Source organism: Roseateles sp. GW821-FHT09G09, assembly GCF_059415965.1.
Genome location: NZ_JBWKOG010000003.1, coordinates 115189 through 344695 on the forward strand (window position 1 = coordinate 115189; position 229507 = coordinate 344695).

Here is a 229507-nt window from a genome sequence, read left to right on the forward strand (position 1 = left end):
ATCGAGCGCAAGAACGAGATCAACTCGCGTGATCCGTCCTACGTGCTGGAGCGCGAAGGCAAGGCCGGTTACGAGGACATGATCAGCCGCGGCCCGGTCACCGCGCAGGAACAGGCCTGGGTCGACCGCGCCAACCTGCTGGCGCCGGGCAGCAACCTGGCCTGGGGCGCCGGCCAGATCACGTCGCTGCTGCTGCAGTACGAGAACTTCGGCAAGACCGAGACCTCGGGCGTGGACATCGACCTGAAGGGTCGCGTGGCGGCGGGCGCGTTCGGCACGCTGAACCTGGGCCTGGCGGCGACCTATGCGCTGACCTACAAGGCCTGGGACATCGACGCGAACGGCTGGCGTCCCAACCAGGTCGGCATGTACCAGAACCCGCGCCTGAAGGCCGTGTTCTCGGCCGCCTGGAACAAGGGCGACTGGAGCACCGGTCTGCGCTTCAACTACACGTCGAAGACCGCGCTCAACCGTGACGAGACGGACCTGGCCTCGTGGAGCGAAGCCGCCTGCCAGACCCGCCTGAAGCCGGGCGCCCTGCCGTGCTTCATCGACGAGGACCTGCGCACCGACTTCAACCTGGCCTACACCGGGATCAAGAACCTGCGCCTGTCGCTGAACATCCTGAACCTGATGGGCGACGAGCGTCCGGTGAACCTGCGCGACGGCTACAGCCTGCGTCCGCGCAGCTACAAGGTGGGCGCGTCCTACGACTTCTGATCGCGTCGCGAGACGCCGGATGCCGCGGTCGGGGCCTTCCCGACCCGGTCATCGCATCCACTCAAGCCCGGCCTCGGCCGGGCTTTTTTTCGTCCGTCGATGACTTCTTCATGTCAATGACCCGTCATTTCCGTGTGATTTGCGCCTGCATTTGAGGGGGTTTGTGGGGATAGGGTTCCCCCTGCTTTGGCCCATGACTTTCGGGTTTCTTCTTATAGGTCTGTCGCTCTTTTGCTGCGCGGTGAAGCAAATGTTTAAGTAGGTAAACCGCAGGTAGGAGCTACTGAAAAAATCGGTCCATGCATCGCACGGGGCGCATCGATCTCGTGAGCTCTGCAATCGTTCGGGAACAGCGCCACCACCGGGTGCTCCCCATTTCAGAAGAGGACCGCAAATGTCTCGTCAACTTACCCACAGGGCGCTGGTGCTGACCAGCATCGCGATCGCCAGCACGCTGGCCTGCGGCATCGCCGCCGCGCAGGATTCGCAACAACTGGAGCGCGTGGAAGTCACGGGTTCCAACATCCGTCGCACGGCCGCCGAAGGCACCTCGCCGATCGACCGCATCACCGCCGCGGAAATCCGCGCCAGCGGCGCGAAGACGGCGCTGGAGCTGATGAAGATGGTGCCCGCGATGGGCACCGACGGGTTCAGCGACACGCCGGGACAGAACAGCTTCTCGCGCGGCGTCGCCACCGCGTCGCTGCGGGGCCTGGGCTCCACGTCCACCCTGATCCTGCTGAACGGCCGCCGCCTGACGCCGGCCGCCTATGCGAACCCGAACAACGGCACGTCCACGCTGTACGACCTGAACTCGATCCCGGTCTCCGCGCTGGAACGCGTTGAAATCTTCAAGGACGGCGCCTCGGCGGTGTACGGCTCCGACGCGGTCGGCGGCGTCATCAACTTCATCACCAAGAACGACTACCAGGGCATCCAGATGGGCGCCACGGTGGGCGCCAACGACGACGGCGAATTCAGCCGTCAGACCGTCAACGGCGCGTTCGGCTTCGGCGATTTCGCCAAGGACGGGTTCAACGTCCTGGTGAGCGCGGACATCACGCACCGCGGGCGCACCATGACCCGCGACGTCAAGGACATCCACGCCGACGACTACGCCAAGATCAACCTGCGCCTGAACCCCTACGGGTCGTTCTCGTCGGCCTCGCCCTTCCTGACGCGTGAAGCGGCGCCGGGCAACCTGAGCTTCCCGCAGGGCACGGCCGCGAACGTGGTGAACCGCACCAACTGCGATCCGTCGCAACTGATCACGGGCGGCGCGGTCTACGGCATTTCCACGGCCCCGCTGCTGGGCCGCACGTTCTGCAACTACAACCTCGACAACTTCAACGAGGCGCAGAACAAGGGCACCGACGGCAGCCTGATCTCCCGCGCGAGCTTCCGCGTCACCAACGACATCACCGCCTTCGCCGAAGCCGGTTACGCGCGCACCGAGCGCGATTACCTCGGCGCCTCGCGCACGATCAGCGGCCTGAGCCCGAGCAGCAACTTCCTGCTGGGCAACGTGGCGCCGTCGTTCCAGCCGATCCTGGAAATCGGTCATCCGGACAACCCGTTCACGAACGCCCGCTCCTCGGTGCAGATGCGTTTCGAGAACATCCGCGGCGGCAGCGAGCTGACCAACCAGCAGTACCGCGCGCTGGGTGGCGTCAAGGGCACGACCGGCAACTTCGACTGGGAAAGCGCGGTCCTGTGGAACAAGGCCAAGCGTGAGGAAACCAGCTTTGGCTTCCTGAACCTGGACGTGCTGCGCACCATGCTCGGCCCGAACGGCCGCACGCTGGCGCAGATCGCCGCCGATCCCAATCTGTCGCGTCCGCTGACCAACAACGCCGATGCCTCGATCTGGCAATGGGATGCCAAGGTCGCGACCGAGTTCGGCTCGCTGCCGGGCGGCGCCATCGGCGCGGCCGCCGGTGTCGAAATCCGTCGCGAGACGCTGGAGATCACGCCGGATCCGCTGAACGCCACGGGCAAGATCCTCGGCCTGGCGAACACGCAGATCGACGGCGGTCGTACCGTGAAGTCGGCGTTCGTCGAGTTCCGCACGCCCTTCCTGAAGACCTTCGAAATGGACTTCGCGGGCCGTGCCGACAAGTACCCCGGCATCAAGACGAACTTCGTGCCCAAGGTCGGCGCCAAGTGGACGGTGCTGCCGCAACTGTCGTTCCGCGGCACCTACTCCGAGGGCTTCCGGGCCCCGGCCGTGTCTCAGATCGCTCCGGGCGGCGCGCAGTACTTCGTGAACGGCGTCATCGATCCGCTGCGTTGCCAGGAAGACGGCGTCACGCCCAAGCCCGGTGCCGCCGCGGCGGACTGCGCGAAGAGCGTGGCCGGCGTGGGAACGTCCAACCCCGAGCTGAAGCCTGAGAAGTCCAAGAGCCACTCGTTCGGCGTGATCTTCTCGCCGAGCAAGAACGTGGACATCCTGGTCGACTACTTCAACATCATCAAGAAGGGCGAAGTGGCGCTGCTGGACGTGCAGAGCGTGGTGGACCACCCCGAGCGGTATCCCACGCTGATCCTGCGCGACACCAATCCGGCGCTGCAACTGCCGGGCGTGGCGAACTCCGGTCCGCTGCTGTTCGTGCAGACCCCGTGGGTCAACCAGGGCAGCACCGAGGTGTCGGGCATCGACTTCGAGGTCAAGACCAACATGATCCCGAAGGAAGGGCTGCGCTGGACCAACCAGCTGCGCGGCACCTACATGACCCGCTACAGCCGCGAGGAGCACGTCGGCGACGCGCGCAACAACCTGGTCGGCACCAACGGCGGTCTGGCCGACTGGGCGACCTCCGCGGGCGACACGCCGCGCCTGAAGTTCCGTGCGACCTCGACGCTGGAAGTCGACGGCCGTCACTCGATCATGGGCGCCATGAACTGGGTGAGCGGGGTGTCGTTCATCCGTCGCATGGACGGTTCGGTGCCGGAGTACTACTCGGGCAACACCTGCCACTGGGGCGGCGCCAACCCGGACGGCCTGACCGGCCGCACGGTGCTGGGCGTGGCGCCGACGGCGACCAACGGCCGCGACCTGTACATCAACCGCTACCCGAACTGCGCGGTCGGCAAGTGGATGACCTTCGACGTGGGCTACACGTACTCGGGCTTCAAGGACCTGTCGCTGTCGCTCAACATCCAGAACGTGACGGACGAGAAGGCGCCTTACTATCCGGGCACCAATACCGCAGCCGGCACGATCCTGGGCTGGAACTCGGGCATGCACAATGGTTACGGCCGCTACTGGACGCTGACCGCCAACTACACGTTCAAGTGATCGGCGCCGGCTCAGGCCGGCTCGAACCTCACACGGAATGCCACACCGAAAGGGACCGCAAGGTCCCTTTTTTTCGTCCACGCGCTGTTGTCCACGCGCTGTCGTTCACGCGCCGCCGAGGCGAGCCCTCAACGGCGACGCTTCTTCGGAGGCAGAGGCGCACGCACGCGGGCCTGGTCACTCGAATGCGCGAAGCGCGCGGCCAATGCGTCGATGAACAGCCGCGTGCGGGCCGGCAGCAGTCGGCGCGACGGGAAGACGAGCTGCAGCGGACCCACCTCGCCGGCCCATTCCGGCAGGACCTCGACGAGTCGGCCGTCGTCGAGTTCGTCGACCACGTCCCAGACCGCCCGCCGCACGAGGCCGAGGCCGGCCAGGGCCCAGTCGTGCGCCTGCTCGCCGTTGTCGGTGACGAGCCGGCCCTGCACGGTGACCGTGCGCGGCGAGGGCGACACCGACGCGTCGGCGGGCATGAACAGCCAGTCCGACTGGCGCGTGGCGATGCGTTCCTGCAGGATGCAGTCGTGGGCCGCGAGCTCTTCGAGCGCGCGCGGCGTGCCACGGCGGCGCAGGTAGTCCGGCGTCGCGCAGAGCACGCGCCGGTTCGGGCCGAGGCGGCGGGCGACCAGGCGCGAGTCCGCCGGTCCGCCGATGCGCACGGCGCAGTCGAAGCCTTCCTCGATCAGGTCGACGAGCGCGTCGGACAGCGAGACCTGGACGGTGACGTCGGGATGCTCGCGCATGAACTCGGCCGCGAGCGGGCCGACGCAGCGACGGCCCAGCGCGACGGTCGAGGTCACGCGCAGCAGCCCGCGCGCCTGCTGCCGGCCTTGCGTGAGCTCGGCTTCGGCGTCGTCGATGTCGGCGAGGATGCCCTGGCAGCGTTCGAGGTAGATCGCGCCCTCGTTGGTCAGCGCGAGGCGCCGCGAGCTGCGCTGCAGCAGCCGCACGCCGAGCCGCGCCTCCAGCCGCGCCAGCCGCTTGCTGCCGACGGCCGGCGAGAAGCCGAGTTCGCGTCCCGCGGCGGACAGGCTGCCCGCCGCGACCGCGCGCACGAACAGGCGCATGTCATCGAGTTCATTCATTCCGGATCTCCCGTGGCCGCCGCATCATGCGGGCACCGTCTTTTCCATTCTGGAACAGATGCTTATCCCTTTCGATGGATTCCCATCCGGGGAGCGACAGATCACAGTGAGGGCCATTGAATCAACGTTGGAGTCTTCCGTGACCTCCCTCTCTTCCACCCTGGACGATGCCGGCGCCAAACGGCCTGCCGCGCGCGGTTTCCCATTGCCGATCCTGGCCCTGGCGCTGGCGGCCTTTGCCATCGGCACGACCGAGTTCGTGATCATGGGTCTGCTGCCGGCGATGGCGCAGGATCTGGCGGTGAGCCTGCCGCGCGCGGGCCTGCTGGTGACCGGTTATGCGCTGGGCGTGGCGCTGGGCGCGCCGCCGCTGGCGGCGCTCAGCGCGGGCTGGCCGCGCAAGCGGGCGCTGCTGGTGCTGATCGCGCTGTTCATCGCGGGCAACGTGCTGTCGGCGATCGGCGGCGGCTACTGGACCGTGATGGCGGGCCGCATCGTCGCGGCGCTGGCGCACGGGTCCTTCTTCGGCATCGGCGCGGTGCTGGCGAGCGAACTGGTCGCGCCCGACCGCAAGGCCGGCGCGATCGCGCTGATGTTCACCGGCCTCACGCTGGCCAACGTGCTGGGCGTGCCCCTGGGCAACCTGATCGGTCAGGCGTGGGGCTGGCGCGCGAGCTTCGGCGCGGTGGCCGGACTGGGCATCGTGGCGGCGATCGCGCTGGTCGCGCTGCTGCCGAAGACGAGGGACGCCGACACGGCCGCGCAAGCGGGCAACGACTGGTCGGTGCTGAAGCGCCCGCAGGTGCTGATCGCGCTGGCGCTGACGGCGGTCGGCTTCGGCGGCATCTTCACCGCGTTCACCTTCATCGCGCCGATGCTGGCGGACGTCACCGGCCTGACGCCGGGTTGGATCACGGGCGTGCTGTTCCTGTTCGGCCTCGGCCTGACGATCGGCAACACGCTGGGCGGGAAGCTGGCGGACTGGAAGCTGATGCCGTCGCTGATGGGCGTGCTGGTCGCGCTGGCGATCGTGCAGGCGCTGCTGGCGGTGGTGCTCGACTGGCAGTGGCCCACGATCGTGACCGTCTTCGTCTGGGGCATGGCCGCCTTCGCGACGGTGCCCGGATTGCAGATGCGGATGATGCAACAGGCGCCCGATGCGCCGGCGCTGGTGTCGACGCTCAACATCGCGGCGTTCAACCTGGGCAATGCCGGTGGCGCGTGGCTCGGCGGGTGGATGCTGACGCATGGCGCCTCGCTGCGCGCGCTGCCGGTGGCGGGGGCAGGGCTGGCCGTGGTCGGGCTTGGATTGGCGGCGCTCAGCATGCTCATCGAACGCCGGGCTCGCTGACTTCAGCGACGGCCACAATGAGGAAGGGCGACCGCATGCGGTCGCCCGTTCGTTGTGACTCAGTTCGCCAGCGCGGAGACTGAGGGGTCCGGCCAGTTCTGTCGCGTGTGGACGAGGTCCAGTACTTCGATGGCCTCGGGCGTGATGCGATACGGCACGAAGTAGTTGGGGGTGACGACGATCTCGCGGATCCCCGCCACGCGCGACGAGGCGCGATACAGCATCGGGAACGACAGGGCCAATCGCAGCTTCTTGACGATCTGCCGACCGAACTCTTCTGAGGCCAGTTGATTGTGTCGGGCCATTTCCTCGAGGATCAGATCGATGCGGAGCAGGGCGCGGGGGCGACATTCAATCGTTTTGGGATTGAGCATGGCGGCTCCTCATGTCCAGAAACTTGCGCTCCATCCAGTCGACAAAGTCATCGAAAGGAATGTTCGGTCGCGGGTCTTCGATCGACAGGCGGATCTGCTCCTGGTACCAGCAGTCCCAGGCTTCCTGATCAAAGTTGTCTTCGCTGATGCGCGGTGCGTGCTCGCCAGGAGCGGAGGGTGGAGGGATCCGCATCGGCGCATGGCCGGTGCCCAGCAGCTCTTGAGCTGCGGGATCGATGTCGTGTTTCACGTTGTCGGTCTCCATGGAATGACTCGAAAGTCGGAGCCGTCATCGTTCCCGAACAGGGGCTGTCGAGCCATGACCTCAACTGCTGATCTTTTGACCTTCCCAGGTCTTGCGCGCCGGGGCGCGCTGCGCTGAGGGTCAGGCCTTGCCGTCAGCGACGTCGATGTCGCCCCCGTCCAGCGCCTCGGCCACGCGGGCCTTCAGGCGGCGCAGCGCCTTCAGCTCCTGATCCGGCGCCTGCAGCGCCGGCCACAGCAGCGCGACCAGATCGCGCGCCGCCGCGTCCACCTGGATCTGCCGGCCGGCGATGATCACTTCCCAGAGCATGTGCTCCATCGGCCCGAACACCAGCGAGCGCAGCAGCCGCAGCGGGATGTCCTGCCGGACCTCGCCCTGCGCCTGGCCGCGCGCCAGCAGGTCCATCAGCGGCGCCGTGTAGCGGCGCTGCAGATCGACGAAGGCGGCGCCGAAGTCCTGGCCCTCGCCCCGCGCCACCGGCGTGTCGCGCTTGCGGCCCTCCGACAGCACCAGCTCGCACAGCCCCGTGCCCTGGATCAGGAACAGCCGCAGGTGGGTGTGAACGACGAACTCCAGCTGGTCCCGGATCGGCCGCTCGCGCGGCAGCCCCGATTCGATCGCCTCGATGATCTCGTCGTACCAGTCGCCGATCACCCGCATGCAAAGCTCGCGCTTGCCGCGGAAGTAGGTGAAGACCGTCGCCTCGGAGATCCCCAGCCGCTGCGCGATCTCGGTGGTCGTCGCGCGCTCGTAGCCGCGCTCGGCGAACACCGCGCGGCTCGCGCGCAGGATGTCCTTCACCCGCTGCTCCGCCTTCGCGCCCACCGGCGAACGGCGCTGCGCGGGCAGGGCGGCCGCGGACGGCGGATCGAGGCGGGCGTCCGGGCGGGCGGCCTCTCGGGACATCGGGGCAGGGCTCATGAGGACCCCATTCTCCGGGTTTGTTGAGCCGGGCTCAAGTCAGTAGGTTCGCGCCTGGTGTCCGGCTTGGAAACGTTCGCCATCTGGCTTATGCTTCGCGCCTTGCGCCCGCCCGGCGATCCCGGAACGGCGCCGCCAGTCAGCGCTCCAGCACAGAATCCAGCACAGAATTGAGCGCGGCTCATAAGACCGTCGACCGTCCAGGACGGTCCCACGACCGGAGACCCAGAACCATGCCCCTGCTGCCCACCAAGCTCAACGCCCGTTCGGCCGACTTCAAGGCCAACGCGGACGCGATGCGCGGCCTGATCGACGACCTCAACGCCCGGCTCGCGAAGATCGCCGAGGGCGGCGGCGAGGCCGCGCGCGCCAAGCACGTCGGGCGCGGCAAGCTGCTGCCGCGGGACCGGGTGGAGATGCTGCTGGATCCGGGCACGCCCTTCCTGGAACTGGCCCCGCTGGCGGGCCTGGACATGTATGACAACGCCGCGCCGGGCGGCGGCGTGATCGCGGGCATCGGCCGGGTGTCCGGCGTCGAGTGCGTGATCGTCTGCAACGACGCGACCGTCAAGGGCGGCACCTACTACCCGATCACCGTCAAGAAGCACCTGCGCGCGCAGGAGATCGCCGACCAGAACCGCCTGCCCTGCCTCTACCTCGTGGACAGCGGCGGCGCCAACCTGCCCAACCAGGACGAGGTCTTCCCGGACCGCGACCACTTCGGCCGCATCTTCTTCAACCAGGCCAACCTCTCGGCCAAGGGCATCCCGCAGATCGCCGTGGTGATGGGCTCCTGCACGGCCGGCGGCGCCTACGTGCCGGCGATGAGCGACGAGACCGTCATCGTCAAGAACCAGGGCACGATCTTCCTGGGCGGCCCGCCGCTGGTGAAGGCGGCCACCGGCGAGGTCGTCAGCGCCGAGGACCTGGGCGGCGGCGACGTGCACACGCGCCTGTCCGGCGTGGCCGACCACCTGGCCGAGAACGACACCCACGCGCTGGCGATCGCGCGCCAGTCCGTGGCACGGCTGAATTGGCGCAAGCAGGGCGAGCTGCGGACGCAGGCGCCGCAGGCGCCGGCCTACGATCCCGCCGAGCTGCACGGCGTGATCCCCACCGACACGCGCAAGCCCTTCGACGTGCGCGAGGTCATCGCCCGCATCGTCGACGCCAGCGCCTTCGATGAATTCAAGGCCCGCTACGGCAACACCCTGGTCTGCGGCTTCGCGCACATCGAGGGCATGCCCGTGGGCATCGTCGCCAACAACGGCATCCTCTTCGCCGAGAGCGCCAACAAGGGCGCCCACTTCATCGAGCTGTGCTGCCAGCGCAAGATCCCGCTGGTGTTCCTGCAGAACATCACCGGCTTCATGGTCGGCCGCAAGTACGAGAACGAAGGCATCGCCCGCGCCGGCGCCAAGATGGTGACGGCGGTCGCGTGCGCGCAGGTGCCCAAGTTCACCGTGATCATCGGCGGCAGCTTCGGCGCCGGGAACTACGGCATGTGCGGCCGCGCCTACTCGCCGCGCTTCCTGTGGATGTGGCCGAACGCCCGCATCTCGGTGATGGGCGGCGAGCAGGCCGCGTCGGTGCTGGCGACGGTCAAGCGCGACGGCATCGAGGGCAAGGGCGGCCAGTGGTCAGCGGACGAGGAGGAGGCCTTCAAGGCGCCGATCCGCCAGCAGTACGAGGACCAGGGCCATCCGTACTACGCCAGCGCCCGGCTGTGGGACGACGGCGTCATCGACCCGGCCGACACGCGCCGCGTGCTGGCGCTGGGCCTGTCCGCGGCGCTGAACGCCGAGATCCCCGAGACGAAGTTCGGCGTGTTCCGGATGTAAGGTGCCGACCTTCGTTCCACCCGCGCGATGACCGCTCCGACGATGACCGACCTGATCCTGCGCCCGCTGGGCGCCGATGATTCCATCGAGGCCCTGACCGCGCTGCTGCATGCGTCCTACGCGTCGCTGGCGGCGCAGGGCTGGAACTTCACCGCCGTCGATCAGAGCGTCCAGACGACGCGCGAGCGCGTGGAGAGCGGGCAGGCCTTCGTCGCGCTGACGGCTTCCGGCCAGCTGGTCGGCACGGTCACCGTCGCGCCGCCGAAGCGGCCCGACGGCCGCTACCTCGGCGATCCGGTGCCCGCGTGCTACACGCAGGCCGACACCGCCATCCTGGCCCAGCTCGCCGTGCATCCGTCGTGCCGCGGGCAGGGCGTCGCCGAGCGGCTGATGGACCTCGCCGAAGCCTGGGCATCTGCCCAGGGATACGCGCACGTGGCGCTGGACACGGCCGAGCCCGCCGAGGCGCTGCGCAGCCGCTACGAGCGCCGCGGCTACGCGCTGATCGGCGACGTGCAATGGGCCGGGAAGAGCTATCGCAGCGTGCTGATGCGCAAGGCGCTGGGCACGGAAGTGCGCGCATGAGCGGCATGAGCGGCTCGATCCGCCCGACCTCCCGCCTCGCGGCGCTCTGCCTGGGCGCCCTCCTGGGCCTGGCCGGCGTTGCCGCGCGTGCGGAGGACACGACCACCGGCGACGCGCAGCCCGCGGCGCCCGTCCGCCTGGCCAACGACATCCGCGAGGCGGTGATCCGCGTGCCGGTGTCGGTCGAGAACCACCTCGGTCGCCCGCTGGACGCGGACCTCATCGTGACCACCTTCCGTCCGCCGGGTCCCGGCCCGTTCCCCCTGGCCGTGATCAGCCACGGGCGCCCGCCGCAGGAAGCGAAACGCGCAGCCATGCCGCGCCAGCGGCTCGAAGCCGCGGCCCGCTACTTCGTCCGCAAGGGCTTCGCGGTGGCGGTGCCCACGCGCATCGGCTACGGCGAGCTCGCGACGGTGGGCGATCCGGAGGCCAGCGTCCGGTGCGACGCGCCGCGCTACGCGTCGGCGGCGGAGGCGGCGGCCGTCGAGCTGTCGGCCGTCGTGCGCCACCTGCAATCGACCGCCGACATCGACGCGACGCGCGTCGTGCTGATCGGTCAGTCCCTGGGCGGCTTCGCGACCCTGGCGACGACCGGCGAACGACTGCCCGGCGTCGTGGCCGCGATCGACTTCGCCGGCGGCCATGGCGGCAACCCCGACACGCGCGCGGGCGAACCTTGCCGGCCCGACGAGCTGCGGCGCCGCTTCGCCGACTTCGGCCGGCGGGCCGCCGCCGGCGGCCAGCCGGTGCCGACGCTGTGGGTCTTCACCGAGAACGACCGCTTCTTCGCGCCGCAGCATCAGCGCCGCTGGGCCGAGGCCTACCGCGAGGCGGGCGGCCTGGTGCAGACGCGCGAGATGCCGGCCTTCGGCGAGGACGGCCACCAGCTGTTCGCGCGGGGCAACGACCTCTGGCAACCGGTCGTCGACGCCTTCCTGAAGCCGCTCGGCTTCCCCCTCCCCGGCGCGCTGCCGCCGCCGGTCGGCGGGGTCGCCGTGAGCGACGAGGTCCAGGGCCTGCCCTCGAACCGCCTCGCGACCGGCTATCGCAAGTTCCTCGCCGCGCAGGAACCGCGCGCCTTCGCCACGAACGGCTCGCGCTGGGGCTACGCCTACGGCGACGACGCCCAGTCGCGCGCGCTCGCGTTGTGCGACCAGTTCACCGACGGCGAGGAGCGCTGCCGCCTCTACGCCGTCAACCGGACGATCGTCTGGAGCAAACCATGACCACGAACGACTTCCTCCCCACGACGCTGCGCGTCGAACGCACCGGCCCGGCCGAGGCGGTCGCGCGCGTCACGCTGAACCGCCCCGACGTCCGCAACGCCTTCAACGACACCGTCGTCGGCGAACTCAGCGCGGTGTTCGAGGCGCTCGGCCAGGACCCGTCGCTGCGCGCGATCGTGCTGGCTGCCGAGGGCAAGGCCTTCTGCGCCGGCGCCGACCTGAACTGGATGAAGGCGATGGCCGGCTACAGCTGGGACGAGAACCATGCCGACGCCGGCCGCCTGGCCCACATGCTGTGGACGCTCTACAGCTGCCCGGTGCCGGTGATCGCCCGCGTGCAGGGCGACGTCTACGCCGGCGGCGTCGGGCTGGTGTCGGTCTGCGACATCGTCGTCGCGGCCGAGTCCGCCGGCTTCTGCCTGTCCGAGGCCAAGCTCGGCCTCCTGCCCGCGACGATCGGGCCCTACGTCGTGCGCGCGCTCGGCGAGCAGGCCTCGCGCCGCTACTTCGTGACGGCCGAGCGCTTCACCGCCGCCGAGGCGCATCGCCTGGGCCTGGTCCACGAGCTGGCCGCCGATCCCGAGGCGCTGGACGCGAAGGTCGATGCGCTCGTGGCCGCGCTGCTGGCCAACGGGCCGGCGGCCGTGCGCGCCTGCAAGCGCCTCGTCCAGGACGTGGCCCATGCCCCGATCACCGCGACGCTGCGCGACGACACCGCGCGCCGCATCGCCGATATCCGCGCCAGCGCCGAAGGGCGCGAGGGCGTGCAGAGTTTCCTGTCGAAGGGCAAGCCGTCGTGGCTCGCTTGAAGGTTTTCCTGAATGTCTGAAGCAGTACGACAAGACTGGCAGCGCCGCAGCCTCGCGGCGGTCTGGCACCCGTGCACGCAGATGGCGCGTGCGCAGGACGTGCCGCCGCTGCCCATCGCCCGGGGGGAGGGCCCCTGGCTGTTCGACCACGAGGGGCGGCGCTATTTCGACGCCAACAGCTCGTGGTGGGTCAACCTGTTCGGCCATGCCGACAAGGGTCTGAACGACGCGATCAAGCGGCAGCTCGACACGCTGCCGCACGTGATGCTGGCCGGCTGCACGCACGAGCCGGCGATCCGTCTGTCCGAGCGCCTGTCCGCGCGAACAGGTGGCGCGCTGGGCCATGTGTTCTTCGGCAGCGACGGCGCGTCGGCGGTCGAGATCGCGCTGAAGCAGAGCTTCCATTCCTGGCGCAATCGCGGACTCACGGACAAGCGCGAGTTCGTCTGCTTGAAGAACGGTTATCACGGCGAGACCATCGGCGCGCTGGCGGTCACCGACGTCGCGATCTTCCGCGACGCCTATGACCCGCTGCTGATGCGCAGCCACATCGTGACCTCGCCCGACCAACGGCTGGGCAACGAGGCCCAGGCGATCGACGAGATGCGCGCGCTGCTGGCCGATCGCCACGACCACATCGCCGCTGTGATCGTCGAACCGCTGGTGCAGGGCGCCGCCGGCATGTCGATGTACGCGCCGAGCTACCTGAAGGCGCTGCGCGCGCTGTGCACCGAGTTCAAGGTGCACCTCATCGCCGACGAGATCGCCGTCGGCTGCGGTCGCACCGGCACGTTTTTCGCCTGGGAGCAGACGGCCCCTGCGACGAAGGCTGACTGGCCCGACTTCCTGCTGCTCTCCAAGGGCATCACCGGCGGCACGATGCCGCTGTCGCTGGTGCTGACGACGGACGATGTCTATGAGGCGTTCTGGTCGCAGGACGTGACGCGGGGGTTCCTGCACTCGCACAGCTACACCGGCAATCCGCTGGCGTGCGCCGCCGCGAATGCCGTGCTGGACCGCTTCGATGCCGGCCAGCTCGAACGCAACCAGCAGCAGGCCGCGTGGCTCACCGATGCCTTCGCGCCGCTGGCGGCCGACCCACGCATCGTCCATCTGCGCCAGCGCGGGATGATCCTGGCCTTCGACATCAATCCGAAGACCACGGCGCCTGTCGAGCGCTTCTCCGAGAAGTTCCACCTCGCGGCCCGGAAGCATGAGCTGCTGATCCGTCCCATCGGCCAGACCGTCTACCTGATGCCGCCGTACCTGATCGACGAAGCGGCCGCGAAGTTCCTCGCGGGCGCTGTGAGCGCGACGCTGGCGGAGGTGCTCCATGCTGCTTGATCACCTGCAATCCAAGCTGGACGCGATCCGCGCCCAGGACCTGACGCGCTTCACCCGCATCGCGGAGACCGGCACCGCGCCGCGTCAGACGGTGCGGGGCGCCGATGGCGTCGCGCGCGAGCTGACCATGTTCTGCAGCAACGACTACCTCGGCCTGGCCGCGCATCCGGCGGTGGCCGCGGCGCTGGGCGAAGGTGCGCAGGTCTACGGTGGCGGCTCGGGTGCGTCGCCGCTGGTGAGCGGGCATTCGCGCGCGCACCACGACGTGGAGGCGCTGCTCGGCCGCTGGTTCGAGCCCCACATCCCGAACGCCAAGGCCATCGGTTTCTGCACCGGCTACATGGCCAACCTGGCGGTGGTGACCGCGCTGGGCGACGCCGACGCGGAGATCTTCAGCGAGACGCTGAACCACGCCTCGCTGATCGACGGCACGCGACTGGCGAAGGCCAAGGTCTCGCGTTATGCGCATTGCGACGTCGAGGACCTGCGCACGCAGCTCGCGGCCAGCACGGCGCGCGTCAAGCTGATCGTCACGGACGCCGTCTTCAGCATGGACGGCGACATCGCGCCGCTGCCCGCGCTGCTGGCCGCGGCGGAGGCGTTCGACGCATGGCTCATCATCGACGACGCGCACGGGCTGGGCGTGCTCGGCGAGAACGGCGTCGGCTCCCTGGAGCATTTCCAGCTGCGCAGCGAGCGCCTGATCCTCGTCGGCACGCTGGGCAAGGCGGCGGGACTCGCCGGCGCCTTCGTCGTCGCGCATCCGACGATCACCGACTACCTGCTGCAGGCGGCCCGCAACTACATCTTCTCGACGGCCTCGCCGCCGGCGGTGGAGCACGCGCTGCTGACCAGCCTGGCGTTGATCCGCGGCGACGTCGGCCACGCGCGTCGTGCGTCGTTGCGCGCCTTGCAGGCGCGCTTGCGCGCAGGCATCGGCGCGCTGCTCGATCGCCATCCGACGCTGACTTGGCGACTGGCCGATTCGCAGACGCCGATCCAGCCGCTGATCGTCGGCGGCAACGCCGAGGTGATGGCCCTCGCCGCCGCGCTGGAGCGCGAAGGCCTGCGTGTCCCCGGCATCCGTCCGCCGACGGTGCCCAAGGGCGAGGCGCGTCTGCGCATCACGCTGTGCGCGACGCACACCGAGGCGGACGTCGATCGCCTGGTCGCCGCGCTGGAGGCCTGCGCATGAGCGCGGCTGCCACTGCCTCCGCCAACGTCGCCGCAGCGAAGCCGATGCCTCCGCTCCACGGCTTCTTCATCACCGGCACCGACACGGAGATCGGCAAGACCTGCATCACCGCCGGTCTGACTCGTGCGTTCGACGGCCTGGGCCGCTACGTCACGCCGATCAAGTCCTTGGCCGCGGGCCAGGCGCAGAACGCCGACGGCGTCTGGGTCAACGAGGACGTCGCCCAGCTGCATGCCGCGCAGACGCAGGGCATGACGATGGACGAGGTCGGCCCGTTGCAGTTCCGCGAGCCCTGCGCGCCGCACATCGCCGCGAAGCTCGAAGGCCGCGCCATCGACCGCGCCGCCCTGCTGGCGGCGATCCGGCGCTCGGCCTCGAAGGGCGATTTCGCCCTGGTCGAAGGCGTCGGCGGCTTCCGCGTGCCGCTCACCGACGACTGGGACACCGCCGACCTGGCCGTCGACCTGGCGATGCCGGTGGTGCTCGTGGTCGGGCTGCGGCTGGGCTGCATCAACCACGCGCTGCTGACGGCCGAGGCCATCCTGGCGCGCGGCCTGCGTCTGGCCGGCTGGGTCGCCAACACCGCCGACCCCCACCAGCCGCATGTGGCGGACAATCTGGCCGCCTTGCGCGCGCGCCTCGACGAGGCCTTGAGCGTGCCGTGCTGGGGCCATGTGCCCCGACTCCAAGATCCCTCTCCCGCGGCCGTGGCCGCGCACCTGCAGCAGCCGCTGCTGTTGAACGCATTGAAAGCATGACGATGAAGCAGACCGTCAACCAGATCCAGACGCTGACGCCCACCACGGACGAGCAACGTCGCAACGCCAAGCCCTGGTCCGTCAACGAGATCGCCGCGCTGTTCGAACTGCCGTTCAACGACCTGCTGTTCCGCGCGCAGCAGGTGCATCGCGAGCACTTCGATCCGAACGCGGTGCAGCTGTCCACGCTGCTGTCGATCAAGACCGGCGGCTGCGAGGAAGACTGCAAGTACTGCCCGCAGTCCGCGCACTTCGACACCGGTCTCAAGGCCGAGAAGCTGATCCCGCTGCAGGAGGTGATGGAAGCCGCCCGCGCCGCCAAGGCCAACGGCGCGACCCGCTTCTGCATGGGCGCCGCCTGGCGCTCGCCGAAGGAGCGCCACCTGGAAGCCATTGGCGAGATGATTGCCGAGGTCAAGGCGATGGGCCTGGAGACCTGCCTGACCGCCGGCATGCTGGGTGACGGTCAGGCTGAGCAGCTGCGCGAGGCGGGGCTGGACTACTACAACCACAACCTCGACACCTCGCCGGAGTTCTACGGCCAGATCATCACGACGCGCACTTACCAGGACCGCCTGGACACGCTGGAGCGCGTGCGCGGCGTCGGCCTGAAGGTGTGCTCGGGCGGCATCGTCGGCATGGGCGAGACCCGCCGCCAGCGCGCCGGCCTGATCGCGCAGCTGGCCAACCTGGATCCGTACCCGGAGTCGGTGCCCATCAACAACCTGGTGCAGGTCGAAGGCACGCCGCTGGCGGGCACCGAGGCGCTGGACCCGTTCGAGTTCATCCGCACGATCGCGGTGGCCCGCATCACGATGCCGCGCGCGATGGTGCGCCTGTCCGCCGGCCGCGAGGAGATGCCCGAGACCATGCAGTCGCTGTGCTTCCTGGCCGGCGCGAACAGCATGTTCTACGGCGACAAGCTGCTGACCACCAGCAATCCGCAGGCCGAGAAGGACCGCCAGTTGATCGACCGCCTGGGCATGCACTGCGCGACCGAGGCCGAGCTGAGCGCCGACGCCGTGCCCGGCTGCGCGCCGGTGGGCGAGAACGCCGCGGCGTCCTGCGGCCATCGCCACTGATCTGACCCGACCTGACGAGCGCGGCGGCAACGATCGTCGCGCGGCCCCGGATGATCGCGACATGCGGTCGTCCGGGTGCACCCGGCGCGAAGCGGCCACAAGCCGCGACGCGTCGAGGACCCGAAACATGAGGAGACACCCGTGTTCAAGAAGATCCTGATCGCCAACCGCGGCGAAATCGCCTGCCGCGTTGCCGCCACCGCACGCCGTCTCGGCGTGAAGACCGTCGCCGTCTATTCCGACGCGGACGCGAACGCGCGCCACGTCCAGGCCTGCGACGAGGCCGTGCGCATCGGTGGTCCCGCGCCGCGCGACAGCTACCTGCAGTGGCAGCGCATCCTCGAGGCCGCCAAGGCCACGGGCGCGCAGGCCGTCCATCCGGGTTACGGCTTCCTCAGCGAGAACGAGGAGTTCGCGCAGGCGTGCGCCGACGCCGGTCTGGTGTTCATCGGCCCGCCGCCGTCGGCGATCCAGGCGATGGGTCTGAAGGCCGAATCGAAGCGCTTGATGGAGCAGGCCGGCGTGCCGCTAGTGCCCGGGTATCACGGCGCCGATCAGGATCCGGCGCTGCTGCGCCGCGAGGCCAACCGCATCGGTTTCCCGGTGCTGATCAAGGCCAGCGCGGGCGGCGGCGGCAAGGGCATGCGCGCCGTTCACGCGGACGAGGAATTCGACGCCGCGCTCGCGTCCTGCAAGCGCGAGGCGATCAACAGCTTCGGCGACGACGCGGTGCTCATCGAGCGCTACGTGCAGCGCCCGCGGCACATCGAGATCCAGGTCTTCGGCGACAGCCACGGCGATTGCGTCTACCTGTTCGAGCGGGACTGCTCGGTGCAGCGCCGCCATCAGAAGGTGCTCGAGGAAGCGCCGGCGCCCGGCATGACGGCGGAGCGCCGCGCCGAGATGGGCGCCGCCGCGGTGTCGGCGGCGAAGGCGGTCGGCTATCAGGGCGCGGGGACCGTCGAGTTCATCGCCGAGCAGGACGGCCGCTTCTATTTCATGGAGATGAACACGCGGCTGCAGGTCGAGCATCCGGTGACGGAGGCGATCACCGGCCAGGACCTGGTCGAGTGGCAATTGCGCGTGGCCGCCGGCGAGCCGCTGCCGCTGAAGCAGGACCAGCTGCGCATGCACGGCCACGCGATCGAGGCCCGCATCTGCGCCGAGAACCCCGAAGGCGGTTTCCTGCCCGCGACCGGCACGCTGTCGGTGGCGCGCTGGCCGTCGCATGAGGCCTTCCGCCGCGCCGACGTGCGCATCGATTCCGGCGTGGGCGAGGGCGACGCGATCAGCCCGTTCTACGACTCGATGATCGCCAAGCTGATCGTCTGGGGCGAGACGCGCGAGCAGGCGCTGGCGCTGCTGGACGCGTCGCTGCGCGACACGCACATCGTCGGGCTGCACACCAACGTCGCGTTCCTGCGCCGCTGCGCGGCGACGGCGTCGTTCACGAACGCCGACCTGGACACCGCGCTGATCGAGCGCGAGAAGGCCGTGCTGTTCGGTCAGCCGGGTCTGCCGCTGGCGGATGCCGCGGCGGCCGTCGTGGCGCACACGCTGGCGGAAGAAGCGCTGACGGAGTCCGAGGATCCGTGGAGCCGCCGCGACGGCTGGCGGATGTTCGGCGCGGCGCAGCGCCGCTTCGAGCTGGAGGTCGACGGCGAGCATCACCAGGTGCTGCTAGCGCGCCACCATCACGGCAGCCTGTCGCTGACCGTTGGCGGCGAGTCGATCGCGCTGGCGGTGCGCTCGAAGGGACCGGAGCAGCATGAGCTCTACCTGGGCGAGCGTCGCGTCACCGTGTCGACCTACAAGGTCGGCGAGCAGGTGGCGGTGTTCGGTGCGCATGGCTCGGCGCTGGTGACGGAGGTCGACGTCATCGCTCACGCCGGTCAGGGTCAATCGGAAGCGGGTCGACTGACCGCGCCGATGCCCGGCAAGCTGGTGGCTTTCCTGGCCCAGCCGGGCGATGCGATCACCAAGGGCCAGCCGCTCGCGGTGATGGAGGCGATGAAGATGGAACACACGATCACCGCGCCGCGCGACGGTGTGGTGGCGGAACTGCTGTTCGCGATCGGCGACCAGGTCGGTGATGGCGCCGAGCTGCTTCGGCTGCAGGCGTGAGACTGAGTTGAGGATCAAGCGATGACTACATTGCCCACCCGCGTCACCCTCGTCGATGTCGGCCCGCGTGACGGCCTGCAGAACGAGAAGGAGAACGTCGGCACGGCCGACAAGGCCAAGCTCGTCTCGCTGCTGCAGGACGCCGGCCTGAAGGAGATCGAGGTCACCAGCTTCGTCTCGCCGAAGTGGGTGCCGCAGATGGCGGACAACACGGCGGTGATGGCGGCGATCGAGCGCCGGCCCGGCGTGCGTCACAGCGTGCTGGTGCCCAACATGAAGGGCCTGGAAGGCGCGCTGCCGACGAAGCCGGACGAGATCGTCGTCTTCGCGGCCGCGTCGGAGGCCTTCTCGCAGAAGAACATCAACTGCTCGATCGCCGAGAGCATCGAGCGCTTCGCGCCGGTGGTGGCCGCCGCGCACGAGGCCGGCATCAAGGTGCGCGGCGCGCTGTCGTGCGCCGTCGGATGCCCGTACCAGGGCGACGTGTCGGCCGATGAGGTCGAGCGCGTCGTCCAGTTGATGAAGGCCATCGGCGTCGACCACCTCGGCGTGGCCGACACCATCGGCGTCGGCACGCCGCGCAAGGTGCAGGCCGCGATGGCGCGGGCGCTCAAGCACTATCCGCTGGTCGAGGTCAGCGGGCATTTCCACGACACCTACGGCCAGGCGCTGACCAACATCTACGCCTGCCTGGAGATGGGCGTCCACACTTTCGACGCGAGCGTCGCCGGCCTCGGCGGCTGTCCATACGCGAAGGGCGCGACCGGCAACGTCGCAACCGAGGACGTGGTGTTCCTGCTGAACGGCCTGGGCATCGAGACCGGCATCGACATCGACAAGCTCGTCGACGCGGGCGCGTTCATCTCCGGCGTGCTGGGCCGGCCGCCCGTCTCGCGCGTGGGGAAGGCGATCCTGGCGAAGCGCAAGGGGTGAGGTCGCGCGGGGGCGTGCCGGGGGCCTCAGCCCCTGACCCGCTCCACGAACCACCACAGGTGGCCGCCCAGGTCGAGCACGCCGTAGCTCTTGTCGGCCCAGTACTCGGGGCCGTAGTCCTCGATCTTCGGTTCGTAGACGATCGTGGCGCCCGCCGCGCGGGCGCGTTCGCAGTGCGCGGCGGCGTCGTCCACGTACACCATCAGGCTCTGCGTGTTGGCGCCGCCCACGCCCTTGGGGCTGCGCAGCGGGATGCCGAAGCGCTCCGAGCGTTCGCCGCCGCCGCACTCGCTGACCATGATCAGCGCGTCACCGAAGGTCAGCTGGCTGTGGACCACCGAGCCGTCATCCCCGTCCACCCGCATCTGCACTTCGAACCCGAAGGCCTCGCACAACCATGGGATCGCCTCGGCGGCGCTGTCGTAGAACACGGCGCTGGACAGACGCGGCCAGCCGGCGGGCGTGGGTTTCATCGCAACTCCTGGGCAACAGTTCGGGGACGAAGCCAGGCTTCAGCATAGGCGATCCGACCTCGGATGCGCGAACGGGTGCAGCTCGAACCATCCGTTCGCTCCGCCAACCAAGACGCCTTTCCACGTTCGAAAGGCGATTCGATGAAAGTCTCCCTCCGGCAGATCGAAGGTCCGTGGACCGCGGGTTTCGTGCTCGACAAGCAGGTGCTCAGCAGCGTCTACCTGGGGGACGACCGCGAAGGTCGCCCGCGCTTCGACCACACCCGCACCGACGTCGGCGAGGCCCTGTTCCAGCTGAAGCACCGTGGCAACAGGTCGCAGGCCGAGCCGCTCGCCCGCGCGCTGCGCAACTTCATCCTGCCGCGTCTCGGACCGGTCGGGTTCATCGTGCCGATGCCGCCGTCGCGCGTGCGGGCCTGGCAGCCCCTGTCGCTGGTCGCCCGCGAACTGGCGCTGCAGATGCGGGTTCCCGTGTTCGAGCGGCTGCTGCTGAAGACGCCGCTGTCGTGCCCGCTGACGGACTTCTCCACGCGCGAGGAACGCATGCTCGCCCTCGTCAACGCGTTCTCCCTGCACGACGAGGTCCGCAACCAGGGCCTGTGGAACGCGCTGCTGATCGACGACGTCGTCGACAGCGGCGCCACGATGGAGACGGCCAGCCTGGTGCTGCGCAGGTACCACAAGGTCAACCACCTGTATGTCGCGGCGCTGACGTGGACATGAGCGCGGCGCGCGGCCGACGCCCAGCCAGCGGTCAGCCGGGGGAGCCCGCATGCACGCTTGATGACAGGCGGGCATGGGCCTCCCACGCTCGTGCATTGCCGCACGGGCCGCCGATGCCTAGGATCAGGCCTTTCCGGCCCGAGAACCGGAACGACCGACGAGGAGGACCTCCATGGACAAGCTGGTGATCGTTCATCGCGGCGCGTTGCGCGCCAAGTACGGCGCCGCGGCGCTCACGAAGATCGACGCGGCGTTGAAGGCGCTGGCCACCGCGGACAAGCGGCGCGGCGTCGACACGCTGGTCGTGGCGGTGGACCTCGCCTCGGCGATGAAGCCCTACGGCGTCGCGCCCGTGCCGGCGCGGCCGGACGCCAAGTCGCTCAAGGGGGCCATCGACGCGCTGGCCCATGCGCGTCTGCCCCACTACTTCGTGCTGCTCGGCGGGCCCGACGTGCTCCCGATGGTCCCGTTGAAGAATCCGGCGCACGGCGGCGAGCTCGGTGACTCGGACAAGCTGGTCCCCAGCGACCTGCCGTATGCCTGCGAGGCCGCCTACTCGACCGACCCGAACCGCTTCCTCGGGCCGACGCGCGTCGTCGGCCGGCTGCCGGACCTCGCCGGCGCGACGACACCCGCGCTGCTGCTCCAGCTGATCCGCGCCGCCGCCCGCCACAAGGGCCTGCCGCGCGATGCCTTCGCCGACAGCTTCGGCCTGTCGGCCGAGGTCTGGCAGGGCTCGACGCGCCTCAGCCTGACCAACACCTTCGGCAACGCGGACCGGCTGCACCTGTCGCCGCCCGGCGGACCGAAGTGGGCCAAGGCCGATCTGGCGCCGCGGATGCATTTCATCAACTGTCACGGCGCCGAGGACATGCCGGAGTACTACGGCCAGCGCGGCGAGGACTTCCCGGTGTCCCTGCGCTCGGCGCTGCTGCGCGACCGCGTCACCGCCGGCACCGTCGTCGCGGCCGAGTGCTGCTACGGCGCGCAGCTCTTCGATCCGGCGCTGGCGGACGGCGAGTGGCCGATGGCGCTGCGTTACCTGGCCGATGGCGCCTGCGGCTTCGTCGGCAGCACGACCGTCGCCTACGGCCCCAGCGACGGCAACGGCTCGGCCGACCTGATCTGCCAGTATTTCCTGCAGCGCGTGCTGGCCGGCGCCTCCCTGGGCAGGGCCTTGCTCGAGGCCCGTCAGAAATTCGCCGGGGAGCGCACCCACCTCGATCCGATGGACCTCAAGACGTTGGGGCAGTTCTACCTGCTGGGCGATCCGTCGCTGCAGCCGGTCGCGGGGTCGGGTCATGCCTTGTCGCGGACGAAGGCGTTCCGCAAGGCCTTCGCCACGGTCGAGGACCGCGGTGTGCGCGGCCTGAGGCGCGAGCGCCTGGAGCGCGAGGGACGCAACCTGGCGCGTTCGCTGCCCCGGCTGCTGCCCACCGACGCGGCGCCCGCCAAGGCCGTGGCCGAGGCCGTGCAGCCGATGCTCAAGGAGTCCGGCATCGCTCCCGACCACTGCACGCCCATCAGCTACCGCATCGCGGGCGCGCCCGGCCAGCGCACGGTCCACGTCTACAAGGGCTGGGTCGATCGCCGGCTGCTGGCGCTGATCGCCACCGAACAGGACGGCCGGCTCCTGCACGTGAGACGCATGCATGCCCGCTGACCACGACGACCACGACGACGACCACGGCGACGCCGCCGTCGGACCTTCGGAGCGCCTGCGCGGCCGCCTGTGCCGGGAGCGCGCCGACGCCGGCAGCAAGAGCGAACGCCTGGCGCTGCTGCTCGCCGTGACCGGCGGCGATCGCGTGGTGCTGCGCCGCGCCGGCGCGAATCCCTTCCGAGATCCGGAACTGGACGCGCTGGAGGGTCAGGTCTTGATCGTCGAAGGCGAACGCCGCGAGCGCTATTTCCTGGTGCGGCACTACACCGTTTGCGGCGACGATGACGGTTCTTGCCGGTGATTCCCGCGCTGACGCGTCCCGACCCGGGAGCGAAATCTGCCGGAGGGCAGGGCAGGGCCTGTTGCATTGGCGAATGGGCAAGACCGTGTGCCGCGGTCGGACACCCGTCGGGGCGACTTGCCGGGGACTGCTCGACAGACGTACAACCGGACTCCGGCCCGCGCCGATGCGCTTTCTGATCCCACAAACCGACCAAAAGGAGTCATGCTCATGGCCAAGACCTCTCCCTCCGACCGCCTGCTGAACGACCTGAACCAGGTGGTGAGCGACGCCGAGTCGCTGCTGCGCGCCACGGCCGACCAGACCAGCGCCGGTGCTTCCGAGCTGCGGGCCCGCGTCCAGTCGACGCTGGACCGCGCCAAGTCCAGCCTGGGCGAGTTCCAGTCGGCGGCGGTCGATCGCGCGAAGGCCGCCGGCAAGGCGACCGACGACTACGTGCATGACAACCCGTGGCAATCCGTCGGCGTCGCGGCCGGCGTCGGCCTCCTGATCGGGCTGCTGCTGACCCGCCGCTGAGCGGGAAGGAGATCGGCGGCGGCGTTCGCGCCGCAGTCGATCAGCGTCCGCCGTTGACCGGCGCGGCGCAGGGCGGCGCCAGCACCGCAGGTGCGGCCGCCGGAGGCGGATTCGTCTCCCAGGCCTTGGGCGCGGCCAGCCAGCGGTCCAGTTCGTCCGCCGGCATCGGCTTGGCGAACAGCCAGCCCTGGCCTTCATGGCAGCCCAGCGCCAGCAGGTGCTGGCGTTGCTCCTCGGTCTCGATGCCTTCGGCGACGACCCGCATGCCGAGGCTGCACCCGAGGTTCACCACCATCTGCGCGATCGTCGCGCCGGCGGCGGAGCTTTGCGCCTCGCGCACGAACGCGCGGTCGATCTTGAGCCGCTCGACGTCCAGGCGACGCAATTGGCTCAGGGACGAGAAGCCGGTGCCGAAGTCGTCGATCGCGACCGAAGCGCCGGTGCCGCGGATCTCCGCGAGCACGCGCAGCACGGCAGAGACCTCTTCCATCGCCATCGACTCGGTGATCTCCAGCTCCAGCGCGGCGCCGGGCACGTCGGCATCGGCCAGCGCGCGGCGGACCGTGTCGATGAAGGCCGGATGGCGGAACTGCGCCAGCGAGATGTTCACCGCGATGCGGAAGTCCGAGTAACCGGCGTCGCGCAGCTGGCGCACCTGGCGGCAGGCGGTCCTCAGCACGAATTCGCCGATCGGGACGATCAGGCCGGACTGCTCGGCCAGCGGGATGAACTGGTCGGGCGGCACGAACTTGCCTTCGTCCGTGCGCCAGCGCAGCAGCGCCTCGGCGCCGATGACGCGGTGCGTGGCGAGCTCGACCTGCGGCTGGTAGACGACGAACAGCCGACGCTCCTCGAAGCTCGCGCGCAGGCCCTTGAGCAGTTTGAAGCGCTCGCGGGCGTCGATGCCCATTTCCGGGGAGAAGTACTGCGACGCGCCGCGGTTGCCCGCCTTGGCGCGCTTGAGCGCGATCTGCGCGTCCAGCAGCAGCTCGGAGCCCAGCGCGCGCGACTGGGCGAGTCGCACCAGGCCGGTCGTGGCCGACAGCTGCAGCCGTTCGCCGGCGACGGTGAAGGGGTCCTCGAAGGCGGTACCGATGCGCTGGCCGTTGACCATGTCGTCCGGTCCCAGCAGGCCGAACGCGTTCGACGAGATCCGCGCCATCGCGGTGTTGAACCCGAGCCGCTGGGCGAGGCGTTGCGACACCGCCTGCAGCACCTGGTCGCCGAAGCGGTGGCCGAAGGCGTCGTTGACGTCGGCGAAGTCGTCCAGGTCGATCAGCGCGAGCGTGATGCCCTCGGGCGACTTGAGGTTGTGCTCCAGCAGCTCGATGAAACGGGTGCGGTTGGGCAGCTGCAGCAGCGGATCGTTGTAGGCCTGGTCCGTCAGCTGCGTGTAGAGCATGACGTTCTCGAAACCGACGGCGATGTTGGAGCAGAACGCGCGCAGCAGCTGGCGGTCGAGCTCGTCGAGCTCGCGTTGGACCTCGACCAGCGCCGCCATCGCGCGTCCGCTGGGCAGACCGAAGAACAGGACGGTGCAGCCGTCCTCGTACAGGTTGTGGCCCGCCGACAGGCAGCGCCCGAGCAGCTCGCGGATCTTGCCCGCCGGCACCGCGTGCAGCGGCCGGTTGATCAGCGAGCTGTACTGGCCGGCGGCCGCGATGACGCGGGCCTCACCGCTGGCGTCGCCGCTGTGGAGGCTGTTGGCCTGCACGCAGACCAGCCCTTCGGGCAGCGTGCCCAGCAGCGCGCACAGCTGCGTGACCACGCCCTCGGCGAAGCGGTGCAGGCCGTGCTGGCGGCCGAGCTCGGTGCTGGCCTCGACGATCATCTCCAGGCCTTGCCGGTTCGCCTCCAGCGCGCGGATCTGGCGGTACGACCGGATCGCGGCGGTCAGCACCGTGTAGAGCCGGGTGCGGGTCAGTTCCGACTTGGTCTTGTAGTCGTTGATGTCGTAGGCCTGGACCGTCTCGATCTCCGGCGCGTAACCGGGCTGGCCGGTCCGCAGCACGATGCGCACGGCGCGTTGGCGCAACTCCTCGCGGATGTGGCGCACCAGTTGCAGGCCGGCGTCGTCGGACTCCATGACGACGTCCAGCAGCACGACGGCGATGTCGGGTTCGTGGCCCAGCAGCGAGCGGGCCTCGGCGGCGGACTTGGCGTGGAGGAAGGTCAGCGGCTGGCCTTCGACCTGCAGGCCTTGCATCGCGAGCTCGGTGGCCTTGTGGACGTCGGTGTCGTCGTCGACGATCAGCACCCGCCAGGGCTTGCCGGCTTCGCCGGTCTCCTCGACCGCGTGGTCGTGGTCGTCCAGGAACTGCAGCAGGTCGTCGTCATCGACGGCGGAGTGCGGCGTGTGCTGGCGATCAGGCATTGAATGGACCTTGTCAGGCCGGCGGCGCGGGGGCCGCGCAACCAGGCGTTACCGCACTGTAGCCCAAGGCCCGCGGCCGAATCGGACAAAGAACGCCCTCGTTTCCCCCGATTCAGTGATAGCTTTCGCACACGGAGAAGGCGGACACAGAGGAGAAACAATCGATGGATTCACGCGATCCCGGGCTGACGGAGCGGCTGCGGCGGGTGGCCGACCGGGCGCTCGAACTGGCCCGCGTGCGGCTGGAATTGCTGGGCGTCGAACTGCAGTCGGAGCTGCTGCGCCTATTCGGCGCGCTGACCGCGCTGCTGCTGGCCTTGATGCTCGGCGTGGCGGCGCTGCTGATGCTGGTGTTCGCGGCGCTGCTGTGGGTGCCCGACGTCTGGCGGGCCCCGGTGGGGGCGGGGCTGGGGACAGCCTTCCTGATCGGTGCCGCGGGATGCTGGTACTGGGCGAAGCAGCAGCTGGCGGCGGGCAAGCCGTTCGCGGCGAGCGTCGCGGAGCTGGCGCGCGACCGGCGGGCGCTCGAGCCCGAGGACGGTCAGGGCGGCCTGGGCGGTCAGGACGGCCAGGGAGCCCGGCGGTGATGTGGGGTGACGCGCAGCAGCGGCTCCAACTGCGGCAACTCGAACTGCAGCTGCGCAGCGCCGAGCTGCGGCTCGGTTTGCGGAACGAGGTGCAGGGGTTGGAAGGCCCGATGCGATGGGCCGAGCGCGGGCATGCGCTCTACCGGCTGGCGGGTAGCGTGCCGAGGCTCTGGCGGACGGTGGCCGCGCTGGCTGCGGCCGGCGGTCTGGCGGGCCTGATCAGAGCCTTCCGCCGGCACGGCCCCGAGGCCGCCGACAGTTCGCCGGGACGGATCGCCCGCCTCTGGGCCTGGATCAGCCTGGGATGGAAGGTCTGGCAGTGGGTGAAGCCGGCGGCGCCACCTGCCGACGATCAGCGCTGACCGCGCTTGGAGGCAGGTTTCGGCGCCAGCTTGCCCGTCGGCGCGGACTTGCTACCACCCGGCACGGACTTGCCGCCCGTTGTGAGCTGGGCACGCGGCGCCGGCTTCGCACCGGTCACGCGCGGCGGCAGTCCGGTGTGCTGCGTCAGGATCTGGCCCGAACGCGGCTTGTTCGGCGCGACCTTCTCACCGGCCTGTGTCGAGTTTTTTCGGCGCGCTGATTCGTAGCCGCCGTCGGTCGCCGGCTGGAAGGTCGGGATCAGGTGGTGCTTCCCGTTGCCGATCAGGTCGGCGCGGCCCATGTCCTTGAGCGCCTCGCGCAGCAGCGGCCAGTTGTTGGGGTCGTGGTAGCGCAGGAAGGCCTTGTGCAGGCGTCGGCGACGCTCGCCCTTGACGATGTCGACCGGCTCGCTGTCGCGCGTCACCTTCTTCAGCGGGTTCTTGCCCGAGTGGTACATCGCCGTGGCCGTGGCCATCGGGCTCGGATAGAAGGTCTGCACCTGGTCCGCGCGGAAGCCGTTGCGCTTGAGCCAGAGGGCCAGGTTCATCATGTCCTCGTCGGCCGTGCCGGGGTGCGCCGCGATGAAGTAGGGGATCAGGAACTGCTTCTTGCCCGCCGCCGCGCTGGCCTGTTCGAACAGCTGCTTGAAGCGGTCGTAGGTGCCGATGCCCGGCTTCATCATCTTCGAGAGCGGGCCGCCCTCGGTGTGTTCCGGCGCGATCTTCAGGTAGCCGCCCACGTGGTGGGTCACCAGCTCCTGGATGTACTCCGGCGACTCGATCGCCAGGTCGTAGCGCAGGCCGGAGCCGATCAGGATCTTCTTGACGCCGCGCAGCGCGCGGGCGCGCCGGTACAGCTTGATCAGCGGGCCGTGGTCGGTGTGCAGGTTCGGGCAGATGCCCGGATAGACGCAGCTCGGCTTGCGGCAGGCGGCCTCGATCTCGGGGCTCTTGCAGCCGATGTGCCACATGTTGGCGGTCGGGCCGCCGAGGTCCGAGATGATCCCGGTGAAGCCCTTGACCTTGTCGCGGATGTCCTCGATCTCGCGGATGACCGAGTCCTCGCTGCGGCTCTGGATCACGCGGCCCTCGTGCTCGGTGATCGAGCAGAAGGTGCAGCCGCCGAAGCAGCCGCGCATGATGTTGACCGAGAAGCGGATCATTTCCCACGCCGGGATCTTGGTGGCGTGGTCGTGGCTGCCGTTCTCGTCGGCGTAGACCGGGTGCGGGCTGCGGGCGTAGGGCAGGTCGAAGACGTGGTCCATCTCGACCGTCGTCAGCGGGATCGGCGGCGGGTTCAGCCAGACGTCGCGATCGACGCCGCCGGACGAATGCCGCTGCACCAGCGCGCGCGCGTTGCCGGGGTTGGTCTCCAGGTGCAGCACGCGGTTGGCGTGGGCGTAGAGGACCGGATCGCTCTTGACCTGCTCGTAGGCCGGCAGCCGGATGACGGTGCGGTCGCGCGGCGTGACCAGCGCCCGGCCGTCGGTCTTCGACAGCGTCTGGCGGATGATCTTGATCGGCTTGATCTCGGGCATGCCCGGCTGCGGCGGCGCACCCGACGCCGGGGCGCCCGGTGTGCCCGGTGCCCCCGGTGCGCCGGCGGCCTGCGCCTGTTCCTGCTGCTTCGAGCAATCGGTGCCTTGGTCGGCGGCCGCTTCCTCGGTGGTCATGTAGGGGCTCAGCAGCGCATCGATCTTGCCGGGGGCGTCGACGTCGGTCGAGTCGATCTCGAACCAGCCGTCCAGCGCGGCGTCGTCCGGCCTGCGCATGAAGGCGGTGCCGCGCACGTCGGTGATCGACTCGATCGGCTTCTTCTGCGACAGCCGGTGGGCGATCTCGATGATGGCGCGCTCGGCGTTCCCGTAGACCAGCAGGTCGGCCTTCGAGTCCACCAGGATCGAGCGGCGGACCTTGTCCTGCCAGTAGTCGTAATGCGCGATGCGGCGCAGCGAGGCCTCGATGCCGCCGATGATCACGGGGACTTCCTTGAAGGCCTCCTTGCAGCGCTGCGTGTAGACCAGCGTCGCGCGGTCGGGGCGCTTGCCGGCGCCGCCGCCCGGCGTGTAGACGTCGTCCGAGCGGATCTTCCGGTCCGCCGTGTAATGGTTGATCATCGAATCCATGTTCCCGGCCGCCACGCCGAAGAACAGGTTGGGCTTGCCCAGGGCCCGGAACGCGTCCGGCGAGTTCCAGTCCGGCTGCGCGATGATCCCCACGCGGAAGCCCTGCGCCTCCAGCGTCCGTCCGATGACCGCCATGCCGAAGCTCGGGTGGTCCACATAGGCGTCGCCGCTCACGATGATGATGTCGCAGCTGTCCCAGCCCAGTTGCGTCATCTCCTCCCGCGACATGGGCAGGAAGGGGGCAGGGCCGAAACGTTTCGCCCAGAACGGGCGGTACGAGGTCAGCGCCTTCTGGCCGGTCTTCTTCAGATCGGACAGCGGACGGGTAGGCGGAGGAGCGATGGACACGGCGGCGGCTCGGGCGTGGGCAACCGGGTATTGTCGCCGCACCCTGGGGGAGACCCCGAGGCACCCTGGATAAATCCAGGGCTTTCCCACGGAAAGCCCGTTATTCCCGAGGATTGACGGGAGCCGCCCCGTCCGCAGCGTCCCCGCCCTCGTGCCCGCCGCCCTCGCCGCCCTCACCGGCCGCGGGAGGATCGTCGCGGCCCGCGTCGCAGACCGGCTGCCGGCCCAACGCGCCGCGCTCGGCGGCGGTCAGCGGCGGGAAGCGGTTGGGCACCACCACCGTCAGCGAGGACAGGTAATGCTCCAGCCGCGCCTGACCGACCCCGATCAGGTCGAAGGCCTCCGGGTCCAGGATCCAGTGATGCAGCAATCCCCCGACCAGCGCCATCAGCCCGATGGCGGCCTGGTGGGCGTCGACGTCCGGGGGCAACTGGCCAAGCGCCTTGGCGCGCTCGAAGGCTTCGCGGTTGTGGTCGGTCCACTCCCGATGGGCGGCGACCTTGCGGCCGCGGATCGACGCCATCTCCCCGACGAATTCGACGCGCAGGTTGGCGATCTCGAAAGCGCGGCGCGTGCGGGCATTGAACGCCGCGCAGTGCATGACGTTCATCAATCTCAGCCTCAGGTCGTCCAATGGCCGGTCCGGCCCGGGCGACACCGACGCCTCGAAGTCCTCCTCCAGCGGCATGGTGGCGCGTTCCATCATGGCGTTGAAGAGCTGGACCTTGTCCTCGAAGTGCCAGTACACAGCGCCGCGGGTCACGCCGGCGGCCTGCGCGATGTCCTGCAGCGAGGTGCGGGAGACGCCGCGCTCATGGAACAGCTGCTCCGCAGCGTCGAGCAGACGGGCGCGGGTCTCCTGGGCTTCTTGTTTGGTGCGGCGGGCCATCGTCCGATTGTAGAAGAACGCGGCAGAAACATACATGCATGAATGTATGTATATACTGCGCCACTTCGGTCGAACCGTACCGTTGCCGTACGTCGTGCCGGTAGGGCCGCGGTTTGCCCTGTGCGCCCGGCTGTCCGAGCCGGGCTGACCCCCTGAATCTGCGAATCTGTACTTCGAGAGGAATTCCATCGTGATCTCTACCCCTCTGACAAAAGCAACGCCGGGGTCGGAGCGCCCGAGCCTGAAGGCTGGCGCGCGCATGCTTTATCTGCTGCCGCTGGTGATCTCGATCGCGGCGGTGCTGTCCGCCTGCGGCAAGGACGAGCAGGCCGCAGGCAAGGGTGGCCCGGCGGGCGGCGGCATGCCCCCGCCCAATGTCGGCGTCGTCACGGTGGGTCAGCAGGCGGTCGCGCTGCAGACCGAACTGCCGGGCCGCGTCGAGGCGCTGCGCACCGCGCAGGTCCGGGCCCGGGTCAACGGCGTGGTCCTGAAGCGCCTGTTCACCGAAGGTTCCGAAGTTAAGGCCGGCCAGGCGCTGTTCCTGATCGATCCGGCGCCGTACCAGGCCCAGCTCGACAGCGCCAACGCCAACGTGGCCAAGGCGCAGGCGAATGAAGCCCAGGCCGCGGCGCAGGCCGCGCGCAACAAGCCGCTGGCCGACGCGAAGGCGATCAGCCAGCAGGAGTACATCACCTCGGTCGCGACCGCCAAGGCCGCCGCCGCCGACGTGGCCGCCGCCAGGGCCGCCGCGGTGACGGCCAAGCTGAGCCTGGACTACGCGCATGTCTACGCCCCCATCGCCGGCCGCATCGGTCGCGCGCTGGTGACGGAAGGCGCGCTGGTCGGCGCCGCGGATGCCACGCAGCTGGCGCTGATCCAGCAGGTCAGCAGCGTCTATGTGAACTTCACGCAGTCGGCGAATGAGGTGCAGGCGATGCGCCGCGCGCTGGCCGCGGGCCAGTTGCGCAGCGCGGGCAATAACGCCGCGCAGGTGGAGATCGTCGGCGACGACGGCACCGTGTTGCCGCGCACCGGCAAGCTGCTGTTCACCGACCTGACCGTCGATCCGACCTCGGGCCAGGTGACGCTGCGCGCCGAAGTGCCGAACCCCGACAGCGCCCTGCTGCCCGGCCAGTACGTCCGCGTCCGCGTGGCGCAGGCGGAACTGCCGTCCGCGATCCTGCTGCCGCAGCAGGCGGTGACGCGCGGTTCGTCCGGCGACACGGTGCTGGTGGTCGGTCCGGACAACAAGCCCGCGCCGCGCAAGGTCAAGATCGGCAACGCGATCGGCAACCAGTGGGTGGTGCTCGACGGCCTGAAGGCCGGCGAGAAGGTCATCGCCGACGGCTTCCAGAAGATGTTCGTGCCGGGCGCGCCGGTCAATCCGGTGCCGTTCAACCCGGCCAGCGCCGCCTCCGGCGCGGCGTCCGCAGCCTCGGCCGCGTCGAGCCGCTGAGCGCCTGACGCTCAGGAAGGATCCAAGACATGGCACGTTTCTTCATTGATCGCCCCATCTTCGCGTGGGTGATCGCCTTGTTCATCCTGGTCTTCGGCGGGGTGGCGGTCACCCAGTTGCCGGTGGCCCAGTACCCCACCGTCGCGCCGCCGTCGCTGTCCATCAACGTCGCCTACCCGGGCGCGTCGGCCAGGACGCTGGACGAGTCGGTGATCTCCGTCATCGAGCAGGAGCTCAACGGCGCCCCCGGCCTGGCCTACATGGAATCGGTCAGCCAGGCCAACGGCACGGGCGCCATCACGGTGACCTTCGAGTCGGGCACCAACATCGACCTGGCGCAGGTGGAAGTCCAGAACCGCCTGTCGCGCGCGACGCCCCGGCTGCCCGCCGCGGTGACGCAGCAGGGCGTGCGCGTCGACAAGGCGCGTTCCAACTTCCTGCTGTTCGTGACGCTGTCGTCCAAGGACGGCTCGATGGACCCGATCGCGCTGGGCGACTACGCCGCCCGCAACGTCGTGCCCGAGATCCAGCGGATCGCCGGCGTCGGCCAGGCGCAGCTGTTCGGTTCCGAGCAGGCGATGCGCATCTGGCTGGATCCGGCCAAGATGGAGTCGTACAAGCTCAGCCCCGCCGAGGTCAACGCCGCCATCACCGCGCAGAACGCGCTGGTGCCGGCCGGCGTGCTGGGCGACCGCCCGAACACCAGCAGCCAGACCATGTCCGCGACCATCGTGGTCAAGGGGCAGCTGGAGAACAAGGAGCAGTTCGGCAACATCGTGCTGCGCGCCAACACCGACGGTTCCACCGTGAAGCTGAAGGACGTCGCGCGCATCGAGATGGGCGGCCAGAGCTACAGCACCTACGCGCGACTGAACGGCCAGCCGTCCACCGGCGTGGGCGTGCAGCTGTCGCCGTCCGGCAACGCGCTGGGCACCGCCAAGGCGGTCAAGGCACGCATGGAAGAGCTGAAGAAGTACTTCCCCGCCGGCGTGGAATACAAGGTCCCGTACGACTCGTCCAAGTTCGTGCAGATCTCCATCGCCCAGGTGGTGGAGACGCTGATCGAGGCGATCGTGCTGGTGTTCCTGGTGATGTTCCTGTTCCTGCAGGACTGGCGCTACACGCTGATCCCGACGCTGGTGGTGCCGGTGGCGCTGCTGGGCACCTTCGGCGTGATGCTGACGCTGGGCTTCTCGATCAACGTGCTGACGCTGTTCGGCATGGTGCTGGCGATCGGCATCCTGGTGGACGATGCCATCGTGGTCGTCGAGAACGTCGAGCGCATCATGAGCGAGGAGGGCCTCAGCCCCCGTGAGGCGACCAAGAAGGCGATGAGTCAGATCTCGGGCGCCATCATCGGCATCACCACGGTGCTGATCGCGGTGTTCATCCCGATGGCCTTCTTCGCCGGCTCGGTGGGCAACATCTACCGCCAGTTCTCGCTGGCGATGGTGGCCTCCATGGCGCTGTCGGCGCTGATGGCGCTGTCGCTGACGCCGGCGCTGTGCGCGACGCTGCTCAAGCCGGTCGACGCCGGTCACCACCACGAGAAGCGCGGCTTCTTCGGCTGGTTCAACCGCGGCTTCTCGCGCACCGCCAAGGGCTACGAGGGCTGGGTCGCCAAGCTGCTCAAGCGCGCCGGGCCGATGATGGTCGCCTTTGTCGCCGTGGTCGCGGTCGTGGGCTGGCTGTACGTCCGCATGCCGACGTCCTTCCTGCCCAACGAGGACCAGGGTTACCTGATCGTCAACGTGCAGCTGCCGCCGGGCGCGACGTCCAACCGGACCGAAGCCGCCGTGGCCACGCTGGAGCAGTTCCTCCACAAGCAGCCGGAAGTCGCCGACACCATCGGCGTGATCGGTTTCTCCTTCTCCGGCCAGGGCCAGAACGCCGCGCTGGTGTTCGTGCCGCTCAAGCCGTGGGACGAGCGCAAGGGCAAGGACCACAGCGCGCAGGCGGTGGCCGGTCGCGTGATGGGGGCGATGATGGGCGGCGTGCGTGACGCGTTCATCTTCCCGCTCTCGCCGCCGCCGATCCAGGAACTGGGCAACGCCACCGGCTTCGCGCTGCGTCTGCAGGACCGCGCCGGCCTCGGCCACGAGGCGCTGCTGAACGCGCGCAACCAGCTGATGGGCATGGCGTCCAAGAGCAAGCTGATCACCGGCATGCGCCCGGACGGTCTGGAAGACGCGCCGCAGCTGCAGATCGACATCGACCGCGCCAAGGCGCAGGCGCTGGGCGTCGGCTTCGACACCATCGCGCGGGTGCTGGGCACGCAGCTGGGTTCGGCCTACGTGAACGACTTCCCGAGCACCGGCCGCATGCAGCGCGTCGTGGTGCAGGCCGATGCGGCGCGCCGCTCGACCCCGGAAGACGTGCTCAAGTTGAACGTGACGAACGCGGCGGGCGCCAACGTGCCGGTCTCGGCCTTCGCGTCCAGCAAGTGGATCACCGGCCAGATGCAGGCCACGCGCTACAACGGCTATCCGGCGATGCGCCTGGCGGGCGATCCCGCGCCGGGCGTCTCCTCGGGCCAGGCGATGAAGGAACTGGAGAACATGGTCTCGCAGCTTCCGCCGGGCATCGGCTTCGAGTGGACGGGCCTGTCGCGTGAAGAACAGCTGTCGGGCTCTCAGGCGGGCATCCTGCTGGCGTTCTCGCTGCTGGCGGTCTTCCTCTGCCTGGCGGCGCTGTACGAGAGCTGGTCCATCCCGATGTCGGTGATGCTGGTGGTGCCGCTGGGCCTGCTGGGCGCGCTGGCGGGGGCGACCTTGCGCGGCATGCCCAACGACGTGTACTTCAAGGTCGGCCTGATCACCATCATCGGCCTGTCGGCGAAGAACGCGATCCTGATCATCGAGTTCGCCAAGGACCTGCAGGCGCAGGGCAAGGGCCTGGTCGAGGCGATCCTGGAGGCGGCGCACCTGCGCTTCCGCCCGATCATCATGACCTCGCTGGCCTTCATCCTGGGCGTGACGCCGCTGTTCTTCGCGAGCGGCGCGGGCTCGGCGAGCCAGCGCGCCATCGGCACCGGCGTGTTGTCGGGCATGGTCACCGCGACCTTGCTGGCGGTGATCTTCGTGCCGGTGTTCTTCCTGGTGGTGCGCCGCTTCTTCAAGGGCAGCGACCGCCAGAACAAGCTGTACGCCCACGAACTGGACGGTCCCGATCCGACCAAGGCCATCGCGGCCGCCAAGAACGCGGACGGAGTCTGAGCATGATGACGAGCAAACTTTCGATGATGGCCGCCGCGGCCGCGACCGTGGCGCTGCTGACGGGCTGCGTGAACCTCGCGCCGGACCACCAGCGTCCGGACGCGCCGGTGGCCCCGCAGTGGCCGCAGGGCCCGGGCGCCGAGGCGGCGGACGCCAAGGCGGCGACCGAGCTGCAATGGCAGCAGTTCTTCCGCGATGAGCGGCTCAAGCAGCTGATCGACCTCGCGCTGAAGAACAACCGCGACCTGCGCATCGCGCTGCTGAACGTCGACGTGGCGCGGGCGCAGGCCAACGTCACGGCGGCGAGCCGCTGGCCGACGGTCAACGCCGGTTTCTCGGCGTCACGCGGACCGCAGACCACGGCGAACGGCGACAGCCGCATCGTCAACGCCTACCAGGCGGGGCTGCAGATCACCTCGTACGAGCTCGACCTCTTCAGCCGCGTCAAGAACCAGAGCGCCGCGTCCTTCGCGCAGTACCTGGCGACGGGCGAGGCGGCGCGCTCGGCGCAGATCAGCCTGGTGGCCGGCGTCGCGTCCGCCTACCTGGCGGTGCAGGCCGACGAGGAGCTGCTGGCGCTGACGCGCCAGACCCTGGCGACGCGCGAGGACAGCCTGAAGCTGATGCAGCTGAAGTTCGACAACGGCGCCGCGTCCAACCTGGACCTGAGCACCGCGAAGTCCTCGTACGAAGCGGCGCGTGCGACGCTGGCGCAAGCCGAGCGCACCCGGCAGCAGGATCTGAACACCTTGACGCTGCTGGTGGGGCAGGGCGTGCCGGAGGCGCTGCCGCAGGCCCGGCCGCTGAGCGACCAGACCATGGGCGCGCTGCTGGCGGGCATGCCGTCGCAGGTGCTGGTGGGCCGGCCCGACGTGGTCCAGGCCGAGCAGCAGCTGGTGGCGGCCGAGGCCAACATCGGCGTCGCGCGGGCGGCCTACTTCCCGAGCATCACGCTGACGAGCAGCGTGGGCACGGCGAGCAGCGCGTTGCGCGACCTGTTCAGCCAGAGCGCGTGGAGCATCGCGGGCTCGGCGCTGATGCCGATCTTCGACGCGGGCCGCGTGCGCAACAACGTCGATGCGGCCAAAGCCAACCGCGAGATCGCGGTCGCCCAGTATGAGAAGGTCGTGCAGACGGCCTTCAAGGAAGTGGCCGACGCCTTGGCCGGACGCGCCACGCTCGACGAGCAGCTGCGCGCGCAGGATGCGCAGGCGGCCGCGGAAGCGACGCGGCTCGAGCTGGTCGACCTGAGCTTCCGCAACGGCGCGGCCTCGAGCCTGGATCTGCTGGACGCCCAACGCGCGACCTTCGCCGCGCAGCAGGCGGCGCTGCAGGTGCGCCTGGCGCAATTGCAGAACCAGGTGCAGCTCTACAAGGTGCTGGGCGGGGGGCTGGACGCGCCGCGTCAGTCGGGCGGCTGATCACGCCTGCCGATCCAATAAGCGCCAAAGACAACGGCGCCGGACCGCGCAAGCGGCCGGCGCCGTTTTTTCTGACTGCAGCGGCCGCTGGCCCTCACCCCCACCCTCTCCCGCAAGCGGGAGAGGGAGTCCGACCGGCTCCGCTCGCGGCGACGGCGCCTCTTGCCCCCTCTCTCGCTTGCGGGAGAGCATCCTCATCAAGCGCCCTGGGCGGTGAAAGTGCCGAGGCCTTCTTGCTCCCTCTCCCGCTTGCGGGAGAGGGCAGGGGTGAGGGCCAGCGGCCGTCGAACATCACAGTCGCTTGATCAGCGCAGGCGCTTGATCAGGCTCGAGGTGTCGAAGCGGTTCCCACCCATCTCCTGCACATCCGCATAGAACTGGTCGACCAGCGCCGTCAGCGGCAGCCGTGCGCCATTGCGGCGGGCTTCGTCCAGCACCAGCCCGAGGTCCTTGCGCATCCAGTCCACGGCAAAGCCGAAGTCGAACTTGTCCTCGATCATGGTCTTGCCGCGGTTGTCCATCTGCCAGCTCTGCGCCGCGCCTTTGCCGATGACATCGAGCACCAGCGGCATCGGCAGGCCGCTCTTCTGTCCGAACGCGATGGCTTCCGCCAGCCCCTGGACGATGCCGGCGATGCAGATCTGGTTGACCATCTTCGCGAGCTGCCCGGCGCCGGCATCGCCGACGCGGGTGACCGCCTTGGCGAAGTGGATGGCGTAGGGGCGGACCTTGTCGAAGATGGCTTCCTCGCCGCCGCACATGACCGTCAGCGCGCCGTTGACTGCGCCGGCTTGGCCGCCCGACACGGGCGCGTCGATGAAGTGCAGACCGAGCTTCTGCGCTTCGGCAGCGAGTTCGCGCGCGACTTCGGCCGAGGCGGTCGTGTGGTCGATGAAGACCGCGCCCGGCTTCATGCCGGCGAAGGCGCCGTCGGCGCCCAGCACGACCGAGCGCAGGTCGGCGTCGTTACCGACGCAGCAGAAGACGATGTCTGCGTCCTGGGCCGCTTCACGCGGCGTCGCGGCGGAATGGCCGCCGAACTCCGAGGTCCAGGCCTGGGCCTTCGCCGGCGAACGGTTGTAGACCGTGACCTGCTGGCCGGCCTGGGCCAGATGGCCTGCCATCGGGAAGCCCATCACGCCGAGTCCCAGGAAGGACACGCGGAGGAACGGAGTCGATTCGTAGGAACGCTGGCCGATGCTGCTCATGGGAGGGACCTGTTGCAGGGTGTTGAAAACCCGGCGATTGTGGCCCCTTCCGCGGCCCGATTTGGGATGCACCGTTAGGCGCGAACCGGAGCCATGGCAGCGCCATGGCGAGGATTCGCAACGACGCGGGGCGCCCAAAGCGGGTTGCGGATCAGACGATGGTGAGGTGCTCGGTGCCTGAGGACAGATCGCCGCTGCGCGCCCGCTCGCTGTTGAGCTTGATCTGCAGGCGCAGGTCGTTCACCGAGTCGGCGTTGCGCAGCGCGTCCTCGTAGGTCACCTTGCCCATCTCGTAGAGGTCGAACAGGGCCTGGTCGAAGGTCTGCATGCCGAGCTCGCGCGAGCGCTTCATGATCTCCTTGATCTCGCCCACCTCGCCCTTGAAGATCAGGTCGCTGATCAGCGGCGTGTTCAGCAGGATCTCGACCGCGGCGATCCGGCCCTTGCCCTCCTGGCGCGGCAGCAGCCGCTGCGACACCAGCGCCTTCAGGTTCAGCGACAGGTCCATCAACAGCTGCGCGCGCCGCTCTTCCGGGAAGAAATTGATGATCCGGTCCAGCGCCTGGTTGGCGCTGTTGGCGTGCAGCGTGGCCATGCACAGGTGGCCGGTCTCGGCGAAGGCCACCGCGTGCTCCATCGTCTCACGGTCGCGGATCTCGCCCATCAGGATCACGTCCGGCGCCTGGCGCAACGTGTTCTTCAGCGCCTGCTCCCAGCCTTCGGTGTCGAGACCGACCTCGCGCTGGCTGACGATGCAGTTCTTGTGCGGGTGCACGAACTCGACCGGATCCTCGATCGTGATGATGTGGCCGTAGGTCGTCTGGTTGCGGTGATCCACCATCGCCGCCAGCGAGGTGCTCTTGCCCGAACCGGTCGCGCCCACCAGGATCACCAGGCCGCGCTTGGTCTGCACCACGTCCTTGAGGATGTGCGGCAGCTCCAGCGATTCGACCGTCGGCAGCGTCTGCGGGATGGTCCGCAGCACCAGCGCCACGTGGCCCTGCTGGATGTAGGCGTTGACGCGGAACCGTCCGATGCCCTGCGGCGAGATCGCGAAGTTGCACTCCTTGGTGCGCTCGAAATCGGCCGCCTGCTTGTCGTTCATGATGGCCCGCGCCAGCTGCAGCGTGTGCTGGCCGGTCAGCGGCTGCGGCGACACCTTGGTCACCTTGCCGTCGACCTTCACCGCCGGCGGGAACTCCGCCGTCAGGAAGAGGTCGGAGCCCTTGCGCGACACCATGAGGCGAAGCAGGTCGTTGATGAACTTGGTGGCCTGATCGCGTTCCATGGCGGCGTCCTGTCCTGTGTGCCGGGGGCGCGGCGGTCACCCGCCCGCTCCCGATCGATCTGTCGTTGTGGTGGGGCCGGTCCGCTCAGCCGGGGAAGTTCTCAGGCATCTTGGCCTTGGCCCGCGCCTCGGCCGGCGAGATGATGTTGCGGCGGACCAGGTCGGTGAGGTTCTGGTCCAGCGTCTGCATGCCGAGGTTGTTGCCGGTCTGGATCGACGAGTACATCTGCGCCACCTTGTTCTCCCGGATCAGGTTCCGGATGGCCGAGGTGCCCAGCATGATCTCGTGCGCCGCGACCCGGCCGTTGCCGTCCTTGGTCTTGCACAGCGTCTGCGAGATCACCGCCTGCAGCGATTCCGACAGCATGGCGCGGACCATGTCCTTCTCCGCGGCCGGGAACACGTCGACGATCCGGTCCACCGTCTTGGCGGCCGACGAGGTGTGCAGCGTGCCGAAGACCAGGTGGCCCGTTTCCGCGGCGGTCAGCGCCAGGCGGATGGTTTCCAGGTCCCGCATTTCGCCGACCAGGATGCAGTCCGGGTCTTCGCGCAGCGCCGAGCGCAACGCGTTGGAGAAGCTCATCGTCTGCGGACCCACTTCGCGCTGGTTGACCAGGCACTTCTTGGATTCGTGGACGAACTCGATCGGGTCCTCGACGGTCAGGATGTGGCCGTACTCGTTCTCGTTGAGGTGGTTGACCATCGCGGCCAGCGTCGTGCTCTTGCCCGAGCCGGTCGGGCCCGTCACCAGCACCATGCCGCGCGGCTTCATCGCGAGCTCGGTGAACACCTTGGGGCAGTTCAGCTGCTCCAGCGTCAGGATCTTGCTCGGAATGGTCCGGAATACCGCCCCCGCGCCGCGGTTGTGGTTGAACGCGTTCACGCGGAAGCGCGCCAGGCCCTGGATCTCGAAGGAGAAGTCGACTTCCAGCGTCTCCTCGTAGGACTTGCGCTGGGCGTCGCTCATGATGTCGTAGACCATGTCGTGCACCTGGCGGTGCTCGAGGGCTTCGACGTTGATGCGGCGCACGTCGCCATGGACGCGGATCATGGGGGGCAGCCCGGCGGACAAGTGAAGGTCGGAGGCCTTGTTCTTGACCGAGAATGCCAGCAGTTGGGTGATGTCCATGGGATGAGGAAAAGCGTGGGCGATTATGGCGACGATCTCCGAGAACATACAACAGCTCCATGGCCGCATTGAGAGGGCTTGCCAGCAGGCGTCGCGGCCTGTCGACAGCGTCACGCTGCTGGTGGTAACAAAGACTTTCCCGGCCTCGGATGTGAGAAGCGCGTTCGAGGCGGGCGAACGCCGCTTCGGCGAGAACTACGTCCAGGAGGGCGTCGACAAGATCGACGCCCTGGCCGATCTGCGCGGACAGGTCGAATGGCACCTGATCGGCCCGCTGCAGAGCAACAAGACCCGCGTCGTGGCCGAGCGCTTCGACTGGGTGCACAGCGTGGACCGCCTGAAGATCGCCCAGCGCCTGGCGGAGCAGCGCCCGGCGGGGCTGCCGCCGCTCAACGTCTGCCTGCAGGTCAACATCAGCGGCGAGGACAGCAAGAGCGGCCTGGCGCCGGCGGAGGTCGCCGAGGTCGCCCGCGCCGTCGCCGCGCTGCCGGCGCTGCGCCTGCGCGGCCTGATGGCGATCCCCGAGCCGGCCGCCACGTTGGAGGAACAGCGCCGCCCCCACCGCGCGCTGGCTGAACTGTCGGCGACGCTGAACCGGGACTTCGCGCTGGGCCTGGACACGCTCAGCATGGGCATGAGCGCCGACATGGACGCCGCGATCCTGGAGGGCGCCACGATGGTGCGCGTCGGTTCGGCGATCTTCGGCGCGCGCGCGCGCCCGGAGCCTTCCCAGGTGCCTTCTCCCCCGGCGGCGTGATGGATGCGCTGCAGCGCCCGACGGATCTGGTGCCCGAGACCCCGGGCAGCCTGTCGATCCGGGCGCTCTGGCGCGAAGGCAGCGCGGCCGAGCGCGGCGCGCTGCTCGGCGGATGGTTCGCGACGATCGGCGCCTGCGTGCTGCTCGGGCTGGCCGCGGTCCGGGAAGGCTGGTCCGGCATTCCGGTCGATCTCGGCGGCGCCCATGCGTTCCTGACCTTCTATCCGCCGATCCCGCTGTGCCTGTGGTGGACGCTGTGCTTCGGCTGGCGCTGGGGCGCCGCGCCGGCCTGGCTGGCGACCTTCGTCCTGGCGCTGGCCGCGGGCCTGTCGACCGGCTGGGCCGCGCTGTTCGCCTGCGCCAATCCGCTGGGACTGGGCGTGCTGGCCCTGGGCTACCGCGCCGTCGGCGCGCCGCGCGGGCTGCGCAGCCTGCGCGCCTGGCTGTTCTTCGTGCCCTTGTGCTTCGTCGCGGCGGTACTCAGTTCCTCGGGCGCGCTGATCTGGAACTTCAGCCACGATCTCCCCGCAGACCGGCAACTGCCGATCTGGCAGGGATGGTGGCTGGGTGCCTTCCTGCAGAGCGTCCTGCTGGGCGGACCGCTGATGGCGGTGACCTGGCCGCGTCTCTCGCGCTGGATCGTGGCGCGTCCGGGCCTGTTCTCGCCGCCGCCCAGCGGCCGCCGTGCGATGGGGTTGGGCCTGCTGTTCGCGATCGTGCTGGCGGTGCAGGGGTACGGGCTGGTCAGCCTGGGACTGGGCTCGCTGCAGCTGCGGACGGCGCTCGGCAGCCACGACTGGGCGAAGCTGGACGAGGCCTCGCGCGTGATGCTCAGCACCGCCTGGGTGTTCTTCTGGGTCTTCACGCTGATCGTGCTGTTCGTCGCCCAGTTCGGCTATCAGGCCCTGTCGCGCTGGCTGCGGTCGACCGAGGCGCTGGTGGCGCAGCTGGCGCAGGTGAACGCGGAACTGGAGCAGCGCTCGCGCACCGACGGACTCACCGGCCTGGCCAACCGCATGGCGACGGAGGAGGGCCTGCGCGCACTGCTGCGGACCGTGCGGCGCTACCGGACGCCGTCCGCGCTGCTGATGCTCGACATCGACCGTTTCAAGCAGGTCAACGACCGTCACGGCCACGCGGCGGGCGACGCGGTGATCCGCTCGCTGGCGCAGGTGCTGAAGGCGTCTTCGCGCGACGTGGATCTGCCCGGCCGGTTCGGCGGCGAGGAGTTCGTCATCGGGCTCGCCCATACGGATCTGCCTGGCGCCCGGCGCTTCGCGGAACGGCTGCGCGGGCGCATCGCCGCCACGCCGGTCGCGCTCGGCGCGAAGGACGGCGGCGGGGCGTCGATCGCGTACACCGTCAGCATCGGCGTGACCGTGCTGCGGGAGGACGATGCTGGCGTCGAGGATGGGCTGCGACGGGCGGACGCGGCGATGTACCGGGCCAAGGCGGGCGGGCGCAATCGCGTGGAAGTGTCCGACACGGATCCTGCGGCGGGCGATGTGCCGCCGGCGTTGGGCAAGTCCTGACCCCCTGCCGATCGACGGCCGTCCCGGTCGCCGCCCGGTTGGTGGTTACTGCCCCCGTTGCCGCCCGGTTACCGCCCGGTTACCGTCCGGGTACAGGGGCCGCGCGGCCGTCTTGCGCAGGAATGTGCAGGAATCGTGAAACCCCGCCGAGCGGCTCATTAGGGCTTCTACCAAGTGCCCGCCAAGTGGTTCGGCGGACCACTTTCATTCAGTTGCAAGTGCCGCGTCAGAATTCACGGGGGCCTGATCCCGCCCTGCAATCCCCGATTCAAGTGCAACGATGATCGCGCCGAAGCCGATGGTCGGACCGCACCGCTGGCGCCACGAGCGTCCGCGGATCCGCTGCGGTCCGGTCATTCAAACAACTCAATCGTTGCGAGGGAATCGATGTCGTTTCTGTCCCGCCTGCGTATCGGCCAGCGCCTGACGCTGAGCTACGCGCTGCTGATCCTGCTGCTGGTCGTGATCGGCGCCTTCGGCGCCCACAACGCCAGCCGCCTCTCCCATGACCTGAGCACGACGGCCAACTCCAGCCTGGTGAAGATCGCGCTGGCCAACGCGCTGGAGAGCGACGTCAACGTCATCGCCCGCGCCTCGCGCGACCTGCTGCTGCTGGACACGGCCAACGCCATCAAGCGCCAGAAGGCCGACATCGCGGCCGCGCTCGAGGACGGCCAGAAGCAGCTGACCGAGCTCGACGGCAAGGTCTCCGACGCCAAGGACAAGGAACTCGCCGCCAAGGTGCGCGAGGCCCAGACCAAGTTCGTCGACTCGGTGTCGAAGTTCCTGAAGGTGCAGCAGGACGGCAGCCCGGACGAAGCGCGCGAAGCGCTGATCAAGGACGTGCGTCCCGCGCAGAAGGACTACCAGGACACGCTGAAGAGCCTGGTCGACCTGCAGTTCGCCAACGGTCGCGACCTCGCCGAAGGCGGCGCCAAGCTGGCCAACCAGTCGATCCTCATCACCGGCGTGCTGGTGCTGATCGCCGTGGTCATCGGCAGCGTCGGCGGCCTGACGATCGCCCGCTCCATCATCGTGCCGGCCCGCAAGGCCAAGGACGCCGCGCAGGCGATCAGCTCCGGCGACCTGTCGCAGCACATCGAGGTCGAGGGCTCCGACGAACTGGCGCAGATGCTGCACGCGATGCGCGACATGCAGACCGCGCTGTCCGGCGTCGTCGCCAGCGTCAGCTCGGCGGCCGGCGAGGTGGCCCAGAACTCGAACGAGATCGCCGGCAGCAACGTGGACCTGTCGGACCGCACCGCGCGTTCCGCCGAGAGCCTGCAGAACACCGCCGCGTCGGTCGAGCAGATCGCCTCCAACCTGAACGGCGCCAGCGAGCTGACCCGCAAGGCCGCGAGCATCGCGACCAAGGCGCGCCAGTCGGCCTCGGCCGGCGGCACCGTGGTGAGCCAGGTCGTGTCGACGATGGAAGAGATCAGCGCGAGCTCGCGCAAGATCGGCGACATCATCGGCGTCATCGACGGCATCGCCTTCCAGACCAACATCCTGGCGCTGAACGCCGCCGTGGAAGCCGCCCGTGCCGGCGAGCACGGCAAGGGCTTCGCGGTGGTGGCCTCGGAAGTGCGCGCGCTGGCTTCCCGCTCGGCGCAGGCCGCCAAGGAGATCAAGGTGCTGATCCAGGAATCGTCCGTCAAGGTCGAGAACGGCACCGCCCTGGTCAACAACGCGGGCGCCACGATCCGCTCGGTCGTCGACGAGGTCAACAACATGGGCCAGCTGATCGAAGAGATCTCGCACTCGGCCCAGGAGCAGGCCGCCGGCGTCGGCGTCGTGAACAACGCGATGAACGAGCTGGACCGCGCGACGCAGCAGAACACCACGCTGGTGGACGAGCTGACCCGCTCGACCGATTCGCTGCGCGATAGCAGCTCGCGCCTGGTGCAGGCCGTCGGATTCTTCAGCACCGCGCGCGCCGCTTCCTGAGTCCCCAGTTCCTACCGGAAACCCGTTTTCCTCACCCAAGACGTACGAGGTCCCCAATGAGCAAGCATCTGACTACCATCGTTTCCCGCTCCCTCCTGGGTCTGGCCGCCGCGCTGGTCCTGGCCGCCGGCGCCCACGCCACCCCGAAGATCGTCAAGAAGGTGCCGCCGGAGTTCCCGGCCGAGGCCGCCCGCCAGTCGATCTCGCAAGGCTCCGTGCGCGCCAAGATGAACATCGAGCCGGACGGCAAGGTCTCCGGCGTCGAGATCCTGGAAGCCGAACCGCGCAAGGTCTTCGACAAGGCCGTGACCCGCGCGCTGATGGACTGGAAGTTCGAGCCGAGCGGCCAGAAGGAAACGCACGAGGTCAAGCTCGTGTTCAAGAACGAGGACTGATCGCCGCCGCCGGTCCGCACGGACCGGCCGCCCGATGTCACCCGAGGGCCGCGCGAGCGGCCCTTGCTCATGGCGATGCCGCCTCGCCTACACTCACGTCCCATGTCCCGCCCGAATGCACCCGGTCCGCGCCGGCTCCTCTGGAGCCGCTGGCTGGTGCTCGCCCTGCTGAGCCTGACCCTGCCGCTGCAGGGGGCGCTCGCCGCGACGATGGGCATCGGCATGGCGCTGATGGCGTCCAACACGGGCGCTGCCGTGATGACGATGCCGGGCGACTGTCAGGACATGGGCCACGGCATGGCGCTTGACCCGGCGCCGGGCACCGGCATGGATCACGCCGGCATGGTCTCGATGGACCATGGCGCGTCGCACGACGACGGCGCGGATCACACCACGCCCTCCGACCACCATTGCGGCATCTGCCTGCAGTGCTGCATCGGCGCCGCGATGCCCATCGCGCCGCTGACGCCGGCCGCGCACGACCTGCGCGACGCCGCTCCCTCGCTCGACGCCCATGGCGCGCCCGAGCAGTCTCCCCAGCCGCTGGAGCGGCCGCCCAAAGCCTTCCTCGCCTGAACGCCGGCGCTCGTCCCGGACGAGCCGCCGCACGAACCGTCGTCCGCTTGCGTCTTCGCAGCGGATCGACCGCGATCCCGTTCCTCTGCGAGGAAGCCATGTCTTCTCGTTCCATTCCCGCACTCGCGCTGGCGATGTGCCTGGGCGCCGCCATGGCCGCGCCGCCCGATCCTGCCGACCCGCGCCGGACTTGCGCCGCGCCGCGGATCACACCCCCCGCTCCCGCAGCGAGCAACGCGGTCGTCGACCCCGGCGTCGGCGATTGGCGTCTCGCCAATCGCCGCGTGCTCGAGGCGGGCGGATGGCGAGCGCTGTTGCGTGAAAGCCAGGCGGCTTCCGCGCCGGCCGGCGCCCACCACCATTGAGGAGCCTGCGATGTTCTCCCTGATGAAACCCGGGCGCTCGCAGATGTCAGGCGTAACGTGCGTCCCACGGCTGCTCGCGCTGGCGGCCGCCGCGACCTTGACGGCCTGCGCCTCGCTGTCGCCCGAGCAGGCCGCCGCGCCCGTCCAGCAGAAGAGTCGTGACTGGCTGGGCGCCGACCTGCCTTCGCAGCGCTCCGACGAGCAGCGCGCCGCCGCTCGCGCGCGAACCGAGGCATTGCTCGCGCAGCCGCTCGACGCGCAGGGCGCGGTGCAACTCGCGCTGCTCAACCACCGAGGTCTGCAGGCTGGCTTGTACGGTCTGGGCATGGCGGAATCGGAACGGGTGCAGACCTTGCTGTGGCCGAATCCGGTGCTCAACATCGGTCGCCTGGTCCGCGGCGACGAGCGCGAGATCGAACGCGGCCTGCAGTTCAACCTGCTGAGCCTGCTCGGCCGCGGCGCCCGCCAGGAGGCCGGCGCCCGCGCGCTCGAACGCGAACAGGCCCGCGTCGCGCAGCAACTGCTCGACGTCGCCGGGCAGGCGCGCCGGCGCTGGATCCAGGCGGTCGCCTCGCAGGAGCAACTGCGGCATGCGCGGACGGTGCTCGATTCGGCCTCGGCCGGTGCGGAACTGGCGCTGCGGATGCGGCAGGCCGGCAACGTCAGCGCGCTGCGCCTGGCGCGCGAGCGCACGGTGCTTGTCGAGTCGCAACTCGCGATGGAGCAGGCGCAGCTGCAAGCCGAGGGCGATCGCGAGGCGCTGATCCGCGCGATCGGCCTCTGGGGCGACGATCTCGCCCTGCTGAAGCTGCCCGAGCGGCTGCCGGACGTGCCTGTCGACTTCCGGACCGCGGACGATGTCGAACGCCAGGCGGTCGCGCAGCGGCTCGATATCCTCGCGGCGAAGCGCGAATCGGAGCAGCTCGCTGCACAGCTGGGCCTCACGCGCCAGACCGGTCGTGTCAACGTGCTGGAGCTTGGCCTGCAGCGCAACAGCAGCAACGAGGAATCGACGCAGCGTGGCATCGAGCTCAGCGTCGAGCTGCCGCTGTTCGACTGGGGCCAGGCGCGTGTCGCGGGTGCGCGCGAGGCCTACGGTCAGTCGCTGGAACGCACCGCGCAGGTCGCGGTCGAGGCGCGTTCCGACGTGCGCGTCGCCCGGGCACGCGCAGAGGCCGCCTGGCGCATCGCCCGGCGCCATCACGACGAGGTGATGCCGCTCGCCCGGCAGGTCTCCGACGAGACCCTGCTCCGCTACAACGGGATGCTGGTCGGCGTCATGGACCTGCTGGCCGATGCCCGTGTGCAGGCGCGCGCCGTGTCCGCGACGCTGGCCGCGCAGCGCGATTTCTGGCTCGCGGAATCGACGCTGTCGCAGAGCCTGCTCGGACCGGTGCGCGACGGCGCGGCCGCGGCCTCTTCTTCCTCGACCGCCGCTGCGCCTGAAGGCGCCGGCGGCGCCGCGCATTGAACGCGCGGCTTCGAAAGGACCTGCCGATGATTTCCCGGAGAAACCTCTTCGCCCGAGCAGCCGCGGGGGCGGCGCTCGGCGCGGCTGGCGCGGTGAACGCGAGCGGGGTGTCGCGCGTCGCCATGGCGGCGCTGCCCGAACCCGCCCAGCGCGACAGCGCCGACACGGCGCCGCCGCTGACGCCGCCGAACGGACGTCCCTACAACCCCGTCGTCACGCTGAACGGCTGGACGCTGCCCTGGCGCCTGCGCGACGGCGTCAAGGAGTTCCACCTCGTCGCCGAGCCGGTCCTGCGCGAACTCGCGCCCGGCACCACGGCGCACCTGTGGGGCTACAACGGCCAGTCGCCCGGTCCGACGATCGAGGTCGTCGAAGGCGACCGCGTCCGCATCTACGTGACCAACCGCCTGCCCGAGCAGACCAGCGTGCACTGGCACGGCCAGCGCCTGCCCAACGGCATGGACGGTGTGTCCGGCCTGACGCAGCCGGCGATCAAGCCGGGCGAGACCTTCGTCTACGAGTTCGTCGCGCGGCGTCCGGGCACCTTCATGTACCACCCGCATGCCGACGAGATGACGCAGATGGCGATGGGCATGATGGGCTTCTGGGTCACGCATCCCAAGGCGCGACATCCGCAGATCGCCGAGGTGCAGCGCGACTTCTGCTTCCTGCTCTCCAGCTACGACATCGATCCCGGCAGCTACACGCCGCGAACGATGACGATGACCGACTTCAACTTGTGGACCTGGAACAGCCGCATCTTCCCGGGGATCGACACGCTCAACGTCCGGCAGGGCGACCGGGTGCGGATCCGCGTCGGGAACCTGACGATGACCAACCATCCGATCCATCTGCACGGGCATGAGTTCGAGGTCACCGGCACCGACGGCGGCCCCGTGCCGAAGACGGCGCGCTGGCCCGAGGTCACGACCGATGTGGCGGTCGGGCAGATGCGGCAGATCGAGTTCCTCGCCGACGAGCCCGGCGACTGGGCGATCCACTGCCACAAGAGCCATCACACGATGAACGCGATGGGGCATGAGGTCGACACGCTGATCGGCGTGGACCACCGCGGTCTCGCGGCGCGCATCAACAAGGTCATCCCCGACTACATGGCCATGGGGGAGCGCGGCATGGCCGACATGGCCGAGATGGAGATGCCGCTGCCCGAGAACACCGTGCCCATGATGAGCGGGCAGGGGCCGCACGGTTCGCTCGAGATGGGCGGGATGTTCAGCGTGCTGAAAGTGCGCAAGGACCAGAAGGCGGGCGACTACCGCGATCCGGGCTGGTACGCGGCGCCGGCCGGCACGGTGGCCCGTCCGGTCGCCGCGCCGGACGGCGCGCCCGCAGCCCCTGCATCGGCGCCGTCCCCCGCGGCCAGGCCGCCCGCCGCGGAGCCGCTGCGCGTCCGCAAGCCCGATGGACACGGACATCAGGGGCATTGAGCACCGACGCCCCGACCCACGAATTCAGAAAGTCGACACCATGAACCGCATTTCCCCCCTGCTCGCCGCCCTCGCCATCGTCCTGACCGCAGTCGCCCTGCCGGCGCGTGCGCAGGCGCATTCCCACGAGGGCCACGACCAGCACGACCAGCACGACCAGCGAGCGCAGGCGTCCGATGCGACAGCGCCGTCCTCCCAGGACTGGATCCCGGCCGAGGTCCGGCGCGTCGACGCCGCGCAGCAGAAGCTCACGCTCAGGCACGGCGACATCCGCCACCTCGACATGCCCGGCATGACGATGCCGTTCCGGCTCGCGCCCGGCGTGGTCAGCGCGGCGCAGCTGTCCGCGATCTCGGCCGGCGACAAGCTGGAGGTGCGCATCGAATCGCAGCAGGGGCAACTGACCATCGTGGCGTTGCGCCCGGCGCCGGCGCGGAACTGACCGTCGGATCGCGGACAATCGCGTCCATGGCGATTCAATGGTTTCCCGGGCACATGCACAAGACCCGGGGCGCGATCCGCGAGCGCATGAAAAGCGGGATCGACGTGGTCATCGAGATGCTCGATGCCCGCGTGCCCGCGAGCAGCGCCAATCCGCTGCTCGCGCAGCTGACGCAGGGGCGGCCGGCGTTGAAGCTGCTCAACAAGCAGGACCTGGCCGATCCCGGCCGCACGGCGGAATGGTTGGCGTTCTATCGCGCGCAGCCGAACACGCAGGCGGTCGCGATCCACCAGGGTCAGCCAGGCCTGGCAAAGATGATGGCCGCCGAGTGCCGCGCGCTCGCGCCCCACCGCGGCGGGCTGGACAAGCCGCTGCGCGTGCTGATCTGCGGCATCCCGAACGTCGGCAAGTCGACGCTGATCAACACGCTGGTCGGCAAGCGCGCCGCGGCCACCGGCGACGAGCCCGGCATCACCAAGATCGAGCAGAAGATCCTGCTCGACAAGGGCGTCTACCTGTTCGACACGCCGGGCATGCTGTGGCCCAAGATCCGGGTGCCGGAGGCGGGCATCAACCTCGCCGCCAGCGGTGCGATCGGCCGCAACGCCTTCGAAGAGGAGGTGGTGGCGCTGGACCTGCTCGGCTACCTGCGTCTGCACTATCCACAGTCGCTCAAGACCCGCTACCAGCTTGAGCCCGACGCCTCGCTGCTCGACGGCGAGGTGCTGCAGTTGATCGGCAAGCGCCGCGGCGCTGTGCTGTCGGGCGGACGCATCAACATGCAGAAGGCCGCCGAGGTCCTGCTGTACGACCTGCGTCAGGGGCAGCTCGGGCGGATCACTCTGGAGACGCCGGCCGAATTCGACGAATGGACCACCGCCGCGGACGCCGCTGAAGCCGCCAGGATCGCCGAGAAGGAAGCCCGCGCCGTCGCCGCCAAGCGTGGAACACGGGATGCGCAGCAGGCGTATGTCGCAGACGACGTTGACGAGGACGAGGACGAGGACGAGGACGTCGACGAGGACGTTGACGGGGGCGTCGACCGCGAGGAGTGAGCGGCGAGGGACCGAGCACGACGGCGGAAGCCGGGTGCCCCCTCGCTCATACGCTCGCAGGCTCCGCTAAATCGCTCGGGGGCACCCGGCTTCCGCCGTCTCGGAGGCGTCGCTGTCGGCGGTGGTCAGGGATGCATTTGCAGCATCTGCAACGCAGGCAGTTGCCAGCCGAAATACAGCGCCGCCAGGCGCAATGCGGCAACACCCACCATGCCAGTGACGAAGGCCCATCGCATCGGCACGCCCATGGCCTTCAGCAGGAAATACAGCGCGATGCCGCCGATCGCGGCAGTCGCGTAGATGTCCTTGCGCAGCAGCAGCGGCGCCTGACCGCTGAGCAGGTCCCGAAGCACACCGCCGCCGCACGCCGTCAACGTGCCCATCAGCAGCGCCGGCATCGGCTTCAGGCCGTGCTCCTCGGCGATCTCGGTGCCGCACAGCGCGAACAGCGCCAGCCCCAGCGCGTCAGCGACCCTCAGGATGCCCATGGCATGTTCAGGGAAGGGGCCGGCCAGGAGCGCCGCCAGCGCGCTGGCGATGATCACCAGCAGGTAGCGCGTGTCCTTCATCCAGAACACCGGATGACGGTTCAGCAGCAGGTCGCGCAGCGTGCCGCCACCCACCGCCGTCATCGCGGCAATCACCAGGAGCCCGAACAGGTCCAGCCCCGCCTGCATCGCGGCCAGCGCGCCACTGACGGCAAACACCGCCACGCCCAACAAGTCGAACCAGTAGATCATCGGCATAGGGCGCGGAGTGTAGAGGCGCACGTCGTCCCCTTGAAATCGGACTGGGCCGGGCCCATCTGTGATCGCGATAATCCTGGCCCCATCGGGGCTTGCCCTTGCCGCACTGCTTTTGGCAGCCGGTTGGCATCCCGTTGGCATCCCTTTGGCATCACCGCTCTCACGAACGATGGACAAGCAAACCCATTCCTTCCAGGCCGAAGTCAAGCAGATCCTGCATCTGGTGACGCACTCGCTCTACTCGAACAAGGAAATCTTCCTGCGCGAGCTGGTCAGCAACGCCTCGGACGCCTGCGACAAACTGCGCTTCGAGGCGCTCGACCATCCTCAGCTGTTCGAGGACCAGCCGAACCTCGAAGTCCGCGTGTCCTTCGACACCGAGGCCCGCACCGTCACCATCAGCGACACCGGCATCGGCCTGTCCGCGGAGGAGGCGATCGCCCACCTCGGCACGATCGCCAAGAGCGGCACCCGCGAGTTCATGGCCAAGCTTGAAGGCGACCAGAAGAAGGACGCCAACCTGATCGGCCAGTTCGGCGTCGGTTTCTATTCCGGCTTCATCGTCGCCGACCGCATCACGGTGGAGTCGCGCCGCGCCGGCCTGCCGGCGGAGCAGGGCGTGCGCTGGACGTCCGAGGGCACCGGCGACTTCGAGGTGGAGACCATCACCAAGCCCGGCCGGGGCACCGACGTCATCCTGCACCTGCGCGAGGGCGAGGAGGAGTTCCTCAAGACCTGGCGCCTGAAGTCGACGATCGCGAAATACTCGGACCACATCTCCCTGCCCATCCTGATGCGCAAGGAAGAGTGGGACGCCGACAACGCAACCCAGGTGCTCAAGGACGAGTGGGAGCCGGTGAACAAGGCGTCCGCGCTGTGGACGCGCTCGAAGAGCGACATCACGCAGGCCGAGTACGACGCCTTCTACCAGCAGATCAGCTACGACACCGAAGCGCCGCTGGCCTTCACGCACAACCGCGTCGAGGGCCGCAGCGAGTACACGCAGCTGCTCTACATCCCGGCCAAGGCGCCGTTCGACCTGTGGAACCGCGACAAGCGGGGCGGCGTGAAGCTGTACGTCAAGCGCGTGTTCATCATGGACGACGCCGAGGCGCTGATGCCGGTGTATCTGCGCTTCGTGAAGGGCGTGATCGATTCGGCCGACCTGCCGCTGAACGTGAGCCGCGAACTGCTGCAGGAAAGCCGCGACGTGAAGGCGATCCGCGAGGGCTCGACCAAGCGCGTGCTGTCCATGCTGGAGTCGCTGGCCAACAGCGAGGACGCCGGCGAGCGCGACAAGTACGCGCGCTTCTGGACCGACTTCGGCCAGGTGCTGAAGGAAGGCGTCGGCGAGGATCACGCCAACCAGGAGCGTCTGGTCAAGCTGCTGCGTTTCGCATCGACGCACGCCGACGAGAACGTGTCGTTCGCCGACTACGTCTCGCGGATGAAGGAGGGCCAGGAGGCCATCTTCTACATCACCGCCGACAGCCTGGGCGCCGCGAAGAACAGCCCGCAGCTCGAGATCTTCCGCAAGAAGGGCATCGAGGTGCTGCTGCTGACCGAGCGCGTCGACGAGTGGATGCTGTCGCACCTGCACGAGTTCGAGGGCAAGGCCCTGCAGTCGGTCGCCAAGGGCGCGGTCGACCTCGGCCAGCTCCAGGACGAGGAAGAGAAGAAGAAGGCCGAGGAAGCGGCCGAGCAGTTCAAGCCGGTGCTGGACCGTCTGAAGACCGCGCTGGAAGGCCGCGCCAAGGATGTGCGCGTGACCACGCGGCTGGTGGACTCGCCAGCCTGCATCGTGGTCGAGGAGCACGACATCAGCGGCCACCTGGCCCGCATGCTGAAGCAGGCCGGTCAGGCCGCGCCGGTGTCGCAACCGACGCTGGAGATCAACCCTGACCACGCCCTGGTGAAGAAGCTGGGCGCGATCGAGGCCGATGAAGCCGGGGATGCCCGCTTCGGCGATCTGGCGCAGGTGCTGTTCGATCAGGCGCTGCTGGCCGAAGGCGGGGTGCTCGAAGACCCCGCCGCCTACGTGAAGCGGGTGAACGCGTTGCTGCTGGGCTGAGGAGGGGCCGCCGCCGACTCAATCCGACTCACGCCGCGACGGCGGTACCGGACTGCCGGGCCGTCGCGGCGTCGCCTCCAAGCAGACTGGCGGTTCTGGCCTGCTCGTCGCCGGGCGTCCAGGCCAGCGCAAGCGCGGTGTCGCCGGGCGCGAGCACTTCGGCCATCGCCTCGGAGAACTTCGCTGCCGCCAAGGACCATCTGGGGGTGAGGGGCGTCGGGTCTGTCGACGGCGCGCCGTCGAGCGCCGCCGGCGTGGCGTCCTCCCCGCCGGGCACCGACGCTTCCGGCGTCAGGAAGGCCAGGGCCTTGCCGTCACCGGGCAGCAGCTTCCAGCGCCGGGTCGTGCCCGCGTCGGTGCCCATCGCCGCGATCACGGGCGCGGCGAGGTGGGCCAGGTGCCAGCGTCCCTCGGCGTCCCGGAATCGCAGCAGGGCTTCATCGTCGCCGGTCGGGACGCTGCCGATGTAATCGTTGACCAGCGAGAACACGTCGGGCACCCGCATCTCGTGCCACCGGTCGGCGCCGCCGATCATCAGATCCGTGCCCTGCTGGGTCACCTCCAGCGCCGAGCCTCTCAGCGTGAGCATCGGCAGGCGCAGGGCCTGATCCACGCCCGGCCATGTCAGCCGACGGGCGCCGCCCTGTCGCGTGATCTGGACATCGGAGGTCCATTCGTCGTCGAAGGGCAGGGGGTTGACGGCCTTGAGCGCATTGCGGATGCGGACCAACTGCCCGGTCGTCGTCTGATGGACGACCAGATCGCGTCCTTCGTAGAAACATTCGCTGTCCTGCAAGGTGCCGTCGTCGAGGTCGACGCATCGCGGTGCGTCGTCGTATTCGTCGAGGATCACGATCTCCGGGATGCCCAGCGAGGCGGCCCCCTCCAGGTCCACCGTCCGGCCGTTGCCCTGGATGAAGAGCCAGTTCGGCGTCTGCCGGCCGCTCAGGAACTGGGTGCGCAAGGCCTGGAACTCGGCGTCGCTGCCGATCCGGAACGGCGTGGCATCGTTGTCGTCCAGACCGACATACAGCGTGCCGTCCGCCTCCAGGCGGAAGAGGGTGCTGCCCCAGGTCATCGCCTCGAAGGTGTCCGTGTCCATCCGGAAGTTGCGGTATTCGACACCCGGCGCCAGACGGTCCACCCACCATTCGAGCAGCCCCACGGTGAACGCTTGCGGTGTCAGTGCGGTCGGTGTGTGGGCCAGTGCACCGAGTTCCGCAGGGCTGAGCGACTGGGAGTTGCCGAGATACAGCCAGTCGGCGTTGCTGGTGCCATCGATGGGGAAATAGCCGTAGGGTGTCGGGCCACCCTTTGAAGTGCGCGTCGTCAGCCGTTGGAGGCGAAACAGCTCCTGGAGCCCGCTGAACGGGTTCTGGTAGAGGTAGACGTCGCCGAGCACCGGTTTCGGATCGTCCTGGCGCCAGGCGTGATAGGCGGCAGGATCGAGTCGCGGCGGCCCCGAGGGCTCGGGGGAGAGGCTGGGGACGAGCTGCTGTCCGAAGTCGCTCACACGGCCAAGGTAGCCCCAGTACGGATTGGCGCGCAGCGCGGGGGCGGGCTCGCGCGGCAGGTGCACGAGGTGGGTGTCCGGGCGGCGCATCAGGGCGTAGTGGCCGGCTCCCTGGTTGTCGAAGAACTGGACGACGTCGCCGGGTGTCACGGTGTCCCGCCCGGCGACCTTGATGCCGGTCGCCGCCGGAAGCAGGCGCTGCAAGGCATGGAACAGCTGACGGTTCAAGGTCGCGTCCGCGTCCAGCGGGATCGCATCCAGGCCGGCGCTCTCCGCATGGTCTTGCAGCCTGATCAATCGGTCGCGCAGCGCTTGTGCGGCAAGTTCCCGCAGCTCGATCTCCATCTCCGAGCCCGGCACGGCGTGACGGGCGTACCACCCGTCCGGCAGCAAGCCCTGCGTGGCGGCCTGGTCCCGCCACAACCGCAGGGTCGCTTCATCGATCTTGCCGCCATCGCTCGACGTGATCTCGACACGGCCGAGCGTCATGCCGGCGATCCGGTCTGTCGTCCGCAGTCCCGGCTCCTTCGTGTCCGACCGGACCTGATCCGGCGAGCCGCTCCCGTCCGGTCGCCAGAACGTCAGGCCCGCGGCACGCACTTCTTCCAGCAGCGCCTCCGGCACGTCCGGGATGGGCAAGCGCTGCCGACGCGCAACGGCGCGCAGCGCCGCATGACGCGTCAGCGCCGCCTGGAGCGGCGTGTCCGACGGGCCGATCGGGCGCAGCCCGCTCAGGTGTCGGATGGCGGCCGCATCGCGGTCGATCCGGTCGGTGAGGTCCTGCAGGAACAGGCGCATCGACACTTCCTGCACGTCGTAGAAGTCGGTGGGGCCGGAGCGGTTGGCCGCCCGCCCGGCAGGCGCGGTATCGCCGACGTCGATGCGGATCTCCACGCCGGCGTCGCGCAGCTGGTGCACCAGCGCCGCCGAGGCGGCGGGTGTGTCGCCCATGCGGATCCACGATGAGGCCCCGGTCTGGGTCGCATGGGCTCCGAGCAGGGCCAGCAACTGACCCTGCAGCCCGACCAGCCCGGTGCGCTCCTGGAGACTCAGCAGCGGTTGCGGCGTGTGGAGGTCGGACCATGGACCGTACGCGCCGGTGGCCTGCGCATGGCGCAGGACCAGCCATTGCCTGGCCCGGGCCAGCATCGGCGCGCTGAGCGTCGGGGGTGGCGCAGACGTTCCGGTCGGCGCGTCGCCAACCTGAGCGGCGACATATCGGCGGAACGCCGAGAGACCCACCCGGGCCAGATCCAGCGGCAAGGAGGGATCGGCGTCGAACGTGATGGCGTCGCCTTCCCGTGCGCTGTGCTCCAGCCTGTCCACGCGCGCCCAGAGCCCCAACGGGAGCAATCCCTCCGTCGGGCGAAGGCTCACGGCATTCCGGTAGTAGAAGTCGACGAACTGCACTGCCTGGACCGCGTCGCCCCCAGGGCCCGCGAGTTCGACCCCGGCCGCCAGTTCTTCGGTCATGAAGCGGACCAGCGTTGCGTAGGTCCAGTCGGGATGGGTGCGAAGCCAGTGCGAGAGGGCCTGTTCCCCCGCGATCGTGAGGGAGAGTCGATCACGCACGAAACGGCGCGTCTCCGCCATGTAGGTGAACGTGATGGGACCGAAGTGGCGGCCGCCGTCGTAGCGGACCACCGGCTGCCGCTCCCCGTTGATGCTGAGCTCGCCGCCTTCGAGCGCATATCGCTGCCAGAATGGCGCCCCTGCGTCGCCGGGGTCGCTCAAGATGAACAGATGGTGGGCGCCGGCCAGGATGGCCCTGCCGTTGGAGGGATCCAGCATGCCCGACAGGAGTTCGCCGCTTGCCAGTGAACTGGTCAACTGGATCGGCTGCAAGCGCAGGCCGGCAGGGCGGGGCCGGAACAGGGCGGGGGCCGAGCCGTGGTCGATGCCGGTGGACGACGCGAGCAGGCGCATCGCCTTGCCCAAGGCGTCGAGCGGGCGCAGCCCCTCGGACCAGGGCGGCAAGGTCAGGACCAGCGAGGCATCCTTGCCCGCAAGGTCCACCACCAGCCGCACGCCGTCGACGAGCGGGTCTGCGATCTGGACGACGGCGCCATGCAACGCTTCGAAATGAAACGCCTGGCCCGCGATGCTGAAGCCGGCGACGCCGCCATCGACGAACGACATCGGCTTGCCGCCGTCGATCAGGCTGCCCTTCAGCAGGAAGGTCCAGATTTCCCGGGCGTCGGCGGAGGGCTGGATGCGAACCGGATTGCGCACGGTGCCGTCGGGCGGGATCGCCACGGTGTAGCGGCCGCCTCCGCCGATCAGGCGGACGTGGACCTGCGACTGGTCGAGGGGACGCAGCGTGCGCTGATCGAGGGGGCGGTCGTCGGTGAAGATGAAGCTGGCGCGCTCGGCCTCGGACCGCTGCGGCAGCGCCAGCACCCGCGGCAGATCGTCCAGCACGACTTCCAGCAGCGTCGGCTTCTGGCGGACGCGCCAATGGTCCGCGGACTTGGCGAAACTGCTGGAAGAGACATAGTCGCCCACGAAGTCGGCATCGCTGTTCTCCTGCATCCGTTCGACGAGCGGGTCCCGGATCAGCGCGAAGTCGCCACCGGCCCGGGACGGCGAGTAATGGTCGAAGTGGATCTCGACGTTGGGGGCCGTCATCAGCACCAGGACCAGGTCGGGGTGGCTCGACGCTTCGGACAGCCGGATCCGGGGAAGCACCGAACGGTCGCCGCGGCGCATCAGCGTCCAGAGGTCCAGTTCCAGCCCGTGCCTGGCATAGAGGGCCTGGTTCCCCGCGCCGTCGTTGATCCACCAATCGTGCAAGCGATGCTGGCCCTGCCAATACAACTGATGTCGGTGCAGGGACGAGGCCCCCACGGTCGCGTCGGCGAAGGTCACCGCCTTTTCCAGGAAATCGATGCGCCGCATGGGAGTCCAGCCGTGCGCCAGGAGCACCTTCCTGTCTGGATTCCCGGGATCCAGGGCTACCTGACGCAGCGGTTCGTCGTAGCCGAGATCGATCTGCCGCAGCGGTGCGAGGTTGCGCCCGACCCGCGCGATCTCGCCCTGGACCGCGCGATCGAGTGCGGAGAAGCCGATCATCAGGCCCTGCAGCGGCACGACCATGCCTTCGGCGAGTGCGGCGATCAGGGTGGCACCGAGCAGGTTCGCGAACTCGGCCAGTGCCACCAGCATCAGGCCTGAAGCGTCCAGCGCGACCTGGGCGGCCGCCTCGGTCACGCCGACGAGATCCCCGATGTGCAGCTCATCGATCAACCTGGCGATGTCGGTGGAGATCGTGCCGGCCTGCGCCAGCAGGCTGACCGCGCGGAGCGCCTCCGACAGCATCCGGGTGCTCCGGACCAGACCGGCCATCGAGGTCGCCTGGCCGCCGGCGACGACGCGCCGGACGATCTCGGCCACCTGGACGGCATCGCCCCCCACCTGGGCCCAGCTCTGCGCCATGCCCAGGTAGAGCAGGGCGGCCTGATACGCGTCGCCATCGGGATCATTGCTGGCCAGCGATCGGGTCATCAGACACAGCTGGGCGAAATCGAGCATCTCGGTCCGGGCGTCTGGAAAGGTGATGTCGATGTTTCGATCGGGGATCGCTTCCAGGCCGGACGAAATCGATGCCAGTCCGGCGCGCAACGTGCGGATGTCGGCGGCGGCGGTGACCTGGCGTGTCTGCCGGGTGCCGTCCAGGCGCATGTAGGTCAATTGCGCGCCGCCCTCCTGGAGCGCCAGCCGGGGCACCAGATGCATGCCGGGAGGTCGATACTGGTCGACCATCTCCTGGAACCGTCGGCGAAGCATGGCCCGATCCAGCGTCTCCGCGCGTGCCAGCCCCTGCGATCGGAGGGATGGCCCTCCAGGATGGCCCGCGAGGATCGCGCAGCAGACGACCGGCAGGTCGACCCCGTCGTTGCCATTGGGGAACTTGTCGCGGACCGTCGTGACGCCGGTGACCGGGTCGGAGCGGAAGACCCAGGTCGTACCGGCCGCACCTTGGCGCAGCGGCGCTTCGTCGTGCTGTTGCGTGGCCTTGAGCAGGTGGCCTGAATGCGCGTCGACGACCAGGGTCTGCGCATAGAGGGTGGTCTCCATGCCGGCGGCCCCCAGTTCGCGAGCGGCCACGGCGAACTCCCGGCCGAAGCTGCGTTGCACGACCGGCGTTTCGAGCGCGCAACTGAGCAGGCTGATGCGCGACAGTTTCGGCAGCGGCGGCTGCCTCAAGCGGGGGATCAGTCGCTTCAATTCGCCGGCCAGGGCCCGCGCGGTCCGGCCGCTGAGCAGGCGCTCCCGGGTCAGCAGACTGGTGTGGCCGTGACCGGACACGATCAGCTTGATCCAGGCGTCGGCCGCGGCGTTGTCCAGCAGGGACTGTCCGCGGATCACGCGGAACTCTCCGGTCGGATGGGATTGCACCCAGACGACTTCGTCCGGATGAGTCCGGGTCAGTGCCAGTCCGATCATGTGCATGACCGGGTCGTCCTCCATCTGAAGGTAGAGGCGCAAGCGGTCGCTGCGGGCACCCGGGGCGGTGTCGCGAGGTCTGCCGCCGCGCGGGGTCTGCCAGTCGGGCAGCGAGGTGTCGTCGGGGCGCACGGCGCCGTCGGGACTGTGCACGTGCCGCGCGACCTCGACGGCGTCCGCATCGAACGCCCAGCGCCCGTCGGGCCGCCGCCTGGCCAGGGGCTGGGTCCCGATCAGGAACTGCTCGTCGGTCAGCGTGATCAGTGTCGGGAGCAGTTGGCGCGACAGCGGCGCTTCGTCCACCAGCACCGTGACGCTGAAGGCGTCCAGCAGGGCGAGATGACCATCCTGTCCGCGTCGTTGCTCGAGGTCCGTCGGCGACACGAGCGGGGGCAGGTGCAGGGCGAGCAGCAGGGGCTGGTCGTGCAGACTCAGGGTGACCGTGCCACGCCGCCGGTCCAGGTGCTGCTGAACCTCCGGCATCAACGAACGCAGCACGGGGAGCGGCACCTGCTCCGCCAACGGCGCCGCCGACGAGGCGCCCGCAGCATCCGCCGATCCGGGTGCCGCGCGCGCCAGGCCGATCAGTCGCACGAAGGGCCGGGGGTCCTCGGTCCGCACGAGCCGCCGGCCGGTCGGATGCCAGGCGGCATCGCCACGTTCCGACCTCGACAGGAAGAGCGGCGGCCCGGCGATTCCCAGTGCCGACAATCTGCTTTGCGTCGGCCACAGGTCCCGGATGGCCGCGAGATGTCCTTGCGCGGCGGCATCGGTCCGTCCGGCGAGGCGATCGAGCCGGTCGAGGTCGAACAGCAGCGGCCTGGCGGCGAGCGCGGAGGCCAGCGTGTAGGCGGCCTGACGCGCCACGCCGACATGGTGCGCGAGCGCGAGCGCGGTCGTCGACTGGCCGAGCAGGCGTTCGGCTTCGAAAGCCGCGGCCAGCAGACCTTCCACGAGCAGCGCGCTCCCACGATGCACGGCCACCTTCACGCCGCGCAGGAAGGTCGGCGTGGCTTCGACGCCGTTGTCGCTCAGGTCGCCGATGCCCCAGGGTCGCAGCAGCACGGCCTCCCGCAACGACTGCTGTTCCAGGATGACTTGCCGGATGGTGTCGTTCCGGTTGCCGTTGCCCGCCAGGTCGCTGTAGTTGCCGTCGATCACGGCCGACACCAGTCGGCCGGCATATCGATCGAGATAGGCCGTGTCGGCCCCGTCGAGGAGGGCGTCGCTCAGCTGGCGCTTCAAGTGCGCGAGCACCTCCTCTCGCAACTGCGCCCGCTCCCCGGGCGTCACCCGCGGCGTGTCGGACCGCAAGGTCCGCATCGCCGCCTGCACGGCGTACAGGATCACGCGCAACCGGCCTTCCTCGGCGTGCACCACCTGCCGCGGGTCGAGGCTTTCGCGCAGGTTCAGGAAGGACTTGATGCGCGGCGCCGGCGAGGGGGTGGACGGCTGCGCGACCGGCGTGGGCGTCGAGGGGCCGGCGCCCGCCGCATCCGGCGGGGTGAGCGTCGGCAGCACGACGTGCAGCGCATTGCCGGTGGTGTTGTCGGGCATGGTGCGGCTCCAGGGCGAAGGAGCAGCGTCAGTCATGCCGTCGTCGGTCGGGAGCGGCCGCGGGCGGCTCGCCAAGACGGTGAAGCGGGCGGCGCTGGCTGACTCGGATCCGGGGAAGGACCCCGAAGCCGGTCAGCGATGCGCAGCGCGCCCGACCCCGCGCAGGGGTCGCACGGATCAGCCGTGCCAGTGGTCGACGGGCCTGGCTTGCGTCTGCATCGCGTCGAGCTGCTCCCGCAGCTTCACGACCTGGTCGCCCCAGTAGTTGGGCGTGCCGAACCAGGGGAACGCCGCCGGGAAGGCCGGATCGTCCCAGCGTCGCGCGAGCCAGGCGCTGTGATGGATCATCCGCTGCGTGCGCAGCGCCTCCACCAGCTTCAGTTCGCGCCAGTCGAATTCGCGCACGCTCTCGTAGCCGTCGAGCAGCGCATCGAGCTGGCGGCGCGCCGCTTCGGGCTCACCGGACAGCAGCATCCACAGGTCCTGCACGGCGGGGCCCTGCACCGCGTCGTCGAGGTCCACGAAGTGCGGGCCGCGATCCGGTGTCCAGAGGATGTTGCCCGGGTGGCAGTCGCCGTGCAGTCGCAGCGCGCGGCGATCGGGCAGCGCCTCGAAGGCGGCATCGATCGCGTCGATGCAGCGCGCGGCGGCGTCGTGCCAGTTGGCCGCGACCTCCGGGGCCAGCGTGTCGTGCGCGCGCAGCCAGTCGCGCGCCTCGCGCGCCGGCGCGGCGCTGTTCCAGGACAGGCGATGCTGGAAGGGCTCGCGCTGGCCGACGTCGTGCAGCCGCGCGAGCAGGCGGCCGATCCAGCGCAGCACCTCGGGATCCTCGAGTTCCGGCGCGCGGCCGCCCTGGCGCGGCGTCACCGCGAATCGCTGTCCCTCGAAGTGGCCGAGCGTCCCGGACGTGTCGCCGGTCTTCAGCAGCAGCGGCGCGACGACGGGCACCTCGGCGTCGGCCAGTGCGCGCGCGAACGCATGCTCCTCCAGGATCTGCGCATCGCTCCAGCGCCCAGGCCGGTAGAACTTCGCGACCACCGCCGCCCCGTCCTCCAGATGGGCCATGAGCACGCGGTTCTCGTACGAGTTCAGCTGCAGCAGGCGGCCATCGGGGCGGAGCCCCGCGTGCTCGAGCGCGTCGAGCATCAGCTCAGGGGTCAGGAGGCCGAAGCCGGCCGTCATGTCAGTCATCGGAAGCGGCGAGGACAGCAGAGACGGCGCCGCAGCGCCGTCGTGTCCTCGAAGAGCGGGCAGGGGCGTAGCTTAGCGCCGCCCGTAGCGGGGCGAGTCGACGACCACGCCGCCGATGTCGGGGTCCGGCAGCTCGCTGGGCAGCGTCGGGAAGTCGCGGCCGAATTGCGAGTCGCGGAACTGCGGATCGCGGAGCTGCGGATCGCGGAGCTGCGAATCGCGCGCATGCGGATCCCGCAGCTGGGAGTCGCGGAAGCCGGGCGCGTCCTGCGCGCCGGCGCGTGGACGGTAGCCGCGGGCGCGTGGTTCCACCGGCGGCAGCGGCGCCTGCATCGATTCGCCGCCGAAGGCGTCGTAGCGGCTGTCCGGCGCGAAGAACGAATCACTGAACACCGGCGAGTCGTTCCAGAGCGTGTTGCGCGAGGTGGCCGGCGCGGCGGGGGGCGCACGGCGGGGCGCGACCGGAGGGGCGCTCGGCAGATGGGACGTGTGGGACGTGCCGGCGCGCGGCATCGCCGCCATGCCGGCCCGGCTGCCCTGGTTGCTGTAGGGCACGAGCAGTTGCAATTCGGTGGCGCTGGGCAGGTTGTCCACGGCCGTGCGCAGGTAGCGGATGCGGCAGGCGGCCAGCACCGCCTGCTTGATCTGCAGGCTGCGGGCGGACCCCGGGCGGTCGGTCTCGATGTCGATCGCGGCCAGCACGCGGCCGTTGGGGCTGCAGATCGCGAAGTTCACGCTGATCCCGCCCAGCAGCTCATACCAGTAGCGGACGTCGCGGGCCTCGGTCGGCTGGCAGAAGCGCACCATCGGCAGCTTGCACATGACGACGTGGTGCGGCAGCGCTTCGCGCAGCAGGCGGAAGACGCGCCGTTCGTCGGCGCTGAAGACCGGACGGGCATTGAGCGACCATTCCGTCGGCAGCGGCTTGCGCTCGCGGCGCGGGCGTCGCAGCAGCAGCGCGGCGGCCAGCCCCAGCACGGCCAGCGCCGACAGTCCCGCGATGATCCACGGCAGCAGGTTCTGCATATTCCAAAGCATCGACGGACCGGACGGATGGCGCACGAGGACGCCGGCGGAGAGGCACGGCGCAGCGAATCAGAGACACCGTACCGGGCGAATCGTGGGAATGTAGCGGAAAGGCGTTACAAATTGCATCCGAACTGACCCCGGCGACCCCCTGGAATCGGGTGGAGCCGTCGGGAATGAAACCGGTACCTGTGCGATCAGCGATGCGTCGACGGGCCGTCAGCGCTTGCTGCCCGGATCGTCGGTGCGGTCGCGCACCTTGCGGATGCGGGACTTCACCTCGGCCACGCCGTCCAGGAAATCGCCGACGGTGCGCATGTGGCGCTTGAACTGGAAGTCCCATTCGGCCATGTGGCGCTCCAGGGCCTCGTCGACGTGCGAGGACACCGAGTCCGGCGGCAGCCGCAGCCAGGCTTCGGACTCGCCGCCGTCGCGCTCGACCGTCGCGCCGGCGTTGCGGGCGATCTTCAGCATGGGGGCGTTTTCGCTGAGCGCGTGGATGAACAGCGTGTCGATCCCGCGGTTGCGCGCGTGCAGCGAGGCGCGCTCGAACAGCCGGCCGCCAAAGCCCTTGCCGCGGGCGGCGGTGGCGACCGAGACGCCGAATTCCGCCATCGCCGGACGGCCCTTGATCTGCGGTGCCGGCGCATAGGCGAGGTGGGCCACGGCGATCAGCTGCAGTCGGCGGTTGAAGATGCCCAGCACCTCGTCGCGGACCAGATCCAGGCCGGCGACGTACTTGCCGATCTGTTCGTCCTGCGCCGGATAACCGAAGCGCAGGTAGCGGTCGCGTTCGCCCAGGGCGAGCAGGTGCTGCAGGATGCGCTTGCGGTGACGCTTGCCCAGCGAGCGGATCGGCACCCAGCCGGTCCAGCGCGCCAGCATGGCCTTGGCGCTCCAGCGCGAAGGCGCCGCCGCCTCGGGCGCCTTCTGCCGGGGCGCGGTCGGGCGGGGCGTGTTCGGGCGGGGATCGCGGGGATCGGGCGGGGTGGACATGGTGGGCTCGGCGTTGGAGAGGGATGCTAGCGGGGAACGGTGCCGGCGCCGCTCTGGAGGAGTCACAAATCGGTGGAGGGCGGCTGGTGAGGTCGCTGCGTGGCGCCGGCGGTCGGGATTTGGGCTTTCGGGCGGGTTCTGCTAGACTCGTCGGCTTTCCCGTTTCCAAGGCAGCGGGGGAACGTCCGTGAGAGGCCGCAGCGAATCACCTCAACCGTGACATCGCCAACAAGCGTGCACCGAGCGTACGGGGGCAGATCGCCCGAATTTTCGCCTTTTGAAAGAATCTCATGAAGACCTTCAGCGCCAAGCCGGCCGAAGTGACGCACGAGTGGTTTGTGATTGACGCCACCGACAAGGTGCTCGGACGTGTTGCCAGCGAAGTGGCACTCCGTTTGCGCGGCAAGCACAAGGCCATCTACACGCCTCACGTCGATACCGGTGACTTCATCGTCATCATCAACGCCGAGAAGCTGCGCGTGACCGGCAACAAGGCCACGGACAAGGTGTACTACCGTCACTCGGGCTTCCCGGGCGGCATCTACGCCACCAAGTTCAAGGACATGCAAGCCAAGCATCCGGGCCGTGCCCTGGAAAAGGCCGTCAAGGGCATGCTGCCCAAGGGCCCGCTCGGCTACGCGATGATCAAGAAGCTGAAGGTGTATGCGGGCGACACGCATCCGCACACCGCCCAGCAGCCCAAGGCGCTGGAAATCTAAGGAGCGGAGATGATCGGAAACTGGAACTACGGTACCGGCCGTCGCAAGTCGTCTGTGGCACGTGTCTTCATCAAGAAGGGCACTGGCCAGATCACGGTGAATGGCCGTTCGATCGAGCAGTACTTCGGCCGTCAGACGTCCATCATGATTTCGCGCCAGCCCCTGCTGTTGACGAACAATGGTGAAGCGTTCGACATCAAGGTCAACGTGCACGGCGGCGGCGAGTCCGGCCAAGCCGGCGCGGTCCGCCTGGGGATCACCCGCGCGCTGATCGACTATGACTCGGCCCTGAAGCCCGAACTGAGCCGCGCTGGCTTCGTCACGCGTGACGCGCGTGAAGTCGAGCGTAAGAAGGTCGGTCTGCACGGCGCCCGTCGCCGGAAGCAGTTCAGCAAGCGCTGATCGACTTCCGTCCACGGGGGGCATCCGGGTTGGGATGTCCTCGGTGGCGAAAGCTCAAGAACAAGGCCGCTGCTTCAGCGGCCTTGTTTTTTGCCCGGTCGGGTGCATATCCTGCCGAAGGGGCTATCTCCAAGGCTCTGCCGTCCCTGCGGGGGCTTTGAGATAATCCCGCCATTCCTCCGACATAACAGGATCCACGATGAGCGCAGTCCTCGACACCCAATCCACCGATCTGGGCGGCATGCCGGCGCCGCTGGTCTTCACCGACAGCGCGGCCGAGAAGGTGCGCGAACTCGTGCTGGAAGAAGGCAATCCGGAGCTGAAGCTGCGCGTGTTCGTGCAGGGTGGCGGTTGCTCCGGCTTCCAGTACGGCTTCACCTTCGACGAGGCCGTCAACGACGACGACACGCAGATGGCCAAGAACGGCGTGACGCTGCTGATCGACGCGATGAGCCTGCAGTACCTGGTCGGCGCCGAGATCGACTACAAGGAAGATCTGCAAGGCGCCCAGTTCGTGATCAAGAACCCGAACGCGCAGACGACCTGCGGTTGCGGGTCGAGCTTCTCGGTCTGATCGGCGCCCGCGCCAGACGGGTCGGCAGCGACGGCCTTCGGGCTGGATGGCAAAGACCGCCTTCGGGCGGTCTTGTCGTTTCTGGCGATGAACCCGCTGCGAGGGCTGATGCCAGATCAGGCGGGTGTATAGCTGCCGAGTACCCGGTCGCCTGAAGCGCCCGTGGCCGCAGGCAGGTTGCCCGGCAGCCCGCGCACGTGGCGCATTGCGAGCCACGCGAAGGCAGCTCCCTCGACCTGCATCGGCGGCAGCCCCTTGGCTGCGGTGGTGCGGACGGCCACGGTGGGCAGCAGCGCCTGCAGCCGCTTCAGCAGCGTGTCGTTGAAGGCGCCGCCGCCGCAGACCAGCAGCTCGCGCCATGCACCCGGCGCGAAAGCCACCAGGCTGTCGAGGACGCAAAGCGCGCTGAGCTCCAGCAGCGTCGCTTGAACGTCCACCGGGGCAATGCGAGGCGCATGCGCCGCGATCCTGGCATCGAGCCAGCCGAGATGGAACAGATCCCGTCCCGTGCTGCGCGGCGGGGGCTGGCGGAAGTAGGGCTCGGCCAGCAGGGCGTCGAGCAGACCCGCCTGCACATGCCCTTGCGCGGCCCACAGGCCTCCCGCGTCGTAATCGGTGCCCTGGTGGCGCTGGATCCAGCCGTCCATCAGGCAGTTGCCGGGACCGCAGTCGAAGCCGCCGCTGCGTCCGTCCGCCCAGAGCAGGCTCACGTTGCTGATGCCGCCGACGTTCAGCACGACGACGTCGGTGCCGTCCTGTGCCAGCACGGCGCGATGGAAGGCCGGCACCAGGGGCGCCCCCTGGCCGCCGACCGTCAGATCACGGCTGCGCAAGTCGTGAACGACTGCGATGCCGCTGAGCTCGGCCAGCAGGGGGGCGTTGAGCAACTGGAGCGTGTAGCCGGTGCCATCGAACTCGCCGGGGCGGTGTCGCACCGTCTGCCCGTGCGCGCCGAGGGCGCGGATCTCCTGCGGCACGAGCCGCTGGGCCGTCAACAGGGCTCGGCAGGCCTGCGCATAGGCGCGGGCGATGGCGTTCGCGGCGAGTGCCGCGCGTTGCAGCTCGTTGTCGCCCGGGCTGTTGAGCGCGAGCAGTTCCGCGCGCAACTCGGGGCCGAAGGCCTGGTACTCGTGAGCGAGGGCGCGGACGCGACCGTCGGCCTCAGCGTGCAGCAGCACCGCGTCGACGCCGTCGAGCGAGGTGCCGGACATCAGTCCGATGTAGAGCTCGGCGCCGGACGTCGTCATGGCCGGAAGGGCAGGTGAGCGACGACGCAGCGAAGCGCTGGAAGGGAACGCCGGCCGGCTTACTCGCCGACGACGCCGTCGTGGATCGAGGAGGCGGCCTCGAGCGCGATCTTCGCGCTGGCGACCTGCTCCTTGAAGACGGCCTTCGCGGTCGCGGGCAGGGTGACGGCCTCGGACGCCCGTGCGATCACGCGCGGATCCTGCTGCTTGCCGTTGACGCGGAATTCGAAATGCAGGTGAGGCCCGGTGGCCCAGCCGGTCGAGCCGACGGCGCCGATCTTCTGACCCTGTTCGATCTTCTGGCCCTTCTTGACGTCGATCCGGCTCAGGTGCGCGTAGACCGTCATGCGGTTGCCGCTGTGCTTGAGTTGGATCACGTTGCCGAAGCCGTTCTGCCAGCCGGCGAATTCGACGTTCCCATCGCCGACGCTGCGCACCGCCGTGCCGGTCGGTGCGCCGTAGTCGATGCCCTGATGCTGGCGCCAGGTCTGCAGGATCGGATGGAAGCGCATCGCGAAACCGGACGTGACGCGCGAGAACTCCATCGGGCTCGCCAGGAACGAGCGCCGCTTGCTCTCGCCGTCGAAGCCGTAGTAATTGCTCTTGCCGCTGGTCGGGTCGCGGAAGAAGACCGACTGGTAGCTCTTGCCGTTGTTCACGAACTCGGCGGCCAGCAGGCGGCCCGAGCGGTTGCCCCAGGTGATGGGTTCGCCGTCGGCGGTGAGGGTTTCGTAGACCAGCGAGAAGCGATCGCCCTTGCGCAGTTCCCGATGGAAGTCGATGTCGCCCGAGAACATGTCCGCCAGCTGCGTGGCGATCGCGTCGGGCACGTTCGCCTCGTCGGTCGCGGCGAACAGCGAGGACTGGATCGTGCCGCTGCCCAGACGGGTCTGGGTCTCGTAGGCCGCCGTCTCGAGCTTGGAGACGAACTTGTCGCCCTGGCGGGTGATGCTCAGGCGGGTGAAGTGGGTGTCCAGTTGGTCGCTGGCCTCGGCGGCGTAGCGGGCGACGATGGACTGCACCTCGCCGCTGGCGGTCGCGACGATCTGCACGCGCTTGCCGACACGGCCGGTCAGCAGCTTCTTGGCGGTGTCGTCGGTGCGCAGGAACGCGGCGGCCGCCGCGTCGAAGGCGCCCATGCGCCGGAGCAGCGCATCGGCCGTGTCGGCGGCGCGGGTGACGTCGTTGCGCGAGAGGCCAGGATCGAACGCGGCCAGGTCGGCCAGTTGCTCGTCCAGCGACTGCAGCGGGATGGATTCGGAGACGACGCGTTGCGGGAGATCCGCCGCGTCAGGGGCCATCGGCGCGACGCCGAAGGCGGTCACGGCAAAGCAGCTCAGGACACCGACCACGGTGCCGGTCAAGGCGCGCGGGTGTTTGGCCGCGAAGGATTCGGCGCGAGCGAGGGTGCGCTGCACGCGCTGCCATTCGTCATTCCAATTCATCACGCGCCGAAGACCTTTTTCTGGAGCCTGAGATGCGCCATCCGCCGCCGCGCCTGGAGAGCGCGCGGCCCGGAGGGCCCGGACCGGAGATTCGACGGCCTGGAAAGCGAAGGACGCCCTGAAGGGCGTCCGGAGCGCTCGGCAGACCGTCCACTAGAATCGCCGTCTTGCGTTGCAGCGACAGGTCAGGCATGTGAATTGCCCTCTTGGCGCCCCGCAAAAACAGCCGAAAGTATAGCGGCGGGCCCGGGTTACAAATGCTAGAAAACCCGGTAAATCAAGACTTTACGTAAGCCCGTGCGGGCTCCGAAGTGCCATGTCTGACATCCGAACCCCAGCCGCGTCGACGCCCGATTTTCCGATCACGGACCGGGTCCGTCATGCCCTGCAGCAATCGCTGCGCGGCTGCGAGGAACTGCTGCCGCAGGACGAATGGCTGAAGAAGCTGGCGCGTTCCGAGGCCACCGGCCAGCCGCTGCGGATCAAGCTGGGCCTGGATCCGACCGCGCCCGACATCCACGTCGGCCACACGGTGGTGCTGAACAAGATGCGCCAGCTGCAGGACCTGGGCCACCAGGTGATCTTCCTGATCGGCGACTTCACCTCGATGATCGGCGACCCGTCCGGCCGCAACGCGACCCGTCCGCCGCTGACGCCGGAGCAGATCAAGCACAACGCCAAGACCTACTACAAGCAGGCCAGCCTGGTGCTGGACCCGGCGCGCACCGAGATCCGCTACAACAGCGAATGGAGCGATCCCCTGGGCGCACGCGGCCTGATCCAGCTGGCCGCGAAATACACGGTGGCCCGCATGATGGAGCGCGACGACTTCACCAAGCGCTATGCCGCCGGCACGCCGATCTCGGTGCACGAATTCCTCTACCCGCTGATGCAGGGCTACGACTCGGTGGCCTTGAAGTCCGACCTGGAGCTGGGCGGCACGGACCAGAAGTTCAACCTGCTGATGGGGCGCCACCTCCAGGCCGAGTACGGGCAGGAGCCGCAGTGCATCCTGACGATGCCGCTGCTGGAGGGCCTGGACGGCGTCGAGAAGATGTCCAAGTCCAAGAACAACTACGTGGGCATCACCGAGCCGGCCAACGGCATGTTCGCGAAGATCCTGTCGATCAGCGACGTGCAGATGTGGAAGTGGTTCGACCTGCTGAGCTTCAAGTCGATCGACGAGATCGCTGCGCTGAAGCGAGAGATCGAAGGCGGCCGCAACCCGAAGGAAGCAAAGGTGATGCTCGCCAAGGAGATCACCGCGCGCTTCCACAGCGCGCAGGCGGCGGAAGACGCCGAGGCCGACTTCAACAACCGCGCCCGCGGCGGCATCCCGGACGACATCCCCGAGGTCTCGCTGAGCGGCGCCCCGATGGGTATCGCGGCCTTGCTGAAGGCGGCCAACCTGGTGCCGTCCAACGGTGAGGGCAACCGCAAGATCGAGCAGGGTGGCGTCAAGATCGACGGCGTGACGATCACCGACAAGGCCTTGAAGGTCGAGGCTGGCACGATGGTGCTGCAGGTCGGCAAGCGCCAGTTCGCGCGCGTCACGCTGAGCTGAACGCACGACAGCAACGCACGACAGCAACGACAAACGGGAGGCCAAGGCCTCCCGTTTTCATTGGTGCACAGCGAGTCTCACCGGGACCGGAACAGGGTGGGAGGTTCGCGGACGCGAGGCCTCCTACCCTGTGCAGGGCCGCGCTCGGCGGCGCGCAGTTACTGCTTGATCGGCCGCAGATACGGTCCCGGCTTCGGCGTCTTGATGGGGTCCTTCGCGATCGCTTCCTTGAGCCAGGAGATCGCGGCGTCCAGCTGCGCATCCTGCCCGTTGGCGGTCGCGCGCGGCGGGTTGTCGACCTCGATGTCGGGCGTCACGCCCTTGCCTTCGACGAGGAACTGCCCGTCGACGGTGATCTGGCCGTTCTCCGCGGAGCGCATCAGTCCGTTGTCCATCAGCCGGTTCTGGTCCGACAGCCACACGCCGGCGCCCGAGGTCGTCTTGCCGATGACAGGCCCCAGGCCGAGGCGCTTGAAGCCTTCGGAGAAGGTTTCGCCGTCGGAGTAGGTCTCCTCGTTGGCGATCACGACGACCTTGCCGCGGAACACCTGCTGCATGTTCGGATACGGCTTGCTGCCGTACGGCGAGCGCGGCTGCCAGAACGCCCAGGCGCGACGCAGCAGCGTCTGCAGGATCCAGCTGTCGATGTTGCCGCCGTTGTTGTGGCGGACGTCGATGATGAGGCCCTCGCGCTCGCTCTGCGCGTAGAACTCGCGGACGAAATCGCCGATGTCGTCGCGGGTCATCGCGCGCAGGTGCAGGTAGCCGATCTTGCCGTCGGCGGCCTTGTCGACGAGCCTGGCGCGGCTGAAGCGCCAGTCGTTGACGCGCAGCTGGGCTTCACGGCGCAGGTCGACCGGCGTCACGACGACCGGGCGTTCCTTGCCGGAGGGCTCGCGGACCTGCAGCAGCACCTGCTTGCCGGCCTGGCCGCGCATCAGCTCGCTGGGATCGGGCACCGACGCAGCCTTGCGGCCGTTGATCTGCGTGATCACCGCGCCTTCGGCGATGTTCAGGCCGGGCGCGGCGAGCGGGCCGGCTTCGGACGGCAGTTCCGGATCGCCGGCGAAGATGCGGGCGATCTTCCAGCCGTTGCCCTTCGGGTCGCGCTCGAGCTGCGCGCCCAGGCCGGCGTAGCCGGGCTCCTCGACGCCCTTGCGGAGCTCGCCCGGCGCGACCTGGCTGTGCAGCAGGCTGAGTTCGCCGACCATCTGCGCCATCAGCTCGGCGAGTTCCCCGCGTTCGGTGACGCGCTCGGTCAGCGGGAAGTACTTGGCGCGCATGGCGGCCCAGTCCACGCCGTGCATGTCCTTGTCGTAGAAGAAGTCGCGCTGCATGCGCCAGGCGTCGTTGAACATCTGGCGCCATTCGGCCTTCGGATCGATCGCAATCTGCCAGTCGGACCAGCGCACGCGCGACTTGTCGACATCGCCGGGGATCTTCGGACCGGCGTCGACGATCAGGATCTCCGGCGCGGTGCCCGGGGCGGCCGAGCGGCGGATCAGCAGCTTCTTCCCGTCGGCGCTCAGGTCCCAGGCGGCGACGCCGTCGGCGAAGGTCTCGAGCCTGGATTCCTGCGGGCCGATCGGCAACTGGCGCAGGGCGGTGCCTTCCTGCACGTACAGGCGCTTGGAGTCGACCGCCAGGCCGCTGTAGTTGCCTGCGGCAGCCGGCACCTCGTACAAGCGCAGCGCCAGGCCGGGGATCTGGATCTCCGGCTTGCCGCTCTTCGCCGCGGCGGGGGCGGCGGGCTTGGCTTCCTTGGCCGCATCGGCCTTGGCTTCCTCGACCTTCTGCTTGGACTCCTTGTTGTCGGGCTTGTCCTTCTCCTGCTCGCGGATCTCGGCTTCCTCCTTGGCCTTCATGCCTTGCAGTTCATCCGGCGCGGCGAACGGGAAGCGCAGATTGGGCTGCAGCGCGATCGCGTAGATTTTCCAGCCCTTGTCGAAGTAGGGGCCCATGTTGCGGTCGCCCCAGGGACCGGGGTTGCCCGTCACGCTGAAGGTGCGGCGCGACAGGAAGTACAGCCATTGGCCGTCCGGGCTGAAGGCCGGCGCGGTGGCGGCGTAGCGGTCGCTGCCGAGCTGGTGGACCTTGCCGTCGGCGAGGGTCAGCAGCATCAGCTGCTCGCGGTAGGGATTCGCGGTGGTGCGGACGAAGGCCAGGGACTTGCCGTCGGCGGACCAGTTCAGCGCCGAGGCGCCGTCGCCCAGCGTGTCGTGGTCGACTTCGCGGGTCGCGGCGGCGCGGGCGGGATTCTTGAGGTCGGTGAGGAAGAGGCGGCCTTCCTTGTCGGTGTGCGCGATCCAGCGGCCGTCGGGCGACGGCGACAGGCTGCGGCGCAGGACGGTCGCGCCCTCGGTGATCTGCTTGGGCTGGCCGGTGCCGTTCGCGGCGAAGCGCCAGATCTCGAATTCGCCGCTGAAGTCGCAGAATGCGAAGACGTCGCGGCTGTCGCCGCTGAAGGCGCTGTCGCGGCAGCGGCCGGCGTCGTCGGCGGAGGCGGGTACGGGCAGTTCGGCGCGACGCAGCGGACCGACGCCTTGCGTGGCCAGGCGGCCGCGCGCGGTCAGCACGACCTGCTCGCCGTTGGGCGAGAGCGAGACGCCGGTGAGGAAGTCCTGCGGGCGCGCGATCCAGCGCTTGCGCTGCTGGTCGAAGTCGCCGGCCAGGCGAAGGTCGATCTTCTGCTCGGCGGCGCTGCCGTCGAGGTCGATGCGGTAGAGGTCGGCGCCGAGCGCGTAGACCGCCGACGCACCGTCCAGGCTCGCATGGCGGACGTCCCAGCCCTTGTGCCGCGTGTGCTGGCGCGGGTCGGAGCCGTCCGCCTTCACGGACCACAGGTTGTAGGTGCCGTCGCGGTCGGACAGGAAGGCGATGCGGGCGTTGCCGGACGCGTCCTTGTAGGGCATCGGGCGGCGGTCGTTGGCGCCCTCCGGCAGCAGCGGCTTGGCTTCGGCGGTGCCGGAGAGGTCCATCACCCACAGGCGGGCGAGGGCGCCGCCGCGGTACTGGCGGGCGTTGTCGCCGCGCAGGCCGTTGCGGGTGAAGTACAGGGTCTTGCCATCGGCGCTGAGCGCGCCGTCGCTCGCCTGGCCGACCGGCAGCGCGCGGTGCGCGCCGGTGATGAGGGAGACCAGATGCAGCTGGGTCCCGGGCTCGCCGCGCTCGGTCGCGCCGGAGTAAAGCACTTCGTTGTCGGCGGTGACGCCCCAGACGCGCACGGCGCCGGTGTCCCAGGTCAGGCGACGGGCGACGCCGCCGGCCGCGGGCATCACGAAGACGTCGCCCGTCGTTTCCTGCTGGCCGACGAAGGCGATCCAGCGGCCATCGGGCGAGACGGCGGGGAAGGTCTCCGCGCCGCCGTGCGTGGTGATGCGCTGCGCGGTACCGCCGCTGGCGTTGGCCTGCCACAGGTCGCCTTCCGCGACGAAGACCAGCCGGTCGCCGCGCAGCGCGGGCTGGCGGTAGAAGCCGAGCGACGGGTCCGAGACGGCCGGCCGTGCGGTCGCGCTGCGGGCGACGGCGTCGGCGGTTCCGGCGGCGGCAGCAGCAGAGGCGGTGGCGGTGGATTCGGCGGCGATGGCGAGGGTGGCCATCGAGCAGGCCGTGGCGATGGCCAGGCGACGGAGCGTGATGCGCATCGTGGGTCTTCCTTGTGGGAGTCCGGGGCGGAGCGACGGAAAGTGAAGGGGCCGGCCTGACGGCTGCCGGAAGTCATGCGGCGCGGATTCTGGCGCCGCCGACGACGTCAGCGGTTCGTCACCCCCATGGCCACGTGCCCGGCGGGCACATGCGGGACGGCGTTCTGGACGTGGCCGTGCTGGTCGTCGAAGAAGAAGTCGGGCTCGAATTCCCGCAGGAATTCGCCCTTGGGCAGCCCGCCGAGGAACATGGCCTCGTCGACCTCGACGTCCCAGTCCATCAGCGTGCGGATGGCGCGCTCGTGGGCGGGCGCGCTGCGGGCGGTGACCAGGGCGGTGCGCAGGCGCATCGGCACGGCGGGCGCCTCCTGCAGGCGCTGCAACTCGTGGAGGACCTGCTTGAACGGACCGGCGGGCAGCGGGATCAGCTTGCGGGCGATCTCGTGCTCCTGGAAAGCGTCGAGTCCGTCGCGCTGGTAGACCTGTTCGGCCTCGTCGGAGAAGAGCACGGCGTCGCCGTCGAAGGCGATGCGCAGCTCATCCGGATAGGCGGCGGAGGCGCGCGCCGACTGCGGGAAAACACGGGCCGCGGCGACGCCCGCGACGAGCGCTGATCGCACGTCGTCCTCGTTCGCGGAGAGGAAGAGTTGCGCCTTGAGCGGTTTCAGATAGCGCCACGGACTGTGGCCGCGGGTGAAGACGCCGCGTTCGATGTTCAGGCCGTAGTGCTGCGCCGAGCGGAACACGCGCATGCCGGAGATCGGGTCGTTGCGCGACAGCACGACGACCTCGACGCGGGGCGTCCCGCCGGGTGCGTTGAACGCGAGCAGCTTGCGCACGAGGGAGAACGCAGTGCCGGGCTTGGCGGGCTCATCCAGGCGCTGCTGCTGCAGGCGCATATAGGCGCGGTCGTCGCTGTCCTCGAAGAGCTGGTTCTCCTCTTCGAAGTCGAACAACGCGCGGGAGGAAAGAGCCACCACCAGGCGGCCGTCGAGAGAGGCGGGCATGGACCGGATGATAGGCCGCCGCCCGATACCGTCCCATCGGCGCGCGGGCGCCCGCAGGGCGGATTACTGCGCCGCCAGCTTGTTCATGTCGATGATCGGCAGCAGCACGGACAGCACGATCAGCATCACCACGCCGCCCATCGCCACGATCAGCAGCGGCTCCAGCAGCGTGGCCAGCGTCATCGCGCGGCGCTTCACTTCATTGCCGAGCTGCTTGGCCGCGCGCTGCAGCATGTCGGGCAGTTGACCCGTCTGCTCGCCCAGTCGCGCGAACATCGACAACAGCCCGGGGAAACGCTTCTTCCCCGCCAGCGCCGCGCCCAGCGGCGCGCCCTCGCGAACCTGCGCCAGCGCATCCATCGCGTCCGCGCGCATCGCCTGGTTGGACAGCGTTTCCGCCGCGGCCTGCAGCGCCTTCAGGATCGGTACGCCCGCGCCCGCCAGCATCGCCAGCGTGCCCGAGAAGCGGGCCGCGTTGTAGCCACGCGCGAGCCGGCCCAGCAGCGGCAGGTTCAGGAAGGCCGCATCGAAACGCTGTCGCGGCCCCTCGCGCTTGAGGACCTGTCGCATGCCGATGACCCCGCCGGCCACGACGATCACGATCACCAGCCCCCAGTTCCGGAGCACGTCGGAGATGCCCATCATGATCCGCGTCAGCAGCGGCAGCGTCTGCCGCGTCTGCGTGAAGACCGCCGCGACCTGCGGTACCACGTAGGTGAGCAGGAAGCTCACCGCCAGCACCGCGATGATGCAGACGATCACCGGATACGCCAGCGCGCCGAAAAGCTCCGAACGCAGGCGCTGCTGTTCCTCGAGGTCGTCCGCCAGGCTCTCCAGCACCGGCCCGAGCGCGCCGCTCTGCTCGCCCGCCGCGACCACCGCGCGGTAGACGTCGTCGAACTCGCGCGGCGCCGTGCCCAGCGCACGCGCGAACGACGAGCCGGCGTTGACCTCGGCCTTCAGCTGCGACATCAGCTCGCGCTGGCGCGGATCCTCGGCTTCGTCGGCCAGCGCCGCCATCGAGCGCTCCAGCGGCAGACCCGCGGAGACCAGTCCCGCCAGCTGGCGCGTCCACACGGCCAGGCCCGCCGGCTTGAACGCGCGCCGCGCGAAGCGCGACTGCTTGCCCGGCTGCGCCGCCACCGCCTTCACCTCCAGCGGCACCAGCCCCTGCGTGCGCAGCTGCGAACGCGCGGCCTTCAGGGTGTCCGCCTCCAGCAGGCCCTGGCGGGATTTGCCGGACGCGTCCAGGGCGTCGTACTTGAAGGCGGGCATCGCTCGGAACCTCGTGTCTCTACTGCTCGTGCGCCCAGGTCATCGCCGCGATCACTCGCGCGTGACCCGCAGCACTTCCTCTTCGGACGTGACGCCCGAGGCCACCAGCCGGTCGCCGTCCTCGCGCATCGACCGCAGGCCGTTCGCGCGCGCCGCCGCCAGCAATTCGGACTCCGGCGCCTGGTTGTGGATCAGGCTGCGGATCGCGTCGTTGCTCACCATCAGCTCGTACACGCCGGTCCGACCCTTGTAGCCGCTGCTCGAGCAGGCCGGGCAGCCCACCGGGTGATAACGCGTCTGGCCGTCGGGCAGGGGCTCGGCCGACTTGCACACCGGGCACAGCTTGCGCACCAGCCGCTGCGCCAGCACGCCCAGCAGCGAAGAGCTCAGCAGGAAGGGCTCCACGCCCATGTCGGTCAGCCGCGTCACCGCGCTCACCGCGTCGTTCGTGTGCAGCGTCGCCAGCACCAGGTGACCCGTCAGCGAGGCCTGGATCGCGATCTGCGCCGTCTCGTAATCGCGGATCTCGCCGATCATGATCACGTCCGGATCCTGGCGCAGGATCGCGCGCAGCGCCTTCGCGAAGGTCAGGTCGATCCGCGAGTTCACCTGCGTCTGCCCGATGCCGGGCAGCTCGTATTCGATCGGGTCCTCGACGGTCAGCACGTTCGTCGTCGACGTGTCCACCGTCTGCAGCGCCGCGTACAGCGTCGTCGTCTTGCCCGAGCCCGTCGGACCCGTCACCAGCACGATGCCGTGCGGCTGCTGCACCACGCGCTGGAAGCGCTCCAGCCGCTCGCCGTCCATGCCCAGCGCCGCCAGCGTGAAGCGCGATTCGGACTTGTCCAGCAGACGCAGCACCGCGCGCTCGCCGTGCGCCGACGGCAGCGTGCTCACGCGCACGTCGATCGCGCGGCCGCCGATGCGCAGCGAGATCCGGCCGTCCTGCGGCAGCCGCTTCTCGGCGATGTCGAGCTCCGCCATGATCTTCAGCCGCGAGATCAGCGCCGCATGCAGCGCGCGGTTCGGTCGCACGACCTCGCGCAGCGTGCCGTCGACGCGGAAACGCACCGAGCTTTCACGCTCGTAGGGTTCGATGTGGATGTCGCTCGCGCCGTTGTTCGCGGCCTGCGTCAGCAGCGCGTTGAGCATCCGGATGATGGGCGCGTCGTCCGCGGCTTCCAGCAGATCCTCGACCGCCGGCAGGTCCTGCATCAGGCGCGACAGGTCGACGGCGTTCTCGACCTCGCCGATCACCAGCGCCGCGTTGTCCTCGCCGCCCGCGTAGGCGGCCTGGATGCGCGTCGAGAGCTCGGCCACGCTGAGGCATTCGATGCGTGACGGCGCGTACACGCGCTGCAGCTCGGACAGCACCGGCAGCGTCAGCGCCGGCGACGCCCACAGCGTGCGCTGCTGGCCGTCGTCCTCGATCAGCAGGTGCTGCGCCTTGGCGACGGCGTAGGGAAGGGGATGGCGGCTGGCCATGGTGTCTCCGGGCTCAGCGGCCTTGCGGGCCGCTGGCCGCGTCGCCCGGGGCCTTGGCCGGACCCGGCACCGGCGAGGACGCCGGATACACGGGCAGCGGCAGCTGCTGGGGCAGCGTGGGACTCGGCGTCGACGCCGGCCTCTCGGGCAGCAGCGGGGCGCCGGTGTCGGGCAGGACCAGGGTGCTCTTCGGTTGCGACTCCTGCTGGTAGGCACGGATCGCGTCGTAGCGGTCCATCGTCAACGCGGCGGCGCTCTCGGGGGTGCGCAGCACCACCGGGCGCAGGAAGATCATCAGGTTGGACTTGGTCCGCTTGCGGCTCTGGTTCTTGAACAGGTTGCCCAGGATGGGGATGTCGCCCAGGCCCGGCACCTTGTCCTCGCTGTCGACGTATTCGTCCTTCAGCATGCCGCCGAGCACCAGCACCTGGCCGTCCTCCAGCGTCACCGAGGTCTCCACCGCGCTCTTGTCGAAGGTCGGCCCCTGCGTGGCGGAGTTCGGCGCGCTCGTGACGACGCTGGAGTTCTCCTGGTACGCCTTCAGGCGCACCGTGCCGTTCTCGCCGACGGTGGCGCGAACCTTCAGCCGCAGGCCGACGTCGCGACGCTCGAAGGTCTGGAACGGACTGGTCGTGGTGCCCGAGGTGGTGGTCGAGTTGCCGGTCAGCACCGGCACGTTGCTGCCGATCAGCAGGTCGGCTTCCTCGTTGTCCTGCACGATCAGCGAGGGCGTGGACAGCACGTTGGTGCCGGACACCGAGCCGAGCACGTTGGCGATGGCGCCCAGGGTGTAGAGGCTGCCGACCTTCTTGATGATGCCGACGTTCAACCCGGTGGGAATGGTCCCGCTCGAGATCGCGTTGCTGACCCCGGTGGTGCCGCCGGCCGTGGCGGCCGTGAGGTTGAGGATGTTCGAGAACCCGGTACCGAAATTGGTGCCGACCGCGCCTTCACCGAACAGCTGCTGGAACTGCACGCCGAACTGGCCGGCCTTGCTGGCGTCGACCTTCACGATCAGCGCTTCCACGTAGACCTGCGCACGCCGCGTGTCGAGCTGTTCGACGACCGCGCGGATCTGGCGGTACATCGGCTCGGGCGCCGTGATGATCAGCGAGTTGGTGGCCGGATCGGCCTGCACGAAGCCTCCGGTGTTCACCTGCGCGGTCTGGCTGACCTGCGTGGAGGCGGCGCCGCTCGATCCGCTGCCGCTGGAACCCGACGAAGCCCCGCCGAAGGAGCCGCTGTTGCCCGCGAAACCGCCGGACTGTCCCGCGCTGCCGGTCTGCGCGCTGGCGAAGTTGCCGGTGCCGCCCTGTCCGCTGTTGGAGCCGCCCGCGCCAGGACCCGCGTTGTTCGTGTACGCCGCGCGCAGCACCGTGGCCAGTCGCACCGCGTCCGCGTTCTTCAGGTAGATCACGCGGATGCTGCCGCCGGTGTCGCTGCTGGGCTGGTCGAGCTTGGCGATCATCGCGCGCAGCTGCATCAGCTTGGCCGGATTGGCCGCGCGCACGATCAGCGCGTTGCTGCGCGGATCGGCCATGACGCTGCCGCTGCCGCCGCCGCCACCGCCCTGCACCTGGACGCCCGGCGTGCCGCCGCCGCCGTCCGACAGGCGCTGCACCAGCTGCACGATGTCCGAGGCCACCGCGTTGCGCAGCGGGATCACCTCGATGTCGGTGTTGGAGGGCTGGTCCAGCGCCGCCACGATGCGGCTGATGCGCTGCAGGTTGTCGGCGTAGTCGGTGATCACCAGGCTGTTGTTGCCCGGGTTGGCGTTGATCGTGTTGTTCGGCGTGATCAGGGGGCGCAGCACCGCGACCAGGTTGTTGGCGTTCTCGTGGCTGAGCTTGAAGATCTGCGTCACGACCTGGTCGCCGCGGGCCTTGGTCTCGCCCGCGATCGTCACCGCGCCGGTCTGCAGCTTGGCCTCCGCTTCGGGGACCAGCTTCAGCAGCCCGCCGGCCTCGACCATCGCGAAGCCCATGCCGCGCAGCGCGGCGAGGTAGCTCAGGTAGGCCTCCTGCACCGGCACCGGCTGCTCGGCCGTCAGCGTCATCGTGCCCTTGACGCGCGGGTCGACCAGGATCGGCTTGCCCAGCGCGGCGGACATCGCGCGGGAGACCGCCTCGATGTCGGTGTTGACGAAGTTCAGCGTGACCGGCGTGCTCGCGCGCACGGCCGGCTGTCGGCGGTTCTGCTGCGACGACTGTGCGCCGGCCTGCATCGGCAGGCTGCCCGCGATCAGGGTGATCGCGACGCCCAACGCCGTCGGTCGCATCATGTGCTTGTTCATGCTCATCCCACCGAGATGATCGAGCGCGCACCCTGGCGGCGCCCGATGATGTTCAACAAATTGGCCAATGCGGCTTCGCTGCCCGGGGCGGCTGTCGCCTCGCCCTGGAACTGCGACCGCGTCGCGCCCAGACTGCCCTGGCCGCTCAGTTGCAGCGGCCCCTGGATCGTCGACAGGATCAGTTGCGGCGCCGTGCCGCCGCCCACGAGGCTCATCCGGTAGCTGCCCAGCGGCGACACCTGCGCCAGACGCGAGGAGAAGTCGCGCAGTTCGACCTGGGCCAGGCCGGTCACCCCGATCGCCTTGCCCTTGCCCTCGAAGACGAAGCCCTGCGCGCTGACGACGATGACGCCGTCCGGCGCCAGCGTGTTCCACGGGGTGCCCAGTCCGGCCAGCCAGGCGGCCGGCCAGCGGATCCAGGGCTGCTCGGGCGTGGCGTCGGGCAGGCGGACCGTGAGCCGGTCCATGCCGAAGCTCGCGGTCATCGGCGAGCCGGGCTTGATGCAGCAGGACTGGTCCAGCGTCAGGCGCACGCCCGGACCGCCGTCCAGCCAGGCGGGTCGCAGGGTCCAGCCCAGCCGTTGCGGCAGTTCGCTCGCGTCGCGGCTGCCCTCGCCCGGGCTCAGGATCACGCGCGCGCTGCCGTTCCAGAGGCTGCCGCGCGCGTCGGCGAGCAGCAGCCGTTCATTCGTCGCCGAGGCCACGACCTTCGCCAGCCAGGCCGCCGGGGCCCAGACCACGATCGCGGTCGACAGGCCCAGCACGGCGCCGACCAGCCCCCAGCGCATGGCGCCGCGATCGGTCCGGACCAGCTGCACCGCCTTGCCCGGCGCGGCCAGGAGCATGAAGGCCGACTGCATGAAAGCCGACTCCATGAAGCGTTGATGTCGCGTCATGCTCAGTTCCCCGCCGCCGCGGGCAGCACGACGGTCAGCCGACCGCTGTAGCCCTGCGGACCGGTCTGCAGTTCCGCTTCCTGCGGACGGGCACGCGCGCCCTGGCGCGCCTCGCCGATCCACATCGCCAGCGCGCCGCCGGGCACGCCGCGCAGGCGCAGCTGCGCCTGCGTGCCGGTGATCGTCAATTCGGCGGCCGGGCCCAGTCGCGCCGTCGCGGCCCGCAACGCGGTCATCGACTGCTCGGTCGACACCGGCACCGCCTGCTTGAACGCCTGGGTCTGCTGCGCCATCGCGCGCATCTGCTGGAGTTCGCGGTCGAGCCGGTCGATCTCGCCCGGCGCCTTGCGCAGCGTGCTCCAGGCCGGCGCCAGCGCGATCAGCCAGAGCAGCAGCAGGCCGACGATCACGGCGGTCACGCGCACGATCAGCCGCTCGCGCGGCGCGGCGGCCTGCCAGCGGGCCGTGAGGTCCCGTCGCATGGTCGTGAAGCTGTTCATCGGTGGTCGGGTCGCAGGCTGAGTTGGAGGGCTTCGCCGTCTTCGGCGACCCGCAGCGCGGGATCCTGGCCGAGCCGATCGCGCAGCTGGGCGCGTTGCGGCGCGGTCAGTCCGGTGAGTTGCAGCCGGCCCTGTTCGAAGCGGATGGCGGGCAGCGGCGGCTCGCCTGGCGGCCAGACGCGCGCCACGGCGCCGAGGAGGTCTTCCAGATCGCCGGGACCGACCTGGCCGGCGCCGCCGCGCAGCGCCTCGGTCTCGCGGACCATCTGGGCACGGGCGTCGCGGACGACGCGGATCTGCGGGAAGGCCTGACGCAGCAGCGCCTCCTGCTCGGCCTTGCGCGCGTCGATGGCGCGACCCTGCTGCCAGGCCATCGCGTTCAGACCGATCACCTGCACGGCGATCAGGCCGGCGAGGCCCCAGCGGAACGGCCGCCACGCCGGCGTCTGCAGCGTCTGCCAAGCCTGATGGACACGCTGCCAGCCGCGCTGGCGCGGCGTCAGGTCGAACTGCAGCAGGTTGACCGGAGCCTCCCGGGCCGCCCAGGCGCGGTCGGTGTCGCTGAGGACTTGCACCTTGCGGCCCAGCCACTGCTCGGCCGCGGCGGAAGCGGCCGGGCTGGCGCTGACGGGCGCCTCGGTCCACCAGTCCTCGCCGAGCCAGCCGCGCAGGCCGCCGCTGTCCAGCGGGAAGGTGGCCACGCCGTCGGCGCGGAAGACGCGCAGCCGGGCGCGGTCATCGGGGCCGGCGTAGACATGGCCGCCCTCCGCGCCGTTGCCGGTCTGCGGCCAGGACAGCGGCAGGAGCGATTCGACCAGCAGCCCGGCGGCTGCCATGGCCTGCAGGTGCGCGCGCAGCGGTTCGCGTGCCGTCACCGCGACCCAGTGGGTCTGGCCCTCGGTGTCGGGACTTGCCAGCAGCGCGAGGTGCAGCCGGTCGGGGTCTTCGAGCAGGTGGTCTTCCATCACCCCGACGACGGCGCTGCGCAACTTTGCGCCCTTGATCTTGGGCAATTGCGCGGGAAGCCAGCTGACCTGGTCGTCGCCGAGCAGCACCATCACGCGATCGGCGGGCGGCATCGCGGCCAGCGGGGCGCGCTGTCCGTGCCCGCTGGCGTGGGCCGGCGCCTGCGCGTCGTGGCTGAACCAGAATTCGTAGTCGTGCGGGGCGGGACCGTTCTGAGGCGGACTGGCCGGCAGGAGGATGAGCAGGGTACTCATGAGATCGCGGATTCTAGGAGGGCTTGCGTGACGGAACGGCGCCGCGCGCCCCCGAGCAAGCCCGTAGTCGCGCTTTTACAAGTGCATGCATCCCGTCCCTCTTCTTTCCATTCGTTTCAGGCGCTTGTGGGCAGCGCGCGACGACTTCCGCGGCGATCACGGGGCGGCCCCGTAGCCGGGCGTGCCGGGCAAGGTCGACTGGCGCAGCAGGCGCTGCCGGTCGATCACCCGGACGTTGGTGCCGTCCCGGAACACCAGTGAGCGCTGCGCGAGGATCCGATCGTCCATGCGCAACTGGCCCTCGACGAAGAAGTAGTTCGATGTGAAGGCCGCCATCGCCTGGCGCGTGTCGGTGGCGGAGATGCCCGCCACCAGCGAGGTGAGCCGGTCGTCCCAGGCGGTGAAGGCCTTGCTCTGCCGGGCCCGCACGATGCTGTCGGCCACGCCCAGGTCGACGCCCAGCACATCCGCGATGACCTCCCGGGAGGCGGTGTTCAGGTTCAGTGTCGTCTGCGCCTTCGGCAGCAGCACGGCCAGCGTCGCCAGGCGCGCGACCTGCTCGTCGTTGAGGCCGAACCAGCGCAGCTGCTCGATCCGGACCGGTCTCAGCGGCACGTCGCCTTGCTGGTCCGTGCCCTTGCCGCCCGCGGAGGCGATCAGGTTCTTCTGCACCTGCTCGGCGATCGACGCGCTCATGCCGGCGCGCTGGAAGATCCTGCGCGCCGCATTGAGGTTGTCGAGCGCCTTCTGCGTGGCCTGGGGATCCGGCGGCTGTCCGGGCTGCGGCTGCGACGGCACCGTCTCGAGGTTGCGCAGGTTGAACAGGCCCTGCGCATCCTCGATGTGGCCGGACAGGAAGGCGTCGGGACCCGCGTCCTCCGACTTGTTCTCGTCCTGCGACAGGAAGCTCGACAGGCGCGCCTCGGCCAGCGGCACGGCCCACACCTCGCCGAGGTCGTCGCTCTTCGCGGCGTTGTTGCGCGCGGACTTGACGTCCTCGCTCAGGATCAGCCGCGCCCAGTCCAGCGCGCCTTGCAGCACCCAGTCCGCCTGGGCGCGCCCCCGATCGGCGGCCTCGATCTGGATCGAGCGCGATTGCCGCCACAGCATCGCGGCGGACAAGGTCGTCACCAGCACCACGATCAGCAGGGCGGTCAGCAGCGCCGCGCCGCGGCGCCCGCGCGCCTGCCGCCGCGGACGGGCGTGAACGATGCGGGCGGCGCGCATCAGCTGCCGCCCTCCACGGCGACTTCGCGGATCAGTTCGCCGCGGTAGCCGCTGTCCTCGCCGAACTGCAGCCGCATGCGCACGCCTTCCGGCACGGCGTTGCTCACCGCCGCGCCCTTGCTCGACGGGTCGTTGCTCGCGGGATCCTTGTCGAGCGAGGACTGCGCGTTGGCCCACGCCCCTTGCTGGAAGAAGTACATCTGCCAGCCCGTCACGCGATCCAGGCCGGGCAGCTCGCGCATTTCCCGGGCGTTGAGCTGCTGGCTGCGGAACCACGCGTCCCGCAACGCATCGGCGTTGGACAGCGTCTGCGATTCCCAACGGGCCAGCCGACCCTCCTTCAACTGCCAGGCGACAAGCTGCAGCCCGGTCTCACGCCGGCGCGTGATGCGCAGCGTCGCGCCGTCGAAGGTCAGCGCGTCGAAGACGTCGCTCTTCTGCACCTCGCGCAGGTCCAGCTCCCATTGGCGGATCAGGGTCTGCAGCGTTTCGGCGCGATCCATCGCGGCCTCGTTGCGCTCGCGGCTGGTCGTCAGCGCGGTCACCGCGCGCCACGCCATGACCGACATCACCGCCATCACGACGAGCGCGACGACGACCTCGATCAGCGTGAACCCGCGCGCCGTGCGCCGGGAGGAGCCAGTCGCGCGGCGCATCAGGAGTTGCGTCCCACGATGGTGGTGATCGTCAGCAGCGGGCGGTCCCGGTCGTCGAACACCTGCGCCTCGACGCGACGGAAGTTCGGATTCGGCGTCCCGCGCACCGACATCTTGACGCTGAAGTCGCGGCCGAGCTGCGAGCAACTGATGCTGTTGTCGCCGATGCTCGGGAAGACCTTGGTCAGGCGCATCTCGGTGAGTTCGTTCTCGGCACACCACTGCGCCAGCGAATTGATCGCGAGCCGGTCGGAATTCGAAGTCATCGCGCCGGCGGCGCGCAGGCCCGCTGCCAGGCACAGCGCGACGATCGTCAGCGCCACCAGGACTTCGACGAGCGTGAATCCGCGCGGCCTCGACGGGTGCGGCGCGCGCGTCATTCGCCCCCCTTCGCGATCGCGAACGGACGCAGTCCGTCCGTGGCCAGGGTGATGCGGTGATCGCCGCGGATTAGCGTCACGCGTTGCGCGCCGATCAGCGGCTCCGGGCCCAGCCGGATCGAGCGCCCGTTGACGCTCGCACCTTCGATCTCGACGATCGGCGCGTCGCCCAGCCAGGGACGTTCCAACTCCAGGCGCTTGACCAGCGCGGCGGGCAGGCCGGTGATGCGGTAACGGCTGGCGTCGCTGTTCGAATCGGGCAGCCAGCGCACGTCGAGCGACGCCGCGCGAGCCTCCGAGCGGGCGGTCTCGAGCACCGACGCCAGGTGCAGCGCCTCGCGCTCCAGTTGCACATCGGCGCGGTCGCGCATGGCCACGGCGACGGTCGCGCTGGCGATCGCCACGATCGTGATCGCGACGATCAGCTCGATCAGCGTGAAGCCGCGCTGGAGCAGTCGGCCGGACGGACGCGCGCGCACGGCTCTGGGCAGTCGGTGGAGGAGGGGACGGAGCGCACGGCGGGCCGCGCGCTCATTCCCAGGACCCGATGTCGGCGTCCGAGCCTTCGCCGCCCGGCTTGCCGTCCGCGCCCAGGCTGTAGATGTCGACCTCGCCCTTCAGGCCAGGGTTGTCGTACTGGTACGGATTGCCCCAGGGGTCCTTGGGCAGCTTCTCGATGTAGACCTTCCAGTTCGGCGCCGCGGGGCCGGTGGTGGGCTTGGTCACGAGCGCGGCCAGGCCTTGTTCGCCGCTCGGGTAGCGGCCGTTGTCCATCTTGTAGAGCTTGAGCGACTGCATCAGCGTGTTCACATCGGAGCGCGCCGCGGTGCGGCGGGCTTCGGAGACGTGGTTCATCACCGCCGGCACGACCACCGCGCCCATGACGGCGACGATGGTGATGGCGACGATCAGTTCGATCAGCGTGAAGCCGCGGGTGCGGCGCGGAGAGAACTTGGCGAACTTCGAAAGGGGTCGACGCATGGTGTTGCAATCCTCGTGGAGCCCCCATTGGTGGCCCATCGCGCTGCATCATAATCGTCGGATGCATGCACGATGGTTAAGCTTCGTAGTCTGGGCGGCGATGGCGGCGAGCCTCGCGTATTGGGCGTTGACGCTGATGGTGAAGGGGCCTCAGGCCCCCGCCATGACGCGTGCCGCGACGTCCGAAAGCGCCCCCGCTGACTGGACTCGACTATTCGCTGCCGCGAAGGCGGCAGAGGCGCCGGTCGAAGCCACCTCTTCGCGCTATCAGCTGCTGGGCGTCGTCGCGCCGACCACCGGCGGGCGTTATCCCGGCGAAGGCGTCGCGCTGATCGCGGTCGCCGGCGCGCTGCCAAAGCCGGTGCGCATGGGTCATCCCGTCGATGGCGACCTGAAATTGATCGAAATCAATCGCCGCGATGTGGGGCTGGGCGCCGGCAATGCGGTGACCGTGCGCCTGAGCCTCGCGCCCGGCGTGGCGGACGTGGCGATGCCCACTCAGCAGCCCCAGTTCGCACCGGGGGGCGGCATGGCACCCCCGCCGAACTTCGGTCCGCAGATGCCGCCGCACGCCGGCGCGCCGGGACCCGACGGCATCGTGCCGCCAACCGCTGTCACCGGTTCGTTGCCGCAGATGCCGCCCGGGGACGGCAGCGCCAACCCGATCAAGTGATTCCAAAGAGGTAGCGCGTGATGCGCTGAACGCGCTGGATGCATTGAATGCGCTGACCGCGCGGGAGGTGACGACAGCCGCGCTCGTCGCGCGCCTTGGGGGTCAGTACTTGCTACCCAGCGTGGTCCGTCCCGGACCCGTGTGCAGCGCGCCCGGATTGCTCGAGCCCGTGTCGCGCAAATCGGACGGGCGGCTGTGGATGGCCCCATCGGGCAGGTCCTGGACTTCCGTCAGCAGCGCCGCCGCGCAACGCACCAACGGCCACGCCAGCGTCGCCCCGGTGCCGTCCCCGCATTCCATGCCGAGTTCCAGCAGCGCTGCCGCATGGAACAGCTGCAGCGCCTCGTCCAGGCCGCGGTGCGTCGTGCTGCGGCAGAACACCGCGTAGTCGGTGACCGGCGGCGCGATCATCGACGCCACCTTCAGCGCCGCGCAGGCGGGAATGCCGTCCACCAGGATCAGCTGACGCTTCGATGCGGCGACCAGCATGGCGCCGACCATCACCGCCAGCTCGAACCCGCCGAAGGCCGCCAGGACCGCCATCGGTTCCTGCACGTCGCGGTGCCGCTGTTGGGCGCCTTGCAGCACGAGCATCAGGTGCGACAGGTCGTCGTGCGGCATGTCGGGGCCGGAAATGACGAAGTCCTGCACCGGCATGTCCATCAAGCGCGAGAGCACCAGGGCCGACGCTTCCAGCGATCCCTGGCCCAGGCCCGCGCAGGCGATCACGTTGCCCGCGAGGTTGTCCGAGATCTCCATGCCGACGCGCACGCCGGCGTGGGCCTGTTCGACCGTCATCGCCGCGCCAGCCCGCGAGTTGCGCGTACCGTGCGCGATCTTGCGCGCGAGCAGGCGTTGCTGGGGGCTCAGGGGTTCGGCGATGCCGCAGTCGACGACCGTGACGTGCATGCCCTGATTGCGGGCGAACACGGTCGACGGCAGTCGGTGCTGCAGGGCGAGCAGGGCCTGCTCGCGCGTGCTGCGGCCGTTGGGCAGCCCGATGCCGTCCACCGCCAGGCCGTGATCGGCGGCGAACAGGACGAGCGTCGGGTCGCGGAACTTCGGCGTCTGCGTCGCCTGGATCAGCCCCAAGCGCACGGCGAGCGGCTCCAGTTCACCGAGCCGGCCAGCCAGCGTGCAGCGACGCTCCAGGCGCTGGCGCAAGGCGCGTTCCAGTTCCGGATTGGCGGTCGGCGAGATGAGGGACTGATGGATGGACATGGGGTCCGCCATTCTCGGTCCCCGCTGTGGGAGGACCATCGGCAATTGCCCCCGCCGCCTAGCGTCTGCCCCTTGTCCCGGGGGCAGCTGTTGGTGTCAAGCCGTAACGGCGGTCGTCGTCGGGCGCCGGTGCGCCCGCGAGGTCACGGCGGTTTGACGCCCCTTCAGCGCAGGAAGAGCCGGTACACCGGGTTGTCGGTTTCCTCGGTGTACGGGTAGTTCAGCTGGTCGAGGAAGGTCTTGAACGCCTTGCCGTCGCCCTTGGGGACCTGCAGGCCGACGAGGATGCGGCCGTAGTCCGCGCCCTGGTTGCGGTAATGGAACAGGCTGATGTTCCAGTCCGGGCTCATGCTGGACAGGAAGCGCATCAGCGCCCCGGGCCGTTCCGGGAAGATGAAGCGGAAGAGGCGCTCGTTCTCCGCCAGCTCGGTCCGGCCGCCGACCATGTGGCGCACATGCTGCTTGGCCAGTTCGTCGTCGGTGAGGTCCACGGTGGCGAAGCGATGACGCTCGAAGCTGCGGACCAGCTTGTCGGCCTCCTCCCGTTTCGTGATGGAAACGCCGACGAAGACGTGCGCCACCTGATGGTCGGAAATGCGGTAGTTGAACTCGGTGACGCTGCGGCCCTGGACCAGCTCGCAGAAGCGCCGGAAGCTGCCGCGCTCCTCCGGGATGGTGACGGCGAACAGCGCCTCGCGTTCTTCGCCGACCTCGGCGCGCTCGGCGACGAAACGCAGCCGGTCGAAGTTCATGTTCGCGCCGCAGGTGATGGCGACGTAGGTCTCGCCCTTGGTCCCATGCTGCGCGGCGTACTGCTTGATCGCGGCGACGCCCAGGCCGCCGGCCGGCTCCAGGATGCTGCGCGTGTCCACGAAGACGTCCTTGATCGCGGCGCAGACGGCGTCGGTGTCGACCAGGATGTAGTCGTCCACCAGCTCCCGGCAGACGCGGAAGGTCTCTTCGCCCACCAGCTTGACCGCGGTGCCGTCCGAGAACAGTCCGACGTCGGTCAAGGTGATCCGCTTGCCGGCGCGGACCGAGCGCACCATGGCGTCCGAGTCCCGGGTCTGGACGCCGATGACCTTGATCTCCGGCCGCACGGCCTTGATGTACGCCGCCACGCCCGAGATCAATCCGCCGCCGCCGATCGCGACGAAGATCGCATCGATGGGCCCGGGATGCTGGCGCAGCACTTCCATGGCGATCGTGCCCTGGCCCGCGATGACGTCGGGATCGTCGAACGGATGGACGAAGCTCAGGCCCTGCTGCTGCTCGAGCTCCAGTGCGTGCCCGTAGGCGTCGGTGAAGGATTCGCCGGACAGGACCACTTCGCCGCCCAAGGCCTGGACGGCGTCGACTTTGACTTTGGGGGTCGTCACCGGCATCACGATCACGGCGCGGCAGCCGAGTTTCTTCGCCGATAGCGCCACCCCTTGGGCGTGATTACCCGCCGAGGCGCAAATCACCCCGCGCGCCAGTTGCTCGGGCGCGAGATTTGCCATCTTGTTATAGGCGCCGCGCAATTTGAAGCTGAATACCGGCTGTTGATCTTCCCGTTTCAGCCAGACCTTGTTGCCGATGCGCTTGGAGAGATTGCGGGCGGCGTCGAGGGAGGTTTCCTGCGCCACCTCATACACCTTGGCGTTAAGAATCCGTTGGAGATAACTCTGGTCGGCGGGGAGTAACGCGGGATGTTGCGCCGTGAGGCGCGTCGAGGTGGTCTTGCGCGATGCGCGGCGGATGCCGGCCATGGAAATCCCTCCAGTTCCCCTTCCCGCGCGGACGCGGCGGGAGTCGGGCGGACGATGATAGCCAGGGTTTGTCCGGGGCGCGGCGGGGCCGGCGGCGCCGCGCCGCCGCGCGCGTTCGCCATTGGAGGAGCCTGCCTTGCGCCCGGCGTGTCGTCGTCGGACCGGGGACGGACGAAAAAAAGCCCGAGGCTTGTGGCCTCGGGCTGAATCCACCATGGAGGCGGTGGAGGAGACAATCGGCGCGGAGGCTGACCCCACAACTTGGGGTAGCGCTATCGCATGCCTAGAATTCTAGGGGGATGCATGTTGCGCTGCAATATTTTTTGAGGTCTCCGGCCCTGGAGTCGGGCCTCTAAATGCGCAAAATCACCGCCAGAGTGAGGCGCAACGACCGGCGGCGCGCTGGAAATGGGGTCAGATCGTCGCCGGATGGTTCGAACGGCCCATGGAACGAAGGAACGACGAATGGAATGCACGATCAACTGGATGGGCGCGGAGGGCATGAGCTTCATCGCGGAGACCGGCAGCGGGCACATGATCAACATGGATGGCGCGCCGGACGGCGGCGGTCGCAACCTGGCGCCGCGACCGATGGAGACGGTGCTGGCCGGCACGGGCGGCTGCACGGCCTATGACGTCGTGTTGATCCTCAAGCGCGGCCGGCATGATGTCCGCGGCTGCCAGGTCAAGCTGAGCGCCGACCGCGCGGAGGTGGATCCGAAGGTCTTCACGAAGATCCACATGCACTTCGTCGTCACGGGCAAGAACCTGCCTCAGGCCACCGTCGAGCGCGCGGTCCAGCTTTCCCACGAGAAGTACTGCTCCGCCAGCATCATGCTGGCGAAGACCGCAGAGATCACCACCTCGGTGGAGATCATCGAGGGCTAGGCCCGCCGGCAGGGGAGGGTGCCGCTCTAAAGGTGATGGGCCGTCCGCGTCATGACCTTGGCGGCGAGCCGCATCAGCCCTCGTACGGGCGCGGGCAGGTCGACCCCGCCCAGTGCCCGGGCTTCCTCGGCGTGGCGGGCCTCCTCTTCCTTCATCTGCGCGACGATGGCCCGCGAACTCTGGTCTCCCTCCGGCAGCCGTTCCAGATGGCTCGCCAGGTGGGCTTCAACCTGGCGTTCGGTCTCGATGACGAAACCCAGGCTGACCTTGTCGCCGATCAGCCCGGCGGCGGCACCGATCGCGAAGGCGCCCCCATACCAGAGCGGATTGAGCAGGCTGGGGCGGTCGTTGAGCGCGCGGAGCCGGGCGGCGCACCAGGCGAGGTGGTCGACCTCTTCCTGGGCGGCGTGCTCAAGGTGCTGGCGCAGCGCTTCGTCGCGCGTGGTCAGGGCCTGAGCGCGGTAAAGCGCCTGCGCACAGACCTCGCCGACATGGTTGACCCGCATCAGCGAGGCGGCCAGCTTGCGCGCCGATTCCTCCAGCGGGGCGTCCATCGCCGCGGGCGCGGGCGCGGGCCTGACCGTGGGCGCGACTCCCGCCAGCGTCTTCAAGCTGTGGTCCAGCGTGGATATCCACGCGTCCGCTCTAGACAATATGCGCGCCGGGCGCGAACTCTGAAATTCCATCTTGAATGCTCGCCGTGGGCATGGGACCGCAGTTTAGGAGCGTGGCGTCAAGCGGTTCGCCGGTGCGGGTTGATCCTTTGTGCGAATGCGTGATGACACAATTTTTTAATCCCATACGCGTTGCTTCGACCCAACGAAATCAGGACTTTTACGGGGTAGCGGCTGGTCAGGCGTGATCGGACCTGTTGCAATACACCACAGCTTCATTGCAGGAGCTTGGTTTGCGGGCGATCTACCAACCGCAACCTCATTGAAGATCTAGGAGTCTCTAATGAAGAAATCTCTCGTCGCGCTGGCTGTGCTGGCTGGTTTCGCTGGTGCCGCTGCCGCTCAATCGTCCGTCACGCTGTTCGGCGTCATCGACGTGGCTGCCCGTTACACGAAGGCCAATGGCCAGGACACGAAGCAACTGACGAACGACGGCAGCTCCTCCAGCCGCATCGGCGTCCGTGGCGTCGAAGACCTGGGTGGCGGCCTGAAGGCTGGCTTCTGGCTGGAAGGCGCCCTGGCTGCCGACACCGGCACCGCTGACGCTACCCGCTTCTGGGGCCGTCGCGCTTCCGTGAGCCTGATGGGCGACTTCGGTGAAGTCCGTCTGGGCCGTGGCAAGACCTCGACCCGCCTGGTCGTCGATGACTTCGACGTCTACAGCACCACCGGTCTGGGCGACGTCACCCGCACGTACAGCCTGCTGGGCTCGAACATCGACACGATCAACCGTGCCGACAACCTGGTTCAGTACTTCCTGCCGGCCGACCTGGGCGGCGTGTACGGCTCGTTCGACGTGGCCGCTGGTGAAGGCACCGACGGCAAGAAGTCGTACGGTGGCCGTCTGGGCTACAAGGCCGGCGACCTGAACGTCGCTGGTGGCTACCAGACCACCGACTCGCTGAACTCGAAGTACAAGCAGCTGTCCCTGGGCGCCAGCTACGACTTCAAGATCGTCAAGGTGCAAGGCCTGTTCAGCCAGCTGAAGTTCGGTTCGCGCAAGCAGAACCTGTACACGATCGGCGCCGTGGTGCCGGTGACGGCTGCCGGTTCGGTGACCGCTCAGTACACCAAGGCTGAGACCAACGGTGCTGCCGACGCTGGCCCGCAAGCAGCTCGTGGCGACGCGCAAGCGTTCACGATCGGCTACCAGCACAACCTGTCGAAGCGCACCGCGCTGTACACGACGGCCTCCATCATCGACAACGACAACTCGAACTTCCGCGTGCAGAACAATGCCGTGGCGTCCGCTGTCGGCGGCAAGTCGGGTGGCATCGACGTCGGTATCAAGCACAGCTTCTGATCCTCGGATCAGCGCACTGCGCTACGAAAGCCGCCCCTCGGGGCGGCTTTTTTTCGTCTCAACGTTTGCCCGTACCGCCCCTGTCCCGCAGGTGCCAGGTCTTGCGTGAGCCGATCAAGCACTGTCGTCGCAACGCACTGTTGTTGATTTTGTAGACAGTCTTCGCGGGTTTTCCCTCTGTCGGAGCGTCACAAACTTGACAGGGTTTGCTCGCGTGGGCGATGTGCAACACAAAGCGTCTCCGTCTGGGGGCTTCGCTGAGAATCGATTCCGGCGACCACACCAAACATACAGGAGACATCACATGAAGAAAGCCGCCTTGGCGCTGAGCATCCTTGCAGCGAGCACCAGTGCCGCCTGGGCACAATCGAGCGTGCAGCTCTACGGCATCGTCGACGTGGGTCTGCGCTGGACCAGCAACGCGAACGCCGGAAGCTCCGAGAAGCAAGTCATCCCCGGCGGCATGTCCCAGAGCCGCCTCGGCGTGAACGTGACCGAGGACATGGGCGGCGGTCTGAAGGCCATCGCCAACCTCGAACACCGCCTGAACTCCGACACCGGCACCGTGGCCGCCGCCGACTTCTGGCGCCAGTCCTGGGTTGGCATCCAGTCGGCCGACTTCGGCCGCCTGACCCTGGGTCGTCAATACAACATCCTGTTCGACATCTACACGTCGACCTACGCATCGTTCAAGTACTCGCCTTACATCGAGGCCTACAAGCCCGAGATCGGCCTGTCGATGGGCGCGCGCCAGGACAACATGGTCAAGTACCTGTTCGAGACCGGCCCTGTCCGCGGCGAAATCCAGGTCTCGGCCGGGGAAGGCAACTCGCAGAACAAGTCGTTCGGCGGTCTGCTGCGCTACAACCAGGGCCCCATCGCCTTCGGCGGCGCCTACTTGCAGGTCGAGGACACCCTGGGCAAGAAGGTCAAGGGCTACACCGCTGGCGGCGCGTACACGGACGGTCCGTGGTACATCAACCTCTCCTGGGCGACCAACAAGTTCGACCAGGGCGGCCTGCTGGGCGCTGCCTACACGTCCGGCCTGCTGGGCACCGTGCTGAATGCCGCCGCCAATGACGTGAAGAAGCGCGACATGATCTCCGCCGGCGCTGCCTATCAACTGACTCCGCAGCTGAACCTGGGCGCCCACTACTGGTATGCCACGCAGACGCACTACAGCGCGCCGCTGGCCAACACCAAGAGCAAGGGCCACTACTTCGCCTTCGTGGCCGACTACGCCTTCTCCAAGCGCACGGACGTCTACCTCGAACTGGACTACACCAAGCACGAAGGTGCAGTCCGCTTCGCCAACAACGCCGAGAAGCGCGGCGGTTCGATCGTCGGTATCCGTCACCGCTTCTGACCGGTCCGTCGCGCGCGGTCTTCCGCGCGCGCCGACGGCCTTGCCAAACCGCCTTCGGGCGGTTTTTTCGTTGGCGGACGTCGGTCGAGGCGACGTCGCGTTCATGCCGCGTCAAGGGCTAACCCACTTGCCGGTGGGCGTACGCTCCTCGATGATGGGTTCCTTCTGAAGCGTCCCGCCTCCGGGGTCAGGTCGTGCCAGGGCAGGTCACAAGCCGCTCGCCCGAGCCCAAGCCGGAGGCCCCCGTCCATGCTGGTTTTCATTCTTCGCCGCCTGGCGCAGGCCGTCGTCGTCATGCTGACGGTGGCCTTCATCGCCTTCATGCTGTTCCAGTACGTCGGCGATCCGGTCAACAACCTGCTCGGTCAGGACGCCACGCCGGAACAGCGCGAGCAACTCCGCAAGGACCTCGGGCTCGATCAGAGCTTCATCGTGCAGTTCGCGCACTTCGCCGGCAATGCGGCGCAGGGCGAGTTCGGGGTCAGCCTGAAGCAGGGCCGCAAGGTCTCCGCGCTGATCGCCGAGCGGTTCCCGGCGACGCTCGAGCTGTCGGCGACGGCGGCGGTGATCGCGCTGGTGTTCGGCATTCCGCTCGGCGTCTACGCGGCGCTGCGGCGGGGAAGCTTCGGCTCCCAACTCCTGATGACGCTGTCGCTGCTGGGTGTGGCGCTGCCGACCTTTCTCATCGGGATCCTGCTGATCCTCGTCTTCGCGGTGCAGCTGGCCTGGCTGCCAAGCTATGGCCGGGGCGAGGTGGTGATGCTCGGCGGCTGGAGCACCGGCCTGCTGACCGGCGACGGGCTGCGCCATCTGCTGCTGCCGGGCATCACGCTGGCGGTGTTCCAGTTGACGCTGATCATGCGCATCGTGCGCGCCGAGATGTTGGAGGTCCTGCGCGCCGACTACATCAAGTTCGCCCGCGCCCGCGGCCTCAGCGACCGCACGATCTACTTCGGCCACGCGCTCAAGAACACGCTGGTCCCCGTCATCACGATCACCGGCCTGCAGCTGGGATCGCTGATTGCCTTTGCGATCATCACCGAGACCGTGTTTCAATGGCCCGGCATGGGGTTGCTGTTCATCCAGGCGGTGCAGTTCGCCGACATTCCGGTGATGGCGGCCTATCTCTGCCTGATCTCGCTGATCTTCGTCGTGATCAACTTGGTCGTCGACCTGCTGTACTTCGCCGTCGATCCGCGCTTGCGCGTGAGTGGCGGCGCGCACTGACATGAACGTTCCAGAGCACCTGACCGCCACCGCGGCGGGCACCTACCAGCGGCTCTTCGAGGCGCGCGGTGAGCTCGTCGCGTTGCGCCGCGAACTGCACACGATGCCGGAACTCGGCTTCGAAGAGCATCGCACCGCCGCGCGCATCGTGCAGGCGCTGAAGGCCTGCGGCGTCGATGAGATCCACCAGGGTCTCGGGCGCACCGGGATCGTCGCGACCATCCATGGGCAGACGACGCCGGGTACCGCGCCAAGACTCTTCGGATTGCGTGCCGACATGGACGCACTGCCGCTGCGTGAGCAGAACGACTTCGCCTGGCGCTCCTCGACGCCCGGCCTGATGCATGCGTGCGGCCACGACGGCCATTGCGCGATGCTGGTGGGCACGGCCCGCTACCTGGCGCAGACGAGGCGCTTCGCGGGCACGGCCGTGCTGGTGTTCCAGCCTGGCGAGGAGGGATACGGCGGCGCGCGCGAGATGATCGCCGACGGCCTGTTCGACCGCTTCCCCGTCGAATCCATCTATGCCATGCACAACTGGCCGCACCTGCCGCCCGGCAAGATCGGCCTGAACCGCGGCGCGATGATGGCGGCGGCGGACCGCGTGAACATCACGATCCAGGGCCGCGGCGGCCATGGTGCGCACCCGCACCTGAGCGTCGATCCGGTGCTGATCGCCGGCCACGTGATCACCGCGGTGCAGAGCCTGGTGTCGCGCAACATCGCGCCGATCGAACAGGCGGTCGTCAGCCTGTGCTCGATGCATGCCGGTGAGCCGAGCGCCTTCAGCGTGATCCCCGAGGCCGCGCAGTTGACCGGTACCGTGCGCAGCTTCAAGCCCGAGGTGCAGCAACTGCTCGAGGAGCGGATGACGCGCCTGGTCGAATCCGTCGCGCTGGGCTTCGGCGCGAGCGCCAAGGTCGATTACCAGCGCCTTTATCCCGCGACGGTCAACAGCGCGCGCGAAGCCGACTTCGCCGTGCGTGTCGCGCAATCGCTGGTCGGCGCCGAGAACGTCGACGACAAGCTCGTGCCGAGCATGGGTTCGGAGGACTTCGCCTTCATGCTGCAGGCCCGGCCCGGCGCCTACCTGCGGCTGGGGCAAGGTGGGCCTTGCGGACTGCATCAACCGCGCTACGACTTCAACGACGAGATCCTGCCACTCGGGTCCGCGCTGTTCGCGGCCCTGGTCGAGCAGGGCCTGCCGCTCGCGCCGCATTGAGCGGGTTCGTTCCCGTCCCGCCCGCCCGCCATCGACCCGACAGCCCGCTCTTCCGATCCCCGAATGACCGCTTCCCTTCCTCCTGCGCCGGCCTCCGGCTCGCCGACGCCACGTCCGCCGAATGCGCTGAAGCGCTTCCTCGACGGCGACGTCTGGCACTCGTTCACGCGGTCGCCGTTCGCGATGGTCGCGGCCGTCGTCGCACTGTGCTGCCTGGTCTGCGCCCTGTTCGCGACCTGGATCGCGCCGCACGATCCCTTCGACCTCTCCGCGCTGGAGCTGATGGACTCGCGGCTGCCGCCGGCGTGGGTCGAAGGGGGATCGTCGAAATACCTGCTCGGCACCGACGATCAGGGGCGCGATCTGCTCTCCGCGATCATGTACGGCGCGCGGATCTCGCTGCTGGTGGGTGTGGCGTCGGTGATCCTGTCGATGATCATCGGCGTCGGTCTTGGCCTGCTGTCCGGATTCGTCGGCGGCAAGGTGGATGCCTTCATCATGCGCATCTGCGACGTGATGCTCTCCTTCCCGTCCATCCTGATCGCGCTGCTGATCGATGGCGTCGGTCGTGTCGTGTTCAAGGACGCGCACGAGTCGCTCGCGTTCGCGGTGCTCATCCTCGCGATTTCGCTGACCGGCTGGGTGCAGTACGCGCGCACGGTGCGCGGCTCGACGATGGTCGAACGCAACAAGGAGTACGTGCAGGCGGCGCGCGTGATCGGCGTCCAGCCGATGGCGATCATGTGGCGCCACGTGCTGCCCAACGTCACCGGTCCGGTGCTGGTGCTGGCGACGCTGCAGGTCGCGTCGGCGATCCTGACCGAGGCGACCCTGTCCTTCCTGGGCGTCGGCGTGCCGCCGACCAGCCCCTCGCTGGGCACCTTGATCCGCATCGGCAACGACTTCCTGTTCTCCGGCGAATGGTGGATCACGATCTGGCCCAGCACGATGCTGGTGCTCATCACGGTGTCGGTGAACATGCTCGGTGATTGGCTGCGCGACGCGCTCAATCCCCGCCTGCGCTGATCGATGGACGGCCCCATGACCGCACCCGCCCCCCTGCTGCAAGTCCGCCATCTGCGCGTGGAGTTCCCGACCCGGCGCGGCACGCTGCTCGCGCTCGACGACGTGTCCTTCGACATCGCGCCGGGCGAAGTGCTCGGCGTCGTCGGTGAATCCGGCGCCGGCAAGTCGCTGACCGGTTCGGCGATCATCGGCCTGCTCGAGCCGCCCGGGCGCATCGCCGGCGGCGAGATCCTGCTCGACGGCCGACGCATCGACAACCTGCCCGCCGACCAGATGCGCCGCGTGCGCGGTCGCCAGATCGGCGCGATCTTCCAGGATCCGTTGACCTCGCTGAATCCGCTGTACACGGTGGGTCGGCAACTGATCGAGACGATCACGACGCACCTCGGCCTCAGCGCGAAGCAGGCACGTGCCCGCGCGATCGAACTCCTCGCGGCGACCGGCATCCCGGCGCCGGAGGCCCGCGTGGACCAGTACCCGCATCAGTTCTCCGGCGGCATGCGGCAACGCGTGGTCATCGCGCTCGCGCTCGCGGCAGATCCGAAGCTCATCGTCGCCGACGAGCCGACCACGGCGCTGGACGTGTCCATCCAGGCGCAGATCATCGCCTTGTTGAAGCGCGTCTGCCGCGAGCAGGGGGCGGCGGTGATGCTGGTCACGCATGACATGGGCGTGATCGCCGAGACCTGCGACCGCGTGGCGGTCATGTATGCCGGGCGTGTCGCGGAGATCGGACCGGTGCAGGAGGTGATCCACCGTCCCGGCCACCCGTACACCTCGGGCCTGATGGGTTCCATCCCCGCGATGGACGAGGACCGCGAGCGGCTCGTGCAGATCGACGGCGCGATGCCACGCCTCACCTCGATTCCGACCGGCTGCGCCTTCCATCCGCGCTGCCCTCGTGCGTTCGACCGCTGCCACGAGCAGCGCCCTGAGTTGATGAAGGCAACCGCGACCCAGGCGGCGTGCTGGTTGCATGCCGCGGACGTCGCCGTCGTGCAGGGAGGCGTGGCATGACGGTGCTGAATGAGATGCCGCCGCGCTCGGCGGGCGCGGCGGATGGCGGACAGGCGATCGCCGGGCCGGGTCCGATCCTGGTCGAGGTGCGCGACCTGGCGAAGACCTTCGACGTGTCGGCACCCTGGTTGAATCGCGTGATCGAACGCAAGCCCCGGCAGTTCGTCCATGCGGTGGACGGCGTCAGTTTCGCGATCGAGAAGGGGAAGACGCTCGCCCTGGTCGGGGAGTCGGGTTGCGGCAAGAGCACCGTGGCCCGGTTGCTGGTCGGCTTGTACGCGCCGACGCATGGCGAGGTCCGCTTCGACGATGCCGACATCGCGACCACGCTGAAGGGGCCGGCGGCGCTGGCGCTGCGGCGCCGGATGCAGATGATCTTCCAGGATCCGTATGCGAGCCTGAACCCGCGCTGGAAAGTGCAGGACATCGTCGCCGAGCCGCTGCGCGAGCATGGCCTGGTGCGAGACGTGCAGGGCTTGAAGCAGCGCGTCGGCGATCTGCTGCAATCGGTGGGCCTGTCGCCCGCGGATGCGGAGAAGTTCCCGCATCAATTCTCCGGCGGCCAGCGTCAGCGCATCTCGATCGCGCGCGCGCTGGCGACCGAGCCGGAGTTCCTCGTCTGCGACGAGCCGACCTCCGCGCTGGACGTCTCGGTGCAGGCGCAGGTCCTGAACATCATGAAGGACCTGCAGCGCAAGCAGGGGCTGACCTACCTGTTCATCTCGCACAACCTCGCGGTGGTGCGGCACGTGGCCGATCAGGTGGGCGTGATGTACCTGGGCCGGCTGGTCGAGCAGGCCGACAAGCGAGCGTTGTTCGCGACGCCGCGGCATCCCTACACGCGGATGCTGCTCGACGCGATTCCGGACATCCACATGACGGGGCGTTCGCGCACCCCCGTGCAGGGGGAAGTGCCGAATCCGTTGAATCCCCCGAGCGGGTGCAGCTTCCACCCCCGTTGCCCGCATGCGAACGCGCGCTGCAGCGCGGAGCGACCGCAGTTGCTCACGGTCCAGGGAACGCGCGTGGCCTGCCACGCGGTGGAAGAAGGTCGGATCTGAAGTCCGCCTGGCGCGGAGCTCGCAGCGTCAGTTCGCGGCGCTAGCCGCCGAGCTCGGTGATGAGGTGGGCGATGAGGCGGACGGTGAGGCCGTCGACCCCGAGACGGGCGCCGGATGTTTGGCCTGCGGCAATTGCAGTGGGCGCTTCTGGCCGCAGGCGCTGACGGCGAGCGCGGCCGCGCACAACATCAGGGTCGTCATGGCCTTGGTGGCGCGGCGGCGGGTCGGCGTGGAGGCAGCGCCTACACTTCGCGTCTTCACGTTCTTCATGGGCTCGCAGTCTAGTCCCTCGCGAGCCCCCTTCCGACTGCCCATGACGCCCACTCCGCTCACCGATGCCGACTACGACGCCCGCACCGACGCCGTGTTGACCAGCATCGAATCCGACATCGACGCCTGGCTCGACGACGATGTGGTCGACATCGACCAGCATCGCACCGGCGGACTGCTGGAGCTGGAGTTCCCGGATCGCAGCAAGATCGTCGTGAACACGCAGCCGCCGTTGCACGAACTCTGGCTCGCGTCGCGGCGCGGCGGTTATCACTTCAAGTTCGTCGACGGGCAATGGATAGACACCAAGGATGGCGTCGCTTTCTTCGCGCGGCTGTCGGAGGAAGCTTCACATCACGCGGGCAAGACGCTGGCGTTCTCCGCAGTCTGACTGCGTCGATCGAGCGCGATCGACCCGACCGGGAGGCCTTTTCTCCGTGTCCCTCCTTCGACTGCCTCCCGGCAGTCGAATTCCCTCCTTGACCTCCGAAAAGGCCTCCCGATCGGGTCGATCCGGGAGAGTCTGAGGCGTTCGAGGAAGCGAAAGGGCTATCGCTTGAAAAGGTCGAGGATGCTCTTCTTCTCTTCCTCCGAGCCGCTGGTGGGCACGTGCTCCTCGTTGCCCAGCGCCTTCACGCCGCTGTTGCCAGCGAACTCGTCGTAGTACCACTCGCCATTGAAGTTGACGACGCCTTCGGGCGGCTGGATTTCCTGGACCGGCGTGTTGCGCAGCGCGTACTGCATGAACTCGATCCACACCGGCAGCGCCAAGCCGCCGCCGGTCTCGCGATCGCCCAGTTTGCGCGGCTGGTCGTAGCCGATCCACACCACCGACACCAGCTCCGGCTGGAAACCGGCGAACCAGGCATCCATCGAGTCGTTGGTCGTGCCGGTCTTGCCGTAGATGTCCGGGCGCTTGAGCGTGGCCTGCGTGCGGGCCGCCGTGCCGCTGCGTGCGACCTCCTGCAGCAGGCTGTCCATCAGGTAGGCGTTGCGGGGTTCGATGGCGCGCTGCGAATCCTCGAAGGTCTTGGGCTGCTGCTGATAAAGCACGCGGCCGGCGTGATCGGTGATGCGCTGCACCAGTTGCGGCGCAATGCGGTAACCGCCGTTGGCGAAGACGGAGTAGGCCTGGGCCATCTGCATCGGCGTCACCGACCCGGCGCCCAGCGCCATCGTCAGATAGGCCGGGTGCTTGTCCGCGTCGAAGCCGAAGCGCGTGATCCAGTCCTGCGCGTACTTCACGCCGACCGACTGCAGCACCCGGATGGACACCATGTTCTTGGATTTGGCCAACGCGCGTCGCAGCGGCATCGGCCCGTCGAACTGACCGTCGTAGTTCTTCGGTTCCCACGGCTGGCTACCGGTCGTCGTCGCGTCGAAGAACAGCGGCCCGTCGTTGACGACGGTCGCGCCGTTGAAGCCCTTCTCCAGCGCGGCCGAGTAGATGAACGGCTTGAAGCTGGAGCCCGGCTGCCGCCAGGCTTGCGTGACGTGATTGAACTTGTTCTTGTTGTAGTCGAAGCCGCCCACCAGCGCCCGCACGCTGCCGTCCTTCGGGCTGAGGGCCACCATCGCGCCCTCGACCTCCGGCAGTTGGGTGATCGTCCACTCGTCCTTGTTGTTCCTGGACAGCTTGATCACGCGGATCACCGCACCGCGGCGGATGCGCGTCTTCGGGTTGCCCTTGTCGGACAGCCCGGAAGTGGCCGGCTTCAGGCCCTCGCCGGTGATGGTCACCGACTCGCCGCTCTGCAGCGCCGCCACGACCTGCTTCGGGCTGGACTCCAGCACCACGGCCGCCAGCAGTTCGTCGTTGGCCGGATGGTCGGAGAGCGCCTCGGCGATGCGGGTGTCCAGTTCCTTGGGGTCGGCCGGCAGGTCCACGTAGGCCTCGGGCCCCCGGTACACCTGGCGGCGCTCGTAGTCCATGATCCCGCGGCGCAGGGAGCGGTAGGCACGCTCCTGCTCGTCGGCGTGCAAGGTCAGGTAGACATTCAGGCCGCGCGTGTACGCCTCATCCCCGTACTGGCTGAAGATCAGTTGGCGGGCGAGTTCGGCCACATACTCGGCATGGTTGGCGGCCTCCTGAGGCGGCCGGATACGCAATTTCTCGGCCTTGGCCTGGGCGTGCTGCTCGGGCGTGATGAAGCCCATCTCCAGCATCCGGTCGATGATGTATTGCTGGCGCAACAGTGCACGGCGAGGATTGTTGATCGGGTTGTAAGCAGATGGTGCTTTCGGCAACCCGGCGAGCATCGCCGCCTCGGCGATCGACAAGTCCTTGAGCGGCTTGCCGAAGTAGACCTCGCTGGCCGCCGCGAAGCCGTAGGCGCGGTGCCCCAGGAAGATCTGGTTCATGTAGATCTCGAGGATCTTCTCCTTGGGCAGCGCGCTTTCGATCTTCAGCGCCAGCAGGATTTCGTAGATCTTCCGGGTGAAGGTCTTCTCGGTGGAGAGATAGAAGTTCCGCGCCACCTGCATCGTGATGGTGGAGGCGCCCTGGCTCTTGGACTCGCTCACGTTGGCCAGGCCGGCCCGGATCACGCCCAGGTAGTCCACGCCGCCGTGCTGATAGAAGCGCGCGTCCTCGATGGCCAGGATCGCGTCCTGCATCACCTTGGGGATCTCGCGGATGTCGGAGTAGCTGCGGCGCTCCTCCCCGTACTCGGCCAACAGCTGGCCCTCGCTGGACATCACCCGCAGCGGCAACTTCGGCCGGTAGTCGGTGAGGCCGCTGATGTCAGGCAACTGCGGGTAGGCGATCGCCAAGGCCATGCCGGCCAGCAGCACGGCTGCGCCCACCCCGGCCAGCACCAGCCCGAAGAGCCAGCCGAGCAGCCGCACGAACCAGGGCCGGCGCGGCTTGGCGTCGCGCTCGGCCTTCTTTCGAGCGGTGGCTTGCTTCTCGCTCTTCCCTTTCCTGGAAGCGCTGCCCTGGCCCGAATCGGACGGGGCGTCGAAGGAGGGTTCGTTGTCGGGGGAATTCTTCGAGGGCATGGGCCGGAGTGTGCAATCTTGCGTGCCTGGCCGCGCCCTATCAGGGCCTGTACGGGTGACGATGCGGGCCGCGAGCGACGATTATAGGAACGGCCCCAGACGGGGCTCCGGCTGTCCGATCCGCTGCCTCTTGACTGTTACAGGCGTCGTGGAGACTTTGGCGGACACTGCGCGGCTGCCTTTTCTCCCACCCGGGACATCCCTCTTGAAGGTGTCTTGGACGGGGATTCGGCCAAGCGGGAATCTCAGCAAGCCCATTCCAAATGGGGAGTAAATGCGTCATTTTTTGGCGCTTTACCACCCATAGATGGCGTGTATGTTACGCAACGCTGCGTTACTTGCTGTGACCGCTTTGCCTTGGGGCGACAAAGGCTTTGCTGATAGCATTCAAGTAACTTATTAACAAACCGGCGCATGAGCGGCGCGTTGGGGGAACGCATCATGGGGCTGTTGGACCTACTGCGCGGACGTGCGCATCCACCCATGATTGGCCTGGACATCTCATCGTCCAGCGTCAAGCTTGTGGAATTGAGTCAAAACTCGAACGGCGAATACGTGCTTGAACGTTTCGCCACGGAGCCATTCGAAAAGGGCTGGATTACTGACGGCCAGATCGAGAAATTCGACGAGGTCGCGGACGCCGTCCGCCGGGTGGTCACGCGCAGTGGCAGCAGGACCCGGCAGGCATCGCTGGCGATGCCGCAGAGTTCGGTGATCACCAAGAAGATCATGCTGCCGGCCGGCCTCCGCGAGGAGGAGCTCGAGCTGCAGGTCGAGGCGGAAGCCAACCAGTACATCCCGTTCTCCCTGGACGAGGTCTCGCTGGATTTCTGCGTGATCGGTCCGAGCCCGACGTCGGTCGGTGACGTCGAGGTGCTGATCGCCGCGTCCCGCAAGGATCGCGTGCAGGACCGTCAGGCGTTGGCGGAAGCCGCAGGCTTGAAGCCGGTCGTGCTGGACATCGAATCCCACGCATCGCGGATGGCGGTCGGCCGTCTGGTCGAGACCCTGCCCAACGAGGGCAAGGATGCGCTGGTCGCGCTGTTCGAGATCGGTGCCGACACCACCTCGCTGAAGGTGCTGCGTGACGATGAAATGCTCTACGACCGCGACCAGGCCTTCGGTGGCTCGCAGTTGACGCAGCTGATCTCCCGGCAGTACGGCTTCTCGTTCGAGGAGGCAGAGCTGAAGAAGCTCAGCGGCGAACTACCGGACGACTACGAGACCCAAGTGCTGAATCCCTTCGTCGATTCGCTGTCGCAGGAGATCGGCCGGGCGCTCCAGTACTTCTTCACCAGCACGCCGCATCACAAGGTCCACTACGTGATGCTGGCCGGTGGGACTGCCACGCTGCCCGGTCTGAAAGAGCGGGTGACCGAACTGACCGGCTTCGCGTGCATGGTGGTCAATCCTTTCGAGAACATGGTGCTCGGGTCTGCGGTGCGCGAATCCAAGCTGCGCCGTGAAGCTCCGGCGTATCTGACGGCGTGCGGCCTCGCCATGCGGAGGTTCTTTCAGTGATTCTGATCAACCTGCTCCCGCACCGTGAGGAGAAGCGCAAGCGCCGCAAGGCCGCGTTCTTCGTCGGGCTGGGAATGTCCTTCGCCGTCGGCGTGCTGATCGCCGCCTTCATCTACCTGCTCTTGCAGCAGCTGACCGCCGCCCAGGCGAGCCGCAACGACTACCTGAAGGCCGAGATCACCAAGCTCGACATTCAGATCAAGGACATCGCGACGTTGCGCGCAGAGATCGACGCCTTGCGTGCACGCCAGCGCGCGGTCGAGAACCTGCAGAGCGACCGGAATACGCCGGTGCACCTGCTCAACGAGCTCGCGAAGTTCACGCCTGAAGGCGTGTTCCTGCAGTCGGTCCGGCAGGTCAACAAGGCGGTGGTGGTCGCCGGCGTGGCAGCGTCGAATGAGCGCGTGTCGGAGATGTTGCGCAATCTGAGTCGGGCGGAGTGGGTCGAGAGTCCCGATCTCGTGGAGATCAAGGCGGCGCCGGTGAATCCCCGCGACCCGCGCCGGCTGTTCGATTTCTCCATCAAGGTCGGCATCAAGAGCGCGACGCCGGAACCGGCGGCAGGCGCCGCCAGCGGCCCTGGCGCGAAGCCGGGTGCGGACGCTCCGGCGAAGAAGGTGTGAGGACCCCATGGCAAGCATGAAAAACCTGGACCTCAACGCCTGGTTCGCGGACTTCTCCGGCCAGTTCCAAAACCTGAACATGCAGGAGCCGGGCCAATGGCCGCCGGCACCGCGCTATGCCGCCTTTGTCGTGGTGGCGCTTTTGACTGTGGTGCTGGGCTGGTTCGCCGTGCTGTCGGATGAGCAATCGGCGTTGGACGCTGAGGTCCAGAAGGAACCGCAGTTGAAGGAAGACTTCAACAACAAGCTGACGCAAGCCGTGAACCTGCCGGAGCTGCGCAAGCAGAAGAGTCAGGTCGAGGAGTACGTCCTTCAGCTCGAGAAGCAGTTGCCGGGCAAGGCCGAGATGGATGCGTTGCTGTCGGACATCAACCAGGCGGGCTTGGGCCGCGGCCTGCAGTTCGAACTGTTCCGGCCCGGGAGCATCGTCATGCGCGACTATTACGCCGAGCAGCCGATCGCGATCAAGGTGTCTGGGCGTTATCACGACATCGGCGCCTTCACGGCGGATGTCTCGAACCTGTCGCGGATCGTGACGTTGCACGACCTGTCGATCGTCGTGCCAGGTGCTTCCCCGAACGCGGCCACGCCACCGCGAACCGACACCAACACGACGCTGTCGATGGAAGCCACGGCCCGGACCTATCGCTACCTTGATCCGGCTGAGGTCGAGGAACAGAGGAAGGCCGCGGCGACGGCGGCGGCGGCGGAGAAGAAGAAATGACACGCTTCGTTCGCACTCGCATGTCTTCATCTCGTATGGCAGCCCGGCACCCAGCGCGAATGCGCGCGCTCAGCCTGCTCGGTTTGACCCTGACGGGAGCACTGCTGGCCGGTTGTACCTCCGGTTCCGACGAACTCCAGCAATGGATGGAGGAGCAGCGCCAGCAGACGCGCCCCACCGTCAAGCCGCTCACGCCGCCGAAGACTTTCCAGCCCCAGCCCTACGAGGCGCAGGCGGTGGTCGATCCCTTCAGCACGCAGAAGTTGACGGTGGCGTTGCGGCGCGAGGCTGCCCAGCCAAGTTCGCTGCTGGCCGCCGAAATGAAGCGTCGTCGCGAGCCGCTGGAGGCTTTCCCGCTGGATTCGATGGCGATGGTCGGCAGCGTTTCCAGGGAGGGTCGTCCCTACGCATTGCTGCGGGTCGACAACCTGCTGTACCAGGCGCGGGTCGGTGACTACATGGGGCAGAACTTCGGCCGCATCACCAAGATCAGCGAAACCGAAATCACGTTGCGAGAAGTCGTCCAGGACGCTGCGGGCGAATGGATTGAACGCACCAGTACTCTCCAGCTTCAGGAGCAGGGACGATGAAGAACACTGTTGTGGAGAACGCTTCGATGAGCGTCCGTACGAGGGAATCCGAAGGGCGCGTCAAGCGCTGGCAAGCGCTGGCCTGCGCCGTGGGCCTGGCGGTGCTGCTGCCGGTGCAGGCGTGGGCACAGAACATGATCCGGTCGATCAGTGCGACCCAGCAGTCGGGTACGGACATCGTCCGTATCGAACTGGCGCAGCCGTTGACCGAATTGCCACGCGGCTTCGCCGTGCAGGTGCCTCCTCGTATCGCGCTGGATCTTCCCGGCGTGTCGAACGGCCTCGGACGCAACGCGGTCGAGATCAATTCGGGCAACATGCGTTCGGCCAACGTCGCGCAGGCCGGTGATCGATCGCGCGTCGTGCTGAATCTGCGTCAGGCCAGCACGTTCCGCGCGCAGTTGCAGGACAACTCGCTGCTGATCTTCCTGGACGCCGCTGCGGGCGCCGCGCCCGCCGCCACCGCGGCTGCAGCAGCCGAGCCGGTTCACTTCGCACCGAGCCAGAACGCTGCCGCGCAAGGGCTGCAGGACATCGATTTCCGTCGCGGCAACGACGGGGCGGGCCGCGTTGTCGTGAACCTGCCGAGCAGCCAGGTCGGCGTGGACATCCAGCAGCAGGGGCAGAACCTGGTGGTGGAGTTCCTGCGCAGCACGCTGCCGGAACGCCTGCGTCGCAAGCTGGACGTCACCGACTTCGGAACCCCGGTCCAATCGATCACCGCCACGCAGCAGGGTGATCGCGTGCGCCTCGTCGTGACACCCAAGGGCATCTGGGAGCACAGCGCCTACCAGAGCGACAACCAGTTCGTGCTTGAGGTGCGTCCCCAGAAGGTCGATCCGAACAAGCTGACGCAAGGTCCCGGCTACGCGGGCGACAAGCTGAGCCTGAACTTCCAGAACATCGATGTTCGGGCGTTGCTGCAGGTCATTGCCGACTTCACCAACTTCAACGTCGTCACCAGTGACACCGTCACCGGCAACGTGACCCTGCGCCTGAAGGACGTCCCTTGGGACCAGGCGCTGGACATCATCCTGCAGGCCAAGGGCTTGGGCATGCGCAAGTCCGGCAATGTGCTGTGGATCGCGCCGAAGGAAGAGCTCGCCAACAAGGAAAAAGCCGAGTTGGAAGCCAAGCAGGCCGTGGCCCAACTGGAGCCGCTGCGCACGCAGTCGTTCCAGATGAACTACACGAAGGCTGAAGAGGTCGCGAAGGGCTTGACCGGGCAGAACAACCAGGGTGGTGGCGGTAACCAGACGTCGCGCATCCTGTCGTCCCGCGGCAGCGTGATCTGGGAAACACGCACGAACCAACTGTTTGTCAGCGACATCCCTTCGAAGCTCGAGGAGATCCAGGCGCTGATCGCAAAGATCGACGTGCCGGTGCGCCAGGTGTTGATCGAGGCGCGCATCGTCGAAGCCGATGACAAGTTCGGCCGCGCTCTGGGTGTGAAGTTGGGCGCGAGCGATCTGCGTGGACGTCAGGGCGGTATTCCGGGCTACAACGTTGGCGGCAGCAACTACGTGACCGTCGGTGGCAACTACTCTGCAGTCGGTTCGGCGACGAACCAGCAGGCGGCTTACAACTACTCGGACACGCAGTTCGTGAGTCTCCCGGCCAACGTGGCTGGTGATGCCTTCGGCGGTGCCACGGCGGCGAATTTCGCACTGTCGCTGTTCAGCGCCACGGCCAACCGCTTCCTGAACCTGGAGATCTCCGCCCTGGAAGCGGACGGTCGCGGCAAGGTGGTGTCCAGCCCGCGTGTCGTCACGGCCGATCAGACGAAGGCGTTGATCGAGCAGGGCGAAGAAATCCCGTATCAGCAGTCGACGTCCAGCGGTGCAACGTCGATCACCTTCAAGAAGGCCGTGCTGAAGTTGGAAGTCACACCGCAGATCACGCCGGAAGGCAACGTGATCCTGACGGTCGACGTCAACAAGGACAGCCGAGGCACGCTGACGCCGCAGGGCTACGCGATCAACAACAAGCATGTGCAAACGCTGGTGCTGGTCGAGAATGGCGGCACGGTCGTGATCGGCGGGATCTACACGCAGGAAGATCTCGAATCCGAGAACAAGGTCCCCTATCTCGGCGATATTCCGCTGCTGGGCAATCTGTTCAAGAACAGGTCGCGCAGCACGGCTAAAACGGAACTCTTGATCTTCATCACGCCGAAGGTGGTGAGCGACCGTGTGACATCGACGCGTTGAGCGTCGGGCCTCGGTCCTGAAAATCGGTGCAACAGGGAGTGGTCGCGCTTAGACGCGCGACGCGCTGGAGTAACAAGCAAATGACGATATTCGCGAAGTTCGCGCGGTTGGTTCGAACCGCAACGCTGGGCGCCTTTGTGGCCGGCACCTTGGCCGCATGCGGCGGCGGTGGTGGCAGTGCAGGGACGCCGGTCAATGGCGGCAATGGCGGAGGAGGCTCCACGCCGACCGCGGTGGCCGACCTGTCGGTGGTGCTGGACCGCGCAACGGTCAGCAACAGTGGTGCCGACACGGTCAAGGTGACCGTGACGGCCGTGGATGCCAACCGGCAGGTGGTCGGGAACGTGCCCCTGGCCTTCGCCGTCGACAGCAACGCGGTGGTCGCTCCTGGTGGCACCAAGACTGACGCCACCACCGGACAGCTGGTCGCGACGGTCTCGATCGGTGCAGACCGCACGAACCGGACCATCACGATCGCTGTCGGCACGGGTTCGATCACAAAGAAGGTGACCTTCGATGTCGTTGACAGCGTGACGGGCGGCAAGGTGGCTGACCTGTCCCTGGTGTTCGATGCCGCGTCGATCCCGAACGATGGTTCCCAGACCGCCAAGCTGACAGTGACCTCGCTGGATGCCAACCGGACGGCGGTGGGCGGCTCTCCGGTGGTCTTCTCGGTCCAGGATCCCGCGAACACGGCCTTTGTGTCGTCAGCGGGTACGACGGACGCGACCTCGGGACAACTCGTCGCGACCGTCTCGGTGGGGTCGAACCACACGAACCGCACGGTGACTGTCACCGCTACCAGCGGTACGGTGGTGCGGACCATCGGCCTGAACATCATTCCGCCGATCACGTCGACACCGGTTGCGAATGACATGACGATGGTGCTGGACAAGATCAGCATCGGCAACACGGGCAGTGACAAGGTGACCGCCACGGTGACCGCCGTCGATGCGCAACGTAACGTTGTTCCCGGTATCCGTATCTCCTTCACCGCAGACAACGGCTCCACGGTCGCCGTCGTGAATGCGACGACCAATGCGCAGGGCCAGGCCGTGGCCACCATCACCAGCGGCGCGGACAAATCCAACCGGCTGATCACTGTCACGGCCAAGAGCGATGCCCTGACGCGCACGGCGACCTTCCAGGTGACCGGCGTGAAGGTGACGGCCTCTGCTGTACCGACGCAGCCGACGGCGGGTTCCACGGGCAACCGTGTCGAGTTCCGTGTCAGCGATGTCAACCAGAACCCGATGACGTTCCAGGCGATCACGGTGTCGGCGCCCGGCCTGCCCACCGCGACCGGCACGACCGACGCCAACGGTGCCTACACCTACACCTATACCGCGCCGGCAACGGCAGGGCCGATTGACATCACCGGCACGTCTGGTGGCGTCAGCACTGCGGTGACCGTCACGGTGCCCTCGAGCTCGTCGACCGTTCCTCCGGCTTCGCCGGCGGTGGTGTCGTCGTCGGTTCAGGCATCCCCGACCGTGGTCAGCGTCAACACGGAGTCGACCAACAACCGGGCGGAACTCCGCGCGATCTTCCTCGCAACGGGCAACCTGCCGGTGAAGAACGTCCGGGTCCGTTTTGACCTGAATGGCGACGCCAACAGCATCGGCGGCACCATCAACTCGGGTCAGCAACTGGTGTACTCGGACGCCAACGGCATCGCCACGACCAGTTATGCCCCGGGCAATCGCGCCAGCCCGACGGGTGGTGTCCAGATCCGCGCGTGCTGGGACTACAACGACTTCGCTGCTACCAGCTGCCCGAACTCGGTGATGACGACGCTGACCGTGGTGTCCGACCCGCTGTCGATCACGATCGGCACGAACGAGTTCATTGACGTCGCCACCAATGATCTGACCTACATCAAGCGTTTCGTCGTGCTGGTCGTGGATGCGGCTGGTCAGCCCAAGGGGGATGTTCAGATCACGCCTTCGTTGGACCTCAACGGTTACTACAAGGGCTACTGGAGCCTGCAGGGCGATGCTTGGCTGCGCCGTTTCGACCGGGACACCCCCGGAAACTTCGTGGCCGGACAGCCTCCCATCTGCAAGAACGAGGATGACAACCGGAATGGTGCGATCGACGGCATCGAAGATCGCAACGGAAACGGCCAGCTGGATCCGCGCAAGTCGGATGCGTCGATCAGCATGACGGGTTCCACGCGCACCGATGCGAATGGTCAGGCCGTTCTGGTGCTGCAGTACCCGCGCAGCGTCGCCAGCTGGGTGAATTTCACCATCACGGCGTCCGCATTCGGCGTGCTGAGCCCGCCTGCCACGTACACCGCCGACCTGCCGTATATCGCGGCCACGCTGGTCGACAAGACGGTGGCCCCCGCGTTCGCGGTCAGCCCGTATGGCCTCGTCCGCAAGGCCTCGGACGGGACCTACTGCACGAACTCGAATTGAGCATGAGGCCTGTTTGTCGCAGGTGATCTCCCTGGTCGGCATGCCCGGCGGTGGCAAGTCCACCGTCGGCCGAATGCTGGCCAGGCAGCTCGACATCGCGTTCATTGACACCGACGCCGAGATCGAAAAGGATCTCGGCGGCGAGTCGATCAAGGACTTCTTCGCCCGTGAGGGCGAAGCGTCGTTTCGGGACCTTGAATCACGCACCATCGGGCGACTGCTCGAGACCGCGAATGCCGGTCAGGAACTCATCCTGGCCACCGGCGGTGGCGCGGTGCTGCGCGAGATCAATCGCGATCTGCTCAAGACGCATTCGACAGTCGTGTACCTACGCTCCTCGCCTGAAGAACTCTTCAGGCGGTTGAGGCACGACACCCAGCGCCCGTTGTTGCAGGTCGCCAATCCGCTGGCGAAGCTGCGCGAACTCTATGCGCAGCGCGACCCGCTCTACCGGCGTTGCGCTCATTTCGTGCTCGAATCGAGTCGCCCCTCGGTGCACGGTTTGGCGAACATGATCCTGATGCAACTGGAGCTTGCGGGGCTCATCGATCCGGCCCGGGTCGCGGCCACCGTGGGGGCGACCGAGGCCCCGTACACTTCCAGGAATGACCGCTCCGGCTCCTGATTCCACGTCCACCGTCGCCATCGACCTCGGCGACCGGCGCTACGACATCCTCGTCGGCCCCGGCCTCTTCGACGCGTCGTCGTCCTGGTCCGGTCTGCCTCGGGCCGCCGCCGCACTCATCGTCACCAACGATGTGATTGCGCCTCTGTACCTCGAGCGGCTCCAGCGGCAGCTTGCTCCGCACTATCCGCGGGTCGAGGCGGTCATCCTGCCGGACGGCGAGCAGCACAAGAGCTGGGCGTCGCTCGATGCGGTCATCGATCACCTGCTGGCCGGCGCGGCCGACCGCAAGACGGTGCTGTTCGCCCTGGGCGGCGGCGTCATCGGCGACCTGACCGGCTTTGCCGCAGCGATCTACATGCGCGGCGTTCCGTTCGTGCAGGTGCCGACCACCTTGCTGGCGCAGGTGGACTCGTCGGTCGGCGGCAAGACGGCCATCAATCATCCGCGTGGGAAGAACATGGTCGGAGCGTTCTATCAGCCGGTGCGAGTCATCGCTGATCTGGACACGCTCGATACGCTGCCTCAGCGCGAGCTCTCGGCGGGTCTCGCCGAGATCATCAAGTATGGACCGATCGCCGATGTGTCTTTCCTCGACTGGATCGAGGACAACCTCGAGGCCATGCTCGCCCGTGAAAAGTCAGCGCTGGCTTACGCGGTGAAGCGCAGTTGCGAGATCAAGGCGTGGGTCGTCGGGCAGGACGAGCGAGAAGCCGGCCTGCGCGCCATCCTCAATTTCGGCCACACCTTCGGTCATGCGATCGAGACCGGGCAGGGTTACGGCGCATGGCTGCACGGCGAAGGGGTCGGCTGCGGCATGGTGCTGGCCTCCGAGTTGTCGGCTCGACTGGGACTCATCCCGGCGGCTTTCGTCGACCGGATGACCCGGTTGATCGAGCGTGCGGGCCTGCCCGTGAAGGCGCCCAGGATGCCGATCGATCGCTGGCTCGAACTCATGCGCGTCGACAAGAAGAACGAGGGGGGCGAGATCCGATTCGTCGTCATCGAAGGCCTCGGCAAGGCCGGTATGAGGGGGGCGCCGGATGCGCTCGTCGCCGAGGTGATCGCGGCTCACACTGAGTCCGTCTCCCACTGACAGCCCGAACCGCCCATGATGATGCTGCGCGCGCCTTATGCCTCCGACCCCGCGCGCAGCCGCGGTCGACGGCACGCCGAAGTGTCGGCGCCGACGCGCAGCGAGTTCCAGCGCGACCGTGATCGCATCGTCCACAGCACGGCGTTCCGCCGGCTGGTCTACAAGACGCAGGTCTTTCTCAACCATGAAGGCGATCTGTTCCGCACGCGGCTGACGCATTCACTGGAGGTCGCGCAATTGGGGCGTTCGATCGCGCGCAGCCTGTCGTTGGACGAAGACCTTGTCGAGACGATCGCGCTTGCGCATGACCTCGGGCATACGCCGTTCGGCCATGCCGGGCAGGATGTGCTGGACGAGTGCATGAAGGCGCATGGCGGCTTCGAACACAACCTGCAATCGCTGCGGGTGGTCGACAAGCTCGAACAGCGCTACCCGACATTCGACGGGCTCAATCTCACTTTCGAAAGCCGCGAAGGCATCCTCAAGCATTGCAGCAAGCGCGACGCCCAGCGCCTCGAGGATCGCGAGCCAGGCGGCGTGGCGGCGCGCTTCCTCCGCGGCGGGCAGCCGAGCCTCGAAGCGCAGCTCTGCAACCTGGCGGACGAAGTGGCCTACAACGCCCACGACGTCGACGATGGCGTGAGGTCCGGACTGGTGACCCTGGAGCAACTGGAGCAGGTGCCGCTGGTGCGGCGCTATCTGCGCGAGACGCTGACCGCCTATCCAGGGCTCGTGGGGAAGCGGCTTCTGGCGGAGACCATCCGCCGCATGTTGTCGCAGCAGGTCTACGACATCATCGACGCGACCCGCGATGCAATCGAGGCGGCCGCCCCTGTGGATGCCGAAGACGCGCGCGCCAAGGGGCCTCTGGTGCGCTTCAGCCCGGAAATGCGTCACGCGAGCACCGAGCTCAAGCGATTCCTGTTCGCCAACCTGTACCGCCATCCGGTGGTGCAGCAACAGCGGGACCGGGCCGAGCAGGTGTTGCGGGAACTCTTCCAGCTGTACCTCGCCGATCCAGGGCACCTGCCAGCCGATTTCGCGGACGGCGACGACCATGCGCGCGCCTGCTCGGACTACATCGCCGGCATGACCGACCGCTTCGCGCTCAAGGAGCACGAGCGGTTGACGGGGAAGAAGCTGATCGCCGCATAATTGGGGACAGACTACTGCTGCTGTCCTTGCCATGGCCCGACTCCCCCGGCTGACGCTCGCCGGCCATCTTCACCACCTGATCCACCGCGGGCACAACTTGCAGCCCATCGTCGTCGACGATGACGATCGCCGGGCGTTGCTCGCCGCACTTCAGGACAGTGCCGCCACCCACCGCGTCGCGATCCATGCGTACGTGGTGATGCCGAATCATCTGCACCTGCTGGCGACCCCCGCAGCCGACGTGGGTCTGAGTCGCATGATGCAGGCGCTGGGGCGTCGTTACGTGAGCGCCTTCAATCTCCGCCATGGCCGGGTCGGCACCTTGTGGGAGGGGCGCTTTCGCGCCGCACCGCTCGAGGCAGAGAGCCATCTGCTGACCGTCATGCGCAGCATCGAGTTGAACCCGCAGCGCGCGGGTCTGAGTGCCGAGCCCGGTGATTTCGCCTGGTCGTCGGCGGCGCACCATCTCGGACGTCGGAGAGATCCGCTGATCAGCGATCCGCCTGGATTCTGGGCGCTCGGCAACACGCCTTTCGAGCGCGAACTCACCTGGCGTCGCTGGCTGGAGGAGGGCGAATCGGAGGTGGAACGCCAACGCCTCATCGATGCCGCACTCAAGGGGTGGCCGCTTGGTTCGGCACGTTTCCTGCAACTGCTTGGCGAGGCGAGTACCCGCCCAATGAGTCCGCGCCCTCGGGGTCGGCCTCGCAAGATCAAACCCGCTGCCGTGGCTTGATTGACTCTGTCCCCAATTAACCGACACCACGACACAACGGCCGATCTAATTCGAGACTGACCCCATTTAGTTCTCCTTGTGCCGCTGCGTTACGCGTCTTAACCTGCGCGGGTTTCGTTATCCGAGAGTCCAGGAGGCCACCGATGTCGGCAGCTCAAGATCCGCGCAACGCGCAAGCATCGTCCCCCATCGCGAACCCGGCGGTCACGCCGGCGAGCGGTCCGTCCACGACCGAGATCCGCGAGCTTGCCGCCCACGGCCTGTACAACGGCGCCAATGAAAAGGACGCATGCGGCCTCGGTTTCGTCGCCCACATCAAGGGGCAGAAGGCGCATCACATCGTCCAGCAGGGTCTGAAGATCCTGGAGAACCTGGATCACCGCGGCGCCGTAGGTGCCGACAAGCTGATGGGCGATGGCGCCGGCATCCTGATCCAGATCCCGGACGAGTTCTATCGGGCGGAGATGGCCAAGCAGGGCGTCACGCTGCCTCCGCCCGGCGAGTACGGCGTCGGCATGATCTTCCTGCCGAAGGAACACGCGTCGCGCCTCGCTTGCGAGCAGGAGCTGGCCCGCGCGATCAAGGCCGAGGGCCAGGTGCTGATCGGCTGGCGCGACGTGCCGGTGGACCGCGACATGCCGATGTCGCCGACGGTGCGCGAGAAAGAGCCCATCATCCGGCAGATCTTCATCGGCCGCGGCCCCGACATCATCGTTCCCGATGCGCTCGAGCGGAAGCTGTACGTGATCCGCAAGACCGCTTCCAGCGCGATCCAGGCGCTCAAGCTGACGCACAGCCGCGAGTACTACGTGCCGTCGATGAGCTGCCGCACCGTCATCTACAAGGGCCTGTTGCTGGCCGATCAGGTGGGCAAGTACTACCAGGACCTGGCCGATCCGCGCGTCGTCAGCGCCATCGCGCTGGTGCACCAGCGCTTCTCGACCAACACCTTCCCCGAGTGGCCGCTGGCGCACCCCTACCGGATGGTGGCGCACAACGGCGAGATCAACACGGTGAAGGGCAACTTCAACTGGATGCGCGCCCGGGAGGGGGTCATGAAGTCCCCCGTGCTGGGCGACGATCTGAAGAAACTGTATCCGATCAGCTTCGAGCACCAGTCCGACACGGCCACCTTCGACAACGCCATCGAATTGTTGACGATGTCGGGTTATCCGCTCGCGCACGCCGCGATGATGATGATTCCCGAGGCGTGGGAGCAGCACGAGTGGATGGACGAACGTCGGCGCGCCTTCTACGAATACCACGCCGCGATGATGGAACCGTGGGACGGTCCTGCCGCGATGGTCTTCACCGACGGCCGACAGGTCTGCGCCGCGCTGGACCGCAATGGCCTGCGACCGGCCCGCTACTGGGTCACCGACGATGACCTCGTCGTCCTGGCCTCCGAGTCCGGCGTCCTGCCGATCCCCGAATCCCGCGTCGTCAAGAAGTGGCGCCTGCAGCCGGGCAAGATGTTCCTCATCGACCTGGAGCAGGGGCGCATCATCGATGACGAGGAGCTCAAGACCCAGTACGCGAACGCCCGACCCTATCGCCAGTGGATCGAGAACGTCCGCGTCAAGCTCGACGAGATCCCCGCCCCCGAGATCACCGCGCCGGTGTTCCCGGCCTCGCTGCTCGATCGCCAGCAGGCCTTCGGCTTCACGCAGGAGGACATCAAGTTCCTGCTCGCGCCGATGGCCGCCAATGGCGAGGAAGGCATCGGCTCGATGGGCAACGACAGTCCGCTGGCCGTGCTGTCCGACAAAAACAAGCCGCTCTACAACTACTTCAAGCAGTTGTTCGCGCAGGTGACCAATCCGCCGATCGATCCGATCCGCGAGGCGATCGTGATGTCGCTCAACAGCTTCATCGGTCCCAAGCCCAACCTGCTCGACATCAACGCGGTGAACCCGCCGATGCGACTGGAGGTCACGCAGCCCGTGCTCGACTTCGAGTCGATGGCCCGCCTGCGTGCGATCGAGCATCACACCAACGGCAAGTTCAAGCCGTATGAACTCGACATCACCTATCCGCTGGACTGGGGCCGCGAGGGCGTCGAGGCGCAACTCGCGTCGTTGTGCGCCGAGACCGTCGATGCGATCAAGAGCGGACACAACATCCTGATCATCACGGACCGCCACCTGAGTGCGAATCGCGTGGCGATTCCGGCGCTGCTGGCGCTGTCGGCCGTCCACCATCATCTGGTGCGCGAAGGCCTGCGCACGACGGCGGGCCTGGTCGTCGAGACCGGCACCGCGCGCGAGGTCCACCACTTCGCCGTGCTGGCGGGCTTCGGCGCTGAAGCGGTCCATCCGTATCTCGCGCTGGAGACGCTGCAGGCGATGACGTCGGAGCTGCCGGCCTCGCTATCGGCCGACAAGGCGATCTACAACTACATCAAGGCGGTGGGCAAGGGGCTGTCGAAGATCATGTCCAAGATGGGCATCTCGACCTACATGTCCTACTGCGGCGCACAGATCTTCGAGGCCATCGGCCTGAAGGCCGACCTCGTCGCCAAGTACTTCCGCGGCACGCCGACCCAGGTCGGCGGCATCGGCGTGTTCGAGGTCGCGGAAGAGGCGTTGCGCCTGCACCGCGCCGCCTTCGGCGACGACCCGGTGCTGGAGCACATGCTCGACGCCGGCGGCGAATACGCATGGCGCGCCCGCGGCGAGGAACACATGTGGAGCCCCGACGCGATTGCCAAGCTGCAGCACAGCACGCGCTCGGGCAAGTTCGACACATACAAGGAATACGCGCAGCTGATCAACGATCAGAGCAAGCGGCACATGACGCTGCGCGGCTTGTTCGAGTTCAAGTTCGACCCGAGTCAGGCGATCCCGCTCGAAGAGGTCGAATCGGCTGCGGACATCGTCAAGCGCTTCGCCACCGGCGCGATGTCGCTGGGCTCGATTTCCACCGAGGCGCACGCGACGCTGGCCGTCGCGATGAACCGCATCGGCGGCAAGAGCAATACGGGCGAGGGCGGCGAAGATCCGGCGCGCTACCGCAACGAACTCAAGGGCATCAAGATCACCGCCGGCACGAAGATGTCGGACGTCGTCGGCAGCAAGGTCGTCGAGGTCGACTACGAGTTGAAGGACGGCGACTCGATGCGCTCACGCATCAAGCAGGTCGCGTCGGGCCGCTTCGGCGTCACGACCGAATACCTGGTCAGCGCCGACCAGATCCAGATCAAGATGGCACAGGGTGCCAAACCCGGCGAGGGCGGCCAGCTGCCTGGCGGCAAGGTCACCGATTACATCGGCTTCCTGCGCCATTCGGTGCCGGGCGTGGGTCTGATCTCGCCGCCGCCCCACCATGACATCTACTCGATCGAGGATCTCGCGCAACTGATCCACGATCTGAAGAACGTCAATCCGCGCGCGGACGTCTCGGTGAAGCTGGTGTCCGAAGTCGGCGTCGGCACGATCGCGACCGGCGTGGCGAAGGCCAAGGCGGACCACATCGTGATCGCGGGACACGACGGCGGCACCGGCGCCTCGCCGTGGAGTTCGATCAAGCATTGCGGCACGCCGTGGGAGCTGGGGCTGGCGGAAGCGCAGCAGACGCTGGTCCTGAACCGTCTGCGCGGCCGTGTGCGCGTGCAGGCCGACGGCCAGATGAAGACCGGTCGCGACGTCGTCATCGGCGCCCTGCTGGGCGCGGACGAGTTCGGCTTCGCGACGGCCCCGCTGGTCGTCGAGGGCTGCATCATGATGCGCAAGTGCCATCTGAACACCTGCCCCGTCGGCGTCGCGACGCAGGACCCGGTGCTGCGCAGAAAATTCAGCGGCAAGCCCGAGCACGTGGTGAACTACTTCTTCTTCGTTGCCGAAGAGGCGCGTCAGATCATGGCGCAACTCGGCATCCGCAAGTTCGACGACCTGATCGGCCGCGCCGACCTGCTCGACACCAAGAAGGGCATCAGCCACTGGAAGGCCAAGGGTCTGGACTTCACCCGCGTCTTCCATCGACCGGAGCTGGCGGCCGATGTGGCCCGTCTGCACAACGACCAGCAGGACCATGGCCTGGACCGCGCGCTGGACGTCAAGCTGATCGAGAAGTGCCTGCCTGCGTTCGAGAAGGGCGAGAAGGTGCGCTTCATGCAGGAAGTGACCAACGTGCGGCGTACCGTCGGCGCGATGCTGTCGGGCGAGCTGATCCGCCGTCGTCCGGAGGGACTCGATGACCAGACCATCTTCATCCAGATGGAAGGCACGGGCGGTCAGAGCTTCGGCGCCTTCCTGGCGCCGGGCATCACCTTCTACCTGATCGGCGACGCCAACGACTACACCGGCAAGGGCCTGTCCGGTGGCCGCATCGTCGTGCGTCCGTCCATCGACTTTCGCGGCGATGCGACGAAGAACATCATCGTCGGCAACACCGTGCTGTACGGTGCGACGAAGGGCGAGGCCTTCTTCCGCGGGGTGGCCGGGGAACGCTTTGCGGTGCGACTGTCCGGCGCGACGGCAGTCGTCGAGGGCACGGGCGACCACGGCTGCGAATACATGACGGGCGGCACTGCCGTGGTGCTGGGAAAGACAGGCCGAAACTTCGCCGCCGGCATGAGCGGGGGAATCGCATACGTCTTCGACGAGGACGGCCAGTTCGCCAAGCGCTGCAACACCAGCATGGTGTCGCTCGACAAGCTGCTTCCCGCGCATGAGCAGGAAGCCACGACGGACAAGGCGCTCTGGCACAAGCTCGGCGATGGCGAAGCCCGCACCGACGAGGCGCTCCTCAAGAAGTTGATCGAAGACCATCACCGCTGGACCGGCAGTCAGCGCGCGCGGGACATCCTGGACCACTGGGCCGAATCGCGCGCCAAGTTCGTCAAGGTGTTCCCGAACGAGTACCGCCGCGCCCTGGGCGAAATGGGCGCCGCCAAGGAAACCGCCGCCACGATCGCCCAGGCCAAGGCGCCAGTCGCCAAGGCCAAGGCCTGACCGTCACCGCATCAAGACTCAAGCATTCAGGAGCGAGCCGTCATGGGAAAAGTCACCGGCTTCATGGAGTACGAACGTCTGGAAGAGGGCTACCAGCCCGTCGAGGCGCGACTCAAGAACTACAAGGAATTCGTCATCGGCCTCAACGTCGAGCAGGCGAAACAGCAGGGCGCGCGCTGCATGGACTGCGGCACGCCGTTCTGCAACAGCGGCTGTCCGGTCAACAACATCATTCCTGACTTCAACGACCTGGTGTACCGGGGCGGAGACACGGACTGGAAGAGCGCCATCGCGGTGCTGCACTCGACCAACAACTTCCCCGAGTTCACCGGTCGCATCTGCCCCGCGCCCTGTGAAGCGGCCTGCACGTTGAACGTCAATGACGACGCCGTCGGCATCAAGTCGATCGAGCACGCGATCATCGACCGCGCCTGGGCCGAGGGCTGGGTGCCGCCGCGTCCGGCGAAGGTGAAGACCGGCAAGACCGTGGCCATCGTGGGATCCGGTCCGGCGGGTCTGGCCGCGGCGCAGCAATTGGCGCGTGTCGGGCACAGCGTCACGGTGTTCGAGAAGAACGACCGTGTCGGCGGGCTGCTGCGCTACGGCATCCCGGACTTCAAGATGGAGAAGAGCCACATCGATCGCCGCGTCCAGCAGATGGAGGCGGAGGGCGTGGTCTTCCGGACCGGCGTGATGGTGGCGCACCTGCCCGAGGGCTCGAAGGTGACGAACTGGGCCAAGGATGTGGTCACCGCGGACGAACTGACGCAGCAATTCGATGCGGTGCTGCTCGCCGGCGGTGCCGAGCAGTCGCGCGATCTGCCGGTGCCGGGGCGCGACCTGGCCGGCGTGCATTTCGCGATGGAGTTCCTGCCGCAGCAGAACAAGGTCAATGCCGGCGACAAGCTCAAGGGCCAGTTGCGCGCCGACGGGAAACACGTGGTCGTGATTGGCGGCGGCGATACCGGCAGCGATTGCGTGGGCACCAGCAACCGGCATGGCGCCGCGAGCGTGACGCAGTTCGAGCTGATGCCGCAGCCGCCCGAGGTCGAGGACCGGCCGATGACCTGGCCCTACTGGCCGATCAAGCTGCGTACGTCGTCGAGCCATGAGGAGGGTTGCGAGCGCGAGTTCGCGATCGCGACCAAGGAGTTCCTCGGCGAGAAGGGCAAGGTCACCGGTGTGAAGACGGTGCGTGTGGAATGGGTCAACGGCAAGGTCGTCGAGGTGCCGGGCAGCGAGCAGATTCTCAAGGCGGATCTGGTGTTGCTGGCGATGGGCTTCGTGAGCCCGGTCGCGGCGATCGTCGAGGCCTTCGGCGTGAGCAAGGACGCACGCGGCAATGCCAAGGCCACGACCGAGTTCAACGGCGGGTACAAGACCAACGCGGCGAAGGTGTTCGCCGCCGGCGACATGCGTCGCGGCCAGTCGCTGGTCGTCTGGGCCATCCGGGAAGGCCGGCAGGCTGCCCGTGCGATCGACGAGTTCCTCACGGGTGACAGCGCGCTGCCGCGCTGAGCATCCCCACCTGAGATCCAGAGCGCGCAAACGCGAGCACCTCGAGACGCACGATACGAACCAGCGAACCCGTCGGTGTAAACCGGCGGGTTTTTTCATGCCTGCGCGCTGAGCAGGGCCTCCGTTGAGGGCTCGCTCATGGACGAGCCCGCTTGACCGAAATGAAAAAGCCCGGCGACTGCCGGGCTTCGTGTGGGAGCAGTGCGCTCAGAGCGTGCCGCCAGCGGCGTTGCGCAGCGGCACTTCGCGCCAGTTCAGCAGCTTGGGTCCGACGCCTTTTGCGGGCAAGGTGCCCGGGGTGCAGGTGGTGCCGGAGCACTGGTCCGGGCATCCCGAGCCTGTGCAGCCGGTGCCCAGTCCGACGACCAATCTGGGCTCTCCATCGGTAATCACGAACGTGACGTCCGTGACTGCGGCACCAGGATCGAAGTAGGCGGCATTGTTGGTGAAACGGCTCTGGCCGGTGCCCAGGTCGATCGCATACACGATGCTTGTCCCGGAGGGCGAGCACGCATCGGCACTGCTGGGCAGCGTGGCTGCAAAAACCACCGTGCCGCCGAAATACGTCGGGTCATTGATGATCCGGAAGCCCGTTGCTACGTTCATGTACCAACCCATCTCCTGGTCGAAGTCGATGACGACCGGACGCGTCAGGTCGGTCAATTGGTGCAGTTTGGTGGCCGTGATGGGGAAACTCACGCCGGCGGGCAGGTCCGCGCTGGTGCTGAAGTTGCCCGATCGACCATCCGTCACCGCATACATCCGTTGCACCTGGGCGTTCGTGATGTCGCTGGCGTCGAGCAGCTTGCCGGAGCCGAAGACCACGAAGCGGCGATTGCTCGCGAGTTGCACCACGGGCAGGACCCGTGTGGTGATCGGCTGGATCGCGCCGCTCGCGTCGGTGGCGCGGGCCACCTTCACCGGCGTGGGGAAGGACGGCGCACTGCGCAGGTCGAAGCGCCACACACTGCCGCGCAGATCCCCGGCGTAGACCGATTCAGCTTGTGCGGATTGGATGTCCGGATAGAAGGCCGTCACCTGGGTCATCCCAGACGGGTTGCCGGCCGTGCCGTCATCCAGTTCGGCAGAGGTGCCGACCGGCGTGTCGATGCGGGCCAGCAGCGCGCCGGTGCGGGGGTTCAGGATATACAGGTGGTTCTTGCCGCTCGTGTTGTTGAGTCCTGCCGGGACGATCACGACCCAGCCGTACTGCGCCATCCGCGTCACCAGCGGCTGGCCAAAGGTGAAGCCCATGTCGGAATCGGTGAACTCCCAGAGAACCTTGGTCGCGGCGACGGCTTCCGAATTGATGCTGCCCAGATCGGTCAGGTCCAGCGCGTAGATGCTCCGGCCACCCTTGCCCATGCCGCCGACGACAATGGAGCGCCAGTCCGTGCCAGAACCGCCGACGGTTCGACCGAAGTCGACGTCCATCGTCACGGGCTGGGCATCGACCATGTAGTAATGCGTGAAGTTGGGATTGCCGATCGACTGCAGGCCGTTGACGGCTGGCGTACCGTCGGGACCGCTGAAGACGGGGCTCGGAACGTAGGCGAACAGCTCCTTGCCAGCGGTGGTCCCGGTCAGGCTGCCGTCGATCACATGCACGACGCCTTGATTCGTGGCCGCGACCACATAGTTGGGACGCCCCGCCTTCGCAGTCTTGTAGGCGCTGTAGCCTGGGTTTGAGACTTCGGAAAGACCCAGCGAAGGCGGACCGACGACGACCAGCTTCGAGTTGACGATGTCGCCGACCAGCGAGGTGCGGGTGCGGTACGCCTTCGTGCTTCCGGAGACGACGGAGTTCTGTTCCTGGCTGCGGTCACCGCGAAGGTAGTTCAGGTAGGCCTGTGCGTCGCTGGTGTTCAGGTAGGCGGTGTCCAGCGAGGACGACTGCGACGAGCTGATGGAGGCCAGACGGAAGGGCACCGCCGAGCGGGTCGACGAATTGATGGTGACCATGAATCGGCCCGTGTCCCAACCGTTGCCGGCGGCTTGTGCAGCCAACTTGTCGGAGAAGCGCCAGGAATCGGAGGAAGAGGTCTTGCCATCCACCGGATTGAGGGACAAGGTGCTGGCGACCACGTCACCGGACCAATTGGAGGCGTCGTACTGCGCCGAATAGTTGGCCGTACCTGCCGCCGTGATTTGCGGCTGAGCCGTCGCGAGCGCTGTCGACAAAGCCTTCATGCGCGAAGCGATGCTTGCGAATGCCGAGGACAGGCCACTCACCATCAGGTCGGGCCGCGCCGCCGTGAAATAGGTGTCGGGGCGCAACTGCCCGCCCACGGTATCGCTCGACGAACCCGTATGCCACCACGATTGCGTCAGGTCCGCCGTGCGTCCCACCGGGTTGAAGTCGGCAGGGAGGTTGGCGCCGCCGTACTTCGTGGCCAGGTAGTACTGGTTGTTGTTCTTGTACGTCGACTGCTCCAGCACGTCCAGCCAGTAGGTCTGGACCGTCTGCATGCCCGTGGTCTTGATCGGATCGCCGGTCGGGCGGATGTCGTTGGTGTTGGCCCAATACGCCATGCCGGCCATCAGCGCGCCGTTGTTGGTGCAGCAGCCGTTGTAGGGCGAGGTCGAGGCCAGGTTGCTGATGTTGCTCATCGTGCCGACCATGTTGGTGTAGGTCGTCGCGTTGAAAGCGGTGTCGGCACTGACTGCACTTGGCTTTGCCGGCTCGGACGACCCCGTCGATCCGGGCAGGTTGCGGTCCGCGTGCGTGTTGACGTCGCCGATGCCGAGGATGAAGTTCTTCTGGCACGAATACTGGATCGGATCGTCCCAGTCGGTGATCACCGGGAATCCATCGGCCCAGGTCGACTTGGTGTTGGCGCTGGCCGAACCGCCGTCGGTGTACTCGGACACGTTGCCGATGTTGCGGTAGTAGCGCAATACCGTATAGAAGAGCTCGCCGACGGGGTCATACGTCTTGTAGGTGCCCGCCGCCGCGCCGAATTTGTTCAGATAGTTCATCACCCCGCTGTTCGACAAGGCCACACCGAAGGCCTTTGCGTCAGCGGGGTCCGGATTGAGACGCATGATGCCGGTTGCTGGATCCCATTCCTTCAGACCGTTGTCCGTCGGATCACCGCCCGGAACCGGTTGTGTCGGACCGACGAACTTCTGACGCGCGCGCAGCACCCCGCCATCCCTGCTCAGGTTGCCGTCGTTCAGGTAACCGAAGGCGCTGAACCGAATCTGGCTGGAATACTGCTGGATCAGACCTTCAGGCTTGTAGCTGCCGTTCGCGTAGAGCTTGCAATTGCTCTCGCGAAAACTGATCCCCAACGTGGTGTCGCAGACGCGCGCTCGCGCGGACACGACGTAGGAGATGTTGTCGGCCCAGGGCGACCCAGCCGGATTGAACGAAACAGGGTTGCCCGAGTTGTTGTCGCCTTGGCGCGTGAAGCGCAGCTGCACGCCCATGCCCTGGATACGCAGCCGCAGACCAGACCAGCCGAGCGGCGTGGCGCCAGCGATCACCGTCGCGTTGGTCAGGGAGCGGTCGGGGAAATTGCCCGTACCGCCCTGACCGCTGGCGTAAGCCTTCTCGATCACCGTCGCGTAGGTCTCATCGACGACACGGTATCCGCCCGTCAATGCCCAACGGAACGGATCGATGGTCTGCATCGTCGCCCAGTTCAGGAAGTTGCCGCTCCACTTGCTGTTGCAGACGTGGGCCGTGGCCGTGGCGGCTGGCGCGAAGTGATCAAGGTTGACCTTGCCGGCAGCGGGATCGGCGCGCCGGTAGTCGTAGCACTTGTCCGGATCGAAGTAACCCAGGTAGGTCGACGTCGGGGAGTAGGTCGTATCCAGGTGGGCATTGCTGACGGCGGTCGGGAACTCCACCGAGAGCGCCAGGGCGAGATTGCCTGGCACCGAGACGGAAGCGAACACCGGCTTGTCGGCCAGGGAGGTTGCCGCATGCGCGGGGAGACCGGCCGTGGCCAGCGCCGCGAATGCAGCGCCAACGAGGCGTCTGTTGAGGGAGGGAGTGAACATCGGGAACCTCAATCAGTTGACTGAATAGGTCGTCTGGTAGAACGAGTAGGCGTTGTGCGGCCCGGTCACGCGCACCGTGATGCGGAAGGTGGCCTGCGGCAGGATCTTGGGTCCATCGATCTTGTAGCCTGCGTTGTCCGAGCGACCTAGCACGGAACAGTTCGCTGTCGTGAATGCCCCAGGGGTCAAGCACAGCCGGTCGATCATGTAATGCATTTCGATCCCGTCGTCGGGCAGCTTGATGGCCCGCGCCGCGTTGCCGATGCCGCCGAAGGCGTCGCGGTCGGTCATGTTCAACATCGCCAGCGGAATGCCGGTCGCGTCGGAAGGCAGCATCGTCGCGCTGTAGTTCAGCGCCGGATTGCTCGTCATGCGCGCCGCAGCGCTCGCCAAGCCGCCCGTGACCAGGGAGTCAGTCGCCGAGCGTATGGCCCGCTCGGACTGGTTGGCCATGTCGCGCTTGAACCCGATGTTGCCGGTGTTGAGGAGAGAGACGTTCATCGACCGCATGGTCGCGGCGGCGCCGATCAGCAGCACGGCCAGCGTCACGAGCGCGATCACCATGATCACGCCCCGCTGCCTGCGGGTGGCGCGCTGTCGGGGGAACGGGAGGGGACGCATCGGAGTCATCCTTGTTGGCGGGAGCCCGCCTCAGGGGGGCGGGGTGCGGAACTGCGAGCCGAAGATCGCATTGCGGAGCGGCACCGTGAACTCGACCAACTTGTAGTTGCGGAGTTCTTCGCCGGCCGGCAGGTTCACCGTGATTTGCGCAGCAGCAGGCAAGGACTGGAACAGCGCGAATGAGGTCGGCGAGACCTGGTTGTTTTCGATGCGATCGCCACGCAGCAGAAGCGCGACGCGCAGGGCGACGATCTGACGGGCGGGGGACGTCTGACCGGTCGGCGAATTCAGCAGCGCGCTGGTAAAGCCGCCCGTGTTGGGAACCACCCAGTTGTCGACGACGCCGTTCGCCGCGGCGCTGATGCCGTAACGCACGCGCATGTCGACAACGCCTTCCGCCAGCGGGACCGGGGTGCCTGGCGCTCCTGGCATGTTGTTCAGACGCAGGAGGTCGTAGCTCACGAGCTGGCGCTGTGCGTTGATTCCGATGAGCTGGAAGCGGGGGATGTTGCCGCTCTGGTTGCCCAGGTTCGACACGGTAGTGCCGTTGACGCCGAAGGTTGTCAAGCTCGGTGGGATCGCGGCGTTGAAGTAGGTGCCGCCGAACGTCAACTGCTGCCCGGAGCCACCGACGAAACCGGGCGCCGCCTGCACGATCATGCAGGGTCGCGGGGCGGGGTCGGTCATCAGGAGCAGGTCGCCGCCGCGGATACCCAGGGTGTTGTTCAGTTGAGCGGAAACGGGTGTCACGCTGCTGATGAGAACGTCCTGCGGCGCTTCGCTCAGCCCGGCGGCGGCAGTCAGGACCTGGATGACGTCCGAGCCACCATTCCCGATGCCGGGATAAACGATCAACGGAATGGCGGTCACCGTCTGCGGCACTGCCGCGAAGGGGGCTGGGAAGGCGGCGGGACTCGGAAGGATGGCCGCACCGCCGATCGACGCGTTGATGGTGCAGCCCAGCGCGACGTCGTTCTGCACGAAGCCCGACCCGGCGCTGCGCAGTTGGCGATCCAGGTCATAGGCGACATAGCCCAGCGACATTGCCAGATCGGCAGTCGTGCTGTTGCGGCGCTTCGAGGTCTCGTAGCGCGTCATGATGATGCCGAGCGCGGCGATCAGCACCAGGCCGATCGTCATCGAGATCAACAGCTCCACGAGCGTGAAGCCGCGCGATCGGCGTGTGCCCTGGGGCGCTGCGGTAGGAAGAGGCATCGGCATGGTCAGTTCAAACGCACGTCGGTGGTGTACTGGCGCGCCGCGCCGCTGGTTGTCCGCCACGTAATCGTGACGGTCGCGACGCCACTCGCGTCCACCGCCACCGTGCCCGCCGCGTTGGGAAGTCCGGACTGCGACACGTCGGCCACGCGGGCTTGCCAGGCCGCCAGCGTCGGCGGATTGATCTGATTGCTGGTCCACATGTCGTTGACGATGTCCGATGCCAGCACCGCGGCACGGAGGTTGTCCTCGGTCGAAGTCGAGGCCTGCGAAGCTCGCGCCATCAGGGTCACCAGGCCGACGATGCCGATGGTCATGACCAACATGGACACCATCAGTTCGATCAACGTCATGCCGCGAAGGCGCGTACGACGGGAGGCTTGAGGTTGAAACATGGGTTTCACCGTTTCAGATGGTCCAGGACACATTCGCCGCCGGGCAGCCGTCCGGTAGCGCGCTGGATTCAGTACGGTCCCGGTCGCACAGTCGGACTCCGCCGCCCAGGGTCACCCAGACGGAGAGGCGTTTCAGGTTGGCGACGCTGGTCGACGTGTCGACCCAGTACACGATCTGGCCGGAGGCAGGCACGTTGCAGGATGCGGCGCCGCCGACCGGGTTGTTCAACGCAACCGGCCGTCCGCTGGGGCCGAAGCAGAGGGCGGTCGGCCCATTGATGGTGAGGTTCGAGGTTTCGCTGCTGATGGATCCACATTGGGCAGGCGGAGTGATCGCGCCATTGGCCTCGGTGATCACTAGGTTGGGGATCACTTTGACAATCCAATACAAGCCACCCGCGCTGGCCCGCTCGTTGCCCGTGCAAGTGGTCTCGCTGGTACGGTAAAGGACCACGGGCTGATAGCTCTTGACCGCCTCCGCCTGCGCCAGGCGGATCGTGGTGCTCAAGCTGCTGCCGGCGGTCCGCGTTTGCGCGTTGGCCGCCCAGCTGCGGATCGCAGGAGCGGCCAGTGCGGTCGACAAGCCGATGATCGAGATCACGATCAGCAGCTCGATCAGGGTGAAGCCGCGCGCGTCGGCGCGGACCCGCGTCAGCACGAATCACCCTTGCGCAGCAGCCACTTGGTCGCGCAGGTATTCCATCCGGCGGGCGCGGCCTCGGTGGCGCGGACGTCTGCTTGCGTGACCGAGAAACGGAAGGCGCTCAGAGTGGCTTCCGCGCTGGTGGCGGTGAGCTTGTAGCTGTTGGCGGTGGGTGCAACACATTGGATGGTGAACTTCCCATTCACCTGCGGCGTCAAGCAAGGCGGCGTCGCTCCGCCACTGGCTGCATAGGTCCGGAAATTCTGGAAATAGGCCTCCATGTCTGCCCGGGCCTGGGTCAGGCCGGAGGCAGCGTCGGTCAGCGACCCACGTGTGACGTAGTCCCTGTAGGCCGGATACGCAATCATGCTGAGGATGCCCACGATGGCGACCACGATCATCAATTCGATCAGTGTGAAGCCACGTGCCGAAGCGAGGTCCGCACGCGTGCCGGACACGGTCCGGCGAGAGTTCCCAGTGTTCCCAAACATGAAGCGCTCCTTGTTTCCGAAATTATCGACAGCGGCCCTCGGAACGCGAGGCCGCTCGTCGTGCCTTGGATTCCGCCCGTCTCGCGACGAGCCTCGACTGTGACGTCTGTCACGCCTGGGCGGTGCTCCGTGGATGCTCCCTGGGGCGAACGACCCGGCGCCGTCTCATCCCTCTGCATCCCGCCCCAGGTGCCCTCCGGCATCAATTCGGGCTTTACCCTATGATCCCGGCTCCCGGACGCCTGCCGCCCGGCATCGTTCCGGATCGATCCCAAGAAATGGCATTCACTGATCCCAATTCATCCAGAAGCGTCCGTCCACTCATCGAAGTGAAGGATGTGACCGTCGGCTATGGCGATCGGATCATCCTGAAAGACGTCAATGTCACCTTGCCACGCGGCAAGGTGATGGCGCTGATCGGCTCGTCCGGGGGCGGCAAGACGACGCTGTTGCGGCTGCTGACGAGGCAATTGCGGCCGCGCTCGGGCCAGGTGCTGTTCGATGGGCACGACCTTGCGCCCATGGGCCAGACCGAGCTCTACGCCCAGCGCCGCCGGATGGGCATGCTCTTCCAGTTCGGCGCGTTGTTCACCGATCTGAACGTGTTCGAGAACGTTGCTTTCCCGCTGCGTGAACACACCCGGCTGTCCGAGCCCATGATCCGCGACCTCGTCCTGATGAAGCTCAACGCGGTCGGCCTGCGTGGCGCCCGCGACCTGATGCCCAACGAGGTGTCCGGCGGCATGGCGCGGCGCGTCGCGCTGGCGCGCGCGATCGCGCTGGATCCCGACCTGGTGCTGTACGACGAACCTTTCGCGGGCCTGGACCCGATCTCGCTGGGCGTGACCGCGCGGCTGATCCGTGACCTCAACGATGCGTTGGGCCTGACCAGCGTCATCGTTTCCCATGACATCCAGGAGACCTTCGGCATCGCGGATCACGTCGTGATGGTGGCCAACGGCGGCGTGGTCGCCCAGGGGACGCCGGAAGAATTGCGCCACAGCGCGGATCCGCTGGTCCACCAGTTCGTCAACGCCGAGTCCGACGGCCCAGTGCGCTTCCATCAACCCGCCAAGCCGGTTCGCGAGGACTTCGGCCTGCCGCAGGAGGCGTCGGCATGATCGGTTTCGCCACCTCGATCGGGCGCGGTCTGCGCCTGAAGCTCGGTGACTGGGGCGGCGCGGCGCGGCTGCTGGTCACGCTGCTGCTGCATCTGGGCGCCTGCCTGCGTCGTTTCTCGCTGGTGCGGGAGCAGATCTACTTCCTGGGCAACCGCTCGCTGTCCATCATCGGCGTGTCCGGACTGTTCGTCGGTTTCGTGCTGGCGCTGCAGGGCTACTACACGCTGCAGCGTTACGGCTCTGCGGAAGCCGTGGGGCTGCTGGTCGCGCTGAGCCTGGTGCGAGAACTCGGACCGGTGGTGGCAGCACTGCTGTTCGCCGGCCGCGCCGGGACCTCGTTGACCGCGGAGATCGGCCTGATGAAGGCCGGCGAGCAGCTCAGCGCCATGGAGATGATGGCGGTCGACCCGGTGCAGCGCGTGCTCGCGCCGCGTTTCTGGGCTGGCTTCATTGCGATGCCGCTGCTCGCGGCGGTGTTCTCCGCGGTCGGCATCATCGGCGGCTGGGCGGTGGCCGTGCCGCTGATCGGCATCGACGCGGGATCGTTCTGGTCTCAGATGCAAGGCGGTGTCGACGTGTTCAAGGACGTCGGCAACGGTTTCGTCAAGAGCGTGGTGTTCGGCATGACGGTCAGCTTCGTCGCCCTGCTGCAGGGCTACACCTGCAAACCCACGCCCGAGGGCGTGTCCCAGGCCACGACGCGCACGGTCGTGCTGTCGTCGCTGGCGGTGCTGGGGCTGGATTTCATCCTCACCGCCATGATGTTCTCGATCTGACGCGCGACGCGCGTTCCGTCGACACCTCAACCGAATTCAAGAGATATCTCCGGAGTTGCCTGATGCAATCCTCTCGTTATGACGCGCTGGTCGGGTTCTTCGTGCTGCTGGGCGGCGCGGCCTTGCTGTTCCTGGCCCTGAAGGCGGGCAACCTGCTGTCGTTGAATTTCCAGGACACGTACACCGTGACCGCGAAATTCGACAACATCGGCGGCCTGAAGCCCGGCGCCGCCGTCAAGAGCGCCGGCGTCGTGGTCGGCCGCGTCGGTGCGATCAGCTTCGACGACAAGAGCTTCCAGGCGCGCGTGATCCTGAACATGAACCAGGGTGTCGCGTTCCCCAAGGACAGCTCCGCCAAGATCCTCACGTCCGGCTTGCTGGGCGAGCAATACATCGGCCTGGAGCCGGGCGCGGAAGAAAAGAACCTCGCCGCGGGCGACATCATCACGCAGACGCAGTCGGCGGTGGTGCTGGAGAACCTGATCGGCCAGTTCCTCTATAACAAGGCGGCCGACGCGTCCTCGACGCCGGCCTCGGGAGAGAAGCAATGAGCACCACCACCACGGTCGGGACTGCCGGAGCCGGCCGGACCGAATTTGCAGCTGCACTGCTGAGCGCCGCGCTGCTGGGCATGGCGGCGCCGGCGATGGCGCAGCAGAGGGGGCAGGCGATCGAGCCGACGCAGGCCGTCGCCTTGGCCGCGCCGACTGCCGCGACGACCGCCGAGCCGATCGCCGAGCAGGCTGTCGAAGCGCCGCAGCTAGCTGCGCAGCAGGCCGCCGAGCCGAAGGGCGAGCAGCAGGCAGGCCCGGACGAGGCCGCGCAGGATCAGGCAGCCGCACCGGCCTCCGCCGCTGCGCCGGCGGCCGGCGCTTCCTCGGCTGAGCCGGCAGCCGCAGGCCAGGCTGGCGCTGCGGCTGCCGCGGTGCAGGAAGCCCCAGGCCCGCGGGTGCGCAACCGTCTCGACCCCTGGGAAGGCTGGAACCGCAAGGTCTTCAACTTCAACGAGAAGCTCGACGAGAACCTGCTGCGACCGGTTGCCACCGCTTACTCGGACCTCGTGCCGCAGCCGGCGCGCCAGGCCGTCGACAACTTCTTCGGCAACTTCGCTGATGCCTGGTCGGCGGTCAACCTGTTCCTGCAGGGCCGCTTCAAGACCGGCGCGACCCAGACCATGCGCGTCGCCGTGAACTCCGTGTTCGGCATCGCCGGCCTGATCGACATCGCCACTCCCGCCGGCCTGGAGAAGACTTCGGAAGACCTGGGACGCACGCTCGGCTACTGGGGTGTCAAGACGGGTCCGTACATCGTGTGGCCGCTGCTGGGACCGTCGTCGCTGCGGGACTCGGTGACCTTGCCGGCCAACATCTACTATTCGCCGGCCTACCTGTTCGACGATGGCGAATACAAGTTCGCGATCTCCGCGCTCCAGCTCATCAACACGCGCGCCAACCTGCTGCGGGTGACCGACATGCTGGATGGCATCGCGCTGGACAAGTACACCTTCGTGCGCGACGCCTACCTGCAGCGGCGCAACATCAAGACGCACAAGGAACAGGAAGAAGACGACGACTACGAAGTCATCACGCCGGACGAGAAGCCGGTCAACCCTCAAAGTGGTCGCTGAACGATCGGTGAACGACCGTTGAGCGCCGCAACAACCGGTAACGCCCCTGGGGGCGACCGGTGAACCGGCACCGGACTTGCCACGTTGTGATCCGGTCCGTGTCATGAAGAGAGAGAAAGGACAAGCATGAATGCCACCAAACGACTGCTGCTCGGCGCGATCGTCTCGATCGCCACGCTGAGCCCGCTGGCCGCCTTCGCCGCCGACAATTCGACACCGGATCAGTTGATCCGCGAGCTGTCGATCGAGACGCTGGACGCCGTCAAGGGCGACAAGGCCATTCAGGGCGGCGACGTCAACCGGATCATGGCGCTGGTCGACACCAAGGTGATGCCGCACGTCGACTTCCAACGCATCACCGCCACCGCGGTCGGCCGCTTTTGGCGCCAGGCGACGCCGGAGCAGAAGCAGCGGTTGCAGGATGAGTTCAAGACCTTGCTGGTGCGCACGTATGCCGGCGCGCTGACGCAGGTCAAGGACCAGACGATCGCGATGAAGCCGATGCGCGCGGCGCCTGAAGACAAGGAAGTCATCGTGCGCACCGAGATCCGCGGCAAGGGCGATCCGATCCAGCTGGACTATCGCCTCGAAAAGCTGGACAGCGGCTGGAAGATCTACGACGTGAACGTCCTGGGCATCTGGCTGGCGGATCAGTACAAGAACAGCTTCGCGCAGGAGATCAACGCCAAGGGCATCGATGGCCTGATCAAGTCGCTGGCCGAGCGCAATGCGCGCCCGGCGACGGCCGCTTCGGGCGCGAAGAAGGGCTGAGGCGATGCTGAAGCTGCCGTCGCGGCTGCGCCTGGAGAACGTGCCCGAGGAATGGGTGCGGCTCGAAAGCGCGCTGCGCGCCGAGCTGGCGCAAGTCGGCAATGCCGCCGGACGCAGCATCACCTTGGATGCGAGCGGGCTGACCGACTTCGACTCGGCGGCGCTGAGCCTGCTGCTCAGCGCGCTGAGGCTGTGCGGTCAGGATGGCTGGCAGCTGACGCTGCAGCAGGCGCCCCGCGAACTGCGGGAATTGGCGCGGGTGTACGCGCTCGAACACCTGTTCTGGGCCGACGCGCCGGCGCCCGCCGAGATGGCGTGACCGGACTTTCCCAATGACGACGGGCCGCAGATGCGGCCCGTTTCCATTTCAGCGTTGAGCGCCTGTCTTGTCGACAGGGCCTGCTTCACTGCGCGTAGCGCTTCGTGCGGAGGTTGCGCTTGATCTCCTGCAGCATCGGGCGGAGGTTCTCGCCCAATCGCAGCGCGACGCCGGTGGTCAGCACGTCCACGACGATCAGATGCAGCAGCCGCGACACCATCGGGCTGTAGCGGTCATAGTCCTCCGGATGGTCGACCGCCAGCAACACCTGACCCGGCAACTGCCCCATCTGGGCCAACGGTGAGCCGCTGGCGGTGATGATGATCGTCGTCGCGCCCTTCTTGCGTGCGATTTCGGCGGCATCCATCAGGTCGCGGCTGCGGCCCGAGTTGGAGATGATCACTGCGCAATCACCCGCGCCCAGCATCGTCGCGCTCATCAACTGCACGTGGCCATCGCTGCAGGCGAAGGTGTTGGCGCCGAGCCGGAAGAACTTGTGCTGCGCGTCCTGGGCCACGATGCCGGAGTTGCCGACGCCGTAGAACTCGATGCGCTGCCGCTGGCGCGCCGTTTCCGACAACGCCGCGATCGCGCGCTCGAAGGCATGGCTGGCGGCGTCGTTGCGGTAGTGGAGCAGCGCCGCGACGGCGTTGTCGACCACCTTGACGATCAGATCGCCGGGCTTGTCGTCTTCGTCGACCGCGCGGTGCACGAAGGGAACCCCCTCGTTGACGCTGCCGGCGAGCTTCAGCTTGAAGTCGGCCAGACCGTCGTAGCCGACGCTTCGGCAGAAGCGCACCACCGTCGGCTTGCTGACATGGGAGCGATCAGCGAGCTCGCTGACCGGCAGACTCGCGAACGAACGCGGATCGGACAGCAGCAGTTTGGCAACGCGCTGTTCGGCGGGCGGCAGCGCGGGCAGCGCGGCCTTGACACGTTCGAGCATGCTCATCGCGTCAGCATTCCTCGATCCAGGAGTGGCCGTCGCGTGCCACCAGCGCGCTCGAGGCCGGGGGACCCCAGCTGCCGGCGACGTAGGTGCGCGGTCCGGTGCTGTCCTGCTTCCAGAAGTTGAGGATCGGCTCCACCCAACGCCAGGCCTGTTCCTGCTCGTCGCTGCGCACGAACAGGTTGAGGCGTCCGGCGATCGCATCCAGCAGCAGCCGCTCGTAGGCACCGACGCGGGTGTGCGCGAAGGCCTTGTCGAAGTCCAGGTCCAGCGAGACCGGGCTCAAGGCCTCGGTGCTGGAGCCGCCCTTGTTGGCCATGAGCTGGAGCTCCAGGCCGTCCTCGGGTTGCAGCTTGATGATCAGCCGGTTGGGACAACTGCTGCCCGGGAAGATCGGGTGCGGCACCGGGCGGAAATTGATGACGATCTGCGCGTCGCGCGCGGCGAGCCGCTTGCCGGTACGCAGATAGAAAGGGACGCCTGCCCAACGCCAGTTCTGGATCTCCGTCTTCAGCGCGACGAAGGTCTCGGTGTGACTGTCGGGCGGAATCTTGCCCTCGTCCAGATAGCCCGGCACCGGCTTGCCCTCGGCGTTGCCGGCGCGGTACTGGCCACGCACCACGTCACGTGCGACGCTCTCCGCAGTGAACGGCTTGAGCGCGCGCAGCACCTTCAGCTTCTCGTCGCGGATCGCATCCGCGTCGTTGCTCGAGGGCGCCTCCATCGCGATCATCGTGAGCAGCTGCAACGCATGGTTCTGGATCATGTCGCGCAGCGCGCCGGTGCCGTCGTAGAACGGACCGCGCGTGCCGACGCCCAGGCCTTCGGCCAGCGTGATCTGGATGTTGGCGATGCTCTCCCGCCGCCACAGCGGTTCGAACAGCGCGTTGCCGAAGCGCAGCGCCATCAGGTTCTGCACCGACGGCTTGCCGAGGTAGTGGTCGATGCGGAAGGCCTGCGTCTCGGAGAACACCGAGCGCACGACGCGGTTGATCTCCTGCGCGCTGGCCAGATCGTGACCCAGCGGCTTCTCCAGCACGACGCGCACGTTCGCGCCGTTCAAGCCCGCCGCGCCGAGTTGCTGGCAGATCTGCGTGAACAGGTGAGGACTGGTCGCCAGGTAGAACACCACCGTGTCGGCGTTGCGCTCGCCAAGCCATTCCTTCAGCCGCGCGTAGTGGTCGGGCTGTGACAGGTCCATGCGGCGGTAATGCACCCGCTCGGAGAAGCGGGCGAACTCGTCGTCGTTCGGTCGCTTGCCGGCCTCGACCTCCTGGAAGCGTTCCTTGAGCCACTCGCGATAGCGCTCGTCGGACTGCTCGTCGCGGGCGACGGCGAGGATGCGGCCGCCTTCGGGCAGCTTGCCGTGGCGGAACGCCTGGAACAGCGCGGGCATCAGCTTGCGCCAGGTCAGGTCACCGGTGCCACCAAAGAAGACGAGGTCGAAGGACATGAGCGCGGCGCCCCGCGTCGGGGCGTAAGAGTTGTTGGCGATGTCTTGATGTAACGAAGTTACCGGAATTATGATGCCCCAGTTTCTTGGGCCGGTCAACGTGCGCGGCGCCTCCAAAGGGGGGCGCCGCCAGCAGGTCTAATACGGCTTTCTCCGTCGGCGGCAGGGGCAAGGCCCATGCCTCCGACGTGTCCCGTCCGTTCTCGACCGCCCCAGGCGCCTACGCTCATGAACCAGCTCGAACAACTCAAGGCCTTCACCACCGTCGTTGCCGACACCGGCAACTTCAAGCAGCTGGCGCAGTTCACGCCGCGCGACGCGACGACGAACCCGTCGCTGATCCTGAAGGCGGTGCAGTCGCCGGACTATGCCCACCTGCTCGAGGACACCGTCGCCGCGAACAAGACGGACGCGCTGGACCTGATCGTCGACAAGGTGCTGGTGGCTTTCGGACTGGAAATCCTGAAGGTCGTGCCGGGCCGCGTGTCGACCGAGGTGGACGCTCGCCTGAGCTTCGATACGGTGGCCACGCTGGCCCGGGCCCGCCGCCTGATCCAGATGTACGAGGACGCCGGCATCGGCCGCGACCGCGTGCTGATCAAGGTGGCGTCGACGTGGGAAGGCATCCAGGCGGCGCGCGAACTGGAGCTTGAAGGCATCCATACCAACCTGACGCTGCTGTTCTCGTTCTGCCAGGCGGTGGCGTGCGGCGAGAACGGCATCCAGCTGATCTCGCCCTTCGTCGGTCGTATCTACGACTGGTACAAGAAGGCCGCCGGCCCGAACTGGGACGAGGCCGCCAATGCCGGCGTGAACGACCCCGGCGTGAAGTCGGTGGCCGCCATCTACAACTACTTCAAGAAGCACGGCATCCAGACCGAAGTGATGGGTGCGAGCTTCCGCAACGTCGGCCAGATCCAGGCGCTCGCCGGTTGCGACCTGCTGACGATCAGCCCCGACCTGCTCGCCCAGTTGCAGGGCAGCGAGGCCCCGCTGGTGCGCGCGCTCGACGCGGACGCCGCCAAGGCCCAGGACTTGCCCAAGGTCTCCTTCAACGAGGCGGCGTTCCGCTTCGCCCTCAACCAGGACGCCATGGCCACCGAGAAGCTGGCCGAGGGTATCCGCCTGTTTGCCGTCGATGCCGGCAAGCTGGACCAGATGATCGAAAGCCTGCGATGACCGAGTTCCCGCGTTGCGACCGCAGCCCGACCTGGGCGGCCTTGCACAGTCATTTCCAGCAATCCGGGCGCGCGTTCGACGTGCGTCAGGCCTTCGCGACCGATGAGGGCCGTTTTGCGGCCTGGTCGCTGCAGGCGCCGGAGGTGTTCGCGGACTTGTCGAAGAATCGCATCGACGCCCGCACGCTGGAACTGTTGTTGACGCTGGCCCGGGACGTGCAGCTGGAGTCGCAGCGCGAAGCGCTGTTCAACGGCGAGCCGATCAACGCGACGGAAGGTCGCGCGGTGCTGCACACGGCGCTGCGCGCGCCAGCGGGGCAGGGGCCGCACTCGGACGAGGTGCAGGCCTCGCTCACCCGCATGCTGGCCTTCGCCGACTCGGTGCGCGACGCGGCCAGCAGCGGCATCACCGACGTCGTGCACATCGGCATCGGCGGCTCGGACCTCGGGCCGGCGATGGTCGTCCAGGCCTTGCAGTCGTACGTGCCAGCCGGACTGACGCTGCATTTCGTGTCGAACGTCGACGGGCACGACTTGGCCCCGGTGCTGCGCGACCTGGATCCGAAGACCACGCAGTTCATCGTCGCCTCCAAGACCTTCACGACGCAGGAGACGCTGGCCAACGCGATGGCCGCGAAGGCCTGGTTCCTGCAGAACGGCGGGACCGATGTCGCGAAGCATTTCGCCGCCACGACCAGCAACGCCAAGGCGGCGGCGGAGTTCGGCATCGCGACGACCTTCGGTTTCTGGGACTGGGTCGGTGGGCGCTATTCGCTGTGGTCGGTGATCGGCCTGCCGATCGCGATCGCCGTGGGCTCGGCCCACTTCCGCGCGCTGCTGGCCGGCGCGCATGCGATGGACCAGCATTTCCGCAGCGCGCCGTTGGACAGCAACCTGCCCGTGCTGCTGGGCTTGCTGGATGTCTGGTACCGCAATTTCCACGGCTTCACGAGCCGCTCCGTGGCGCCGTATCACCAGGGGCTGCGCCGGCTGCCCGCCTACCTGCAGCAGCTGGAGATGGAGAGCAACGGCAAGGGCGTGGACCGCGCCGGCGATCCGTTGAGTTTCGCCACCAGTCCGGTGGTCTGGGGCGAGGCCGGCACCAACGGCCAGCATGCCTACTTCCAGATGCTGCACCAGGGCACCGATGTGATCCCGGTGGAGTTCATCGCCGTGAAGACGCCGAACTTCGGCGCGCATGTCCGCGGTGAGCTGCTGGACAAGCTGCAGGACCAGCACGTGAAGCTGCTGGCGAACTGCCTGGCGCAATCGCAGGCGCTGATGCAGGGCAAGACCGCGGAAGCTGCGCGCATGGAGAAGGCGCCGACGGCCTCGCAAGACCTGGATCCGGACGTGCTGGCGCGGCATCGGAGTTTCACCGGCAACCGGCCGAGCACGACCTTGCTGCTGGAGGCGCTGACGCCGTCGTCGCTCGGCGCGCTGATCGCGCTGTATGAGCACCGCGTGTTCGTCAGCGGCGCTGTCTGGAACATCAACAGCTTCGACCAGTGGGGCGTCGAACTCGGCAAGGCGCTGTGCAACAGCCTGCTGCCGCGCCTGACCAGTGGCGATGCGTCGGGCCTGGATGCTTCCACGGCCGGCCTGCTGGCCAAGGTCCGCGGCTGAGTACGCTTCCCCGATTTCCACGCAGTAGAGAACGAATCAGATGAAGATCGTGTTTGATTTCGGCGCCGTGCTGTTCCGTTGGCACCCGCCGAGTTTCCTGGCCCGTGTCTGGGCCCACCGCGTCGCGGACGAGATCCAGGGGGCCGCCTTGGCCAAGGACCTCTTCCAGGACTACCGCGGCGATTGGGGGGCGTTCGACCAGGGTCTGGCGGATGCGCCCACCACGGCGGATCGCATCCATGCGCGCACCGGCTGGCCACGCGAGGACATCGTCGCGGTGATGGACGCCGTGCCGTCGGAGCTGAAGCTCATCGAAGGCTCCGCGGCCTTGGTCCAGGAATTGAAGGCGCAGGGGCACACGCTGCACTTCCTGTCCAACATGCCGGAGCCGTATGCCGATTACCTTGAGCAGACCTTCCCGTTGAAGGACTGGTTCGTGTCGGGCGTGTTCTCCGGACGTGTGAAGCAGTCGAAACCGTCGCGGGAGATCTTCGACCTCGCGCTCGAACAGTTCGACGCCCGTCCCGAGGAGGTGCTGTTCCTCGACGACCACCCGGACAACATCGCGGCCGCGAAGGCTTTGGGCTGGCAGACGCACCTGTTCACGACGCCCGAGCTGGCACGGGCGGACCTGGTGCGGCTGGAACTGCTGCCGGCCTGAGGGTTGTCGGTCGACGCGCGTCATGCGCGCATCGACCTACTTCGAAGCGTCGTCCTCGTCGATCGTCGTCGGCGGCGCGGCCACGCGGAAGGACTCATCGGACCAGTGGCCCAGGTCGATCTGGCGGCAGCGCTCGCTGCAGAACGGGCGCCAGAGGTTGCTCGGCGCGAAAAGACTGTCGCCGCCGCAGGTGGGGCAGGGGACGATGCGGGGCGCCGGGGTGGCGGGAATGAATTTCTCGGGCATGGCGACAACGGAACGGCAGCGTGCCTCCGGTGCTGAGCGCCGGAGGCATCAAGTCAGGAACACAGGGTCAGTTCGAAGGTGGCGTCCACCGGTGCGGGTTTCAAGCGCCCGTCTTCGTCCTGGCGCATCAGCCGGATCGAGACCATCAGCCGGTGACCGCTGATCTCCGGGATCAAGCCGAGGCTGGGGTCGATGCGCATGCGCAGCATGTGGAAGCTGCGGCCCGGCGGCAGGCTCTGCTGATACTGGCCGCCGTGGGCGGCCACCTTGTGGGGCGAGCCGCTGTCGCGCAGCAGGCCCAGCAGCACGTTCAACGCTTCGGCGAGCGGCATCAGCGTCTGCGCCCACTGCATCAGGTCGTTGCGACGACGCACCGGCAGCAGTTGCTGCCACGCGTAGTAGGCGGGGAGGTCGAACTCGCAGGTGCCACCCGGGATGGAGATCCGGCTGCGGATGCTCATCAGCCACTCATTGGTCGTGAGCGCATGACCGGCCTTGCCGGGCAACTGGTTGAGCTTGTCGAAGGCGGCATCGATGCGGCCGACCACCTCGTCCAGCACGGCTTCCGACACCGCCGGATTGCCGCGGTAGCTGTTGAACTGCGTGCGGTGGCGCTCGAGCTCCTTGAGCAGGTCGGCCTTGAGGTCGGCGCGCGAGGCGACGTCCATCACCTCGAAGATGGTGGCCAACGCGAAGTGGTGATCCATCGCGGTGTCACGCGCCATCAACTGACCGAGCCGATCGAACAGGTGTTCGAGTCTGAGCATCGTGCGGATGCTCTCGTTGAACGGGTATTCGTAGAGGACCAAGTCGACATCCCTTTGCGGCAAGTGACCATTGTTCCACAGTGTGTCACGGCCCCCCGATCGGGCGCGGGGGACAGAGCAGCGGGCCGCCCAGCAGCAGGCGGACTTCTTCTTCCAGCTGTTCCAGCGTCAGGCCGTCGTTGTGGATCACCGCATCCGCCGCGGCACGGCGCTGAGTGCGGCTGGCCTGCTGCGCCAGGATGGCCCGCACGGCCGCCTCGCTCAGGCCCGACCGGGCGATGACGCGGGCGACCTGCGTGTCTTCGCTGCAGTCGATGACCAGTACCCGATCGACCAGACGCCGCCACCGGCCTGACTCGACCAGCAGCGGCACATCGAACACGATGCGTTGCCCTGGACGGGCGAGTGCCGCCTGCCGCGCGGTTTCCGCACCGATCATCGGATGCAGGATGGCTTCGAGCGCGCGCCTGGCTTCCGGGTCGCGGAAGGCCAGTTCCCGCATCGCGGCCCGGTCGAGCGCCCCGTTCCCTGCGATGAAGGCAGGACCGAACCTCGCCTCGATGGCGGGCATCGCACCGCCGTCGGATGAGGTCAACGCGCGGGAGATGGCATCGGTATCGACCAGCAGCGCGCCGCCCTGCGCCACCAGCGCCGCTGCGACGGTGCTCTTGCCGCTGCCGATGCCGCCGGTGAGGCCGATGCGCACGAATGGCTCCGGGCGCGGCTCAGACGGGTTGAAGTCCCAGCCAGACCGCGACCCTCGCGGTGCCGATCAGGAGCACGGCGAGTCCGCCGCCGGCCAGGAACGGGCCGAATGGCACATAGCGACCTTCCCGCAGTCCGCCTCGGAGCTTCAGCCCGATGCCCACCACGGCGCCGATCAGCGAGGCGAACAGCGCGACCGGCAGCACCATCTGCCAGCCCAGCCACACGCCGAGGGCGGCGAGCAGCTTGAAGTCGCCGTAGCCCATGCCTTCCTTGCCGGTCGCGAGCTTGAACACCCAATAGATCGACCACAGGGAGAGGTAGCCCGCCAGGGCGCCGATCAGCGCGTCGGTCAGCGAAACCGGAATCCATCCCGCGTAGGAGGCCATCAAACCGGCCCACAGGAGTGGTTGGTTGATGCTGTCGGGCAGCAGCGTGGTGTCCCAGTCGATCCCGGCCAGCGCCACCAGTGCCGCAGCAAAGCCGCAATACAGCAGGCTGGCCGGCTGTGCGCCCAGGCGCCAGGCGATGCCTGCGAACAGCAGGCCCGTGAGCAGTTCGACGAACGGGTAGCGCGCCGAAATCGGCGCCTTGCAGGAGGCGCATTTCCCGCCCAGTCGCAACCAGCCGAGCAGCGGCAGGTTTTCGTGCCAACGCAGGCGGTGTCCGCAGTGAGGGCATCGCGATGCCGGGCGGACCAGCGAGAACGGGGGCTGGCGATCCAGCGACTCGCGCAGCGGCACTGCGGCGGCCGCCAGATGCCGGGCGGCCGCTTCCTCGAGACCCGCATGGGTGCGCAGGTCGCTCTCGATCGCCAATTGATCGGCGCAATCGGACAGCCACTCCCGATGCATCATCACCGGCAGGCGGTAGATGACGACGTTGAGGAAGCTGCCGATGCACAGGCCGACAAGGCCCAGGAACGCAGGTGACAGGAGCGTGTCCAGCAGAGCCTGGTCCAGCACTTACACCACCGCGCCCAGCTTGAAGATCGGCAGGTACATCGAGATCACGATGCCGCCGATCAGCGTGCCCAGGAACACGATGATCAGCGGTTCCATCAGGCTGGACAGCGCCTTGACAGCGTCATCCACCTCTTCTTCATAGAAGTCGGCCGCCTTGCCCAGCATGTGGTCCAGCGAACCGGATTCCTCGCCGATGGACGACATCTGCAAGACCATGATCGGGAAGATGCCGGTCGTCTGCATCGAGGTGGTCAGCGACGCGCCGGTCGACACGTCGCGCTGGATCTTCTCCGTCGCCTCGACGAATACCGCGTTGCCGGAAGCGCCCCCCACCGAGTCCAGCGCCTCCACGAGCGGAACGCCCGCGGCGAACATCGTGGCCAAGGTGCGGGTCCAGCGCGCCACTGCGGACTTGTAGAGCAACTGACCGAAGACGGGGATCTTCAGCAGTAGACGGTCCATGAACTTCTGCATCTTCTCCGAGCGTTTCCAGCTCTGGAAGAAGAAGTACAGGCCACCGCCGATGACGCCGAAGATCAGCCACCAGTACGCGACGAAGATCTCCGACATCGCCATCACGAACAGCGTCGGAGCCGGGAGATCGGCACCGAAAGACTTGAACACGTCCTTGAAGGCCGGAATCACGAAGATCATGATCACGGCCGTCACGACGAAGGCGACGATCAGCACCGCGATCGGGTAGGTGAGGGCCGACTTGATCTTGCCCTTCAGCGCGACGGTCTTTTCCTGGTAGATCGCCAGACGGTCCAGCAAGGCTTCCAGGATACCGCCCTGCTCGCCGGCCTCGACCAGGTTGCAGTACAGCGCGTCAAAGTACAACGGATGCTTGCGGAAAGCGGCGGACAGCGAGGTACCGGTCTCGACGTCCTGGCGGATGTCGGTCAGCAGTTTCGTCAGGCGCGGGTTCGGGCTGCCGCGCGCGACGATGTCGAAGGCCTGCAGCAGCGGGACGCCGGCGCGCATCATGGTCGCCAGTTGGCGCGTGAAGACCGAGATGTCCTTCTGCTTGATGGACTTGCCGCCGGAGCTGCGCCGCTTCTTGATCTTGCTGACCAGGATGCCCTGTCGCCGCAGCGACGCGCTGATGACGGCTTCGCCGCCGGCCCGCATCTCTCCGCGAACGATCTTGCCGTTGCGGTCCTTGCCTTCCCATTCAAAGACGTATTCCTTGATGCCCTTGGCCGCGCCCTTGGCGCCTGCGGTGGTCGTCGCCATATCACCTCCTGCCGTCGCGCCAGACGAGTGGCGCTCCCAATCTTTGACTCGTTCGATCGATCCTGGTGACCTGACGCCGGACACGCAAACGCGGCGTCCGAGGACGCCGCGTCATGTTTCCGAGGTCATTCGTTGGTGGCCGCCAGCACCTCTTCCAGTGTCGTGACGCCCGCCCGGACCTTGACCAGCCCGGACTGCCGCAGATCCCGCACGCCATCCGCGCGGGCCTGCTGGGCGATGTCCACGGCCGTTCCCTCGGACAGGATGATCCGCTGGATCGCCTCCGTGATGGGCATCACTTGGTAAAGGCCGACGCGTCCACGATAACCATTGTTGCAATTCGAGCAGCCGACCGCCCGGTACGGCTTCCAGCTGCCGTCGAGATCGGATTCCAGGAAACCCGCGCGCAGCAGCGCCTCGCGAGGATATTCGGCCGGTGCCTTGCAGTTCTCGCACAGCCGGCGCGCCAGACGCTGTGCGGTGATGAGCAGCACGCTCGAGGCGATGTTGAACGGTGCGACGCCCATGTTCAACAGCCGGGTCAAGGTGGTCGGCGCGTCGTTGGTATGCAAGGTCGACATCACCATGTGGCCGGTCTGCGCGGCCTTGATGGCGATGTCCGCCGTCTCCAGGTCCCGGATTTCGCCGACCATGATGATGTCGGGATCCTGCCGGAGGAAGGCCTTCAGCGCCGCCGAGAAGGTCAAGCCGGCCTTGTCGTTGACGTTGACCTGGTTGATGCCGGGCAGGTTGATTTCCGCCGGGTCCTCGACGGTCGAGATGTTGGTGCCCGGCACGTTCAGGATATTCAGGCACGTGTACAGCGACACCGTCTTGCCCGAGCCCGTCGGGCCGGTGACCAGGATCATCCCGTAGGGCCGTTGGATGCAATGGAGCAGCCGCTCCTTCTCGATCTTCTCGTAGCCCAGGGCCTCGATGCCGAGCTTGGCCGAGGACGGATCCAGGATCCGGATCACGATCTTTTCGCCGAACAGCGTGGGCAGCGTGGAGACCCGGAAGTCGATCGCCTTGGCGCCGAACTTCAGCTTCATCCGACCGTCCTGCGGGACGCGGCGTTCGGAAATGTCCATCCGCGAGATCACCTTGATCCGCGACGAGAGCTTGTCCTTGATCGCGATCGGCGGCTGCGTGATCTCGCGCAGCTCGCCGTCAACCCGGAACCGGACGCGATAGTGGTATTCGAAGGGTTCGAAATGCAGGTCCGACGCCCGCATGTTGATCGCATCCACCAGCATCTTCTGCAGGAAGCGCACGACGGGCGCATCCTCGACGTCGGTGATTTCCTGCGATTCCTCCGGGGGCGGCGCGTCGTCCTCGGCGATGTCGAAGTCGAAGTCTTCGCCGGAGATGGCCTCCAGCGCTTCGGCGGTCGACGCGGCAGTGATCCCGAGCAGCTTCGCGAGCTTGTCGTGCTCGACGATGATCCATTCCGGCGTCAGCTGGGTCGCGAACTTGATGCGCTCGACGACCTCCTGCTCGGTCGGGTCGGCCCCGCCGATGAACAGTCGGTTGCCTCGGCGCGCCAGCACCACGACCTGGTACTGTGCCGCCAGCTTGGCGTCGATGATGTTCTGCGGCAGCTTGTGCCCGTCGACCGAGTTCAGGTCCAGCAGCGGCAGGGCGAGCGCATGCGACAGCGTGTGCGCCAGATCCGCCGGCGACACGGTGCCGGAGGCCATCACCGCGTTGACGAAGCTGGTCTTCTTTTCGCGGGCCAGCTTGACCAGATCCTCGGCGGCCTGCGGCTTGAGCTTGCCGGCGTGCACGAGCACGCGGGCAACGCCTGACAGGGCGGACTGAGGAGGTTCGGCCAGTGTGGTGTCCACGGATATCGCCATCGGGTAGGGGTCTTGCCGGATGCCGGCGCACGCGCCGGAACAGCCCCTCACTTTACCCCCATGAACGGAGGGCCGGCGGCAGGGCCTGTCCTGGCTTTCACTGAAGTCAGACGCTTCGTGCAGTTTCGGCCTTGGTCACTGGAAATTGAGCCCGAAATGTGCAAGATCCTCCCGAGGTCCGCCGTTCGACCTCGACCGCCCCCGCAAGGCCTGACCCCCTGCGCATGGCGGTGAGTGTCGCCACGGCGCCGGCGACGCGTTTGCGGCGCGCAAAGAAAAACGCCGCGAACCTTGCGATTCGCGGCGTCATCGATGTCCTGGTCGGGGTGAGAGGATTCGAACCTCCGGCCTCTACGTCCCGAACGTAGCGCTCTACCAGGCTAAGCTACACCCCGTTTTGGTCACTCGATCAAGAGTCTTTCAAGAACGTCTGTTCAGGAACTTCTCTCCACCGACTGAGCCGCAAATTCTAGCAGGCTTTCTTTCCACTTGGAAAGAGGGAGCGACGCCAAATGTTGTCTGGCCTGTGCGACCTCCGCGCGAGCCGCCTCGCGTGTGGCCTCCAGCGCGCCGGTGCGGCGAACGATCGCGACGATGTCCTGCAGACGCTCCACCTCGCCATGCTCGATGGCATGGCGGATGAGGGCCCGGTCGTCCTCGGTGCCGCGTTCCATCGCGATGAGCAGCGGCAGCGTGGGCTTGCCCTCGCGCAGGTCGTCGCCGACGTTCTTGCCCAGCGATTCGCTGGTGCCCTCGTAGTCCAAGGTGTCGTCGATCAACTGGAACGCCGTGCCCAGCGCGCGGCCATACCCCGCGCAGGCTTCCTCCAGCGCGGGCGGTGCGTCGGCCAGGACTGCGCCCAGGCGCGCGCTGGCCTCGAACAGCTTGGCCGTCTTGTAGCGGATGACGCGCAGGTAGCTGTCCACCGCGACATCCGGGTCATGCATGTTCATCAACTGCAGGACCTCGCCTTCGGCGATCACGTTGGTCGCGTCCGCCAGCACTTCCAGCACGCGCATGCGGTTCACCGACACCATCATCTGGAAGGCGCGCGAGTACAGGAAGTCGCCCACCAGCACGCTCGCCGCGTTGCCGAACAGCGCGTTGGCCGTCTGCTTCCCGCGTCGCAACGCGGACTCGTCGACGACGTCGTCATGCAGCAGCGTGGCGGTGTGGATGAACTCCACCACCGCCGCGAGTTCCCGGCTGGCGGGGGAGTCGGCACCCAGCGCATTGGCGAACATCAGCACCAGCTTGGGCCGCATCCGCTTGCCGCCGGCATGGATGATGTACGCGGAGATCTGGTTGATCAGGGCAACGTCCGAACGAAGCCGCTGCGCGATCACGGCATCGACTTCATTCATCTGCGCGTTCAGCGCCTCGAGGACCTCGGCAACTGGGGTAGAGGCAATGGGCTGCACTCTGGACTCACTGTGAGGGGAAGCGCGGATTATAGGAAGGCGCGGGGCCAGGTCTGTCCGTGACGACCACGGCATCGCACGCCTGCGTCGTCAATGCACCTCCATCGCCTCGCAAGGCCGGTGGTTGCGGGCTTCTCGGCGCATCAGGGTTTGCATCAATGCGGCGGCCTGTGCTACATTCTCGGGCTCCGCATCTTTGTGCGGTGTTTTTTCTTGGGCGGTCGACGGGTGCTTCCGGTTGTCTCCGGGTGCCTGACGGGCCGCTCTCATGTGAAAGGGCTGATATGTACGCGGTCATAAAAACCGGCGGCAAGCAATACAAAGTTGCGGCTGGCGAAAAGATCAAGGTAGAACAGATTGCTGCGGACGTTGGCCAAGAGATCGTGATTGACCAGGTGCTGGCCGTCGGAAACGGCGCGGACCTGAAGATCGGGACTCCCTTGGTTGCGGGTGCAAGCGTCAAGGCCACCGTGGTGGCGCATGGCAAGCACGACAAGGTGCGCATCTTCAAGCTGCGTCGTCGCAAGCACTACAAGAAGAGCCAAGGCCATCGCCAGACGTTCACCGAGCTGGAAATCAGCGCGGTCAACGGCTGATTCCTGACTCTCTCGTAATCTGATCAAGGAGTAATCCATGGCACAGAAAAAGGGCGGCGGCTCAACACGAAATGGCCGCGACTCGAAGCCGAAGATGCTTGGCGTCAAGGTGTACGGCGGCCAGACCATCTCGGCTGGCTCGATCATCGTCCGCCAACGCGGCACGAAGTTCCACGCCGGTACCAACGTGGGCATGGGCAAGGACCACACGCTGTTCGCGCTGATCGACGGCACGGTGTCCTTCACCGTCAAGGGCGAAAACAGCCGCTCCACGGTCGTCGTCACGGCGATCTGAGCGACTTGATGTCCTGACGCCGCGACGCGGGAGACCTGGTCTCCCGTGTTCGGCGGACCCAGAGCCCCGGCCTCGTCCGGGGCTTTGTTTTTTCGGCCCCGATGCCAGCGGGTGCCACGCCGACCGCGAGTCCCGGCGAAACCTGACTCGCTCCGATTCAAAGCATGGCCTCGCGCGGGAGCGCGGGCGTGTGAATTACGATAGCCCCGCTCCGGGACTGAAGGCCATCCATGAAGTTCGTTGACGAAGCCACCATCGATATCGCCGCCGGCAACGGCGGGGCGGGCTGCGCCAGTTTCCGCCGCGAGAAGTTCATTCCGTTCGGCGGACCGGATGGGGGCGACGGCGGCAAGGGCGGCAGCGTCTTCGCGATGGCCGACCGCAACCTCAACACGCTGATCGACTATCGCTATGCGCGCCGCCACGAGGCCCGCAACGGGGAAGCGGGACGCGGCTCGGACCAGTTCGGCGCCGCTGCCGACGACATCATGCTGAAGGTGCCGGTCGGCACCATCGTCCGCGACCTGGAGACCGACGAAATCATCGCCGAGCTGCTCGAGCCCGATGTGCCGGTGCTGCTGGCCAAGGGGGGCGACGGCGGCTTCGGCAACCTGCACTTCAAGACCTCGACGAACCGCGCGCCGCGCCAGAAGACGCCCGGCTGGCCCGGCGAGGTCAAGAAGATCAAGATGGAGTTGCGCGTGCTGGCCGACGTCGGCCTGCTCGGTCAACCCAACGCCGGCAAGTCGACGCTGATCGCTGCCGTGTCCAATGCACGTCCGAAGATCGCGGACTATCCGTTCACGACGCTGTATCCGAATCTGGGCGTGGTGCGCGTGGGTCCGGAGAAGAGCTTCGTGATCGCCGACATCCCCGGCCTGATCGAAGGTGCCGCCGAAGGCGCCGGCCTGGGCCACCAGTTCCTGCGTCATCTGCAGCGCACGCGCGTGCTGCTGCACGTGGTGGATCTGGCGCCGTTCAACCCGGACGTCGACCCGGTCGCCGAAGCCAAGGCCATCGTCAAGGAACTGAAGAAGTACGACGAGGCGCTCTACGACAAGCCGCGCTGGCTGGTGCTGAACAAGCTGGACATGGTGCCGGCGGAAGAACGCGCCGCCCGCGTGAAGGACTTCGTCAAGCGCTACAAGTGGAAGGGCCCGGTGTTCGAGATCTCCGCGCTGACGCGCGAAGGTTGCGAGCCGCTGATCCGTGCCATCTACGACCACGTGGCGGCCATCCAGTCGCCGCCGGTGGAAGACCCGGACGCGCGCTTCGATGCGCCGACGATCGATCCGCCGAAGGCTTTCCAGGAAACGCGCAAGACGCGCGCCACGAAGGCCAAGGCGATCAAGGCGGCGAAGGCCGAGAAAGCGGAGAAGGCGGAGAAGCCGCCCGAACGCGATCCGCGATTCGATCCGCTGCCCTGACTTCCGGCTCCGGCCCCACCGTTCCCTGATCCTCCGCGCATGAGCAACGGCAATCCCACTGGCCCGCTGACTGGCCACCCGAGCGGCGAACTGAACGGCGAATTGAACGGCGTCCTCAAGGACGCGCGACGCATCGTCGTGAAGGTCGGCTCGAGCCTGGTCACCAACGAGGGCCGTGGCGTCGATGCGGAGGCGATCGGCAACTGGTGCCGCCAGCTGGCGGAGCTGGCGCGCGAGGGGCGGGAGGTCGTGATGGTGTCCAGCGGCGCGATCGCCGAGGGCATGAAGCGTCTGGGTTGGGCGAGCCGTCCGAAGGAACTGCACGAACTGCAGGCCGCGGCGGCCGTCGGCCAGATGGGTCTGGCGCAGATGTACGAGACCAAGCTGCGCGAGCAGGGTCTGACGAGCGCGCAGGTGCTGCTGACGCATGCCGACCTGGCCGACCGCGAGCGCTACCTCAATGCGCGCTCGACGCTGCTGGCGCTGCTGCAGCACCGCGTGGTTCCCGTGATCAACGAGAACGACACCGTCGTCAACGACGAGATCAAGTTCGGCGACAACGATACGCTCGGCGCCTTGGTCGCCAATCTCGTCGAGGCCGATGCGCTGGTGATCCTCACCGACCAGAAGGGCCTGTACTCGGCCGATCCGCGCAAGGATCCGAACGCCCGCTTCATCGATCGCGCGACGGCCGGCAAGCCCGAACTCGAGGAGATGGCCGGCGGCGCCGGCTCCAGCATCGGGCGCGGCGGGATGATCACCAAGATCCTGGCCGCCAAGCGCGCGGCCAGCAGCGGCGCCAACACCGTGATCGCCTGGGGGCGCGAGCCCGACGTGCTGCTGCGCCTGGCCGCCGGCGAGGCGATCGGCACGGCGCTGATGGCGTCGACCGCGAAGCTCGCGGCGCGCAAGCAGTGGATGGTCGATCACCTGCAGCTGCGCGGGAAGGTCATCGTCGACGCGGGCGCGGCGATCAAGCTGCGGGAGGAGGGCAAGAGCCTCCTGCCGATCGGCGTGCAGGAGGTGTCAGGCGAGTTCCATCGCGGTGACGTCATCGCCGTCGTCGACCTGGGCGGGAAGGAACTCGCGCGCGGCCTGACCAATTACGGCAGCGCCGAGGCCCGGCTGATCGCTCGCAAGCCGTCGTTCGACATCGAACGGGTGCTGGGTTACGCGGCCGAGCCGGAGCTGATCCACCGCGACAACCTCGTGCTGCGCTGAAGCACCACCAGGGAGGCGGCGCTGAAGCGCGCGCCGTCAATCCTTGGGCGGCTCCACCGGGCCACCGCCGTGGGTGGCGTTCGGCGGAGCGACCTCGCGACCGTCGTGCGCGTCCTGATGCGTGACCTCCGCATGTGCCGGAGCGTCATGGTCGTGGGGCCGATGATCGAAGCGCTCATGCCGGTGCTGGTCCTGATCGCCATGGTCGCCGTGTCCCCCATGACGGTCGCCCCGCGGCGGCGGTCGCATGCCGGCGCGCAGGTAGCGGTTGTGATGATTCAACCGCGGCAGGAAACGCGCGAGCTCCGTCAGCGCCATCTGATACACGCCGCGCTTGAATTCGATCACGGCCTCCAGCGGCACCCAGTACTCGTTCCAACGCCAGGCGTCGAACTCGGGATGGTCGGTGGCGCGCAGGTTCATGTCGCTGTCGCGACCCATCATCTGCAGCAGGAACCAGATCTGCTTCTGTCCGCGGTAGTGCCCGCGCGCGTCGCGCCGGATGAAATGGTCCGGCACTTCATAACGGAGCCAATCCCGCGTGCGCGCAATGATGCGCACGTGGTCCGCAGTGAGGCCAACTTCCTCATGCAGCTCCCTGAACATCGCCTGCTCGGGCGTCTCTCCATGCTTGATGCCCCCTTGGGGGAACTGCCAAGAATGGGTGCGTATGCGCTTGCCCCAGAACACCTCGTTCTTGTGGTTGAGCAGGATGATGCCGACGTTGGGCCGGAAGCCTTCACGGTCGAGCATAATCAACCTTCAAATCATTCGTTGGATTGATTATTGCACCGGGGCTGCGGCCCGGCGCGATCATCGCTAACCCTCGGTGATGCACGGTTTTTTCCGCGGCGGCCCGGCTGACCGCGGACTTTTATTTTCTGCGCCCATGAAAGCCTCCCAGTTCTTCATCTCCACGCTCAAAGAAGCGCCCGCCGATGCGGAAATCGTCAGCCACAAACTGATGATGCGGGCCGGCATGATCAAGCGCCTGGGTGCCGGCATCTACAACTACATGCCGATGGGCCTGCGCGTGATCCGCAAGGTGGAGAACATCATCCGCGGCGAGATGAACCGCGCGGGCGCGGTCGAGCTGCTGATGCCGGTCGTGCAGCCGGCCGAGCTGTGGCAGGAGACGGGCCGCTTCGACAAGATGGGGCCGGAACTGCTGCGCGTGAAGGACCGCCACGGGCGCGACTTCATCATCCAGCCGACGTCGGAAGAGGTCATCACCGACATCGCGCGCCAGGAGCTGCGCAGCTACAAGCAGCTGCCGAAGAATTTCTATCACATCCAGACGAAGTTCCGCGACGAGCGCCGGCCCCGCTTCGGGATCATGCGCGGCCGCGAGTTCACGATGAAGGATGCGTACTCGTTCGACCGCGACAAGGAAGCGGCCGGCCGCAGCTACGACGCCATGTACACGGCCTACGGCCGGATCTTCGATCGGCTGGGTCTGCAGTACCGCGCGGTGGCGGCGGACACCGGCGCGATCGGCGGCGACCGGTCGCATGAGTTCCAGGTCATCGCCGAGACCGGTGAAGACGCGATCATCTACTGCCCGACCAGCGACTACGCGGCCAACATCGAGCTGGCCGAGGCGCTGTCGCTGATCGACACGCGCGGCGCGGCGACGCAGCCGCTGACGAAGACACCGACGCCCGGCAAGGCCACCTGCGCCGACGTCGCCGAGCTGCTGAAGCTGCCGCTGTCGCAGACGGTGAAGTCGCTGGTGCTGGCGACCGATGAGCTCGACGACGAGGGCAACATCGTCAAGTCGCAGGTCTGGCTGCTGCTGGTCCGCGGCGATCACGACCTGAACGAAGTGAAGGCCGGCAAGCTCGAGGGCTTGAAGGGCGGCTTCCGTTTCGCGACGGCCGCGGAGATCGACGCGCACTTCGGCTGCAAGCCCGGCTACCTGGGCCCGATCGGCCTGAAGCAGCCGCTGAAGGTCATCGCCGACCGGACCGTGGCCAACATGTCCGATTTCGTCTGCGGCGCCAACGAAGCCGACTTCCACTTCACCGGTGCGAACTGGGGTCGCGACCTGCCCGAGCCCGACCTGGTCGCCGACATCCGCAACGTCGTCGAAGGCGATCCCTCGCCGGATGGCAAGGGCGTGCTGGCGATCCAGCGCGGCATCGAGGTCGGCCACGTCTTCTACCTCGGCACGAAGTACTCGGCCGCGATGAACGCGTCCTACCTCGACGAGAACGGCAAGCCCCAGCTGATGGAGATGGGCTGCTACGGCATCGGCGTGACCCGCATCCTGGGCGCGGCGATCGAGCAGAACCATGACGAGCGCGGTATTGTCTGGCCGGACGCGATCGCACCGTTCACCGTCGTGGTCTGCCCGATCGGCATGGACCGCAACGAGGACGTGAAGGCCGCCGCGACGAAGCTGCACGAGGAACTGCTCGATCTCGGCATCGACGTGCTGCTGGACGACCGCGGTGAGCGCCCCGGCGCCATGTTCGCGGACTGGGAACTGGTCGGCGTGCCGCATCGCGTGGTGATCTCCGACCGCGGCCTCAAGGAAGGCCAGGTCGAATACCAGGGTCGCCGCGATGCCGCCGCCACCAAGCTGGCGCTGGCCGACGTCGTCGCACACCTGAAGCAACGACTCGCGTGAGTCCGGCCCGTCCGCCGCAGCGTGTCGCGGCGGTGGACGCGCTGCGCGCGCTGGCCCTGTTCCCGGTGATCGCCGTCAACTGGGTCGGCTACCCGGCCTTGCCGGATGCCGGACCGCTGAGCCCGCCTTCCCCCGCCGACAGCCTGGTCGCCCAGCTCCTGTCCTGGTTGCTGCACGCGCTCATCGCGGGCAAGGGCATCTCGCTGCTGGCCTTCCTGTTCGGCTACAGCCAGGGCCTGTCCCAGTCGCGCGGCGATGAGGCCCTGGGCAAACGCCGACGTCGCCTCGCCAAGCTGCTGACGCTCGGCCTGCTGCATGGCACGCTGCTCTACATGGGCGACATCCTGACGCTCTATGCCGTCGCCGGTTCGGTGCTCGCGATCTGGGCCGGGCATTCGATGGCGATGCTGAAAGTCCGGCTGCGGATCCTGATCGGGTTGGAACTCGTGGTGATCGCGCTGACTGTCGTGATGGCGAGCATGCCGTTGTCGGGCGAGCCCTCGACGCCGCTGTCGGCGCCCGCGGCGTGGGGGGACTGGACCCTGCGCAATGCGGGTCACTTCGTCGCGTCGACGATCGCCTTCGCCACGCTGGGCCTGCCCACGCCGCTGCTGCTGATGACGGCCGGCTTGATGGCGGCGCGCCTGCGACTCCTGTCCCACCCGCGCTGGGAGCCCGCGTTGCGACGCTGGTCCCGCCGTGCGCTGTGGCCGGCGGTGGCAGTGAACATCGCTTTCGCCTCGCTGCTCTGGCCCGGGCTGCGCGACGGCGACACCTACGTCACCAGCCGCTACGCGATCTTCTATCTCTATCCGACCCTGCTGCTGTTGAGCGCCGTGGTCCCCGCGCTGGTGCTGCGGATGCGCAGCGATCCGCGGTTGCTGAACGCGCTTGCGCCGCTGGGACGGCACACGCTCACGCTGTATCTTTCCAGTTCGGTGCTGAGCTTTGCGCTGTTCAGCGGAGCCGGCCTGGCCTGGCAGCCCGGCACGGTGGCGGCGGCGGGCCTTGCGCTCGCGTACTGGGCGGTGGGCCTCGTGCTCGCGCGCGTGCGCGGTCCGCGACCATTGCCGCTGGAGCGCTGGCTGTCCCGCTGACGGCGACGGCGCGCGCCGTTATGCTGCCGCGCCTCGCTTCTGCGCATTTCAACCGACCCCGATTGACTCCGATCCCCGCCGTTCCCGTGACCGATTCCGGCTTCAAGACCATGGCCCCGACCTCGCGCCGAGCCTTGCTGCTCGCCGGCGCCGGCGCCTGCCTGCCGCGCCCGGCGTTCGCCGGCGCCCAGGTCGAGGAACCGCTGGCCGATGCGGTGCGTTCCGCGCTGTCGGCCGCGATCGCCTCGGATGCGCCGCCCAAGCCGCACTTCGATTCAATCGAGCCGCGCCTGGCCTACCTGCGCTGGCTCGGCGAGATGAGCGAGCGCATGAAGCGCAAGAAGAGCGAGACCCAGACGCGGATCGAATTCCTCGAGACCGTCTGGTACGAGAGCGCCCGCGCGGGCCTCGAGACGGCGCTGGTGCTGGGGCTGGTGCAGGTGGAGAGCGGCTTCCGCAAGTACGCGATCAGCGTCGCCGGCGCGCGCGGCTACATGCAGGTGATGCCGTTCTGGACGCGTTCGATCGGCGACGGGCAGGTCTCGCGGCTGTTCCACATGCAGACCAACCTGCGCTTCGGCTGCGTCATCCTGCGGCACTACCTCGACCGCGAGAAGGGCGACCTCTACCTCGCGCTGGGACGCTACAACGGCAGCCGCGGGCGGCCGGAGTATCCGAACATGGTCATGGGGGCCCGCAAGGCCTGGTTGATGCCGGGTCAGACCTGACGCCGGTCAGGCGCCGGCGCTGCATCAAGCCTGGGGTCGCAGTCCCCGCCACGCCTGAGGCGTGGCACCCGGCAACTGCGCCAGTTCGAGCACGCGCTCGACGGTCTCGGCGACCATCTCCTCGATCGACGCCGGCTTCAGGTACAGCGCCGGCAGCGGCGGGAAGACGATACCGCCCATCTCCGTCACCGCGGTCATGTTGCGCAGATGGGCGAGGTTGAACGGCGTCTCGCGGACCATCAGGATCAGGCGCCGGCGCTCCTTGAGCGTCACGTCGGCGGCGCGGGTCATGAGGTTGTCGGAGAGCCCATGCGCGACCGCGGCCAGCGTGCGCATCGAGCAGGGCGCGATCACCATCGCCGCCGTCGGAAAACTGCCGCTGGCGACGCAGGCGCCGACGTCGCCGGGCGCGTAGGCGACGTCCGCCTCGCGCTCCAGGGCGTCGCGCGCGAGCCCGAGTTCATGGTGCGCGTTGAGCACGCCCGCGGGGCTCAGGACGAGGTGGGTCTCCGCGCCGATCGCGCGGGCCCGGCGCAGCAGCTGCAGCCCATAGGCGGCGCCCGTCGCGCCGGTGATGCCGACGATCAGGCGCGGCCGCGGTGCCGCTGCAGCGCTCATCAGGCCTTGGCCAGCAGCTGCTGCAGTTCGCCGCTCTCGTACATCTCCATCATGATGTCGGAGCCGCCGACGAACTCGCCGTCGACGTAGAGCTGCGGGATCGTGGGCCAGTTGGCGTAGTCCTTGATGCCCTGGCGGACGCTTTCGTCCTCGAGCACGTTGAAGGTCTTCAGCTCGCTGGCGCCGCTGGCCTTCAGGATCTGGATCGCGCGGCCGGAGAAGCCGCACATCGGGAATTGCGCGGTGCCCTTCATGAAGAGCACGATGCGGTTGCCCTTGACCAGGTCGTCGATGCGTTGCTGAACGTCGCTCATGGCGGAGATCCTCTGAAAGCTGATGCGGGAAGGCGTGTGCGCTGCGCGGCAGGATCCGTTCCGGGGTCCACCAGGTGGACTCGTGCCGGGCCGCGCGATCAGAGGATTATCAGGCAGCGCGCAAGCCCCCGCTGGGCTGGGCTCAAACCGTCAGGACGGTTGCGCCCAGCGCCCGGCGCGTGGGCGATCAGAAGCTGTAGCTGACGCCGAACTGAACGACCGGCTTGTAGCGCAGGTCCTGCGACAGCTCGGCTTGGGGCGCGCTGTTGCCCAGTCGCAGGCTGGACGCGCCGCCGCCGACCAGGCCGACGTCGGCGCTGAAACCCCAGCCGCCGCGCAAGGAGTAGCTGGTGTAGCCGACGCCCACGTACGACAGCGACAGGTTGGGCTCGCGCTCCGGACCGGTGAGCAGGCTGAGGCTGCGGCGACCGGCCGACAGTGAGGGCGAGACCGCCGCGCCCTGGCCCAGCGCCAGGCCGGAACTGCTCTGCAGCAGCGACATCGGGCCCAGCATCAGGCCGCCCGTGGCCCGCAGGCCGCCGCGCGTGCCGGCGCCCAGGCCCGATCCGGTGAGGTAATAGTCCGCCAGCAGGTTCGCGCTCAGCAGGCGGCTGCCGTTGCGGGCATCGAAGGAGAGACCGTCGATGTCCTGGCTCTGGTTCAGCTGCAGGCGGCCCTGCCACTTTGTGAACGCCTGACGGTCCGGTTTCAGTTGCAGGCCCTGTTGGGCCCACGCGGCGCCGGCCATGCAGACACTGCCGGCCAGGACCACGGCAAGGCGCAGGAGCAAGGGGGCGGCGCTCATGACAGGTCTCCCAGACTGACGACGAACCCGTTTCAAGATGGATCAAAACGGGCACCAAGTCAGACCATGCTACGCCCGCCCCGATGACCGCGCCAGATCGAGTTGAGGGGGATTCCCGGCACTGTTGCGGATTCCCGGCGCAGTTTCTCGCAGTGTGGAAACAGTCTGTGAGGCGCGCCACATTCCTCTGCGGCACGCGCCACATCCCTCACACCGGCCAGCGGCCGCCGGTGGCGCGGGGTTGGCCCCCGAGATCGCGCCGGTTCTGGATGTCGATGAAGCCGCGTGCGCTCAGCAGATCGGCCACCGCGTCGGCCTGGTCGTAGCCATGTTCGAGGAGCAGCCACCCTCCCGGGCGCAGCCGCTCCGGCGCGCCGGCGATCAGTTCGCGCAGGTCGTCCAGACCATCGCCTTCCGGCGTCAGCGCCATGCGCGGCTCGTGTCGCAGGGCCGCCAGGTGATGGTCGTCCCCCGCGACGTACGGAGGGTTACTGAGGATCAGGTCGAACGCCAATTGACCTGCGAGCGGCTGATACCAGCTTCCGAGATGCGCCTCGACCGCCAGGCCATGCCGGCGGGCGTTGTCCCGGGCGACGTCGAGGGCGCCGGCGCTCGCGTCGACCATCCGGACGTCCGCGTCGGGACGCCGCGACTTGATCGACAGGGCGATGGCGCCGGTGCCCGTGCCCAAATCCACCACGCGGGGCGTTGACAGCCCCGTCAGGCGCTCGAGCGCCCATTCCACGAGCACCTCGGTGTCCGGTCGCGGGATCAGCGTGTCGGGCGTGACGCGCAGCATCAGGCCGAAGAACTCTTTCTCACCGGTCAGGTAGGCGAGCGGCACGCCATCGAGGCGGCGGGCGAGCCAGTCCTGGAAACGCTCATGCAAGGCGGCGTCGAGCGGGTCGGTGTCGTGCGCGATCAGCCAGGCGCGCGACGCGCCCAGCAGCGCCTGCAGGAGGTATTGCGCCTCGGCACGCGGCAGACCGGCGGCCATCGCCGCACGTTCGGCGCCTGCAACGGTCAGGCCATGCCCGGTGGCGCTCATCCCTGGCCGCCTTCGAGCGCCGCGAGCTGCTCCGCCGCCTGCGCCTGCTGCAGCCCCTGCAGCACGTCGGCGAGATCGCCGTCCATGATCGCGCCGAGCTTGTAGAGCGTCAGGTTGATCCGGTGATCGGTCAGTCGCCCCTGGGGGAAGTTGTAGGTGCGGATGCGGTCGCTGCGATCGCCGGTGCCGACCAGGCTCTTGCGCTGCGCGGCCTCCTTGGCGGCGCGCTCGTTGCGGTCTTTATCGCGCAGCCGCGCGGCGAGCACCGCCATCGCCTTGGCCTTGTTGCGATGCTGGCTGCGGTCGTCCTGGCACTCGGCGACCAGGCCGGTCGGCAAGTGCGTGATCCGGATCGCGCTGTCGGTCTTGTTGACGTGCTGCCCGCCCGCACCACTGGCGCGGAAGGTGTCGATGCGCAGCTCGGCGGGATTGAGCTGGATCTCCTCGGCCTCGTCGGGCTCCGCCATCACCGCGACCGTGCAGGCGCTGGTGTGGATGCGGCCCTGCGACTCGGTGGCGGGCACGCGCTGCACGCGGTGACCGCCCGACTCGAACTTCATCTGCCCATACACGCCGTCGCCGTCCAGGCGAAGCACGATCTCCTTGTAGCCGCCGAGGTCCGATTCACTCGCGGACAGCACCTCGCAGCGCCACCCCCGGCCTTCGGCGAAGCGCGTGTACATGCGGGTCAGGTCGCCGGCGAACAGCGCCGACTCGTCGCCGCCAGCGCCGGCGCGGATCTCCAGGAACGCGGGCCGGTCGTCGTCCGGATCCCGCGGGATGAGCGCAAGCTGCAGTTCCTGGTCGAGCTGCGCCAGATCGGCCTCGGCGCCGGCGATCTCCTCGCGCGCCATCTCGATCATGTCGGCGTCGCCGCTGTCGAGCAGCTCACGCGCCGCGGCGAGGTCCTGCTCGCGCTGGAGGTAACGACGGTAGCGCTCGACCAGCGACGACACCTCCGACTGCTCGCGCGTCAACGCGCGGTAGCGCTTCATGTCGGCGGCGACGCTGCCGTCGGCGAGCGTGCTGTCGAGTTCCGCCAGCCGGTAGCCGAGGCGGTCGAACTTCTGGCGCAGGGCGTCTTTCATGGGGGAAGAGGCTGGGAGTCTGGGAGGCGGGGAACGCGGGGAACGCGAGTCGGCGGAGAGGCGATCCGTCATGGACCGGCAGAGCGGCGTGGCACGTGAGGCCAGGTGAACGGGCGACCGTGAGCGGCCGCCCGCGCGCGAACGATGCGCCGCTACGAATCCGCCTCGTCGCCGAGTGCGTTCGGGCGGGCGCCCGACGTCTTCGCGCCGCCGCGCAGGAACAGCCGCGACACGGTCTGCGCCATCTGCAGGCGCTGCTCGCCGTCGCTGACGTGGAGTTCGGCCATCGCGCCGTGCAGCATCTTCTGCGTCAGCCCGCGCGCGAGCGCGTCCAGCACGCTGTCGATGTCCTCGCCCTTGGCGATCAGCTTGCGCGCGCGCTGGATCTCGGCCTGACGCCAGCTGTCGGCCTGCTGGTGCAGGGCCTGGATCAGCGGCACCGTGTGGCGCTGGCCCAGCCAGTGCACGAAGCTCTGGACGCCGGTCTCGATGATGGCCTCCGCCTGCTGGACCGCGGCCTGGCGCTTCTCGCCAGCGGTCTGGACCAGCTTGGACAGGTCGTCGACGGTGTAGAGGTAGACGTCGTCGAGCTTGGCCACTTCCTGTTCGATGTCGCGGGGCACCGCCAGATCGACCATGAACATCGGCTTGTGGCGACGCTTCTTCAAGGCGCGCTCGACGGCGCCCAGGCCGATCAGCGGCAGGCTGGACGCGGTGCAGGAGACCACCGCGTCGAATTCGTGCAGGCGGTCGGGGAGGTCGACCAGCCGGAAGGCTTCGCCGCCCAGCTGATGGGCGAGCTTCTCGCCGCGCTCCTGCGTGCGGTTGGCGATGGCGATCGCCTTCGGCCCCTTGGCCGCGAAATGCGTGCCGACCAGTTCGATCATCTCGCCCGCGCCGACCAGCAGCACGCGGATGTCGGCGAGGTTCTCGAACAGCTGCGAGGCCAGCCGCACCGAGGCCGCCGCCATGCTGATCGAGTGGCTGCCGATCTCTGTCGAGCTGCGGACTTCCTTGGCCACCGAGAAACTGCGCTGGAACAGCTGGTGCAGGGTCGTGCCGAGCGTGCCGGCCGAATCGGCTTCGCGCACGGCTTGCTTGAGCTGGCCGAGGATCTGCGGCTCGCCCAGCACCATCGAATCCAGCCCGCTGGCGACGCGGAACGCATGCCGCGCGGCGGCGCCGTCCTCCACCACGTAGGCGTGGTCCATCAGCATCGAACTGCCGACCCCGCCGACCTGCGCCAGCCAGTCCACGGCGGGACGGACCATGTCCGCGTCGCCGGCGACGTAGAGCTCGGTGCGGTTGCAGGTGGAGAGGATGGCCGCTTCGGCGGCGGCGGTGCGCCGGCGGTGGCTGGTGCCGATCTGGTCCTGGAAACGCAGCAGCGTCGGGGCCAGTTGCTCGAGCGTGAACGCGAAACGTCCACGCAGATCGAGCGGCGCAGACGTGTGGTTCAGACCCAGGGCGAAGACGGACATGCGGCGATTATAAAATTCCTGCCCGACCCGTGTCTCGCACGGGCGTTGGCGGCGCGCTCATCGCCCCGGGATGCGTCAAGAACGACGCCTTTCGACCGCCGTCCCGTTACATCTACCTGTCGCCCGGAGCGAACCGACCCGTGGACCCTCTCGACGCCGTCTGGCATTTCGGCAACCTGTTCCTGCCCGCCTGGGGCGTTGCGGCGCTGATGGCGGCCGCCCTCAAACTGATCTGGCGGGAGACCGTCTCCGGCATGCGATGGCGCACGCTGGCGGCCTGGGGGGGACTCGGCGGCACGCTGGGCCTCGTCGCCGCCCTGATGCTCACCGGCAGCGATGGCACGATGGCCGGTTACGGCCTGATGCTGCTGGGCATCACCGTGACGCAGTGGGGCGTCAGTTACAAGCGCTGAGACAAACGCTGAGACAAACGCTGAGTGAAGGCGTGAACCAACGCGCTACCGCTTCCGAGTGAGGGGTGTGGCCCCTCAGCCCGGCAGATCCTCGGTCAGCGGCACCTCGCCGCGCAGCGAGTGCGCGAAGGCCTCGGTGATGTGCATCGGGATGATCCGATGCATCAGCCGCTCGTGCCCCTTGAAGTTGACGATGCGGTTGCACTCGGTGCGCCCCATCAGCTCCGTGGCGTCCTTGCGGGCGTGACCCGAGACCAGCACCGGCACGGTCCTGCCGACCATGCTGTGGTTGTAGCGGATGGCGGTCGCCTCGATCTCGGCCTGCAGCTCCTGCAGGCGGCGGACCTTGACCTCGTGCGGCGTGTCGTCGGCCAAGTTGGCGGCCGGGGTGCCGGGACGCGGGCTGAAGATGAAGCTGAACGACGCGTCGAAGCCGATGTCGCGCACCAGCTGCATGGTCTTGGCATGGTCCTCGTCGGTCTCGCCGGGGAAACCGACGATGAAGTCCGACGCGATGCGGATGTCCGGCCGCACTGCCCGCAGCTTGCGCACGATGCTCTTGAACTGCAGGGCGGTGTAGCCGCGCTTCATGGCCATCAGGATGCGGTCCGAGCCGTGCTGCACCGGCAGGTGCACGTGGTTCACCAGCTTGGGGATCCTGCCGTAGGCATCGATCAGGCGTTGGCTGAACTCGTTGGGGTGGCTGGTGGTGTAGCGGATGCGCTCGATGCCGGGGATCTCGGCGACGTACTCGAGCAGCAGCGCGAAGTCGGCGATCTCGTCCGTGCCGTCCATCGTGCCGCGATAGGCGTTGACGTTCTGGCCGAGCAGCGTCACTTCCTTGACGCCCTGGTCGGCGAGTCCGGCGACTTCCTCGAGCACGTCCTCGAAGGGTCTGCTGACCTCCTCGCCTCGGGTGTAGGGCACGACGCAGTAGGAGCAGTACTTCGAGCAGCCTTCCATGATGGACACGAAGGCCGACGCGCCCTCGACCCGGGCCGGCGGCAGGTGGTCGAACTTCTCGATCTCGGGGAAGGAGATGTCGACCTGCGGGCGGGACTGCTGCTGGCGCTGGGCCAGCATCTGCGGCAGGCGGTGCAGCGTCTGCGGGCCGAAGACGACGTCGACGTAGGGCGCGCGGTCGATGATCGCCGCGCCTTCCTGGCTGGCGACGCAGCCGCCGACGCCGATCATCACGCCCTTGGCCTTCAGGTGCTTGATGCGGCCGAGGTCGGAGAACACCTTCTCCTGCGCCTTCTCGCGGACCGAGCAGGTGTTGAACAGCACCAGGTCGGCCTGCTCGACGTCGGTGGTGGGCTCGTAGCCTTCGGCGGCGCGCAGGACGTCGGCCATCTTGTCCGAGTCGTACTCGTTCATCTGGCAGCCGAAGGTCTTGATGAAGACTTTCTTGCTCATGATTTCAAGCCCTCACGGCATCAAGGCTTGCGCCAGACCTGGCTGGCCTGGTCGAACACCAGCGTCGAGGCCTGTTCCGGCGTGGTCGGCCAGGACTTGTTGGCCAGCTCGACCTCGCTCAGCAGCCAGACGTCCATGAGCAGGCCGCTGAAATCGCGGGTGTAGAGCACGGTGGCCTTCTGGTCATAGAGCGAGCCGGGCGTGGCGACCAGGTCGACCGCGTTGCGGATCCGCGCGCCGGGCGCCAGGCGCGCCGGCTTGCCGTTGAGCAGCACGTCGGGCGCCACGCCGAAGACGATCTCGCCGCGCAGCGCGCGCTGCGGGAAGTAGCGGTGGCCGGGGGCGATCTGGGCCTGCGCGGGCGCGGGCGTCGCGAGCGCGGCGATGCCGCCGAACGCGGCGACCAGGGAGAACAGGGCGGTGCTGGCGGCCGTCGCCATCATCGAACGACGGCGGGGCAGGGCGGGCGAGGCACAGCGGGACATGGTATCGATCCAGTGGCTGCGGAAATGCGCAAGCGCGCAAGTGTAGCGGGCGCGGTTCCGACGCCGCCTGGGGCGGGCTCCCGGTTGCCGAGGGTCGCCGGTCGTCCCGCGCGCGGCCCCGCAGCGGCTCAGAGGCGGCTGGCGGACGTGGTCTGTGCCATGGCCGCGGCGGCGGGTTCGGGCAGCACATAGACGACGCCGGCGCCGTGGCCGAGCACCGGCGCGACGACGCGGTCGAAGAACTCGCCCGCCACGACGACGCAGCCCAGGGAGATCCGGTTGTCGTCCGGCGACGGCGAGGCGAGCCGCTCGGCGCGGCGCTCGTAGGCAGGGCTCGGACGGAGCCGGTGGATGGCGAAAGCGGCGTCGTAATCGACCCAGATGACGGTTTCGCCCTTCAGGTTGGGGCCGGGTTGACTGTCATAGCGACCGGAGGGGGTGGTGCGCAGTCCCGGCGGGATGCCGGTGCTCACCATCTGGCCCACGCCGGGGGCGACCGAGTCGCCGCGGGCCAGGCCCAGCAGCGCGGACGCCGCGCCGACCAGTTGACCGTCGGCATTGAAGACGAAGAGCTTCGCCTCCTTCTTGTCGACGACGGCGAACGGGCGGCCCTTGGCGTCGAATTCCTCGAAGGCGACGCGGGCCATGGCGCGGGTCTCGGGCGAGGCAGCCTCGCCGCGGAAGTCGACCGCGAGCGGCGCCATGTGGGGGGAAGGCTGCGCCGGTGCTCGTTGCACGGCGGGTTCGGCATGAGCGCCGAGAGCATTCAAGGCCGCCACGGCAACCGCCGCCATCGCCATGCACGCCCGCGTCACCCGTTTCAACAGACCCGACGAACCGATCAACTTCATACTGCCCGATGTCCTTCTGGCGGACGATCTTGCTTGCGCCGGCGGGGGCCAGGCGTTGTCCGCTGGGGCCGCATATTAAGGAGCAAGCGGGCGTTTCAACGGTCAATCTGTCGGCAAAAACGGCAGGACTTTCCCGGAAATTTGTAAGACGTGCGAGCTGCGGCACGAGTTGGCGTACGTTAGCGTCGTCCCCCGTACGCGTACGGTCATTACCGATCAGCAATACACGGGCGCGCGCCGACACACAAAATCCGCGCTCGACAAGGCCGGGCAACGGTCATCCACCAGAGAGCAACGATGACAACGATCGTGGGAATCCGTCCATGCTGATGGCCGCCGTGCGCGTCGCGCTGCGACGCCCTTACACCTTCTTCGTGCTGGCGCTGCTGCTGCTGATCATCGGCCCGCTGGCGGCCCTGCGCACGCCGACCGACATCTTCCCGGAGATCAAGGTGCCGGTCATCGCGGTGGCCTGGCAGTTCACCGGTCTGCCGCCGGACCAGATGGCCGGGCGCATCTCGACGCTGTTCCAGCGCACGCTGACGACCACCGTCAACGACATCGAGCACATCGAGGCCAACACCTATCCCGGCGTCTCGGTGGTGAAGATCTTCTTCCAGCCGGGCGTGAACATCGCCGTGGCCAACGCGCAGGTCACCGCGGTCGCGCAGGTTGCCGTGCGGCAGATGCCGGCCGGCACCACGCCGCCGCTGATCCTGAACTACAACGCCGCCACCGTGCCCATCCTGCAGCTGGCGCTGTCGGGCAAGGGGCTGTCGGAGCAGCAGCTCTTCGACCTCGGCTTCAACACCATCCGCACGCCGCTGGTGACCGTGCCCGGCGCGGCGATCCCGCTGCCTTACGGGGGCAAGCAACGCCAGGTGCAGATCGACGTCAACCCCGGCGCACTCCAGGCGCGCGGGCTGTCGGCGCAGGACGTGGCGACCGCGCTGGCGACGCAGAACGTGCTCACGCCGATCGGCACGCAGAAGATCGGCGAGCTGGAATACACGCTGCAACTCAACAGCGCCCCCTCCGCGATCGAGGAACTGGGCCGGCTGCCGGTGAAGGTGGTCAACGGCTCGACGATCTACCTGCGCGACGTCGCCGACGTGCACGACGGCAACGCGCCGCAGACCAACATCGTCCATGTGGACGGCGGGCGCTCGGTGCTGATGTCGGTGCTGAAGAACGGCGCGGCGTCGACGCTCGCGATCGTCGACGGCGTGCGCGCCAAGCTCGCCGAGCTGCGGCCGTCGCTGCCCGACGAGCTCGACGTCAAGCCGATCAACGACCAGTCGGTCTTCGTGCGCGCCGCCATCAAGGGCGTCGCGATCGAGGGCGCCATCGCCGCCGCGCTGACCAGCTTGATGATCCTGCTGTTCCTGGGCAGCTGGCGCTCGACGGTGATCATCGCGGTCTCGATCCCGCTGTCGATCCTGGGCTCGATCATCGGCCTGGCGGCGATCGGCGAGACGCTGAACCTGATGACGCTCGGCGGTCTGGCGCTCGCAGTGGGCATCCTGGTCGACGACGCGACGGTGACGATCGAGAACATCAACTGGCATCTGGAGCACGGCAAGGGCGTCGAGGAATCGATCATGGATGGCGCGCGCCAGATCGTGACGCCGGCCTTCGTCTCGCTGCTGTGCATCTGCATCGTGTTCATCCCGATGTTCTTCCTGGAAGGCGTGTCGCGCTTCCTGTTCGTGCCCATGGCCGAGGCGGTGATCTTCGCGATGGTGTGTTCGTTCATCCTGTCGCGCACGCTGGTGCCGACGATGGCCAAGTACCTGCTGCATCCGCATGCGCCGCTGACCGACGGCCATGGGCATCTGGCGCAGCCGCCGTCGCGCAATCCGCTGGTGCGCTTCCAGCGCAACTTCGAAGCCCGTTTCGAGCGCGTCCGCGAGGGCTACCGCCGGATGCTCGAGACCGCGCTGGACAGCAAGACGCCCTTCCTGATCGGCTTCGCCGCGGTGGTGCTGGTGTCCTTTGCGCTGGTGCCCTTCATCGGGAGCAACTTCTTCCCGCAGGTCGACTCGGGCCAGATCCTGATGCACGCGCGGGTGCCGGTGGGCACGCGCGTCGAGGAAACCGCCGTTCGCTTCGCGAAGATCGAGCAGGCGATCCGCCGTGTGATCCCGTCCGACAAGATCGAGACGATGGTCGACAACATCGGCCTGCCGCCGTCGTCGATCAACCTGACCTACAACAACACCGGCGTGCTGGGCACTTCCGACGGCGACTTCCAGATCGCGCTGAAGGAAGGCCACGCGCCCACGGCCGACTACGTGCGCGAGCTGCGCCAGGTCCTGCCGCGCGAGTTCCCGGACACGACCTTCTCGTTTCCGCCGGCCGACATCGTCAGCCAGATCCTGAACTTCGGCGCGCCCGCGCCGATCGACGTGCAGGTGCGGGGTCGCGACGTCGACTCCAACTTTGCCTACGCGCAGCGGCTGCTCAAGCGCATCAAGGCGATCCCTGGCGTGGCGGACGCGCGCATTCAGCAGTCCAACAAGGCGCCGACCTTCAACGTCGACGTCGACCGCACGCAGGCGCAGCTGCTGGGTCTGAGCACGCGCGACGTAGCCAACAGCCTGGTGGTGAACCTCGCCGGCAGCAGCCAGGTCGCGCCCACCTTCTGGCTGAATCCGCAGAACGGGGTCAGCTACTCGATCGTGATGCAGACGCCGCAGCACCAGCTCGATTCGCTGGCCGCGCTGAGCAACCTGCCGATCGGCAACGGCAACCAGGCGGGCACTTCGACGCTGGGCGGGCTGGCGAGTTTCCAGCGCGTCAACAGCCCGGCGCTGATCAGCCAGTACGACGTCGCGACGATGGTGCAGATCCATGCGACGACGCAGGACCGCGACCTCGGCGCCGTGGCGCGCGACATCCGCCAGGTGCTCGCCGACACGCAGGCCGACGTGCCCAAGGGTTCGAACGTGCAACTGCTCGGCCAGGTGCGGACGATGGACCGCGCGTTCTCGGGGCTGCTCTTCGGCCTGCTCGGCGCGGTGGTGCTGATCTACCTGCTGATCGTCGTGAACTTCCAGTCGTGGCTGGATCCGGCGGTGATCGTGTCGGCGCTGCCGGCGGCGCTGGCCGGCATCGTCTGGATGCTCTTCGCGACCGGGACGACCTTGTCGGTGCCCGCGCTCACGGGAGCGATCATGTGCATGGGCGTGGCGACGGCCAACAGCGTGCTGGTGATCAGCTTCGCGCGGGAGCGGCTGGAGGAACTCGGCGATGCGACCGCGGCCGCGATGGAGGCCGGTTTCGTGCGCTTCCGCCCGGTGCTGATGACGGCGCTGGCGATGGTCATCGGCATGCTGCCGATGGCGCTGGGCCTGGGCGAGGGCGGCGAGCAGAACGCGCCGCTGGGCCGCGCCGTGATCGGCGGCCTGGTCTTCGCCACCTTCGCGACGCTGGTCTTCGTGCCGGTGGTGTTCAGCATCGTGCATCGCCACCGTCGCAAGACCGGACCCGCGTCCAACCTTTCTGAATCGAACGACTTGACCGCCGGCGCCGCGAACGCGCAGCCCGGGACCGGAGATGCTTCCCATGCGAACTGATAACGACAACACCGCGGTGTCCTCGCGTCCTCCCGCGCGCTTCAAGCTCGCCGCGACCGTGGCGGTCGTGATCGCGATCGCCGTGGTGGCGGCGGGTCTGTGGGCCCGCAGGTCCAATGCCGAGCAACTGCAGCGCACGGCCGACGATCGCGGCCAGCCCAGCGTCGCGCTGATCACGCCGCAACCCCTGACCGAAGGCGGCCTGGAGCTGCCCGCGCGCATCGAGGCCTGGTCGCGCGCGCCGATCTATGCGCGGGTCAGCGGCTACCTGAAGCGCTGGAACGTCGACATCGGCGGCAAGGTCAAGGCGGGGCAGCAGCTCGCCGAGATCGAGACGCCCGACCTCGACCAGCAGCTGATGCAGGCCAAGGCCGAACTCGCGACCGCGCGCAGCAACGCCGCGCTGGCGGCGAGCACCGCCAAGCGGTGGCAGGGGTTGCTGGAATCGGACTCGGTGTCCAGGCAGGAAGTGGACGAGCGCACCGGCGACATGACCGCCAAGCAGTCGCAGGTGACGGCGCTGCAGGCCAACGTCGACCGGATCGAGGCGCTGAAGCGCTTCACCCAGTTGACGGCGCCGTTCGATGGTGTCGTCACCGCGCGCAACACCGACGTCGGCGCGCTGATCAACATCGGCGGCGCGCCGGGCAGCGAGCTGTTCGTCGTGTCCGACATGCGCAAGCTGCGCGTCTACGTCAACGTGCCGCAGCGTCAGGTCGCGCAGGTGCGGACGGGCGGCAAGGCCGTGCTCACGGTGCCCGAGCGTCCCGGCCAGCACTTCGCCGCGACGGTGCAGTCGACCTCGCAGGCGATCAACACGGCCAGCGGTGCGATGCTGGTGCAGCTCGCCGTCGACAACGAGAAGGACGAGTTGCTGCCGGGCGGCTTCGCGACGGTGCGCTTCGACGGCGCCGCCTCGGCCGCCTCGGCCGGCACGAGCGTGCCCGCGACGGCCGCCGTCTCGCTGCCGCCCGGCGCCGTGATCATCAACAAGGACGGCGTGCAGGTCGCGACCGTGGACGCGGGCAATCGCGTGAAGCTGCGCAAGGTCACGATCGCGCGCGACATGGGCACGCGGATCGAACTCGGCGGCGGACTCACCGCCGCGGACCGTGTCATCGCGAATCCGCCGGACGGCATCGCCGACGGCGACGTGGTGCGCGTCGCTCAACCCGCGGCCGCGCCGGGATCGGCTGCATTCGCAAAGGGCCGCACATGACGACGCGCCCGTCCGCCGGCGCCGTCCGCGGCGTCACGCTCGCCATCGGCGCACTGATGGCCGCGCTGATCGCGGGCTGCGCCCAGCCGCCGAAGACGGTGCTGCCGGAAGTTCCGATGTCCACGGGCTTCAAGGAGGCTCGGGGACCGTGGGTCGAGGCGGGATCGTCGACGGCCGCGCCCATCGCCTTCGACGGTTGGTGGAAGAGCTACGGCGATCCGGAGCTCGACGCGCTGCAGCAGCGGCTGGTCGAGAACAGTCCCGACCTCGCTTCGGCGCTGGCCCGCTACCAGCAGGCCAAGGCCGCGACCGACAGCCTGCGTTCGGCGCAATCGCCGACGCTGAACAGCTCGCTCAACGGGCAGCGCGACCGGCAGTCGGAGCGCCGCCCGCTGCGCGTGCTCGGGCCGACCTCACCCGATTGGTACAACAGCGCGACCTTGGGCCTGGACCTGAGCTACGAGGTCGACCTGTGGGGGCGCATCTCGCAGCAGGTCCGCGCCGGATTGGCATCGGAGCGCGCGGCGGCGGCGGACCTCGCCGCGGCACGGCTGGCGCTGCAGGCGCAACTGGCGGATTCACTGCTGCAACTGCGCGGACTCGATCGTGACAACGCGCTGCTCGCGGACGCCGAAGAAGCCTACACGCGCGCATTCGATCTGATTTCCCGCCGGCACCAGGCGGGCATCGCGTCAGGTCTTGACCAGGCACGTGCCGAGGGCCAGTTGGAGTCTGCCCGCTCACAGCGCCGGCAGTCGCAGGCGCAGCGCGCGGTGCTGGAGCATGCGATCGCCGCGCTGGTCGGCGCGAACGCCTCGAGCTTCCGCATCGAGCCGGCCGCCTCGCAGCCGCTGGCGATGCCGGTGGTGCCGACGGGGCTGCCGTCGACCTTGCTGGAGCGACGCCCCGACATCGCCGCCGCGCAGCAGCGCGTGGTGGCCGCGACCGCAACGCTGGGCGTGGCGAAGACGGCGTTCTTCCCCTCGGTCATGCTGAACGCGCAAGGCGGATTCCAGAGCAGCGACTTCGGTCGTTTCCTCGAGGCGCCCAACCTGTTCTGGGCCATCGGACCGACGCTGGCCTACAACCTGTTCGACGGCGGTCGTCGCAAGGCCGAGGAAGCGCGGGCAGCCGCGGCGTTGGACGAATCGGCGCAGCGTTATCGTGGCACGGTGCTCGCGGCGTTCCAGCAGGTCGAGGACCAGTTGGTCCTGCTCGACCGTTATGGCGAGGCGCTGGAATCGGAGAACAGGTCGGTCGAAGCCGCGGAGCGTTCGCTCGCGCTGGCGACCAACCGCTATCGTGCCGGCGCGGCGGCCTACCTGGAGGTGGTCACTTCGCAGACGGCCGGCCTGCAGGCGCGGCGCAGCGCGGTGGACCTCGCGACGCGGCAACGCCGCGCGACGGTGGCGCTGGTGAGGGCCCTTGGCGGCGGATGGCAACAGCCCGTGGAGATGGAGACGGATGCGGGAGCGTCCGAAGCGGTTGCGGTCACCAGAAACGGAAATCCGTAACGACAGATCGGCAAATGTAAAACGCCTTTTCGAAAATTGGCGTTCTCGTTAGTCTGCGCCCGTTGTCGACGTGGCCGCGCCTGCGCGCTGGCGTGTCGACACGTGGCCTGTGCCGACGGCCACCGTCCCCGATGCGGATCCTGCAGGTCCGTGCCGTGCGAGGCGGAGGAAACGGCGTTGGGTTCCCGAACATCTTTTTGATTCACCGCTGACCGGTGAGGGCGGAGCCATGCCCGCACCGATCGCTTCAACGACATTGGGAGACATTCGATGAAGAGCATCCGTATTGACGAGTCCGTCGCCTTGATCGCGCCGAAGCCCCCGACTGCCGGCGTGCTGCGCGCGCCGAGCCCGCGGCAAGGCCTGATGGCGATGGCGGTCGCCGTCGGGGCCGTCGCGCCGATCGGCGCGGCGCACGCGGTCGACTGGCCGTCCGGCTTCTCCAAGTGCGCGGACGAAGGCGGCACCTGCAAGGTCGGCGACACCGCGCGCCAGGTGTCCTTCGGCGTGAAGGACAAGTGGGTCATCAAGAGCTTGAAGGGCGACATGGCCTGCACGTCCGCCACCTTCGGCGGCGCGGATCCGAATCCGGGCAAGGCCGAGAAGTGCGCGGTGGGACCGGCCGGATCGCCGGCGCCATCGCCGTCTCCGGCACCCTCTCCCTCGCCCGCGCCTTCCCCGGCTCCTTCCCCCGCGCCGGCACCGGCCGGCCACAGCGGCGGCTATGCGGGCCAGGTCACCGGCGGCGGATCGGTGACGCCGATCACCGTGACCACCGCGGCGCAGATGCAGGCTGCGATCGACGCCTACAGCGGCACGGGCGGGCTCGTGATCCGTTATGCGGGCACCTTCGACTTCGGCACCATCCCCGACCCCTGCACGCAGTGGAAGAAGGCGGCGGGCGCCGTCGTCGAGGTCAAGAACAAGAGCAACGTCACGATCGAAGGCGTCAACGGCTCGGCCGCGAACTTCGGTCTCGCGATCAAGGCCGCGGCGACCAACATCATCATCCGCAACATGACGATCGGGCTGCTGCCCGGATCCATCGACGCCATCGGCATCGAAGGCCAGAGCGGCAAGTTCCCGGGCTATGTCTGGATCGACCACAACACGCTGTTCAGCTCGACCGCCGAATGCTCCGGCGCGGGCGACCTGGAGTTCGACGGCCTCATCGACAGCAAGGCCGGCGCGCACCACATCACCTACTCGTACAACTACCTCCACGACCACCACAAGGTCGGCCTGATCGGATCCAGCGACAGCGACGCGAGCGACCGCTACATCACCTTCCACCACAACGTGTACAGCAACGTCGGCTCGCGGCTGCCGCTGCAGCGCGCGGGCTACACGCACCTGTACAACAACCTCTACTCGGGCGTGCTGACCTCGGGCGCCAACATCCGGATGGGCGGCTACGCGCTGATCGAAGGCAACTACTTCGAGAACGCGCAGAACCCGGTGACCTCGCGGGACAGCTCGTCGATCGGCTACTGGGAACTGCGCAACAACAACGTGCGCAGCCCGGCCGACTTCGCGACCTACGGGATCAAGTGGGTGGCCAGCGGGTCCAGCCCGTCGCGCGACGCGAGCGACTGGACGACGACGGCGAACTTCCCGGTCGGGATCCCGTATGCGTACACGGTCCATGCACCGGCCTGCGTGAAGCAGAAGCTGCTCACGGTGGCTGGGGCGGGGAAGAATTACGCGACCTTGAGCTGCAATTGATCAGTCATTGATCGGCAGTTGTCGATCAGCCATTGAGTGGCTAACCATGAAGGAGAGGGGCCCTCGCGTCGCGACGCGAGGGCCCCTTGTCGCTGATGGGGGCGGGAGCGGGGGAGGGGTGCGGGAGACGGGTGCGGGAGGTGCCGATCCGGCGCCCCAAACGGAAAACCCCGCAGGACTTGCGTCCTGCGGGGTTTCGTATCTGGTGGCGCTTCAGGGATTCGAACCCCGGACCTGCGGATTATGATTCCGTCGCTCTAACCGGCTGAGCTAAAGCGCCTTGCGAAGACAGCGACTATAGCAAAGTTTTCGCAGACAATGCAAGCCCCGTCGATGATCACATCGACAGTCCGGCGCGCGAGTCCCACCCGACCCCTCCATGTTCAGCTTCCTCAAGAAAAAACTGGGCTTCGGCTCCGCCGAACCCACGCCGGCTCCCGCTCCCGAAGCGGCGCCGGCCCTCGACACCGCGTTTCCTCCGGCGGCCCCAGCGCCCGCCGCCGAGGCGCCGTCGACCCCGGCAGTCACGCCAGTCGTCCCGCAACCCCTGACCCCGCCGGCGGCGCCAATTCCGGCTGCCGCTCCGGTCGCCGCTCTGGCCACTGCGCCGACGCCCGTCGCAACGGCCGCGCCAGTTGCGCCTGCGCGTGCACCGGCACCTGCCCCGGCACCTGTGGCCGTGCCGAAACCTGCCCCCGCTCCCGCTCCCGTCGCGGTGGCTCCTGTTGCAGCGCCGGCGCCGGCGCCCGAGCCGGCACCGCGCAAGAGCTGGATGGACAAGCTCCGCCAAGGGCTGCGCAAGACCGGGTCGAGCATCTCCCAGGTCTTCACCGGCACGCAGATCGACGACGCGCTGTATGAAGAGCTCGAAGCCGCGTTGCTGATGGCCGACGCCGGCGTGAAGGCGACCGAGTTCCTGCTCGACGACCTGAAGCGTCGCGTGAAGGACGCCAAGGCCACCGAGCCGGCCGCCGTGCGGCAACTGCTCGTGGACGCGCTGACCGAGCTGCTGCAGCCGCTGCAGCGCCAGCTCGTGATCGGCGAGCAGTCGCCGACGGTGATGATGGTGGTCGGCGTCAATGGCGCCGGCAAGACGACCAGCATCGGCAAGCTCACGCGCCATCTGGCCGATGCCGAGGCCAACGTGCTGCTGGCCGCGGCGGACACCTTCCGCGCGGCGGCGCGCGAGCAGCTCGCCGTCTGGGCGGACCGCAACCGCGTGCAGATCGTCAGCCAGGAGGGCGGCGATCCGTCGGCGGTGACCTTCGACGCCGTCGTCGCCGGCAAGGCGCGCGGCTGCGACGTCGTCATCGCCGATACCGCCGGCCGGCTGCCGACGCAGCTCCATCTGATGGAAGAGCTCAAGAAGATCAAGCGCGTGATCGGCAAGGCGCAGGAGACGGCGCCGCACGAGGTGCTGCTGGTCGTCGACGGCAACACCGGCCAGAACGCGCTGATGCAGGTGAAGTCCTTCGACGACGCGCTCGGCCTCACGGGCCTGATCGTCACCAAGCTCGACGGCACGGCCAAGGGCGGCGTGCTCGCCGCGATCGCGCGCGAGCGGCCGATCCCCGTCTACTTCATCGGCGTCGGCGAGAAGCTCGAAGACCTGCAGACCTTCGATGCGCGCGAGTTCGCGCAAGCGCTGCTGGAATGAAAATCGGCTCCTTCGGGAGCCGATTTCCATTGGTGGGTGGGGTTACATCGGGAAACCGCCGCCCCCGCCGCCCATGAGGTTCTTGAGCCCGCCCATCTTCTTCATCATCTTCATCAGGCCGCCGCCCTTCATCTTCTTCATCATCCCCTGCATCTGGTCGAACTGATTGAGCAGGCGGTTGACTTCCTGGATGTGGACGCCCGCGCCCGCGGCGATGCGGCGCTTGCGGCTGGCCTTGGACTTGCCGTCCATCAGCAGCGACGGCTGGCGGCGCTCCTTGGCGGTCATGGCATTGAGGATGCCTTCCATGCGCTTCATGTCGCGCTCGGCCTTGTCCATGTCGGGCTGGCCGGCCTTGGCGGTCATCTGCGTGGGCAGCTTGTCCATCAGTCCGGACAACCCGCCCATCTTCTTCATCTGCGAGATCTGCGCGAGGAAGTCGTTCAGGTCGAAGCCGTCGCCGGACTTGAGCTTCTCGGCCAGCTTCTGTGCCGCCTCGACGTCCACGCCCTTCTGGACTTCCTCGACCAGCGCGACGATGTCGCCCATGCCGAGCACGCGGCCCGCGTGGCGGTCGGCGTCGAAGACCTCGAGGCCGTCGATCTTCTCCGACACGCCCGCGAACTTGATCGGCGCGCCGGTGATCTGCCGCACCGACAGCGCCGCGCCGCCGCGCGAGTCGCCGTCCAGCTTGGTCAGCACGATGCCGGTCAGCGGCAGCGCTTCCTTGAAGGCCTTGGCGGTGTTGATCGCGTCCTGACCCTGCATCGCGTCGACGACGAACAGCGTCTCCACCGGCTTGAGCGTGGCGTGCAGGTCGCGGATCTCGGCCATCAGCGCCTCGTCGATCGCGAGTCGGCCGGCCGTGTCGACCAACAGCACGTCGAAGAAGTGGCGCTTGGCGTGGTCGAGCGCCGCCAGCGCGATGTCGTGCGGCTTCTGGTCCGGCGCCGACGGGAACCATTCGGCCCCCGCCTGCTTCGTCACCGTCTTGAGCTGCTCGATCGCGGCGGGGCGGTACACGTCCGCGGAGACCGTCAGCACCTTCTTCTTGCGCTTCTCCGTCAGGTGCTTGGCGAGCTTGGCGGTCGTCGTCGTCTTGCCGGCGCCCTGCAGGCCGGCCATCAGGATGATGGCGGGCGGCTGCGCGGCGAGGTTGATGTCGGCGACGCCGTCGCCCATCGTCGCGGCCAGTTCCTTGTGGACGACCGAGACCAGCACCTGGCCCGGGTTCAGCGAGGCGGCCACCTCCTGGCCCAGCGCCTTCTCCTTCACGCGGGCGACGAAGTCGCGCACCACGGGCAGCGCGACGTCGGCCTCCAGCAGCGCCATGCGGACCTCGCGCAGCATGTCCTGCACATTGGACTCGGTGATGCGGGCTTGGCCCCGCATGGTCTTGACGAGCCGGCTCAGTCGATCGGTCAGGGTGGATGCCATCGTTTCGGCGCCGCGCAAGCGGGCGCGCCTCATTACACTTTGGAGATGATTTTATCGTCCGCCTCCGCCGAGCCCAGCGGTCTGCTCCTCGCCGCCCTCAGCGCCGCCGGGGCGCTGGCCTATGCCGCCGCCGCCGTCTTCGCCCATCGGCGGCCCCGCACCTGGCGCGCGGTGCTGGTCCTGGCCTGGCTGCTGCACCTGGCGGCGCTGGTCGTGGACATCGGCGGCATCGGCGCCGCGCCCGTCAACGGCGGGCATGCGGCGCGCTTCGGATTCGCGCCGTCGCTGTCGATGACCATCTGGCTCATGATCGGCGTCTACCTGGTCGAGAGCCGCTTCCTGCCGCTGCCCTCGGCGCAGCGGCTGCTCAGCGTGCTGGGGCTGGCGGTGATGGGGGTGGCCTGGGCCTTTCCCGGCGAGTACCGCCCCCAGGCGGGCTCGCCGCTGGCGCCGCTGCACTGGGCGATGGGCCTCGCGTCCTACGGCCTGTGCGGCGTCGCGGTGATGCACGCGGTGATGCTCAACCGCGCCGAGCGCCAGATGCGTTCGCAGAAGGGCCAGGGCGCGCCTGCATTCGGCACGCCGCTGCTGCGGCTCGAACGCCTGACCTTCCAGTTCGTCGGCGCGGGCGTCGTCGTGCTGTCGATCGCGCTGCTGTTGGGTGTCGCCTTCACCCCGCAATGGCGCTGGGATCACAAGACCTTGTTCGCCGTGCTCGGCTGGATCGTGCTGACCGGGCTGCTCACCGGCCGCCGCGTGTTCGGCTGGCGCGGCAAGCGCGCCACGCGCTGGCTGTACTTCGGCGCCGCGCTGCTGCTGCTGTCCTATGCCGGCTCGCGCTTCGTGCTGGAAGTCGTCCTGCAACGTCCCCCGGCCTGATCGCAGAATGCCCCTGATCTTCTCCACCTCGATCCTTTCGACTGCCTCATCGTGATCAAGCTGCTCTTCTGGATCGTCCTGCTGGCGGTGGTCGCCTTCATGCTCGGCTTCAAGCGCGGACGACCGGCGCCACGCGAGGATCGCGGCGGGGCGCCGTCGCCCTCGCCCTCGCCCTCGCCGTCGGCATCGTCGACCCCGCCGCCGCCCGCACGTGAGCTCGAATCCATGGTGAGCTGCGTCGAGTGCGGCACCCACCTCCCCGCCGGCGAGGCCGTGCCCGGGCGCGGCGGCCTGTTCTGCAGCGTCGCGCACCGCGCCGCCCACGAGGCGCGCCTGGACGCGGCCGAGGCGGATCGCGCCCGCGGCGGCGGCGCCGGGACCTGAGCGCCGGAGCCCGCATGGCCACCAACGAGGCCCGCGGCGCCATCAGCGCCAGCACCATCCAGCGGCTGTACCGCGCCTTCATGGGCGCGCGGGCCGCGCTCGGCCTGGCCCTGCTGGCCACGCAGTCGCTGGCCGGCCTGATGGGCGCACGGCCGACGGGCTGGGTCGCCCTCCTGGCGCTCGTGTACGGCGTGCAGACGGTGCTTGCATGGTTGCTGCCGCGCTGGTTCGGCGGCGGCGAGGTCCCGTCCAAGGACCGCGCCGGCCTGAGCGCGCGCCAGTTCATGGTCAGCATCGGGGCCGACCTGATCCTGTTCACGGCCTTGCAGCTGCAGGACCCGGGCGGGCCTTACGGCGCGTTGTTCTTCATGCCCGCGTTGATGGCCGGCGCCTTGCTGCCGCGCCTGCGGGCGCTGGGCTGCGCGGCGCTGCCGAGCCTGGTGCTGCTGACCCTGTCCGGCTGGGCCGTGCTGAGCGAGCGCGACGGCGCCTTGCGCATCAGCCAGGCCGGCCTGCTGGGCTGCGGCCTGTTCGTGGTCACGCTGCTGTCCAACGAGATCGCCTCCCGCCTGGCGCGCGAGGAGCGCGCCGCGCGCGGCAGCCTCGAATACGCCCGCCAGCAGGCCGACCTGAACCGTCTGGTCATCGAGGAGATGGAGGAGGGCGTCCTCGTCGCGGACCGCCGCGGGCTGGTGCGCACCGCCAATCCGGCGGCCCGCGCGCTGCTGGCCGAGGGCGCCTCGTTGCGCTCGGGCGCCTTCCGGCTCGACACGACGCCGGCCTGGAAACCGTTGCTGCGCGCGATCGAGAAGGCGTTCGGCGGCGAGCAGTGGCCCGAGCCGGGCCGGGACCTGCTGCTGGACTTCGGACGCGGCAAGCAGCGCTCGCTGCGCGTGCGGATGCGTTTCACGCAGCGGCCGGTGGACGGCGACGACCTCTGCGTGCTGTTCCTCGAGGACAACCGGATGCTCGAGGCGCGCAACCGCCAGGAGAAGCTCGCGGCGATGGGGCGCGTCTCCGCCGGCATCGCGCACGAGATCCGCAATCCGCTCACGGCGATCGCGCAGGCGAACGCGCTCATGGCCGAGGACTTCGCGGACGACCCGCGGCTGGAGCCGCTGACGCGGATGGTGACGTCCAACGTCGAGCGGCTCAAGCGCCTGGTCGACGACGTGATGGAGGTCGCGCCGGGCATCGCGCCGGTGTCGCTGACGCTGGCCGTCGCGCCGCTGGTGCGCGAGTACTGCGCCGACTGGGCCGCCACGCAACGCCTGCCCGAGGGCGACGCCAGCCCGCTGCGCATCGAGGTCTGGCGCGACGGCTTGCTCGTGAGCTTCGAACCCGAGCATCTGCGCCGCGTGCTGATCAACCTGCTGGACAACGGCCTGCGGCACGCGCGTCCCGGGCCTGGCGCACTGCGCGTGCAGCTGGCCGAATCGGACGAGTGGGTCCGCCTGTCGGTATTCAGTCGCGCCGAGGCGATTCCGCCCGAGGTCGAACGTCATCTGTTCGAACCCTTCTTCTCGACCCGCAGTCGCGGGTCCGGTCTCGGCCTGTACATTTGCCGCGAGCTTTGCGAACGCTACGGCGCCCGGATCAGTTACCACCGCCACGCCGCCGCGGGCGCCGGGCCGGACGCCGAAGCCAACGAATTCCGCGTGCTGCTGCCGCGACCGGTGACGCCGGCCGGCTTGCTGGCCTCGATCCCGTCCGCGGGACCCGACTCCTATTTCCCCGATACCGAACTCCATGAGCGCTGATCCCCGCCTGCTGGTCATCGACGACGAGCCCGACCTGCGCACCCTCTACGAGATGACGCTGCTGCGCGAGGGCTTCACGCTGGACAGCGCCGGCACCGTCGAGGACGCGCTGGAACTGCTGGGCGCGCGCCGCTACGACGCGGTCATCACCGACATGCGGCTGCCCGACGGCAGCGGGCTGGACATCCTGCGCTGGCTCGAGCAGCAGGGGCGCAGCGAGCGCGCGCTGGTGATCACCGCCTACGGCTCGGCGGAGAACGCCGTCGAGGCGCTCAAGGCCGGCGCGTACGACTACCTGACCAAGCCGGTCGACCTGCGGCAGTTCCGCATGGTGGTCGCGTCGGCGCTGGGCCGCGCGTCCAAGGCCGAAGGTCCGGTGCCGAAGCCGTTCTCGTCGGCCCCGCCGGCGGCGGCGGCGGGTGCGGCGATGGGCGCGGCGATGGGTACGTCGGCGAGCGGGCCGTCCATCGCCCAGGCGCGCGCTGCGGCCGCCAGCGCGGCGGACGACGCGTTCGCGCCGACCGCGCCGGGCACGTTCGACATGCTGCCCCCGGCGGATGCGCCCAGGCCCGGCACGCCGGAGCGGCGCAAGGCGCCCCGCCCGGCTCCGCCGCTGACCGGCTCCCCGTCGGCGCTGGCGCGGCTGGTCGGCGATTCGGCCCCGATGCGTCAGGTGCGCGAGCTGATCGAGAAGGTCGCGCGCAGCATGGCGCCGGTGCTGATCAACGGCGAGTCCGGCACCGGCAAGGAACTGGTCGCGCGCGCCATCCACGACGTCAGCGCGCGGCGCCCGCACCCGTTCATCGCGGTGAACTGCGGCGCGATCCCGGAGCAGCTGCTGGAGGCCGAGTTTTTCGGTTATCGCAAGGGCGCGTTCACCGGCGCGAGCGAGGATCGCGAGGGATTCTTCCAGGCCGCGCAGGGCGGCACCCTGTTCCTCGACGAGATCGGCGACCTGCCGATCGCCATGCAGTCCAAGCTGCTGCGCGCGCTGCAGGAGCGCTCGGTGCGACCGGTCGGCGCGGTGGCGGAGATCCCCGTCAACGTGCGCCTGCTCAGCGCCACGCACAAGGACCTGACCGCGGAGGTGGCGGGCGGTCGTTTCCGGCAGGACTTGTATTACCGGCTCAACGTCATCCAGATCCGCGTGCCGCCGTTGCGGGAGCGCATGGAGGACCTGGCGCCGATCAGCGCCCGGATCCTGCTGCGCATCGCCGCCGACGCCGGCGTGGAGCCGGTGCCCGCGCTGACGCCGGCCGCCCTGGCGACGCTGTCGCGCTACAGCTTCCCCGGCAACGTGCGCGAGCTCGAGAACCTGCTGCACCGGGCGCTGGCGCTCTCCAGCGGCGACGGCATCGACCTGGCCGATCTCGGCCTGCCCGACAGCGTGCTGGGCCTGGACGACGCGCCGACCGACACCGCTTTCAGCCCGGTCGATCCGTCGCTGGCCGTCGCGCTGCCGGCCGAGGCCGGCGGCGGCGCACCGCTGCCCTCCGATCTGGCCGCCTACCTGGATGAGGTCGAGAAGCAGATCCTGCTGCGCGCGCTCGAGCGGCATCGCAACAACCGCACCGCCGCCGGCGCGAGCCTGGGCCTGTCCCTGCGCCAGATGCGTTACCGCATGGCCCGCCTGGCCATCTCCATCGGCGGCGACGAGTCCTGATCGCCAACCGGACTCCCAAGGCCCTCGGGCAGCGGCTGTCAGTGGGGCCGGAATGATGCGAGGGGTTCGCGGACGCGATGCCCCTTGCGTCGTGGAGTGCCCGCGCCTGGCGACCCGCAGTTGGGCGGTCCAGAACCTGCGCTTCTCGCCGTCAGATGCGCGCATTGCGACCATGACCCCACCGCCGGTAGCGGCTACGGGAAGGTCCTGATCGGGACTTGTCCTACCCCCCGGGGACAGCCCGCGAAGTCGTCATCGGATTGCCATCGTCGCAAGCGCAGCAGCCATGGGCGTTCGCGGCGCATTCGGGCCGCCAGACCGCGTCAATCCTTGCGCTCCGCACACGATGCGCGAATCCATCGGGGCTGTGCGGGGTCAGGTCTTCCGGCTAGCCCAGCAGGGGGTGGGAGTCAAGCGGGGAGGACGCTACCGCTAGTTCCTTGAAGGTCCGCAGACCACTAGATATAGTGTTTTGCATGCTATCCTGCTGACTTCGCAAACACGGCGATGAATGCTCCATCAGAAGTCTTGTCCGCGGTGCCGGCCCCCCAGCCGGAGACGCGGAACCATCAAGTCCCGGCGCATCAGCAGCATCGCGAACACCACCTGACCCCCTGATCGTTTGGCCCTTCGGAAAAGCCGGGCCGGGCGCAGCATTTTTTGTTTTCAGACCAGAACGAGGAACCCATGCAGACAGTCGCCGCCACACCGACCGCTGAAACGGGCCTGGCGCAGGCTCCCCGCGAGTCCGCCGCCGCTTCGGCCAGCTTCCCGCAGCATCAGATCATCCGCCGCAACGGCGCGGTGGTGCATTTCGAGCCGAGCAAAGTGGCGGTGGCGATGATGAAGGCGTTCCTCGCGGTGCACGGCACCAGCGGCGCCGCCTCCGCCAGCGTGCGCGAGACCGTCGACGCGCTGACCGACTCCGTGACCCGCGGCCTGCTGCGTTCGCGCCCGGCCGGCGGCACCTTCCACATCGAGGACGTGCAGGACCACGTCGAGCTGGCGCTGATGCGCGGCGGCCACCATGAAGTGGCGCGCGCCTATGTGCTGTATCGCGAGCGCCGCACGCAGGAGCGCGCCCGCCAGGGCGAGCAGCAGCAGGCCGCCGTGCTGGAGTCCGGCATCTCGGTGACCGAGAACGGCGTGCGCGTCCCGCTCGACCTGGACAAGCTGGCCGCGCTGATCGCGTCGAGCTGCGAGAACCTGGGCGCCGACGTCAAGCCGGATCCGATCCTGGCCGAGACCAAGCGCAACCTGTACGACGGCGTGCCGATCGACGAGGTCTACAAGGCCGCCATCCTGGCCGCCCGCACGCTGATCGAGAAGGATCCCGGCTACACGCGCGCCACCGCCCGTCTGCTGATGCACACGATCCGCCGCGAGATCCTGGGCGAGGAAGCGACGCAGGCCGACATGGCCACCAAGTACGCCGACTACTTCCCGGGCTTCATCAAGAAGGGCGTGCAGGCCGAGCTGCTGGACGAGAAGCTGCAGCAGTACGACCTGGCCAAGCTGGGCGCCGCGCTGAAGGCCGAACGCGACCTGCAGTTCGACTACCTCGGCCTGCAGACCCTGTTCGACCGCTACTTCCTGCACGTCGACGGCACCCGCATCGAACTGCCGCAGGCCTTCTTCATGCGCGTCGCGATGGGCCTGGCGCTGGGCGAGATCGACCGCGAAGCGCGCGCGATCGAGTTCTACGAAGTCCTGTCGACCTTCGACTTCATGAGCTCCACGCCGACGCTGTTCAACGCCGGCACGCGCCGCTCGCAGCTGTCGAGCTGCTACCTGACGACGGTGGCCGACGACCTGGACGGCATCTATGAGGCGCTGAAGGAAAACGCGCTGCTGTCGAAGTTCGCCGGCGGCCTGGGCAACGACTGGACCCCGGTCCGCGCGCTGGGTTCGCACATCAAGGGCACGAACGGCAAGTCGCAAGGCGTGGTCCCGTTCCTGAAGGTGGTCAACGACACGGCCGTCGCCGTGAACCAGGGCGGCAAGCGCAAGGGCGCCGTCTGCGCCTACCTGGAGACCTGGCATCTGGACATCGAGGAATTCCTCGAGCTGCGCAAGAACACCGGCGACGACCGCCGCCGCACCCACGACATGAACACGGCGAACTGGATTCCCGACCTGTTCATGAAGCGCGTCATCGAAGGCGGCGACTGGACGCTGTTCAGCCCGTCGACCTGCCCCGACCTGCACGACCTGTTCGGCAAGGCGTTCCAGACCGCCTATGAGGCGTACGAGGCCAAGGTCGATCGCGGTGAGCTCAAGCTCTACAAGCGCATGCCGGCCCGCGACCTGTGGCGCAAGATGCTGACGATGCTGTTCGAGACCGGCCACCCCTGGATCACGTTCAAGGACGCCTGCAACGTCCGCAGCCCGCAGCAGCACGTGGGCGTGGTGCACTCGTCCAACCTGTGCACCGAGATCACGCTGAACACCAACGACAACGAGATCGCGGTCTGCAACCTGGGCTCGGTCAACCTGTCGCAGCACGTCAAGGACGGCCAGATCGACCAGGAGAAGCTGAAGAAGACGGTGTCGACGGCGATGCGCATGCTCGACAACGTCATCGACATCAACTACTACGCGGTCAAGAAGGCCCGCGACTCGAACCTGCGCCATCGTCCGGTGGGCCTGGGCATCATGGGCTTCCAGGACGCGCTGTACCAGCTGCGCGTGCCGTACGCCTCCGACGCCGCCGTCGAGTTCGCCGACCGTTCGATGGAAGCCGTGTGCTACCACGCCTACTGGGCCTCGACCGAGCTGGCCGCCGAGCGTGGCCGCTACAGCAGCTACCGCGGTTCGCTGTGGGACCGCGGCATCCTGCCGATCGACTCGCTGGACCTGCTGGCCGAAGCCCGCGGCGGTTTCGTCGACGTGGACCGTTCGGCTACGCTGGACTGGGACGCGCTGCGCGCCAAGATCGCCCGCGACGGCATGCGCAACAGCAACTGCGTGGCGATCGCGCCGACGGCGACGATCTCCAACATCATCGGCGTCGATGCGTCGATCGAGCCCTGCTTCGGCAACCTGTCGGTGAAGTCCAACCTGTCGGGCGAGTTCACCGTGGTGAACGAGCACCTGGTCCGCGACCTGAAGAAGCTGGGCCTGTGGGACGACGTGATGGTGATGGACCTCAAGCACTTCGATGGCTCGCTGCGCCGCATCGATCGCGTGCCTGAAGAGCTCAAGCAGCTCTACGCGACCGCGTTCGAGGTCGACACCGTGTGGCTGGTGGAAGCCGCCGCGCGCCGTCAGAAGTGGATCGACCAGGCGCAGAGCCTGAACATCTACATGGCCGGCGCGTCGGGCAAGCGCCTGGACGACACCTACAAGCTGGCGTGGCAGCGCGGTCTGAAGACCACCTACTACCTCCGCACGATGGGCGCGACGCATGCCGAGAAGAGCACGGTGCAGAACGCCGGTCAGCTCAACTCGGTGAGCAGCGGCGGCGGCGGCCTGAGCGCCGCGCCGGCCGCGTCCGCGCCGATTTCCGTCGCGCCGATCGCTGCTTCCGTCGCTGCTTCGGCGGTGCCGGAACTCGGCAACGCGACGCCGGCCACCGACGTCACCTTCTGCGCCATCGACGACCCCGGTTGCGAGGCCTGCCAGTAATCGAAACCGGAGGTGCCGGCGTCACGCGCCGACACCTCCGACGCTCGCGATGCGAGTGTTCATCGATGTTTGCGGCGATCGGCGGTTTTTTCCGCGACGCTTGCCGACGATCGATGAACGCTTGATCTGACGTCCCGCCGCGCTCATCAAGAGGCGCGCAGCACACGGTCCCACGCCGCCAATGCGATGCGGACCAGCAACAGCGAAGCGGCGTCAAAGTCAAGAAGTCCTTTGTGTTTGAACACAACACTCCGATAATCCGCGACCATAGGAAGACCACCATGCTGGTTTGGGAAGAAGACCGTAAACCCTCGAGCAACGCGCCGCAGTCGGGCGCATCGATCCACGCAGCGACGCCCGCCGTCGCGCGTGATGCCGCCGCCTCCGCGGCTGGCTCGGTGTCCTCTTCTGCTTCGTCCTCCGCGGCCCCCATCGCCGACGCCGTCGAGCGTCGCGTCAACGTCGCCGACAAGCGCATCATCAACGGCCAGACCGACGTCAACCAGCTGGTGCCGTTCAAGTACAAGTGGGCGTGGGAGAAGTACCTCGCCACCTGCGCGAATCACTGGATGCCGCAGGAAGTGAACATGTCGCGCGACATCGCGTTGTGGAAGGACCCGAACGGTCTGACCGACGACGAGCGCCGCCTGATCAAGCGCAACCTCGGCTTCTTCGTCACCGCCGATTCGCTGGCCGCCAACAACATCGTGCTGGGCACCTACCGCCACATCACGGCGCCCGAAGCCCGCCAGTTCCTGCTGCGCCAGGCCTTCGAGGAAGCGATCCACACGCACGCGTATCAATACATCGTCGAGTCGCTGGGCCTGGACGAGAGCGAGATCTTCAACGCCTATCACGAGGTGAAGTCGATCCGCGACAAGGACGAATTCCTGATCCCGTTCATCGACGCGATCATGGATCCGAACTTCGTCACCGGCACGCCCGAGAACGACCAGACGCTGCTGAAGTCGCTGATCGTCTTCGCCTGCCTGATGGAAGGCCTGTTCTTCTACGTCGGCTTCACGCAGATCCTGGCGCTGGGTCGCCAGAACAAGATGACCGGCGCGGCGGAGCAGTACCAGTACATCCTGCGCGACGAGTCGATGCACTGCAACTTCGGCATCGACCTGATCAACCAGATCAAGCTCGAGAACCCGCACCTGTGGACGCCTGAATTCCGCGCGGAGATCAAGGCGCTGTTCCAGAAGGCCGTGGAGCTCGAGTACCGCTACGCCGAGGACACCATGCCGCGCGGCGTGCTGGGTCTGAACGCGGCCATGTTCAAGGGCTACCTGCGCTACATCGCCAACCGCCGTGCGACGCAGATCGGCCTGGAACCGCTCTTCCCGAACGAAGAGAACCCGTTCCCGTGGATGAGCGAAATGATCGACCTGAAGAAGGAACGCAACTTCTTCGAGACGAGAGTGATCGAATACCAATCGGGCGGCGCCCTGTCCTGGGACTGAGTCCCGGTGCGGAGCGACCCTCGAGCATTGTTTGTTGAAGAAGAGATCAAGCTTGGCGATGCACTTTGAGACCGACGCAGAAGCGGCTCGAGCGCATCGCACCCCGATTCACCGCACCGCGGATCGCAACTCCCGCGCGTCGTGGGCGGTGAATACCTGCACCGGCATCAACCGGTTGATGACGGGCAGGGCTATTTCCACTTGATCAAGGAGAACTGAAATGGCAACTGCGAAGAAGGCCGCTCCGGCCAAGAAGGCGGCTCCGGCCGCGAAGAAGGCTGCTGCGAAGAAGGCTCCGGCCGCGAAGAAGGCAGCTCCGGCGAAGAAGGCTCCGGCCGCCAAGAAGGCCGCTCCGGCCAAGAAGGCTGCTGCGCCGGCGAAGAAGGTCGCTGCGAAGAAGGCAGCTCCGGCGAAGAAGGCCGCGGCTCCGAAGAAGGCGGCTGCTGCGAAGAAGGCAGCGCCGGCGAAGAAGGTTGCAGTGAAGAAGGCTGCACCGGCGAAGAAGGTCGCTGCCGCCAAGAAGGCTGCGCCGGCCAAGAAGGTCTCCGCCGCCAAGAAGCCGCCGGTCAAGGCGTCTGCTGCCAAGGCTGCGAAGCCCGCCGCGAAGAAGGCTGCTCCGGCGAAGAAGGCCGCTGCGCCGAAGAAGGCTGCTGCGAAGGCTGCCCCCAAGGCTGCTGCCGCCGCCAAGCCTGCTGCGAAGCCGGCCGCCAAGAAGGCTGCTGCGCCGAAGAAGGCTGCCGCCAAGCCTGCCGCTGCCCCTGCCGCGAAGCCTGCCGCTGCACCGGCTCCGGCCGCGAAGACCGCGCTGAGCCCGCAAGCCGCGTGGCCCTTCCCGACCGGCAACAAGCCCTGAGCTTGAGCGATGACCGGGCCTTCGGGTCCGGTCCTCTCCCCCAAACCCGGTTAACGCCGGGTTTTTTCTTTTCAGGGATAGAACAGTTCGACCGAGTAGCCGCTGATCTTCTGCGCGCCGCTGTCGAACACCACCTGCAGCTGCTGATCGGTCCCCGCGGGCAACGCCGTGCGACCCGCCTGCATCTCGGTCGGCGACAGCATGCGACGCACGACGAGCACGCCGCTCGCGTCGGTGAGGCTCAAGTCCACCCACGGCTGCGCAACTTCCCAGTTGCTGCGGTTGCGCAGGCTGATGCTGAAGCGGTAGTGATTGCCGGCGCCGGCCGGATTGAGGCTGCTGCTCTCGACGCTGAGCGCCTCGATGTGCTGCCAGGGCTTGATCTCCTGGCCCATCGCCTGTGCGACGGACACCAGCATCGGTTTCGCCTCCGGGTACTGCGCGGCGATCGCTTCGCGCGCGTGCCACAGCAACTGGCCCATCAGCCCCAGCGCCAGCACCGTGGTCACGCCGACCAGGGCGATGCGCACGCCGGGACGATTCCAGCGTCGCGCCGATTCGGCCTGGCGCATGAAGCTCGGCAACTGGTCCGGCATCACGCTCGGCGAACCCTGCACGGAGGCCGCGTCGGACATGGCCGCTCGGGCTGCCATCAACTCGGACTCGGCAGCCAGCACCGTCATCGTCGTCTCGGGGCTCTCCGTCGTCGCGCGTTCGCGCCGGCGTCTGAACAGCGACCATGGGCGACGCGGCTTGGCGGGCTTCTTCGGCGCCTGCCTGGCCGCTTCCTTGGCTGCCTCCTTGGCTGCCTTCCTCGCCGCGATCTTGGCCGACTTCGCCGCGCGCTTCGCGTCGGCGATCGTGTCCTCCTCCGCCGCCATCATCGAGGAGCTCGGCTCGAGCGACGGTTCCGCCCCTGAGGACAGCTCGTTGGCGCGCAGTTGCGCGGCGGTGGCGGGACTCAGCGCGAGCGTCACGTCCGGGCGCTCGTCGTCATCGATCATCGGCGGCGGCAGCTCGTCCTCCTCGAAGCGCATGCCCTTGGGTTCGGGCAGATGCTCGCGAGGATCGGGCGACGCGGGCGCGTCGAGGAAAGGCTCGCGACGCTCCTCGAACGACGGTTCGTCGAAGCGCGACGCCGAGGCCTGGAAACGTGCGTCGACGACGTCGTCCGTGGGCTCGGGGTCGGGTACGCGACGCGGCGGCGCGAAGGGATTCAGCGATTCATCGTCGGCCGCCATCCAGCCGCTGTCGCGCGGTGCCTGGTGGTGCGTCGGTGGCGTCGGCGCGAAGATCGGCGCGGGGCCGAAGACCGGCGGGGGCGGCGGCGGCAAGGGGGCCGGCCGGCTCGGCGCGAAGTCGCCGGGATGCGAGGCATGGGCAGGCGCGGACGGCACGGGCGCCGGCGGGGCGGGATGACGCTCGATCGGCGCGGGCTCGGCCGGCGCGCCCAGCGGCGGCCACGGCGGCGGGCTGTCGCGCTCGAGGTCGAACAGCTGCTCCCGGGCGTCGAAGACTTCGGCGCAGCGGCCGCAGCGGACCCAGCCCTCCGAGACGCGCAGCTGGTCCTGCACCACCCGGAAGATGGTGCCGCAGGTCGTGCAGCGGGTCGCGAGATTCATGGGCGCGATGATGCCACGAAGCAGGGTCAGTCCTTGCCGCGAACACCCCCAGGTTGACACTCGGTCACCGGGTGGGCGAGGGCGGAGAACCGTCTGTTCATCGGGGCTGGCGGGCGGTGGGTCGGCGGTGGATCACGAGGCGGCGGTGGCGGGGACGCGGCGCGGGCGTGTCGTCAGGCCGTGCGTTGCGCGGTCATCAGGATCCAGCCGTCCTCGCTGTCCGTGACCTCGAGCTGCACATGAGGCGCGTAGGCCGCCTTCAGCTCCTCGGCCTGGCGTTCGAGGATGCCGGCCAGCACCAGGTGCGCGCCGGGGCGCAGGTGGTTGCACAGCAGCGGCGCCAGCAGCTTCAGCGGGGTCGCCAGGATGTTGGCCAGCACGACCGGGTACTCCCCGCGGGCGGCATCCGGCAGCGCGGCATTCAGTGTCACGCCGTTGTCCTTGGCGTTCCGTGTGGAGGCGATCAGCGCGGCCGGATCGATGTCGACGGCGTCGATGGCCTTGGCGCCGAACAGGCCGGCGGCGATGGCGAGGATGCCCGAGCCGCAGCCGTAATCGAGCACGCGGTCCCAGCCGGCGGCCTCGGCGCCGTGGCGCGCGATCCAGCGCAGGCACATGCGCGTCGTCGGATGCGTGCCGGTGCCGAAGGCCAGGCCCGGGTCCAGCCGCATCACCTGCTTCGCCTGCGCGGGCGCCTCGTGCCAGGACGGCACAATCCAGAACTCCGGCGTGATCTCGACCGGCGCGAACTGCGACTGCGTCAGCCGGACCCAGTCCTGCTGCGCGATCGTCTGGATCGACTGGACGTGCACGTCCTCCGCCCAGTCCTGCGCCAGCAGCAGCGTCGCGGCCTCGGTCGCCTCCTCTTCGGTGGCGAACAGCGCCTTCACCACCGAACGATCCCAACCGGCGCGCGGCGCCGGCATGCCGGGCTCGCCGAACAGCGCGCGCTCGGCGGGCGTGTCGGCGTCGGCATCCTCGACCGACACGGCCAGCGATTCGACCTCCATCAGCGCGTCGCTGACGGTCTCGACGTCCTCTTCGCGGCAGATGAGCACGAGCTCGTGCAGCAGGGGATCGTTGGCGTGGTCTTCGCTCATGGCGGCTCCGGGACTTCGATGGACTTCTGAAATGGAGAAGCCCTCAAGGCGGACTCGCGTCCACGCCTGAGGGCCTCGGTATTGTCGCTTAGCGCGAGATCAACGTTTGTGCGCGGCCATCCACTGTTCGAGATAGTGGATGTCGGTGCCACCCTCGATGAACTTCGCATCGGCCATGAGCTCGCGGTGCAGCGGGATGTTGGTCTGGATGCCTTCGATCACGGTCTCCGACAGCGCGATCCGCATGCGGGCCAGCGCCTGCTCGCGGGTGTCGCCGTGGACGATGATCTTGCCGATCATCGAGTCGTAGTTCGGCGGCACGAAGTAGTTGGTGTACGCATGCGAGTCCACACGCACGCCGGGGCCGCCCGGCGGATGCCACATCGTGATCCGTCCCGGCGACGGGATGAACTTGACCGGGTCCTCGGCGTTGATCCGGCACTCAATCGAGTGGCCGCGCATCGTGATGTTGCGCTGCGTGAAGGGCAGCTTCTCGCCCGCGGCGATGCGGATCTGCATCTGCACGATGTCGATGCCGGTCACCAGCTCCGTCACCGGGTGCTCGACCTGCACGCGGGTGTTCATCTCGATGAAGTAGAACTCGCCGTCCTCGTACAGGAACTCGAAGGTGCCCGCGCCGCGGTAGCCCATCTTCTTGCAGGCGGCGGAGCAGCGGTCGCCCACGCGCTCGATCAGGCGGCGCGGGATGCCCGGTGCCGGCGCTTCCTCGATGATCTTCTGGTGGCGGCGCTGCATCGAGCAGTCGCGCTCGCCCAGCCAGACGGCGTTCTTCTGCCCGTCGGCCAGCACCTGGATCTCCACGTGACGCGGATGCTCCAGGAACTTCTCCATGTAGACCTGCGGATTGCCGAAGGCCGCGGCCGCCTCGGCCTTGGTCATCTGCACCGCGTTGACCAGGGCGGCCTCGGTGTGGACGACGCGCATGCCGCGTCCGCCGCCGCCGCCGGCCGCCTTGATGATGACCGGATAACCGATCGCGCGGGCGATGCGGACGACCTCCTTCGGGTCGTCGGGCAGGGCGCCTTCCGAGCCCGGCACGCAGGGCACGCCGGCCTTGATCATGGCCTGCTTGGCCGAGACCTTGTCGCCCATGGTCCGGATGTTCTCCGGGGTCGGGCCGATGAAGGTGAAGCCGCTGCGCTCGACGCGTTCGGCGAAGTCGGCGTTCTCCGACAGGAAGCCGTAGCCGGGGTGGATCGCCTCGGCGTCGGTGACTTCGGCCGTCGCGATGATGGCCGGCATCGACAGGTAGCTCTGCGCGGACGGTGCGGGGCCGATGCAGACGGCCTCGTCGGCCAGCTTCACGTACTTCGCGTCGCGGTCCGCTTCCGAATACACGACGACCGACTTCACGCCCAGCTCGCGACACGCGCGCTGGATTCGCAAAGCGATCTCCCCGCGATTCGCGATGAGGATCTTCTTGAACATCTCGGACCGCCTTACTCGATGACGATCAGCGACTGGCCGTATTCCACCGGCTGGCCGTTCTCGGCCAGGATCTTGACGATCGTGCCGGACTTGTCGGCTTCGATCTCGTTCATGATCTTCATCGCCTCGATGATGCAGATGGCGTCGCCTTCCTTGACCTGCTGGCCGACCTCGGCGAACGGCTTGGCGTTCGGGCTGGAGGCGCGGTAGAAGGTGCCGACCATCGGCGACTTGACGATGTGGCCGGTCTCGACGGCCGGGGCCGGCGCGGCGACGGGCGCCGCGGCGGCGGCGGGCTGCGCGGCGACCGGCTGGGCGGCCGCCTGCGGCGCGGCTTGCATCATGGGCATGGCGGCCACGAGGGGCTGGCCATCGGACTTGACGATGCGCACCTTGCCATCGGCTTCGGTGATTTCAAGTTCAGAAATGTTCGACTCGGACACGAGGTCGATCAGGGTCTTGAGCTTGCGCAAATCCATAAGAACTCTCCAACGGGGATCGGTGATCGGTGGTGATCTTCGGTGATGTCTTCCAGCCCGCGACGCGGATCGACGGGCTGCGGCGCTCAGGCGGACGAGGCTGGCCGGCTCAATTGTTGAAGCGCGAACTGCAGGGCCAGCCGGTAACCGGTCGGACCCAGGCCGCAGATCACGCCTTCCGCAAGCGCCGACAGGTAGCTGTGATGGCGGAACGGTTCGCGCTTGTGGATATTGGACAGGTGCACCTCGACGAAGGGCAGCGCCACCGCCGCCAGCGCATCGCGGATCGCGACGCTGGTGTGGGTGTAGGCCGCCGGATTGATCAGGATGAAGCGCGTTCCATCGCGACCCGCCGCCTGAATGCGGTCCACCAGCGCACCTTCGTGGTTGCTCTGATAGCTCTCCAGGGCTACGCCGGCTTCCTGCGCGATCTGGCGAAGATCTGTATCGATCTCCGCCAAAGTGGTCGCGCCATACACCCCAGGCTCGCGGGTGCCGAGCAGATTGAGGTTGGGGCCGTGTAGTACCAGGACTTGCATTCAGCGACCGGTCCCGCCAATTAGAGCGAAGACACTAGAAGCGTAAAAGGGTGGACTTTACGCGTTTTGAGACCAGATCCCGGCAGCAAACCAAAAATAAACCGCTTGACCCGCTTGGGGGCGCCCGCTATGGCCGCAGACCGCTCCTTCTAGGGGTTGACCCGCGGTCAGGCTTGGCTGCCCCGCGCCATCGCGCGCAATTCCTCAAGGTTTGTCGCGCCGAGTTTGCGCCAGATCGGTTCGCCTTGAGGACCGAAGGCGACGGTGAACGGCAGCCCGCCCTTGGCGTTGCCCAAGGTCTTCGACAGGTCGGTTCCGGTCAATCCGGCCAGCGCGACGGGGAACTTCAGCGGAATTTTCTCCAGGAAGCCGCGCACCGGCGTCGGTGCGTCCACGGCCAGCCCGAGCACCTGCCAGCCTTGCGCGCTGAACTCGTCGTGGAACTGGTTGATCTCGGGCAGTTCCTTGACGCAGGGCGCGCACCAGGTGGCCCAGAAGTTCAGCAGCAGCGGCTTGCCGCGCAGGTGGGCGGCCGGTTGGTAGGTCTGCTGGTCCAGGGCGTCGAAGCTGGCGTTCCAGAAGGCCGCGGCTTCCGCCGACAGCGGGCCGGCGGGGGCGGTGGCGCCGGCACCGCCCTGGGCCGCCTGCTTTTCATGATGCAGGGCGAGGTAGGTGCCCGCACCCGCCGCCACCAGGCCCGCGGCCCCCAGACCCAGAACAGCACGTCGTTGCATTCAATCGTCCTTCGCAGTCATCAGTTGGCGCAGCGCGGCAAGGTCGCCGCGTTCGGTCCGGCCGCGCGCATCGGGCTTGAGCCCGCCGCGCAGGTCGTCATGGTCCAGGATGGTCAGGGCGATCGCGACACGTTCGTTCAGCGCGCGGCAGGGCGCGTCGATGATCAACTGGTCCACGATGGCGCCCTTCGCGTTGCGCGATTGACCGACGTCGAAATCGATGCCCTGGTTCAGCAGCGCGATCTCCGTCGATTTGCTGTCATCGCAATAGAGCTGCAGGTGGATGGGCGACAGCCGCGTGGCGGTGCCGCGCCAGACGGCGCCGGTGATGTGCGGCCGGAACTCGGCCAGGCGCTCCATCCAGACGGCGGCCAGCTCGCGCAAGGCCTGCAGTTCGGCGGGCTGGGTCTCGGCGCAGAAGATGTCCAGGTACTCGCGGACCTGGTCCTCGAGCTCGTCGTTGTTGGGCAGCGCGGTGCGGGGCGGCAGCCCCAGCACCTTGAGCGCGCGGGACTTGGCGGGGCCGTATTCCAGGCCTTCCTCCACCACCAGCCGGGCGGCGGTGGCGGCGATCTCGATCGTCAGTTCGGATGTCATGGCGGTCTCCCGGCCCGGGTCGGGCGGTCCGGAGGGCGCGTGAAAGTCGGGTGCGGGACCTCAGGGTACCTCGACGCCGCCCATCCGGGCCTCGATGGTGCCAGCACGGCCAAGCACATAAGGCGAACCTGGGCGCTTCTCGAACCGCTTCGGTGCCGGCAGCATCACCGCGAGCCGCGCCGCCTGGTTGGTCCCGAGCCTGGACGCGTCGACCCGGTAGTAGTGACGCGCCGCGGCCTGGGCGCCGAACACGCCTTCGCCCCACTCGACGTTGTTCAGGTAGATCTCGAGGATGCGCTGCTTGCTGAGCATCGTTTCCAGCATCAGCGTCAGCACCAGTTCCTGGCCCTTGCGCGCCAGATGGCGCTCGGAATTCAGGAAGAGGTTCTTGGCCAGCTGCTGCGAGATCGTCGATCCGCCGATGACCTTCGGGACGGGCGGCGGCTTGGCGGGATTGGTCTTGGCGAGCCGGGCGGCGCGCTTGTCGGCCTGCTCCTGGGCGCGCTGGTTCCTGTCCCAGGCCTTTTCGAGCGCGTCCCAGTCGACGCCGCCGTGCTCGTTGAAGCCGGCGTCCTCGCTCGCGATCACCGCGCGCTTGAGGTTGCGGCTGATCAGCGCGTCGTCGACCCATTGCTGGGACCAGAGGATCTGATGCTTCTCGCGCAGCAAACGCATGGCCTCGGAGCGCTGGAAGGTCGTCGACTGCGGCGACACGACCGCCATCAGCGCGATGCGCGCCGCGAAGAAAAGCTGCAGGCAGAGGACGCTGACCAGCAGCATCCCGGCAAGGCGCCAGAACTGTTTCATGCCTGGTGACCTCAGTGAGGCGCCAGTCGCTGGCGGAGGTCCGCGAGCACCGTCGCGCTGTCGGGGCGCACGCCGCGCCAGAGGAGGAAGGCCTCGGCCGCCTGCTCGACCAGCATGCCCAGGCCGTCGCGCTGCGCGCCGCCGGAACCGGCCTGGCCGGCGGCCCAGTCGAGGAAGGGCGCCGTCGACGGGCCGTACATCATGTCGACGGCCAGACCGCCGCGCGCGAGCACCGGCGCGTCCGGATCGGGCAGTGGCAGTCCGGCGCCGCTGAGCGAGGCGCTGGTGCCGTTGATCACCACCTCGTGGCGTCCTTCGGGCGCCGGGGCGTCGAGGCCGCCGGCGCTCAGGCGCACGCCGTGTTCCGCGGCCCAGGCCCAATGGCTGTCGGCCAGCGCGAGGGCCTTGTCGGCATTGCGGTTGACGACGCGGATCTCCGCCGGCCGGCCGGTGATCAAGCTGCCGAGCACGCCCGCCGAGGCGCCGCCGGCGCCGATCAGCAGCACGCGCTGGCCGCGCAGCGGACGCGCGGCGTTGCGTTCGATGTCGGCGAGCAGGCCGGCGCCGTCGGTGTTGTCGCCGAGCCATCCGCCCGCTGAAGCGTCGTCGAAACGGAAGGTGTTGACCGCGCCGGCCAATTGCGCACGGGGTGTCCTGCGGACCGCCAGGCGGAAAGCCTCGAACTTGAACGGCACGGTCACGTTGCAGCCCCGACCGCCGGCGGCGACGAACGCGCGGATCGATGCCTCGAAGCCGTCGAGCGGGCAGAGCAGTCGTTCATAGATCAGCGACTGGCCGGTCTGCGCGGCGAAAGTGGCGTGGATCTCGGGCGAGCGGCTGTGCGCCACCGGATTGCCGGCGACCACGTAGCGGTCGATGCCCGCACTGCCATTGGCAACCGGGTTGGAGGTCGATGCGGACGGATCAGCGCTCATGGCATTTCCCTGGAGGACAGGACGGGGCGACTGGTGCCGGGCGCGCTCAGGACGGTTGGGTGCTGAGCGTCGTTTCCACGCTCTCGTCGCGATTGAACCGGAAGCGGAAGGTCATCACGAGGACCTCCGCGCCGCGCCGCATCTCCGACGTGAACTGGCCGAACGGTCCGCTCGCCCGCACGATGGCGACGGCGCGACGGTCCAGCACCGCGTTGCCCGAGCCCTGGACGATTTCCGTGTCGACGACACGGCCGCGGTAGTCGACCTGGATGTTCATCGTGAGTTCGCCGTAGAGCTTGCGACCCTGGTAGCTGGGGAAGTCGCGCGTGCCGCGCGCCTCGATCCGGCGACGCAACTGGTCGTAATAGAGCGCATGCACGGTCTCGCGCGTCGCGGGACTGACGTAGCGCTTCTTCGGCCGCGCGTTCTCGGTGTTCACGCGCTTCTCGATCTCCGCCAGCGTCTGGACCAGCTGCCGGCGGTGCTCGGCGATCTGGCGGCCTTCGGCGGTGCTCTTCTCCCGGGCGGGATCCGGCGGCGGCAGCAAGGCCAGCTGCCGGCGCAGCACGGTCAGCAGCTGTTCCTGCGCCTGCTGCAGCTGTTGGATCTGGCTCTTCTGGAGTTCGATGCTGTCGCCGGTCTCCTCGAGCGGCGACGGCGCAAGGGGCGACGTCGCCCGCACATTGGCGGACAGTTCCCCGCCGCCGGCCAGGTTGGCCTGCGCGAGCGCCTGCGCCTTGGTCGGCGCCTCCTGCCCGCGCGCGTTGACGAGGACCACCTCGAGCGGTTCGTCCTGGAAGATCCGGTCGAACTGTTCCGGCGCCACGAGCTTCAATGTCCCCAGGCCCAGGTGCACCCCGGCCGAGGCGATCAGCGCGTAGTGCAAAAGGCTGAGCTTGGGCATCTTGAACAAGGGAGGATCAGGAAGCAGCGGGCGCGGCGGACGCGGGCGGAGCCGCCGCGCTGTCGCCGCCCTTGGCGGCGTCCGTGCCGTCGTCGTTGACGTCGATCGCCAGCGTCAGCACGCCGCTGGGTTCCTCGTCCTCGTCGGCGCCTTCGTCGACGGTGGCTGGCGCGGCTTCGGCGTCGAGGCGTTCGACCAGGTTGGCGTGCAGGTCCAGCGTCAACTCATCGAGGCCAGTGATGCGCACCTTCACGTGGGCGTTGCGCGGCAGGTTCTCGCAACCGAGCGCGCGGAACACCAGCGGCAGCTCGTCGGCGCGGACCAGGCCGTCCTTCAGGACGGACGCGGTCAGTTCGGTGATGCCCTGCTGCTGCAGATAGCGCAGCGTCCAGTAGCGCTCGATGCCGGACTGGAAGCCGTTGTAGGCGCTGTAGGCGGCGTCGAAGCCCGAGATGACCGAGAACAGCGCCGCGTCCTTCGGCTTGAACGGCGCAGCCAGCGCGGCGGTCTTGCCGTGGCGGGCGCAGGCGATGATCTGCCACTGGTTGACCAGGTCGACGTAGCGGCGCAGCGGCGAGGTCGCCCAGGTGTACTGCGCGACACCCATGCCGGCGTGCGGCGCGGGCTTGGTGCCCATGCGGACCTTGATGCCGGGGGCGAGGCTGGCCTGGCTGCGGTAGATGCCGGGCACGCCGCAGTCGGCGAGGAAGCCGCCCCAGCTCGAGTTGGCCAGGATCATCGCCTCGGCCACGATCAGGTCCAGCGCGGTGCCGCGCTTGCGCGTCGTGATGCTGACCTGCTCGGCGCCGACGGGTTCCACGCCCTCGTTGTCGAGGCGGAAGTTGTAGTCCGGGCGGTTGAAGGTCTCAGGCTTGCCGCGCACGATCTCGCGCTTGGCCTTGAGGTCCTTGGCCAGCCGGTAGGCGAAGGCCAGTTCCGGCGCGAAGTCGTAGTTGGCCGGCGCGTCGCCGGTCAGCGTCGCGTCGGTGATGACGTCGTCGAGCTTGTCGTGACGCAGGTTGGCCGCGATGGGCACGCGGTCGAGCTTCGTCTCGCGCGCGGTGATCTCCAGCGTCGCCTCGTCCATCGTCAGGTAGATGCTGACCGCGGGGCAGTCGCGGCCCTCGATCAGCGTATACGCCTGGACGACGTCGTCGGGCAGCATCGTCAGCTTCCAGCCCGGCATGTAGACGGTGGAGAAGCGTTCGCGGGCGACCTTGTCGACCGGCGAGTCCGGCTGGATCGCCAGGCCCGGCGCGGCGATGTGCACGCCGAAGATCACCGTGCCGGTGCCCAGTCCCTGGACGGACAGCGCGTCGTCGATCTCGGTCGTGGCCGAATCGTCGATCGAGAAGGCACGGACCGGGGCGAGCGGCAGCGCGTCCTTGATCTCGGGCGCGGACAGCGCGGGGAAGTTCGTGCCCTTCGGGAAATGTTCGAAGAGGAAGCGCTTCCAGTGGAACTGGTAGGGGCTGGCGATCGCGCCGGCATCCTTGAGCAGGTCCAGCGGCGCCTTGTGGCTGCGCTTGGCGGCCTCGACGACCGCCTTGTATTCCGGGCCGTTCTTGTCCGGGCGGAACAGGATCTTGTAGATCTGGTCGGCGATCGGCTCGGGGCAGCGGCCCTCGGCCAGTTCGGCGGCCCATTGCTCGATCTGCGCGGCGATCTGCTTCTTGCGTTCGATGCCGAGCAAGGCGGCCTTGACCGTCTCGGCCGGGGCCTTCTTGAACTGGCCCTTGCCCATGCGGCGGAAGTAGTGCGGCGCCTCGAACAGCCGGAACAGCGCGCCGGCCTGCTGGGCGAGCGTGGACTTGGCGTCGAAGTAGTCGCGGGCGAGGTCGGCAAAACCGAACTCGCCTTCCGGCGCGAACTCCCAGGCGAGGTCGAGGTCGATCTCCTCGGCCAGGCGCTGTCCGTCCGCGATCAGTTCGGCCGGGGAGGGCTTGTCGAACTTGAGCAGGACATGGGCGGCCTTCACTTTGACGCGCTTTCCGGATTCGAGCTCGATCTGCATCGAGGAATCGGCTTCGGACAGGATGCGGCCGGCGAGGAATTTTCCGGCGTCTTCGAACAGGGCGAACATAGGGGGCGGATTGTCGCTGATCGTGGAGGGGGTGCCGGGTGGGTGCGCGCGGGGCGCGTGTCAATTCGTTGTCAACACGCGGTCACGGCGCCGACGCAGACTCGCGGCGCACCCCCCGCGCCCATGCCCCCACGTTTCCACACCCTCATCGCCGCCCAGTTCTTTTCCGCATTGGCCGACAACGCGCTCCTGATCGTCGGCATCGCGCTGCTGCGGGAGATGGGCCAGCCCGTCTGGTGGGCGCCGCTGCTGAAGCTGTGCTTCACGCTGGCCTATGTGGGACTGGCGCCGGTGGTCGGGCTGATCGCCGACGCGTGGCCCAAGGTGGTGCTGATGACCTGCATGAACGGGTTGAAGGCGGTCGGCGTCGGCGCCATGGCGGCGGGGCTGGATCCGCTGCTCGCGTTCGGGATCGTCGGCATCGCGGCCGCCTGCTACGCGCCGGCGAAATACGGCTTGATCACGGAGATCGTGCCGCCGACGCGGCTGGTGGCGGCGAACGGGTGGATCGAGGTGTCGGTGGTCTGCTCCGTGCTGTTGGGCACGATGGTGGGCGGGCTGCTGGTCAGTCCCTGGTGGATAGCCGCTATCGGGGAACTGGGCGTCGCCCGGCCGCTGACCGCGTCGTTGTGCGCGCTGCTGGGCGTCTATGCGCTGGCCGCGGCGCTGCAGCTCCGCGTGCCGGAGAGCGGCATCGTCTATCCGAAGCCGCCGCGTCGGATGGGCGAGGTCCTGCGCGATTTCCAGATCTCGAATCGGGCCCTGTGGCGCGACCGGCAGGGCGGGCGGCTGTCGCTCTCCATGACGACGCTGTTCTGGGGCGCCGGCGCGACGCTGCAACTGGCGGTGCTGCAGTGGGCGCAGGACGTGCTGGGTTTGAGGCTCAATCAAGGCGCCTATCTGCAGGCGACGGTGGCGATCGGCGTTGTCGCGGGGGCAGGTCTTGCCGGCCGGTGGATTGCGCTGCATCACTCGCTGCGGGTGATGCCGCTGGGGCTGATGCTGGGTGCGCTGATGCTGGCAACGCCGTGGGTCACGTCGCTCGGCTGGGCCTTGCCGGCAATGGTGATGGTCGGCGCGGTCGGCGGCGCGATGGTGGTACCGATGAATGCGTTGCTGCAGCACCGCGGCGTGCAGATCCTGAGCGCGGGACGGTCGATCGCGGTGCAGGGCTTCAATGAGAACCTGAGCATCCTGCTGATGCTGGGCGCCTACGCGCTGCTGCAAGCGATGGGTGTTCCGCTGGTCTGGCTGATGAGTGGGCTGGGTGTCTTCGTCTTCGCGGGTGTCTTGGTCCTGATCGTGTGTCGACTCGGTGATTCGCGGGCGGAGGGAGCCCCGGCCGCCGGCGGAGACGGCCTCGGAGCTGACCAGGCGCGTTCTGTCTGAACGCAGTGAGCCGAAGGCGAACGAAGTGAGTTGAGCGCCGAAGCCGTCTCCGCCGGCGGCCGGGGCTCCCTCTGTCCGGTGCTCAAAGCGCGCGAGCTTCCATCCCTGCGGACAATTGCGATCCCACTCGCATGGCGACGGAGGTCCCGTCGATGGCCGAGGCGTACACGTGCTCGATGCCCTGGACGATGCCGTCCCAGTCGAGCGACTCCGCGCTCGCCCGGGCCGCCAGGCGCATGGCGCGGAGGCGAGGCAGATCATCGAGCAGCGAGAGCGCGCGCGCCTGGAAGGTGGCCGGATCGTTGAAGGGCGCAAGACCACCGTTGAGACCGTCGCGCACCAGCAGCGCCGCCGCGGCGTATTGGTAGGCCATGACGGGCAGGCCGCTGGCGAGCGCTTCAGGCGTCACGTTGCCGTAGGTCTCGGTGATGCTGGGGAAGGCGAACAGGTCACCGCTGGCGTAGCAGGCGGCCAGATCCTCGCCATGCTTCATGCCGGCGAAGACGACGTTGGTCGACGGCGGCAGGAGCTGCTGGAAATCAGCCCGTGCGGGGCCGTCCCCCACCAGCACGAGGCGCGCGCGCGGATGCCGCTGGCGGATCGCCGGCCAGAGATCGACGAGCAACTGGAGGTTCTTCTCCGCAGCGAGCCGGCCGACGTGCAGCAGCACGGGATCGCCAGGGGCTGCGCCCCAGCTTTCCCGCAGCGCATCGCTGCGATGCGAAGGGTGGAAGAGTTGGGTATCGACACCTCGAGCGATGACGCTCACGTGGCGGAAACCTTGCGCCATCAGCTCGCCGGCGAGGGCGGCGTTGGGCACCATCGTCGAGTGGCAACGATTGTGGAACTTGCGCAGGTAGGCGAGCAGCGGTCGGCGCAGCCAGCCGATGCCGTAGTGCTGGGCGTAGGCGTGGAAGTTGGTGCGGAATTCCGACACCACCGGCAGCTTGAGCTGGCGGGCGGCCTGGAGGGCCGACCAGCCCATCGGGCCTTCCGTGGCGATGTGGACGATGTCGGGGCGCTTGCTGGCCCAGAGGTTGACCAGCGTGCGCTTGGACACGACGCCCATGCGCAGGTGCGGGTAGCGGGGCACGGCCAGGCCGCGCATCAGCACCTCGTCGATCGGCGCGTCGGGCAGGGCCGGCATGCCGGCGGGCGCCTGGCGCGGGCGCAGCAGCTGCACCGCGTGATCGCGGGCCTGGAGACCCTGGACGACACAGGCGATGCTGCGCGCCACGCCGTTGACCTCGGGCGGGTAGGTCTCCGTCACGACCGCGACGCGGAAATGCCGCTGCCTTGTGGGGAGCTCGTCGACTTCGAGTTCGATCGCCGGTGTCGTCATGGCGCGCATGATGGGACGCGAACGCAACAGTTCTGTGACGGTCCCGCCCGTCATGCGCCTGACACGCCGCATCGACACAGTCGCCACGTGTCCGTCATCGATGCATCATCGTGCCATCACGGCATTGCCATCGACTGGCGTCACGCTCACCGCTCATTTCACGGACGAGGCCCCCATGAAGGATTTTCTGGCACTTCTGAATGAACAGCGTTGGGACGACCACCGCTACTACCATCATTGCCGCATCAACCAGTCGCTGCACCTGCTGAGCGCCTGCTGCTTCGTGGTCGCCTACGGGCTGCTGCTGGTGGATCCCGCCTGGTCGGCGCTGCTGGCATGGGGCGTGTCGATGACCAGCCGCCAGGCCGGCCACTTCTTCTTCGAGCCCAAAGGCTACGACCACGTCAACCAGGCGACGCACGAACACAAGGAAGAGATCAAGATCGGCTACAACCTGCGCCGCAAGGTCGTGCTGATGGCGCTGTGGGCGGCATCGCCGGTCGCGCTCTGGCTGAAGCCCGGACTGTTCGGCCTGTTCGCGCCGGCCGCCAGCTTCACCGACTACCTGCATCAGCTGGGCCTGCTGTGGTTCTGGCTGGGAGTGGGCGGGCTGGTGTTCCGCGTGCTGCAGCTGGCCGTGATCCGCGACCTGCGCACCGGCCTGGCCTGGGCGACGAAGATCATCACGGATCCCTTCCACGACATCCAGCTCTACCACCGCGCGCCGTTGCAACTGTTGCGCGGTGAGCGGCTGGATCCGGCGCTGTGGCCGCGCGGCGATGGGCACAATGCCGGCAACGGCGAGCAGGCGGCCTGATCCACCAGGGATGACGCGCGGCGCGGTCCTCCCTTCGCGGGGATCGCGCGCAGACGCGGACAGATGTGGGCAGATAGGGGAACGGGCCGGTTCGCCGGAAGAAGGAGTTCCCGCATGTCTGGAGTTGTACGGCGCCTTCGGGCGCCGATGTCGTTGGCGTCGGCCCTTTCGCGCGCGATCGCCGCGGTCGCCGCAGTCGCCGCGATGGCCGCGATCACCGTCCTGGCCGGTTGTGCCAGTCCCATGCCCAACACCGGCAACCAGCGGGTGACCGGCGGCCCGATCGTCTTCACCAAGGTGGGTCACGGCGAGCCGACGATCGTCCTGCAATCGGGGCTGGGCGACGGCCGGGATCCATGGGCGACGGTCCTGAACGAGCTGCGCGCCGACTACAGCGTCTTCGCCTACGACCGCCCCGGGTATGGGGACAGCACCGCCACGCCGCCGGTGCCGCGCAATCCCTGCGGCATCGCGACGGAGCTGCACGGGCTGCTGCAGAGCGCCGGCATCAAGCCGCCGTACGTGCTGGTCGGCCACTCGATCGGCGGGCTGTACCAGTACGCGTTCTCGCGGCTCTATCCGGATGAGGTCGCGGGCATCGTGCTCGTCGACGCGACGCATCCCTTGCACCTGCGACGCATGCAGGTCGAGGTGCCGGTGATGGCCAACATGCTGGACAACATGAGCCGTCGGGTGTTCCGGGGGATGATGCAGGCGGAGTTCCTGCAGCAGCAGGACTGCATCGACACGCTGTGGCAGAAACCGCGGCCGCAGGTGCCGGTGCGGGTGCTGACGCGCACGGTCTATTCGCCGACGGAGACGGCGAGCGGGTTCGAGACGATGGTGCACAACCTGGAACCGAACTGGCTGCCGCTGGTCGGTGGCAAGGCGCTCCAGCCGGTGGAGGGGTCGGGGCACTACATCCAGCGGGACAAGCCGGAGGTCGTCGTGAAGGCGATCGAGGAGGTCGTCAAGGAGGCGCGGGAGCGCGCTCGTCCTTCCCCGGAAACAGCCCTCGGATCACCCCCAGGAACGCCGCCAGCACGCTGACGGTGACGCCGGTGGTGACGGCGATGAGGACTTGGTCGGACCACATCTCGATGCCTGTCATTGTCTTGACGACGCCTTGCGCGGACAGCAGCAAGGACCACATGCAGAGGCAGCCTGTCGCAAGGCCATAGGCCCGGCCCGCATAGCGGCGTCGGAGTTGCCGATTTGCCTTCATGTCGGCGGTGATCTGGGCAGGCATGCCGTCGTCGTCGCCGTCGATAGGAGGCGCGGGCTCCATGTGATCGAGATCGGACTGCTCAGACACTGAACTCTCCTGACAGCGTCGGATCGTTGCGGATCATGGTGTTAGAGATGGGGCTGCTGTCTGCTCCCCTGTGCGACCAGGCCGACCCGGGAAGATGAGTCAGATCGGAGAGGGCTTGTGCGGAACAACCGCCATACATGCTGGTGATCTGGTCGATGAAGTGGTGCGCGTCCACGTGTTCGGCCGGCAGTGTCGGCGTGCACCAGTTGTCGCGGTCGTTGTCCCCGGAGAGGGCCCTGATCGTCTGGGTGATCGGTCGTGTCCCATAGGCCTTCACCTGGTGGAGGATCGAAGGCAGCATCGGACCGAATCGCCCGCGCGTGAAGGTGTCTTCGAACAACGGGCGTCCCCAGCGCTTGAGGTGATGCGCTTGCGCGAAGTACATCAGCTTCTGCAGCTTCATGGATGATAGATCTGGAATTCGGCGAGCAAGCGCTCGCTCGATGAAGGCATTGGCAATCGAAAACGCGGAATACATGTGACAGCTCCTCGTGGCACGCGCAGATGCGCATGCAAGGCGAAGCAGTCTAGGAATCACACCTTGCCAATGACAACGAGGCGTTCTGACATTCGTCAATGAATGTCGAAGCGCCCCGCTTTGTGGGGAAGCGTTGGGGGAGACGTTGGGGGAAGTGAGGAGACGCGGTGGGGGATGTCCGCGCGGTCAGTTGCGCAGCCCCAGCGTCTCCATCAGCAGCCGTCGCTTGATCGCCTTGTTGGTCGGCAGGGCCGGGTTGCTCCACCAGCCGCCGTCGCGCATCGCGCGGGCCGCGGCGACGATGCGGCGCTGGACCTCGTCGAAGTCCGCGTCGCTGAAGTCCAGGCTGAAGATCAGTCGGCCGGTGCCCACCCAGCTCAGCGCGAGGCCCTGCTCGCGCAGGAAGTACTGGAGCATCCAGTTGTAGCGCGACGGCTCGGTGTAGTAGAGCGTCCAGATCGACGACATGTTGGCCGCGCGCAGCGGCAGCCGTTCCGCCTCGAGCACCGCGTTCAGCCGCGCGCGCCGGCCATCCTGCTGCGCGTCCTGCTCATCGAGCTGGCACAGGCGCTCGGGGTCTTCCAAGGCGTCGAGGAACACCGACATCGCGCCCATCACGTACGGATGCGTGTTGAAGGTGCCGCGTGCGAAGCAGACGTCGGCGGGGCGCTCGTCGCGGAAGCGCTTCATCCACGCCGCGCGGCCGCAGACCACGCCCACCGGCAGTCCGCCGCCCAGCGTCTTGCCGTAGGTCACCAGGTCCGCCTGCACGCCGAAGTAGGCCTGTGCGCCGCCCGCGCCGAGGCGGAAGCCCATGAACACCTCGTCGAAGATCAGCGCGATGCCGCGCTCGGTGCAGACTTGGCGCAGCTCGCGCAGCCAGGCGGCGTAGGCGGCCTTGTCGTAGGAGGCGCGCCGGGAGCTGTCGACCAGCGAGCCGTCACCCGGCGCCGGCTTGTTCGGATGCAGCGCCTGCAGCGGGTTCACCAGCACGCAGGCGATGTCGCGTCGGGTGCGCAGCACCTGCAGGCTGCGTTCGTGCATGTCGCGCAGCGTGTAGGTGCGCTCGGCCGGCAGCGGATTGCCGGGGCCGGGCTGTGCCTCGTCCCACCAGCCGTGGTAGGCGCCGCAGAAGCGCACGAGGTGCGTCTTCCCCGTGTGGTACCGCGCCAGCCGCACCGCCTGCATCACCGCCTCGGTGCCGGACATGTGGAAGGACAGCTGGTCCATCCGCGCATGGGACAGGATGCGGCGCACGTTGTCCTCGACCAGCGGGTGATAGACGCCGAGCACCGGCCCCAGCGCGTCGACGCGGGCCGCGCCCTCGGCGATGCAGCGCTGATAGAAGGCGTAGCCGAACAGGTTCACGCCGTAGCTGCCCGCCAGGTCGATGAAGCGCTCGCCGTCGAGGTCGGTCAGCCAGTGACCGTCGCTGGCGACCATCACCGGCCCCAGCGGCAGCTCGCGCTGCACCAGCGGACTGAACGATGGGGGCACCCGGTAGCTGCTGGTGAACTGGAGATCCGGCAGCGACGGCTTCATCGACTGCGTCGCGGCGATGCTGCGCGCGTGGCGCGTCTTCAGCGTGCGCGACAGCGCGGCGAAGCTGGACCGGCGTGCCGCGACGATGTCGGCCGGCGCGTCGTCCGCGTTGAAGAAGTGCGCGTCGTCGAAGCGCTGCGTCGGCATCAGGCGCGCCAGCCGGACCGCCATCCGCGAGTGGCCCGCCAGCGACGGGTGCTTGGCGCGGGAGAGCTGCAGGCGGCGCCAGCCGGTCGGCGCGTAGTAGAGCGCCAACAGCCCGGCCGCGGCCGCGGCCACGGGCAAGAGGTCAAAGGTGAAGAACGTCGTCGACATGGGCATGGGCCTCCGGAGCCTCGTTCAGCTGTCACACAGCGTTGGCAAATTACCGGGGTGTATCCGACGGAATTGACATGTCAATGAAACTGGCCCGCTGGCGCGACCGTCTGACCCAGCAAGAGTCCCTCAACTTCCTGCTCACCAACCGGGTTCCCCGCCTGGCGCTGACCCGCTTCATGGGCTGGTACGCCGGGATCGACAGCCCCGCGCTGACGCGTTTCAGCGTCGCCGTCTGGCGGATGTTCACCGACCTCGACCTGAGCGAGGCGGAGCCGCCCGCGCACGGCTACCGGTCGCTGCGCGACGTGTTCACGCGCCGCCTGAAGCCGGGACGGCGGCCGGTCGACCCGGCGCCGGGGACCATCGTCAGCCCCTGCGACGCCATCGTCGGGGCGCACGGCCCGGTCACGCGGGGAATGGCGCTCCAGGCCAAGGGCATGGACTACCGCATCGCCGACCTGTTCGGCGACGCCACGCGGGCCGCGCCCTACCTCAACGGCAGCTATGTGACGCTGCGGCTGACCTCGGCGATGTACCACCGCTTCCACGCGCCGGCCGACTTGCGCCTGCGGCGCGTCACGCACATCGCCGGCGACACCTGGAACGTCAATCCGATCGCGCTCAAGCGGGTGGAGCGCCTGTTCTGCCGCAACGTCCGTGCCGCCGTCGAGTGCACGCTGCCCGACGGCACCCCGATCGCGCTGGTACCCGTGGCGGCCATCCTGGTCGCGAGCCTGCGCCTGCATGCGTTGGACCTGACGCTGCGCCCGGACCATCCCGGCCCGCATCGATTCGACGTCGACCATGCGCACGTGCGGGGCGAGGAGATGGGCTGGTTCGAGCAGGGCTCGACGATCATCGTGTTCCTCCCGCCGGGCGTGAACCTCTCGGCGGGCTTGCAGGTCGGGCAGCGGGTCCGCATGGGGGAGGCCATCGCACGTCTACCATCCGCGGATGGCGATGAATGACACGACGCAACTGCCGGCGGGACCGGCCGGCCCGTTGGCTGGCGCATTGGCCGGCGCGTTCGCCGGCCCCTACGGCGGCGACGAGCACGGCCTGATCTGCGGGTTCTGGATCCATCCGGACCGGCCCACCGAGGCGTTGCCGACGCTCGCCCAGGCGCAGGCCCGGCTCTCGCAGCCCGACGGCGGCTATCTGTGGCTGCACCTGAACCTGTCGCATGCCGGCGCGCTGCCCTGGCTGCGCCGCAACGCCGCGCTGGCCGAGAGCTTCGACGAGGCGCAGCAGCAGGGCTCGCGCTCGTCGCGCATCGAGCGCGTCGGCGAACACCTGTTCGCCGTGCTCAACGACGTGACCTTCGATTTCGCGTTCGACGTGGGCGATGTCTCCACGCTGTGGATGCAGGTCAGCGAGCACCTGGTGCTGAGCGTGCGGCGTGCGCCGCTGCGTTCGGTCGACCGCCTGAGGATGGCGATCAAGCGCGGCGACCGGCCGAGGTCCAGCGTCGCGCTGCTGGACCACCTGCTGCGCGACCAGGCCGACGAGCTCCAGCGCATCGTGCGTCAGGCTACCGAACGGGTCGACGACATCGAGGACGCGCTGCTGGCCGGGCGCCACGCGGGCCATGGGTCGGAAGTCGCCGCGCTGCGGCGGTTGATGGTGCGGCTGCAGCGGCTGCTCGCGCCGGAGCCCAGCGCGCTGCTGCGCATGCTGTCGAACCCGCCGGAGTGGGTGGCGGAGCGGGACAAGCAGCAGCTCCAGCAGGCGAGCGAGGAATTCGCGCTGGTGCTGCGCGATATCCAGGCGCTCCAGGAACGCATCCGGGCGGTGCAGGACGAGACCTCGGCGCGCGTGGCGCAGGAAAACAACCAGACCCTGTACGTGCTGACGATGGTCACCGTGCTGGCGTTGCCGATCAACCTGATCAGCGGCCTGTTCGGCATGAACGTCGGCGGGCTGCCCTTGCTGGAGCATCCGCATGGGTTCTGGGTCGTCGTCGGCTTGATCGTCCTGCTCACCGGGCTGGTGACGCTGCTCCTGCTGAGGGCGACCGGGCGCAGGAAGTAGCCTCCGAAGGTTGGGATCGCGGGATCGTGCGGCCGCGGGGCCCGGCGAACCGACGCCGCTCGGCGATAGCCGCGTGGAATGCCCGCCCTGTGGATTGGCATGGGTGGCGGAACGGGGCGCTTCCACAATGCGCGCGACCTCATGTCCCCTCCGCGCCGATGACCTTCCGACCGTTTTGCTTCCTTGTCCGCGCCGTGCTGGCCTTGACGCCGATGCTGATCCCCGCGCTGGCGGGGGCGCAGTCGTGCGAGGCGCCAGGTCCTTCGCCCGAGATCGCCGCGCGCATCGCGTCAGCGGCAATGCAGGAATATCAGCGCTTCAACGGCCATCGCATCGATGCGCACGGGCGCCTGTGGAAATTCGGCTCGGTGGAGACGGAGACCGAGCCGCTGCGCGCCGCCGACGGCGACGCCGCGCCGCCCGCCGACCGTTATGCGTGGCGACGGGTCTGGCAGTACTGGCAGACCTTGGAGCAGCACCGGCCCGGCATCCTCGGCCTGCGTGACTTCAAGTGGGCGCCCGGCCTCCTGGACGATCCGCATTCGGCCGACACGAGTCGCGTCGAAGCGCTCGGTCCGCTGCTCGCCGCCGTGCCGGCCGATGCGCCGCAGGCGGAACAGATGCGCGAGGCGCTCGTGCGCGCCGCGATCGCCGACTCGCCGTGGTCGGGCGCCTTCATCTCGTTCGTGATGCACCAGGCGGGGCTGGGCGACCAGGCCTTCCACTTCTCCGGCGCGCATGCCGTCTACATCGGCGGCGCGCTGCGCGACACGCCCGGCTATGCCTTCCGCGCCTGCGACATCCGGCGCACCGCGCCGCGCGTCGGCGATCTGATCTGCTACTCCCGCGGCAAGCCCGAACTCGACACCTTCGCAGATTGGATGGCCCTGGCCGATCGCATCGACACCCGCACCAAATCGCATTGCGACGTCGTGGTGTCGGTCGACCGCCAGTCGTTGAAGATCGAATCGATCGGCGGCAACGTGCTGCAGGCCGTCACGCGCCGCCAGTTGATGGTCAACGAGGCCGGCCTGCTGTCCCACCGCCACTACGCGAGCGCACCGATGAACCGACCGCGCCCCGGCACCCCGTGCGCCGAGGACGCCACCTGCGAGAAATCCGATCTCAACCAGCAGCGCTGGGGCGTGCTGCTGCAGCTGCGCTGACGACGCGCCGGCCAGATGGTGCGACCGCGCGCGTCAGAGTTCGAGGAACGCGGTCAGCTCGTCCAGGTAGTCGTCGAAGTCGGCCAGGCCGTGGTCGCTGCCTTCGAGCAGCTTGATCCGGCAGGGCGCGTAGCGCGCGTGCATCTCGCGCCAGTCGAGCACCTCGTCGCCCTTGGCGATGACCGCCAGCATCCGTTCCGGATGCGCGAGCGCGCCGACGTCCAGCGCGACGAGTTCGTCGACGAACTCGGGCCGGAAGAAGAAGTGCTCCTCCGGGTTCTGCCAGCAGGTCTGCTCGCCGATGTAGTCCGCGAGATCGCGGGCCGGATCCACCGCCGGATTCAGCAGCACGGTCCGCGCACCGGTGCGCTGCGCCACCCAGGTCGCATAGAAACCGCCGAGCGAACTGCCCATCACCGCCATCGTGTCGCGCGGCCAATCGCGGACCAGCGCGTCGACGAGCGCCATCGCCTCGCGTGGCGACGGCGGCAACTGCGGGCAGACGAACGCCAGGTCCGGACGCTGTTCCGCCGTCCAGCACGCCATCCGCAAGGCCTTGGCCGAACGTGGCGACGAGCGGAAGCCGTGCAGGTAGAGGAGGTGGGTGCGACGGGCGGCCGCAGGCGCGATCGGTGCGCGCGGCGTGGCCGCCACGGGTGGGGAGGGCGTCTGGGAACTCATGGCGGCTCAGTGTAGGCCGCCCCTTCCGCCCCCTCCGCGCGTGACCGGGTCACTTCCGGCACGGGTGGCGGACGCCGGTGTGGGCGATCATCGCCACATGCGCGGTTCGCAAGGGTCGCGCGCTCGTTAGTGCGCATTGACGCGCGGGCCCCGGCCCCGCACATTGCCCGCTTCACCGGGGCCATGCGGCGACACGACCGCCACGCCTGCTTTCTCAACACGGTCCGGCCAATTGCGGACGGACCCACGACCACATCGATCCATGATCCACAGGGACACGATCCAGCTCACGGCCATCGCCGCCGCGGCGCTGCTGCTCACCGCCTGCGCCACGACCGGCCCGACCGGCGCCTCCACCTCCGCGCCCACGGCGCAGGCCGCTCCCGCGCCGGCCGGCGCCGCCTCCGGCGCGCCGGGCCAACCGGGCGCGTCTTCGCCGATGACGGCGCCGCGTCCCGCCGCCGATCCGACGGCGCCCAAGCCCTTCGCCGAGGTCAGCCGCGACGCCAAGCGCGACGACGGCCTCTTCCCCATCCTGCGCAAGGACGAGAAGGTCTGGCTCGAGATCCCGCGCGCGATGTTGAACAAGCCGTTCCTGTTCACCATCAACATCACCAGTTCCATCGGCGAACGCGGCTTCTACGCCAGCCAGATGGGCCCGGAGATCCTGGCCGAGTGGCGCCGTGTCGGCAACTCGATCCAGCTGGTCGCGCTGAACACGGCGTTCCGCGCCGAGGGCGGCGGCAAGCGCGCCGGCGAGGAGGCGTTCTCGCCCAGCCTGCTGGCCGCCGGCCCGGTCGCCAGCGCCGACCACCCCGAGCGCAAGGCCTTCCTGGTCGACGCCGGCCTGCTGCTGAGCGACATCCCCGGCATGTCCACGCGACTGGAGATGGCCTACCGGCTGCCCTACAACGTCGATCGCGGCAACTCGTTCTTCGAGATGACCCGCGCCGACGCGCAGCTCACGACGCTGAACGCCAAGGTCCACTACTTCACGCCGCGCATCCCGGCGCCGCCGCTGGTGGCCCCGCCCGTGCCGGTGCCGACGCCGCCGCAGGCGCTGCCGGATCCGCGCTCGATGTTCATGGGCTTCGTCTACAACTTCCGCGCGCTGCCGGAAGAGAAGATGGCCTCGCGCCGCGCCGACGGCCGCCTGGGTCACTTCACCGAGTCCTTCACCGACCTGAGCGACGACGCCAAGCCCAATCCGCGCGTCCACTACATCGCGCGCTGGCGCCTGGAGAAGAAGGACCCGGCCGCGGCGCTGTCCGAGCCGGTGCAGCCGATCACCTACTGGATGGACAGGAACATCCCGCCGAAGTACCGCCCGGCGGTCGAGGCCGGCATCCTGGAATGGAACAAGGCCTTCGAGAAGATCGGCTTCAAGAACGCGGTCGTGGCCAAGCAGCAGCCCGATGATGCGGACTGGGACAACATGGACGCGTCGCACGCGTCGATCCGCTGGTTCGTCGGTTCGGACGTGGGGTTCGCGATCGGCCCGAGCCATCTGGACCCGCGCACCGGCGAGATCCTGGACGCCGACATCGGCATGAGCGATGTGTTCGCCCGCGGCGGCCGCGCCTTCATCGCGGAAGACGCGCCGCGCGGCATGGCCGGCGGTCAGGTGTCGACGCTGGCGGAAGAGGCGCAGGCACTGGCCGCGCTGAACCAGGGCTGGCGCGAAGGTCGCAACGCGACCTACTGCACCTACGCGCACGACGCGGCGGCCGAGATGGACTTCGCGCTGGACGTGCTCGAGGCCCGCGGCGACATCGCGCCGGACAGCCCCGAGGCCGACGCCTTCATCCAGGCGCGGATCAAGGACGTGATCATGCACGAGGTGGGTCACACGCTCGGCCTGAAGCACAACTTCAAGGCCTCGACGCAGGTGACGCAGTCGCAGCTGAAGGACAAGGCCTGGACCGACGCCAACGGCCTGTCGGCCTCGGTGATGGACTACAACGCCTACAACATCCCGCTCGAGGGCGAAGCGCCCACCACCTACAACAACACGACGCTGGGCGCGTACGACTACTGGGCCATCGAGTACGCCTACAAGCAGGTGCCCAAGGAACAGGAAGAGGCCGAGCTCAAGCGCGTCGCCGCGCAGAACACGCTGCCGGGCCACGCCTACGCCGACGACACCGACGCCGGCGGCTTCGGCCCGTTCGACGGCATGGATCCGACGATCAACCGCTTCGACCTCGGCGACGACCCGATGGCTTACTTCCGCAAGCGCCTGAAGCTGACGCAGGAGCTGTGGACGCGCGTGCAGAACCGGACGCCGGAAGCCGGCGACGATCCGCTGCGCCAGCGCCGTCAGCTGGCCGGCGGTTTCAACCAGCTGGCGCGCGCGTCGGACCTGGTGGGCAAGTACGTCGGCGGCATGTACACGCACCGGGACGTGCCGGGCGCCTCGGTCGCCGCGATGCGGCCGGTCGATCCCGCCAAGCAGCGCGAGGCGCTGCGCTTCCTGGCGCAGGGCATCTTCAGCGCCGACAGCTTCCGCTTCAAGCCGGAGTTCCTGACCTCGATCACGACCGACTATGTCGAGTTCAACCGCGCGGGCTTCGTGAACATCCCGGCGGCGGTGGCGCGGGTGCAGCTGGGCTCGCTGGACCGCCTGCTGCAGGCGCAGACGGCGATCCGCCTGATGGAGCTGCCGGCCTACGTGCCGGTGTCGCAGCGCAAGGGCCTGATCACGATCGGCGAGGTCTACGGCACGCTGCAGGCGTCGATCTGGAGCGAGCTGAAGACCGGCGCGGAGATCGATCCGCTGCGCCGCAACCTGCAGCGCGAGTACCTGCGCCGCATCCAGGCCAACCTGACGAAGAGCGGTGCGGCCTCGGGCCAGTTCGCCGATGCCTACGCGGTGCTGCGCCTGCACGCCGTGCAGCTGCAGAGCGACCTGCGCGCCGCGCAGGGCAAGGGCTCGATCGAGACCCGCGCGCATCTGGCGGAGAGCCTGGACTTCCTCAGCAGCGTGCTGAAGGCGACCATGACCCGCACCTGATCGCGGGGCTGATCGAAGGCGCGGTCCCCGGACCGCGCTTCATCAAGGCAAAGGCCGGCGAAAGCCGGCCTTTTCCGTTGTCGTTGGTACGTTCCCGTTGGTCCGTTGGTCCGTTGGTCCGTTGGCGCGGGAGGCTTGCCCGTCAGTGGTTGTCCCCGACCGGATACCGCCGCTCCGCCGCGACGATGTCCCAGACCGCGATGAACATCGCGGCGATCAACGGGCCGATGACGAAGCCGTTGATGCCGAACACCGCCATCCCGCCCAGCGTCGACAGCAGCACGACATAGTCCGGCATCTTGGTGTCCTTGCCCACGAGCAGCGGCCGCAGCAGGTTGTCGACCAGGCCGATCACGACGGTGCCGAAGACGATCAGGCCGATGCCCGAGCCGACATGCCCCGCCGACAGCAGGTAGATCGCCACCGGCGCCCACACCAGCGCCGCGCCGACCGCGGGCAGCAGCGACAGGAAGGCCATCAGCACGGCCCACAGGACCGGCGCATGGATGCCCAGCACCCAGAACGCCAAACCGCCCAGCGCGCCCTGGATCGCCGCGACGGCGATGTTGCCCTTGACCGTGGCCCGGATCACCGTCCGGAACTTCTCGCCCAGCTGGCGCTTGTAGGAGTCCTGCAGCGGCAGCGCGTCGCGGATTCGCGTCGAGAGCTGTTCGCCGTCGCGCAGCAGGAAGTACAGCAGGTAGAGCATCACGAAGAAGCTCACCAGGAAGTCGAAGGTGTCCTGCCCGAAGCCCAGCGCCTTGGTCGCGATGAACTGGCTGCCCTGGTTCAGCGCGCTGCCGAGCTTCTCCTGCAGGTTGGCCAGGTCGTGCAGGCCCAGCCGCTCCAGCACGTCGCTCAGCCACGACGGCAGCGCCGCGTAGATCTGCGCCACATAGGTGTTGAAGTTGAACTGGCCGGACTTGACCATCTCGAAGACGACCGCCGCCTCGCGCACCAGCGCGCCCATCACGTAGGTCAGCGGCAGCACGACCAGCAGCAGGATCACCAGGATCGTCAGCCCCGCCGACAGGCCGGGCCGTTTCGTCTTGCGCAGCAGCCTGCGATACAGCGGCTGGAACACGATGGCCAGCGCCACCCCCCAAAGGATCGCGCTCATCATCGGCCAGACGATCCAGCCGAACGCCACGGTCGCCAGCGCCAGCAGGCACAGGAAGGATCGGTTCTGCAGCGCAGGCACCAGCTTGCCAGGACCACTCATCGTGAAGTCGCTCCTCAGGGATCTTGCAGGGACAGGGTTTCGCAGCCAGGGCACGCGGCGTGCCATGCCGTCGTCGGGCATGAGGGGGATGCGGCGGCGCAGGATCGCCGGTTTACTTCAGCGCGTCCAGCAGCTTTTCGTGGATGCCGCCGAATCCGCCGTTGCTCATGCACAGCACATGATCGCCGGGCTTGGCGGCCCGCCGGACCATCTGCACCAGGGCGTCGACATCCGCGCCCACCAGGCCCTGCTCGCCCAACGGCGCCAGCGCCTCGCGCGCGTCCCAGGTCAGCCCGTCCTGGTTGCAGAAGCTCAGGTCGGCTTCCTCGAGCGCCCAAGGCAGCAGCGCCTTCATGGTGCCCAGCTTCATCGTGTTGGAGCGCGGCTCGAAGACCGCCAGGATGCGTTCCTGCGGCGCGATCCGGCGGCGCAGGCCGTCGATGGTCGTGTGGATCGCCGTCGGGTGGTGGGCGAAGTCGTCGTAGACCTTGATGCCGCGCGACTCGCCGCGCAGCTCCAGTCGACGGCGCACGTTCTTGAACTCGCCCAGCGCCTGGGCCGCCTGCTCCGGATCGACGCCGACGTGCTCCGCCGCCGCGATCGCCGCCAGCGCGTTGAGCTGGTTGTGCTCGCCGAGCAGCTCCCAGTTGACGTGACCGACCTTCAGGCTGCCGCGCAGCACGTCGAAGGACTGCGGCTCGCCGCGCGCGCGCAGCGCGCCGGGTTCTTCCTTGCGGGCGCCGAAGCGCTGCACCTCGCTCCAGCAACCGCGCGACAGCACGCGCTGCAGCGCCTCCTCCCGCGCATTGACGACCAGGCGTCCCGACGCCGGCACCGTCCGCACGAGATGGTGGAACTGGGTCTCGATCGCGGCCAGGTCCGGGAAGATGTCGGCGTGGTCGTGCTCGAGGTTGTTCAGGATCGCCGTGCGCGGCCGGTAGTGGACGAACTTGCTGCGCTTGTCGAAGAAGGCGGTGTCGTATTCGTCGGCCTCGATGACGAAGAAACGGCCCCCGCCCAGGCGCGCCGACACGCCGAAGTTCTGGGGCACGCCGCCGATCAGGAAGCCGGGCGCGAGGCCGGCCGATTCCAGGATCCAGGTCAGCATCGAGGTCGTGGAGGTCTTGCCGTGCGTGCCGGCGACCGCCATCACATGCCTGCCCTGGAGCACGTGTTCCGCCAGCCACTGCGGGCCGCTGGTGTACGGCAGGCCGGCGTCGAGGATCGCCTCCATCAGCGGGAAGCGGCCTTCGGACGAGCGCGTCACCACGTTGCCGATCACGAACAGGTCAGGCTTCAGCGCCAGCTGCTCCGCGCCGAAACCCTGGATCAACTCGATGCCCAGGGCCTCCAGCTGCGTCGACATCGGCGGATAGACATTGGCATCGCAGCCGGTCACCGTGTGGCCGGCTTCGCGCGCCAGCGCCGCCAGGCCGCCCATGAAGGTGCCGCAGATGCCAAGGATGTGGATATGCATGTCTGTCTCTCAGCTGCTGTACCAAGCGGTAAGCAAGCGTAATGCCTGTCGCGGATTGAAAAGATCGCGACAGGGCTGGCCCGGTGTTTGCCCGGGACAGGCTTTCCCGAACCGGCAACCGGGCCGCCCGCCCGAGGTGCCGTTGCCTCAGCGCAGGGCTGCGCGGGCGGCCTCCAGCGTGGCGTCGATGTCCGCGTCGGTGTGCGCGGCGGACACGAAGCCGGCCTCGTACAGCGCCGGCGCCAGGTACACGCCGGCGTCCAGCATCCCGTGGAAGAAGCGGTTGAAGCGCTCCTTGTCCGTCGTCATGACGGTCGTGTAATTCTGCGGCAGCGCCGGCATCAGGAAAAAGCCGAACATGCCGCCTTCGCTGTCGGCGCTGAAGGGCACGCCGTTCTCGGCTGCCACCGTCTTCAGGCCGTCGACCAGGCGGCGCGTGCGCGCCGACAGGGCGTCGAAGAAGCCGGGTTTCCTGATCTCGCGCAGGGTGGCCAGGCCGCAGGCCGTGGCCACCGGGTTGCCCGACAGCGTGCCCGCCTGGTAGACGCCGCCCAGCGGCGCGAGGTGGCGCATGATCTCGCGGCTCGCGCCGAAGGCCGCCAGCGGCATGCCGCCGCCGATGACCTTGCCGAACACGCTGATGTCCGGGGCGAAGCCGGGGATCAGGTCCGCGTACACGCCCTGCGCGCTGCGCAGGCCGACGCGGAAACCGGTCATCACCTCGTCCAGCACCAGCAGCGCGCCGTGCTCGCGGCACAGCTCGCGCATCCGGGTCATGAAGGGCACGCTGGCGCGCACGAAGTTCATGTTGCCGGCGATCGGCTCGACGATCACGCAGGCCAGCTCGCGGCCGTGCAGGGCGAAGGCCTCTTCCAGCTGGGCGACGTTGTTGTACTCCAGCACGATGGTGTGCTGCGCCGTCGCCTCGGGCACGCCGGCCGAGGTCGGATGGCCGAAGGTCGCCAGGCCCGAGCCCGCCTTCACCAGCAGCGCATCGGTGTGGCCGTGGTAGCAGCCCTCGAACTTGATGAACTTGTTGCGCTGCGTCGCGCCGCGCGCGAGTCGGATGGCGCTCATCGTCGCCTCGGTGCCGGAGCTCACCAGCCGGACCTGCTCGCAACTCGGCACCAGCGCGAGGATCTCCTCGGCCAGCTCGACCTCGCGCTCGGTCGGGGCGCCGAAGGAGAAGCCTTCCAGCACGGCCTTCTGGACCGCCTCGACCACGGCGGGGTGGCCGTGGCCCAGGATCATCGGGCCCCAGGAGCCGATGTAGTCGATGTAGCGCTTGCCGTCGGCGTCGACGATGTGGGCGCCTTCACCCCGCGTGATGAAACGCGGCGTGCCACCGACCGCGCGGAAGGCGCGCACCGGCGAATTGACGCCACCGGGAATGACGCGCTGGGCGCGGGCGAACAGGGTCTCGTTCTGGCTCATGGGGGGAATCCGGTGCTGCCGGCTGCGCGGGGAGCTCAAGGCCTGTGCGGCAGGCGCGGCAGGCGCGGCAGGTGGTGGCAGGCGACTGCCGGAAAGGACGAGGGCGCCGCGCGGGCGCCCTCGGCGGTCTCAATGGATGCGGCGCGGGCCTCGGCTGGGCGGCTCGTCGATCGGCATCTCGTCGGTGGCAGGCACGGCCTCGGCGCCTTCCTCGCCCTCCTCGCCGGGCGGCAGCGCCCAGAAGAAGCGGTCCGGCACCACGTTGCCCATGCCGGGCCGGAACCCCGCCTCCAGCGACTGGTCGAGGAAGGCGAGGGCCTCGCCCACCGCGTCGTGCGGCTCAGAGCCGACCGACAGCAGCGCGGCCAGCGCCGCCGAGAGCGTGTCGCCCGAGCCGACGAAGCTGGCCTCGAAGCGCTCGAACTTCTCCCCGGTGATCGCGCCCTGGGAATTCGCCAGCACGTTGTCGATGTACTGGTTGGGGAGCTGGATGCCGGTCACCAGCACGTTCGCGGCGCCATGTTGCTGCGCGGCCACGGCCAGCTCGCGCGGCGAGGCCGGACGGTCCGCGTCCCAGTCGGGCAGCAGGCAGTCGCTCAGCGTCTTCTGGTTGCCGACCAGCACCAGCGTCTGCGGCAGCACCAGCTCGCGGAACGCGTCGAGGTAGCTCTGCTGCTGTTCCTCGTCCAGCCAGGAGATGCTGGGCAGGTAGGCCACCAGCGGCACGTCGGGGTAGTCGGACAGGACCTCGGCGACCGAGGAGACGCCCTCGGCGCTGCCCAGGAAGCCGACCTTCCAGGCGGCGACCGGCACGTCCTCGAGGATGGAGCGGGCCTGCTCGACGATGCAGTCGCCGTCCAGGGTCTGGTGGTCGAAGACCTCGGCGGTGTCGCGCATGACGATGGCGGTGACGACCGGCAACGCGTGCGCGCCCATGGCGGCGATGGTGGCGACGTCGCCGGCGCTGCCGCCCGCGCCGCTGGGGTCGGACGCGTTGAAGCTCATCACGCAGGCGGGGGGCGGCGAGTCCTGGTCATCGATCGCGGCGGCGTCCTGGGGATCTGGTTGGTGCGGGTCTGGGCGGCTCATGAATGGTTCGGCGAGAAGCCGTGAACTGGTGCGCATAACGTGAAGAAGCACCGCAACCGACTGTTGTTTCATCGGTACTTCCGCCCCCTGGGTCAGACCGGGGGCATGGCTACAATCTTTCGATCATTGTAGTGATGCAAAGTCAACCCATCGTGAGCGAAGCAAGGACCTGGATGTGCCTGATCTGCGGCTGGATGTACGACGAGGCCGTGGGCGACCCTGAACACGGCATCGCCGCCGGCACCCGTTGGGAAGATGTCGACATGAACTGGACCTGCCCCGAGTGCGGCGCCCGCAAGGAAGACTTCGAAATGGTCCAGATCTGACCCTCGCATCGACCTTTCGGCCAGGCGCCGGTCCTCGATCATCCGGCGGTCCCTCCAGCGCTCGACGCCTGTCGCGAGCCTGAAATCTCTCTGACAACCATTGTCTGAACAATACGGAGAAGAGCTTGGATTCCAGCGCAAGCCCCCGCACGGCGACCAAGGTGCTCGTCATCGACGACAGCAACACGATCCGCCGCAGCGCCGAGATCTTCCTGAAGCAAGGCGGCCATGAGGTCGTCCTGGCGGAGGACGGTTTCGACGCGCTGGCCAAGCTGAGCGACTACCAGCCCGACCTCGTGTTCTGCGACATCCTGATGCCGCGCCTGGACGGTTACCAGACCTGCGCGATCATCAAGCGCAACCCGCAGTTCGCCTCGGTGCCCGTGATCATGCTGTCGTCCAAGGACGGCCTGTTCGACAAGGCCCGCGGCCGGATGGTCGGCTCGCAGGACTACCTGACCAAGCCCTTCACGAAGGACCAGCTGCTGCAAGCGGTCCGACAGCATTGCCAGACGGGCTGACCGACTCGACGGACAGCCCGCTTCCAACGACCTCATCCACGACATCCAACGACGCTCACGCCTGGCTCGAACGACGAATCCACCGACGCGAATCGACACGAGCCAAGACAGAGGGAGATCCCATGCCCATCCACAAGATCCTGCTGGTCGACGATTCGAAGACCGAGCTGCACGCGCTGAGCGACCTGCTGACCAAGCGCGGCTTCACCGTGCGCACCGCCGAGAACGGCGAAGAGGCGATGAAGCGCCTGGCCGAGGAAAAGCCCGACCTCATCCTGATGGACGTGGTCATGCCCGGCCAGAACGGCTTCCAGCTGACGCGCGCGATCACGCGTGACGAGCGCTACGCCGACGTGCCGGTGATCATGTGCACCAGCAAGAACCAGGAAACCGACAAGGTCTGGGGCATGCGCCAGGGCGCGCGCGACTACGTCGTCAAGCCGGTGAAGGCCGACGAACTGCTGGCCAAGATCAAGGCGCTGGGCTGACATCATGGCCAACAAGCAAGCGCTGCGCGAACTTCAACAACGGCTGGCGCAGCGCATGCAGGCGGCGCGCGAGGCGCCGCAGGCCGCGAGTTGGCTGGCCGTCGAATGCGCGGGCCTCGGCCTGCTGCTCCCGCTCAAGCAATCCGGCGAAATTTTCACGCCGGTGCCGCTTCAGGCGGTCCCGTACACGCAACCTTGGATGCTGGGCGTGGCCAACTTGCGGGGCGGTCTGCATACCGTGGTGGACCTGTCGGCCTTCCTGGGCCTGCGAGGTCCCGCCCCGCTGACATCGGCCCACCGGCTGGTGTCGATCAATCCGGAACTGGGCATCAACTGCGCGCTGCTGGTGGACCAACTGCTGGGGCTGCGCGGCGATGAACAGCTCCAGGCCGAACCCGATGCGGGCGGCCATCCCGATTTCGCTCCTGCCCGCATGCGCGACGGGCAGGGCCGGCGCTGGCAAGTGCTGGACCTGGATGCGCTCACGCAGCATCCGCAATTCCTGCGCATTGTTTTGAACTGATAGCCAGACGACGGTCCCGTCACAGGCGCCGATTCGACGAACGAGATCAAACGAGGGTGAGATGAGCTTCCTGGACAAGATCAAGAACAAGGGCAAGAACGAGGGCAACGACGACTTCGACGCCGGTCCGCAGACCGACGCGGGTTCGGCGCCGGAGGACACGCAAGACTTCCAGCCCTCGATCATCACCACGGCGCAGCCCACGCCGGAGTTCCAGGACACGTCCGCGGGCTACCAGCCTTCGGCGTCCGCCCCGGAATCCCCGACGCCGATGCCGGCCGTGGCCCGACAGCCCGAACAGCGCCGCACCGGCCTGCTGACGGCGCTGGTCGCCGTCGGCCTGATCGGCACGGCGACGACGGTGTCCTGGTCGCTGATCAGCTCGAACCGCTCCGCGGCGCAGGTGCGCGGCGCGGGTCAGGCGGCGACGCAGTCGCAGCGTCTGGCGAAGGCGGTCTCGACCGCGCTGCTGGGCAACAAGAACGCCTTCCCGGAAATGAAGGAAGCGTCGGAGATCCTGACCGGCGTGATCGGCTCGCTGCGCGACGGCAGCGGTGAGCTGGCCAAGGCCCCGGGCTCGGTCGATCCGCTGCTCGAGAAGATCGCCCCGATGGTGGCGCGCGCCGACAAGAACACCAAGGTCATGCTGGCGCAGGAAAAGGTGTTGACGCAGGTCGGCGCCGCGCTGCGCGCGATCAACCGGCAATCGTCCGACCTGCTGGAAAGCGCCGAGGCCGTGGCCTCGCTGTCGCTGCAGAGCTCGGCCCCGACGGGCGAAGTCGCCGCGGTCGGTCAGCTGGTGATGCTGACGCAGCGGATCGGCAAGTCCGCCAACGAATTCCTGACGCAGGAAGGCGTGAGCCCCGAGGCCGTGTTCCTGCTCGGCAAGGACCTGAACGCGTTCCGCGAGATCGCCCAGGCGCTGCTGAACGGCAACCCCGAGCTGCGCCTGAACGGCGCCAAGGACCCGCAGGTGCGCGAACGCCTGAAGGTGCTGCTGACGCAGTACGACCAGACCCGCTCGCAAGCCACCGCCATCCTGTCGAACCTGCAGGGCCTGGTGTCCGCGCGGGAAGCGCAGACGGCGATGCTCAATGACTCGGAAGTGCTGCGCAAGGACCTGGACGACCTGGGCGTCGGCCTGGAAGCCGCCGGCGGCCTGAACCCGGGCGTGCTGATCGCCATGCTGGCGTCGCTGGCGCTGCTGGTGATCGGCTCGGTGGGCTTCCTGCGGCTGTACGTCTCGGACCAGTCGCGTCGCGCGCAGATGGCGGAAGAACAGCGTCGCGAGGCCGAGGCGCAGGAACAGGAAGCCAAGCGCGTCAACGACGCGAACCAGGCGGCGATTCTGCGGCTGATGAACGAACTGCAGACGGTGGCGGAAGGCGACCTGACGCACCAGGCGACCGTGACCGAGGACATCACCGGCGCGATCGCCGACTCGGTGAACTACACCGTGGAAGAACTGCGCTCGCTGGTGCACCAGGTGCAGACGACGGCGGTCCGGGTGACGGACACGACCGCGCAGGTCGACCAGACGTCGACCGAGCTGCTGGCCGCGTCGACCGAACAGCTGCATGAGATCCGGGCCACCGGCGAGGCGGTGCTGCAGATGGCGCACCGGATCAACCAGGTGTCCACGCAGGCGCAGCAGACCGCCGACGTGGCCCGCCAGTCGCGGGAAGCGGCCGAGCAGGGTCTGGAGGCGATGCAGAACAACATCGGCGGTATGAACCAGATCCGCGACCACATCCAGGAAACGTCCAAGCGCATCAAGCGGCTGGGCGAGTCGTCGCAGGAAATTGGCGAGATCACCGAGCTGATCTCGGACATTACCGAACAGACCAACGTGCTGGCGCTGAACGCGGCCATCCAGGCAGCGTCCGCAGGCGAAGCGGGTCGCGGCTTCTCGGTGGTGGCGGAAGAAGTGCAGCGTCTGGCGGAACGCTCTGCCGACGCGACGCGCCGGATCGCCGCGCTGGTCAAGACCATTCAGACCGACACGCACGATGCGGTGGCCGCCATGGAGCGTTCCACGCTGGGCGTGGTCGAGGGCACGAAGCTGTCCGACGCGGCCGGCCGCGCGCTGGAAGACATCGACTCGGTGTCGCGTCGCCTGGACGATCTGATCGGTCAGATCTCGACGGTCGCGCAGAACGAAGCGCGCGCCGCCAACGAGGTCGGTGCCAACATCCAGCACATCTTCGCGGTGACCGAGCAGACCTCCGACGGTACGCGGTCCACGGCCCAGATGGTGCACGAGCTGTCGCGGTCGGCGGAAGCGCTGAAGCAGTCGGTGTCCCGGTTCAAGGTCACGTCCTGATCGGGACCGGCCCCACCACGCGGCCACACCGGTAGAACAGGGATCACCCCGCACCGCGTCGACAAATAGAAGAGAACAAGAGCGAGCATGGACCTTACGCGCGAATCCGAGTTCCCCGCCGACCTGAGCCCCTTGGCCTGGGTCCAGGAGGAGCTGCGCCGCACGCTGGAATCGGTGCACAAGGCCCTTCGCCGCGTGCTGCGCGATGCCGATGCGCGGTCGACGACGCTGGGCGGCGATGGCCAGCCCAGTCCCGCCCTGCAAGGCGCGGCTCAGCAGATGCACCAGGCCGCCGGCGTGCTGGCGGTGGTCAGCCTGCCTGCCGCGGCGCACCTGCTGCGCGCCGCCGAGGCGACGCTGTTCCGTCTGGCCGAGAACCCGGCCGGCGTGAGCATCGCCGAGGTCGAGGCGGTCGAGCGCGCGGACTTCGCGGTGCTCGCCTTCATCGCCAAGACACTGGCCGGCGGCCAGCCGAGCTCGCTGGCGCTGTTCCCCGCCTACCAGACGCTGCAGGAACTCAACGGCGCGGGCCGCATCCATCCGGCCGACCTGTGGACCGAAGAATTCCGCTGGCGTGAACTCCCGCTGGACCGCGGCGTGCGCGCGCTGACCTCCGAGCAGATGCGCACGCCGTTCGAGGCGCTGCTGCTGAAGCAGATGCGCGCCCCGGCGCCGGGTCAAGGGCAGCTGTTGAGCGATTTGTGCGCCGGCCTGGCGCTCACCCAGACCCAAGCCAACGCGCGGACGCTGTGGATGCTGGCCGCGGGCCAGTTCGAGGCCCAATCGCGCGGCTTGCTCCCGGTGGACACGCTGGTCAAGCGCCTGGGCTCGCGTCTGCTGGCACAACTGCGCGCGGGCAGCGATGCCGCGCCGTCCGAGCGCCTGGCCAAGGACCTGCTGTTCTTCGCCGCCGCCGCCAAGCATGCGGAGCCCGGCTCCGCGCCGCGCCTGAGCGCGGTGCAACAGGCCTATGGCCTGGTCGAGGCCGACACCGTCGACTACCGCGACGACGCGTTGGGTCGCATCGATCCGAACTGGGTCGCGGCTGCCAAGCGTCGCGTCATCGCGGCGAAGGAATCGTGGGCCTCCGCCGCCGAAGGCGAGACCCACCGCCTGGGCGGCCTGGACGAGCAGTTCGCCAACGTCGCCGAGTCGCTGCAGAAGCTGTTCCCGAGCGGCGAGGTGCTGGGCGACACGCTGCGTCGTGCCGTCGTCGCGACGCTGCGTTCGGGCCGCGCGCCCGAAGCCGCGCTGGCGATGGAGATCGCCACGTCCATGCTCTATCTGGAGGCGGCGCTCGAGGACGAGGCCTTCGACCAGCCGGAGCAGGGCGAACGCGTGAAGAGCCTGGCCCGCCGCATCGAGTCGGTCGGCCACGGCGAAGCGCCGCTGGCGCTCGAAAGCTGGATGGAGGAGCTCTACCGCCGCGTCGCCGATCGGCAGACGCTGGGCTCCGTCGTCCACGAGCTGCGCGCCAGCCTGTCCGAAGTCGAACGTCAGTGCGACGAGTATTTCCGCGACCCCAGCAAGCGTGACCTGCTGATCCCGGTGCCGGGACAACTGCAGGCGATGCGGGGGGTGTTCAGCGTGCTGGGCCTGTCGCAGGCCGCGCAGGCGACGTTGAAGATGCGCGACCAGGTCGATGAACTGGCCAACACCGAGGTCGATCCGACGCTGTCGGGACCCCGCGCGCAGTTCGACCGGCTCGCCCACAACCTGGGCGCGCTGGGTTTCCTGATCGACATGCTGAGCGTGCAGCCGCAACTGGCCAAGCGCATGTTCCGCTTCGAGGAAGACACCGGACTGCTGCAGTCGTTGGTGGGCCGAGAGAGCGAACAGCACGAGGCCGAGCCGGCGCTGGCCGTCGAGGAAGCCGCCGCGGCGCAGCCTCAGTTGATCGACCAGTTGCAGGCGACGGCGCAAGCCGTGGCGCAAGGGGATCGCTCGACCGAGGAACTGGCCCGCGATCTGGAGCGGATCTCCCACGAAGCCCGCGCCGCCGACGATCTCGGCATGGCGCAGGCGGCGCAGCAGGCGCAACAGCAGCTGCTGTCGGCCGGCGGCGACGCCGCGGGCAGCCATGCGGCCGAATCGCTGCAGCAGTTCATCGAGGCCGCCGCCCCCGCGGCGCCTCCGGCGCAGGCGCCGAGCGCACCCATCCCGCAGGCCGAGGAAGCCATCGACGAGGAGATGCTGGGCATCTTCCTGGAAGAGGCCGCCGAGGTCGTGACGACCGCCCGCGAGGCGATGACCGCGCTCGCCCGCAACGGCAGCGACAAGGAACAGCTGACGACCGCGCGTCGCGCCTTCCACACGCTGAAGGGCAGCTCGCGCATGGTCGGGCTGAACGAGTTCGGCGAAGCCGGCTGGGCCTGCGAACAGCTGTACAACCAGCGGCTGTCGGAACATCCGCAAGCCGACTCGGACCTGCTGCGCTTCAGCAATGAGGCGTTGGACGCCTTCCAGACCTGGGCCGCCGCGATCGCCGACGGACGTCCGCATGGCTTCCACAGCGCGCCGTTCCGCGCGTCGGCCGACGCGCTGCGCCTGGAGAACCGCTACCTGCCCTTGCAGGTGTCGGCCGAGCCGGTCGCTCACGCGGCCGCGCCGGTCGCCGTTCTGCCTGAAGCGACCGAGGTCGTCGAGCACATCGACGTCGGCGCGGTTCCCGAACTGATCGAAGTCGCGGAAGTGGCTGAAGTCGTCGAGGTGCCGGCCGTCGACGAGGTGCACGAACTCGATCTGGCCGTCGATCTTGCCGATCTTCCCGAACTGTCGCTGGCCGACGAGGTCGTCGCCCCCGCGCAAGCGCCCGCCGCCGACGAACAGGCCGCGCTGGACCTGCTGGCGACGCTCGATGCCGAACCGGTCCCGGCAGGCGCGATCCTGTCCTCGCAGGATCTGCCCGCCCTCGATCTGCAGGGGCTGGACGTGCCTCCGCTGCCGGTGGCCGACCTGGGCATCGTCACGGCCGTCGAGCCGGCCGTGCGCCACGACGGCCTGTCCTTGGACTTCCCGGGCGAACTGCCCGAGTTGACCCGGACGGTGCCGGAATTGAGTTCCTCGGTCGATCTGGACGCCTTGTCCGCGGCCGATCTGTCGGCGCTCGACACGACGATGTCGCTGCCGACCGTGGCCGACGTGGTCGAGCCCGCCGCGCTGCACGCACCGTCGACGCCAGAACTGCCGACGGCCGTCGAACCGCCGGTCTTCCACGATGAACCGACGCAGGCTCTGGAACCCACGCTGACGGTTGCGGATGAGCCGACGCTCGCGATGGACCTGCCGGAGGGCTGGCCGACGGATGCGCCGCTGGTGGAGATCGAAGCCACGACGCCGATGCCGCTCGACGAACTGCCGGCCGCGCCGGTGGTGGACGAGCCCGCGCTGGACCTGCTGGATCTCTCGGACCTGAATACCGAGCCGGTGACGGCGATCGACGAGACCTCGTCCTCTGACGACCTGTCGCTGACGCTGGACCTGGGTGAGGAACTGGTCGGCACGCCGCCGGAAGGCCTGTCGCCGCGCAGCTTGTCCGATCTCGAACTGCCGGATCTCGATCTGGGCACGCCGGCCGTGGCAGCGCCGCATGCGGCACCGGCGCTGAGCCTGGTGGGGGGCACGGCGGTCACGCCGCCCGCCGCCGAAGGTCCGATCGACGCCCTCGACGAGGACATCGACGCGGGGGACAGCGACGAAGGCGTCAAGGTCATCGGACCGCTGCGCATCAGCATCGCGCTGTTCAACATCTTCCTGAACGAGGCCGACGAACGTTCGCGCCGTCTGCAGGTGGAACTGACCGAGTGGTCGCTGCTGCCTCAGTCGCCGCTGCCGCAGGACGGGGAAGCGCTGGCGCACGGCTTGGCCGGCAGCGCCGCGACGGTCGGATTCGACGACCTGTCGACGCTCGCCCGTTGCCTGGAACACGCCCTGGGCCGCGCCCAGGGTCATGAGGTGGGCGACCCGACGCTCTTCCAGCGCGCCGCGGATGAGATCCGTCGCCTGCTGCATCAGTTCGCCGCCGGTTTCCTGAAGGAAGCGGATCCGGCCCTGGTCGCCGAACTGCAGGCCTTCGAGCCGGGCGCGCTGCTGCCCGACGGCCACGCCGACAGCGACGAAGGGCTGCTGGCCATGTCGCTGGAGGAAGTCTCCACCGCCTCGCTGCCGGCCAGCCTGTTGAACGTTCCGGTGTCGCCGGTCGTGCCGGACGAGCCTGATTTCCCGACCTCGCAAGCCGCCTTCCACCGGGCGGCCGAAGCGACCGACGACGATTTCGACTTCAACCAGCCCGACCAGATCGAGCCGGAACTGATGCCGATCTTCGAGGAGGAAGCCGAGGATCTGCTGGGCGAGCTGCACGGCGCGCTGCGTGAATGGGCGGCCCAACCGGCGGACACCGGTCGCGCGGCGGCCTGCATGCGCGTCCTGCACACCTTCAAGGGGGGCGCGCGCCTGTCCGGCGCGATGCGCCTGGGCGAGGAAGCGCACCGTCTGGAATCCCAGGTTGAACACCTGCTGGCCGAGGGCGAACCTCGCTTCGAGCAACTGCTCGCGTTGCAGGATGCCGGCGACAGCCTGGAGCACAGTTTCAAGACGCTGCAGCGGACGTGGCGCAACCCGGCGCCGGTGGTTCCCGCGCCCATGGCGCCTGTCGAACCGGCTGTGCCGGTCGTCGAAGCGCCCGCACCGATCCCGGTTGCGGCGCCGATCGAGGTCGTCGAGTTGCCCGTCGAAGGGTCGGATGCGATTCCGGCGCCGGCGGACGACGAGCTTCCCGAGCCTGAGACTTCGGTCGAAGCGGTCGCAGAACCGGTGGAACCCGCTCCCGCCGCATCGGTGGTCGAGCCCGATGCACCGGTCGAGGAGCCGATCGCCGAACCCGCGATCGAGCCGGTCGCCGAGATCGCCCCGCCCGTCGCCGAGGAAGCCGCTCCCGTGGAGCCGCCGGCACCGACGCCCGTCGTCGTGGCGCCGCCGGCCGACATCGAGATCGACTGGGCCCATTTCAGCGAAGTCGCCGACCTGGGCCAACCGCTGGAGAGCGCGCCGGTCGCCCCGGCCGCGCAGGTGCGGGTCCGCGGCGCGCTGCTGGAACGCATGGCCGCGCTGTCGGGCGAAGTGTCCATCCGTCGTGCCCGCCTGGAATCCGAGCTGGGCCAGATGCGCACGTCGCTGGGCGACCTGGATGACAACCTGGAGCGTCTGCGCACGCAGTTGCGCGAGCTGGAGTTGCAGGCCGAGGCCCGCATTGCCGCTCGCCAGGAAGCCGCGCAGGTCACCGGCAAGGACTTCGATCCGCTCGAGTTCGACCGCTACACCCGCTTCCAGGAACTGACCCGGATGCTGGCCGAGTCCGTCAACGACGTGGCGACGGTCCAGCGCGGCCTGCAGCGCAACGTGGCGGCGGGCGAAGATGAACTGGCCGGCCAGTCCCGGCTGACGCGCGAACTGCAGGACGACCTGCTGCGCACGCGGATGGTGGAGTTCGACAGCAGCCTGGGCGAACGCCTGCATCGCGTCGTGCGCCAGGCTTCCCGCGAGAGCGGCAAGCAGGCGCAGCTCGAGATCCGCGGCGGCGGCGTCGAACTGGATCGCGCCGTGCTGGAGCGCCTGACCGGTGCGTTCGAGCATCTGCTGCGCAACAGCGTGGTCCACGGCATCGAGACGCCGGACGCCCGCCAGCAGGCCGGCAAGGCCCCGGTGGGCCGCATCGTCCTGAACCTGCATCAGGAAGGCAACGAGATCCAGGTCCGCTTCAGCGATGACGGCGCCGGCCTGAACCTGGAACGGATCCGTGCCCGCGGCGAGAGCCAGGGCCTGATCCAGCCGGGTCAGGACGTCAGCGATTCGCAGCTGATGGACCTCATCTACGAGCCGGGCTTCTCCACCGCCGACGCGCTGACCGAGATGGCCGGCCGCGGTGTCGGCATGGACGTGGTCCGGTCGGAAGTGAACACCCTCGGCGGCTACGTGCTCACGCAGTCGACGGCGGGTCAGGGCGCGAGCTTCGAGCTGCGCGTCCCGCTGACGACGGCGCTGACGCAGGTGGTCGTGCTGCGCTACGGCGACCGCAAGGTCGCGGTCCCCGCGGCCCTGATGCTGTCGGTGCAACGCCTGCCGGTCGAGACGGTCGAACAGGCTTATGTCGACGGCTCGCTCATGGCGGCCGGCGAGCGCATGCCTTTCTACTGGCTGGGCGGCCTGATGCGCCACAGCGACCGGGGCTTCGCCCACGGCAAGACGCTGCCGGTGGCGCTGGTGCACAGCGCGCAGCAGCGCCTGGCGCTGCACTGCGACGAAGTCCTGGGCAACCAGGAAGTCGTGATCAAGAACCTGGGCCCGCAGCTGATGCAGGTCCCGGGCCTGGCGGGCATCAGTCTGCTGGCTTCGGGCGACGTGGCGCTGATCTACAACCCGGTGGCGCTGGCCAACCGCTACGGTCATGCCGCGCAGCAGCGCGTGCTCGACGCCGAAGCGGCGGCGCGCCAGGACGTGGTGGAAGAAGCCAAGGTCCAGCTGGCGCCGCTGGTGATGGTGGTCGACGATTCGTTGACGGTCCGTCGCGTCACGCAGCGCCTGCTGGAACGCGAAGGCTATCGCGTGCTGCTGGCCAAGGACGGTCTCGATGCCATGGAGCGGCTGGGCGGCGACGAGCTGCCCACGGTCGTGCTGTCGGACATCGAGATGCCTCGCATGGACGGCTTCGACCTGGTCCGCAACCTGCGTGCGGACACGCGTCTGGCGGGGTTGCCCGTGATCATGATCACGTCGCGCATCGCGCAGAAGCATCGCGAGTATGCACAACAGCTCGGAGTCAACGATTACCTGGGCAAGCCCTATGACGAAGAGCACCTGCTGGGCCTGATCGCCCGATACACTTCGCACCTGTCCGCCGCTCAACCGGCGAGGGCGTAGCGTCCGGCCTCCCGGACATCGGGTAGCCGGCGCCAGGATCCATCCTCCACGCTGCAAACACCATGTCCGGGGTAGTCGACCATCTTGCCGAACTGACGGGCTTCCGTGACCGCGATGTCATGGACGTCACGCTCGTCACCGCGCTGCGGGATCTGCTCAACGGTCCCGTGGCCGCGGTCGCGATCTACCGATGCGTCGGCGAGCCCGGCCAGCAGCGCTGGCTGACCCGCGCGAGACTGCGGTCCGGCGATTCGGTCGCCACCGCCGATTCGCTGTGGGTCGATCCCGAATCGCTCCCCCGCCTGGCCGAACATCCCCGCCGCCTCGAATGCCTGACGCAGCGCAGCGTGCTGCAGCAGCGCGAAGGCGAGGAGTGGGTGACGCTGTTCCCGCTCGCCACGGAGCGCGAGATCGTCGGCGTGCTGGAGCTGCACACCGCGCGCCGGCTCAAGGCCGAAGCGCAGCGGATGGTGTCGAGCGTGCTGCGGATCTATCACAACTTCCAGGGCCTGCTGGACTACAGCGAGCGCGACACGCTGACCGGCCTGCTCAATCGCAAGACCTTCGACGAGAGCTTCCTGAAGGCGGTGTCGGAGCTGCCGATGCGCGCGCCCAGCGACGCCGCCGCGCTGGACGAGGCCGGCCAGGATCGGCGGCATGCCGCCGTGCATCCGCGCTACTGGCTGGGCGTCATCGACATCGACCTGTTCAAGACGATCAACGACCGCTTCGGTCACCTGATCGGCGACGAGGTCCTGTTGCTGCTGTCGCGCCTGATGCGCAGCAGCTTCCGCTTCAACGACCTGCTCTACCGCTTCGGCGGCGAGGAGTTCGTCGTGCTGATGCGCTGCGAGGACGAGCCCGACGCGGCCCATGCCTTCGAGCGTTTCCGCAACAACACCGCGCAGTACGCATTCCCGCAGGTGGGCCGCATCACGGTCAGCATCGGCTTCACGCAGATCCGCGGCGGCGATTCGCCGGCGGCCGCCTTCGAGCGCGCCGACAAGGCCGTCTATCACGCCAAGGGCGCCGGACGGAACCAGGTGCAGAGCCACGCCACGCTGGTCGCCCAGGGCGCGATGTCCGAGGCCAAGCACCTGAGCGACGTCGAACTCTTCTGACATCGTGAACAGGACGTGGCGCTGGACCGCGCTCGCCGCCTCGGCGGCGACGGCGCTCTCGGCGCTGCTGATCGGTTGCGCGTCGCCCCCGCCGGTGAGCGGCCCCGATCTGCCGGCGCAGCCGGGCGCGCAACTCGCCGACGACGGCAGCCACCTCTGGCAGGACTTCGACTGGATCGATCCCGCGCGCCACCGTGCGGTGCCTGTTCGTGTCTACTGGCCCCAGGGCCAGGCCCCCGCCGGCGGCTGGCCGGTCGTGGTGTTCTCGCATGGCATGGGCGGCTCGCGCCGCGGCTACAGCTACCTCGGCAGCTACTGGGCAGCGCACGGCGTGGTCGCCATGCACGTGCAGCACATCGGCAGCGACCGCCGCCTGTGGGCGGGCGGCTTCGGCTGGTCCAACTCGCTGAGCCTGGTGCTGCGTCTGCAGCACGCGGCGCAGCGCGAAGAGGCCGTCGATCGCACCCAGGATGTCCGCTTCGCGCTGAACCAGTTGCTCGCGGGACCGCTGGCTCCCAGGCTCGATCCGGCGCGCCTCGCGATCGCGGGGCATTCCTATGGCGCCAACACCAGCCTGCTGCTGGCGGGAGCGAGGGTGCCGGCATCGGCGGAACTGCCCGCCGGCACGCCGCCGACGGCCTTGGTCGAGCCCCGATTCAAGGCGGCGATCCTCATCTCCGCGCCGCCGTTCTACGGCGAAGGGGATCCCGCGCCCATCCTGTCGGGCATCGCGATTCCCACCTTGCACATCAGCGCCACCGACGACGAGATCACCATCCCCGGCTACTACAGCGGCCCGGCGGACCGCGTGGCGCTCTTCGACGCGATCGGCGGACCGCACAAGGCGCTGGCGATGTTCAGCGGCGGTTCGCACAGCATCTTCACCGACCGGATGAACACCGGCGGTCTGGAACTCAACCCGAAGGTCAAGGCGGCCACGCGTGAGCTCAGCCTGGCGTATCTGCGGCTGGTGCTGGATGGCGACGGTGCGCCCCTGCGCGACTGGCAGCGTCGCCATGCGGCGCTGCTTGCGCGATGGCAGGCGCCGTGAACGGTCCTGGTCGCAGGCGCCACGGATGCGACGGTCGTCAAGTCCTGACCCCGCGACGCCTGCATGCCGGGCACCTTGGCGCGGCCTCAGAGGCGCGAACGTGGCTTTCCCGGCACGCGGCACGTGAGCAGGGACTTGCTTTTCCCGCGCGACCACTCTAGCGTTAGGCCCAGGTGAACGGTCTCCGCAGAGAGACGCGGCACCTGGCCCCGCACGCGGGGCTTGCGAGAAGCGCGACATCACGTCGCGAGCAACAGAAGCACTGGGGTGGATGTCGGCGCGGATGTCATCGCTGTGATGCCGTCGTCCACAGGGTTGTACCAACACGGGCGAGCAAGCCCGGACCTTCGATGCGCATGCTGACCTTTCCGGTGGCTGCGGGCCTGTTGCTGGCCGGCTGCGTCGCTTTCGTGGCCACCGCCTACGGCGAGTACCGCAGTCTTGGCGAACTGACGCGTCAGGAGAACGTGCGTGCCCATGCGCTGCGCACGCAGCAGCTCATCTCCGACCTCAATGCGCTGCTGATCGACCTCGAGACCGGCACGCGCGGCTTCCTGATCACCGGCGATGCCGCGTTCCTGCAGCCGTACGAGCGCGCCCAGCGCGATCTCGACGCCCACTATGCGGAGCTCAAGACCGCGCTCGCGCGCTCGGGCGATCGGCAGGAGACGGCCTTCGCGCGCCTGGACCGCTTCATCGCCGAACGCCGCGACCAGGTCGAGCGTCAGGTCGAGAGTCGCTGGAAGGACGGCGAATCCGCGCTGAGGGATCGACAGGCCTATGTGGCGGGCAAGCAGTTGATGGACGAGATCCGCGGCGAGCTCGGCCGGTTGAAGTCCTTGCAGCAACAACGGATCGACGGGATAGAGACGGCCGTCGCGATCCAGACGAAGGAGACCACGCTGCTGGCGCAGGTGCTGCCGCTGGCCGGCGGCGTGATGGTGGCCGTGGCGATGGCGGCGCTGTGGATGGAACGCGAGCGCCGCGACCAGGCCGAGCGCGCCCTGCGCGACAGCCATGCGCAACTGGAAGGGGCCGTGGTCGAGCGCACCCGCGCGCTGACGGAGGCGCTGGAACGCATCCAGAGCTTTGCCGCGGAACTGGACAGCAGCGTCGAGGCGGAACGGCGGCGCCTGGCCCGCGAAGTTCATGATCAACTGGGCCAGCTCGGCACGGCGGCCAAGATGCTGGCCTTGTCCATGGCGCGCAAGATCGCGCCCGCCAAGGAGCCGATGCACGAGGAGATGCTGAGCATCGCCGACGAAGTCATCGGTGCTGCGCGCCGCATTGCCAACACGCTGCGCCCGCCCTTGCTGGACGACTTCGGTTTCGGTGCGGCGGTGCAGCATTACGTGCAAGGGCTGCAGCGCCAGAGCGATCTCATCGTCGATGTCGACCTCGCCTCCGACGAGGCGCTGACGCCCGAGCAGCACAACCAGTTGTTCCGGCTGCTGCAGGAGGCCGCGACCAATGTGCTGCGGCATGCGCAGGCGCATCAGCTGACGATCGAATCGCGCCTCGAGGACGGGGAATACCGCTTGCGCATCGAGGACGACGGCGTGGGTCCAGGTCACGTGCGCGCCGACGCGTCAGGTTTGCGGAACATGCGGGAGCGCGCCGTGCTCGCAGGCGGGGAGATGGTGTTCGGGCCGGCGCCCCAGCGCGGCACGCGGATCGACGTCCGCGTGCCGGTGGGCGCCGATGGCGGTGAAGCGGAGGACGCGGACGGCGCCAACGGTGGCGCCGGCGCGAGGCGGGAGAACGAGGAGGGTTGGGATGAGATTTCTGATCGTTGACGACCATCCGATCATGCGGCTCGGGGTCAAGCAATTGATCCAGGGTTACTGGCCCCAGGCAGTGATCGACGAGGCGTCGACCATTGCCGAGGGGCTGCAGCTCGGCCAGGCGCACAAGCCGGACGCGCTGGTGCTGGACCTCTCCTTGCCCGACGCGAGCGGGACCGAGGGCGCCAGCCGCATGCTGCGGGCGATCAAGGGCGTGCCCGTGCTGGTGCTGAGCCTCAATGCGGAGTCCGCCTACGCGGCCCGCCTGCTGCAGATGGGCGTCTCCGGCTATCTCCCGAAGGACAAGGCGACCGACGAGCTCGTCGTCGCCCTCCAGCGTCTGCTGCAGGGCGGGCGCTACGTCACGGCGGCGATGGCGGACCATCTGCTGGGGCTGCTGAGCGGCGCCACACCGGGACAACTGCCGCACGAGCAGTTGTCAGCGCAGGAGCACCGCGTGATGCTGCTGATCGCGGCGGGCAAGACGCCGGCCGAGATCGCCGACACCATGCACCTGTCGGCCAAGACGGTCGGCACCTACCGCGCGCGCATCCTGGAGAAGACGGGCTGGCGCAACAACACCGAGCTGACGAAGTACTGCGTCCAGCACGGTCTCACCGACATCCGGTGAAGCGCCGGAGCACGTAG

Annotated in this window: 186 protein-coding genes, 2 tRNA genes and 1 pseudogene (1 of these 189 cut by a window edge); 105 read left to right on the forward strand and 84 right to left on the reverse strand. The window is 68.2% G+C overall.

What is annotated here, in order from left to right; genetic code table 11:
* Both AC07O8_RS09040 and AC07O8_RS09045 read left to right on the forward strand, forming a co-directional pair.
* Positions 1–720 carry the 3' end of a TonB-dependent receptor plug domain-containing protein gene (locus AC07O8_RS09040; protein ID WP_495047706.1) on the forward strand. The gene continues 2037 nt to the left of window position 1, outside the view, so the window shows 720 of its 2757 coding nt (coding positions 2038–2757); its start codon lies off the left edge, out of view; it ends in the stop codon at positions 718–720.
* Between the two features lie 394 nt (positions 721–1114).
* A complete protein-coding gene (locus tag AC07O8_RS09045) occupies positions 1115–4018 on the forward strand; it encodes a TonB-dependent receptor plug domain-containing protein (protein WP_495047707.1) in 2904 nt (967 codons plus the stop codon).
* Between the two features lie 128 nt (positions 4019–4146).
* On the opposite strand, the gene AC07O8_RS09050 is transcribed toward AC07O8_RS09045, so the two are convergent.
* Positions 4147–5103: a LysR family transcriptional regulator gene (locus tag AC07O8_RS09050; protein ID WP_495047708.1), complete on the reverse strand. Its 957-nt coding sequence runs from the start codon at positions 5101–5103 to the stop codon at positions 4147–4149.
* A 139-nt stretch (positions 5104–5242) separates the two neighbouring features.
* On the opposite strand from AC07O8_RS09050, the gene AC07O8_RS09055 reads away from it, so the two are divergent.
* On the forward strand, positions 5243–6454 hold the full coding sequence (locus AC07O8_RS09055; RefSeq protein ID WP_495047709.1) for an MFS transporter: 1212 nt from the start codon (positions 5243–5245) through the stop codon (positions 6452–6454).
* A gap of 59 nt (positions 6455–6513) precedes the next feature.
* Here the strand turns inward: AC07O8_RS09055 and AC07O8_RS09060 are convergent, their stop codons facing one another.
* The 3 genes from AC07O8_RS09060 to AC07O8_RS09070 all read right to left on the reverse strand — a co-directional run bounded on the left by AC07O8_RS09060 (position 6514) and on the right by AC07O8_RS09070 (position 7999).
* On the reverse strand, positions 6514–6828 hold the full coding sequence (locus AC07O8_RS09060; protein WP_495047710.1) for a type II toxin-antitoxin system RelE/ParE family toxin: 315 nt from the start codon (positions 6826–6828) through the stop codon (positions 6514–6516).
* Entirely contained in the window at positions 6806–7093 is a 288-nt protein-coding gene (locus AC07O8_RS09065) for a hypothetical protein (RefSeq protein ID WP_495047711.1), read from the reverse strand. Before AC07O8_RS09065 ends, AC07O8_RS09060 begins: the two co-directional genes overlap by 23 nt.
* Positions 7094–7213: 120 nt before the next feature.
* Positions 7214–7999: a TetR/AcrR family transcriptional regulator gene (locus AC07O8_RS09070; RefSeq protein WP_495047712.1), complete on the reverse strand. Its 786-nt coding sequence runs from the start codon at positions 7997–7999 to the stop codon at positions 7214–7216.
* A 248-nt stretch (positions 8000–8247) separates the two neighbouring features.
* Here AC07O8_RS09070 and AC07O8_RS09075 point away from each other — a divergent pair, with 248 nt between their 5' ends.
* The 10 genes from AC07O8_RS09075 to AC07O8_RS09120 all read left to right on the forward strand — a co-directional run bounded on the left by AC07O8_RS09075 (position 8248) and on the right by AC07O8_RS09120 (position 19911).
* Entirely contained in the window at positions 8248–9855 is a 1608-nt protein-coding gene (locus AC07O8_RS09075) for a carboxyl transferase domain-containing protein (RefSeq protein WP_495047713.1), read from the forward strand.
* Between the two features lie 27 nt (positions 9856–9882).
* On the forward strand, positions 9883–10440 hold the full coding sequence (locus AC07O8_RS09080; protein WP_495047714.1) for a GNAT family N-acetyltransferase: 558 nt from the start codon (positions 9883–9885) through the stop codon (positions 10438–10440).
* On the forward strand, positions 10437–11666 hold the full coding sequence (locus AC07O8_RS09085; protein WP_495047715.1) for an alpha/beta hydrolase family protein: 1230 nt from the start codon (positions 10437–10439) through the stop codon (positions 11664–11666). The genes AC07O8_RS09080 and AC07O8_RS09085 overlap by 4 nt, the downstream gene beginning before the upstream one ends.
* Complete coding sequence (locus AC07O8_RS09090; RefSeq protein WP_495047716.1) at positions 11663–12475, forward strand: enoyl-CoA hydratase/isomerase family protein; 813 nt, start codon at positions 11663–11665, stop codon at positions 12473–12475. The genes AC07O8_RS09085 and AC07O8_RS09090 overlap by 4 nt, the downstream gene beginning before the upstream one ends.
* A 12-nt stretch (positions 12476–12487) precedes the next feature.
* Complete coding sequence (gene bioA, locus AC07O8_RS09095) at positions 12488–13819, forward strand: adenosylmethionine--8-amino-7-oxononanoate transaminase (protein WP_495047717.1); 1332 nt, start codon at positions 12488–12490, stop codon at positions 13817–13819.
* Positions 13809–15014 (forward strand): 8-amino-7-oxononanoate synthase, encoded by a 1206-nt coding sequence (gene bioF, locus AC07O8_RS09100; protein ID WP_495047718.1) that lies wholly within the window; start codon positions 13809–13811, stop codon positions 15012–15014. Before bioA ends, bioF begins: the two co-directional genes overlap by 11 nt.
* Positions 15011–15772, forward strand: a complete 762-nt coding sequence (gene bioD / locus AC07O8_RS09105) for a dethiobiotin synthase (RefSeq protein ID WP_495047719.1) — start codon at positions 15011–15013, stop codon at positions 15770–15772. Before bioF ends, bioD begins: the two co-directional genes overlap by 4 nt.
* Positions 15769–16854, forward strand: coding sequence for a biotin synthase BioB (gene bioB / locus AC07O8_RS09110; RefSeq protein ID WP_495047720.1), 1086 nt, complete (start codon positions 15769–15771; stop codon positions 16852–16854). The genes bioD and bioB overlap by 4 nt, the downstream gene beginning before the upstream one ends.
* Before the next feature lie 141 nt (positions 16855–16995).
* Positions 16996–18978 carry an acetyl/propionyl/methylcrotonyl-CoA carboxylase subunit alpha gene (locus AC07O8_RS09115; RefSeq protein ID WP_495047721.1) on the forward strand — a complete coding sequence of 661 codons (1983 nt, stop codon included), beginning with the start codon at positions 16996–16998 and terminating at the stop codon, positions 18976–18978.
* Positions 18979–18999: 21 nt separating this feature from the next.
* A complete protein-coding gene (locus tag AC07O8_RS09120; RefSeq protein WP_495047722.1) occupies positions 19000–19911 on the forward strand; it encodes a hydroxymethylglutaryl-CoA lyase in 912 nt (303 codons plus the stop codon).
* 26 nt (positions 19912–19937) lie between these two features.
* Here the strand turns inward: AC07O8_RS09120 and AC07O8_RS09125 are convergent, their stop codons facing one another.
* Positions 19938–20384, reverse strand: a complete 447-nt coding sequence (locus AC07O8_RS09125) for a VOC family protein (protein WP_495047723.1) — start codon at positions 20382–20384, stop codon at positions 19938–19940.
* 141 nt (positions 20385–20525) lie between these two features.
* Here AC07O8_RS09125 and AC07O8_RS09130 point away from each other — a divergent pair, with 141 nt between their 5' ends.
* From AC07O8_RS09130 to AC07O8_RS09145, 4 genes are all read left to right on the forward strand, one after another.
* The gene (locus AC07O8_RS09130; RefSeq protein ID WP_495047724.1) at positions 20526–21107 is read left to right on the forward strand and encodes a ComF family protein; all 582 of its coding nucleotides are present in this window, start codon (positions 20526–20528) and stop codon (positions 21105–21107) included.
* Positions 21108–21279: 172 nt separating this feature from the next.
* Complete coding sequence (locus AC07O8_RS09135; protein ID WP_495047725.1) at positions 21280–22770, forward strand: C25 family cysteine peptidase; 1491 nt, start codon at positions 21280–21282, stop codon at positions 22768–22770.
* Positions 22760–23071 (forward strand): hypothetical protein, encoded by a 312-nt coding sequence (locus AC07O8_RS09140; RefSeq protein WP_495047726.1) that lies wholly within the window; start codon positions 22760–22762, stop codon positions 23069–23071. The genes AC07O8_RS09135 and AC07O8_RS09140 overlap by 11 nt, the downstream gene beginning before the upstream one ends.
* 210 nt (positions 23072–23281) lie before the next feature.
* Complete coding sequence (locus tag AC07O8_RS09145; protein WP_297526327.1) at positions 23282–23587, forward strand: ElaB/YgaM/YqjD family protein; 306 nt, start codon at positions 23282–23284, stop codon at positions 23585–23587.
* 40 nt (positions 23588–23627) lie between these two features.
* Here AC07O8_RS09145 and AC07O8_RS09150 read toward each other — a convergent pair whose 3' ends face one another.
* Positions 23628–25961, reverse strand: a complete 2334-nt coding sequence (locus tag AC07O8_RS09150; protein WP_495047727.1) for a GGDEF/EAL domain-containing response regulator — start codon at positions 25959–25961, stop codon at positions 23628–23630.
* A gap of 164 nt (positions 25962–26125) precedes the next feature.
* Between AC07O8_RS09150 and AC07O8_RS09155 the strand changes: the two genes are divergently transcribed.
* Positions 26126–26548: a phage holin family protein gene (locus AC07O8_RS09155; protein ID WP_495047728.1), complete on the forward strand. Its 423-nt coding sequence runs from the start codon at positions 26126–26128 to the stop codon at positions 26546–26548.
* Positions 26548–26910 carry a hypothetical protein gene (locus AC07O8_RS09160; RefSeq protein WP_495047729.1) on the forward strand — a complete coding sequence of 121 codons (363 nt, stop codon included), beginning with the start codon at positions 26548–26550 and terminating at the stop codon, positions 26908–26910. Before AC07O8_RS09155 ends, AC07O8_RS09160 begins: the two co-directional genes overlap by 1 nt.
* On the opposite strand, the gene AC07O8_RS09165 is transcribed toward AC07O8_RS09160, so the two are convergent.
* Together AC07O8_RS09165 and AC07O8_RS09170 are read right to left on the reverse strand one after the other, a co-directional pair.
* A complete protein-coding gene (locus tag AC07O8_RS09165; RefSeq protein ID WP_495047730.1) occupies positions 26901–29384 on the reverse strand; it encodes a YgiQ family radical SAM protein in 2484 nt (827 codons plus the stop codon). The genes AC07O8_RS09160 and AC07O8_RS09165 overlap by 10 nt on opposite strands.
* Before the next feature lie 100 nt (positions 29385–29484).
* Entirely contained in the window at positions 29485–30273 is a 789-nt protein-coding gene (locus tag AC07O8_RS09170; RefSeq protein ID WP_495047731.1) for a TetR family transcriptional regulator, read from the reverse strand.
* A 259-nt stretch (positions 30274–30532) separates the two neighbouring features.
* Here AC07O8_RS09170 and AC07O8_RS09175 point away from each other — a divergent pair, with 259 nt between their 5' ends.
* The 3 genes from AC07O8_RS09175 to AC07O8_RS09185 are packed head-to-tail and all read left to right on the forward strand — an operon-like array spanning position 30533 to position 36365.
* The gene (locus AC07O8_RS09175; protein ID WP_495047732.1) at positions 30533–31729 is read left to right on the forward strand and encodes an efflux RND transporter periplasmic adaptor subunit; all 1197 of its coding nucleotides are present in this window, start codon (positions 30533–30535) and stop codon (positions 31727–31729) included.
* 29 nt (positions 31730–31758) lie between these two features.
* Entirely contained in the window at positions 31759–34944 is a 3186-nt protein-coding gene (locus tag AC07O8_RS09180; RefSeq protein WP_495047733.1) for an efflux RND transporter permease subunit, read from the forward strand.
* A gap of 5 nt (positions 34945–34949) precedes the next feature.
* On the forward strand, positions 34950–36365 hold the full coding sequence (locus AC07O8_RS09185) for an efflux transporter outer membrane subunit (RefSeq protein WP_495047734.1): 1416 nt from the start codon (positions 34950–34952) through the stop codon (positions 36363–36365).
* 305 nt (positions 36366–36670) lie between these two features.
* On the opposite strand, the gene AC07O8_RS09190 is transcribed toward AC07O8_RS09185, so the two are convergent.
* From AC07O8_RS09190 to AC07O8_RS09200, 3 genes are all read right to left on the reverse strand, one after another.
* The gene (locus AC07O8_RS09190) at positions 36671–37573 is read right to left on the reverse strand and encodes an NAD(P)-dependent oxidoreductase (RefSeq protein WP_495047735.1); all 903 of its coding nucleotides are present in this window, start codon (positions 37571–37573) and stop codon (positions 36671–36673) included.
* 151 nt (positions 37574–37724) lie between these two features.
* Positions 37725–38861: a PilT/PilU family type 4a pilus ATPase gene (locus AC07O8_RS09195; RefSeq protein ID WP_088407837.1), complete on the reverse strand. Its 1137-nt coding sequence runs from the start codon at positions 38859–38861 to the stop codon at positions 37725–37727.
* Between the two features lie 85 nt (positions 38862–38946).
* Positions 38947–39990, reverse strand: a complete 1044-nt coding sequence (locus tag AC07O8_RS09200) for a type IV pilus twitching motility protein PilT (protein ID WP_088407838.1) — start codon at positions 39988–39990, stop codon at positions 38947–38949.
* Positions 39991–40015: 25 nt separating this feature from the next.
* Between AC07O8_RS09200 and AC07O8_RS09205 the strand changes: the two genes are divergently transcribed.
* The 10 genes from AC07O8_RS09205 (at position 40016) to ylqF (ending at position 49978) form a co-directional block, all read left to right on the forward strand.
* Positions 40016–40747 carry a YggS family pyridoxal phosphate-dependent enzyme gene (locus AC07O8_RS09205; protein WP_495047736.1) on the forward strand — a complete coding sequence of 244 codons (732 nt, stop codon included), beginning with the start codon at positions 40016–40018 and terminating at the stop codon, positions 40745–40747.
* Positions 40747–42279 carry a sensor domain-containing diguanylate cyclase gene (locus AC07O8_RS09210; protein ID WP_495047737.1) on the forward strand — a complete coding sequence of 511 codons (1533 nt, stop codon included), beginning with the start codon at positions 40747–40749 and terminating at the stop codon, positions 42277–42279. The genes AC07O8_RS09205 and AC07O8_RS09210 overlap by 1 nt, the downstream gene beginning before the upstream one ends.
* Before the next feature lie 387 nt (positions 42280–42666).
* Positions 42667–44226, forward strand: coding sequence for a methyl-accepting chemotaxis protein (locus tag AC07O8_RS09215; RefSeq protein WP_495047738.1), 1560 nt, complete (start codon positions 42667–42669; stop codon positions 44224–44226).
* A gap of 56 nt (positions 44227–44282) precedes the next feature.
* Positions 44283–44621, forward strand: a complete 339-nt coding sequence (locus AC07O8_RS09220; protein WP_495047739.1) for an energy transducer TonB — start codon at positions 44283–44285, stop codon at positions 44619–44621.
* Positions 44622–44723: 102 nt separating this feature from the next.
* A complete protein-coding gene (locus AC07O8_RS09225; protein ID WP_495047740.1) occupies positions 44724–45197 on the forward strand; it encodes a hypothetical protein in 474 nt (157 codons plus the stop codon).
* A gap of 98 nt (positions 45198–45295) precedes the next feature.
* Positions 45296–45562, forward strand: a complete 267-nt coding sequence (locus AC07O8_RS09230; RefSeq protein WP_495047741.1) for a hypothetical protein — start codon at positions 45296–45298, stop codon at positions 45560–45562.
* 10 nt (positions 45563–45572) lie between these two features.
* Complete coding sequence (locus AC07O8_RS09235) at positions 45573–47033, forward strand: TolC family protein (protein WP_495047742.1); 1461 nt, start codon at positions 45573–45575, stop codon at positions 47031–47033.
* 26 nt (positions 47034–47059) lie between these two features.
* On the forward strand, positions 47060–48481 hold the full coding sequence (locus AC07O8_RS09240) for a multicopper oxidase family protein (protein ID WP_495047743.1): 1422 nt from the start codon (positions 47060–47062) through the stop codon (positions 48479–48481).
* Positions 48482–48521: 40 nt separating this feature from the next.
* Positions 48522–48923: a copper-binding protein gene (locus AC07O8_RS09245; protein WP_495047744.1), complete on the forward strand. Its 402-nt coding sequence runs from the start codon at positions 48522–48524 to the stop codon at positions 48921–48923.
* Between the two features lie 26 nt (positions 48924–48949).
* Positions 48950–49978 (forward strand): ribosome biogenesis GTPase YlqF, encoded by a 1029-nt coding sequence (ylqF, locus tag AC07O8_RS09250; RefSeq protein ID WP_495047745.1) that lies wholly within the window; start codon positions 48950–48952, stop codon positions 49976–49978.
* 125 nt (positions 49979–50103) lie between these two features.
* Here the strand turns inward: ylqF and AC07O8_RS09255 are convergent, their stop codons facing one another.
* Positions 50104–50724, reverse strand: coding sequence for a trimeric intracellular cation channel family protein (locus AC07O8_RS09255; RefSeq protein ID WP_495047746.1), 621 nt, complete (start codon positions 50722–50724; stop codon positions 50104–50106).
* Positions 50725–50893: 169 nt separating this feature from the next.
* Here AC07O8_RS09255 and htpG point away from each other — a divergent pair, with 169 nt between their 5' ends.
* On the forward strand, positions 50894–52795 hold the full coding sequence (gene htpG, locus AC07O8_RS09260) for a molecular chaperone HtpG (RefSeq protein WP_495047747.1): 1902 nt from the start codon (positions 50894–50896) through the stop codon (positions 52793–52795).
* 28 nt (positions 52796–52823) lie between these two features.
* On the opposite strand, the gene AC07O8_RS09265 is transcribed toward htpG, so the two are convergent.
* From AC07O8_RS09265 to AC07O8_RS09280, 4 genes are all read right to left on the reverse strand, one after another.
* Positions 52824–60311 carry a C80 family cysteine peptidase gene (locus tag AC07O8_RS09265; RefSeq protein ID WP_495047748.1) on the reverse strand — a complete coding sequence of 2496 codons (7488 nt, stop codon included), beginning with the start codon at positions 60309–60311 and terminating at the stop codon, positions 52824–52826.
* A 177-nt stretch (positions 60312–60488) separates the two neighbouring features.
* A complete protein-coding gene (locus tag AC07O8_RS09270) occupies positions 60489–61502 on the reverse strand; it encodes a serine/threonine protein kinase (protein WP_495047749.1) in 1014 nt (337 codons plus the stop codon).
* Positions 61503–61574: 72 nt separating this feature from the next.
* A complete protein-coding gene (locus AC07O8_RS09275; protein WP_495047750.1) occupies positions 61575–62540 on the reverse strand; it encodes a DUF2726 domain-containing protein in 966 nt (321 codons plus the stop codon).
* 207 nt (positions 62541–62747) lie between these two features.
* Complete coding sequence (locus AC07O8_RS09280; protein ID WP_495047751.1) at positions 62748–63524, reverse strand: GNAT family N-acetyltransferase; 777 nt, start codon at positions 63522–63524, stop codon at positions 62748–62750.
* Positions 63525–63814: 290 nt separating this feature from the next.
* On the opposite strand from AC07O8_RS09280, the gene rplM reads away from it, so the two are divergent.
* The 3 genes from rplM (at position 63815) to erpA (ending at position 65219) form a co-directional block, all read left to right on the forward strand.
* Positions 63815–64243, forward strand: a complete 429-nt coding sequence (gene rplM, locus AC07O8_RS09285; RefSeq protein ID WP_067065533.1) for a 50S ribosomal protein L13 — start codon at positions 63815–63817, stop codon at positions 64241–64243.
* 9 nt (positions 64244–64252) lie between these two features.
* On the forward strand, positions 64253–64645 hold the full coding sequence (rpsI, locus tag AC07O8_RS09290) for a 30S ribosomal protein S9 (protein WP_331614824.1): 393 nt from the start codon (positions 64253–64255) through the stop codon (positions 64643–64645).
* Positions 64646–64844: 199 nt separating this feature from the next.
* Positions 64845–65219 (forward strand): iron-sulfur cluster insertion protein ErpA, encoded by a 375-nt coding sequence (erpA, locus tag AC07O8_RS09295; RefSeq protein ID WP_297529541.1) that lies wholly within the window; start codon positions 64845–64847, stop codon positions 65217–65219.
* 116 nt (positions 65220–65335) lie between these two features.
* On the opposite strand, the gene AC07O8_RS09300 is transcribed toward erpA, so the two are convergent.
* Positions 65336–66466 (reverse strand): anhydro-N-acetylmuramic acid kinase, encoded by a 1131-nt coding sequence (locus AC07O8_RS09300; protein ID WP_495047752.1) that lies wholly within the window; start codon positions 66464–66466, stop codon positions 65336–65338.
* Between the two features lie 59 nt (positions 66467–66525).
* Positions 66526–67911, reverse strand: a complete 1386-nt coding sequence (locus tag AC07O8_RS09305; protein WP_495048122.1) for a M23 family metallopeptidase — start codon at positions 67909–67911, stop codon at positions 66526–66528.
* Positions 67912–68227: 316 nt separating this feature from the next.
* Here AC07O8_RS09305 and tyrS point away from each other — a divergent pair, with 316 nt between their 5' ends.
* Entirely contained in the window at positions 68228–69475 is a 1248-nt protein-coding gene (gene tyrS, locus AC07O8_RS09310; RefSeq protein WP_495047753.1) for a tyrosine--tRNA ligase, read from the forward strand.
* Between the two features lie 158 nt (positions 69476–69633).
* Here the strand turns inward: tyrS and AC07O8_RS09315 are convergent, their stop codons facing one another.
* From AC07O8_RS09315 to gspG, 13 genes are all read right to left on the reverse strand, one after another.
* Positions 69634–73119, reverse strand: a complete 3486-nt coding sequence (locus AC07O8_RS09315) for a S41 family peptidase (protein ID WP_495047754.1) — start codon at positions 73117–73119, stop codon at positions 69634–69636.
* Positions 73120–73226: 107 nt separating this feature from the next.
* Positions 73227–74126: a 5'-nucleotidase gene (locus AC07O8_RS09320; RefSeq protein WP_495047755.1), complete on the reverse strand. Its 900-nt coding sequence runs from the start codon at positions 74124–74126 to the stop codon at positions 73227–73229.
* A 63-nt stretch (positions 74127–74189) separates the two neighbouring features.
* The gene (gene gspF, locus AC07O8_RS09325; protein ID WP_495047756.1) at positions 74190–75401 is read right to left on the reverse strand and encodes a type II secretion system inner membrane protein GspF; all 1212 of its coding nucleotides are present in this window, start codon (positions 75399–75401) and stop codon (positions 74190–74192) included.
* Positions 75402–75452: 51 nt separating this feature from the next.
* The gene (gene gspE / locus AC07O8_RS09330; RefSeq protein WP_495047757.1) at positions 75453–76886 is read right to left on the reverse strand and encodes a type II secretion system ATPase GspE; all 1434 of its coding nucleotides are present in this window, start codon (positions 76884–76886) and stop codon (positions 75453–75455) included.
* A gap of 13 nt (positions 76887–76899) precedes the next feature.
* On the reverse strand, positions 76900–79179 hold the full coding sequence (gene gspD, locus AC07O8_RS09335; protein WP_495047758.1) for a type II secretion system secretin GspD: 2280 nt from the start codon (positions 79177–79179) through the stop codon (positions 76900–76902).
* A 2-nt stretch (positions 79180–79181) separates the two neighbouring features.
* Positions 79182–80075: a type II secretion system protein N gene (gene gspN, locus AC07O8_RS09340; protein ID WP_495047759.1), complete on the reverse strand. Its 894-nt coding sequence runs from the start codon at positions 80073–80075 to the stop codon at positions 79182–79184.
* Positions 80076–80077: 2 nt separating this feature from the next.
* On the reverse strand, positions 80078–80557 hold the full coding sequence (locus tag AC07O8_RS09345; protein ID WP_297529513.1) for a type II secretion system protein M: 480 nt from the start codon (positions 80555–80557) through the stop codon (positions 80078–80080).
* A 14-nt stretch (positions 80558–80571) separates the two neighbouring features.
* Positions 80572–81795 (reverse strand): type II secretion system protein GspL, encoded by a 1224-nt coding sequence (gene gspL / locus AC07O8_RS09350; RefSeq protein WP_495047760.1) that lies wholly within the window; start codon positions 81793–81795, stop codon positions 80572–80574.
* Positions 81796–81951: 156 nt separating this feature from the next.
* Positions 81952–83022 (reverse strand): type II secretion system minor pseudopilin GspK, encoded by a 1071-nt coding sequence (gene gspK, locus AC07O8_RS09355; protein WP_495047761.1) that lies wholly within the window; start codon positions 83020–83022, stop codon positions 81952–81954.
* Positions 83022–83678, reverse strand: coding sequence for a type II secretion system protein GspJ (locus AC07O8_RS09360; protein WP_495047762.1), 657 nt, complete (start codon positions 83676–83678; stop codon positions 83022–83024). The genes gspK and AC07O8_RS09360 overlap by 1 nt, the downstream gene beginning before the upstream one ends.
* Entirely contained in the window at positions 83678–84058 is a 381-nt protein-coding gene (gene gspI, locus AC07O8_RS09365; protein WP_495047763.1) for a type II secretion system minor pseudopilin GspI, read from the reverse strand. Before gspI ends, AC07O8_RS09360 begins: the two co-directional genes overlap by 1 nt.
* Entirely contained in the window at positions 84055–84537 is a 483-nt protein-coding gene (locus AC07O8_RS09370; RefSeq protein WP_495047764.1) for a type II secretion system protein, read from the reverse strand. Before AC07O8_RS09370 ends, gspI begins: the two co-directional genes overlap by 4 nt.
* A 52-nt stretch (positions 84538–84589) precedes the next feature.
* Positions 84590–85039: a type II secretion system major pseudopilin GspG gene (gene gspG, locus AC07O8_RS09375; protein WP_495047765.1), complete on the reverse strand. Its 450-nt coding sequence runs from the start codon at positions 85037–85039 to the stop codon at positions 84590–84592.
* Between gspG and AC07O8_RS09380 the strand changes: the two genes are divergently transcribed.
* Entirely contained in the window at positions 85038–85712 is a 675-nt protein-coding gene (locus AC07O8_RS09380; protein WP_495047766.1) for a hypothetical protein, read from the forward strand. The two genes, gspG and AC07O8_RS09380, sit on opposite strands and share 2 nt — an antisense overlap.
* Before the next feature lie 102 nt (positions 85713–85814).
* Here AC07O8_RS09380 and AC07O8_RS09385 read toward each other — a convergent pair whose 3' ends face one another.
* Together AC07O8_RS09385 and ilvA are read right to left on the reverse strand one after the other, a co-directional pair.
* The gene (locus AC07O8_RS09385) at positions 85815–86933 is read right to left on the reverse strand and encodes a nicotinate-nucleotide--dimethylbenzimidazole phosphoribosyltransferase (RefSeq protein WP_495047767.1); all 1119 of its coding nucleotides are present in this window, start codon (positions 86931–86933) and stop codon (positions 85815–85817) included.
* Positions 86934–87097: 164 nt separating this feature from the next.
* The gene (gene ilvA / locus AC07O8_RS09390; protein ID WP_495047768.1) at positions 87098–88684 is read right to left on the reverse strand and encodes a threonine ammonia-lyase, biosynthetic; all 1587 of its coding nucleotides are present in this window, start codon (positions 88682–88684) and stop codon (positions 87098–87100) included.
* A gap of 465 nt (positions 88685–89149) precedes the next feature.
* On the opposite strand from ilvA, the gene AC07O8_RS09395 reads away from it, so the two are divergent.
* On the forward strand, positions 89150–89572 hold the full coding sequence (locus AC07O8_RS09395) for an OsmC family protein (RefSeq protein ID WP_495047769.1): 423 nt from the start codon (positions 89150–89152) through the stop codon (positions 89570–89572).
* 26 nt (positions 89573–89598) lie between these two features.
* Here AC07O8_RS09395 and coq7 read toward each other — a convergent pair whose 3' ends face one another.
* Positions 89599–90258 carry a 2-polyprenyl-3-methyl-6-methoxy-1,4-benzoquinone monooxygenase gene (coq7, locus tag AC07O8_RS09400; protein WP_495047770.1) on the reverse strand — a complete coding sequence of 220 codons (660 nt, stop codon included), beginning with the start codon at positions 90256–90258 and terminating at the stop codon, positions 89599–89601.
* 271 nt (positions 90259–90529) lie between these two features.
* Here coq7 and AC07O8_RS09405 point away from each other — a divergent pair, with 271 nt between their 5' ends.
* The 7 genes from AC07O8_RS09405 to AC07O8_RS09435 all read left to right on the forward strand — a co-directional run bounded on the left by AC07O8_RS09405 (position 90530) and on the right by AC07O8_RS09435 (position 98468).
* A complete protein-coding gene (locus AC07O8_RS09405) occupies positions 90530–91549 on the forward strand; it encodes a porin (protein WP_495047771.1) in 1020 nt (339 codons plus the stop codon).
* Positions 91550–91853: 304 nt separating this feature from the next.
* On the forward strand, positions 91854–92915 hold the full coding sequence (locus AC07O8_RS09410) for a porin (RefSeq protein ID WP_495047772.1): 1062 nt from the start codon (positions 91854–91856) through the stop codon (positions 92913–92915).
* Positions 92916–93164: 249 nt separating this feature from the next.
* Positions 93165–94142: an ABC transporter permease gene (locus AC07O8_RS09415; RefSeq protein WP_495047773.1), complete on the forward strand. Its 978-nt coding sequence runs from the start codon at positions 93165–93167 to the stop codon at positions 94140–94142.
* 1 nt (position 94143) lies between these two features.
* The gene (locus AC07O8_RS09420) at positions 94144–95364 is read left to right on the forward strand and encodes a M20 aminoacylase family protein (protein ID WP_495047774.1); all 1221 of its coding nucleotides are present in this window, start codon (positions 94144–94146) and stop codon (positions 95362–95364) included.
* 63 nt (positions 95365–95427) lie between these two features.
* Positions 95428–96390, forward strand: coding sequence for an ABC transporter permease (locus tag AC07O8_RS09425; RefSeq protein ID WP_495047775.1), 963 nt, complete (start codon positions 95428–95430; stop codon positions 96388–96390).
* Between the two features lie 15 nt (positions 96391–96405).
* Positions 96406–97407 (forward strand): ABC transporter ATP-binding protein, encoded by a 1002-nt coding sequence (locus tag AC07O8_RS09430; protein ID WP_495047776.1) that lies wholly within the window; start codon positions 96406–96408, stop codon positions 97405–97407.
* Positions 97404–98468: an ABC transporter ATP-binding protein gene (locus AC07O8_RS09435; RefSeq protein ID WP_495047777.1), complete on the forward strand. Its 1065-nt coding sequence runs from the start codon at positions 97404–97406 to the stop codon at positions 98466–98468. Before AC07O8_RS09430 ends, AC07O8_RS09435 begins: the two co-directional genes overlap by 4 nt.
* Before the next feature lie 27 nt (positions 98469–98495).
* On the opposite strand, the gene lptM is transcribed toward AC07O8_RS09435, so the two are convergent.
* Complete coding sequence (gene lptM / locus AC07O8_RS09440; protein WP_495047778.1) at positions 98496–98783, reverse strand: LPS translocon maturation chaperone LptM; 288 nt, start codon at positions 98781–98783, stop codon at positions 98496–98498.
* Here lptM and cyaY point away from each other — a divergent pair.
* Positions 98782–99129: an iron donor protein CyaY gene (cyaY, locus tag AC07O8_RS09445; protein ID WP_495047779.1), complete on the forward strand. Its 348-nt coding sequence runs from the start codon at positions 98782–98784 to the stop codon at positions 99127–99129. The two genes, lptM and cyaY, sit on opposite strands and share 2 nt — an antisense overlap.
* Before the next feature lie 158 nt (positions 99130–99287).
* Here cyaY and AC07O8_RS09450 read toward each other — a convergent pair whose 3' ends face one another.
* The gene (locus tag AC07O8_RS09450; protein ID WP_495047780.1) at positions 99288–101738 is read right to left on the reverse strand and encodes a penicillin-binding protein 1A; all 2451 of its coding nucleotides are present in this window, start codon (positions 101736–101738) and stop codon (positions 99288–99290) included.
* Between the two features lie 441 nt (positions 101739–102179).
* Here AC07O8_RS09450 and AC07O8_RS09455 point away from each other — a divergent pair, with 441 nt between their 5' ends.
* The 12 genes from AC07O8_RS09455 to AC07O8_RS09510 all read left to right on the forward strand — a co-directional run bounded on the left by AC07O8_RS09455 (position 102180) and on the right by AC07O8_RS09510 (position 119911).
* Positions 102180–103259, forward strand: a complete 1080-nt coding sequence (locus AC07O8_RS09455; protein ID WP_297528858.1) for a pilus assembly protein PilM — start codon at positions 102180–102182, stop codon at positions 103257–103259.
* Positions 103256–103882, forward strand: a complete 627-nt coding sequence (locus tag AC07O8_RS09460; protein WP_297528811.1) for a PilN domain-containing protein — start codon at positions 103256–103258, stop codon at positions 103880–103882. The genes AC07O8_RS09455 and AC07O8_RS09460 overlap by 4 nt, the downstream gene beginning before the upstream one ends.
* 7 nt (positions 103883–103889) lie before the next feature.
* Positions 103890–104606, forward strand: coding sequence for a type IV pilus inner membrane component PilO (locus AC07O8_RS09465; RefSeq protein WP_495047781.1), 717 nt, complete (start codon positions 103890–103892; stop codon positions 104604–104606).
* Between the two features lie 59 nt (positions 104607–104665).
* Positions 104666–105196, forward strand: coding sequence for a pilus assembly protein PilP (locus tag AC07O8_RS09470; protein WP_495047782.1), 531 nt, complete (start codon positions 104666–104668; stop codon positions 105194–105196).
* A gap of 26 nt (positions 105197–105222) precedes the next feature.
* Positions 105223–107406, forward strand: coding sequence for a type IV pilus secretin PilQ (locus AC07O8_RS09475; protein ID WP_495048123.1), 2184 nt, complete (start codon positions 105223–105225; stop codon positions 107404–107406).
* A gap of 80 nt (positions 107407–107486) precedes the next feature.
* Entirely contained in the window at positions 107487–109829 is a 2343-nt protein-coding gene (locus AC07O8_RS09480; RefSeq protein ID WP_495047783.1) for an Ig-like domain-containing protein, read from the forward strand.
* A 13-nt stretch (positions 109830–109842) separates the two neighbouring features.
* Positions 109843–110454: a shikimate kinase gene (locus AC07O8_RS09485; protein ID WP_495047784.1), complete on the forward strand. Its 612-nt coding sequence runs from the start codon at positions 109843–109845 to the stop codon at positions 110452–110454.
* The gene (gene aroB, locus AC07O8_RS09490; RefSeq protein ID WP_495047785.1) at positions 110435–111550 is read left to right on the forward strand and encodes a 3-dehydroquinate synthase; all 1116 of its coding nucleotides are present in this window, start codon (positions 110435–110437) and stop codon (positions 111548–111550) included. The genes AC07O8_RS09485 and aroB overlap by 20 nt, the downstream gene beginning before the upstream one ends.
* A gap of 21 nt (positions 111551–111571) precedes the next feature.
* Entirely contained in the window at positions 111572–112705 is a 1134-nt protein-coding gene (locus AC07O8_RS09495) for a deoxyguanosinetriphosphate triphosphohydrolase (protein ID WP_495048124.1), read from the forward strand.
* A gap of 31 nt (positions 112706–112736) precedes the next feature.
* Positions 112737–113441 (forward strand): transposase, encoded by a 705-nt coding sequence (locus AC07O8_RS09500; RefSeq protein ID WP_495047786.1) that lies wholly within the window; start codon positions 112737–112739, stop codon positions 113439–113441.
* A gap of 143 nt (positions 113442–113584) precedes the next feature.
* Positions 113585–118393 carry a glutamate synthase-related protein gene (locus AC07O8_RS09505; RefSeq protein WP_495047787.1) on the forward strand — a complete coding sequence of 1603 codons (4809 nt, stop codon included), beginning with the start codon at positions 113585–113587 and terminating at the stop codon, positions 118391–118393.
* A gap of 42 nt (positions 118394–118435) precedes the next feature.
* Entirely contained in the window at positions 118436–119911 is a 1476-nt protein-coding gene (locus tag AC07O8_RS09510) for a glutamate synthase subunit beta (RefSeq protein WP_495047788.1), read from the forward strand.
* A 207-nt stretch (positions 119912–120118) separates the two neighbouring features.
* Here AC07O8_RS09510 and AC07O8_RS09515 read toward each other — a convergent pair whose 3' ends face one another.
* Genes AC07O8_RS09515 through AC07O8_RS09540 form a run of 6 tightly spaced genes read right to left on the reverse strand, consistent with a single transcriptional unit; the run spans position 120119 to position 127287 of the window.
* A complete protein-coding gene (locus tag AC07O8_RS09515; RefSeq protein ID WP_495047789.1) occupies positions 120119–123919 on the reverse strand; it encodes a pilus assembly protein in 3801 nt (1266 codons plus the stop codon).
* A gap of 12 nt (positions 123920–123931) precedes the next feature.
* The gene (locus AC07O8_RS09520; RefSeq protein WP_495047790.1) at positions 123932–124540 is read right to left on the reverse strand and encodes a pilus assembly PilX family protein; all 609 of its coding nucleotides are present in this window, start codon (positions 124538–124540) and stop codon (positions 123932–123934) included.
* A gap of 30 nt (positions 124541–124570) precedes the next feature.
* Positions 124571–125761, reverse strand: coding sequence for a PilW family protein (locus tag AC07O8_RS09525; protein WP_495047791.1), 1191 nt, complete (start codon positions 125759–125761; stop codon positions 124571–124573).
* A 2-nt stretch (positions 125762–125763) separates the two neighbouring features.
* Positions 125764–126186, reverse strand: coding sequence for a type IV pilus modification PilV family protein (locus tag AC07O8_RS09530; RefSeq protein ID WP_495047792.1), 423 nt, complete (start codon positions 126184–126186; stop codon positions 125764–125766).
* Positions 126167–126811 carry a pilus assembly FimT family protein gene (locus AC07O8_RS09535; RefSeq protein WP_495047793.1) on the reverse strand — a complete coding sequence of 215 codons (645 nt, stop codon included), beginning with the start codon at positions 126809–126811 and terminating at the stop codon, positions 126167–126169. The genes AC07O8_RS09530 and AC07O8_RS09535 overlap by 20 nt, the downstream gene beginning before the upstream one ends.
* Positions 126805–127287 carry a type IV pilin protein gene (locus AC07O8_RS09540; protein ID WP_495047794.1) on the reverse strand — a complete coding sequence of 161 codons (483 nt, stop codon included), beginning with the start codon at positions 127285–127287 and terminating at the stop codon, positions 126805–126807. The genes AC07O8_RS09535 and AC07O8_RS09540 overlap by 7 nt, the downstream gene beginning before the upstream one ends.
* Positions 127288–127565: 278 nt before the next feature.
* Between AC07O8_RS09540 and AC07O8_RS09545 the strand changes: the two genes are divergently transcribed.
* The 6 genes from AC07O8_RS09545 (at position 127566) to AC07O8_RS09570 (ending at position 131901) form a co-directional block, all read left to right on the forward strand.
* Positions 127566–128408: an ABC transporter ATP-binding protein gene (locus AC07O8_RS09545; protein ID WP_495048125.1), complete on the forward strand. Its 843-nt coding sequence runs from the start codon at positions 127566–127568 to the stop codon at positions 128406–128408.
* Complete coding sequence (gene mlaE / locus AC07O8_RS09550; RefSeq protein ID WP_495047795.1) at positions 128405–129184, forward strand: lipid asymmetry maintenance ABC transporter permease subunit MlaE; 780 nt, start codon at positions 128405–128407, stop codon at positions 129182–129184. The genes AC07O8_RS09545 and mlaE overlap by 4 nt, the downstream gene beginning before the upstream one ends.
* Positions 129185–129246: 62 nt before the next feature.
* A complete protein-coding gene (gene mlaD / locus AC07O8_RS09555) occupies positions 129247–129735 on the forward strand; it encodes an outer membrane lipid asymmetry maintenance protein MlaD (protein ID WP_297528843.1) in 489 nt (162 codons plus the stop codon).
* Complete coding sequence (locus tag AC07O8_RS09560) at positions 129732–130811, forward strand: MlaA family lipoprotein (RefSeq protein ID WP_495047796.1); 1080 nt, start codon at positions 129732–129734, stop codon at positions 130809–130811. The genes mlaD and AC07O8_RS09560 overlap by 4 nt, the downstream gene beginning before the upstream one ends.
* A 126-nt stretch (positions 130812–130937) precedes the next feature.
* Entirely contained in the window at positions 130938–131582 is a 645-nt protein-coding gene (locus AC07O8_RS09565) for an MlaC/ttg2D family ABC transporter substrate-binding protein (protein WP_495047797.1), read from the forward strand.
* Positions 131583–131586: 4 nt separating this feature from the next.
* Positions 131587–131901 (forward strand): STAS domain-containing protein, encoded by a 315-nt coding sequence (locus tag AC07O8_RS09570; protein ID WP_495047798.1) that lies wholly within the window; start codon positions 131587–131589, stop codon positions 131899–131901.
* Positions 131902–131986: 85 nt separating this feature from the next.
* Here the strand turns inward: AC07O8_RS09570 and AC07O8_RS09575 are convergent, their stop codons facing one another.
* On the reverse strand, positions 131987–132847 hold the full coding sequence (locus tag AC07O8_RS09575; RefSeq protein WP_297528866.1) for a MurR/RpiR family transcriptional regulator: 861 nt from the start codon (positions 132845–132847) through the stop codon (positions 131987–131989).
* A gap of 10 nt (positions 132848–132857) precedes the next feature.
* Entirely contained in the window at positions 132858–134303 is a 1446-nt protein-coding gene (gene zwf / locus AC07O8_RS09580; protein ID WP_495047799.1) for a glucose-6-phosphate dehydrogenase, read from the reverse strand.
* Between the two features lie 228 nt (positions 134304–134531).
* On the opposite strand from zwf, the gene tal reads away from it, so the two are divergent.
* The 3 genes from tal to AC07O8_RS09595 are packed head-to-tail and all read left to right on the forward strand — an operon-like array spanning position 134532 to position 137768.
* Entirely contained in the window at positions 134532–135482 is a 951-nt protein-coding gene (gene tal, locus AC07O8_RS09585; RefSeq protein ID WP_495047800.1) for a transaldolase, read from the forward strand.
* Positions 135479–137107: a glucose-6-phosphate isomerase gene (gene pgi / locus AC07O8_RS09590; protein ID WP_495047801.1), complete on the forward strand. Its 1629-nt coding sequence runs from the start codon at positions 135479–135481 to the stop codon at positions 137105–137107. Before tal ends, pgi begins: the two co-directional genes overlap by 4 nt.
* Before the next feature lie 40 nt (positions 137108–137147).
* The gene (locus tag AC07O8_RS09595) at positions 137148–137768 is read left to right on the forward strand and encodes an HAD family hydrolase (RefSeq protein WP_495047802.1); all 621 of its coding nucleotides are present in this window, start codon (positions 137148–137150) and stop codon (positions 137766–137768) included.
* A gap of 36 nt (positions 137769–137804) precedes the next feature.
* Here the strand turns inward: AC07O8_RS09595 and AC07O8_RS09600 are convergent, their stop codons facing one another.
* The 8 genes from AC07O8_RS09600 to AC07O8_RS09635 all read right to left on the reverse strand — a co-directional run bounded on the left by AC07O8_RS09600 (position 137805) and on the right by AC07O8_RS09635 (position 144910).
* Entirely contained in the window at positions 137805–138014 is a 210-nt protein-coding gene (locus AC07O8_RS09600; protein ID WP_431048699.1) for a DNA gyrase inhibitor YacG, read from the reverse strand.
* A 53-nt stretch (positions 138015–138067) separates the two neighbouring features.
* On the reverse strand, positions 138068–138823 hold the full coding sequence (gene zapD, locus AC07O8_RS09605; RefSeq protein ID WP_088407952.1) for a cell division protein ZapD: 756 nt from the start codon (positions 138821–138823) through the stop codon (positions 138068–138070).
* A 43-nt stretch (positions 138824–138866) separates the two neighbouring features.
* Complete coding sequence (coaE, locus tag AC07O8_RS09610) at positions 138867–139487, reverse strand: dephospho-CoA kinase (protein ID WP_495047803.1); 621 nt, start codon at positions 139485–139487, stop codon at positions 138867–138869.
* Positions 139488–139506: 19 nt separating this feature from the next.
* Positions 139507–140451, reverse strand: a complete 945-nt coding sequence (locus tag AC07O8_RS09615; protein ID WP_495047804.1) for a prepilin peptidase — start codon at positions 140449–140451, stop codon at positions 139507–139509.
* Positions 140452–141687: a type II secretion system F family protein gene (locus AC07O8_RS09620; protein ID WP_495047805.1), complete on the reverse strand. Its 1236-nt coding sequence runs from the start codon at positions 141685–141687 to the stop codon at positions 140452–140454. It abuts the gene before it with no gap.
* Positions 141688–141812: 125 nt separating this feature from the next.
* A complete protein-coding gene (pilB, locus tag AC07O8_RS09625; RefSeq protein ID WP_297532809.1) occupies positions 141813–143546 on the reverse strand; it encodes a type IV-A pilus assembly ATPase PilB in 1734 nt (577 codons plus the stop codon).
* 318 nt (positions 143547–143864) lie between these two features.
* Positions 143865–143941: transfer RNA gene (locus tag AC07O8_RS09630), tRNA-Pro, on the reverse strand.
* A 39-nt stretch (positions 143942–143980) separates the two neighbouring features.
* Positions 143981–144910, reverse strand: a complete 930-nt coding sequence (locus AC07O8_RS09635) for a polyprenyl synthetase family protein (RefSeq protein ID WP_495047806.1) — start codon at positions 144908–144910, stop codon at positions 143981–143983.
* A 341-nt stretch (positions 144911–145251) separates the two neighbouring features.
* Between AC07O8_RS09635 and rplU the strand changes: the two genes are divergently transcribed.
* The 4 genes and pseudogenes from rplU (at position 145252) to proB (ending at position 148506) form a co-directional block, all read left to right on the forward strand.
* A complete protein-coding gene (gene rplU, locus AC07O8_RS09640; protein WP_297531896.1) occupies positions 145252–145563 on the forward strand; it encodes a 50S ribosomal protein L21 in 312 nt (103 codons plus the stop codon).
* 37 nt (positions 145564–145600) lie between these two features.
* Positions 145601–145858: a 50S ribosomal protein L27 gene (gene rpmA, locus AC07O8_RS09645; RefSeq protein WP_088407914.1), complete on the forward strand. Its 258-nt coding sequence runs from the start codon at positions 145601–145603 to the stop codon at positions 145856–145858.
* Positions 145859–146088: 230 nt separating this feature from the next.
* A pseudogene (gene cgtA, locus AC07O8_RS09650) lies at positions 146089–147201 on the forward strand (Obg family GTPase CgtA); the annotation flags it as partial.
* Between the two features lie 186 nt (positions 147202–147387).
* Positions 147388–148506, forward strand: a complete 1119-nt coding sequence (gene proB, locus AC07O8_RS09655; RefSeq protein WP_495048126.1) for a glutamate 5-kinase — start codon at positions 147388–147390, stop codon at positions 148504–148506.
* A 36-nt stretch (positions 148507–148542) separates the two neighbouring features.
* Here proB and AC07O8_RS09660 read toward each other — a convergent pair whose 3' ends face one another.
* Positions 148543–149259 (reverse strand): RNA pyrophosphohydrolase, encoded by a 717-nt coding sequence (locus AC07O8_RS09660; RefSeq protein WP_495047807.1) that lies wholly within the window; start codon positions 149257–149259, stop codon positions 148543–148545.
* 136 nt (positions 149260–149395) lie between these two features.
* On the opposite strand from AC07O8_RS09660, the gene AC07O8_RS09665 reads away from it, so the two are divergent.
* The 3 genes from AC07O8_RS09665 (at position 149396) to AC07O8_RS09675 (ending at position 152963) form a co-directional block, all read left to right on the forward strand.
* Complete coding sequence (locus tag AC07O8_RS09665; RefSeq protein WP_495047808.1) at positions 149396–151138, forward strand: proline--tRNA ligase; 1743 nt, start codon at positions 149396–149398, stop codon at positions 151136–151138.
* Positions 151135–152235 (forward strand): DUF418 domain-containing protein, encoded by a 1101-nt coding sequence (locus AC07O8_RS09670; protein ID WP_495047809.1) that lies wholly within the window; start codon positions 151135–151137, stop codon positions 152233–152235. Before AC07O8_RS09665 ends, AC07O8_RS09670 begins: the two co-directional genes overlap by 4 nt.
* A gap of 110 nt (positions 152236–152345) precedes the next feature.
* Positions 152346–152963: a lytic transglycosylase domain-containing protein gene (locus AC07O8_RS09675; protein ID WP_495048127.1), complete on the forward strand. Its 618-nt coding sequence runs from the start codon at positions 152346–152348 to the stop codon at positions 152961–152963.
* Positions 152964–152987: 24 nt separating this feature from the next.
* Here the strand turns inward: AC07O8_RS09675 and AC07O8_RS09680 are convergent, their stop codons facing one another.
* From AC07O8_RS09680 to hemA, 6 genes are all read right to left on the reverse strand, one after another.
* Positions 152988–153581, reverse strand: a complete 594-nt coding sequence (locus tag AC07O8_RS09680; protein ID WP_495047810.1) for a UbiX family flavin prenyltransferase — start codon at positions 153579–153581, stop codon at positions 152988–152990.
* Positions 153581–153895, reverse strand: a complete 315-nt coding sequence (gene grxD, locus AC07O8_RS09685; RefSeq protein ID WP_088407921.1) for a Grx4 family monothiol glutaredoxin — start codon at positions 153893–153895, stop codon at positions 153581–153583. The genes AC07O8_RS09680 and grxD overlap by 1 nt, the downstream gene beginning before the upstream one ends.
* A 187-nt stretch (positions 153896–154082) precedes the next feature.
* The gene (locus AC07O8_RS09690; protein ID WP_495047811.1) at positions 154083–154700 is read right to left on the reverse strand and encodes a hypothetical protein; all 618 of its coding nucleotides are present in this window, start codon (positions 154698–154700) and stop codon (positions 154083–154085) included.
* Positions 154701–154908: 208 nt separating this feature from the next.
* Positions 154909–155748, reverse strand: a complete 840-nt coding sequence (gene prmC / locus AC07O8_RS09695; protein WP_495047812.1) for a peptide chain release factor N(5)-glutamine methyltransferase — start codon at positions 155746–155748, stop codon at positions 154909–154911.
* On the reverse strand, positions 155745–156836 hold the full coding sequence (prfA, locus tag AC07O8_RS09700) for a peptide chain release factor 1 (RefSeq protein WP_495047813.1): 1092 nt from the start codon (positions 156834–156836) through the stop codon (positions 155745–155747). The genes prmC and prfA overlap by 4 nt, the downstream gene beginning before the upstream one ends.
* Positions 156837–156988: 152 nt before the next feature.
* The gene (gene hemA / locus AC07O8_RS09705; RefSeq protein WP_495047814.1) at positions 156989–158317 is read right to left on the reverse strand and encodes a glutamyl-tRNA reductase; all 1329 of its coding nucleotides are present in this window, start codon (positions 158315–158317) and stop codon (positions 156989–156991) included.
* A gap of 140 nt (positions 158318–158457) precedes the next feature.
* Here hemA and AC07O8_RS09710 point away from each other — a divergent pair, with 140 nt between their 5' ends.
* Positions 158458–158730: a hypothetical protein gene (locus AC07O8_RS09710; RefSeq protein WP_495047815.1), complete on the forward strand. Its 273-nt coding sequence runs from the start codon at positions 158458–158460 to the stop codon at positions 158728–158730.
* Between the two features lie 75 nt (positions 158731–158805).
* On the opposite strand, the gene miaB is transcribed toward AC07O8_RS09710, so the two are convergent.
* The 3 genes from miaB to AC07O8_RS09725 form a co-directional block, all read right to left on the reverse strand.
* The gene (gene miaB / locus AC07O8_RS09715; RefSeq protein WP_495047816.1) at positions 158806–160146 is read right to left on the reverse strand and encodes a tRNA (N6-isopentenyl adenosine(37)-C2)-methylthiotransferase MiaB; all 1341 of its coding nucleotides are present in this window, start codon (positions 160144–160146) and stop codon (positions 158806–158808) included.
* A gap of 20 nt (positions 160147–160166) precedes the next feature.
* Positions 160167–160631 (reverse strand): hypothetical protein, encoded by a 465-nt coding sequence (locus AC07O8_RS09720; RefSeq protein WP_495047817.1) that lies wholly within the window; start codon positions 160629–160631, stop codon positions 160167–160169.
* Positions 160632–160759: 128 nt separating this feature from the next.
* Positions 160760–161482, reverse strand: a complete 723-nt coding sequence (locus tag AC07O8_RS09725) for a hypothetical protein (RefSeq protein ID WP_495047818.1) — start codon at positions 161480–161482, stop codon at positions 160760–160762.
* 326 nt (positions 161483–161808) lie between these two features.
* On the opposite strand from AC07O8_RS09725, the gene AC07O8_RS09730 reads away from it, so the two are divergent.
* The 4 genes from AC07O8_RS09730 (at position 161809) to AC07O8_RS09745 (ending at position 169518) form a co-directional block, all read left to right on the forward strand.
* Positions 161809–165060, forward strand: a complete 3252-nt coding sequence (locus tag AC07O8_RS09730; protein WP_495048128.1) for an efflux RND transporter permease subunit — start codon at positions 161809–161811, stop codon at positions 165058–165060.
* The gene (locus AC07O8_RS09735; protein ID WP_495047819.1) at positions 165050–166279 is read left to right on the forward strand and encodes an efflux RND transporter periplasmic adaptor subunit; all 1230 of its coding nucleotides are present in this window, start codon (positions 165050–165052) and stop codon (positions 166277–166279) included. Before AC07O8_RS09730 ends, AC07O8_RS09735 begins: the two co-directional genes overlap by 11 nt.
* Positions 166276–167793, forward strand: coding sequence for an efflux transporter outer membrane subunit (locus AC07O8_RS09740; RefSeq protein ID WP_495047820.1), 1518 nt, complete (start codon positions 166276–166278; stop codon positions 167791–167793). The genes AC07O8_RS09735 and AC07O8_RS09740 overlap by 4 nt, the downstream gene beginning before the upstream one ends.
* A 270-nt stretch (positions 167794–168063) precedes the next feature.
* Positions 168064–169518: a pectate lyase family protein gene (locus AC07O8_RS09745; RefSeq protein WP_495047821.1), complete on the forward strand. Its 1455-nt coding sequence runs from the start codon at positions 168064–168066 to the stop codon at positions 169516–169518.
* 203 nt (positions 169519–169721) lie between these two features.
* On the opposite strand, the gene AC07O8_RS09750 is transcribed toward AC07O8_RS09745, so the two are convergent.
* A tRNA-Met gene (locus tag AC07O8_RS09750) sits at positions 169722–169798 on the reverse strand.
* A 99-nt stretch (positions 169799–169897) separates the two neighbouring features.
* Here AC07O8_RS09750 and ftsY point away from each other — a divergent pair.
* Complete coding sequence (gene ftsY / locus AC07O8_RS09755) at positions 169898–171175, forward strand: signal recognition particle-docking protein FtsY (RefSeq protein WP_495047822.1); 1278 nt, start codon at positions 169898–169900, stop codon at positions 171173–171175.
* Positions 171176–171217: 42 nt separating this feature from the next.
* On the opposite strand, the gene ffh is transcribed toward ftsY, so the two are convergent.
* Positions 171218–172612: a signal recognition particle protein gene (ffh, locus tag AC07O8_RS09760; RefSeq protein ID WP_495047823.1), complete on the reverse strand. Its 1395-nt coding sequence runs from the start codon at positions 172610–172612 to the stop codon at positions 171218–171220.
* 45 nt (positions 172613–172657) lie between these two features.
* Here ffh and AC07O8_RS09765 point away from each other — a divergent pair, with 45 nt between their 5' ends.
* The 7 genes from AC07O8_RS09765 to AC07O8_RS09795 all read left to right on the forward strand — a co-directional run bounded on the left by AC07O8_RS09765 (position 172658) and on the right by AC07O8_RS09795 (position 183244).
* Positions 172658–173491 carry a cytochrome C assembly family protein gene (locus tag AC07O8_RS09765; RefSeq protein WP_495047824.1) on the forward strand — a complete coding sequence of 278 codons (834 nt, stop codon included), beginning with the start codon at positions 172658–172660 and terminating at the stop codon, positions 173489–173491.
* Between the two features lie 51 nt (positions 173492–173542).
* Positions 173543–173875, forward strand: coding sequence for a PP0621 family protein (locus AC07O8_RS09770; protein WP_495047825.1), 333 nt, complete (start codon positions 173543–173545; stop codon positions 173873–173875).
* A gap of 14 nt (positions 173876–173889) precedes the next feature.
* Complete coding sequence (locus AC07O8_RS09775) at positions 173890–175635, forward strand: sensor histidine kinase (RefSeq protein WP_495047826.1); 1746 nt, start codon at positions 173890–173892, stop codon at positions 175633–175635.
* Positions 175625–177298: a sigma-54-dependent transcriptional regulator gene (locus AC07O8_RS09780; protein WP_495047827.1), complete on the forward strand. Its 1674-nt coding sequence runs from the start codon at positions 175625–175627 to the stop codon at positions 177296–177298. The genes AC07O8_RS09775 and AC07O8_RS09780 overlap by 11 nt, the downstream gene beginning before the upstream one ends.
* Positions 177299–177985: 687 nt before the next feature.
* Positions 177986–180925, forward strand: a complete 2940-nt coding sequence (locus AC07O8_RS09785) for a ribonucleoside-diphosphate reductase subunit alpha (RefSeq protein ID WP_495047828.1) — start codon at positions 177986–177988, stop codon at positions 180923–180925.
* 281 nt (positions 180926–181206) lie between these two features.
* Positions 181207–182391 carry a ribonucleotide-diphosphate reductase subunit beta gene (locus AC07O8_RS09790; protein ID WP_495047829.1) on the forward strand — a complete coding sequence of 395 codons (1185 nt, stop codon included), beginning with the start codon at positions 181207–181209 and terminating at the stop codon, positions 182389–182391.
* Between the two features lie 220 nt (positions 182392–182611).
* Positions 182612–183244, forward strand: coding sequence for a histone (locus tag AC07O8_RS09795; RefSeq protein ID WP_495047830.1), 633 nt, complete (start codon positions 182612–182614; stop codon positions 183242–183244).
* A 71-nt stretch (positions 183245–183315) separates the two neighbouring features.
* On the opposite strand, the gene AC07O8_RS09800 is transcribed toward AC07O8_RS09795, so the two are convergent.
* From AC07O8_RS09800 to AC07O8_RS09850, 11 genes are all read right to left on the reverse strand, one after another.
* Positions 183316–184866, reverse strand: a complete 1551-nt coding sequence (locus AC07O8_RS09800; protein ID WP_495047831.1) for a zinc-ribbon and DUF3426 domain-containing protein — start codon at positions 184864–184866, stop codon at positions 183316–183318.
* Positions 184867–185039: 173 nt separating this feature from the next.
* Positions 185040–185936 (reverse strand): 50S ribosomal protein L11 methyltransferase, encoded by an 897-nt coding sequence (prmA, locus tag AC07O8_RS09805; RefSeq protein WP_495048129.1) that lies wholly within the window; start codon positions 185934–185936, stop codon positions 185040–185042.
* Between the two features lie 129 nt (positions 185937–186065).
* Positions 186066–187415, reverse strand: a complete 1350-nt coding sequence (gene accC / locus AC07O8_RS09810; protein ID WP_495047832.1) for an acetyl-CoA carboxylase biotin carboxylase subunit — start codon at positions 187413–187415, stop codon at positions 186066–186068.
* An 11-nt stretch (positions 187416–187426) separates the two neighbouring features.
* Complete coding sequence (gene accB / locus AC07O8_RS09815; protein ID WP_495047833.1) at positions 187427–187894, reverse strand: acetyl-CoA carboxylase biotin carboxyl carrier protein; 468 nt, start codon at positions 187892–187894, stop codon at positions 187427–187429.
* Between the two features lie 86 nt (positions 187895–187980).
* Positions 187981–188433 (reverse strand): type II 3-dehydroquinate dehydratase, encoded by a 453-nt coding sequence (aroQ, locus tag AC07O8_RS09820; RefSeq protein ID WP_495047834.1) that lies wholly within the window; start codon positions 188431–188433, stop codon positions 187981–187983.
* Positions 188434–188600: 167 nt separating this feature from the next.
* On the reverse strand, positions 188601–189167 hold the full coding sequence (locus tag AC07O8_RS09825; protein WP_495047835.1) for a TlpA family protein disulfide reductase: 567 nt from the start codon (positions 189165–189167) through the stop codon (positions 188601–188603).
* Entirely contained in the window at positions 189168–189764 is a 597-nt protein-coding gene (locus AC07O8_RS09830) for a hypothetical protein (RefSeq protein ID WP_495047836.1), read from the reverse strand. It abuts the gene before it with no gap.
* Positions 189765–189824: 60 nt separating this feature from the next.
* Entirely contained in the window at positions 189825–190571 is a 747-nt protein-coding gene (mtgA, locus tag AC07O8_RS09835) for a monofunctional biosynthetic peptidoglycan transglycosylase (RefSeq protein WP_495047837.1), read from the reverse strand.
* Between the two features lie 11 nt (positions 190572–190582).
* The gene (aroE, locus tag AC07O8_RS09840) at positions 190583–191506 is read right to left on the reverse strand and encodes a shikimate dehydrogenase (protein ID WP_495047838.1); all 924 of its coding nucleotides are present in this window, start codon (positions 191504–191506) and stop codon (positions 190583–190585) included.
* Between the two features lie 46 nt (positions 191507–191552).
* Positions 191553–192410 carry an energy transducer TonB gene (locus tag AC07O8_RS09845; RefSeq protein WP_495048130.1) on the reverse strand — a complete coding sequence of 286 codons (858 nt, stop codon included), beginning with the start codon at positions 192408–192410 and terminating at the stop codon, positions 191553–191555.
* Positions 192411–192426: 16 nt separating this feature from the next.
* Positions 192427–194493 (reverse strand): ribonuclease catalytic domain-containing protein, encoded by a 2067-nt coding sequence (locus AC07O8_RS09850; RefSeq protein WP_495047839.1) that lies wholly within the window; start codon positions 194491–194493, stop codon positions 192427–192429.
* Between the two features lie 123 nt (positions 194494–194616).
* Between AC07O8_RS09850 and lplT the strand changes: the two genes are divergently transcribed.
* Positions 194617–195882 (forward strand): lysophospholipid transporter LplT, encoded by a 1266-nt coding sequence (gene lplT, locus AC07O8_RS09855; protein ID WP_495047840.1) that lies wholly within the window; start codon positions 194617–194619, stop codon positions 195880–195882.
* Positions 195883–195964: 82 nt separating this feature from the next.
* Here lplT and AC07O8_RS09860 read toward each other — a convergent pair whose 3' ends face one another.
* On the reverse strand, positions 195965–197233 hold the full coding sequence (locus tag AC07O8_RS09860; RefSeq protein ID WP_495047841.1) for a glycosyltransferase family 4 protein: 1269 nt from the start codon (positions 197231–197233) through the stop codon (positions 195965–195967).
* 166 nt (positions 197234–197399) lie between these two features.
* Between AC07O8_RS09860 and AC07O8_RS09865 the strand changes: the two genes are divergently transcribed.
* Complete coding sequence (locus AC07O8_RS09865; RefSeq protein ID WP_495047842.1) at positions 197400–198041, forward strand: hypothetical protein; 642 nt, start codon at positions 197400–197402, stop codon at positions 198039–198041.
* A gap of 114 nt (positions 198042–198155) precedes the next feature.
* Positions 198156–199091: an alpha/beta fold hydrolase gene (locus tag AC07O8_RS09870; RefSeq protein WP_495047843.1), complete on the forward strand. Its 936-nt coding sequence runs from the start codon at positions 198156–198158 to the stop codon at positions 199089–199091.
* Here AC07O8_RS09870 and AC07O8_RS09875 read toward each other — a convergent pair.
* From AC07O8_RS09875 to AC07O8_RS09885, 3 genes are all read right to left on the reverse strand, one after another.
* Positions 199012–199356: a hypothetical protein gene (locus AC07O8_RS09875; RefSeq protein ID WP_495047844.1), complete on the reverse strand. Its 345-nt coding sequence runs from the start codon at positions 199354–199356 to the stop codon at positions 199012–199014. The genes AC07O8_RS09870 and AC07O8_RS09875 overlap by 80 nt on opposite strands.
* The gene (locus tag AC07O8_RS09880) at positions 199349–199759 is read right to left on the reverse strand and encodes a Panacea domain-containing protein (RefSeq protein ID WP_495047845.1); all 411 of its coding nucleotides are present in this window, start codon (positions 199757–199759) and stop codon (positions 199349–199351) included. Before AC07O8_RS09880 ends, AC07O8_RS09875 begins: the two co-directional genes overlap by 8 nt.
* Positions 199760–200020: 261 nt before the next feature.
* The gene (locus tag AC07O8_RS09885) at positions 200021–201691 is read right to left on the reverse strand and encodes an aminotransferase class III-fold pyridoxal phosphate-dependent enzyme (protein ID WP_495047846.1); all 1671 of its coding nucleotides are present in this window, start codon (positions 201689–201691) and stop codon (positions 200021–200023) included.
* A 77-nt stretch (positions 201692–201768) separates the two neighbouring features.
* Here AC07O8_RS09885 and asd point away from each other — a divergent pair, with 77 nt between their 5' ends.
* The 3 genes from asd to AC07O8_RS09900 all read left to right on the forward strand — a co-directional run bounded on the left by asd (position 201769) and on the right by AC07O8_RS09900 (position 204891).
* Positions 201769–202662 (forward strand): archaetidylserine decarboxylase, encoded by an 894-nt coding sequence (gene asd / locus AC07O8_RS09890; RefSeq protein ID WP_495047847.1) that lies wholly within the window; start codon positions 201769–201771, stop codon positions 202660–202662.
* Positions 202655–203725 (forward strand): transporter, encoded by a 1071-nt coding sequence (locus tag AC07O8_RS09895; RefSeq protein ID WP_495047848.1) that lies wholly within the window; start codon positions 202655–202657, stop codon positions 203723–203725. Before asd ends, AC07O8_RS09895 begins: the two co-directional genes overlap by 8 nt.
* A gap of 158 nt (positions 203726–203883) precedes the next feature.
* A complete protein-coding gene (locus tag AC07O8_RS09900; RefSeq protein WP_495047849.1) occupies positions 203884–204891 on the forward strand; it encodes a DUF2272 domain-containing protein in 1008 nt (335 codons plus the stop codon).
* Between the two features lie 33 nt (positions 204892–204924).
* Here AC07O8_RS09900 and AC07O8_RS09905 read toward each other — a convergent pair whose 3' ends face one another.
* The gene (locus tag AC07O8_RS09905; RefSeq protein ID WP_495047850.1) at positions 204925–205572 is read right to left on the reverse strand and encodes a YqiA/YcfP family alpha/beta fold hydrolase; all 648 of its coding nucleotides are present in this window, start codon (positions 205570–205572) and stop codon (positions 204925–204927) included.
* 262 nt (positions 205573–205834) lie between these two features.
* Between AC07O8_RS09905 and AC07O8_RS09910 the strand changes: the two genes are divergently transcribed.
* Positions 205835–208585 (forward strand): zinc-dependent metalloprotease, encoded by a 2751-nt coding sequence (locus AC07O8_RS09910; RefSeq protein WP_495047851.1) that lies wholly within the window; start codon positions 205835–205837, stop codon positions 208583–208585.
* 142 nt (positions 208586–208727) lie between these two features.
* Here the strand turns inward: AC07O8_RS09910 and AC07O8_RS09915 are convergent, their stop codons facing one another.
* From AC07O8_RS09915 to thiD, 4 genes are all read right to left on the reverse strand, one after another.
* Positions 208728–209807 carry an AI-2E family transporter gene (locus tag AC07O8_RS09915; protein ID WP_495047852.1) on the reverse strand — a complete coding sequence of 360 codons (1080 nt, stop codon included), beginning with the start codon at positions 209805–209807 and terminating at the stop codon, positions 208728–208730.
* 112 nt (positions 209808–209919) lie between these two features.
* Entirely contained in the window at positions 209920–211284 is a 1365-nt protein-coding gene (gene mpl, locus AC07O8_RS09920) for a UDP-N-acetylmuramate:L-alanyl-gamma-D-glutamyl-meso-diaminopimelate ligase (RefSeq protein ID WP_495047853.1), read from the reverse strand.
* A gap of 147 nt (positions 211285–211431) precedes the next feature.
* Positions 211432–212718 (reverse strand): glutamate-1-semialdehyde 2,1-aminomutase, encoded by a 1287-nt coding sequence (gene hemL / locus AC07O8_RS09925; protein WP_495047854.1) that lies wholly within the window; start codon positions 212716–212718, stop codon positions 211432–211434.
* 129 nt (positions 212719–212847) lie between these two features.
* Positions 212848–213807, reverse strand: a complete 960-nt coding sequence (gene thiD / locus AC07O8_RS09930; protein WP_297526540.1) for a bifunctional hydroxymethylpyrimidine kinase/phosphomethylpyrimidine kinase — start codon at positions 213805–213807, stop codon at positions 212848–212850.
* A gap of 134 nt (positions 213808–213941) precedes the next feature.
* Here thiD and AC07O8_RS09935 point away from each other — a divergent pair, with 134 nt between their 5' ends.
* From AC07O8_RS09935 to AC07O8_RS09980, 10 genes are all read left to right on the forward strand, one after another.
* Positions 213942–214133 carry a rubredoxin gene (locus AC07O8_RS09935; protein ID WP_088406382.1) on the forward strand — a complete coding sequence of 64 codons (192 nt, stop codon included), beginning with the start codon at positions 213942–213944 and terminating at the stop codon, positions 214131–214133.
* A 125-nt stretch (positions 214134–214258) separates the two neighbouring features.
* The gene (locus AC07O8_RS09940; RefSeq protein ID WP_297526543.1) at positions 214259–214654 is read left to right on the forward strand and encodes a response regulator; all 396 of its coding nucleotides are present in this window, start codon (positions 214259–214261) and stop codon (positions 214652–214654) included.
* A 122-nt stretch (positions 214655–214776) separates the two neighbouring features.
* On the forward strand, positions 214777–215142 hold the full coding sequence (locus AC07O8_RS09945) for a response regulator transcription factor (protein WP_088406380.1): 366 nt from the start codon (positions 214777–214779) through the stop codon (positions 215140–215142).
* Between the two features lie 4 nt (positions 215143–215146).
* Entirely contained in the window at positions 215147–215665 is a 519-nt protein-coding gene (locus tag AC07O8_RS09950; protein ID WP_377160250.1) for a chemotaxis protein CheW, read from the forward strand.
* A gap of 61 nt (positions 215666–215726) precedes the next feature.
* Complete coding sequence (locus AC07O8_RS09955) at positions 215727–217988, forward strand: methyl-accepting chemotaxis protein (protein WP_495047855.1); 2262 nt, start codon at positions 215727–215729, stop codon at positions 217986–217988.
* An 87-nt stretch (positions 217989–218075) separates the two neighbouring features.
* Positions 218076–224903: a hybrid sensor histidine kinase/response regulator gene (locus AC07O8_RS09960; protein ID WP_495047856.1), complete on the forward strand. Its 6828-nt coding sequence runs from the start codon at positions 218076–218078 to the stop codon at positions 224901–224903.
* 62 nt (positions 224904–224965) lie between these two features.
* A complete protein-coding gene (locus tag AC07O8_RS09965; RefSeq protein ID WP_495047857.1) occupies positions 224966–226024 on the forward strand; it encodes a GGDEF domain-containing protein in 1059 nt (352 codons plus the stop codon).
* A 4-nt stretch (positions 226025–226028) separates the two neighbouring features.
* On the forward strand, positions 226029–227075 hold the full coding sequence (locus AC07O8_RS09970) for an alpha/beta hydrolase family protein (RefSeq protein WP_495047858.1): 1047 nt from the start codon (positions 226029–226031) through the stop codon (positions 227073–227075).
* 350 nt (positions 227076–227425) lie between these two features.
* Entirely contained in the window at positions 227426–228871 is a 1446-nt protein-coding gene (locus tag AC07O8_RS09975; RefSeq protein ID WP_495047859.1) for a CHASE3 domain-containing protein, read from the forward strand.
* Positions 228852–229490, forward strand: a complete 639-nt coding sequence (locus AC07O8_RS09980; RefSeq protein ID WP_331615100.1) for a response regulator transcription factor — start codon at positions 228852–228854, stop codon at positions 229488–229490. The genes AC07O8_RS09975 and AC07O8_RS09980 overlap by 20 nt, the downstream gene beginning before the upstream one ends.
* The last annotated feature ends 17 nt before the right edge of the window (positions 229491–229507 follow it).

Bases quoted from the DNA above. Each gene is read 5' to 3' on its own strand.
- AC07O8_RS09725 (WP_495047818.1), bottom strand. From the start codon at position 161,482: ATGAAGTTGATCGGTTCGTCGGGTCTGTTGAAACGGGTGACGCGGGCG.
- AC07O8_RS09220 (WP_495047739.1), top strand. From the start codon at position 44,283: ATGAGCAAGCATCTGACTACCATCGTTTCCCGCTCCCTCCTGGGTCTG.
- AC07O8_RS09895 (WP_495047848.1), top strand. From the start codon at position 202,655: ATGAATGACACGACGCAACTGCCGGCGGGACCGGCCGGCCCGTTGGCT.
- mpl (WP_495047853.1), bottom strand. From the start codon at position 211,284: ATGCATATCCACATCCTTGGCATCTGCGGCACCTTCATGGGCGGCCTG.
- AC07O8_RS09515 (WP_495047789.1), bottom strand. From the start codon at position 123,919: ATGTTCACTCCCTCCCTCAACAGACGCCTCGTTGGCGCTGCATTCGCG.
- AC07O8_RS09130 (WP_495047724.1), top strand. From the start codon at position 20,526: ATGAAAGTCTCCCTCCGGCAGATCGAAGGTCCGTGGACCGCGGGTTTC.
- AC07O8_RS09195 (WP_088407837.1), bottom strand. From the start codon at position 38,861: ATGGAACGCGATCAGGCCACCAAGTTCATCAACGACCTGCTTCGCCTC.
- AC07O8_RS09860 (WP_495047841.1), bottom strand. From the start codon at position 197,233: ATGCGCGCCATGACGACACCGGCGATCGAACTCGAAGTCGACGAGCTC.
- AC07O8_RS09395 (WP_495047769.1), top strand. From the start codon at position 89,150: ATGGAATGCACGATCAACTGGATGGGCGCGGAGGGCATGAGCTTCATC.
- AC07O8_RS09075 (WP_495047713.1), top strand. From the start codon at position 8,248: ATGCCCCTGCTGCCCACCAAGCTCAACGCCCGTTCGGCCGACTTCAAG.
- AC07O8_RS09215 (WP_495047738.1), top strand. From the start codon at position 42,667: ATGTCGTTTCTGTCCCGCCTGCGTATCGGCCAGCGCCTGACGCTGAGC.
- coq7 (WP_495047770.1), bottom strand. From the start codon at position 90,258: ATGGAATTTCAGAGTTCGCGCCCGGCGCGCATATTGTCTAGAGCGGAC.
- prmC (WP_495047812.1), bottom strand. From the start codon at position 155,748: ATGAGCGCCACCGGGCATGGCCTGACCGTTGCAGGCGCCGAACGTGCG.
- AC07O8_RS09235 (WP_495047742.1), top strand. From the start codon at position 45,573: ATGTTCTCCCTGATGAAACCCGGGCGCTCGCAGATGTCAGGCGTAACG.
- AC07O8_RS09980 (WP_331615100.1), top strand. From the start codon at position 228,852: ATGAGATTTCTGATCGTTGACGACCATCCGATCATGCGGCTCGGGGTC.
- AC07O8_RS09600 (WP_431048699.1), bottom strand. From the start codon at position 138,014: ATGCCCGAGAAATTCATTCCCGCCACCCCGGCGCCCCGCATCGTCCCC.
- AC07O8_RS09160 (WP_495047729.1), top strand. From the start codon at position 26,548: ATGTGGGGTGACGCGCAGCAGCGGCTCCAACTGCGGCAACTCGAACTG.
- gspL (WP_495047760.1), bottom strand. From the start codon at position 81,795: ATGAGTACCCTGCTCATCCTCCTGCCGGCCAGTCCGCCTCAGAACGGT.
- AC07O8_RS09505 (WP_495047787.1), top strand. From the start codon at position 113,585: ATGTCGGCAGCTCAAGATCCGCGCAACGCGCAAGCATCGTCCCCCATC.
- AC07O8_RS09265 (WP_495047748.1), bottom strand. From the start codon at position 60,311: ATGCCCGACAACACCACCGGCAATGCGCTGCACGTCGTGCTGCCGACG.
- AC07O8_RS09230 (WP_495047741.1), top strand. From the start codon at position 45,296: ATGTCTTCTCGTTCCATTCCCGCACTCGCGCTGGCGATGTGCCTGGGC.
- tal (WP_495047800.1), top strand. From the start codon at position 134,532: ATGAACCAGCTCGAACAACTCAAGGCCTTCACCACCGTCGTTGCCGAC.
- AC07O8_RS09320 (WP_495047755.1), bottom strand. From the start codon at position 74,126: ATGCCCGCCTCTCTCGACGGCCGCCTGGTGGTGGCTCTTTCCTCCCGC.
- rplU (WP_297531896.1), top strand. From the start codon at position 145,252: ATGTACGCGGTCATAAAAACCGGCGGCAAGCAATACAAAGTTGCGGCT.
- gspF (WP_495047756.1), bottom strand. From the start codon at position 75,401: ATGCCCGCCTTCAAGTACGACGCCCTGGACGCGTCCGGCAAATCCCGC.
- AC07O8_RS09245 (WP_495047744.1), top strand. From the start codon at position 48,522: ATGAACCGCATTTCCCCCCTGCTCGCCGCCCTCGCCATCGTCCTGACC.
- AC07O8_RS09500 (WP_495047786.1), top strand. From the start codon at position 112,737: ATGGCCCGACTCCCCCGGCTGACGCTCGCCGGCCATCTTCACCACCTG.
- lplT (WP_495047840.1), top strand. From the start codon at position 194,617: ATGCCCCCACGTTTCCACACCCTCATCGCCGCCCAGTTCTTTTCCGCA.
- AC07O8_RS09270 (WP_495047749.1), bottom strand. From the start codon at position 61,502: ATGACTGACATGACGGCCGGCTTCGGCCTCCTGACCCCTGAGCTGATG.
- AC07O8_RS09850 (WP_495047839.1), bottom strand. From the start codon at position 194,493: ATGTTCGCCCTGTTCGAAGACGCCGGAAAATTCCTCGCCGGCCGCATC.
- tyrS (WP_495047753.1), top strand. From the start codon at position 68,228: ATGTCTGACATCCGAACCCCAGCCGCGTCGACGCCCGATTTTCCGATC.
- AC07O8_RS09540 (WP_495047794.1), bottom strand. From the start codon at position 127,287: ATGTTTGGGAACACTGGGAACTCTCGCCGGACCGTGTCCGGCACGCGT.
- AC07O8_RS09765 (WP_495047824.1), top strand. From the start codon at position 172,658: ATGATTTTATCGTCCGCCTCCGCCGAGCCCAGCGGTCTGCTCCTCGCC.
- AC07O8_RS09435 (WP_495047777.1), top strand. From the start codon at position 97,404: ATGACGGTGCTGAATGAGATGCCGCCGCGCTCGGCGGGCGCGGCGGAT.
- AC07O8_RS09800 (WP_495047831.1), bottom strand. From the start codon at position 184,866: ATGAATCTCGCGACCCGCTGCACGACCTGCGGCACCATCTTCCGGGTG.
- AC07O8_RS09780 (WP_495047827.1), top strand. From the start codon at position 175,625: ATGAGCGCTGATCCCCGCCTGCTGGTCATCGACGACGAGCCCGACCTG.
- AC07O8_RS09775 (WP_495047826.1), top strand. From the start codon at position 173,890: ATGGCCACCAACGAGGCCCGCGGCGCCATCAGCGCCAGCACCATCCAG.
- hemL (WP_495047854.1), bottom strand. From the start codon at position 212,718: ATGAGCCAGAACGAGACCCTGTTCGCCCGCGCCCAGCGCGTCATTCCC.
- AC07O8_RS09975 (WP_495047859.1), top strand. From the start codon at position 227,426: ATGCGCATGCTGACCTTTCCGGTGGCTGCGGGCCTGTTGCTGGCCGGC.
- AC07O8_RS09090 (WP_495047716.1), top strand. From the start codon at position 11,663: ATGACCACGAACGACTTCCTCCCCACGACGCTGCGCGTCGAACGCACC.
- AC07O8_RS09140 (WP_495047726.1), top strand. From the start codon at position 22,760: ATGCCCGCTGACCACGACGACCACGACGACGACCACGGCGACGCCGCC.
- accB (WP_495047833.1), bottom strand. From the start codon at position 187,894: ATGGATTTGCGCAAGCTCAAGACCCTGATCGACCTCGTGTCCGAGTCG.
- AC07O8_RS09955 (WP_495047855.1), top strand. From the start codon at position 215,727: ATGAGCTTCCTGGACAAGATCAAGAACAAGGGCAAGAACGAGGGCAAC.
- AC07O8_RS09910 (WP_495047851.1), top strand. From the start codon at position 205,835: ATGATCCACAGGGACACGATCCAGCTCACGGCCATCGCCGCCGCGGCG.
- AC07O8_RS09675 (WP_495048127.1), top strand. From the start codon at position 152,346: ATGGCCCCGACCTCGCGCCGAGCCTTGCTGCTCGCCGGCGCCGGCGCC.
- gspG (WP_495047765.1), bottom strand. From the start codon at position 85,039: ATGCGTCGACCCCTTTCGAAGTTCGCCAAGTTCTCTCCGCGCCGCACC.
- gspE (WP_495047757.1), bottom strand. From the start codon at position 76,886: ATGGCCAGCCGCCATCCCCTTCCCTACGCCGTCGCCAAGGCGCAGCAC.
- AC07O8_RS09495 (WP_495048124.1), top strand. From the start codon at position 111,572: ATGCTGCGCGCGCCTTATGCCTCCGACCCCGCGCGCAGCCGCGGTCGA.
- AC07O8_RS09170 (WP_495047731.1), bottom strand. From the start codon at position 30,273: ATGGCCCGCCGCACCAAACAAGAAGCCCAGGAGACCCGCGCCCGTCTG.
- AC07O8_RS09345 (WP_297529513.1), bottom strand. From the start codon at position 80,557: ATGCGACGGGACCTCACGGCCCGCTGGCAGGCCGCCGCGCCGCGCGAG.
- AC07O8_RS09205 (WP_495047736.1), top strand. From the start codon at position 40,016: ATGGCGACGATCTCCGAGAACATACAACAGCTCCATGGCCGCATTGAG.
- AC07O8_RS09080 (WP_495047714.1), top strand. From the start codon at position 9,883: ATGACCGCTCCGACGATGACCGACCTGATCCTGCGCCCGCTGGGCGCC.
- AC07O8_RS09145 (WP_297526327.1), top strand. From the start codon at position 23,282: ATGGCCAAGACCTCTCCCTCCGACCGCCTGCTGAACGACCTGAACCAG.
- AC07O8_RS09425 (WP_495047775.1), top strand. From the start codon at position 95,428: ATGACCGCTTCCCTTCCTCCTGCGCCGGCCTCCGGCTCGCCGACGCCA.
- AC07O8_RS09905 (WP_495047850.1), bottom strand. From the start codon at position 205,572: ATGAGTTCCCAGACGCCCTCCCCACCCGTGGCGGCCACGCCGCGCGCA.
- AC07O8_RS09410 (WP_495047772.1), top strand. From the start codon at position 91,854: ATGAAGAAAGCCGCCTTGGCGCTGAGCATCCTTGCAGCGAGCACCAGT.
- AC07O8_RS09275 (WP_495047750.1), bottom strand. From the start codon at position 62,540: ATGCTTTGGAATATGCAGAACCTGCTGCCGTGGATCATCGCGGGACTG.
- AC07O8_RS09180 (WP_495047733.1), top strand. From the start codon at position 31,759: ATGGCACGTTTCTTCATTGATCGCCCCATCTTCGCGTGGGTGATCGCC.
- AC07O8_RS09865 (WP_495047842.1), top strand. From the start codon at position 197,400: ATGAAGGATTTTCTGGCACTTCTGAATGAACAGCGTTGGGACGACCAC.
- erpA (WP_297529541.1), top strand. From the start codon at position 64,845: ATGAGCGCAGTCCTCGACACCCAATCCACCGATCTGGGCGGCATGCCG.
- AC07O8_RS09560 (WP_495047796.1), top strand. From the start codon at position 129,732: ATGAGCACCACCACCACGGTCGGGACTGCCGGAGCCGGCCGGACCGAA.
- prfA (WP_495047813.1), bottom strand. From the start codon at position 156,836: ATGAAAGACGCCCTGCGCCAGAAGTTCGACCGCCTCGGCTACCGGCTG.
- AC07O8_RS09790 (WP_495047829.1), top strand. From the start codon at position 181,207: ATGCTGGTTTGGGAAGAAGACCGTAAACCCTCGAGCAACGCGCCGCAG.
- zwf (WP_495047799.1), bottom strand. From the start codon at position 134,303: ATGTCCTTCGACCTCGTCTTCTTTGGTGGCACCGGTGACCTGACCTGG.
- AC07O8_RS09635 (WP_495047806.1), bottom strand. From the start codon at position 144,910: ATGAATGAAGTCGATGCCGTGATCGCGCAGCGGCTTCGTTCGGACGTT.
- AC07O8_RS09510 (WP_495047788.1), top strand. From the start codon at position 118,436: ATGGGAAAAGTCACCGGCTTCATGGAGTACGAACGTCTGGAAGAGGGC.
- AC07O8_RS09315 (WP_495047754.1), bottom strand. From the start codon at position 73,119: ATGCGCATCACGCTCCGTCGCCTGGCCATCGCCACGGCCTGCTCGATG.
- AC07O8_RS09135 (WP_495047725.1), top strand. From the start codon at position 21,280: ATGGACAAGCTGGTGATCGTTCATCGCGGCGCGTTGCGCGCCAAGTAC.
- mlaE (WP_495047795.1), top strand. From the start codon at position 128,405: ATGATCGGTTTCGCCACCTCGATCGGGCGCGGTCTGCGCCTGAAGCTC.
- rpsI (WP_331614824.1), top strand. From the start codon at position 64,253: ATGATCGGAAACTGGAACTACGGTACCGGCCGTCGCAAGTCGTCTGTG.
- gspN (WP_495047759.1), bottom strand. From the start codon at position 80,075: ATGACGCGACATCAACGCTTCATGGAGTCGGCTTTCATGCAGTCGGCC.
- AC07O8_RS09200 (WP_088407838.1), bottom strand. From the start codon at position 39,990: ATGGACATCACCCAACTGCTGGCATTCTCGGTCAAGAACAAGGCCTCC.
- cyaY (WP_495047779.1), top strand. From the start codon at position 98,782: ATGACGCCCACTCCGCTCACCGATGCCGACTACGACGCCCGCACCGAC.
- AC07O8_RS09795 (WP_495047830.1), top strand. From the start codon at position 182,612: ATGGCAACTGCGAAGAAGGCCGCTCCGGCCAAGAAGGCGGCTCCGGCC.
- aroE (WP_495047838.1), bottom strand. From the start codon at position 191,506: ATGAGCGCTGATCCGTCCGCATCGACCTCCAACCCGGTTGCCAATGGC.
- bioD (WP_495047719.1), top strand. From the start codon at position 15,011: ATGAGCGCGGCTGCCACTGCCTCCGCCAACGTCGCCGCAGCGAAGCCG.
- bioB (WP_495047720.1), top strand. From the start codon at position 15,769: ATGACGATGAAGCAGACCGTCAACCAGATCCAGACGCTGACGCCCACC.
- rpmA (WP_088407914.1), top strand. From the start codon at position 145,601: ATGGCACAGAAAAAGGGCGGCGGCTCAACACGAAATGGCCGCGACTCG.
- AC07O8_RS09885 (WP_495047846.1), bottom strand. From the start codon at position 201,691: ATGTCGACGACGTTCTTCACCTTTGACCTCTTGCCCGTGGCCGCGGCC.
- AC07O8_RS09575 (WP_297528866.1), bottom strand. From the start codon at position 132,847: ATGCTCGAACGTGTCAAGGCCGCGCTGCCCGCGCTGCCGCCCGCCGAA.
- AC07O8_RS09825 (WP_495047835.1), bottom strand. From the start codon at position 189,167: ATGCAACGACGTGCTGTTCTGGGTCTGGGGGCCGCGGGCCTGGTGGCG.
- bioF (WP_495047718.1), top strand. From the start codon at position 13,809: ATGCTGCTTGATCACCTGCAATCCAAGCTGGACGCGATCCGCGCCCAG.
- AC07O8_RS09240 (WP_495047743.1), top strand. From the start codon at position 47,060: ATGATTTCCCGGAGAAACCTCTTCGCCCGAGCAGCCGCGGGGGCGGCG.
- AC07O8_RS09520 (WP_495047790.1), bottom strand. From the start codon at position 124,540: ATGCGTCCCCTCCCGTTCCCCCGACAGCGCGCCACCCGCAGGCAGCGG.
- gspK (WP_495047761.1), bottom strand. From the start codon at position 83,022: ATGCGCGCCGCCCGCATCGTTCACGCCCGTCCGCGGCGGCAGGCGCGC.
- lptM (WP_495047778.1), bottom strand. From the start codon at position 98,783: ATGGGCAGTCGGAAGGGGGCTCGCGAGGGACTAGACTGCGAGCCCATG.
- mlaD (WP_297528843.1), top strand. From the start codon at position 129,247: ATGCAATCCTCTCGTTATGACGCGCTGGTCGGGTTCTTCGTGCTGCTG.
- AC07O8_RS09070 (WP_495047712.1), bottom strand. From the start codon at position 7,999: ATGTCCCGAGAGGCCGCCCGCCCGGACGCCCGCCTCGATCCGCCGTCC.
- AC07O8_RS09085 (WP_495047715.1), top strand. From the start codon at position 10,437: ATGAGCGGCATGAGCGGCTCGATCCGCCCGACCTCCCGCCTCGCGGCG.
- AC07O8_RS09595 (WP_495047802.1), top strand. From the start codon at position 137,148: ATGAAGATCGTGTTTGATTTCGGCGCCGTGCTGTTCCGTTGGCACCCG.
- AC07O8_RS09305 (WP_495048122.1), bottom strand. From the start codon at position 67,911: ATGAATTGGAATGACGAATGGCAGCGCGTGCAGCGCACCCTCGCTCGC.
- AC07O8_RS09415 (WP_495047773.1), top strand. From the start codon at position 93,165: ATGCTGGTTTTCATTCTTCGCCGCCTGGCGCAGGCCGTCGTCGTCATG.
- grxD (WP_088407921.1), bottom strand. From the start codon at position 153,895: ATGAGCGACGTTCAGCAACGCATCGACGACCTGGTCAAGGGCAACCGC.
- asd (WP_495047847.1), top strand. From the start codon at position 201,769: ATGTCAATGAAACTGGCCCGCTGGCGCGACCGTCTGACCCAGCAAGAG.
- accC (WP_495047832.1), bottom strand. From the start codon at position 187,415: ATGTTCAAGAAGATCCTCATCGCGAATCGCGGGGAGATCGCTTTGCGA.
- pgi (WP_495047801.1), top strand. From the start codon at position 135,479: ATGACCGAGTTCCCGCGTTGCGACCGCAGCCCGACCTGGGCGGCCTTG.
- AC07O8_RS09385 (WP_495047767.1), bottom strand. From the start codon at position 86,933: ATGTCCATCCATCAGTCCCTCATCTCGCCGACCGCCAATCCGGAACTG.
- htpG (WP_495047747.1), top strand. From the start codon at position 50,894: ATGGACAAGCAAACCCATTCCTTCCAGGCCGAAGTCAAGCAGATCCTG.
- AC07O8_RS09565 (WP_495047797.1), top strand. From the start codon at position 130,938: ATGAATGCCACCAAACGACTGCTGCTCGGCGCGATCGTCTCGATCGCC.
- AC07O8_RS09720 (WP_495047817.1), bottom strand. From the start codon at position 160,631: ATGTCCCGCTGTGCCTCGCCCGCCCTGCCCCGCCGTCGTTCGATGATG.
- aroQ (WP_495047834.1), bottom strand. From the start codon at position 188,433: ATGCAAGTCCTGGTACTACACGGCCCCAACCTCAATCTGCTCGGCACC.
- AC07O8_RS09120 (WP_495047722.1), top strand. From the start codon at position 19,000: ATGACTACATTGCCCACCCGCGTCACCCTCGTCGATGTCGGCCCGCGT.
- AC07O8_RS09900 (WP_495047849.1), top strand. From the start codon at position 203,884: ATGACCTTCCGACCGTTTTGCTTCCTTGTCCGCGCCGTGCTGGCCTTG.
- AC07O8_RS09735 (WP_495047819.1), top strand. From the start codon at position 165,050: ATGCGAACTGATAACGACAACACCGCGGTGTCCTCGCGTCCTCCCGCG.
- gspD (WP_495047758.1), bottom strand. From the start codon at position 79,179: ATGAACAAGCACATGATGCGACCGACGGCGTTGGGCGTCGCGATCACC.
- ylqF (WP_495047745.1), top strand. From the start codon at position 48,950: ATGGCGATTCAATGGTTTCCCGGGCACATGCACAAGACCCGGGGCGCG.
- AC07O8_RS09480 (WP_495047783.1), top strand. From the start codon at position 107,487: ATGACGATATTCGCGAAGTTCGCGCGGTTGGTTCGAACCGCAACGCTG.
- AC07O8_RS09475 (WP_495048123.1), top strand. From the start codon at position 105,223: ATGAGCGTCCGTACGAGGGAATCCGAAGGGCGCGTCAAGCGCTGGCAA.
- gspI (WP_495047763.1), bottom strand. From the start codon at position 84,058: ATGACGCGCGCGCCGCACCCGTCGAGGCCGCGCGGATTCACGCTCGTC.
- AC07O8_RS09430 (WP_495047776.1), top strand. From the start codon at position 96,406: ATGACCGCACCCGCCCCCCTGCTGCAAGTCCGCCATCTGCGCGTGGAG.
- AC07O8_RS09150 (WP_495047727.1), bottom strand. From the start codon at position 25,961: ATGCCTGATCGCCAGCACACGCCGCACTCCGCCGTCGATGACGACGAC.
- AC07O8_RS09420 (WP_495047774.1), top strand. From the start codon at position 94,144: ATGAACGTTCCAGAGCACCTGACCGCCACCGCGGCGGGCACCTACCAG.
- AC07O8_RS09210 (WP_495047737.1), top strand. From the start codon at position 40,747: ATGGATGCGCTGCAGCGCCCGACGGATCTGGTGCCCGAGACCCCGGGC.
- AC07O8_RS09845 (WP_495048130.1), bottom strand. From the start codon at position 192,410: ATGCCCAAGCTCAGCCTTTTGCACTACGCGCTGATCGCCTCGGCCGGG.
- AC07O8_RS09470 (WP_495047782.1), top strand. From the start codon at position 104,666: ATGCGCGCGCTCAGCCTGCTCGGTTTGACCCTGACGGGAGCACTGCTG.
- AC07O8_RS09660 (WP_495047807.1), bottom strand. From the start codon at position 149,259: ATGCTCGACCGTGAAGGCTTCCGGCCCAACGTCGGCATCATCCTGCTC.
- pilB (WP_297532809.1), bottom strand. From the start codon at position 143,546: ATGGCGATATCCGTGGACACCACACTGGCCGAACCTCCTCAGTCCGCC.
- AC07O8_RS09175 (WP_495047732.1), top strand. From the start codon at position 30,533: ATGCTTTATCTGCTGCCGCTGGTGATCTCGATCGCGGCGGTGCTGTCC.
- AC07O8_RS09465 (WP_495047781.1), top strand. From the start codon at position 103,890: ATGGCAAGCATGAAAAACCTGGACCTCAACGCCTGGTTCGCGGACTTC.
- AC07O8_RS09945 (WP_088406380.1), top strand. From the start codon at position 214,777: ATGCCCATCCACAAGATCCTGCTGGTCGACGATTCGAAGACCGAGCTG.
- thiD (WP_297526540.1), bottom strand. From the start codon at position 213,807: ATGAGCCGCCCAGACCCGCACCAACCAGATCCCCAGGACGCCGCCGCG.
- ftsY (WP_495047822.1), top strand. From the start codon at position 169,898: ATGTTCAGCTTCCTCAAGAAAAAACTGGGCTTCGGCTCCGCCGAACCC.
- AC07O8_RS09125 (WP_495047723.1), bottom strand. From the start codon at position 20,384: ATGAAACCCACGCCCGCCGGCTGGCCGCGTCTGTCCAGCGCCGTGTTC.
- miaB (WP_495047816.1), bottom strand. From the start codon at position 160,146: ATGAGCAAGAAAGTCTTCATCAAGACCTTCGGCTGCCAGATGAACGAG.
- AC07O8_RS09950 (WP_377160250.1), top strand. From the start codon at position 215,147: ATGGCCAACAAGCAAGCGCTGCGCGAACTTCAACAACGGCTGGCGCAG.
- AC07O8_RS09570 (WP_495047798.1), top strand. From the start codon at position 131,587: ATGCTGAAGCTGCCGTCGCGGCTGCGCCTGGAGAACGTGCCCGAGGAA.
- AC07O8_RS09620 (WP_495047805.1), bottom strand. From the start codon at position 141,687: ATGGCGACGACCACCGCAGGCGCCAAGGGCGCGGCCAAGGGCATCAAG.
- ilvA (WP_495047768.1), bottom strand. From the start codon at position 88,684: ATGGCCGGCATCCGCCGCGCATCGCGCAAGACCACCTCGACGCGCCTC.
- AC07O8_RS09360 (WP_495047762.1), bottom strand. From the start codon at position 83,678: ATGCGCCGCGCGACTGGCTCCTCCCGGCGCACGGCGCGCGGGTTCACG.
- AC07O8_RS09830 (WP_495047836.1), bottom strand. From the start codon at position 189,764: ATGACATCCGAACTGACGATCGAGATCGCCGCCACCGCCGCCCGGCTG.
- AC07O8_RS09665 (WP_495047808.1), top strand. From the start codon at position 149,396: ATGAAAGCCTCCCAGTTCTTCATCTCCACGCTCAAAGAAGCGCCCGCC.
- AC07O8_RS09155 (WP_495047728.1), top strand. From the start codon at position 26,126: ATGGATTCACGCGATCCCGGGCTGACGGAGCGGCTGCGGCGGGTGGCC.
- ffh (WP_495047823.1), bottom strand. From the start codon at position 172,612: ATGGCATCCACCCTGACCGATCGACTGAGCCGGCTCGTCAAGACCATG.
- AC07O8_RS09405 (WP_495047771.1), top strand. From the start codon at position 90,530: ATGAAGAAATCTCTCGTCGCGCTGGCTGTGCTGGCTGGTTTCGCTGGT.
- AC07O8_RS09960 (WP_495047856.1), top strand. From the start codon at position 218,076: ATGGACCTTACGCGCGAATCCGAGTTCCCCGCCGACCTGAGCCCCTTG.
- aroB (WP_495047785.1), top strand. From the start codon at position 110,435: ATGACCGCTCCGGCTCCTGATTCCACGTCCACCGTCGCCATCGACCTC.
- AC07O8_RS09915 (WP_495047852.1), bottom strand. From the start codon at position 209,807: ATGAGTGGTCCTGGCAAGCTGGTGCCTGCGCTGCAGAACCGATCCTTC.
- AC07O8_RS09785 (WP_495047828.1), top strand. From the start codon at position 177,986: ATGCAGACAGTCGCCGCCACACCGACCGCTGAAACGGGCCTGGCGCAG.
- AC07O8_RS09060 (WP_495047710.1), bottom strand. From the start codon at position 6,828: ATGCTCAATCCCAAAACGATTGAATGTCGCCCCCGCGCCCTGCTCCGC.
- AC07O8_RS09255 (WP_495047746.1), bottom strand. From the start codon at position 50,724: ATGCCGATGATCTACTGGTTCGACTTGTTGGGCGTGGCGGTGTTTGCC.
- AC07O8_RS09190 (WP_495047735.1), bottom strand. From the start codon at position 37,573: ATGAGCAGCATCGGCCAGCGTTCCTACGAATCGACTCCGTTCCTCCGC.
- AC07O8_RS09545 (WP_495048125.1), top strand. From the start codon at position 127,566: ATGGCATTCACTGATCCCAATTCATCCAGAAGCGTCCGTCCACTCATC.
- AC07O8_RS09880 (WP_495047845.1), bottom strand. From the start codon at position 199,759: ATGAAGCTGCAGAAGCTGATGTACTTCGCGCAAGCGCATCACCTCAAG.
- mtgA (WP_495047837.1), bottom strand. From the start codon at position 190,571: ATGAAACAGTTCTGGCGCCTTGCCGGGATGCTGCTGGTCAGCGTCCTC.
- rplM (WP_067065533.1), top strand. From the start codon at position 63,815: ATGAAGACCTTCAGCGCCAAGCCGGCCGAAGTGACGCACGAGTGGTTT.
- AC07O8_RS09530 (WP_495047792.1), bottom strand. From the start codon at position 126,186: ATGTGTCCTGGACCATCTGAAACGGTGAAACCCATGTTTCAACCTCAA.
- AC07O8_RS09690 (WP_495047811.1), bottom strand. From the start codon at position 154,700: ATGAGCGCCGCCCCCTTGCTCCTGCGCCTTGCCGTGGTCCTGGCCGGC.
- AC07O8_RS09680 (WP_495047810.1), bottom strand. From the start codon at position 153,581: ATGAGCGCTGCAGCGGCACCGCGGCCGCGCCTGATCGTCGGCATCACC.
- AC07O8_RS09185 (WP_495047734.1), top strand. From the start codon at position 34,950: ATGACGAGCAAACTTTCGATGATGGCCGCCGCGGCCGCGACCGTGGCG.
- AC07O8_RS09045 (WP_495047707.1), top strand. From the start codon at position 1,115: ATGTCTCGTCAACTTACCCACAGGGCGCTGGTGCTGACCAGCATCGCG.
- AC07O8_RS09745 (WP_495047821.1), top strand. From the start codon at position 168,064: ATGAAGAGCATCCGTATTGACGAGTCCGTCGCCTTGATCGCGCCGAAG.
- AC07O8_RS09450 (WP_495047780.1), bottom strand. From the start codon at position 101,738: ATGCCCTCGAAGAATTCCCCCGACAACGAACCCTCCTTCGACGCCCCG.
- AC07O8_RS09225 (WP_495047740.1), top strand. From the start codon at position 44,724: ATGTCCCGCCCGAATGCACCCGGTCCGCGCCGGCTCCTCTGGAGCCGC.
- AC07O8_RS09300 (WP_495047752.1), bottom strand. From the start codon at position 66,466: ATGACGACGTCCGGCGCCGAGCTCTACATCGGACTGATGTCCGGCACC.
- bioA (WP_495047717.1), top strand. From the start codon at position 12,488: ATGTCTGAAGCAGTACGACAAGACTGGCAGCGCCGCAGCCTCGCGGCG.
- AC07O8_RS09280 (WP_495047751.1), bottom strand. From the start codon at position 63,524: ATGTCCACCCCGCCCGATCCCCGCGATCCCCGCCCGAACACGCCCCGC.
- AC07O8_RS09065 (WP_495047711.1), bottom strand. From the start codon at position 7,093: ATGGAGACCGACAACGTGAAACACGACATCGATCCCGCAGCTCAAGAG.
- AC07O8_RS09965 (WP_495047857.1), top strand. From the start codon at position 224,966: ATGTCCGGGGTAGTCGACCATCTTGCCGAACTGACGGGCTTCCGTGAC.
- AC07O8_RS09935 (WP_088406382.1), top strand. From the start codon at position 213,942: ATGCAAAGTCAACCCATCGTGAGCGAAGCAAGGACCTGGATGTGCCTG.
- hemA (WP_495047814.1), bottom strand. From the start codon at position 158,317: ATGTCCGTCTTCGCCCTGGGTCTGAACCACACGTCTGCGCCGCTCGAT.
- AC07O8_RS09740 (WP_495047820.1), top strand. From the start codon at position 166,276: ATGACGACGCGCCCGTCCGCCGGCGCCGTCCGCGGCGTCACGCTCGCC.
- AC07O8_RS09455 (WP_297528858.1), top strand. From the start codon at position 102,180: ATGGGGCTGTTGGACCTACTGCGCGGACGTGCGCATCCACCCATGATT.
- AC07O8_RS09525 (WP_495047791.1), bottom strand. From the start codon at position 125,761: ATGCCGATGCCTCTTCCTACCGCAGCGCCCCAGGGCACACGCCGATCG.
- AC07O8_RS09870 (WP_495047843.1), top strand. From the start codon at position 198,156: ATGTCTGGAGTTGTACGGCGCCTTCGGGCGCCGATGTCGTTGGCGTCG.
- AC07O8_RS09380 (WP_495047766.1), top strand. From the start codon at position 85,038: ATGGTGTTGCAATCCTCGTGGAGCCCCCATTGGTGGCCCATCGCGCTG.
- AC07O8_RS09050 (WP_495047708.1), bottom strand. From the start codon at position 5,103: ATGAATGAACTCGATGACATGCGCCTGTTCGTGCGCGCGGTCGCGGCG.